A 219,794-nucleotide genomic window follows, 5' to 3' on the forward strand; every position below is an offset into this window, starting at 1 on the left:
CCTAATGTTTGATAAAGGCAACCTGACCAGGGATATTGGGACGAATGTGGTCGGCAGGGATGCTGTTGAATATGGACTGATTGATGAAGTAGGCGGTGTCGGGCCTGCGCTCGCAAAGCTGAATGAGCTGATCGATATGAATAAACCAAAAGAAGAAGTGATGGTTCAATGATCCTTTATACAATGATGCCACAAGAACTTATTTACCAAAATGAGCAGGACGATTTCAGCAAGCAGAAGATTGTCTCATATGAAGGAATCCCTCTCCTTGTTGAAATGAATGCGGGACAGGAATGCCGCATTTTAAGGATCATGAGCAGCGATCCCACCCATTATATGGATGAAAGGTACACTCCCGGTTCCATGATCACTTTGACGCAGTTAAGCTGATAAATCCTTTCAAAAAACAACTTCATTTAGAATCATTATGATATAATAAAAGTAACTTTAGAAGCAGCCAAAAAATGGCTGCTTCTTCTTTCATAACAGACATGATGTATTACATAATGGAATTTAGATGATGCTGTTAATAAGAATAATGATAAGGTGATAATATGGCCAAAAAAAAGAAAAGAAAGTCTAAAAAGAACGAAACATTGAAACGGACGATGAAATTTGAACTGATTGCCCTGATTCTGCTGGCACTTGCGGTAATATCAATTGCCAGGCTCGGGGCGGTCGGGAATGCAACGGTGCTTTTTTTCCGTTTCTTTATGGGAGAATGGTACATGCTCAGCCTGATTGGACTCGTAATTTTTTCAGGTTATCTGATGTGGAAGAGGGCACTTCCCTATCTATTCCACACAAAATTAATTGGTATTTACCTCATCATAAGCTCCCTTCTGCTGTTGAGCCATGTAACATTATTTCAGCTTCTCTCAAATGGAGGGAAGTTTGATGACCCGAGTGTAATAGCCAATACGTGGGAACTTTTCCGGATGGAAGTCCGGGGAGAAACAAGCACAACCGATTTAGGCGGCGGAATGCTTGGGGCTATTTTTTTCGCCCTCTTTTATTATCTTTTTGATGAAGCAGGATCAAAAATTGTAGCCTTTTTATTAATTATTATCGGTTTTGTTCTTATGACAGGAAAAACGTTCGGAGATGCTGCAGGGAAAATGATGGCCGCAATTCTTAATTTCTGTAAGAAACAATGGACTGCTTTTAAAGATGATATGAAAGAATGGAAACAAAAAGGCATAGAAAGACGAGAAGAAAGGCAATCAAGAAGAGAAGAAGAACAGCGCGCTCTTCAGCAGGAAGAAGAACCTGAAACGGTGATAACGATCAATAATTCTGCTGAACAGGTATCTGAACCAACTCCAGAACCAATTATATCAAGCTTTGCCGAGAGAGCTTATCAGGAGGATTCCCGGGAAGCTGCTTCTGATCAGTCCCAGGAAGCGGCAGTCACAGAGCCGGAGGATGAAAATGCGCCGCCTATCACGTTTACAGAAGTGGAAAACAAAGACTACGAGCTGCCTCCTATCAGACTTTTAAAACTGCCAAGGCAAACTGATCAAAGCGGTGAATATGAGCTAATCCACGCGAATGCTGCTAAGCTCGAAAGAACATTTCAGAGTTTTGGAGTAAAAGCAAGGGTGACACAGGTTCATTTAGGTCCGGCTGTTACCAAGTATGAGGTGCATCCTGATGTTGGGGTAAAGGTAAGCAAAATCGTTAGTCTGAATGATGATTTGGCACTGGCACTGGCAGCGAAGGATATCCGAATCGAAGCACCTATCCCGGGTAAATCGGCTATTGGAATAGAAGTCCCTAACTCTGAAGTGGCGATGGTTTCTCTAAGGGAGGTAATTGAATCCAAACAAAATGACAAGCCGGACTCCAAGCTGATGATCGGGCTCGGCCGTGATATAACCGGAGAAGCTGTCCTCGCAGAACTCAACAAAATGCCCCATCTTCTAGTTGCCGGAGCGACAGGAAGCGGGAAGAGTGTTTGTATTAACGGAATCATTACCAGCATTTTGATGAGGGCAAAACCACATGAAGTAAAATTAATGATGATTGACCCTAAAATGGTGGAATTGAATGTTTACAATGGGGTGCCTCATTTACTGGCGCCGGTTGTGACAAATCCGAAGAAAGCTTCTCAGGCGCTGCAGAAAGTTGTCAGTGAGATGGAAAGGCGCTATGAGCTGTTCTCACATACTGGCACAAGGAATATCGAAGGCTACAATGAGTATGTAAAAAGGCATAATGCCGAAGAGGAAGCACAGCAGCCCCTCCTGCCGTATATTGTTGTTATAGTGGACGAGCTAGCAGACTTAATGATGGTGGCATCCTCCGATGTCGAAGACGCAATCACTCGCCTTGCTCAAATGGCACGGGCAGCAGGCATCCATTTAATCATTGCAACTCAGCGTCCTTCAGTGGATGTTATCACAGGTGTAATTAAAGCAAATATACCTTCAAGAATTGCGTTTGCTGTTTCATCAATGACAGATTCAAGGACCATCCTGGATATGGGCGGAGCGGAAAAACTACTGGGAAGAGGGGATATGCTTTTCCTTCCTGTGGGTGCATCAAAACCAGTCCGTGTACAGGGAGCCTTTCTGTCAGATGAAGAAGTTGAAGAGATAGTGGATTTCGTCATCGGCCAGCAGAAGGCTCAATATCAGGAAGAAATGATTCCAGATGATATCCCGGAAGCTGCAGGAGAAGTGGATGATGATCTTTATGAAGAAGCTGTTGAATTGATATTGGAAATGCAGACTGCTTCTGTATCCATGCTTCAGAGAAGATTCAGGATTGGCTATACCAGAGCTGCAAGACTGATCGATGAAATGGAAGCAAGGGGGATTGTCGGTCCATATGAAGGCAGCAAGCCAAGATCTGTGCTCCAGGGCAAGCCTTCGGAGGAAGCAAGCTCTTAAAATTAATAAGCATGACATATTTAAAAATGGCCAGTCTGCGGACGGCCATTTTTTTCATGTATCAGGAAGATATATGCCTAAAAATAAGGGCAATAAAAAAATACAGTTTAATATGCCATACTGTTAAAAGCGCTTACATAAAATGAAAGAGGTATGGTACTTTCAACTCATTACAAAATAGGTTTTCTAACTGGTGCATTTTTGGCAGAAACATTAAATGTAATCGTTTTCAAAGAAGTATTATACCAGAAAAAAAGAATTGGTACAGAGGGATTCACAAACATTTTTTTCTTTTCACCTTTTTTCGACAAATTGATAAATTTCTATTTCTTTATTGGGTAAAAAGTGTTATAGTATTTTCGATTAGTAGGAATGATTGAACATCAGAGGTCTGATGTCTTGAGAACTGAAGTTGGAGGAACCCTGCATGTCTATTAAGTCAGATAACCGGCATTTATATTTGCAAGTCATCGATCGATTAAAACAAGACATTGAAGATGGAGTGTATAAAGAAAAAGAAAAGCTTCCGTCCGAATTTGATCTTGCTAAACAGCTTGGTGTCAGCAGAGCCACACTGCGGGAGGCGCTGCGCATTCTTGAAGAAGAAAACGTCATAATCCGCCGTCACGGTGTAGGCACCTTTGTCAATGCAAAGCCGCTATTTACATCCGGCATCGAACAGCTTAATAGTGTCACAAACATGATTTTGCAGGCAGGGATGAAACCGGGAACCGTTTTCTTGAGTTCTGTAACACTGGGACCCACTGAAGATGATATCCGCAGGTTCTCATGTGCTTTAGACCAGGAAATTGCCGTGATTGAGCGGGTTAGAACAGCAAACGGTGAACCGGTCGTTTATTGTGTGGATAAAGTTCCTGAGAATATTCTTCCAGACACGTTTTCCCACGAACAGGAGTCGATTCTTAAATTGCTTGAAGAAGAGGCAAACCGGAAAATCACTTATGCTGTTGCCCAAATAGAGCCTATAGGCTATCACGAAAAAATTTCCCCAATTCTGGAATGTGACCCGGAAACTGCACTGCTTGTATTAAAACAGATGCATTTCGATGAAGCGGATACTCCGATTCTTTATTCGGTCAATTATTTCAGAGCTGATAAGTTCAGTTTCCATGTCCTCAGAAAGAGAATCTAGCTTTTTGGGATGCACGAAAACACATCATTCATTCCGCTAATGCAAAAACAATTTCTTAGGGGGTACCAACCTTGAAAAAGCGTAAATTTGGATTGGCGCTATCTTTAGTTCTTGCTGCTGGAACAATTCTGGGTGCTTGCGGTAAAAGTGAAGAAAAAGGCGGAGAAACAGCTGGCGGAGACGATAAAGAAAAAGCATTCTCTGTAGCGATGGTAACAGATGTCGGCGGTGTAGATGATAAATCATTTAACCAATCTGCTTGGGAAGGTTTAAAAGCATTTGGTGACGAAAATGGACTTGAAAAAGGAAAAGGCGGATTTGACTATCTTCAATCACAGTCAGATGCTGACTATTCTACAAACCTTAATACATTAGCTCGTCAGGACTTTGATCTTGTTTTTGGAATCGGTTTCTTAATGGAAGGTGCAATCAATGAGATTGCTCAGCAGCAAAAAGATTCTCATTTCGGTATCGTTGACGCTGTCGTAGATCAGCCGAACGTAGCAAGCATCATGTTCAAAGAGCAGGAAGCTGCATTCCTTGCAGGTGTTGCTGCAGCAAATGCAACTAAAGAAAACAAAATTGGTTTCATCGGCGGTATGGAAATTCCGGTTATTGAGCGTTTTGAATCTGGATTCCTTGCTGGTGTTCAAGCGGTAAACCCTGATATTAAAGTAGAAGTTCAATATGCTGGAGCATTTGATAAAGCTGAATTGGGTCAGACAATTGCTTCTAAAATGTACTCTTCTGGCGTAGATGTAATCTTCCACGCTGCTGGCGGAACTGGAAACGGCCTTTTCAAAGAAGCTCGTGACCTTAAAAAGAAAGACCCGGCAAGAGAACTTTGGGCAATCGGTGTTGACTCAGATCAGACAGCTGAAGGTGTAGTAGAAATCGATGGCAAAGAGCACAATGTAATCCTTACATCTGCCCTTAAGCGTGTAGACAATGCTGTTAAGGACCTTTCTACAAAGGCAAAAGACGGCAGCTTCCCTGGTGGAGAAACTACTACTTACGGATTGGCTGAAGACGGTGTAGGCCTTGCTCCTATCAACCCGGAAGTATCTGCAAAAGCAGAAATCGAAGGTGCAGTTAAAGAATGGCAGGAAAAGATCAAGAATGGTGATCTGACTGTTCCATCTTCAAAAGATGAACTGGCTTCTTTCTCAGCAGAATAATTAAGTTTAAGGAATAAGCAGGTTGTACTGCGGCCTCTTATTCCTTTTTTAAAGAAATTAAAAGTTTAAATGAAGGACAGAATAAATTCTGTATTTCACTTAGATTTTTAATGCACTAATTATTTTTTCATATTATTGAGGAGCTTGGCTTTTAGGCCAGGTTTTTCTAAGGAATCCCAAGGTCTGACCTCTTACTACTAATGATTTCCTTATATTTTGAGCAAGGAGTGAAACAAATGGATTATGTTATTGAAATGCTCAACATTCGCAAGGAGTTTCCTGGTATCGTTGCAAATGATAATATTACGCTTCAGCTGAAACCAGGTGAAATTCATGCGCTGCTTGGCGAAAATGGTGCAGGCAAGTCAACGTTGATGAACGTCCTTTTTGGCCTTTATCAGCCTGAAAAGGGTGAAATTAAAGTTAAAGGAAAACCGGTGCGCATCACCGATCCTAATATAGCAAATGACTTGGGCATCGGAATGGTCCACCAGCATTTCATGCTTGTTGACCGTTTCACTGTCACTGAAAATATTATTCTGGGAAAAGAAACAACCAAAGGCGGAAAAATAGATATTAAAAAGGCTGAGAAGGAAGTCAGGGAGATTTCTGAGCGATATGGCCTTGCGGTTGATCCTCAGGCGAAAATATCCGATATTTCAGTTGGAATGCAGCAGCGGGTGGAGATCTTAAAGACTCTTTATCGGGGTGCTGAAATCCTTATTTTCGATGAGCCTACTGCTGTTCTGACTCCACAGGAAATTAAAGAGTTAATTCAGATTATGAAAACTTTAATTCAAGAAGGCAAATCTATTATTCTTATCACCCACAAGCTGAAGGAAATCATGGAAGTGTGTGATCGGGTAACGGTCATCCGCAAAGGAGTTGGAATCGGTACTGTTAATGTCACTGAAACGAACCCTAATGAACTTGCCAGCTTAATGGTGGGAAGGGAAGTCACTTTTAAAACGGATAAAACAGACTCGAAGCCGCAGGAGCAGGTGCTTGAGATTCATGATTTAAATGTGAAAGATTCACGGGGGCTTGGTGTTGTTAATAACCTTAACCTCAATGTACGGGCAGGTGAAATTGTCGGTATTGCCGGTGTAGACGGGAATGGACAGTCAGAGTTAATTGAAGCGATCACTGGCTTGAGGAAATCTGAAAGCGGTTCAATTAAATTGAATGGCAAAGAAATTGTGAATATGTCTCCTCGTAAAGTTACGGAGACTGGTGTAGGGCACATCCCTCAGGACCGTCATAAGCATGGACTTGTCCTCGATTTTCCAATCGGAGAAAATATGGTTCTGCAAACCTATTACAAAGCTCCATTTTCTCAAAAAGGTGTTCTGAATTTTAAACAAATCTACAGCAAAGCAACAAAGCTGATTAAAGAATTCGACGTCAGAACACCAAGTGAATATACACTTGCAAGGGCACTTTCAGGCGGTAACCAGCAGAAAGCCATAATCGGACGTGAAATTGACCGCAATCCGGATCTCCTGATCGCTGCTCAGCCGACACGGGGCCTGGATGTTGGAGCAATTGAATACATTCACAAACGTCTGATTGAACAGCGTGACCAGGGGAAAGCAGTGCTGCTTATTTCATTCGAATTGGATGAAATAATGAATGTCAGCGACCGGATCGCTGTTATTTATGAGGGTGAAATTGTAGCAGTAGTTGACCCGAAACAAACTACTGAACAAGAATTAGGTTTATTGATGGCCGGTTCTAAACGGAAGGAAGCGGGTGGCGAAAACCATGTCTAATCGCATGAAGAACATTGTCGTACCTCTAGTTGCCGTTCTGCTCGGGGTATTAGTAGGCACAATCATTATGATAGCAACTGGATATAATGCCGGATCTGCATTTATTGCCTTATGGAACGGTGCTTTTGGTGAAATCTACTACACTGGTGAAGTAGTCAGACAGGTCACACCTTATATTCTGGCTGGTTTGGCAGTTGCATTTGCTTTCCGTACAGGCTTATTTAATATCGGTGTTGAAGGACAGCTGATCGTCGGATGGCTTGCAGCTGTTTGGGTAGGGGTTGCATTTGATCTTCCAAAATTCATCCATCTGCCGCTCGCGGTTCTCGCAGCTGCAGCTGCTGGTGCGCTGTGGGCCTTTATACCGGGCCTTTTGAAAGCCAAGTTCAAAGTGCATGAAGTAATTGTCACGATAATGATGAACTATGTGGCTTTGCATGTAACCAACTATATTATCCGTACTGTTCTTTCAGAAAAAAGTGACCGGACTGAGATGATTGCAGAATCTGCATCATTGCGTTCCCCGTTTCTTGAGGGATTAACTGATTATTCCCGTCTGCATTGGGGAATTTTAATTGCTTTAGCATGTGTGTTTATTATGTGGTTCCTATTAGAGAAAACATCGAAGGGATACGAATTGCGGGCTGTAGGCTTTAACCAGCATGCATCTGAATATGCAGGCATGAGCGTCAGCAAAAATATCATTCTATCAATGGTCATCTCAGGAGCATTTGCAGGTCTTGCGGGTGCGATGGAAGCATTGGGTACATTCGGCTATGCAGCCATTAAGGGCGGCTTTACCGGAGTAGGTTTTGATGGTATTGCGGTAGCACTTTTAGGCGGAAATGGTCCAATTGGAATTATTTTTGCAGCATTGCTATTCGGAAGCTTGAAGGTCGGCGCCTTAAACATGCCGCTTGAAGCTGGAGTTCCAAATGAACTTGTTGATATTATCATTGCTCTTATCGTGTTCTTTGTTGCAGCAAGCTATATGATTCGCATTTTTATTGACCGTATCAGCAAAAAGGGGGTGAAGTAAGTGGGCTTAATGGAGATCTTATTAATTATTATTCCATCAACTTTGCTTTGGGCAGCCCCGCTTATTTTCACTGGATTGGGCGGAAACTTCTCAGAGAGCTCCGGTGTTGTAAATATTGGATTAGAAGGCTTAATGGTAATTGGAGCTTTCACTGCTATTGTTTTTAACCTTACGTTTGTTGATGTATTTGGCAGTATGACACCGTGGGTTGCATTACTGGCAGCTATGGTTGTTGGAGCTCTGCTATCCATCCTGCATGCTGTTGCTTCTATTACCTTTAGAGCAGACCAAGTTGTGTCAGGGGTTGCGATTAACCTTCTTGCAATTGGTGCAGCACTGTTCCTGGTTAAATTCATTTATGGAAAAGGCCAGACAGATATCATTCAAAAAGGATTCAGCAAAGTGGATATTCCATTTTTGAGTGACATACCTTTTATTGGTAAATTATTCTTTTCAAACACTTATTACACTTCATTCGTTGCCATTGCCGTTGCATTCCTAGCCTGGTTTGTGATGTTTAAGACTCCATTCGGGTTAAGGCTTCGGGCGGTTGGTGAACATCCAATGGCTGCGGATACAATGGGTATCAATGTAACAAGGATGAGATACATTGGGGTTTTAATCTCAGGAGCTCTTGCAGGGATAGGCGGCGGCGTGTACGCACAATCTATTTCTTCAGACTTCGGGCATGCAACAATCAGCGGCCAGGGCTTTATGGCTCTTGCAGCACTGATCTTTGGTAAGTGGCATCCGCTTGGTGTTATGGGCGCGGCTTTGTTCTTCGGATTTGCGCAAAGCTTGAGCATCATCGGCTCGAGCCTTCCATTCCTTGAAAATATTCCAAATGTCTATCTTCTCATTGCGCCATATGTTTTAACGATTCTGGCATTAACGGGTTTCATCGGACGCGCGGATGCTCCAAAAGCATCTGGTACTCCTTATATAAAAGGAAAACGTTAACACACAAAGCCTCATTTCTTTTCGGAAATGGGGCTTTTTGCTGTTCAGAATCTTATTAAAAACCATCACTTATAAAAAATATATAAACCTTCCAATACAGCCAATAACTTGAAATAAAGAAATAGGGCAAGGTATAGTAAGAATATGATTTATTACAAAGGACATTATAGAAGATAGCAGCAAAGTGTTTACATACAGGGGATGCTCCCTCTTTTTACTATTGACCGTACTTTGGACTCATCTATTACTGACAGGAGGAAAAGACATGGCCGTAATCTCTGAATCCGTAAAAGCCATGAATGGCTATAAGCTTCACGTGGTTAAAACAGAGAAATATAAAACCAATACCCTGGTTTGGAAAATGAAAGCTCCGCTTGAAAAGAGTACAGTTACATTAAGATCCCTATTGCCTCATGTATTGCAGAGCAGCAGTGCGTCCTACCCTTCAACCGGAAAGCTGCGGGCTTACCTTGATGAATTATATGGTGCTACGCTTTTCGTCGATTTGGCGAAAAAGGGCGAGTATCATGTCATTACCATTTCAGTTGAAATCGCAAACGAAAAATTTCTTTCAGATCCAACTCCTCTTTTGAAAAAAGCGTTCCAATTTTTAGCGGAAATCCTGATTAAGCCAAATGTGAATGAAGGCTCTTTTGACGAGGATACAGTTGAAAAAGAAAAAAGGACACTTAAACAGCGAATTCAATCAGTTTACGATGATAAAATGCGCTATTCCAATTTTCGGCTGGTTCAGGAAATGTGCAAAGATGAGCCCTATGCACTGCATGTGCATGGCGAGAAAGATGATGTGGACAATATCACTCCTCATAGCCTTTATGAATATTATCAGCAGGCATTGGCGCAGGATGAGCTTGATTTATATGTTATAGGTGACGTAGATGAGGCAGATGCCGAATCATATGCAGGGGAGCTTTTAACTTTTGAAAAGAGATCACCTCAGACAGCGCCAGCATCTCCAGTTAGAACGAAGGAATCTGTAAACGAAGTCCGGGAAGAACAGGATGTGAAGCAGGGGAAACTCAATATCGGCTACCGGACAAATGTCGTGTACGGTGACCCGGAATATTATGCGCTTCAGGTATTCAATGGAATCTTCGGAGGTTTTTCTCATTCAAAACTGTTCTTGAACGTCCGGGAAAAAGCCAGTCTCGCATACTATGTAGCCAGCCGCCTGGAAAGCCATAAAGGGTTAATGATGGTGATGTCCGGAATCGATAACAGCAACTATGACCAGGCAGTGAGTATTATTAAAGAACAACTGGAAGCTATGAAGAATGGTGACTTTACAGAACAGGAAATGGAACAGACCAAAGCAGTCATTAAAAACCAGCTTCTGGAGACTGTTGATACAGCACGCGGGATTGTCGAGGTTCTTTACCATAATGTTGTGTCAGGAAAAGAAATTACCCTTCAAACCTGGATGGATGAAATGGATAAGGTAACAAAAGAGGAAATTGCCGCGACAGCCAAGAAGGTCAGTTTGGATACTGTGTATTTTCTGACAGGAAAGGAGGCGGGCAAGTAATGGATAAAATCACTTTTGACCAGCTTCAGGAAGAGCTGTATTATGAAAAACTTGAAAATGGGCTGGATGTATATATCTTGCCGAAAAAGGGATTTAACAAGACTTATGCCACGTTTACGACTAAATATGGTTCAATCGACAATCATTTCCTGCCCCCCGGAAAGGAAGAGTATGTAAAAGTTCCGGATGGGATTGCACATTTTTTGGAGCATAAGCTTTTTGAGAAAGAAGACGGGGATGTGTTCCAGCAATTCAGCAAACAGGGAGCATCGGCTAATGCTTTTACATCTTTCACCAGGACAGCTTATCTATTCTCCAGCACGTCTAATGTAGAGATGAACCTTGAAACGCTGATTGATTTTGTGCAGGACCCTTATTTTACAGAAAAGACTGTTGAAAAAGAGAAAGGAATCATCGGCCAGGAAATCACCATGTATGATGACAATCCTGACTGGCGCTTATATTTTGGACTGATCGAAAATATGTTTAAAAACCATCCTGTTAAAATTGATATCGCAGGTACGATCGAGTCCATTTCTCATATCACGAAAGATATGCTGTATGAATGCTATGAAACTTTCTATCACCCGAGCAACATGCTGCTGTTCATAGTCGGACCCGTTGATCCGGATCAGATTATGACTCAGGTGAGAGATAACCAAAGCAAGAAGGATTATAAAGAGATACCGGAAATCAAACGCCAATTCGAAGAAGAGCCTTCTGAAGCGGCCAAGAAGAAAAAAGTTCTTGAGATGAATGTCCAGACCTCAAAGTGCCTGGTCGGGATAAAGAGCAGTACTGCAAATCAGTCAGGCAAAGAAATGCTTAAAAATGAGCTGAGTCTGAATGTGCTTCTGGATATCTTGTTCGGTAAAAGCTCTGAGCATTACAGCACACTGTACAGTGAAGGATTAATTGATGACACATTCTCCTTTGATTATACACAGGAGCAGGGTTTTGGATTTGCCATGGTGGGCGGAGACACAAACAATCCTGACCGGTTGGCTGAAACACTGCAAAAGATGCTCCTGGATGCAAGGGAAAAGGGAGCTATTTCACAGGAAACACTTGATCGGACAAAAAAGAAGAAAATAGGTGCATTCCTGCGGGCTGTCAATTCACCGGAATATATCGCCAATCAATTTACCCGGTATGCTTTTAATGAAATGGATTTATTTAATGTTGTGCCGACCCTTGAAAGCATCACACTTGAGGATGTGGAAAATGCGGCTGGTAATTTGATAAGTGAAGAACGGTTTACGGTTTGCCAGGTTGTCCCTAAGAAATAACAAGCAGTTTCAGCAGAGCGCCATTAAATGGCGCTTTGCTTTTTTCGGGAGGATATGAAATGAAGAAATTTGCATTAATAACTGGAGCGAGCGGAGGAATCGGCCAGGCAGTCAGCGTCAAACTGGCAGAAGAAGGCTATTCGCTTTATTTGCATTACAATCATAATAGGGATGGCATTACCAGGCTTCTGGACCGCCTGCAAAGGTTTGGCGGAGAATATATTCCGATCCAGGCAGACTTGTCTGTACCAGGCGGGTATAAAAAAATTATTCCTGACATATTTTCACTTGATGCCATTATTCATAATAGCGGAACAGCTCAATATGGACTTCTTACTGAAATTCAGCAAACGGAAATGGAAGCTCTGATGAACCTCCATGTGACCTCGCCGCTTCTCCTGACGAAAGAGCTTCTGCCGAAACTTTTAACAAAGGCGAGCGGGAACATTATAGTGGTTTCTTCGATATGGGGGCAGACGGGTGCCGCTTGTGAAGTTGCATACTCGGCTGCAAAGGGTGCACAAATTGCTTTTGCAAAGGCTTTAAGCAAGGAGGTTGCCCTTAACGGGGTAAGGGTTAATGCTATTGCTCCGGGTGCAGTTGAGACGGCCATGCTGAAGGACTTTACAGAAGAAGAGCTTAATGCTGTGAAAAGTGAAATTCCTATGGGCAGGCTTGCCTTGCCGGCTGACATAGCCAACGCCATTTCCTTTCTTCTTTCGGAAAAGGCATCGTATATTACCGGGCAGGTTATGGCAGTGAATGGCGGCTGGTATACGTAACTGCAGATCGTTCAAAGAAGTGTCACATGTTTTTTGAGTCATGTCTAAGTGCATGCATATTTTATTCAGCCCCTAAGCACAATATAATTGTACAACATTTAAAGGAGGCAAAATTATGTCTGTACTAGATAACTGGCAGCAATGGAAAGATTTCCTTGGCGATCGTCTTCATCAGGGAATGGACCAGGGAATGAATAAGGAAACAGTAAATGACTTTGCTTATCAAATCGGCGATTATTTAGCCAAGCAAGTGGAGCCAAAGAATGACCAGGAAAAAATCCTGGCTGACCTCTGGTCTGTAGCAAGCCCTGATGAGCAGCATGCCATTGCCAATATGATGGTAAAGCTTGTTCAGAACGATGGTACCCGCTAAGAAAATAATAGTAATCAGCAAAAAGAGAGGATTGCCTCTCTTTTTGCTTTTCCTCAAAAACATTTCCTTTCCGCCAAACGGGTTTTTCCTTTCATATTGGCAAAAAATCATATATTATAGAACCTAGATGAAAATTTAGGATAAGTTTAATAAAATTTTACATACCAAAAAGAGTTGCATATATATATAAAATGCGCAAATACATGCGCATCATGCAAGAGGAGGTTTTCCGGTGGAGAAAACAGAATGGTATTTGGAATATGAAATCCAAAAGAATCGTCCCGGCTTGCTTGGTGACATTTCTTCCCTGCTGGGTATGCTTTCCATTAATATTGTCACGATCAATGGCGTGGATGAAGGCCGCAGAGGCTTGCTGATTTTGGCTAAAGACCATGAACAGATTGAACGCCTAAAGTCCATTCTTAATACGATGGACACGATTAAAGTGATTAAGCTCCGGGAGCCTAAGCTCCGGGACCGACTGGCCGTGCGCCATGGAAGATATATACAAAGGGATGCCGACGATAAGAAAACGTTCAGGTTCGTCAGGGACGAGCTTGGGCTCTTGGTTGATTTCATGGCTGAATTATTTAAACAGGAAGGGCACAAGCTAATAGGGATCAGGGGAATGCCAAGGGTTGGAAAAACAGAATCCATAGTTGCTTCAAGTGTCTGTGCGAACAAACGCTGGCTATTTGTTTCATCCACGCTGCTAAAGCAGACGATACGAAATCAGCTGATTGAGGATGAATATAATGAAGACAATTTGTTCATAATAGACGGAATTGTCTCAACCAGACGTGCCAACGAACGGCACTGGCAGCTCGTCCGGGAAATTATGCGCCTCCCGGCAGTCAAGGTAGTAGAGCATCCCGATATTTTTGTGCAAAATACTGAATACTCTCTTAATGATTTTGATTATATTATTGAGCTTCGTCACGACCATGATGAAGAGATAACATATGATGTGGTGGAGAAGAACAATATGTTCTCTGAATCTGACTTTGGAGGCTTTGATTTTTAGTAAGTTGGAAGGTGTTGTAAATTGACAGAACTAGGCAATCGATTAAAAGAAGCGCGGCTGGCTAAAGATATGAGCCTTGACGATCTGCAGAAGGTCACAAAAATACAAAAACGCTATTTGGCGGGAATTGAAGAGGGCGATTATAGCATGATGCCCGGTAAGTTTTATGTCAGGGCATTTATAAAACAGTATGCTGAAGCGGTTGGAATTGAACCGGAAGAAATTTTCGAACAGTTTAAAGATGATATTCCGGCACAGGTGAATGATGATATTCCAGAAAAGCTATCGCGCGTTCAGTCCAGGAAAGATCTTTCCGGCAGGACTTCAAAAGTATTTGATATTCTTCCAAAGGTTCTCATTGGCGTATTCATTGTTGGCCTCATTGCAGTCCTATACAATTTTCTCGGGGCCAAAGATCAGGCGGATAATGAAGAGAAGCCCTCAGATCTGACTGATGAACAGACAGTTATAGAAGAGTCTGAAAACCTCGCCGAAAATAAAAAAGATGAACCAGCAGGAAAGAAAGAAGAATCTGCTGACAAAGATGCTGCTGAGGAAAATGACAAGGACCAGGAAGCCGAGGAAAAGCCAAAGCAGGAGGTTGCTGTTGTTCAATCCAGTGGAAATGGAACGGTTTATGAATTGAAAAATGCGGACAAGTTTGAACTGGAAGTTTTGTCTACAGGAGAAACTTGGGTGAATATTAAGAACGGAAAAGGGGATTCCCTCTTCCAGGGAATGCTGACTGCGGAAGGCACGAAAAGCCAGAAGGTAGACTTTTCAAAAGAAACGGAAGCTTCCATTGTAGTCGGAAATTCGACTCAAACTGAAATCTATGTAAACGGCGAAAAAATTGAGTACAAAGTGCCGCCTTCACAATCCGTCAAGCAGGATATAACGATAAAGTACGCGCCGAAGACCGAATAGTCATCTTTAGATGACTATTTTCGCTTTTTATGTAAAAATTATTAGTAAAAGGATTGCAGCAAATGTCTTAGACTTTTTCTGTAAATAGCTTCATTTAATATACTTGGAGGTAAAACATGAATCTGCCAAATAAAATTACAGTCTCCCGTATCTTTTTGATACCAATATTTCTGCTCATCATGCTCGTCCCTTTTTCATGGGGAAACATAGAGTTGTTAGGAGCTGAAATGCCCGTTACCCATCTGATTGGAGCTCTTATTTTTATTATTGCTTCGGTTACCGATTGGGTCGACGGCTACTTTGCCCGCAAATACAATCTGGTTACAAACCTGGGCAAGTTTCTTGATCCGCTTGCAGACAAGCTTCTCGTCTCTGCAGCATTAATTGTGCTGGTTGATCTTAACCTTGCTCCATCATGGATTGTCATTATTATAATCAGCCGGGAATTTGCTGTAACAGGTTTAAGGCTTGTTCTGGCAGGGGAAGGAGAAGTAGTCGCAGCTAATCAGCTTGGCAAAATTAAAACATGGGCCCAAATTGTGGCCATTTCTGCACTGCTTTTACATAATATTATTTTTGAAATGGTTTCAATCCGCTTTGATCTGATTGCCCTGTGGGTTGCGATGTTCTTTACAATCTGGTCCGGCTGGGACTACTTTGCTAAAAACAAGCAGGCCTTCATACACTCAAAATAAATTACTTTACCTGGAAGGGGGCTTTTGAATGAATGCTGAAATTATTGCTGTCGGGTCTGAGCTTTTACTTGGACAAATCGTTAATACAAATGCCCGCTTTCTTTCCCGGCAGCTTGCTGAACTGGGCATTAACGTTTTTTACCATACAGTGGTTGGAGATAACCCAGAGCGCCTGAGATCGGTGATTAAAATAGCCGAAAGCCGTTCTGACCTGATCGTCTTCACGGGCGGCCTGGGACCGACCAAGGATGATTTAACAAAAGAAACGATTGCCCGCCATCTTGGCAAAGAGCTCCTCATGGACGAACAGGCGCTGGAATCTATACAGCTTTATTTTAAACGCACCAACAGAGAGATGACTGAGAATAATAAAAAACAGGCCCTGGTTCTTGAGGATGCACAGGTGCTTCCTAACGAGCATGGAATGGCACCCGGAATGATTGCCGATAATGGCCGGCATGTTTTCATGCTTCTTCCGGGACCGCCAAACGAGATGGAGCCGATGTTCCTCAAACATGCCTTTCCTGCCCTGCAATCCAAGCTGGGCACCGATGATGTGATTGTTTCCCGGGTGCTGCACTTCTTCGGAATTGGAGAAGCCATGCTGGAAACGGAGATTGAAGATATTATCGATGCTCAGAGCAATCCAACCATTGCCCCGCTTGCATCTGATGGGGAAGTTACTCTGAGGCTCACAGCAAAGCATAGTCAGCCTAACACGGCCATGATGCTGATTGATGAAGCGGAAAATAAAATCCTCGATCGTGTCGGCGAATACTTCTACGGCTATGATGATACTTCCCTGATGTATGAGCTAACCAAGCTGATTAAGGAGAGCAGCATGACTATTTCCGCAGCGGAGAGCTTAACAGGCGGCATGTTCCAGGAGGTGTTTACATCCATTCCGGGAGCCGGCGGACTTTTAAAGGGCGGAGTGGTCTGCTACACAAACGAAGTTAAGGCTGAAGTATTAAAAGTCCGCAAAGAAACGATTGATAACGACGGGGTCGTCAGTGCACAGTGTGCCGCCGAGCTTGCTGAGAATGTCGCAAGCCTTACAAATGCCGATATCGGAATCAGCTTCACAGGTGTTGCCGGCCCGGATGAATTGGAAGGCAACCCTGTCGGAACAGTATATATAGGCATCTGGATTAAAGGAAGGCCGGTCCAGACCGAAAAGCTGAACCTTGGAGGAACCAGGGCAGCCAATCGGGTTCGTACAGTAAAATACGGCTGCCATTTCCTTATTAAAGCCTTAAAAGAAACTCAGAACGCCTGAAAATGTGTTCTGAGTTTTTAGTAGCCAAAACAAAAGGCAGACTTCTTGCCGAAATGCGATTTCAACTACTGATTGACCCCTGAAAAACCTCACTTTCCCCGGCACTCCTGATATTTTCGGGCATAATGTGCAAGAGAAAAAAATCGAATGGATGTTCGACTTTTTACTCGACAAATGCATTGAAAAGGTTTATAGTAGAGTTAGGTTTTGAGATGAGACAAAACGAATCTAATCAAAAGACAGATTCGTCTATATAAAAGGAGGAACTATTAGTGAGTGATCGTCAAGCAGCTCTTGAAATGGCGTTAAAACAAATAGAAAAGCAATTTGGTAAAGGTTCTATCATGAAGCTCGGGGAACAGACTGACCGCAGAATTTCCACTGTACCAAGCGGATCTCTTGCACTCGATTCAGCTCTTGGGGTAGGCGGCTATCCAAGAGGACGTATTATTGAAGTCTATGGCCCGGAGAGCTCAGGTAAAACAACAGTAGCCCTGCACGCTATTGCAGAAGTTCAGGCAAGCGGAGGACAAGCAGCGTTTATCGATGCCGAACACGCTTTAGACCCTGTTTATGCACAAAAACTTGGTGTTAATATTGACGAGCTTCTTCTTTCCCAGCCGGATACCGGGGAGCAGGCGCTTGAAATTGCAGAAGCCCTTGTTCGAAGCGGTGCTATTGATATTCTTGTAGTTGACTCTGTGGCAGCCCTTGTTCCCAAGGCTGAAATTGAAGGAGAAATGGGTGACTCCCATGTGGGTCTGCAGGCCCGCCTTATGTCACAGGCACTTCGTAAGCTATCAGGCGCAATCAACAAATCAAAGACAATCGCGATTTTCATAAACCAAATCCGTGAAAAAATCGGAATTATGTTTGGAAACCCTGAGACGACTCCAGGGGGACGCGCGTTGAAGTTCTACTCTTCCATCCGCCTTGAAGTGCGCCGTGCAGAAACTCTTAAACAAGGTAATGAAATGGTCGGTAATAAGACAAAGATTAAAGTTGTCAAAAATAAAGTCGCTCCTCCATTCCGAGTGGCGGAAGTTGACATCATGTATGGTGAAGGAATCTCCAAGGAAGGTGAAATCATCGATCTTGGCTCTGAGCTGGATATTGTCCAAAAGAGCGGTTCATGGTACTCATTCAACGAGGAGCGCCTGGGCCAAGGCCGTGAAAACGCCAAAGTATTCCTAAAGGAAAACCCTGAAATCCGCCTGACTATCCAAAAACAAATCCGCGAACATTATGGACTTGATGAAGAAAAAGTAGCCAGCGGAGACGAAGAGCAGGAAGAATTCGAGCTGATCGATTAATACTAAGGAAAAGCAAAGTCCTGAGTGGCTTTGCTTTTTTTCTTCATAAAGATTAAGAAAGCATATAATTTTTGAACGTCGATAACTGTCTAACGCAAGCAGCCTACCCCCTCGAGGTCACAAGCCAATCCTCCCAAAAAGGCAAAGAACGCCTTTCCGGGAGGCTCGTCTTGTGCTTGTCGGGGGTGGGCAAGGCGCTTGCGCTTTTCTTAAAAGTGTTCAAACCAATCGAAATATTAAGAAAAGCCGTTAAGACAAACCCTTGACAATAAAATTTCACAGCTTTACAATTAAAAATGTATATTTTACATTTTATATGTAAAGAAATTCTTATTGAGTCAGACTTTGTCTGGCTGCAGGCTCCATTGGCTTTTCATACGTTAATAAACTGCCAGCCGTCTGATGGATGCCCAGTGCTTTTTGAAGATTGAAACGTTTAAAAGCCTTAGTGCTGTATATTGAATTGGACAATGTACATGCCAACACTTTAAAAAACGTAACACAAACAAGTTCATAGCAAGAGGAGGTGAAATGATGGATCTAGTAACAGCAATCATCTCCATTTTGCTTGGCCTAATCGTCGGTGCTTTTGTTGGCTATTTTGTTCGCAAATCAATTGCCGAAGCTAAAATTGCAGGAGCTAAAGATGCTGCAGAGCAGATTTTGGAAGACGCAAAGCGAGAAGCTGAGGCTACGAAGAAGGAAGCCCTGCTTGAAGCGAAAGATGAAATTCACAAGCTCCGCACAGATGCGGAAGGTGAAGTTCGTGATCGAAGAAATGAACTGCAAAAACAAGAAAATCGCTTAATGCAAAAAGAAGAGAACCTTGATCGCAAAGATGAAACGTTAGATAAACGTGAAGCGCTTTTAGAAAAGAGGGACGATTCTCTTAGCAAAAGACAACAGCATATTGAAGAGATGGAAAGCAAAGTGGAAGTGATGATTAAAGAGCAGCAAGCTGAGCTGGAACGCATCTCAGGCTTGACTCGTGAAGAGGCAAAGTCCATCATTTTAGAGCGCACGGAGCAGGAAGTGGCTCACGATGTCGCCATTATGGTAAAAGAGAGCGAAACCAGAGCAAAAGAGGACGCGGATAAGAAAGCGAAGGAAATCCTGTCACTGGCTATCCAAAGATGTGCAGCTGATCATGTAGCAGAAACTACTGTATCAGTTGTCAACCTGCCAAATGATGAGATGAAAGGGCGCATTATTGGCCGTGAAGGCCGTAATATCCGTACTCTGGAAACTCTGACCGGAATTGATCTCATTATCGATGATACGCCGGAAGCGGTTATTTTATCCGGTTTTGATCCAATTCGCCGTGAGACTGCACGCTTAGCTTTAGACAAATTGGTTCAGGACGGCCGCATCCATCCAGCTCGGATTGAGGAAATGGTTGATAAGGCCCGCCGTGAAGTGGATGAACACATCCGCGAAATCGGAGAACAAACCACTTTTGAGGTTGGTGTTCACGGCCTGCATCCAGATTTAATCAAAATTCTTGGCCGATTAAAATTCCGTACAAGCTACGGCCAGAATGTGTTAAAGCATTCAATGGAAGTGGCTCAGCTTTCAGGATTGCTGGCTGCCGAATTGGGACAGGACGAAACATTGGCACGCCGGGCAGGATTGCTTCATGATATTGGTAAAGCAATCGATCATGAGGTGGAAGGAAGCCATGTTGAAATCGGTGTGGAGCTTGCCACTAAGTATAAGGAGCATCCTGTTGTTATAAACAGTATCGCTTCCCACCATGGTGACACAGAGCCAACATCAATCATTGCCGTACTTGTCGCTGCAGCTGATGCTTTATCAGCAGCAAGACCTGGAGCAAGAAGAGAGACGCTTGAGAACTATATTCGCCGTCTTGAAAAGCTTGAAGAGATTTCTGAATCCTATGATGGTGTTGAAAAATCATTCGCCATTCAAGCTGGACGCGAAATCCGCATTATGGTTAAGCCTGAACAAATTGATGACCTTGAAGCTCATCGTTTGGCAAGGGATATCCGTAAGAAGATTGAAGAAGAACTTGATTATCCAGGCCACATCAAGGTCACGGTTATCCGTGAAACGAGGGCCGTTGAATATGCAAAATAAAGCGATGCACATGCATCGCTTTATTTCTTTTTCAGGGTGTGCTTTAAATTGGGGCAGGAAACTGTGTTACACTAATAAAAAGGACTGAAAAAGCATACATATATCTTTAAAAACAGAAAGGGATATGACATGAATATATTGTTTGTCGGAGATGTAGTGGGATCCCAGGGGCGGGATATGATCACTGAATATGTACCAAAGCTTAAAGAAAAATACCGGCCGCATATCACGATTATTAATGGGGAAAATGCAGCAGGAGGGAAAGGAATTACGGAAAAGATTTATCGGGGATTTCTTGAGGCTGGTGCACAGGCGGTGACACTCGGGAATCATACATGGGATAACCGGGAAATTTTTGAATTTATTGACCGCGCGAAATATATGGTTCGTCCGGCTAATTTTCCTTCTAACAATCCTGGAAAAGGCATGGTTTTTTTGAAGTTTAATACTGAGGAAGTAGCAGTTATCAGCCTTCAGGGCAGGACTTTTATGAATACAAGTGACTGCCCTTTCCAAAAGGCAGATGAACTGATAAAAGAAGCCCGGGAAAGGACTCCATTTATTTTTGTTGATTTCCATGCAGAAGCAACAAGCGAAAAGCAGGCTATGGGCTGGTACTTGGATGGAAAAGTATCAGCAGTCGTAGGTACGCACACCCACGTGCAGACAGCCGATAACCGCATTTTGCCTGGCGGTACGGCCTTTATGTCTGATGTCGGGATGACAGGCCCTTATGACGGTATCCTTGGTGTGGAAAAAGAAGCAGTGATCAAAAGGTTTATCTCAGGGCTCCCGGTTCGATTTGAAGTTCCGAAAGAAGGCAGGAACCAGTTAAGCGCAGCGGTCATTGAACTAAACCCTAAAACAGGATTGGCCAAAAAAATTGACCGGATCCTAATTAATGATGACCATCCTTTTTACTCATAAACTGATAAAAGACTGCATCCGGATGGCCGGATTGCAGTCTTTTTGTATTAGCAGAAACAAGACTACAGGTGCGTTTTCATTGAACAAGAAAGAAATCCTGAAGAAAATCAGCGTGAAACCCTGCTTTTTTTGTCCAAGCCGGAATATGTGAATTCCAATCTGAATATAGTAGCAATGGAATGATATATAGACCTGGTGCTAAATTCCATCAAAGCGGTTGGTGTATGAACGGAAAGAAATGGCCTGACTGAAGGCATTCGGCCATTACAGAAGGTTAAATCTGCGCTTTGAGCAAGGCATACAGGAGGGGTAAAACGAGGAGGAGCTAGGAATGGAAATATTAAAAGTTTCAGCAAAATCTAATCCTAATTCTGTAGCTGGTGCGCTTGCTGGAGTTCTTCGCGAAAGAGGAAATGCGGAAATCCAGGCAATTGGTGCGGGTGCATTGAACCAGGCTGTTAAGGCAGTAGCGATCGCAAGAGGATTCGTAGCGCCTAGCGGAGTGGATTTAATTTGTATCCCTGCATTCACGGATATCCTGATCGACGGCGAAGAACGGACTGCCATTAAGCTGATTGTGGAGCCGCGTTAGCCCAAAAGCTTCAGAATGGGAAATCATCCTTTGTCATATGCATAAGTCAGTAAAATATAGATTCTCACAAAAACAATAAAACCTGTTTGCGTCATAGGCAAACAGGTTCTTTTTTTAATAAGATAATCCTATGGAGAAAAAGAGGGAGGAAGAACGCTTGAAAATATTTGATGCACATTGTGATGTTCTATATAAAATGTTTATGGACAGAAGGATTGACTTTCAAAATTCAGGCAGTCTTCAGGTGAATCTGGAAGCGCTTCAGGCATCAGACCTAAAGGTTCAGTGCTTTGCCATATATGTTCCGGAATCCGTCCATCCGGAAATGAAGTTCAACGCAGCCCTGTATATGGTCAATCTGTTTTACGAGAAAGTGCTTAAACCCAATCCTAAATTAAAGCTCATTAGAAGCACCCGGGACATTAACAGGCTGAAAGATGATGAAACAGGAGCGATGCTGACCCTGGAGGGCTGCGACGCGGTTGGCTGCGATCTGCTTAAATTGAAGACGCTTCTCAGGCTGGGAGTATCTTCAGTGGGGTTAACCTGGAATTATGCCAACTGTGCAGCGGATGGAGTGCTTGAGGAGAGAGGGGCAGGCCTATCTTCTTTTGGCAAAGGGGTGGTACATGAATTAAATGCCAGTAAAGCATGGTGTGATGTTTCCCATCTTTCTGAACGGGGCTTCTGGGATGTGATGGAATGGGCCGACTATCCTATTGCCACTCATTCAAACTGCTATACTATGTGCCCGCATCCGCGCAATTTAACGAACGAACAGATTGAAGCGATGATTGACAGGGACAGTGTGATGGGCATTACATTTGTGACTGAATTTTTAGCAGGCAAACAAACAGCGGCAATTACTGATGTTCTCAGGCACCTGGAATATGTATGTTCACTTGGGGGAGAGAATCACGTCGGATTTGGTTCGGATTTTGATGGTACAGATGGGAAAGTTACAGATTTGGAGGATGCAAGAAAATACGATAACCTGATAAATGAACTGTTAAAATATTATTCTGATATACAAGCTGAAAAATTTTTATTTCGTAATTTTTATAGCAGGTTTCCAAGGTGAAAATGTTGAAAAAACGATATATCAAGGTATGTGAGGAACCTCAAAAATCCACAATTAAATAATCTTTTTAGCATTTTTCAAAAAATAAAAAAATATTCATCTTTTAATCGATAAATATACGGAAAGGGTTGCTTTTTTAGACACATAGGTCTAGAATTGAAAGCGTTTAGTACCCATCCATCTTCCAGAATATAGCCTAAAATGCATGTTGAAATGGCGGAGTGACTGGACAAGTACTACACTGATATAAATAAAGCGTTTTTACATAATTTCTTAACGTATCTAAAGGGGTGTAAGAGATGATCAATCAACTTTCATGGAAAGTTGGAGGACAGCAAGGGGAAGGTATTGAAAGTACCGGAGAGATTTTTTCCATTGCGCTAAATCGTTTAGGCTACTACCTGTACGGTTACCGCCACTTTTCATCACGAATTAAAGGCGGGCACACGAACAACAAGATTCGCGTCAGCACGTCACAAATCCGTTCTATATCAGACGATTTAGATATTTTGGTAGCTTTCGACCAGGAAACAATCGATTTAAACTACAAAGAACTTCACGATAAAGGGATCATGATTGCAGATGCGAAATTTGATCCTAAACAGCCAGAAGATACGAATGCAGTTTTGTTTGCAGTGCCTTTTACAGAGATTGCTACAGAGCTAGGAACATCCCTGATGAAAAACATGGTTGCTGTCGGTGCGACATGTGCAGTTCTAAATCTAGATATTAAAGTATTTGAAGAAGTAGTTCAAGAAATTTTTGGACGAAAAGGACAGCAGGTTGTCGATAAGAACATGGAAGCCATTCAGGCAGGCTTTGATTTCATGAAAGAAAAGCTTAGCGATGATGTGGAATTAATGGAGCTTGAAAAAGCTGACGGTCTGAAGCGTTTATTTATGATCGGAAACGATGCAATCGCTCTTGGTGCACTTGCAGGCGGCTGCCGCTTTATGGCCGCATACCCAATCACACCTGCATCCGAAATCATGGAATACCTGATTAAAAAGCTTCCTGCGCTTGGCGGATCTGTTATCCAGACGGAAGATGAAATTGCCGCGGTTACAATGGCAATCGGTGCAAACTACGCTGGTGTCCGCTCACTTACAGCATCTGCCGGTCCAGGGCTTTCCCTTAAGATGGAAGCAATCGGCCTTTCAGGGATAACTGAAACACCTCTGGTTATCGTGGATACACAACGTGGAGGACCTTCCACAGGACTTCCAACAAAACAGGAGCAGTCTGATTTAATGGCAATGATTTACGGAACTCATGGCGAGATTCCAAAAATCGTCCTTGCTCCAAGCACTGTACAGGAAGCATTCTATGATACTGCTGAAGCTTTCAACCTGGCAGAGGAATACCAGTGCCCGGTTATAATCCTATCAGATTTGCAGCTTTCTCTTGGAAAACAGACAGTGGAGCCGCTTGATTTCAGTAAAGTTGAAATCCGCCGCGGAAAACTTGTTACAGAAGAACTTCCTGAAATCGAAAACAAAGGTTACTTTAAGCGCTTTGAGGTTACAGAAGATGGAGTTTCTCCACGTGTAATTCCTGGCATGAAGAACGGAATCCACCATGTGACAGGTGTTGAGCATGATGAAACTGGAAAACCTTCAGAATCAGCTGCCAACCGCAACGCTCAAATGGATAAGCGTTTCCGCAAGGTTGAAAATATTAAATTCAATACACCTGTTCACAAGAATGCTCCACATGAAGAAGCGGACTTGCTGATCGTTGGCTTCAACTCTACTAGAGGCGCAATTGAGGAAGCTATGAGCAGGCTTGAACAGGATGGAATTAAAGTAAATCATGCACAAGTTCGCCTGATTCATCCTTTCCCATCTGATGAATTATTGCCGCTTGTAAAAACAGCTAAGAAAATCGCCGTAGTTGAAAACAATGCTACAGGACAATTAGCCAACATCATGAAGATGAACGTCGGACATGCTGAGAAAGTATATAAGCTATTAAAGTACGACGGAAATCCATTCTTGCCGCATGAAATTCACACAAAATGCAAGGAGTTGTTCTAAATGGCCACATTTAAAGACTTTCGAAATAATGTAAAACCAAACTGGTGCCCGGGCTGTGGAGACTTCTCCGTGCAGGCTGCGATTCAGCGTGCGGCAGCGAACGTTGGTTTAGAGCCTGAGAACTTAGCTGTCGTATCGGGCATCGGCTGTTCCGGACGTATTTCCGGTTATATCAATTCATTTGGTTTCCACGGCATTCATGGACGTTCACTTCCGATCGCCCAGGGTGTTAAAATGGCTAACCGCGATTTAACAGTTATCGCCTCCGGTGGTGACGGAGATGGATTTGCGATCGGTATGGGGCATACGATCCATGCGATCCGCCGTAATGTGAACATCACTTATATCGTAATGGATAACCAAATTTATGGTTTAACAAAAGGACAGACTTCACCTCGTTCTGCGGCCGGCTTCAAAACTAAGTCCACTCCGCAAGGTTCAATTGAACAGGCGATTTCTCCAATGGAAATGGCATTAACAGCTGGTGCGACCTTCGTGGCGCAGAGCTTCTCAACCGACCTTAAAGATCTGACTGCGTTAATCGAAGCAGGAATCAAGCATGATGGCTTCTCTTTAATTAATGTGTTCAGCCCATGTGTTACATACAACAAAGTAAACACATATGACTGGTTTAAAGAAAACCTGACAAAGCTTAGCGATGTGGAAGGCTATGATCATTCAAGCCGCGAAATGGCTATGCAGACTCTTATGAAGCACAGCGGTCTTGTAACTGGCCTAATCTATCAGGACACTGAGCGAAAGTCATATCAGGAGCTGCTTTCAGGTTACTCTGAAACTCCATTATCCCAAGCGGATCTTCAACTTGATCAAGCTCACTTTGATAAACTTGCAGCTGAATTTATGTAATAGACCAGAAGCTCGGGGCACCCGGGCTTCTTTTTTTGAATCCAATGTGACACTTATCACTCACAAAATACTAAATTTAGTCTAGTATTAGTGATTGTGCAGGATTAAAAATATCCCTGAACTTACATACAGGTAATAGCTGCTGATAAGAGGCTGAGTGCGGTTTTCTATTGTTTTAACTATCAGAAAGCCTTATACTATAATAATGTGCACATGTATATTGCGCAGCATGATATTAGCTGAAAAATGAGTTTTAATGATAGATGCTTCTCAGGAGAAAGAGAAAGGGGATAAATGATGAACGAAAAACAACGTTTAGAAAGCCAGCAAGTGCAAACAGCAAATCCTTCGGACAAAAAATCCGTAAAGGATTACAGCAAATACTTTGAAACTGTTTACACTGCACCTTCCTTAAAGGAAGCAAAAAAACGCGGTAAAGAAGAAGTGAAATATCATAAAGATTTTAACATCCCTGAAGAGTTTCATGGCATGGGAAATGGCCGCAAATTCTATATCCGCACATACGGCTGCCAGATGAACGAGCATGATACCGAAGTAATGGCCGGCATTTTCCTTGGGCTTGGCTATGAGCCTACAGACTCAGTGGAAGATGCAAATGTCATTTTGCTTAATACATGTGCCATCCGGGAAAATGCCGAGAATAAAGTGTTTGGAGAACTGGGCCATCTTAAACATTTAAAAAAAGAAAAACCGGATCTTCTTATTGGGGTCTGCGGATGTATGTCCCAGGAAGAATCGGTTGTTAACAAGATTCTTAAAACATATAACCAGGTAGATATGATTTTTGGAACACACAACATACACCGTCTTCCTAACATTCTTCAAGAAGCCTATATGTCAAAGGAAATGGTTATTGAAGTATGGTCTAAGGAAGGGGATGTAATTGAAAACCTTCCAAAAGTGCGCCGCGGCAATATTAAAGCATGGGTTAACATTATGTACGGCTGTGATAAATTCTGCACTTACTGCATTGTTCCTTATACACGCGGAAAAGAGCGGAGCAGACGTCCTGAGGACATCATTCAGGAAGTTCGCCAGTTAGCGGCACAGGGCTATCAGGAAATTACCCTCCTTGGGCAAAACGTAAACGCATACGGAAAAGATTTTGAGGATATGAAATATGGCCTTGGCGATTTGATGGATGAAATGCGCAAAATCGATATTCCACGCGTACGTTTTACAACCAGCCATCCGCGCGACTTTGATGATCATCTGATTGAAGTACTTGCGAAAGGCGGAAATCTGGTAGAACACATACACCTTCCGGTTCAATCGGGTTCTACGGATGTCCTGAAAATCATGGCACGTAAATATACAAGAGAACAATACTTGGAGCTGGTTCGCAAGATTAAAGCGGCTATTCCAGGAGCAACTTTCACAACTGATATCATTGTTGGCTATCCTAATGAAACAGAAGAGCAATTTGAAGAAACAATTTCCCTATACAGGGAGGTAGGCTTCGAAGCTGCTTATACGTTCATATACTCACCTCGTGAAGGTACACCAGCTGCCAAAATGGTGGATAATGTACCGATGGAAGTAAAGAAAGAGCGCCTTCAGCGTCTGAATGCAGTAGTAAATGAATTATCGGCAGAGGCAATGAAACAATATCAAGGCCAGACTGTCGAAGTTCTTGTGGAAGGTGAAAGCAAGAACAATCCTGAAATTCTTGCAGGATACACAAGAAAGAACAAGCTTGTAAACTTTAAGGGGCCGAAAACAGCAATCGGCAAGATTGTAAAAGTAAAAGTAACGGATGCAAAGACATGGTCCTTAAACGGAGAAATGGTTGAAGAACTAGACGCGGTAGAGGTGAATCAGTAATGGCTAAATACACAAAGAATGAAATTGTTGAACGTGCAAAGGATTTGGCACGCATGATTGCAGAGACAGAAGAAGTGGATTTTTTCAAACGTGCAGAAGCACAGATTAATGATAATGAAAAAGTTAGTGCAACCATCACAGCCATCAAAGGTCTGCAAAAGCAGGCTGTTAATCTTCAGCATTATGGAAAAGCTGAAGCATTAAAGAAGACGGAAGAAAAAATAGCCAAATTGGAGCAGCAGCTGGATGAAATTCCTGTTGTACAGGAATTCAAGCAATCCCAGGTGGATGTTAATGAATTGCTCCAAATTGTGGCAAATACGATTTCCAACACAGTAACAGACGAAGTCATTACTACTACGGGCGGAGATTTGCTGAGCGGCGAAACGGGATCAAAGATCAAGAACAGCAGCTGTTCACATTAATTACAGAAACTGAAACACCCTGCACCAGTTAGTGCAGGGTGTTTTTTACGCTCTATATTTAAGGGAGGAATTGGTATTGGCCATGGGTTGTGGGGGGGCCATTTATTGGTTTCGCAATAGTTCTACTGCCTTTAAAAATTCTTTTCTATACTCCTGCTGTTCAATAATCGCAGCATTTAATGTCGACAGCAAGGATTGATTTAGCATTTTAGTTCCTGCATCATCAGACTTTTTGTCCAAAAAGTTAAGAAGGAAAGTATATACAAGGAGCAATGTCGAGTAATTATCTACATATGTGAGATTAATAGCCCGTCCGCCCTTTCCGCCGGCAGCATGGTTATTGATGGACGGTATTCCTGCTTCTGCAGCCATATCAATAAACTCCTTTGGAATACCCAGCTGCTTGAGGACTTCCGGATCCAGATCCAGTTTTTGTATATTTTGACTTAGCATGGTACTCCCTCCCTTCTTTTTGGACATTTTAAGACTCTGCATAGAAAAATGGCTTTATTTTTATATTACGCTTTATTGCTTTGCTGCTGAGTTGTAGTGTTTACAGAAATAGCTGTGGAGTCTCCTCCATTTGCAATATTGTATTGAGCTGAAAGAATCGGAATGTTGATTAGTGCAGCATTGACAGCAAATCCGCCTACTGAAATCGGCAATTGCCCGTTCAGATTTGTTTGCGGAAGGTTGGCTTGTGCAGCGAAAGTAAAAGCTTCAGCTTCGTTGCCGCTGTCTGCTCCATTTACTGCTCCTCCGCTTGGCAATACACTATTGTCATTTTCGTAATCGTCATAGCATCTTGATAGCATGGTTTTCACCTCCTTCAATTGATTGAAGTGGCTGATGTCCAGATTATGAATCTTTCTTCATCATGTCGGTAAGATCTAAATCCAAAAGTTTTTTACCGTTTACAGATAATTTCACCTGTTTATAATCCTCGGATGTTTCCACAACAGGCAGCAGATTTTTTAATGCTGGAATCATATTCCCGATCCCGGAGGAATTTTTTGCGAAGGGTCCTTCCAAGTTTTTCAATGGCTTAAGAGTTTCCATTAGATTTCCTTTTAACTCTTCAGACTGAATTTTTTCTAATCCTTTTGTATAAATTCCGCCCAATGATTCGGTAAATTTGGCAACCATTTGTTCTGCATATTGTTTTGCTTCTTCCCCAGTCAGCTCTTTTCCATTGATTGAAACTTTATAGCTGGAGTTCTCCTTGTCTGCCATTCCTGTTCACCTCCTTATCGATAGTTTATTATATTGATTCATTAGCCAAGCTGTCTCCGCAGGTGTAATAGGACAAACGTGCATTTTTCAATTACTTACCTACTTGCGGGCAAAGCTATGGCAGCCATTATTCATATTTAATCTCCGTCAGGATTTGTTAAGACCGGAACATTCGCCCGCTTCCGGCATACTATAAATCATGCCAATACTTTTGCCTAACATTCATAAAAATTATCGCACACTAGTCTAATATCCCGCATAGGATGAATTGAAAATGAATGAGGAGGGTTCGCTCGCAATGGGAGATTACAGAGAGATTATAACGAAAGCGGTCGTTGCGAAAGGACGTAAATTCACACAGTCCAATCATACGATCTGCCCGTCACACCATCCGTCAAGCATACTTGGCTGCTGGATCATAAACCATACGTACGAGGCGAAAAAAGCTGGAAAAACAGTGGAAATCTGCGGCCATTATGACATTAACGTTTGGTACTCTTTTAACAATAATACAAAAACCGAAGTTGTTACCGAACGGGTTGAGTATAAAGATGTCATTAAGTTGAAGTACCGTGATCCGGACTGTTTGGATGATCATGATATCATCGCCCGTGTACTGCAGCAGCCGAGCTGCTGTGAAGCTGTCATTTCTCCAAACGGCAACAAAATCATCGTCACAGTGGAAAGAGAATTCATGGTCGAGGTAATCGGCGAAACAAAAGTGTGTGTAGCTGTCTACCCAGACAAGTGCGAATGTGATGATGACGCTTGGGGACTTGACGTGGAAGATGAAGAATTCGAGGATTTAAATCCGGATTTTCTTGTGGGAACTGAAGAAGAGTAATGACAAACTAGGAGGTTTTACTTCCTAGTTTTTCTTTTTATACTCTCCTCTAAAATCAAGCGAAATAACGACTGCAGCTTCCATCTTTAGTCTGAATCCTTTTGAATAGCATTTACTTAGAATGGAATTATCAGATACAAAGGGGAGAGGCGAGGATGAAAATATTTCAAGTGAATTTAAAGTGTCATGATGTGCACAGAATGAAAGAATTTTACACAAAAGTGCTGGAGATGGAGTTGCTGACAGAGACTGAGAGTTATTTTACGATAATGGCCGGCACAACAAAAGTTCTTTTTGAAAAAGATGATGCGATTCCTTATTATCATGTGTGTTTCCGGACAAATGCCGAATACTTTGATCATATGTATCAGAAATTAGGGGCTGAAAGTGTGCTGGTTCCAAATCAGAAAGGCGAGTACAGCATGTTCTGGAAGGGCAAGCAGGCATATTTTATCGATCCGGACGGAAATATTCTGGAAATGCTGGAGCGTCCTTTAGAGGGAACTAGAAAGAAGGGGATCCGATGGCACGATGTCGGAGAGGTTGGTTTGCCTGTTAATGATGTTACAGCAATGGAGCAGGAATTTGATCAGTACCTGAAAAATGAACAAATGGATTCGAGTGAGACGTTTGCCTTTTACGGGGACAGCAAGGGCGTTTTTGTCCTGGTGAAGGAGGGGCGGAATTGGTATCCAACTGAAAGGGCTGCCGTTATTTCTCCTGTTAAAATATACGCATCAGGACAAAGGGATGCCAGGATTAAGCATCAGAAATATCCATACGAACTGATTGTGAGAAAAGAATGGGAAGGGAGCATCCCGGCTGTACAATTTCGCATTGCACGTCCGACAAATCAGCTTGATAAGCTTATTGCCTTTTACGAAGAAGGACTGGGTCTGAAGAGAGTCGGTGAATTTTGGAACCATGAAGGCTATGATGGGATTATGTTTGGTCTGCCTGACAGCCAGTATCATCTTGAATTTACTCAATGCAAGGGAAAAATGGAGCTTCCGCAGCCTACTAAAGAGCATCTCTTAGTTTTTTATGTGGGAGACCGTCTGGAGAGGGATAACATTGCCGACAGGCTTGCTGCTCTTGGATATCTGGAAACAGAACCGGAAAACCCATACTGGGGCAGAGGCGGATTGACGTTTGAAGATCCCGATGGATGGCCGATTGTATTAATGAATACCCCGGGTATATGAGGCTATCGGTTTTCAGGGATCTTTCGGTGTAATTTTAAAAATGATAAAGCCATGGTTTTCCTGTATATGTTAAAATAGCAAAGTAGTAAACTGAATTCAGAAAGGATGAGGGTTTATGTTTAAAAAAGTTGCTTCTGATGTGCTGGGATTAAGTGATGTGGGAAGTGTCATTCACCCGGCTGATTATGACAAAGTCGATGCAGATGATTATGTCCTGCATGAAGATAATGAGAAAATCTATTTCCTGATCAAGTCCAAATCCGATGAATATTGCTTTACAAATAAGGCGCTTATTCATCTGGATGGTACCAGTGCAGTCAGCAAAAAGCGCACTTTAAAGCGCTACAGCTACCGCGAATACACCATCTCAAACGTTATGCTGGAAACAGCCGGTACAGTTGATTTGGATGTGGAAATCAAATTCGTGATCGGATCTCAGGCCTTCTCGATCGACGTACATAAAAAGCATATTGAAGAATTGAAAGATTTATATAAAGCCCTGATTCGCATTTCCGAAATCTGCCGCGAAAATGAAGTTTCCATGGAATATGCTGAAAAGAGCCTAAGCTTGGCATCAAGCACCCTTGGCCGTTCAGTATCCAACCAGGATGCCAACGTAGTGGACAATTTCCGCGTATTAAATGAAACAGCCTTCAACTGGCTGATGAACAGCCGCAAGAAATACAATGTGAAAGACTTCGGCTATGTGTTTGAAAAATACATCAATAACTAAGAATCCTGGCAGCTCTCCATTGGGGAGCTGCTGTTTTATTGTGGCAAGATTGTTTTTGTTGGTCACTAAACGCAAAAAATGTTTAGCCTCTGAGTTGATCTTCGCTGTGGGCACTTGATCCTCGAAAATGCTGACGCATTTCCTTCGTGCGGTGTTTATCCGAGGAAGCTTATTCAATGTCCTGCGGGAGGCTCCCGTTCCTCCCCGCGGAAAGCAAGTGCCTGGAGCGGAAATCAACGGGTTTTGTTTCTATGCATCAAAACCTATTAAGAAATAGCCAAGGCAAATATTGCACATCTGAGTCACCTGAAAATCTATGATATAATGATAAAGACGTTTTTAGAGGAATTCTCTAAAACAAAACTATAAAAAATAAAAGATTATGGATTGTTGGAGGAAGTTATGGCAACAGCTTACACGCCTATGATACAGCAATATTTACGGGTAAAGGCAGAATATCAGGATGCCTTTTTATTTTTTCGCCTTGGCGACTTTTACGAAATGTTTTTTGATGATGCCCTTAAAGCATCACAGGAGCTTGAAATCACATTAACGAGCCGCGAGGGAGGCACGGAAGAACGGATTCCCATGTGCGGAGTGCCATATCATTCAGCACCGGTTTATATTGAACAATTGATTGAAAAAGGATACAAAGTAGCAATCTGCGAGCAAACGGAAGACCCAAAACAGGCAAAAGGCGTTGTGAAGCGGGAAGTCGTTCAGCTTATCACGCCTGGAACAATGATGGAAGGCAAAGGTCTTCAGGAAAAAGAAAACAACTACATTGCGTCAATTACTGCTTTTGAAGATGAAACCTTTGGATTTGCCACCAATGATTTATCCACAGGTGAGACGAAGGTAACGATGTTAAGCAACGGGTTTGAGGAGGTTTTGAACGAGCTGTCCATGTCAGGAGCAAAGGAAGTAGTCATCTCTTCCGACTTTGATGGGGAATGGCAGAGGAGAATGAAAGAACGAGCTGTCATGGCGATTTCATTCGAGGATGATTGCGAAGTCCGGGACTCCTTTGAAGGACTTCTGGGTGATTTAAATCAGGACAAGCTAAGGAGAACATCTTCCAGATTAATTAATTACCTGTACCGCACGCAGAAGAGAAGTCTGGATCACCTGCAAAAAGTGGCGACTTATCAAGTAAATCAATATATGAAAATCGATTATTTCTCGAAAAAGAATCTCGAGCTGACAGAGACCATCCGCAGCAAAGGCAAGAAGGGCTCGCTATTGTGGCTACTCGATGAAACAAAGACAGCCATGGGAGGACGTCTATTAAAGCAATGGATCGACAGGCCGCTTATTGATGAACAGGAAATTAAGCGCCGCCATTCTTTGGTTGAAACGCTGATAGGCTCTTTCTTTGAACGGGAAGAAATCCGGGAAAAGCTGAAGGAAGTCTATGATCTGGAACGACTTGCAGGAAGAGTCGCTTTTGGAAATGTAAATGCCCGCGACCTTGTACAGCTCAAGAAATCTCTTCAGCAGATACCTATTTTAAAAGAAATGGTCTCAAATCTGCCGAATGAGGAAGCAGTGAGGCTCGCTGAGCGCCTGGATGCCTGCGAAGAAGTCACGGATACTTTGGAAAGCTCCATAATGGAAAATCCGCCGCTGTCTTTGAAGGATGGAAACATTATTCAGGACGGCTATCATGAAGAGCTTGATAAATATCGCGATGCCAGCAGAAACGGGAAGACCTGGATTGCCCAGCTGGAGAAGCAGGAACGTGAAAAAACGGGCATTAAATCTTTAAAAATTGGCTTTAATCGTGTGTTTGGCTATTATATCGAAGTCACCCGCGCCAATCTGCACCTTCTTCAGGAAGGACAATATGAGCGCAAGCAAACTCTTACCAATGCGGAACGATTTATTACGCCCGAATTGAAGGAAAAAGAAGCACTCATACTGGAAGCGCAGGAAAAGTGTGTGGAGCTTGAGTATGAATTATTTACGAATGTCCGCGAATATGTAAAAGAATATATTCCGAGATTGCAAAAGCTGGCGAAAACGGTTAGTGAGCTGGATGTTCTTCAGTGCTTTGCCGCTGTCAGCGAACAGAGACATTATACAAAGCCAAATTTTTCAAATGAAAGACGGGTATATATCAAAGACGGCCGCCATCCAGTCGTTGAAAAGGTGCTGAACGCACAGGAATATGTGCCTAATGACTGTTATATGGATGCGGACAGGGAAATGATGCTGATTACCGGGCCGAATATGTCCGGTAAAAGTACGTATATGCGTCAAATCGCACTGACTGCGATTTTAGCGCAAATCGGATGCTATGTGCCTGCTGAAGAAGCAGTGCTTCCTATTTTCGACCAGGTATTTACGAGAATTGGCGCCGCTGATGACCTTATATCCGGCCAGAGTACGTTCATGGTCGAGATGCTTGAAGCGAGAAATGCGATTGTGAATGCCACGCAAAATAGCTTAATTTTATTTGATGAAATCGGGCGCGGAACTTCCACCTATGATGGAATGGCATTGGCGCAGGCAATCATTGAATATATACACAACCGGATTGGTGCGAAGACATTGTTTTCCACCCACTATCATGAATTGACCGTGCTTGAAGAAGAACTGCCAAAAGTGAAAAACATCCATGTCAGCGCTGTAGAGCAAAATGGACGGGTTGTGTTTCTTCATAAAATTAAAGAAGGAGCAGCAGATAAGAGTTACGGAATCCATGTTGCCCAGCTTGCTGAGCTGCCGAATGAACTGATTGTCAGGGCAAATGAAATTTTAACAGGGCTGGAATTGAACGACCCTCATCCAATGAAAAAAGAGATTCCTGCTGCAGAAAAAATTGCAGAGCCTGCTGCGCAGTTATCCTTCTTTGAGGAACCTGAAGACGTGAAGAAACCTTCAATAGGCTCTAAAGAAAAGAAGGTCATTGATAAAGTCAGAGCACTCGATATCCTGGATATGACGCCAATGCAGGCATTAAATACATTATATGAGCTGCATAGGAAATTGAAGAATTAATAAACAGGGGGTGATGAGATGGGGAAAATCATTCAGCTGGATGATTCGCTTTCAAATAAGATTGCTGCCGGAGAGGTGGTGGAGCGGCCTGCATCAGTGGTAAAGGAATTAATGGAGAACTCGATTGATGCCGGAAGCACGATTATTGAAATTGAAGTGGAAGAAGCCGGCCTGGCTAAAATCCGCATCATCGATAATGGGGATGGCATTGAGGAAGATGATGTCCTGAATGCCTTTCATCGCCATGCTACCAGTAAAATAAAGGACGAAAATGACCTTTTCCGCATCCGCACGCTCGGATTCCGCGGCGAGGCCTTGCCCAGTATTGCGTCTGTTTCCAGAATTGAGATGAAAACTTCCACTGGAGATGCGGGCACGCGCGTTGTTATCGAAGGCGGAAAAGTGGACGTGATGGAAAAGGCACCCGGGAGAAAAGGGACTGACCTCACTGTAACGGATTTATTTTTCAACACCCCGGCACGGCTCAAATATATGAAAACAATCCACACAGAGCTTGGCAATATTACAGATGTGGTTAACAGGCTGGCACTAGCACATCCGGAGGTTGCCATCCGCCTGATCCATAATGAGCGGAAGCTCCTGCAGACGAATGGAAACGGGGATGTCCGGCAGGTGCTTGCAGCTATTTATGGGCTCAATATTGTGAAAAAGATGGTTCAGATTGAAGCGAGCTCACTCGATTTTAAAATCAGCGGCTATGCAGCACTGCCGGAAATTACAAGGGCGTCAAGAAACTACATTTCCACTATGATCAATGGCCGCTTTATCAAGAATTACTCATTGGCCAAAGCCATTCAGGAGGGGTATCATACATTGCTGCCAATCGGCCGCTATCCGATTGTGCTCCTGAACATTGAGATGGATCCGCTCCTAGTCGATGTGAACGTCCATCCGTCGAAAATGGAGGTGCGCTTAAGTAAGGAACATGAATTAAATGATCTGGTATCTGGTGCATTAAAAGCAGCATTTAAAAAAGAGGAACTGATTCCTTCCGGGTTTACACAGCCGAAAAGCCTAAAGCCTAAGTCGGAACAGACAGCTCTTGATCTGGATCATTTGCCGGAGCAGCGCGAGCAGGTGCCTTCTTTTGTACGTGAAAGGAGGGAAGAGGCTGTTCGGCAGTATCCGGACAGAGCTGTTCTGCAAAGTTCGCAAAGTCATCCTGCCCAGCCGCAAGCTGCAAAAGCTCCTGGCTTGCAGGATGCACCTTTCATGGATTTTAACCCTTCATCAGAAGAATTGGCTCAAGCGGATCCGCACATAATTCAGTCCGAAGAGCCGAGAGCTGCAGGAATGGAACAATTTTTCGCAGAGACTGCCACGGTAGAGGAGCCATCGCGTGTGCCCCCGCTTTATCCGATTGGGCAAATGCATGGGACGTATATTTTTGCCCAGAATGACCGGGGCCTTTATATAATTGATCAGCACGCTGCACAGGAGCGGATTAAGTACGAGTATTTCAGGGAGAAGGTCGGCCAGGTTGAAAGCGAATTGCAGGAGATGCTCATTCCGCTTACCTTTGAATACTCAACAGATGATTATATCAAAATCGATGAATATAAAGCGGAGCTTGAAAAAGTGGGGGTATTTCTGGAACCGTTCGGACATAACAGCTTTATCGTCCGTTCCCATCCTCAATGGCTTCCAAAAGGCGAGGAACAGGAAATCATCGAGGATATGATTGAACAGCTCCTAGCGATGAAGAGAGTCGATATTAAAAAACTGCGTGAGGAGGCAGCCATCATGATGAGCTGTAAAGCTTCCATTAAAGCGAATCAGCATCTGCGCAATGATGAAATTCAGGCCCTGCTTGATGAATTGCGGAGATCCTCCGATCCTTTCACATGCCCGCATGGACGGCCTATCATTATTCATTATTCCACTTATGAAATGGAGAAAATGTTTAAGAGGGTAATGTAAAAAGAAATGACGCTGAACCAGATGGTTCGGCGTTTTCTTCTAAACAATAATATTGTTATGTAAACTAAATGGTGTTGAGCCCCTATTTTTCTTCCTTCCTCACAAGAAATCATAAGTGGCTAAAAATCCAAAAAAAAGCATCCATTTTGCAAAATGAATGCTTTTCTTATAGGTTATCTTACTGCCGTATGCAGCTTATCAATAAATTTCAGGGCTTTTCCTGTTCCCACCGCTACAGATTCAAGCGGGCTTGGGGCAAGGTGAACAGGCACAACAATCTCATGTGAAAGCCACTCCTGCATGCCGTTTAAAAGGGCACCGCCGCCGGAAAGGATTACACCGCGGTCTACGATGTCTCCGCTAAGTTCGGCCGGGCTGTCCTCTAGGGTTGCTCGGATTGCTTCAAGAATATGAAGCAATGATTCTTTGATTGCATCGCGGATTTCATAGGAAGACAGTGTAATAGTCTTAGGAAGGCCGGTAACAAGGTCGCGGCCGCGCACTTCCATTGTCAGTTCTTCATGGTCAATCAGCGCGTAGCCGATTTCCATTTTAATACGCTCGGCTGTTCTTTCACCAATAAGGACGTTGTATTCTTTACGTACATATTGAATGATATCATCGTCAAGTCTGTCCCCGCCGATGCGGATTGAATTGCAGGCAACAACTCCGCCAAAGGAGATGATGGCTACTTCTGTTGAACCGCCGCCAATATCAACGACTACGTTCGCGACAGGCTCATCGACAGGCATGCCTGAACCAATTGCTGCAGCTACAGGCTCTTCGATCAGATGAACCTTCTTAGCACCCGTATTGCGGACAGCATCATGAATGGCTCTTCTTTCAACACTTGTCGAACCAGATGGCGTACATACAACGACATTCGGCTTTCTGATAGCGAATCCGACTTTTTTCGATGCTTTTCGCATTACCTGGCGAAGCATTTCAGTTGTTGTGTCATAGTCAGCAATAACCCCGTCTTTAAGAGGACGGATGGCAACGATGCGGCCTGGTGTTTTTCCGATCATTTCTTTTGCTTCTTTACCGACAGCTAACACTTTTTTCGTTTCTGTATCAATTGCTACTACGGAAGGTTCATTAAGGATAATTCCTTTTGTTTTGCTGTATACAAGTATATTAGCAGTTCCTAAGTCTATTCCAATTTCAGATGTATTTAACATGATTTCTTCACCCAATTTCAAATTTATATTGTAACAATATAACCTTCTAATAAATTAACACGATTTTGGGGGTAAGCCTTTGTTTGTTATGGAATCGTTAATAAAATGTAATTTTATAAGAAAATTTTAGGAAACTTGTCGAATAGGAAACTGGAAAGTTGTTCATAATGCATAAATGTTCTGTTTTTATGAAAAGAATGGTAAGATGATACCTGAAAAATTTTCCTGCTATATGGTAGGATAAAATTAGAATGGCAGTAAAGGCAGTGAACAGATGAGTGAAAAACAAAAACTTGCAGTGCTGATTGGCCCTACAGCTGTTGGGAAAACAAAATTAAGCATTCTTCTGGCAAAAAGATTTAATGCCGAAATCATCAGCGGAGATTCCATGCAAATTTATAAAAGAATGGATATTGGCACGGCAAAAATTAAAGAAGAAGAAATGGAAGGGATTCCGCATCATCTAATTGACATCAAAAATCCTGAAGAGCCCTTTTCAGCAGCAGAATTTCAGGAACTCGTCCGAAGTAAAATCACAGAGATCACTTCTAGAGGCAAACTTCCAATGATTGTTGGTGGTACGGGATTGTATATTCAATCTGTTATTTATGATTACCAATTTTCAGATGCGCCTTCAGATGAAGGATTTAGAAAAACCTTGGAGGAACGCGCCGAAAGGGAAGGGCACAATGTTCTATATGAGGAGCTTCTGGAGATAGACCCTGAAAGCGCAGAAAAAATTCATCCCAATAACACTCGAAGAGTAATCAGGGCGTTGGAAATTTACCATTGCACAGGTAAAACGATGTCCCAGTATCAGGAAAAACAAAACCCTGAACTTCTTTATGATATGGCGCTGATTGGCTTAACTATGGATCGGGAAACCTTATATGACCGCATCAATCAGAGAGTCGACATCATGATGCAGGAGGGTTTGCTTAAAGAGGTGCAATCCCTTTATGATCATGGATTAATGGATTGCCAGTCCATTCAGGCCATCGGGTATAAAGAGCTGTATGAATACTTTAATGGGCGTGTTTCATTGGAGAATGCTGTAGAAAATCTGAAGCAAAATTCAAGAAGATATGCAAAAAGGCAGCTGACATGGTTTCGAAACAAGATGAATGTGGAATGGTTTGATATGTCCGATTCAGTCGATCCTCATGAGTTTGAAAAAAAATTCGCTGAAATTTCTGCTCATATTGAAGGAAAGCTGAAAATAAAATCGAATACATAATGATAGAGATAAAAGAGGAGGATAATAATGAAATCAGCAATCAATATTCAAGATCAGGTTCTTAACCAGCTACGAAAGGATAATACAAATTGTACCGTGTTCTTATTAAACGGATTCCAAATTAGAGGCTGTATTAAAGGCTTTGATAATTTTACTGTACTATTTGAATCAGAAGGAAAGCAGCAGCTTGTTTACAAGCATGCGATTTCAACATTCGTCCCTCAGCGCAATGTTCAACTGGATTTAGAAAACCAGCAATAAAATATAACTGTCAGGAAGAAAAGCCCGCTTTGACTGAAGCGGGCTATTTTCTTATGTAAAGACAAATATTTTTAATGAAATGGATGATGGCTGAATACATATAGATATGAGAATTTAATGTGGATATGAGGGGGGAGCCGATTGTGGCTTGTTCCCCATGAATTGGCAGTATGCAGCCAGTTATCCGCACCCTCTAAGCGGAGAAAAACCCGTTATTTCTTGGGAAACCGCATGAACCGACACTCCTGCATTGATTCTTGTTGAAAATGGCGGGACCTTGTCGCATTTTAGCCTAACAACCGTATTCTCGGGGATCATATAGGCTTTTGTCACAACGATTACTTCTATGCGTATACTGTGCTAAGAATGTGAGGTGATAGCTTTTGGACCAGCCGATTCGCCTGAAAAATAACGGACAGATCAGCATCGTGCTCAATTCACAAAAGCGTAAAACATACACAAAAGAGCTTCCAGAACCCCAAGCGGCTCCAAAAGCCATTCCGGCTGAGCATACAGCTCTCAAAGAAATTGAAGAAGAACTTGGCGCTCTTGTGGGAATGGAAGAAATGAAGAAAATGATCAAGGAGATTTATGCCTGGATTTATGTGAATAAAAAACGGGAAGAAGCCGGTCTCAAAGCTGGAAAGCAGGCATTGCATATGATGTTCAAAGGCAACCCCGGCACAGGTAAAACTACGGTTGCCCGATTAATAGGCAAGCTTTTTCAAAAAATGAATGTGCTGTCAAAAGGACATCTGATTGAAGCAGAGCGGGCAGACCTTGTCGGTGAATACATTGGCCATACCGCCCAAAAGACAAGGGACCTGGTCAAAAAAGCGATAGGCGGGATTCTATTCATCGACGAAGCATACTCATTAGGCAGAGGCGGAGAAAAAGACTTCGGCAAGGAAGCCATTGACACCCTTGTCAAGCATATGGAGGACCGACAGCATGAGTTTATCCTGATTCTGGCAGGCTATTCCAGAGAAATGAATCATTTCCTGACGCTGAATCCGGGTCTTCATTCCCGTTTTCCCCTTGTTGTTGACTTCCCTGATTACTCGATAGAGCAGCTGATGGAAATTGGGCAGATGATGCTAAAGGAAAGGGAGTATACTTTAAGTCACGAATCCGAAAAGAAGCTGAGGGAGCACTTGCATTTTGTAAAAACCAATCTCAGCCCCAACAGCTTTTCGAACGGGCGCTACATCCGAAACATTCTTGAAAAATCAATCAGGGCACAGGCCATGCGCCTGTTAATGCAAAACAGCTATGACAAACATGATCTGATGACCATCAGGAGCAATGATTTGGTGTTTGAAGAAGCTGATTAAGGGGATATTGTAATAAAAAAGACAGTGTCAATGAACATTGGCATTGTCTTTTTACTGGAGGAGGAATGTATATAATGAATGAAATTACAGTTTATACTACGAATACTTGTCCGTACTGTACGATGGTGAAGAACTTCCTTGATCAGCAGGGGCTGGAGTATAAAGAGGTTAATGTCCAGAATGACCAGAGAGAAGCACAAAAACTGGTTGAAACCACAGGCCAAATGGGAGTGCCTCAAATCAATGTGAATGGAAAATGGGTTATAGGCTTTGATCCGAATACGATTATGGCGAATGTAAATCAATAATATGGAGAGGCCTGCTCGTGGAATGAGCAGGTCTTTTTAATAAGATAAAAATGTTTGCAATAACAATAATAAAAGCACCAGCTTAAGCCGATGCTTTTGTCCCAAGCCTCTTAACGGGAAGCTTCCAATTATATGTGTAAGATAATACCCTCAAAGCGGTAATAATGATAAACAAAGCATAAAGTTCAAACGGTGCTGATGCGATTCCGAGTCCGACTGCGAAGCCGCAAAGGATAGCCCAGACAGCATAAATTTCAGAACGTAATACAAGCGGTTTTCTTCTTGCAAGAAGGTCGCGGACTATTCCACCGCCGCTTCCTGTCAATACTGCTGCCACAATTACAGCGCTTAAAGGATGATTCATTTCCGTTGCGTACAATGCTCCTTGGATGGCAAATGCGGATAATCCGATTGCGTCAGTGAAATTTCCCCACTTTTGCCAGTGTTTGAGGAGGTTGTTCGGGAACAGCATTACTGCTGTGATGGATAAAAGGGCAATCTGAAAAAATAACCCCTGTTCCCAAAGGGCAGAGACTGGAACACCTATTAGCAGGTTTCGGATGGCCCCGCCGCCAAAAGCAGTAACAATCCCGAGGATATAAACACCCAAAATATCATATTCTTCTTCCATGGCTACAATTGCACCGCTGACAGCGAATGCAATAGTGCCAATCATACTTAAAACTTCCCATGTCATATGCCATTTCTCCTCATGATGCAAATCTCTAAATCTATTATTGTCCAAGTTAATTACAAACGTAAATTCTTTCCAAACAATATGATTTTAACACGGAAAAAAAGAAATTCAACCTTTTTTACACATTTAAACGTAATGTACAAAAGCCTATGATTAGCGGTGAGATTAGTATTTGACCAGGTTTTTTGTTATGATCAATTAAAATAAGAATATGAAAGAGGGATGCTGGTTGGAACACAAGCCAGATTATGAAAAGGTTATTCTTGTCGGCTGCCATACTGAAGATGATGATCAGCGGTTTGAATATTCAATGGAAGAATTGGAATCCTTAACGGAAACCGCCAACGGGAAAGTTTTAGCTTCGGTGACACAAAAAAGGGAACGTGTTCATCCGTCTACATATATAGGAAAAGGAAAAGTGGAGGAATTGGCTGCTCTTCAGGAAGAAATGGAAGCAGATATTATCATTTTTAACGATGAGCTTTCACCAAGCCAGGTTCGAAACCTATCTGCAGATTTGGATGCACGAATCATTGACCGCACACAGCTGATATTAGATATCTTTGCTCAGAGAGCACGCTCTAAAGAAGGGAAACTGCAGGTTGAGCTGGCTCAATTGCAGTATCTGCTGCCGCGCCTGTCAGGCCAGGGCGTCCAGCTTTCAAGACTTGGAGCGGGAATTGGCACAAGGGGACCGGGTGAGACAAAGCTTGAGTCAGACCGCCGGCATATCCGCCGCCGCATTGATGATATTAAGACCCAGCTTTCGGTCATTGTGCAGCACCGGGACAGATATCGTGAACGGAGGAAGAAAAACAAAGCGTTCCAAATTGCGCTTGTCGGCTATACAAACGCAGGGAAGTCCACGATTTTTAACAGGCTGTCTGAAGCAGATTCTTATGAAGAGAACCAGCTGTTCGCCACACTTGACCCAATGACCCGCAAGCTGATTTTGCCAAGCGGATTCATTACACTTGTGACAGATACAGTCGGATTTATTCAGGATTTGCCGACTACGCTGATTGCGGCCTTCCGATCCACCCTGGAAGAAGTAAAGGAAGCAGATCTCCTTCTTCATGTAGTCGATATGTCCAATCCGGATTATTTCCAGCATGAACAGACAGTCAATAAACTAATAGAAGATTTGGAAAATGATAAAATACCGCAGCTGACGGTTTATAATAAGAGAGATCTGAAGCATCCTGATTTTGTCCCGACCGCCAGGACAGAAATAATTCAAATCAGTGCCTTTGAAGAAGATGACCGCAATGAGCTGAAACGGAAGATCGAGCAGATGATCCTGGGGATGATGAAGCCTTACCATGTTGAGGTGCCGTCGACAGAAGGGAAACTGCTGTCACAGCTTAAGAATGAAACCATCCTGAGGGAATTGACTTTTAATGAAGACAAAGAACTCTATGTCTGCAAGGGCTATTACCTCGAAGACCATCAAATCTCAGGACCTTTAACGAAATATACCGTATAGTTAGGAGAACATCATGTTTCAACAGTTATCACAAGGAGAAAAGCTGCAGCCGATTGTAAAAGAAGTGGAGCAGCAAATTTCAGAAGTATTAAAGAACATTGATGAGCGGATTGATGAGAATCAATTCCGTGTATTAAAGAGCTTTCAAAATTTCAAAGTCAGCGATTCTCATTTCATTCCATCAACCGGTTACGGTTACGATGATATCGGCAGGGATACATTGGAGGAAATATATGCAGAAGTATTCGGCGGGGAAGCAGGATTAGTGCGTCCTCAGATTATTTCCGGCACCCATGCCATTTCCATTGCACTCTTTGGCGTATTGCGGCCGGGTGATGAATTGCTGTACATAACAGGAAAGCCGTATGACACATTGGAAGAAATCGTCGGAATCCGCGGAACAGGCAACGGCTCGCTGAAAGAGTTCGACATTGGGTACAATAGCATCCCGCTGAATGAAGATGGGAGCATCAATTACTCTGCGGTTGAAAAAGCAATCAAGCCGAACACGAAAATGATTGGCATTCAGCGTTCTAAAGGATACGCAACAAGACCATCCTTCACAATTGAACAAATAGAAGAAATGATTCAGTTTGTAAAAGAAATTAAGCCGGATGCAATTGTTTTTGTTGACAATTGTTACGGGGAGTTTGTAGAGGACAGGGAGCCTTGCCATGTTGGGGCAGATTTGATGGCGGGGTCGCTAATCAAGAACCCTGGCGGCGGGATCGCCAAGACTGGCGGCTATATTGTCGGGAAGAAAGAATGGGTGGAAGCCTGTTCCTACAGAATGACTTCCCCGGGAATTGGTGCAGAAGCAGGTGCGTCCCTGTACAGCCTTCAGGAAATGTATCAGGGCTTTTTCCTTGCTCCACACGTTGTCGGCCAGGCAATGAAGGGGGCTGTTTTTACGGCAGCACTGCTTGAGCGGCTTGGAATGAACTCCAATCCAAAATGGAATAGTAAAAGAACTGATTTAATTCAATCTGTTCAATTCGATGATAAAGAAAAAATGGTGAGGTTCTGCCAGGCGATTCAATTTGCATCACCTGTTAATTCCCACGTAACCGCCTACCCAGCTTATATGCCGGGATATGAAGATGATGTCATCATGGCAGCGGGTACTTTTATACAGGGTGCCAGCATTGAGCTGACCGCAGACGGTCCAATAAGGCCTCCGTACGTTGCCTATGTGCAGGGCGGCCTTACCTATTCGCATGTAAAAATGGCTGTATGCATAGCATTGAACCAATTGCTGGAAAAGGGTTTAGTCCAAATAAATTAGGTAAATATAAGAGGGACAGCTACATAGTTAGTTGTCCCTTTCTTTTGCTTTACTGAGAATTATATGAAAATATGAAAGGCAAAAATTTTTTGAAAAAATCATGTTATAAAACCTAACATTCTATTGACAGATTTTCTAACATTACATATAATAAACTCAAGAAGTAATTGAAATGGGGGAGAAATAGTTGACTGGAAGCGAAATTCGACGTTCCATGCCGCTTTTCCCAATTGGTACTGTCATGCAGCTGACTGACCTGACTGCAAGGCAGATTCGCTATTATGAAGAACACCAATTGATATCTCCAGCTAGAACTGACGGAAACAGAAGGCTTTTTTCCTTAAACGACATCGATGTCCTTCTGGAAATCAAAGATTTAATTGATCAAGGTGTGAACATGGCCGGGATCAAGCAGCTATTTTTCGTTAAAGAACAGCAAGCGCTAACTGAAACCATGAATAAACAAGCTGAAAAAGGGAGACGCGATCTATCGGATGAAGAAATCCGGAAGCTTCTGCGCAAGGAAATTGTGCAGGCGGGCCGTTTTAATCGCTCTTCATCCCGTCAGGGTAACATCCACCGCTTTTTCCATTAAGAAAGCCGTTTTTAGCTCGTTGATAATGTCTTGGATTTCCGGGCGCGCATTAACAGAGCAAAAAATAAATTACACATGTAAATTTAAGGGAGGAACTACCAGTGGCTAAGTTTACTAAAGAAGATATTAAACGTATTGCAGAAGAGGAAAATGTGAAATTTGTCCGTTTACAGTTTACGGATATCCTTGGAACAATTAAGAATGTGGAAATTCCAATCAGCCAGCTTGAAAAAGCGCTTGATAACAAAATGATGTTTGATGGATCTTCAATCGAAGGTTTCGTGCGAATTGAAGAGTCAGACATGAATCTATATCCAGACCTTGATACTTGGGTAGTGTTTCCTTGGACTGCAGAAAAAGGCAAAGTGGCTCGTCTGATTTGTGATATCTATAATCCGGATGGAACTCCATTCCTTGGCGATCCGCGAAGCAACCTAAAACGCATCCTTAAAGAAATGGAAGACCTTGGCTACACTGATTTTAACTTAGGGCCTGAACCGGAATTCTTCCTTTTCAAGCTTGACCATGCAGGAGAGCCGACTCTGGAACTAAACGACAATGGCGGATACTTCGACCTTGCTCCGACTGATCTTGGCGAAAACTGCCGCCGTGATATCGTACTTGAGCTCGAAGAAATGGGCTTTGAAATTGAAGCTTCCCACCATGAGGTTGCACCTGGCCAGCACGAAATCGACTTCAAATATGCGGACGCTTTAACAGCTTGTGACCAGATTCAGACGTTCAAGCTAGTTGTTAAAACCATTGCACGCAAGCACGGCTTGCATGCGACATTTATGCCTAAGCCATTATTCGGTGTCAGCGGATCTGGAATGCACTGCAACGTTTCACTATTCAAGGATGGGAAAAATGCATTCTTCAATGAAACCGGCGATCTTCAGCTAAGTGATGACGCCCGCCACTTTATTGCTGGTATCGTGAATCATGCAACTGCATTTACAGCTGTGACAAACCCTATCGTTAACTCATACAAGCGTCTGGTACCGGGCTATGAAGCACCTTGCTATGTTGCCTGGTCTGCTCAAAACCGTTCACCTCTCATCCGTATCCCTGCTTCCCGCGGAGTAAGTACACGTGTTGAGGTGCGGAGCGTTGACCCTGCTGCGAACCCATACCTTGCTATGGCTGTATTATTAAAAGCTGGCCTGGACGGAATCAAAAATAAAATGACTCCTCCTGCTCCAGTGGACCGCAATATCTATGTAATGACAAAAGAAGAGCGTGAGGAAGAAGGAATCAAAGATCTGCCTCCTACTTTGGCAGCGGCCCTTGAAGAGCTAAAGAGAGATGAGGTAATTGTTTCTGCTCTTGGCGATCACATTTTTGAACATTTCATTGAAGCGAAAGAAATCGAGTGGGATATGTTCCGTACGCAAGTGCATCCATGGGAGCGCGAGCAGTACCTGAGCATGTACTAAGAAAATATGACAACCCCTGGCTGATAAAGTCAGGGGTTGTCATTATGGAAAATGCAAAAACCCCGTTTTTAAATGAACGAGGTTTTAACCAATTTCTATCTCTCTGCATCTCTCTATTCTTTGTGTCTTATTTTTAAGAAATCGAGACATGTCAGCAGTGCATCTCCTCCAAATCCTGCAATTACTGCCAGTAGAACTACTTTTAAGGCAGAGTCAGGATCTGAAGATACGACCAAAAAAACAGCCGCTAAAGCCCCCATGATTACCTCTTCAAAGACCCCCAGATAGATGAATTTTTTTGTCCTTCTGGGTTTAACCATTTTGCCTTCTTTTCGAATATGTCCAACGACACCGACCAGCCCACCAATCAACAAAGCGAAGGTAATGTTCAAAAACATTTTTTCTTCACACTCCTAAAGTCGAGATTTTGGACAAGCGACCTTAGGTTGATTCTCGGTGTATTACCATTATATTGAAAGTGAATATAAAATAACATGCATAAAAATACCGAATTTTCTGAATAATAAATTAGTCATTCATGACTGTAACCTTATGTTTGAATAAAAGTATCAGTTACTTTCGTAGGATTTAGGTGATAGCACCAGGTAATAGGAACTGATAACCTTCTTAAAATTGGAAAAAACAAAAAAGCAGGCAGAGATGCCTGCTTCTTAATAATCTATTAATGCATGTGACGGTATACGCCTATAACCTTGCCAAGAATAGAAACATTTCGAAGTATTATTGGTTCCATTGTGGAGTTTTCCGGCTGCAGACGGATAAAGTCTTTTTCTTTAAAGAATCTCTTGACAGTCGCTTCATCTTCCTCTGTCATCGCAACTACTATATCCCCATTATTTGCAGTGCTCTGCTGTTTGACAATTACATAATCTCCATCAAGGATTCCTGCTTCAATCATACTTTCTCCCATGATTTCAAGCATGAATACATGCTCGTCAGCCGGTGCCATTCTTTCCGGAAGAGGGAAGTATTCTTCAACATTTTCAATTGCCGTTATCGGCTGCCCTGCAGTTACTTTACCGACGATTGGGACATTAACTGCACTGACCTTGGGAATGTTAGAAGCCTCGTCCAAATCTAAAATTTCAATAGCACGAGGTTTTGTAGGGTCCCTGCGGATCAGCCCTTTGCTTTCAAGTCTGGCCAGATGACCGTGAACGGTCGAACTTGAAGCCAGGCCGACTGCTTCACCGATTTCCCTTACAGAAGGGGGATATCCTCTCAATTTAACTTCTTCTTTTATAAACTCTAATATATCTTGCTGTCTTTTTGATATTTTCACCATCTTTACGCACCTCGTATGTGTTTTAATTGTCTCAATTATAGCATCAATTACCATATGATACAAACATAAGTTCGAATTTATATTGACGCAAAACAAATGTTCGGTATATAATGAGATCAACAAATGCGAACATACATTCTTTTAAGGTGGTTTATTATGCTGAACAAATTGTGGAAATCATATTCCTATGCTATTATTCTCTTCGTTTTAAGCTTGGCAGCATCGTTTATATTACTCGTGCTCATTGAAACACCTGATACGGAAAAGTTTGTGAAAGTCACTGTTGCAGAAGGTGATTCTTTATGGAAGATTGCTGAAAATTTTTCTTCTGAGCATTCTCTGTCAACAGATCAATTTATAAATTGGGTAGAACAAAATAATGGGATAGCGGCAGGAAGGATTTTTCCGGGTGATGAAATTGTCATTCCAGTAAAAGCCCTGGATGACCAGCCATATAAAGAGCTTGCCAGTTCAGACCTTAACGAATAAGGAGAAGTTATGAAAGCAATAATTTACTGCAGAGTTAGTACAACAAAGGATACTCAGGAAACGTCCCTTTCAAGACAGGAAGAAGAGCTTTTGAACCTGGCAGAAAAGCATGACTTTCAAGTAGCCAAGGTCATCCGCGAACAGGCCAGCGGATACGATCTTGAAAGAGACGGTATATTGGAACTTTTAGACTTAATTAAAAAAAAGGATATTAAGGTTGTTCTCATCCAGGATGAAACCAGGCTGGGGAGGGGAAATGCGAAGATTGCGATTCTCCATTGCATCTTTAAAGAGGAAGTCCAGTTATACAGCATCTCAAATAACGGCAAACTGGAGCTTTCGGAATCAGATTCGATGGTGCTGAGCATTGTAGGAATGGTTGAGGAGTATCAGAGAAAGCTGCATAACATCAAAATCAGACGCGGCATGCAGCGAGCTGTTGATAAAGGATACAGGCCCGAGAAAAACCTAAGTAATCAGGGTGCAAATGGCGGCAGGGAAAGAATAGAGGTCCCGATAGAGGAAATTGTCCGGCTGAGGAAAAACGAGTTAACGTTTGCTGAAATTGCTGCGACGCTTAGGGGGTTTGGCTATAATATTTCCAAAGCAACCGTCCATAGAAGGTACAAAGAACATATTGATTCGCTTGCTGAGTAGAGCACTTTTCTTGTAAAAGGTGCTCATTTTTAGTATGATGGCATTTGAGTTTCAGTATTGTTCCATATCTGAAGCTGCTGTATAATAAAAACTTCCATCAGAATTGTTCAAAGGTTAACTTTTGATATAAAGGAGTTTTAATAAATGCTGCCTAAACAAAAACTTGCCCGAATTAATGAACTGGCAAAGAAGGCCAAGGAATCCGGACTAACAGAATCAGAAGCGAAAGAACAGACGTCTTTGCGCAAAGAGTATTTGGAGACTTTCCGCTCTGGCATGTTAAACACGCTGAAGGGCGTTACAATCGTTGACCCGAAAGGGAACGATGTAACACCGAAAAAACTGAAAGAATTCCAAAATAAAAACCGCCTTCACTAATAGTATAATTGCAAGGGATACACAGCGCTGTATTCCTTCTTTTAATAGAGGAGATGGCAATACTGACCTATCTCCGCTTTTTTTACATATGCCGGTTCTTTTTGTGTCAATATAGTAACAAACCGGCTTTTTTTGTCCTTTACCTGACCCTATTGGTTGTGAAAAAAAGGGACACCCGATAATATTAAAAGAGTGAAGAATTACTACTCGAAAGGATGTATTGAATGTTTAATCACACAGATGAACTATCCATCAGTTCTATTCGTACTTTATCAATTGACGCCATTGAAAAGGCGAACTCCGGCCATCCGGGCATGCCAATGGGAGCTGCTCCAATGGCTTATACACTTTGGACACGCTTCATGAACCACAATCCGAAAAACCCTGAATGGTTCAATCGTGACCGTTTTGTTCTTTCTGCCGGACATGGCTCTATGCTTTTATACAGCCTTCTTCATCTTTCCGGCTATGATGTTTCCATGAATGACATTAAAGAGTTCAGACAGTGGGGAAGCAAGACGCCTGGTCACCCTGAATTCGGCCATACTCCAGGTGTTGACGCAACAACAGGCCCATTAGGACAAGGTATTGCTATGGCTGTCGGTATGGCTATGGCTGAACGCCACCTGGCTGCAACATACAATAAAGACAACTTCAATGTTGTTGATCATTATACATACAGCATCTGCGGTGACGGAGACCTTATGGAAGGCGTTTCGGCTGAAGCTGCTTCCCTTGCCGGCCACTTGAAGCTGGGCAGATTGGTTGTTCTTTATGATTCAAATGATATCTCACTTGATGGAGACCTTGATAAGTCTTTCTCTGAAAGTGTTGAACAGCGCTTCAAGTCATACGGCTGGCAGTACATCCGTGTAGAAGACGGCAATGATCTTCACGAAATCGCAAATGCAATTGAAGAAGCGAAACAGGATGAAAGCCGCCCGACAATGATTGAAGTGAAAACAGTCATCGGCTACGGTTCTCCAAACAAATCAGGCAAATCTGATGTTCACGGCGCTCCTCTTGGTGCTGATGAATTGAAATTAACAAAAGAGGCTTATAAATGGACGTTCGAAGAAGACTTCCATGTGCCACAGGAAGTATATGATCACTTTAAGCAGCAAGTTGTTGAAAACGGTTCGAAAAAGCAGCAGGAATGGGAAGACCTTTTTGCTCAATACAAGGAATCTCATCCTGAGTTAGGGAAACAGCTGGAGCAGGCGATCAATGGTGAGCTTATTGAAGGCTGGGATAAAGACATCCCTGTTTATGAAGAAGGAAAGAGCCTTGCCAGCCGTGCTTCTTCAGGAGAAGTGCTAAATGCTATCGCTCAGAATCTGCCTTCATTCTTTGGCGGATCTGCAGACCTTGCAGGCTCCAACAAAACAATGATCAAAGGGTCGGGTGACTTTACGGCTGAATCATTTGATGGCCGCAACATCTGGTTCGGTGTGCGTGAGTTTGCAATGGGTGCTGCATTGAATGGAATGGCGCTTCACGGCGGATTAAAAGTCTTCGGCGGAACATTCTTCGTGTTCTCTGATTACCTTCGCCCGTCAATCCGTCTGGCTGCTCTTATGAATCTGCCTGTTACGTATGTATTCACACATGACAGTATCGCTGTCGGTGAAGACGGCCCAACGCATGAGCCTGTAGAACAGCTTGCTGCATTGCGTGCAATGCCAAACCTATCTGTTGTCCGCCCTGCTGACGGAAACGAAACAGCAGCTGCCTGGAAAACAGCAATCGAATCAACAAACAAGCCAACTGCATTAGTATTGACTCGTCAAAACCTGCCTACATTAAAAGGAACGGATTCAACGGCATACGAAGGCGTTCAAAAAGGCGGATATGTTGTATCTCCAGCTTCTAACAGCAATGCGGATGTATTATTGCTTGCTGCAGGATCTGAAGTCAGCCTCGCAGTTGAAGCTCAAAAAGCGCTTGAAGGTGAAGGCATCCATGCATCTGTAGTAAGCATGCCTGCCTGGGACCGCTTTGAAGCTCAATCAAAAGAGTACAAAGAAAGCGTAATTCCTAAGACAGTCAAGAAACGTCTTGCCATTGAAATGGGATCTTCACTTGGCTGGCACCGCTATGCAGGAGACGAAGGCGATGTTCTTGCCATCGATACCTTCGGAGCATCTGCACCAGGTGAAAAAATTATGGAAGAATACGGATTCACAGTAGACAACGTTGTAGCACGCGTGAAAGCATTGCTGCAGGGATAATGATATCCGGGAAGGGAGAGCCGAGAGGCTCTTCCTTTTTTTATACCCTTAAAGACAATGAGTATTTTCAGCCGTCATCGAAAAACAAGATTACCATTAATCAAATCGGGGAATATGCAATAGTGAATATTTGTAAAAGTGTCAAACAGCAGATCTTCTTCCACCAAGAATCCTCATAATCAACTGAATTCTTCGCTTTCGACAAAATTAGTGAAAGTTTTTAACATCTTCAGACAGATTCTTTGAATTCGTTTACTTATAATTGAAAGAAATGGATTGTCCCGGAAGGAGGGGCCAGATGAGAGCTTATCAATTGTATTTAATAGAAGATGAATTTGCGTCCCATTATTTTGGCAGAGAGCGGATGTTTTTTCAGCTGTTTGAAGAGTATGAGCGTTCGTCAGGTGAAATGAAGGCTATTCTATCGAAGCAAATTGATTTTGTGACTAAGCCGATCCCGGGTTTAAAAGTGCATCAGTATATCCACCAGCAGCTCCAGAGAAAAAAAGACTTTATCATAGAAAAAAGTGCATACTATATAGAGATGAGTAAGAGAAGCAGGGCGAAGCTTGAAGTTTTTGAACGGAGCCTGGTTTTAGAAGCGGCCGGCAGCTATGAGGCAGAGACAGTTTTTTTCGAAGTGCTGCGAAAAAGCGAGTCTTCCTTTCTGGCTGTTGACCTCCAGCATAAGCGCTATGGGTGGCTAAAACCGATAAAAGAGAGAAAGTTCGTCTAAAATAAGAGAAAAACTGAAGCAAATATTGTATAATAACCTTTGGTCTAGTACACTGTATGATAGACAACATGAAGGAGGAAGTTAGTATGGGTATGTACATTCTAGTTGGTGTACTGGCGCTTCTTGCCGGTGTAGCACTAGGATTTTTCATTGCTCGAAAATATATGATGAGCTACCTTGAGAAAAATCCGCCAATTAATGAACAAATGCTTAAAATGATGATGATGCAAATGGGCATGAAGCCATCTCAAAAGAAGATCAACCAAATGATGAATGCCATGAACAAGCAGACTGGCAAGTAATCAGGGACAAGCATCCCATCGGAAGCCACTTTTCTGTTACAATAACAGGAAGGTGGTTTTTTTATATCCAAAATGAAACCTTCTTTGAAACAGACCGTATATATACTATGACAAATCGTGAAAGGAACGAGCAAAATGAAAAAAGTAATTCTAATAGGGCTCCTTACCGTTTCCATGATATTAAGCGGCTGTTCCGTCTTGGGAGAAGTGAATAACTCCATTGGCTATGTTAATGAAGCGACTGAGCATATTAATACATTAAGCGACTTTGCCGAAGAGGCGCCGCAACTGATTCAGGAGGCGGCAGCGGACCCGGCATTAAAGCAGGAACTTGAAGACAGATTGATGACACTTAAGCAGGAAGTTGAGGAATTTATCGCCCTTCAGGACGTCCCGAAGCTGGCAGAAGATGTCCATCAGGAGCTTGTGACCCAGAATGAAGCGCTTCTTGCTGAAATCAATAAAGTATTGGAGAACGGCAGCCTTGCACTGGATCAGCTGGAGAATTCAGAGCTGTTCACTACGATTAATGAGGCAACAAGCCTGATAAACCGCATAGAAGCATTAGGGCAATGAAGCATCCATCCGGGTGCTTTTTTGTTGGGGAAAAAATCTTCCTTATTTTCTCAATATTTGATAAACTATTTAAGCTATTATGGATTTCGGAGGATGGGGTATGAAGGTCTTTTTGGATTTAATGTGGTTTTTTAAACAGGAGAAGAAGGCTTATGTAAACGGAATTTTTCTGCTGTTATTCGTGGCATTGCTGCAGCTGGTCCCTCCAAAGGTAGTTGGGATTGTTGTCGACTCGATTAAAAATGGTGAGCTGACTGCACAAGCATTAATCATGTGGGTTGGAATTCTGATTGTTGTTGCCCTCATGATGTATGTGCTCCGCTATTATTGGCGGATTATGATTTTCGGTTCTGCCGTTAAGCTGTCCAAACTCCTGCGTAACAGGCTTTATCAGCATTTTACGAATATGTCGCAGACCTTTTACCAGAAAAAGCGGGTAGGGGATTTGATGGCACATGCGACCAATGATCTGCAGGCCATTCAGCAGACGGCAGGAGCGGGTGTCCTAACCTTTGTCGATTCACTGGCGACAGGCGGTTTCGTAATCATCGCCATGGCAGCAACAATCAGCTGGAAGCTGACGCTGATCTGTTTGATTCCGATGCCCTTCATGGCACTCCTCACAAGCTGGTATGGAACACTTCTTCATAAACGGTTCCACAAAGCACAGGAGGCTTTTTCTTCACTGAATGACAAAACTCAGGAAAGTGTCTCAGGAATTAAAGTGATTAAAACATTCGGCCAGGAAAAAGAAGATATAGAAGATTTCCGGAGGCAGTCTGAAGATGTAGTGCAAAAGAACATCTCTGTTGCAAAGGTTGATTCTTTGTTTGATCCGACGATAAGCATTATTGTAGGGATTTCTTTCTTCCTGTCTATTGCATTTGGATCAAGATATGTTATCGCAGGAGAACTGACAATCGGGCAGCTGGTATCATTTACAACTTACCTGGGTCTCCTGATCTGGCCAATGCTGGCATTTGGCTGGCTGTTTAACATTGTCGAGAGAGGCCGCGCCTCTTACGATCGGGTTTCTGCTCTTCTTGCAGAAGAAATCGATATAAAGGATGATGAGACTGGCATCAATGAAGTTCCAAGCGGCGATATTGAGTACAGGATTGAGGAGTTCGCCTATGCGGGTGAACAGGAAATGCTGCTTAAGGATATTCATTTTAGGCTGGAAAGAGGAGAGACTCTCGGCATAGCAGGTAAAACGGGTGCGGGCAAAACCACACTGCTGAAGCTATTGTTCAGGGAGTTTGAAGGCTATAAAGGGGAAATTCTTTTTGCAGGAAATCCTATCAGCCGCTATAAAGTCGGAAAGCTTAGGGAAGCGATCGGCTATGTCCCGCAGGAGCACTTCCTGTTCTCGGCAACAGTTGCTGAAAATATAGCTTTCACGAGGCCGGATGCAGACCTTGAAGATATTTATGCGGCTGCGAAACTGGCCAATATCCATGAAGATATTCTTGAATTTACGGAAGGTTATAAGACTGTTGCAGGCGAGAGAGGGGTCTCCCTTTCCGGAGGGCAAAAGCAGCGTATTTCCATTGCACGAGCACTTATGATGAATCCGGAAGTATTGATGTTGGATGACTCCCTTTCTGCTGTTGATGCCAAAACTGAGGAAGCGATTCTTACTTCATTGCGGGCCGAGCGGGCTGGCAAGACAACGATTATTACTGCTCACCGGCTGAGTGCCATTCAGCATGCGAATCTCATATTGGTGCTGGATGAAGGAAGAATTGTTCAGAGGGGAACACATGATGAACTAATGGCTGAAGACGGCTGGTATAAGAATATGTATCTGCGGCAGCAGCTGGAAGAGCTTGTAGAGCATGGGGGATAAGTCAATGGAAAAGACACCGATTATGAAGGAAAAAGAGCAGCGAAAGGTCCTTTTCCGGCTGCTTTCCTATACAAAACCGCATAAGAAAACAATCACACTTGCCTTCAGTCTGCTTCTGTTAACAACGATTGGAGACATACTGGGTCCGATTCTTGTCAAAATTTTTATCGATGATTATTTAACACCAAGGAACCTGGTTTTCGAGCCGTTATTTGCCCTTGGTGCAGCCTATTTGGGCATTCAGATCATGAATGTGCTGGTATCCTATTTTCAGCTGCTGAAATTTCAGGAAATCGCTTTGAAAATCATTCAGCAGCTGCGTGTGGATGTCTTTTCAAAGGTACAGTCACTGGGCTTGAAATACTTTGATAAAACGCCGGCGGGAAGTATTGTTTCCCGGGTTACCAATGATACAGAGGCAATTAAAGATATGTTTGTCAGTGTCCTGGTTACCTTTATTCAGGGTGCCTTCCTTCTGACAGGGATCTTTGTGGCGATGTTTATCCTGAATGTGAAGCTTGCCCTGTTTTGTCTGGTAATTCTCCCGATTCTCTTTATGATTATCCGGACTTACCGAAAATACAGCTCTGTTTTCTATAAGGACCTAAGGGAAAGGCTTAGTGAGCTGAATGCAAAACTGAGTGAATCACTGCAGGGAATGTCGATCATCCAGGTATTCAGACAGGAAAAAAGGCTGCGTAAGGAATTTGGCGATATCAATGAGCAGCATTATAAGGCAGGTATCCGCAATATTAAAATGGATGGGCTGCTGTTAAGGCCGGCCATTGACCTCGTGTATGTTCTGGCACTTATTATTATATTGGGCTTCTTTGGGATTTCTTCTTTTAACAGTCCCATCGAAATCGGTGTGCTGTATGCCTTTGTCAGCTATCTGGACCGCTTTTTTGAGCCCGTGAATCAGATCATGATGAGGCTTTCCATGTATCAGCAGGCAATCATTGCCGCTTCTAGAGCGTTTGCATTGCTGGACGAAAAGGAACTTGCTCCTGCACAGGAGGATAAACTGTCTGATGGAATCCAGGAGGGAGAGATTGAATTCAGGAACATCAGCTTCTCCTATGACGGCAAGCGGGATGTATTGAAAAATATTTCTTTTACAGCCAAGCCGGGAGAAACCGTTGCTCTTGTTGGCCATACCGGCAGCGGCAAGAGCTCAATCATTAATTTAATGATGCGATTCTATGAATATGAGCGCGGCGATATTTTCATTGACGGAAAAAGCATTAAGTCTTATCCAGCAGAAGAATTGCGCAAGAAGATGGGGCTCGTCCTTCAGGATCCTTTCCTTTTTTACGGGACAATTAAGGATAACATCAGGCTGCATAATGAAAGTATGACAGATGCCGAGATTGAAGCTGCGGCTCAGTTTGTTCAGGCTCATACATTCATAGACAAGCTGGAATACGGTTATGATCATCCGGTGGTTGAGCGGGGATCGACGTTTTCAAGCGGGCAAAGACAGCTCATTGCTTTTGCAAGAACGATTGCTGCCAATCCTAAAATTCTTGTGCTGGATGAAGCAACAGCTAATATAGATACTGAAACAGAGGAAGCCATTCAGACAGCACTGGAAAAAATGAGAAAGGGCCGCACGACGATCGCGATTGCACATCGATTGTCTACGATACAGGATGCAGAATTGATTCTTGTTCTTCATCAGGGGGAAATAGTAGAAAGAGGAACTCATCAGGAATTGCTGGCAAAGCGGGGATTGTATCATAAAATGTACCTGTTGCAGAATGGATCTGCTGAAAAAGTGGAGGATGCAGCAGGTTAATGGAGTAACAAAAAACAGCCTGCAGTTGCTGCATGGCTGTTTTTTAATGTGTCCGCACTTTTTTTATGAAGCTTCGGTTATATTCATTTAATAGGGCATCCAATTCCTGGCTGTATCGGATTGCTGCGGCAGAGCTTAAGCCGCTTTTCATGGCCACTTGAATTAACTCTGTTCTTTTTTGTTCGATTAATGTAAGCAGTTCCTGTTTACACACGGCCAATAATTCCTCTCTGATCATTTCTTATATGTAGGCTATACTCTGCCAATTTGAATCCATGTCAAAAGCTGAAAGATAATAACAGAATTTGTTAAGATCTATACTAGTATATCGAATTATGGTAATAAATTCAAAAGAAACTTGTTTTAAACTTTAGTAACATTTACATTAAAATTACATGTTTCAGGTTGAAAACTAATATGAATTTTAGTAGCAGCTGGTGACACAAAATGTTCACATACTATCCATTATCTTTTCAAGATGGGATTTGTTAGAATGAAATGGAATGAATGAGTATCAGGAGTTGTGAATATGACAGATTTGAATGTATTTATTGCATTAGGGGCAGGGTTTTTAAGCTTTGTTTCACCTTGCTGCCTGCCATTATATCCGGCTTTTTTATCGTATATCACCGGAATGTCTGTAGGGGAAATTAAAGAAGAAAATGCGATGATGCAGAGAAGGAGCATGGTTCATACACTATTTTTCCTGATCGGATTTTCGGCCATTTTTATCGCCATTGGGTTTGGAACAACCTTGCTTGGCCAATTCTTTCAGCAGTACCAGGATTTAATCAGGCAAATTGGCGCCATCTTTGTATTTATCTTTGGATTATTAATTGTAGGCATTATTAAGCCCGAATTTCTTATGAAAGAAAGGCGGTTTGAATTTAAGAATCGTCCATCAGGCCTTCTGGGATCCGTTCTGATCGGAATGGCATTTGCTGCAGGCTGGACCCCATGTACAGGTCCAATACTAGGGGCGGTCTGGTCATTAGCAGTCACAAATCCTAATTCCGCAATGGTTTACATGATTGCCTATATTCTTGGCTTTGCTATTCCATTCTTTGTTCTTTCCTTCTTCATCGGGAAAATGCAATGGATCAGGCGAAACAGCGCCAAGATTATGAAAATCGGCGGTGTTTTGATGATGATCATGGGCGTAGTTTTATTCTTTGACTGGATGACAAAAATCATTATTTTCCTTTCACCGTTATTTGGCGGATTTACTGGTTTCTAAAAACAAGGGCACATTCAATTTGGGAATGTGCCCCTTTTTATGTTATAAGGAAAAAGGGCTATGACTGGTGGTCGAAATTTGTCATATTCTTTCAATTGAAATTTATCTGATAGTTCGATATATTGAAATATGTGTTCTTTCGGAGTGGATTAATGTATCTCTCTAAAGGAATGATTTTTTTCTGTCAGATGTTTAATAATTGTTATTATGGGTATTTTTTACTATATATGTAGTATAATAAAGATATAGCTTCCAATGCACTACAAGGGGGAAACAGCGGTGGCGAGAATTTTAATAGTTGATGATGCGAAGTTTATGAGGGTTACGCTAAGCAGCATTCTGAAAAAAGCCGACCATGACATTGTGGGAGAAGGGGAAAACGGAAAGGAAGCCGTGGACCTATTCGTAAATCTGAAGCCAGATCTGGTGATGATGGATATCACGATGCCTGAAATGAGCGGGCTCGAGGCTGTCCGGGAAATTAAGAGGGAGAACCCTAATGCAAAAGTTATCATGTGTTCAGCTATGGGCCAGCAGAAGGTAGTGGTTGAATCCATTGAAGCGGGCGCGAAGGATTTTATTATAAAACCATTTGATGAAGGCCGTGTATTAGAAGCGGTAAATCGGGTATTAAGTTAAGAGCTGACTCAGGGTACCCTGGACATACGGATGTGTCCGGGTATCAGCTGGAGTGGCTTTTTTTGATGAACTTTTATCCTTCTGAGTACCCCAATCAAGCCTATTAAGATATAATATGGTTAGTAATCAAATGAAATAGAGGATGAAATCGAATGGACTTTGTATTAATTTCATCAATCGGTGCCGTATTTATGGCAATCTTCGCGATGTTCATCCGCATGAAGGCTGCAAAAAAGCCGGCTTCGGCCAAGAAAATCATCTTGCCGCCGATTTTTATGAGCACAGGTGCTCTTATGTTTACCGTTCCTTATTTTCGTGTTACTCCATTGGAGATCCTGGAAGCGGCCACAGTTGGATTGCTGTTTTCCATCCTTTTAATTAAAACATCCTCCTTTGAAATCAGGGACAGCGAAATTTATCTGAAGCGCTCCAAAGCATTTGCTTTTATATTAATAGGGTTGCTTATAATCCGCATCATTGGAAAAATAGCTCTTAGCTCGACAATCGACTATGGTCAGCTGAGCGGCATGTTCTGGATTCTCGCATTTTCGATGATTGTACCGTGGAGAATTGCCATGTATATGAATTATCGGAAGCTTCATCACGAGCTGAACGGATCGGGGAATCCCAAAACAACTTAATAGATTGAAAGCCGCCGGGTATTGCGCTCGGCGGCTTTTGCATTGTTATTTAATGGACTCCATTTTTTGGGTCCCATAGTCCATACATTTTCCGGATTTCTACGATTTGGCCAATGTGATAGGCGTTGTGGATGGTTAAGTTTGAAATGACAGACGACCAGGATTCGATCGGTTCCTTATAGGCGGAGGAGAGAAGCTTTTCTTCACTGCATTCTTCCAGGGCTTTAATCCACTCAGTCAAGACGTTTTGAAGAGCTTTTATGGCAGAATGCCAATCCTCTTCAGTAACGGATTCATTGGTGCTGAATGTTTCGTCATTGGCGATATGAGTTTGAGAGAGCGGCAATTCTTTGAATCTGGTTAGATAGCGGTCATTCCAGAAGGTAAGGTGGGTAACGATCTGCCAAATGGAATTACCGGTTCCTGACTTGTAGGAGGCTTCTTTTACTGATAATCCTCCGATGGCAGCTGATAGGGGGACAAACCAATTGGGCTGGTCAAGGCAGGCGGATAGCTGTTTTAATAAGACTTCTTTTGTAGTCATTGGATTACTCCTTTATGGATAGAGTTACTCTCCATTTCTATTCAATAAAGGTGGTGAGTATCCTTCTTAAAGTCGGAAAAAATAAAAAACCATTCCGGCGTTCCGAAATGGCTTAGAATAAATGTTCATATGGCGTGATACTTATCTGTTTTTCTGTCAATTTCTTGCGCAGAAATTTGTGGTCCCGTTTCGGCGTGGCTAGAATATAGCCTCGAATCAGAAGATCCTGATCAATTTGATCTGCCTTTTCATTTACAGCAAGTTCTCCAATTTTACCGGCAATCTTCATTCTTGCGACATCTCTGAACAGTTCAGGCACCGGACTTACGAGATCCTCCAGCAGATCTTTTTCCTTCTGCTGCCATAGATGCCGCGTTTCATTCACATAATGCTCTTCCCAATCCAAATCCGATTTGCCATCTTCTTTCGGCATGCGCTTTAAAAACTTGCGAAACATAAAAAAGCCGCCAATCGCAAAGAACGAAATCAGAATGACAACCCAGAACAATATAAAATACATAAACCAGCCTTCTAGCATTTTCCTTCACCTACACACATGTTTTCCTGCTCTTATTATAAGCCTTGTCCCGCGAAACGACAAGAAAGGAGGCATAAGTCTTGAAAGCAGCACCATTTGCCCTTATAATAGGAAGAGTCTTTACGGGGCTGATTGGGGTGCTGGTGCCCTCCACGGTCTTCAAAACCGCTTGTGACCTGCGTGCCAGGTTAGCTGGGTTCGATTCCCAGGCGGTCCCGCCAACTATACATATAATTTCCGCATAGTGGGATGCTGTGCGGCTTTTTTGTGCCATTCATAAATTCTCTTTAGGCAATCTGAAGATAATTGTTTCGGTTTTCTATGTATTATGAGGCAATAGTGATGATAGACTGAAGATAGTTAAGCAGCAAGAGTATCAAATTAGGAGGAAATAAAATCATGGACAATAATGATATATTAATTCGTTTGAGATATGCGTTAGAAATCAAAAATAGTGAAATGGCTGAGATCTTTAAACTTGGAGGAGAGGAAGTGTCCGTACCAGAGGTGGTAAGGATCCTCAAAAAGTCTGATGATGAAGAAGAAAATGACAGCCAAATAAAATTGACAAATAGTATGTTAAATTCTTTTTTAAATGGCTTTATTATCTATAAAAGAGGTAGACAGGAGCCAAAACCAGGTCAAACAAATACACCAGAACCGACCATTGAAAATTATTCAAACATAAACAATATCCTTTTAAAGAAAATCAAAATCGCCTTGTCCTTAACGACAGAGGACATGATAGATGTATTCAAAAAAGCTGGATTAAACGTATCAAAAGGAGAGCTCGGAGCTTTTTTAAGAAAAGAAGGGCATAAAAATTATAAAGTTTGCCTAGACAATTTTGCCAGAAACTTCTTAAAAGGACTAACGATCAAGTATAGGGGATGAGGAAAGAAAGGATTTAAAGTACTTAGATGTACCCTTGTCCATTAACAAAACCGAGCCAGAGATAAGAATACGGCCCGGTTTTGTTAATAAGAGCCAGTGTAAGAAAATGGTGCTAGTCATCTAGAGAAATCATCATTACGTTAAAGACTGAGGATGCATTGTGGATGATCGGAAGAATGGGCTTAGAGGAAAGTCTTTTATTACATTTTATAAAACACTAGCCAAAATACACTTCAACACTTTTTTCTTTCTGTGCTGTTGCCAAACAGTTCTGGATAAAATTCAGAATTTGCTTTTGATCCCAAGATGTACAATCACTTTCTTTAAGTGAAGCACTAGTATTAAGTAGTTTGTTATATTCTTTCAAAGCCTTTTCAAATTGTTGTAACGAGAAAATCGAACTTTTACCTGATCCGCTAACACCAGCATAGAACTGATATGCATCAAGTAAACCGTATAGCAGTACCGCATTGCGATTCCCCATGCTAAAACGGGCATAAGCTATTTCTTCCCTTGCTTTATTCCAGCCATATATATCATGACCCATATAATATTCCTCCTTCAATTTTAAATTTGTTTTTTTAGTCGTGCTGCAGGTAGTTTACATGGCATACCACCTTTCACAAATATATATTTATAGAAAATTATCATTGAGATAGTAGAAGAGAAAGTTAGAAATGATTTTGATTCAGGGATTTAAGGTTACTATTTAATAGGGAGATTTTGAGTGGAGTTTAAGAAGATTCGAGAAGCGATTTTTCGATTAGTTCGCCTTCTAGGAAAATAATACTACATTTCGCATCATTTAATTTTTGCATTTTAAAAACTTATCAACAATTATGTGAACACTTTCCTAAGTATTTAAAGCAATATTCAAAAGTGTAATTAGCTTTCTTTGCTGGAGTAATAGTGCTGAACCCTTCTGAGTTAATTCGTTAAGTTCTGAGAGGTAATGCACTTTTTTAATAAACCGAACCCCAGAAATAAATGAGGCTGGTTTTGGAATAATGGGACCCAGTCTGCGGGAAATGCGCTGGTCATCCGGATAAAATTTTTTCCTGCTATTCCTCATTCTCCTTATACAAATCAACAACACCCTCAGCCATCTCCCTCACACTTTTCCTAAGGAAAACAGGATGTACAATCTTAATCTGATTCCCAAACCCAAGAATATACTCTCGTGCCTCTTTTTCGGTATCAAAGCTAAGGCTTGCAGGAATCCATCCATTTTCCTTAGGCGAATCCGTGTGAAGTACCTGAACAAATCGCCCGGTAAAATTAATCCGCTGAAGAATGGCTGGAGAAATCTCCACTTCTACCTCAAATTTAGGCAGGCTGCTAATGAATGTCTGCTTAGATTCCTGCCAATAGTCTGCGAGATCAAAGTCATTCGGCCTGCTGAAGTTCTCATTAATCACCACGGCATCAATTATTCTAGAAACTCGGTAGGTTTTTATCTTTGCATCAGAAGCAGCTACTAGATACCAAGTGTTCCCTTTGGCAACCAGTCCTAACGGCTCAACTATTCTTTCGCTTGTTTGTTTATCTGCTTTTTCGTATTGAATCTGAAGTTTTTTCTCCTCCCATACCGCCTGCTGGACGATTCCAAAAGACTTCAATTCCCGTGGTGTTTCCCTCCACGTGCTGGTATCAATATGAATACGGTTGGAAATGTCCTTCACACCTTCTTTTAGTGGAGCAGGAATAGCGGCTAGAAGTTTCTGTCGTGCTTCTTTCCAATCATTGCTGATGCCAAGGTCTGCAAGGTGCTGGGAGGAGGGGGAGAGAAGCAGTGTTTTGATTTCAGCAGCTTTTAACCCGGTAAGATTTGTTCTGTAATTCTCAAGCAGTTTCCAGCCGCCGAATTTTCCTCGTTCAGCCAGGACAGGGATGCCAGCGGCGCTTAAGGCTTCCATATCCCGGTGTATAGTCCGCTCCGTTACCTCTAACTCTTTTGCCAATTCCCTCGAGGTCATTCTTTCGTTATTTTGAAGCAATAATACGATCGCAATGAGTCTGTCTGCGCGCAATCTGTTCACTCCTGATAAAAAAGTTTTAAATATGACATTAGATGTCCACATTAATGATTATAGTATACATATAACACAAAAGGGGGCAGATCGGAATGACATCATTAAAAGGTAAGGTAGCGCTGGTAGCCGGCGGAACACGGGGAGCTGGCCGTGGCATCGCTATGGAACTCGGTGCAGCAGGTGCCACGGTATATGTTACTGGCCGTACAACACGAAAACAGACGTCGGAATATGGACGCAAAGAAACCATCGAAGAAACGGCTGAATTGGTCAATGAGCTGGGCGGAACTGGAATAGCTGTTCAAGTGGATCATCTTATACAGAATCAGGTGCAGTCATTGATTGAAAAGATTGAGAGAGAACAGGGCAGGCTGGATATCCTCGTTAATGATATATGGGGAGGCGAAAATTTGATTGAATGGGACATTCCTGTCTGGGAGCATTCCATGGAGAAGGGAATGAGAATGCTTCGTCTGGCGATTGATACTCATATTATCACAAGTCATTATGCCCTTCCGCTTTTAATCAAAAACAAAGGGGGATTAGTAGTCGAAGTATCAGACGGAACAGAAGAGTATAATCAAGATCGCTACCGGGTGTCTCTGTATTATGACTTGGCCAAAAGCTCTGTCATCCGTATGGCCAAAGCATTGGCCCACGAACTTTCACCTTATGATTGCACCGCGGTTGCTGTTTCACCCGGATGGATGCGTTCAGAAATTATGCTCGAGGTGTTTGGGGTCACAGAGGAGAATTGGAAGGATGCCGCTGAAAATGAGCCTCATTTTGTGATCTCTGAAACACCAAGGTATATAGGACGGGCAATTAGTGCCATTGCAAAAGATCCTGATAAAAATCGGCTGAACGGCAAATCCTTTTCAAGCGGGGAGCTGGCGAAAATGTATCATTTTCATGATCTGGATGGTTCTCAGCCGGAGGCTTTCAGATATCTGGTTGAGGTCCAGGAGGCGGGGAAGCCTGCCAATGCTGAAGGATATAGATAGCTTTTCAGTGGCAAAACTCCTTTGCAGAGGACTTAACTTTTTAAGTCTAAGTACTTCTGCAACAGGAGTTTTTTTACTAAAAGTATGATTCATAGGTGAGCATTAAACGTTCTAATCATGATTATAATCGGTTTTTAAGAAAAGAGGTTGTTGTAAACCATCTTTTATTTATTGAATATAAGTAAATAGTGACTTTATCATTTAAAGGTTAAAGCTAGGGAGGAAGAATTATATGGGAGAGGGAAGAGAGCTAAAAATTGGAGCCGTTTATCCATTTACAGGTTCTTTGGCTGCTGTTGGGAAAGATATTCGCCAAGCCATTGATTTGGCTGTTGAGATAGTAAATAATCGATACGATTTGCCGTTACCCTTAGCTCGTACTAATGGCCTTCCCTTATTAGAGAATCGGAAAATTAAGGTGATTTATGGAGATTCTCAGGGTATTCCGGCAATTGGTCGAGAAGAAGCTGAACGATTAATTGTAAAAGAAAAAGTTGCAGCACTGATTGGTTCTTATCAAAGTAGTGTAACTTTGCAAGCTTCTGCTATCGCTGAAGCGGAAAAAGTTCCTTTTTTAGCCCCGGAAGCATCTGCACCATCGCTTACAGAGAGGGATTATCAGTATTTCTTTAGAACAGCACCAAATGACCATCTATACACTAATCTTTTCTTTGAACTATTTCAATTTCTAAGAAACAGAGGCAGAGATATTAAAAATTTTGCTATTTTGACTGAGGATTCTATTTTTGGGTTAGAGGCAGCTGCAATTGAAAAAAGTCTGATTCGAAAGTTCTCAGGCGAGCTTGTAGAATTTGAAATGTATACCCCGCCTGTTTCGTCACTATTGGATGAGCTCGATAGGATTCGAAAGAGTAAGGCACAAGTTGTTTTTGGCCACCAATTTCTATCTGATGCAACACAAGTAGTTGAAGACCTTAATACGTTAAATTGGTTTCCTGAAGGGCTAGTTGTCCAAAATGCAGGTTACACCATACCTGAATTTCTAAAAACGGCAGGAAAAGATGGTAAATACATTATTAGTCGTGTTGCCTGGGCACTGGGTTTGGGAAGAGTCAAACCAATCGTAACGGAAGTCAATAACCTATACCGTTCTAAATATAATGAAGATATGAATGAAACCAATGCACGCAGCTTTACAGGATTTTTTGTTCTTGCTGATGCAATTAATCGGGCTGGAAGTATTAATAAAGATGAAATAAAAAGAGCTCTTCTTGGTACCAACATTCCAGGAAAACGTTTAATAATGCCTTGGAAAGGCGTTCGCTTTGATTCAAACGGGCAGAACATATTAGCTGATGCATTACTGGCTCAAATTATCAATCAGGAATATAAAATAATATGGCCATTATCTGTTGCTGAATCAAGGGTTGTATGGCCAGCACCAGCATGGAATGAGAAGTAGCATAGATATTTTACCTGCAAATTATGACATAAGAAGGCGGTTTTTTAATTCGCAAAAAGCCGCCTCGTTAGTATGAAGTTATTGTTATACATATCCTGCAATCCTTTTAATTAACCAGATTAAATGAAATTTAATATTTCTGTGATCTGAAATTTTGATTATGCTTTTTCTTCCCACCAGCCAAAGGCGACTCTTGCATTTACCTGCCTTTTTCCCGGTGACAAAAAGAATAAGGAAAAGGAACCTCCTGGAGGTATGATAAACATACCTTGAAAATCATGTTTAGTAAGGGTGACTATGGGTTCAACCCTTCTTACAAAGGCGTAAGTACCGCCTCTGGGTTTACCTGATACGAAGCTGGCATTTTTTATTTCAGTCTTGGACCTTGGCGGCGGAGTAATGGCTTGATTTCCGGCTGCAAGATACGGTGATGTTTTTCCGCCAGCAGGAAGTATACCGCTTAGCCAAGCTTCAGCTGTTAATGGTTCATTGGAATAGTTAGAAATGGTATAGGCATTCAAAAATATATTTACTTTGGAGTCCGCCGGGTTGACTAGTCCTCCCCATCCATGATATCCGCCTCCTAAGGATATGATATCAGTTTGACCCAAAAAGTACTCACCAAGATAGGAATGATATACATTTTCCGGCAATACAGTGACCTCTTTGGGATGTTTTTCCTTATCCTTTAAATCAAGGCTCATATTTGCCGTTTCATATTCATGCATTGACCGACGATTCATTTATTTTCCTCCCACCAGGTCAAAACGATTGTCCCTGCGATGTATTGATATCCCGGTGGTCTTAGAAGTATTGAGAAGGAGCCTCCGGGGCCAATAATTATGGAGCCGTTGTGTGAATCACTTACAAGGGTGGAATTTTGAGTAACAATTCTATCAAAAATATTCACACCTTTAGTCATGGGTTCAGTGGAATAACCAGCATTCTTCATTATCGCCTTTGGTGTTGGCGGTGGTGAAACAGCCTGATTTGTTGGAGTTACATTGAAGGAGTCAACTGCATTTTTAGGCGGATCGGCATTTAACCATATTTCACTGATGAAATTTTGAGCTGAAAAGTTTGTAATGGTAAAAAGATCGATATATAGATTGACTCCAGAATTAATGGGGTTTACAATGCCGCCCCAGGCGTAATATCCTCCTCCAAAATTCAATAATTCTGTTTTTCCTATAAAATATCTGCCAAGCTTGGAATTCAAGCTTGGACTCGGAATATTTACCACTTGAATTGGCTGTTTATTTTCTTTGTGCATATCATTGCTCCTAACTGTACGTTTTCAGTTTATATAATATGAAACAGTATAGGCAGTTGTTCATTTTCACGTTTTGGATGGTTCTCAGCCTGAAGCTTTCAGATATTTGGTCGAGGGTTCAGGAGGAGGTAAAGCCTTCCAATGCTGAGGGATATAGATAGTTTTTTAATTTGGCAAAGGGAATATGACTTTCTTATCCAAATTTTGGTGAACAAACTTACTTTAGTCGTTATAATAAAACCAGGTATATAAATAATAAGGCATAGATAAAGGGGAGAATGATCTTGATCATTCCAGAAAAAAATAATCCCATATTACCAGTGAAGATAAGTGTAAAAGAAATAAAATCCATCGTTAGCTGGTTTGAACACCATCAGCGATCCTTTTATGCACTCGGCTGGTCTTATCTTGGGAACCAAGACAAGATAGAGGAGCTTTTTTATCGGGCCATTTTACAGGTGCATAAGGAGCTGCCAAAATTTAAAAACAGCACATCTTTTGAGATGTGGGTTCTATCTATTTTTATCCAAGTCTGCCGGGATATTCCTATTGATAATAGTTTAAAAGCTTCAGAGGAAAGCATTTGTCATGCACTGCAGCAGTTAAAAGAGCAGGAAAGAGAAGTGCTGGTCTTAACCTATATAAAAGGAATCTCCAGAGAGGAAACTGCACAGCTTCTCCAATTGTCATCTGAACAGATAAAGGAGTTTTTATTTTCAGGCTTCCAATTACTCAGAAAAGGATTGGGAAATGGAGAGGACTATCAGGGCTGCAATGAATACCAAAAGCTTTACATGGATTACCTGGAAAGAAAACTGGAACGGCCGCGGAAAATCGATTTTGAAATGCATATCTATCATTGTCATAACTGCCAGGATGATCTGGGATCTCTGCAGGAAACCATCTTGAACTTCTCTGAAACCATTGAGACATTCAGCGTACCTGCAGGTTTCATAGAAAACGTAAAAGAACGAGTCTCACAAAGGGAAAATCTCCTTAAACAAAAAAAGACTAAGCGTAAAAGAATTGGACTTATTTCAGCAAATGTCCTCGTCTTATTCATGTGCACAGGTTTTTTTACCGGGATTTTTTCGAAAGTCTATTACTCATTGACAGAAGAAAATCAGGAGCTGCGCATTTTTCTCCAGGAGGATTTAGGTGAAAGGCTCGGGCTGGAAGCTGAAAGCAATGGTGTTAAAATAAAGATTAAGAGTGTAATTGCTGATGAGATTCAAACTCTTATTTTTTATGAAATAGAAGATACCAATGAGAACAATCAATATATGATTAACATTGATGATGGCATTTTTATTGAGGACGAAATGAAAATAATGGCGGCAAATACCTATCCTATGTATATACCGCCAGATATGGAGTCAGATCTTAATAAAAAGGAAAAGAACAATTATCATGGGAAAATGAGTCTGAGGCCGCTGAAAGAAAATGAAGCCACCATTCAGCTCAATATTAATAAGGTTATGAAATTAAAACGAAACTCATCAGATTCATTTGTGAATATGGAGCCGGAGGAAGGAAAGTGGAACTTCGACATTCCTGTTACAAAAAATCCCTCTGTCGAGTATGCATTGAATGAAGAAGTTGAAATTGAGGGCATAGCAGTCTTGATTGATAAACTAATCCTTGCTCCAACAGGAACACTCCTGCAATACGGACTCAAAACTGAACAGCCGGAGAAGCGGATCGACATGATCAATTTTAAAAGTTTGAAAATTAACAATAAAGTAGCTGAAGCTGATTTATACGGGAACTCATACGTACATTCACAGAATGATTTAAGATGGAGCAAGTTTCAGGCGCATTTTAAACCTCTATTTGAAAAAGAAGCCGATAAAGTCAAAGTTCGATTCGATAGTGTTTATTTGTCAATTACAGACAATAAAACAATTGCCCTTGATGCTTCCAGGGAATATCCTCAGACCTTTGAATATGCGGGAAGTACCATTTCCATTGATAAGGTTGAAGTTGGTCAGCCTAGCATAGTGGTTATAAGTAATCATGAAATTAAGAATCGAGCGTATGAATCACTTAATTTTAATATTGTGACTGAGGAAGAAAATAGTTCCATGGAAGGGGATTATAAAGGAGTCATCGTTGATAAAAATGGAAAAGAATACGATATGAATAAAACACCTTTCATTTACGAAGAGCTTGAACAGCCGCGTCATTTCTTTACAGTTCAGAGCTTTAAGATACAAGGGAATAACGTGGTTCCGAAGAGTCTGGATATCTACGGATATAATACAACAAAATATTTAGATGATGAAGTAGAGCTGGATACTAAGCCGCTCGAAAAAGAAGAAGCAGATACCTGAAGGGTGCCTGCTTCTTCTTAACTAAATCATTGACTCCACCAGTTCCGCCCTAATTTTCGTAATATGCCCCTCCATCAATTCCTTTGCTTTATCCCCATTTCCAGAAGCAATAGCGAGATAAATTTCCTTATGCTCCTCGATGGTATCCTCGTAACGTGACAGATCCTTAAACCGATGATTCTGAGTAGCTCTAATGGTTTCTTCCATATGTCCTTTGAGGGTATGGATCAATTCAATGAAAATTGAGTTATGGGTGGCCACGGCAATTCCGACGTGAAAGTCCAGATCTGCTTTTAACCCTAACTCGGGGTCTTGTATGGACAGCGCCATATTATGTAAAGCAATACGCAGCTTTTCCAGGTCTGCCGGGGTGGCTCTTTTGGCTGCAAGGAAGGAGGATTCAGCTTCCAGTGCACGCCTCAGTTCAAGCATTTCATATACCAGCGGGTTTTCTGCTTTGACAGCTGTGATGATCACTTCTTTGCTTGATTGGATATCAGAGACTTTAACGTAGCTTCCGCCTCCCTGGCGGATATCGATGAGCCCGTTCAGTTCCAGGGTTCTGAGGGCTTCTCTGATGGTTGTCCGGCTGACATGGAATTGAACTGCCAATTCTCTTTCTGAAGGCAGCCGTTCACCTGGTTTAAGATTTCCTCCCAAATAGCATTCTATCAATTTATCTGCTAAAACCAGATAGGTCTTTTTTTTCTCTGTCATTCCCCGTACCCTCTTTTCAAAATAGGCCTCTCTTACTTTCCTAAATGTAACAGACCTAAAATCTATTAATCAATACTATAAAAATAATAAAATAAATAATTGAATTTTTCTGATAAATTTGTATAATTAATTTAACTTGTTGGACCAATTATAACATTGGTTTGACCAAATTCCCCGTATAAGAAAGAAGGAGTATAGGATGGAAACAGCGAGTATGAGCCTCCTGCAGGCTTTAAGAGAGTTTCTTACTGAGCAGCAGGTGACAGAAAATCAGACAGTAAGAGAATTGCATGGCAGGGATGAATCATACCATATGGAGAGTCTTCCTGATCTGGTTGTTTTTCCGGAAACGGCCCAGCAGGTCAGTGAAATTGTGAAGCAGGCAAACAAATATAAAGTTCCAATTGTTCCTTTTGGACTGGGATCCAGTCTTGAAGGGCATGTGATACCGTACGAACATGGAATTACGATTGATTTTTCACTTATGAATAAAGTTCTGGAAGTACGTGAGAATGACTTTCTTGTTAGGGTACAGCCTGGCGTGACTCGTACACAGCTCAACAAGGAATTGAAAAAATATGGACTATTTTTCACTGTGGATCCTGGGGCAGATGCTACCCTTGGCGGAATGGCGGCAACGAATGCCAGCGGAACTACTTCTGTGAAATATGGAGTCATGCGTGATCAGGTGCGTGATCTGGAAGTGGTACTTGCTGATGGGTCGATCATACATACAGGTAATTTAGCTGCTAAATCCTCATCCGGATACCATTTGAATGGTTTATTCGTTGGCTCTGAGGGGACGCTTGGCTGCTTTACGGAACTGACATTAAGAGTTTATGGAATTCCGGAGCATGTGATGGCAGCAAGAGCTTCTTTTCCATCATTGAACGATGCGGTTGAAGCGGTTGTTTCCATATTACAAGCAGGTGTTCCGATTGCGAGGGTGGAGCTTATCGATGAACCTTCCATGAAACAGGTGAACCTGTTCAGTGAAACAAGCTATAATGAAAGCTCAACGCTCTTTTTGGAGTTTCACGGCAATGAAGCCGGCTTAAAGCAGGATGTCGCTTTTACAAAAGAGATTGTTGAAGACCATCATTGTCTCGATATTGAATTTGAAACCGATAATGCAGCAAGAAATCGCTTGTGGGAGGCCAGGCATAACCTTGCTTATGCCTATATCCATGGCCATCCCGGAAAGAAAATGATGGTGACGGATGTTTGTTTGCCGATTTCAGAACTTTCTGGCGCTATCAGCCATGCGAGGGAAGCGGTCGATACATTGGGACTTCCTGGAGGAATCGTCGGACATGTGGGGGACGGAAATTACCATACCCTCCTGATGATTGATATGAGTAATCCCCAAGAGGTGGCAAAAGCAGAAAAGTTCAATGAACAAATTGTTCTCTATGCTCTCGAACGGGGCGGTACCTGTACGGGTGAGCATGGTGTAGGGGTAGGCAAGCAGAAGTATCAGCAAGAAGAACATGGTCAGGCGCTTCAGGTTATGGAAAAAATCAAACGTGCCCTCGATCCAGATAATCTTTTCAACCCAAATAAAATCTTAAAGACAAAAGAAGGAGCACGATGATATGAAGGTATTAGAAGCGGTCAGTACCATTGCAGGAAAATATTTTGCGGTGTGGGTTATCTTAACATCGGTTATTGCCTTTATGTTTCCAGACCCATTTTTAGGATTGGGAGGCTATATCACCATCCTTCTCGGCGTCGTCATGTTTGGAATGGGACTTACACTGAAGGCAGTCGATTTTAAAATCATCTTTACGAAACCTCTGCCTGTGTTAATCGGTGTTTGTGCTCAGTTCATTATCATGCCGCTTGTCGCTTTCGTCATTGCGAAACTTTTGAATTTGCCGGCAGAATTGGCAGCGGGACTTGTTTTGCTCGGATGTGTACCAGGGGGAACGGCCTCTAACGTTATGGTGTATCTGGCAAAGGGAAATGTACCATTGTCCATCGCCATGACTTCCGTTTCAACTTTACTGGCGCCAATCATGACACCGCTGCTTCTCCTGCTGCTTGCGGGACAGTGGATGCCGGTTGATGCTGTTGCCATGTTTATGTCTATTGTCCAGGTCATCATTGTGCCGATTGTTCTCGGATTAGCCATCAAGAAATTCTTCCCCGCAGCCGTGGAAAAAAGTTTAACTGTTTTACCGCTTATTTCGGTAGCGGCGATTATCACGATTGTGGCTGCAGTCGTTTCAGGCAATTCGGCAACCATTGCCGCATCAGGTCTACTGATTTTTACAGCTGTCATGCTCCACAATGGATTCGGACTCCTCCTTGGTTACTTTGCAGGAAAAGTGCTTGGTCAGGATGAAGTAAACCGGAGAGCGATTGCCATTGAAGTTGGCATGCAGAACTCAGGTCTGGGCGTTGCACTTGCGACTGCACACTTTGGTCCGCTGGCAGCACTGCCAAGCGTTCTGGCTGCTGCCTGGCATAACATTTCAGGGCCGATTCTGGCAACTTATTGGTCGAAGAAACCTGCTGTTCAACGTAAAGAGGATAAGTCAGTCCGTCCTATTGAAGTGAAGTTGTAAATAAGGATATAGGTGATTTTCCTTCAGTGTATCCGATCATGACAGAGGGGGAAAAGCACCTTTTTCTTTCATACATAAAATCATCTCGCTTTTTCAGCTGCTCAATTAAATGGGCAGCTTATTTTTGCATTTAAATGAAAAACTATCTTGACTAAAAGCAAATTATGGAATATATTTTATTTAACAATTAACAAAATGTTAATTAAAAGAGGAGTGAACCGAATTTGAAGAATCAATTTATTACACCAGACGGTTATACAAGTGATATTGCGGTTTTTACAATCACATCTGAACAAATTGGAGAGTATAAGCCTCCAAAAAAAGAGCTGAAAATCATGCTGATTAAAAGAAGTGAGCTGGACCATGAAAGAAATCCAAATATGGAAGCAGGGAAGTGGGCGCTGCCTGGTGGGTTTGTCCGTCCCGAAGAGACAGCATTTCAGGCGGCAGAGCGAAGGTTAGCGGAGGAAACCGGAGTGGCAGGGCTGAAAATAAAGCATTTTGGTGTCTATGATTCTCCAGGCCGTGATCTGCGGGGATGGATTATTTCTAATGCACATTATGTTATCGCAAAAGAAGTGGCATTAAGTAGCCGGAAAAAGACTTATGATGCTTCTGAAATTGGGCTGTTTACACTTGAGGAAGCCGTTGAACTTGATCTTGCATTTGATCATCAGACCATTATCGGAGATGCGCTTTGGTTTATTAAAAAGGATATGGCGCTAACAACACTGGCCAAACATTTTCTTCCTGAGGAATTTGTGCTTTCTGAACTGCAGGGTGTCTTATTAACCGTATTGGATGATCCTTCAATCTCGACTGATGCTGCCTTTTTCAGAAAAGCACCGACACTTCCTTTTATTGAAGCTGTGTCGGAAAACGGAAAGCCTAAGAAATCAAATCGTTATTCCAAGACGCCGGCTCAACTTTATCGTTTTAATGACTTTCAGCCCATTGTGTCAGTGTATAGGAATAAACTGAAGGGATAAAAACCAAGTCATTTATAGGGAGAGATTTATATGGGGATTTTTAAGAACTGGACTCGGTTTGAAATAGTATGGCTGATCACGTTTACATTGGTTAATATTTATCTTTTCTTTGCCTGGTCGGATTCATTGCTTGGCCTGATCTCATCCATAACCGGGATGTTATGTGTGGTGCTGGTGGCGAAGGGAAAGATTGCAAACTATTACTTTGGCATTGTACAGACCTTAACCTACGCTTATATTGCTTACGGCTATGGTCTTTATGGTGAAGCCATGCTCAATGCCCTGTTTTATTTTCCGGTTCAATTTATCGGTATTTACCTTTGGAAGCAGCATAAAACCAATCAGGATGTTAAAGGAGAAGATGTGAAAGTTAAAAGTCTGACAAAAAAGGGCTGGCTCTATACTTTAATATCTATTGTCACCCTTACAATTGGATATGGGTTTTTCCTTAGATATTTAGAGGGTAATTTTGTCTGGACGGACTCAGCTACAAACGTTCTTTCTATAACTGCGCAAATACTGATGCTGAAGAGATTTGCAGAGCAATGGCTCCTATGGATCTCTGTTAATGTATTATCCATTATCCTTTGGGCGGGTGCTCTCATCACACAGGGCGGCAATGACTTTTCGATGTTAGTCATGTGGACTGCTTTCCTGGTCAACAGTATTTATGGTTATATCAACTGGCGGAAACTATATGTGAAACAGAATAAGGAGGGGTTTTAAATGACAGTCGGGTTTATTGGAGGCAAGTTTCTTCCCCTGCATCTTGGCCATGTCTATGCCATCGTTCAGGCCTCATCCATCGTTGACGAACTGTACGTTGTGCTGTCCCATAGCGAACTGCGTGACAGGCAATTGTGCGAGCATTCTAAAATGGCTTATATTCCGCCACATATCCGTTTGCGCTGGCTCAGTCAATTAACTAAAGATATGCCGCATGTGAAGATCATTTCCATAAAAGACGATCAGGGGGATGAAAATTACAATTGGGCAGAAGGTGCCAGGGATATAAAAAAGGCAATTGGAAGACGCATTGATTATGTATTTAGTTCAGAGTTTGAATATAACGATATTTTTAATGAACTTTATCCAGAGGCCAAACACGAATTGATTGATCCCAATCGGGGACATGTGAATATTTCGGCAACAGCAATCCGCAATGAAGGCGTATTCCATTATTGGGAATACATCCCTGACTTTGTTAAACCTTATTTCGTTAAAAAGGTTGTAGTGGTAGGAACCGAAAGCTGCGGGAAATCTGCCCTGACAAGAAATCTTGCTAAAATCTACAACACTTCCTATGTTGAGGAATATGGCCGAACCGTATGTGAAGAATTAGGCGGCTGCGAAGGGATTATGGTTAAGGAGGATTACCATAAAATTGCGTACGGCCATAAGCTTGAAGAAATCAAGGCGATTGAAAAAGCAAACAAAGTTGTTTTTATCGATACGGAGGCAATTGTGACTCAATTCTATTCCAACCTTTACAACCATGAACATCAAGCAGTATTGGATGAAATTGCGAGCCTGCAGGGTTATGACCTGTGGCTATACCTGGAACCTGATGTAAAATGGGTGGATGATGGACTGCGGGTTCATGGAGAGAATGAGGTAAGACTCCAAAACAACGAGGCTTTAAAAACATTGCTGAAAAAGCATAATATTGATTATAAAATCTTGAGCGGTGATTACAAGGAACGGCTTCAGAGTGCAATAGGGCATATTGAAGAGCTGTTGAAAATTTAGAGAGTGATTGACAAAAAATTTAAAATTAATTATCCTTTTAAAAAACCTAATGAAATACTTTCATTCGTATAACTCCAATAATATGGTTTGGAGGTCTCTACCAGGAACCAATAATTCCTGATTACGAAGAAGATACAAGTACTGTATTTTCTTCGTAATCAGGAATTTTTTTTGTCAAAAATTTAGGAGGTCCAGCTATGAATTTTACTATTATGCCTAAAATTGAACTTCACTGCCATTTGGACGGGAGTGTCAGACCAGAAACCATTATTGATATCGCGAAGAGAGAAGGCATCATTCTGCCTTCTTTTGATAAAGAAAAAATCAAAGAAGAACTAATCGCCCCATTAGATTGCGAGTCCCTGGATGAATATTTAAAAAGATTCTCCATTCCTAACTTGGTCATGCAGTCAATAGAAAATTTAAAAAGAATATCCTTTGAGCTTTTTGAAGATGCAGCAAAGGAAAATGTGAAATACATGGAGGTCCGCTTTGCCCCTTTGCTTCATACGCGAAAGGGATTATCCGTAGAAGAAATCATCCAAAATGTGATTGAAGGGATGAGAGAAGCAGAAGAAGAATTTGATATTAAAGGAAATATCATTTTGTCATGCATGAGAACGATGAGTGTGGAAAGTGCATATGAGGTCGTTGAAAAGGGAAAGGCATTCCTGGGAAGAGGGGTTGTCGCCATTGATTTATGTGCTTCCGAGGAGAAAGGTTTCTGCGGAAAATTCATTGAACCAATAGCGTTGGCAAGAGAATATGGCTATAGAGTCACCATCCACGCCGGAGAAACGGGAATCGGTAACAATGTGCTGGAGGCTGTTGAATGGTTGGGAGCTGAAAGAATCGGACACGGTGTATTCATTAAAGACTGTGAAGAAGCATATAAGCTTGTTAAGGAAAAACAGGTTGTGCTTGAAATGTGCCCAACCAGCAATGTCCAAACCAAAGCGGTCAACCAATTTAGCGAACACCCCATTTCCGACTTCCATCGGAATGGAATAAAAGTAACGGTTAATACGGACAACAGAACGGTATCAGATACAACAATGGCAAAGGAATGTGATATTGTTTCCAAGGAATTTGCTATGAGTGCTGAGGATTATAAACAAATTTATATGAATAGTGTAGAAGCAGCTTTTGCAGATGAGGAGATAAAGGAAAAACTGATGGAATATTTAATGGATATTTAAGGTAGTAAAGAAGGTGGCTACCCCGGCTTAATTTTTAATAAGTTGGGGGAGACACCTTTTTTAAGGATAGAAAAAATACTCCAAGAACTTATTTTTCGGATGCAAATAATTTAAGCTCTTCCTTATCCAAGATAATCGTCCCTTCATATTTCATACCGATTTTTTCAAGCAGTCTGGAGGAAGCATGATTGTCTAAGGAAGTGATGGCCAGGATCCGTTCCATATCCAGCTGATCATGACCATATTTCAATGTAGCAGAAGCTGACTCGAACCCATAACCTTGCGTTTGATATCTGGATAAAAAAGCAAAACCAATATCAACATTGTCTAAAGTATCTCGTTTTATCAATCCGCACATGCCAATAGGAGAGCTTCTTTCTTTTCGCTCAACGAGAAAAAGGCCATAGCCAAATTGAGAATACATTTTCATGGGTCCGGTCACAATATAATTCTTAGCATCGTCAAGAGTATGTACACTTTTATCGCCAATATAACGAATCCATGCAGGTTCATTTAAAAGTTCGAGAATGAATGCTGCATCATCTGGTGTTAACCAGCGAAGAATTAATCTGTCAGTTTCAAGTACTTTCAATTATTTTAACACCTCAATCAATTTCCAGGCTGTTAACCTTATTTTTTAAAGCATGCTATAACAAATATACATCTAAAAATAATAATGGAGCAAATTGAATTTTCATATTTCTTTACTGGTAATTCTCCCATTGATTCACTAATGAGTTCTCCCTGTAAACCTGTTAGCCTTGTAAGTGGCCTGTTTTTGCCTAAAAACTTCAAACAGGAGGTTTACAAATGAAAAATTTAGTAACGTTTGTTGCTGCCATTTCACTCATTATGGGTTCATATAGCATGTTTCCTGCTGACCATTTCGATGCTGAGACAGTGGATCAGAAAGCTGCAGAAACACTAACATATAAAAAAGTTGAGGTTGACGTGAAAGAGTCATCATCAACAGATTATCGTTTCATCAAAGAGGAAGAAAAAAAGCTGCTTGCCCGTCTTGTGCAGGCTGAAGCAGAAGGGGAGCCGTTTGAAGGAAAAGTAGCGGTAGCTGACGTGGTTCTGAATCGTGTCGAGCACGAACAATTCCCGGATACAGTCAAAGATGTTATTTATCAGAAGAATGCTTTTGAACCTGTTCAAAATGGTTCAATCAATGAACCGGCAAGTAATGAAGCAGTCCAGGCCGTTGAGACAGCTCTTATTGATAAGGAGCAAAACGAAGAGTTCCTATATTTTTATAACCCTGAGACAGCCACAAGCCAGTGGATTTTCTCACGTGAAGTTGTGAAAAAAATCGGCAACCATGCATTTGCTATATAAAGGCGCGTACAGCATAAAAAGCTGCGCGCTTTTTTTGTTGGAAAAAAATGAAATTGGAGAAGGAATATAAAGAAAGATAGCGAAAATGATTCAAGATAAATACTTCCAACAAGGGAGATGATTAAGATGGAGATCATTGTAAAGAAATTACCTGAAACAGAAGTAGCGTATATCAGGCGTACCGGAAGTTATTTTGAGCCGCAGGATCATTGGGGAAGATTGATTGGCTGGGCAAGCACACATGGATTATATCCTCCGCAGGAATCTTTCATTGGCATATCACTTGATAATCCTGATCTGGTGGAGAGCAAGGATTGCCGCCACGATGCCTGTGTTACCATTCCTGAAGGATTTGATAAAGAGGAGAATCAGGAAATAAGGTTTAAAAAAATTGATGCCGGGGATTATGCTCTCTATCCATTCTATGATACCCCTGATAAATTGCATAATGCCTATCAGTACATGTTTGGAGAATGGCTGCCAAATAGCGGATATGACCCGGATTACGATAGACATAACCTTGAATTTAATCTGAATAATCCTGCTGAAGATACAGAAGGGAAATGCAGAGTTGACTTATATGTACCGCTGAGAACATAAACTAGCTAATGAATTTACTGAATTGTCCCCTGATAACTTAACAGTTAGAAGGTTTATGAAATTTTTTCCTGTATTCCTAACTGCAGCCGCATGGATCCCCAGTGTCTTAAAATGGGGGAAAGGCTTTTTTGTCTTACTCCCCACCTCATTTTCCTCTATCTATTATTAAATCCATTACATCCGTTCCACAACTAGTTTATAATAAAAATGATGTCTGTATGAGATAATTTCAACTCTAAAGACACAAAGATGTTTAAGAAGGTGAACAAAATCAACATCATCGAAACACGGGTGAGAAGCTTCATTGAAGATATTCAGCACCCGACGCAAAAGAAGAAGTTAAACATAAATGATTTGGAATTTAAGCTGCGCAAATTGCAGGATGATTATTATGAAATGGACGGTTATTCACTGTTTTATGAAGCCATTCAATCATTGCAGGATGAAGAGCAGCTGACACCTATACAAAATCATCAATATTTCTGGGTGAACGTGAAAGCCCACAACGACAAATGGGATCGCCTGGAGATGATGAAGTTAAGTGATCGGTTCGACTTTTCGTTTTATGAACGGCACTCTGAATGGCAGCCGAAAGAGGAATGGAGCCGGATCAAGAATTTTTATGCTTTTCACCAATCCAGCGGCGAACGGGAAATCGTTTCACTTTAGGAAAGAAGCCTGGAGCTGTTTGAAGGAAAAGTAGCGGTTGCTGACGTGGTTCTGAATCGTGTCGAGTACGAACAATTCCCGGATACAGTCAAAGATGTTATTTATCAGAAGAATGCTTTTGAACCTGTTCAAAATGGTTCCTTTAACGAACAGGCAAGTAATGAAGCAGTTCAGGCCGTAGAGACAGCCACAAGCCAGTGGATTTTCTCACGTGAAGTTGTGAAAAAAATCGGCAACCATGCATTTGCTATTTAAAAGCGCGTACAGCTTAAAAGCTGCGTGCTTTTTTTGTTGGGAAAAAATGATGCTACAGAAGGAAATTAAAGAAAGATGGCGAAAATTTCTTTAGAAACATTCTTTTTAAATTCGCAGGTGAAAACACCAGTATGCTCTATCTCTTGTTAGTTATTTATTATTGTGATGCTTTTGAATATATAAATAGGGGACCATGGGGCCTCTTAGCGTCCTAAACCAGGAGAACAATACCTGTGGCCCATAAAGGGAGCGGTTGATATGTCTGAAAAAATTACTTTTCCTCGGGTTAGCTTTACTGGATGGGATTCGCTAACTCACCTTGTCGACCAGGTGAATAGCTTAAAGGTCAATAAGATTCTTATCATTACGGATCCATTAATTCACAAGATTGGTTTGACAAATGAAGTGGTCTCTCCTCTAATTAATGCAGGTTATTCCCCTGAAATTTATACGGATATTGTTCCTGAGCCTCCTCTTTCCGTTGGAGAAAAACTAGTTTCCTATACTCGTGATAACCAATTTGATATGGTTATCGGTTTTGGCGGCGGCAGTGCGCTGGATTTGACGAAACTGGTAGGTGTATTGGCTGGAAACGAGGGCAAGGTGGAGGATTATCTAAACTTAACAGGAACAAAAAAAATAACGAAAAAAGGTCTCCCAAAAATCTTAATTCCTACAACTTCAGGAACTGGATCTGAGGTGACTAATATTTCTGTGTTATCTCTGGAGACTACGAAAGATGTTGTAACCCATGATTATTTACTGCCGGATGTTTCGATTGTCGATCCTGCTTTAACGGTGTCTTTGCCAGCAAAGGTCACTGCAGCTACAGGGGTTGATGCTCTTACTCATGCGATTGAAGCTTATGTTTCTAAAAACGCAAGTCCAGTTTCGGATGCGCTGGCGCTGCAGGCTATCATGCTAATAAGCCGATCGATTCGTACCGCAGTAGAGAATGGTGAAGATAGGCAGGCCCGTACCGATATGAGCTATGGGAGTTATTTGGCAGGTATGGCATTTTTCAATGCAGGAGTGGCGGGTGTTCATGCATTAGCTTATCCGCTAGGCGGTCAATTTCATATTGCCCATGGGAATGCAAATGCGGTATTACTCCCATATGTAATGGGCTATATTCGACAGAGCTGTGAAAAGCGAATGAAGGATATATACGAGGCAATGGGTTTTAGTTCTATGAAATTATCCCAAGTTGAGGCATCTCTCAAATGTGTAGAGGAGCTCGAACGCTTGGTTAAGGATGTAAATATACCTCACGCACTAAGGAGCTTTAATATCCCTGAGGAGGCACTTGATGTATTAACAAATGATGCTATTAAACAAAAACGTCTGTTAGCCCGCAGTCCGATGTCATTGGAAAAAGAGGATATTTATAAAATTTATAAGATGGCATGGTAACACTGCTTAACACCCGAAGTTTGTCAATTTTCCTAGATTGACCTGGAATAACATATGTAAAAAGTAGCCGGCTTCCTAATGAAGCCGGTCTTTTAATGCCGATTTTACAAAATTTTCAATATTTAAGACTAAATAATTTATTAGATTTTTAGAAAATAGGTTGAATTTTCAGAATTATGGTATTATTATATGTATAGTTGTATATACAATAATTAAAGGAGGAGGGGACGGATGAAGTTATTAGGAAGGGTTGCCATCGTAACAGGCGGTGCAAAAGGAATAGGAAAATCCGTTTGCGAGCTATTCGCTGAAGAAGGAGCTGCAGTCGTTGTTGCGGATTTTGATGTTGCAAAAGGTCAAATGGCTGCAGATGAACTTGCTGATAAAGGGCATAAAGCTGCGTTTATAAAAGTGGACGTCACCAAGGAAGAGTCTGTTAAGTGTCTAGTCAAAGCAGCAGTAGATACTTTTGGGAAGCTTGATATTATGATTGCAAATGCCGGTATTGCAGAAACCATTCCTATACATAATCTTTCTCTCGAAACCTGGAATCGCAGCATTGATGTTAATTTGACCGGTGTATTTTTAACCAACAAATATGCCATCGAACAAATGCTGCTTCAAGGATACGGGGTCATTGTAAATACAGCATCCATGCTTGGCCATATTGGCAGGAATGAGGTCACTTCCTATACCGCTTCAAAAGGCGGGGTGGCCAATTTAACTAGAACCTTGGGAGTAACGTATGCAAGTAAAGGGATACGAGTAAATGCCGTTTGTCCAGGTTACATTAACACCGACTTAATACGAAACAAATCTCCTGAAGCGATGGAGGAGCTTATCCGATTACATCCAATTGGCCGCTTAGGTCAACCGGTGGAGATAGCCAAAGCTATCATATTTTTAGCAAGTGATGATTCTTCTTTTGTTTGTGGAGCAAATTTAATGGTGGATGGTGGATTTACTGCTCAGTAAGAAGTGATTACACCTGACAAAAACCAAAATGAAAGGATTTACGATGTGGAAAAAATGAAAACCTTTGCTAAAACTCAAATGCCAATTTATATTCAAATATCACAGGACATTCGAAGCCAAATCGTCAGCGGCCATTATAAACAGGATGAAAAAATCCCAACCGAGGATGAAATTGTCGTCAGGTATGGTGTCTCTCGTATGACAGCCAGAAATGCTGTAACCGAGTTAGTGAATGATGGGTTAGTTTACCGCGTTCAAGGTAAAGGAGCGTTTGTTGGAAATGTAAAATTAAAGCGCAGCCTAAATAAAATTACTGGGTTTCATCAGGATATGCTCGAAATTGGCCTTCACCCCAGATCAAAACTATTAGAATTCCAAAAAAGACCCCCAACAGATAAAGAGTGCCAAAAGTTAGCCATCCGGAAAATAAACAGAGTCTTCTCCATCAAGCGGATCAGGTACATTGATGATATTCCTTATGGGTTTCAAGAGTTAGTCATACCTGAATATCTGGTTCCGGATTTAGCCTCAGTGGATCTAGAACATCAATCGTTTTACTCCTACTTAGAAAATATCAACAAGCCCATTAAAAAAGCTGAACAACATATGGAAGCTGTCATGAATGAACAGGTAGCAAACACGCTGGGTATATCAGATAGTATTCCCTACTTCTCTTTTGAAAGAATTTCCTACCTTCATGATGGAAATCCAGTTGAGCTTTTACACTCCTATTTTCGGGGAGATAAATTCTCCTATACTATCAGTCTTTCCAGTGAATAATCCAGTTAATAATAGAATTATATTTTTCGGGAAAGCGACGGTAAATCCGTCGAACCAATACAAAAAGGTGAATAGAAAGGGGAATTTTATTTTGAACTTAAAAGGGTATGCTCGGGAGATGTTCCGATCAGAACTTGAGGATGCAGCAGGTCCGGAAAATGTAGTAGATGTGGTGAATGATGCCCAAAAGGATTTGGCGATTGACCAATATTGGCTGACCTATATGTGGAAACAAAAGAATGAAGAACTGCCGATGCCTTGCTTTATCGTAAGGCCGGAAACGACCGAAGAAGTCTCAAAGGTGATGAGAATCTGTAACACCTATAAGGTGCCGGTTGTCCCAAGAGGTGGAGGATCAGGAACCCAGGGCGGCGCAGCCACTATGTATGGAGGAATCGTGCTTGATGTCACTCGGATGGACAAAATTATCGACATAGACGAAGAGTCGTTAGTTTTAACGGCGCAGCCGGGAATCAATGGACGTGTCCTGGAAAATAAACTTAATAAACATGGATTCATGCTTGCCCATTACCCATCCTCTGTGGATATGGCTACATTAGGAGGGTATCTTGCCGCACGAGGTTCTGGGGTCATGTCCACTAAATATGGTAAAGCGGAGGACATGGTTCTGTCTGTGGAAGTTGTCCTGCCAGATGGAAAAGTAGTTGAAACCCTGCCTGTTCCCAATCATGCCTCCGGGCCGGGCTTGCTGCAGCTATTTGTTGGTTCAGAAGGGACACTTGGGGTGATTACGAAGATACGCATCCGCTTGGATCCATTACCGGAAGCACGATTATTCCGAATGATTAAATTCAATGAAATCCACGATGGAATTGAAGCAGGACGGCAAATCATGATTAACCGATTAAACCCTGCCGTCATCCGGCTGTATGATCCAGGCTCCACAAAAAAATCGTTAAAGGGAACCGGAATGGATGCAGACGGTGTCAATATGGTACTCATGGTGGATGGATTTAAAGGCATCGCTAATGAACAGATGAAAAAGGTGTTGGAAATCTGCCTCGAAAATGGAGGGACTGATTTAGGGGAAGAGCCGGGATTATACTGGTGGAATACCCGTTATGATTTCTACCGCCCACCGCTTCAGCCGTCATATCCGCTTTTATATGGAACAGTAGAAACCATCACGACCTATGACAAAATCCACAAGCTTTACGATGAGAAAAAACAGCTGGTGGAAGAAAAGTATAAGGAATACAACGCAGAATATATGGCTCATTTTTCTCATTGGTATCCATGGGGAACGATGATTTATGACCGATTCTATATTGCCAAGCCTCCAGAAGACTCTAGGGAATTATTCCGGTTGCATAACCAAATTTGGGCGGATTGTTCACGGGTCAATCTAGAAAATGGAGCACTATTAAATGAGCATCATGGAATAGGCTTTAAGCTTGGATATCTCATGCCGGAGCTTTATGGCGATATGTTTGATGTTTTATTAAATATTAAAAAAGGCATCGACCCTAAAGGGATCATGAACCCAGGGAAGTTAGGGTTTGGCATTTGGTAAACTAGTTGATTAATAGTTTAGTAGAAGGAGTGGAGTTATGAAAGCCTTATGCTATGTTGGCCCTAATGAATTAGCCGTTAAAGAACGAAACATACCTGAAATCGGGCCGGGGGAAGTATTGATTAAAGTAAACTATGCAGGGATTTGCGGGACCGATATGCTTGCCTATCACGGCGGGATGACTAAACGGACAAAGCCTTCTGTCATTTTAGGCCATGAATTTTCTGGAACTGTTTACGAAGCTGGAGCTTCTTCCAGCTTTCAAAAAGGGGACAGAGTAACGGTTGAGCCGATTACCTCCTGCAGCGAATGCGACAGCTGCCAAAGAGGAGATTATAACCTTTGCACGATTGCTTTTAACCTAATTGGCATTGACAGCGATGGGGCATTTGCCGAATATATTAAAGTTCCGGAGTCCAAGGTTTACCGGCTGGGAGATACCATTTCGATGCAGGACGGAGCCTTAATCGAACCGCTTGCGGTGTGTGTCCATGCCGTGGAAAAAGGAAAAATAGCAGCCGGCCAAACGGTATTAGTGGTTGGCGGCGGTCCAATTGGAATTATTACCGCACTGACCGCTCAACAGAGAGGGGCAAAAGTACTCATCTCAGAAATAAGTCCGTATCGAATTCAGGTTGCCAATCAATTGGGGTTTGAGGTGTTGAACCCAACAAAAGAGAATTTCTTTGAACAAATTAATGAAATAACCCATGGCCGGGGTGTGGATGTTTCCATCGAAGCAACAGGTACCAACAATGGGATGGTTGCTTGTATTGAAGCCGCCCGCACAAAGGGAATCGTTGTGATAACCGGTCTTCCTAAGAAGAATGCCGATTTTGATGTGTATCGCATTATCGCAAAAGAATTGCAGCTTGTCGGAACAAGGGTCTATATGAAAGAAGATTATGATCAAGCCATTGAATTGCTTTCGTCCGGGGGGCTGGATCTGAGCAGCCTCATTAGCAAGGTAGTCCCGCTAGATGTTGCAATTCAGCAAGGGTTTGAAGCGATTGACAACGGCGAGAATGTTATTAAGATTCTCATTTCAATTTCAGATGAGGATGGGAAGGTATGAGTGAACAATACGTTTTAGGAATTGACCATGGCTCAGGCGGATGTAAGGTCACCTGTCTTAAGTCTGATGGAACCATTTTTTCAGAAGCTTATGTCCCATATCCCTCTCTTTATCCCCATCCTAAGTGGGTGGAACAGGAACCTGAAACGTGGATCAAGGCGGCCTTTGAGGCGATATCCAAAGCAACGGAGAAATTAGGCCCGTATAGAAGGAAGAATATTAAGGCGCTTAGCTTTACTGCCCCACATCATGTGGCGGTTTTACTTGATAAGGATCGTCAGGTAATCCGTCCGGCCATTATGTGGAATGACCAGCGTTCCGGGGAACAGTCCCGACAACTGAGAGAGCTATATGGAAAGAAAATATTTGAACTTACTTATAATGCACCAAATCCGACCTGGACGCTCAGCCATCTTTTATGGCTGAAACAGCATGAGCCCGAACAGTATGGAAAGATCGATAAAATCCTCTTTATGAAGGATTATGTCCGTTTCCGTTTTTCCAGCCAGATGGCCACAGATTATATCGAGGCTGAAGGCACGCTTTTATATGATATTGAAAAACAGGAATGGTCAGAATTTTTACTTTCACTAGTTGACTTAAATGAAAGCGCATTCCCATCGGTTTTATCGCCTATTGATGAATGTGGAACCATTTCGCCTAATATCGCTAAATTGCTTGGGCTTTCGGAACAGACAAGAATCATTGTCGGCACGGCGGATACCGCTGCTGAAGTTTATGGATGCGGCACCATCAAGGATGGTGATGGTGTTGTCAAGCTGGCAACAGCCGGAAACTTTTGTCTGGTTACTGATACGGTTAACAAGAATGAAAAACTAACTACTTATCATCATCTTGTCGATAACTTATTCTACCAAAATAGCGCGACCAATTTTGCTGCCGCTTCGTTCCGTTGGTTTAAAGAAAGCTTTTTTCAAGAGTTTGAGGAAATCATGAAGGCTCCATCGATTTATCCTGAGATTATGAAACAAGTTGAATTAATCAAGCCGGGGTCTGAGGGGTTAATTTTTCACCCTTATTTAAATGGCGAGCGATCTCCGCATTGGGATCCATACTTAAGAGGAAGCTTTTTTGGCTGTACAGCCCGCCATTCCAGAAGCCATTTTGCAAGAGCTGTCTTGGAAGGAGTTGGTTTTTCTCTGAAGGATTGCAGTTTGCAATTTCCTAATAAACACTTGAAAAAATTACGGATTATTGGGGGAGGAAGTAAAGGTAGGGAATGGGTGCAGATTATTGCTGATATCTTAAACGTGGAATTAGAGGTTCCGTCCAGCAGTGATGCTTCCTTTGGAGCTGCCTTGGTTGCCGCCACAGGAATTGGCTGGTTTGCTGATTTAAAAGAAGCCGCTCAGGCTACTGAAAGTGTGATATATAGCCTGGTGCCTAACGAGAAAAATATAGGAGGGTATGAGGAGTTATTTTCCATTTACCAAGAATTACATTCACAGACCTATAAATTGTCACACAGACTCTCACAATTTAGTTCCTAGATATTTCGGGAGAGAGGTTGTAATATTAGGAATTCGCCTTTACACAGGCATTCTATATAAAGGGAGTGGAAAATTGATGAGGAAAAAATGGTTTCTTTTGTTCTTAGTAAGTAGTTTAGTAGCGGGGATCCTTTCAGGGTGTTTAGGCAGCTCGGCGAAGCCAACGGAAACAAAAACGGAAACAGGGAAGGAAGGCAACACCATCATTCGGATTGCTTCCGTAGAAACAGGACCAGAAACAATGGAAGTTCTGCAAAAAGCAGGGGAAGAGTACGGGGAGGAATTTGGCGTCAAAGTGGAAGTGGAAGCAGTTCCATTAGCGGATATTTTTACAAAAATAAATGCAAGCTACGGAACTTCAGCCCAATATAGCGCGTTTTTGACCGGTTTCATTGGACATATATCAATCCTAGAGGAACAAGGAAAGTTAGCTGAAGTGGACGATATCATTGAAAACCTTGGCGGTAAGGAAGACTTCTACAACGGGCATATCTTATTCCCGATTAAAGGGAAAACGTACTGGATTCCATATGATTATAACTTAGCATATGGATACGTTCGAACAGACTGGTTACAGGAAAAGGGATTAACCGTTCCAAAAACATGGGACGAATTTGTTAACGTTGCGAAAGCATTAACGGATAAAGAGAATAATAAATACGGTTTGATTATGCCATTATCCTCCGATGGGGCGACAAATTGGATTACAAGCAGCTTATTGTGGGCCAATAACGTCCGAATTTTTGATGACAATTGGAAGGTCATTCTTGATTCAGATGAAATGAAGCCAAGGGTGGTTGAATCTCTTAACCTATTGAAGGAACTTCACCCGTACATGCCGGCAGAGGCGACAAGCGCTTCCTATGCCGAAATGACAGAAGCCTTTATTTCTGAGCAGGTAGGCATGACTTTTTACTCCGGAAGATTGGTTGATATTTTGGAAACGAAAAATCCAAACTTAGCAGATAAATTTGAAGTGTTTGGGATCCCGATGAAGAATGGTAACGGTGTAGCTGCTTCACTAGGCTATGATTCCATGGCAGTCTTGAAGACGGATCATACAGATGAAACGAAGAATTTTGTGGAATGGTTCTATAAAGAAAAGCTGAATGATTTCTTGCACACCGATGGAGTTCATTACTTCCCGGCTCAAGAGTCTATTTATAACAGTGAAGAATGGCGTTCCGATCCAATTATTACAAAGTATTGGGAAACAGGCGTGGAGCCGCAATATGATATTTTGAAAAATGCGGAACTGCACTCCATCGATTCAGATGGACCTGAAACGGATGCACGTCCAGGTAAAGTATTTGAAGCATTCTTAATTCCAAAGTTATTCCAAAAAGTCACGTTAAATAACGAGGACCCTGAAAAGGCTGTAGAAGAAATTGCAGATGAGATTAGAAAGTTAGTTGGAGAGAAATAGAGTTTAAGTCAGGCAGATTCTCTAAATCTGCCTGACTCCTCTATGAATAGGAGGCGATTAAGATCGAAAGGAAGCTTTCAAAACGAGATATTCCCCTGGTACTCCTTTTTTTGATACCCGGCCTACTAATATTCACTTTCGTGATTATTATCCCTACGGGTTTTGCCATTAGCTATAGTCTTTACGAAGCCTCCAGCTTTGTAGGAATTCCAACGTTTGTTGGTTTGGAGAATTATCTGAATCTCTTGCAGGATACAAGGTTTTGGAGAGATCTATGGCAAACATTAGTCTATGCACTTGGTTCGATATTTTTGCAAATAATTATTGGTATTTTAATTGCCTTAATCCTTAATCAGCAATTTAAGGGAAGGGATTTTGTCAGAGGGGTTTCTGTTGTCCCTTATATCATTCCAGTCATTGTCGTCACTATGGGCTGGGAATGGATTCTTGATACGAACTTTGGGATTATCAACAAAACATTGGCATCCGTGGGGTTAAGTAATATTAATTTCCTATCTATAGATCTTGCTATGCTCACTTCCATCCTTTTATCTGTATGGACATGGACTCCCTTTGTCACTCTTGTTTTCCTATCAGGCTTACAGACGATATCGCATGATTTGTATGAGAGTGCGACACTGGACGGGGCCAACAGCTGGCAGCAATTTTGGAGAATTACGATTCCTATGATGAAAGACTTGTTAATTACGATTGTTCTTCTTCGCGGACTTTGGATGTTTAATAAGTTTGACTTGGTGTGGCTGTTGACGGGCGGCGGTCCGCTTGAAAAAACAGAAACTTTGCCAATCTATATTTATTTAAATACATTCAAGCTTAATGAAGTGGGCTATGGAGCAACGGTGGCAGTCTCTTCCGCTGTTTTCATGATGGTGATTATGTATGTGTACTTAAAGATTACTAACTATTCACCAGAGAAAAAGCGTATGAAAAAGAGCAAAGCGGCGGGGAACAAGGAGCAAGTGTCCTCTCCAAGTCAAGGAATCTCTATTAAAGGAGATGGCAGCCTATGAAAAGAAGTATACGGTCTCAGGCCACAATCTATATCCTGGCGGCTTTTGTATTTGTCTATTCGTTTTTTCCAATCTATTGGATTACGATCTCACCATTACGCGGGGTAAAAGGTTTTTTTGAAGATAGCACCTCTTTATTGCCTACATCATTTGATTTAACCTTCTTCATTAATATTTGGAATGAGACAAATTTCCCATTGTATTACAAGAATAGTTTCATTGTAGCAGCTGCTACGACGGTAGTTACGGTTATTTTTTCAAGTCTCATAGCCTATGTGCTGACTCGTTTTCAGTTTCGCGGAAAAAATTTTCTGTTAAACGGTATGTTAATCGGCTACATGCTGCCGCCGATGTTATTAGCGATTCCACTTTTAGGGATGTTTATTTCCTTTGGTATTGAGGATTCGTTGTTTGGGTTAACGATTTCCCATATCGCGATGACGTTGCCGTTTGGAGTATGGATGCTTAATAGCTTTTTCAAGACGATCCCATTTGAGCTGGAGGAAAGTGCCTGGATGGATGGAGCAAGCCGATTTCAGGCATTGTATCGTGTGATTTTGCCTTTGCTTATTCCTGGGGTCATCAGTGTAGGGGTCTTTTCGTTCATTGTATCCTTTACGGACTATACGTTTGGGCTTATGGTGGTTTCTTCGGAAGTGAATAAAACGATTCCTATCGGGTTAGCGGGAATTAAAGAATCGACATCCCTTCAGCGCGGAGAATTGCTCGCGGGTGCAGCGATGATTATTGTTCCAATGGTCATCCTATTTTCCTTTGTTACTAGATACTTTATTAAAGGGCTGACTGCAGGGGCAGTGAAGGGTTAAACCAGGGAGACGGCTCTACAGGATTTTTTTGTAGAACAATGAAGACAATGGGGACGGTTTCCTGGGCCTAGGTCGGAAGAGCGTCCCCGTGGCAGTTGGGAGATGACGGCTATGTTTGAATTGGATGTTAAAGAGCGAAACGTTGTTGTTACGGGCGGAAGCAGCGGAATTGGGTTAGCTATTTGTCAGGCATTTTTACAAAAAGGAGCGAACGTGAGTAATTGGGATATTCAACAAACGGATGCAGTAAAGCAATTGCTGGCAGAATACCCTTCTAGTTTTCAGTATCTCGAAGTGGATGTTATTGAAGAAAGTGCAATCTTAAAAGCGGTGGGCAATACGTGGGGAACGGTCGATGTTCTGATCAACAATGCAGGCATTATTAGTAAATCAAAGCTTGAGAATATTTGTGTGGAAGGTTGGAATCGGATCTATGATATTAATGTCCGGGGCACAATGCTGGTGACAAAAAATCTTTTAAGGAAATTGAAGGTATCAGGGAGAGGGCGGGTCATTAATCTTTCTTCTATGACTGCAAAAGTTGGATTGGAGACTTACAGTCTTTATTCCTCTACGAAGGCAGCTGTTTCTAATTTGACAAAGGTGTGGGCGCTGGAATTGGCCAAAGATGGTATAACCGTTAATGCTTTATGTCCCGGATGGGCTGACACAGCAATGAAGGAGAAGCTTGTTCAAGGGATTGCCGGGATTCATGATATTTCTTTTGAAGAGGCGGAGGAGCTTATTTTGGGACATGTTCCGCAAAAAAGGTTTATTCAAACCGAAGAAATAGCTTTCAGTTGTCTCTTTCTAGCCAGTACACTGGCACAGGGAATCAGTGGGCAGGAGCTATTTATTGATACTGGGTTAACGAACTTGTTTAAACCAGGGGTGCATGTAGCTAATTAATAAGGCAGTCCTGTCACCAGATGATTTATTCCTGTTCCAAATCTGGGTTTTCACATGTAGCTTGTCAATGAAAACTTACCAATTATGGATAGAAGTTAATGAATTAAAATACATGTTAGAGATATTACAGAGAATGCAGTTCTTGTATTAAAGCACACAATCTGAGAGGAATAGGTTATGAATTTAATTGTCGAGATTATTAGGCAAAAGCTGCCTATTGAGAATTCACCAGAAATGTCTTTCATGTCGTTAGCTAACCAAGGTGCATGCCCTCTGTTAACTTTATACGTTAACAGAGGGCATGCACCTTTTTAGAACCAGACATTAATAAATCCAATTACCATCCCTTCCGCAACTAGTTTATAATAAAATTGACCAATCTAATGGGAAAACTCTATCCCGATTACTCATGAAGTTTAAGAAGGTGAACAAAATCAACATCATCGAAACAAGGGTGAGAAGCTTTATTGAAGATATTCAGCACCCGAAGCAAAAGAAGAAGTTAAACATAAATGATTTGGAATTTCAGCTGCGCAAATTGCTAGATGATTATTATGAAATGGACGGTTATTCGCTATTTTATGAAGCCCTTCAATCATTGCAGGACGAAGGGCAGCTGACACCAATACATAATCATCAATACAACGGGAAAACACCGTCTCTGCCTTTATATTTCTGGGTGAACGTGAAACCTCACACCGGCCAATGGGATCGTCTCGAGATGATGAAGTTAAGTGATCGTTTCGATTTTTCGTTTTATGAACGGCACCCTGAATGGCAGACGAAAGAGGAATGGAGCCGCGTCAAGAATGTATATGCTTTTCTCCAATCCAGCGGCGAACGGGAAACCGTTTCACTTGAGGAAAGAAGCCTGGAGCTGTTCGGCCATGAAAAATTCCTGCAGGATGTGATCAGTTTTCCTGATGGAAAAGGTTTTTTAGCACGAATTGGTGTATCTGAAGAGCAGCTGAAAGTGGTTAGATACGGGGAGCCTTTTGTGTTTTGGATGAAGCAGGGGAAAGAAAGTAAAGATATTCAGCGAGTGCTGATTGTCGAGAATCTATCATTCTTTCATACTAGCATTCAATTATTGGAAAGCGATCTGCTCGATTACGAGCCGGAACTGATCATTTATGGGGAAGGCACGAAAATTGAACGGAGCTTTTCGTTCTTCTATAAAATTTTCCCGGCTAAATCGTATCTATTCTATTATGCAGGAGATCTTGATGCAGCTGGCTGCGGGATCATGACAAGGCTGATTGAGAAATATCCGGAATGCTGCATTCAGCCTGCATTGAAGATTTACCGTAAAATGCTTGAATGTCTGGATCAAAGAAATGACCAGAAATCAGGACAGCCTCAAAATCTAAAATACCGTGATGCGTTCTTTCGGTGGTTTACGGAAGAAGAGCAGGAACTCTTAATGCAATTATGGCAGGAAAATAAACGCATTCCTCAGGAAGTCTTAACAATTGAAACTTGGAGGAGATGGATGTGAACGAGTCATGGGAAGGATTCGCCCAGCGGATGCAGCGTTTAAACCCGCTGTTTGAGCTTGGAAGAGGAATGGAAGTTGGAGAGCTGAAGCCTCATATCCAGACGATTCTGATGCAGGTGCTCCTCACCATTTTTTATCGGGAATTGAATGATGATGATCATCGGAGAAAATTGGATATCAAATATATGGTGGAAGATTCGATTAAACAAATGAAGCTTTTGGCTGATGAGAAGCAGATTGAACGAATTACAAGCGGACTTCTATATCAGGGAAAAGAAGAATACAGCAGACCGTTTGAAGCCCTTTATTACGATGAAATCAGACAATCATGGGAGACGCAGGTATTCCGCTATGTGACAATGGATGAATTATATACAAACCTGGAGATGGGCGGATCTATCGTCTATAAGCTCACAGATGTCTCACAGGAAATGATTTTCATGAGCAGGGAAATGGCGGAGGAGTTCTCGATCACCATTGAACAGCTCTACAGTATGCAGCTGATTAAAAACGGTAATTTCCGCAAAGCTACCCGAAACCTCGATCACCTCATTTCACGGGTCAACCGCTTAATGGCAAGAGAATTTTCCTTTCAAAAAGAAATGATCAATAATCCCAAAATCTTATTGATGGAAGAAGAAATGCAAAGGGCTGATAATCGTGCGGAAATTGAAAAGCAATTTGAAGAAGAAAAAAATCACTTCCGTACCATCAGCAGTATGATTGAGAAGACAAAACGAAGAAACGAGGAAGATGATCACATTCAAAGAGAATTGATCCTCCTGCAGGAAAAAATCGGCCATACAAGGCAATTACATGACCGTTTTGCCAAGCTTGTGATTCAGAATATCTCCTATGAAATGAAATTAAAAGCGGAAAACCCTTCACTGTTTTGGGAAACGAGCCTGGTTTCGTTTCGGGAGCATATTTATGAAAACTGGTTTATGAAGGAGGGGGCATCTTCCTTCGATCATGTTGAGAAGGTACTGGGTCCTTTATTTTCTCCAAAGAATGAATTTATCTTGCCCTTGGATTGGATCTGGGGCGAACAGGAATTTGATGAAAAGCAGCTGACAGAGACGATGGAGGAAGAAACGGAAGACGAAAGCATTACCCATCAGCGCGTAACGAACTGGGATTCTGTTATCAAGGCCTGGAGCTATGTGTTTCAATATTTGCAGACATACGGAGAGTTTTCCCTGGCTGATTTAACGACATTGCCGCTTGATGTACAGGATTTATGGTTTGAAGAATCGGAAACGATTGATTTATGGATGATGTTTGATAAAAAGCCTCTGAAGGTTCAGGTGCTGCACCGGAAGGAAGAGGCTCTGAGCGATGAGAGGGAAATTCTTCTTTATAAGCTTATGCAGGAGTATCCGCAATTCCAGGTGTTTGAAGGATTGAAACTTTATACAGAGTTTGATCATCGGGCGGAACCTTTCCTCTGGTATCAAATGAAAATCACTCCGTTTAAAATTTGTGTTCAGGAGGAGAAATGATGAGTGCAGAAAGCATTAAGACTGCATCAGCAGTTTATTTCACGCTATTAAAAGACAAGGTCATCGATGAAAACAGCGAGCACTTCCAGGCGTATTTCGATCCTGATGTAAGACAGACGGTGCTTTTAATGGCAGACGAATCCGGGACCTTTATCATTGAATCTCCGAAACGGATTCAGCTCGTTGTACAGCCGACTGGCTCTGTTTTTGCGACGAATTTTACACATATGAAGGACAGGCATAAACAGATTGAAACCAAAAAACATTTTCACCTGATGAGCGTGGTCATTATGGCATTCCTTGCGAGCATCGACCGCAATCAGGCGGCCAAGATCCGCACGAAGCGCGATGGGATCAGCTTTTATACATTGGAACGGCAAGTGAATGATGTCATTATGAATTGGGATAGCCTGCTTAAAGCAAAGCCGGATTTCGGAGAAGAAGAAAAAATTGATATGAGAGACGTTGTGACGACATGGAAATACATGGAGGTCGACACAGATGATTATGGAGCGAGGAAAGCCAATCGCAGAACGCGGATTGGTTTGGTTGCAAGTGCCATGCGTCTTTTGGAAACAGAAGGACTCATCGTCATTCTGGATCGGGAGGATATACCGAAGGCGATTCCAAAGCAGGAGTTATTTGAACGGATTGAATACCTGTATCATGACTATGACCGTTATGAGATGTTCAAGGAATTAATGAAAACAGAGGAGGATCAGCATGCCGAAAATACATCGAATTAGAATTGCCGGCCTGAAATATGATGGCATGCAAAAGCAGTATAGGGACACAACCTTTAACTTTCATAATGAGGAAACCTCCACAAATGGCCTCATTTCGATGATGAATGGAGGCGGGAAAGGTGTTTTCCTGCAGACCATATTTCAGATCCTTAAGCCTGGTACCGCATGGGGAAAGCAGAATAATCGCTTTTATCAGCAATTCTTTTTTAATAATAAAGAGCAGTTTATTCCCTATACCTTTCATGTTCTCATACAGTGGGAGCTCGACGGGGCTGACCACAGGCATTTGGTGACGGGCGGAATGTTTTCAGCAGAACAGCGTATTTCAATGAATGAAGAGAGCGGAGAAAGCAAACCACTTGAACAGGAAGCGAAAATTGTCCCCAATATTACCTTTTATACAAGGGAGTTTGAACGAAAAGAAGAAGCATCCCTTGAACATATTCCGCTCTATGAAGATGGAGAACTGGCTGAAACAGAAGGCCTTAAGGATTACTTAAAATGGAATGGATACGATGTTTACCGGGATACAAAGAAACACTACCGAATTTTGGATACATATGGGATTAACCGAAAAGATTGGGATATTATGAAGGACATTAATAAGGATGAAGGCGGCGTCGGAAAATTCTTTGAAGGCGCTGAAGATGATCATTCCCTGTTCCAAAAGCGGATCATTCCTACAGTCAGTCAGGTTCTGCACCGGACGGAGCATCAGAAGAACGATCTGGTGGAGATTTTTAAGAGTCAGGCAAGCATCGCGAAGGACCTCCCTGTTTTACTGAAAAGAGAGCAGGCACATAAAGAGTTCCTGGAAGATATTCTTCCTTTTGAAGAGAGCCTTGCAAAGGGTATCGGGCATAAGGAAATTGTAGAGGACAGTATTAAGGCCGGAAGACAGCTGCTTGGCGCTTTGGAGCATTTGAAGAAAACAGAAGAAGAAACACTCATTGAACTGGAAAAGGAAATCGAAAAATTAACAGGCAGGCAAGTGGATCTGCGTTTTCAGAAAGATAATCTTGAGTATGCAAAAGCTCACCGGGAAGTGCTGGATTGGGAGAAGAAATTAGCGGAAGAGCAGAAGAAGCATATTGTTCTGCAGGAATCAGTGAAGGAAAAGCAGGAGCGAAAAGAAGAGCTGGCTTTTCAGCTGTTACTAAAAGAATGGCATGAAGGAGAACAAAGCATTCGCGCGCTTTCCCAGCAAATTGCGAAGCTCGAGCAGAACAGCGGCCTGGAGCAAGTGAATCAAAGAATGGATGAAATCAAAAAAGAAGCGGCACAGCAATGGGAGAAATCCTCCGCTGCCATAAGGGAAGCCGTACAGCAATATTCCGGATATCAAAGGTTTTTAAAGAAAAAAGCAAACGACCTGTCAAAGCAGGACAAACAAAAGACCCAGGAGATTGCTCAGCTTCGTACAGAAATTGATTTTCTTTATACCAAAATTCATGAATTTGAATCAAAAGAAGAACAGCTTATCGAGGAATTCGGTGACCGCATTACCTATGATTTAACGGGTTTTATTGAAAATCTGAATAAACAGATAGAAACCAAAGAAGCGGCACTCAAAGATATACAGGCAAAAGAGCATAGTTCAAATGAAAAGCAGAACCAGCTTGCTTCTTCCCATGGTACACTCGCACAATCCATTCAGTTTTCAGAAGAAAAGTGTGAAGAGCTAAAAAAGAACAGTGAAGAGCAGCAGCAAAAAGAAACAAAGCTGTTCGATCATCTGCAAGGTTTTCTGCAAGGTGTAACAGCACCATTCACGAATGCCCTTTTATCAAAATATGCCCTGGAAGTGGAAGAGCTCCTCGTTCAAAATCGCGAGCAAGGGGAAGAATTAAAGAAAGCACTCTGGGAAACGCAGCTGGATTATGCCTTGAATGATGAGCATTTCTGGATTGCCAATAATGATGTGCAGGAACTGAAGGAATGGATTGATGAAAAGACGGGGATTGACGTATTTTACGGATCCCAATTTCTCCAATCCTTAAAGCCGGATGAAATGACGAGCCACATGCTTTCTCATCCTCTTCTGCCGTACGGCTTAGTAGTCAGCAGGCCGCAATGGGAAAAAATCAATAAGCAGGTCCTTAGCGGAAGGATGTATAAAAGTCCGGTCCCGATTTTTATGCGGGAAGAAATGGCGGGCGAAAATCAGCAGAATGCCTTTGTGATGATCACCGGGACGGAGAAGGAGCTGCTGGCGGATAAAAATCAGTTCACAAACTGGAAGATTCAGATTGCGAAACAAATAGAAGATCAGAAAGATACGCTTGCAGAGTTGGAAAAAACAGAAACAGCGCTGCGCCGCATTATAAAAGAAATCGACCGATTCCTTTCCCATGACCTTGCCGGTGATATCGAAAAAGAACTTCTTCAGGAAAAGGAAGCCCTGCTTTCGAGGAAAACGGAATTGCAGGCTATCATCGTGCAGGAGGAAAAAGAAAAAGAACTGCAGCTGGGACTTAGAGAACAGCTGGAAAAGACGAAGAAAAAGATTGAAAAGCTATCTAAAGATGCGGAATCCTTAGCGGAATTTAACCGAGAAAAGTCGATGCATCAGGAAAATAAACGGGTAAAGCAGGAAAAAGAGAAACAAAAGGAAGCTTTCGAAAAGCTGCAGAATGAGCTGGGAAATGAGCTTCAGACCATCGCTGACCTTCAGGAAAAGTGGAGCCAGACCTATCTGGAATGGAAGCTGTCAGCCGAACAAAACATTAAGAAGATCGGCTTCTTTATTGAAGGTGCAGCTTTTCCAGCCGCTGAGAAAGCAGAAGCTTCTGAAGAGGTTCCGCGATTATCACCCTATATTTTAGAAGAAATCATTGGCAGCATTGGAGAGCTTAAACAGCTGAAAAAATCAAAAGAAGAACAAGCCAGTGAACTGCTCGCGATTCAAGCGACAAGAGATGCGGAACAGAAGCAGCAAAGGAAGCTGGAGAAAAAACTTCATGCCCTTAATGAAGAGTGGAAGGATGCTTCTGTACCGGATGAACCAATAAGTATTTTGGAAAATATGGTTCAGACAGCTGCAAAGGAAACAAAGGCAGCAGAGAAAGAAGAGCGTGAGCAGGAAAAGACCGTAACCATTGCGGAAACTTCCTTAAAGCATGGAATGGATCAGCGTAAAAAAACCTCTAAAAAAGTGGCCAAGCATGACCAGCAGCCTGAAGAATGGGAAGAGCTTGATCTGGAAGTGAAGACGGTTGAAATTACTGATCAGACCAAACAGACAAATGCAGAAATAAAGAAGACGGAAGAGCGCAAAAAAGAGACAGAACAAAGTATAACTGAGTTTGAAAAAGATCAATTGCATTTATCCGTCATTCTTAAAGAGGAAGCGGCAGCTTTTTCGGATGAGGATATAGAAAAAATAAAGAGTCATGGAAAGCAAAGCATCCTATCCTGGAGTGAAAAACATCAGGCTATTCAGGATGAAGGGCAAGAGAAGCATGCGAAGATTGAACAATCACTAAGAAATTTAAAGCTTTCTATTGAAGGCAAGGATTGGGAAATTCGCTTTAAGAATGAAGTCTTAACTACGCTCGATCATATGGATACAAGGCATTATGCGCATATTCAAAGTGTCGTCCAGAACATGAAGCGCTTTTCTCAGAGCGGCCTGGAGCAGCTGGAGCGCGACAAAGAACGGGCGGAAAAGGCGCAAAACTTCTGGGCAAGCCGGGCAAGCATGAAGGTAATGAGCATTTCAGAGTCAATTCGCTCGATGATTTCGAAAATGAAGCTTAAGAATGAAAGGGGTTCTTTCCCGCTCGTCCAGCTTAAAGAAGATATCCTGCCTAAAAAAGCGGAAGATGTTGAACCTTTACTGAAGCAGCATTTCGTTTCAGCCATTAATAAAATTACAAAGCGATTTGAGATGATTGATGATAATAATCCGATGCTGGAACAGGAAATCAAACAGCTTATCAGTGATGAGCAAATTTTATTTGTTTCCCTCAGAAATCGCTATCCGGAGCTCCTGGTTTATAACATGCGTACAGACAATGCCTTCATGTACGGTAAACCGCAGCGTGAGCATTATTCGACCTGGCAGACGATCAACCAGGGTTCAAGGACGAAATCCGATGGCAGCGGCGGTCAAAAGCTTTCTGCCCGCATGGTCATGATGATGATGCTTCTTTCGGTCAAGAGTGAAACCGATCAAAGCTGGGTTCCGCTAGTCTGTGATAATCCCTTCGGCCAAGCTGCTTCTGCCCATGTGCTCGATCCTATTTTCGCTGTAGCCGATAAGCTGAAGTTCCAATTCATCGTCGTCACTCCGCCTGAATTGGTGAAAACAGAAATCAGCCAGAGATTCGAAGCGTACTATAAATTGGACTTCATCCGTGAAAAGGGGAAAGAAATTGTGTCGGATACGATTGTTCCGGCATTTAGGATTTATCAGGGAGAGGAAGCAGTTCATTAGATTTAAAAGAATGAAAGTATTGCCATTTTACTGAAACTATGCAATACTTGGGTGAAAATCAATAAGTATTCACAATTCTTATCACGAGAGGTGGAGGGACTGGCCCTGCGAAGCCTCAGCAACCCCTGATTATGTCAGGAAGGTGCTAATTCCAACAGAGTTTAAGCTCTGTGAGATAAGAGGTCGTTTTTAATAGTAAAGGCCTCTTATACTGAGAGGCCTTTTTTTGATGCTCTTTTATAGTTTGAGCTTGGTTAGATTAGAACGAAGAAAGAGGAGGAATGGTAAAATGGAAAACGGCGTTATACAGGTGCCGGAAGCATATTCAAGGATATTACAGGAATCAGATGTGCTCGGCTTCGGGCAGTCATGTGATCGAAAAACAGGGTTTTTACTAAAGGGGCTGGCTGCCTCAAAACCAGGGGGAAGCTTCTTGGAGCTGGGAACAGGCACGGGAGCGTCTGCTTCATGGATCATGGATGGGATGGATGAAAGCAGTAACCTTACGACTGTTGACATTGATTCGACAGTGCAATCGATTGCAAGAAAGTACCTCGGTAATGACAGCAGAATTACATTTTGCTGTGAGGACGGCGCAGCATTTATCAATAGCCTGTCCGAAGGATTCGATTTTATTTTTGCTGACACATGGCCGGGGAAATTCGAGCTTCTGGACAAAACTCTGGATCATTTAAATATCGGCGGTTTTTATGTGATTCACGATGTGTTTCCGCAGCAGAAATTGCCTGAAGAATTCCGGATCAAAGCCACAAAACTTCTAAAAACTCTGCAGGACAGACCTGACCTGGACATAACAGAATTGGATTGGGCTACCGGGCTGATACTGGCTGTAAAAACAGCAGTGTGATAATTGTATTTATATATTAGTGGAGATGGAGAATCTCATGATGATAGTTGCTGCATATTTGTCGGAATCAATGAAAAGAGGTTTAATTGTTTCAAGGAGAGTGTTGGCATGCAAAGATTAGAGAATGATATTGTTCAATTAATTCCGATGGAACTTGAGCATGCAGAGGGAATTTATGAAGCGGCACAGGATCATCGTATATGGGAGCATATGTCTGTTGATTTAACTGATAAAAGCCGGGTAATTCAATACGTCAACGATGCGTTACAAAAACGTGAGCAGGGCACCGACTTTGCTTTTGTCATTGTCCATCAAAAAACAGGGAATATCATCGGTGCTACTTGGTTTCTCGATATCTCAATCCTGCATAAACGGCTCGAAATCGGCTCAACATGGATAAACCCTCTTTATTGGCGCACGAATATTAATTCAAACTGTAAATATTTATTATTAACATACTGTTTTGAAGAACTGTCCGTGAATCGCGTACAAATTAAAACCGGACATGAAAACTTCCGTTCACAAAAAGCGATCGAACGTACCGGTGCGGTAAAAGAGGGCGTCCTTCGAAATCATATGATACGAAAAGAAGGGACCATTCGCCATACTGTCCTATATAGTGTTATAAAGGAAGATTGGGGAAAAGTAAAAAGACATTTCGAAGAAAACTTGCTTTTCTAGGTTTTTGGAACAATTATACTTAATAATAATAGTGCTGGAAGGGTGTAGATCGAAGTGAATGATGATTCTTTTTTTACTGATAAAATCAAAAAGGCGCTTCAGAATACTCCCCCAGGGGAGTGGATTCCGGAGATACCGGATGATTGTATACGCCTGCATTGCGGCTACCCGGCACCTGACCTTGTGCCGGATGAAGAGGTAAAGGCAGCTGTTAATTGTCTATTAGATGAAGAACATGATTTACCGCTCCATTATATAGGCAGTCCAAAAACAGCAAAATTAAAGGAGCAGATTTTAGAAAGATTGAAAGAGCGGGGGATATCTGTAACGGAAAGTGAGCTTTTGATAACTTCGGGTGCCTGTCAGGCAATCGATTTGATTGCCCGCATTCTCCTTGATGAGGAGACAATTATTGCAATAGAGTCCCCCACCTATATGGAGGCTTTAGAGATTTTCCAAAATTACACCAAACAGATAATTAGTATTCCTGTAGACAAGGACGGACTTCAAACAGAGGCGTTGGAAGAGATCCTGGAGGAAAGGAATCAAAAAGGGCTTGCCCTTCCGCGTTTTCTTTATACGATCCCGACCTTTCAAAACCCAACAGGAACAACAATGACAGAAGAGCGCAGGAAGCATGTATTGGAGCTTGCGGACAAATTTAATTTCCTAATAGTAGAGGATGATGCTTATGGGGAATTATTTTTTAATAAAAGTCTTCCGGCTCTAAAAGCAATGGATCAAAACTCCCGAGTTCTGCATGTCGGTTCGCTATCAAAGATAGTGGCTCCGGGCATGCGTATAGGATGGATAGCCGGAACAAGTGAAATCATCCATGCATGCGCCTGGTTTAAAAAAGATCTGAACCATCCGTTTGCTCAAGCTGCCATGGCTGTTTATTTAGCAAACACAGATTTTAATGAAAAACTAGTAAACTTGAGAGAGTCATACAGGTCGAAATGCGCGGCTATGATCTCTGCACTGGAACAGTACATTCCTGAAGCAGCTTCATGGTATGTGCCTGAAGGCGGGTACTTTGTTTGGGTGAAATTCCCTGGTGCTGATACATCGCAACTGCTGACACATGCCCTTGCAGAGGGGGTATCTTTTATTCCTGGCAAGTACTTTTTCATAAATCAGGCAGCTGGAACAGAATGTCTTCGCCTTTCTTTCAGCTTTGCTGATGAGAAAGAAATAACAGAGGGGGTTTGCAGGCTGGGGAGAGTCGCAGAGGCCAATCTATAGAACTTAAATGAAAAGTAAAGATAAATTGGAGTACCTTCGGTAATGTTAGTCCAATTTTTAACCTATTGCTGAAACCACAGAAAAAGCCTGTCTGTTTCAGACACATCTGCGGTTTTTGAACTTTATCATTTGGCGGGTAAGTCATATGGGGATTAGAATATTCTGTCTCCATTAAAGATCATTCACTACACTGATCGAGAGAATAATTCGCATGCCTTCATATCTTTCAAATAACATTATTTAATGGTTTACCCAAACCTTGTAAGTACAGAGACAAGCATACAATCATTCAAGGAATTCTAGTCATATAAATGATAAAAAGGTCGAATATGACAAGAAGGGTAGAGTTAAAATGTTAAACTCTTATAAAAGATATAAAATTAAATATGACCAACTTAACAACTTTAGTTTTAAAAAAGGTGCTCCATATATATTAATTGTAGACTGGCATGGGGTTCTCTTTGAATTTTTAATAAGAATAAGAAATTCTGAAAAATTGCTTATCTTAGGTTCTGGTTCATTTGATCCAACCAGAATGAAGCCGCCAGTCTTTCAGCGTCATGCGTGGATCGATGATTTTAAGGAATCGCTTATCTATTACAATGATCCTACTTTATACTTGTGGGATAAACTGACAATTGGATGGGGAAATGGTACAGCTGACAGGCATTACTTGAAGGATGTGTCAGTACTCTTGAATAAAATGATCTTAAAGCTAAATTATAAGAAGAATAATGTTTACTTTTATGGAAGTTCTGCCGGAGGTTTTATGTCTTTAATGTTAGCCGGGCTTATAAAAGGTACTACTGTAATCGTTAACAACCCCCAGACAATTGTCACCAACTTTTACCCGCACCTAGTAAAACAGATGTTGGATGTATCCTATCCAAACCTTACAATAGAAGAAGTAAAAAAGAGATATAAAGACCGAATCATTGTCATAGAACTTTATAAAAGAGTAAATTACGTACCGAAGATCTATTACTTACAAAATATATCATCCGAAAAGGATATGATGAACCACCTGATTCCGTTTATGACAGATTTGAAGGGGATGTCTGAGAAGGTGTTTGCCGACAGGCTCCATATTCAACTATACGCAGATGAAAAACAAGGTCATAATCCGATAGGAAAAGAAGAAACACTCGATTATATAAACTCAATTATAAAATAAACGGAAGTCAAAGAGACTTCCGTTTATTTTAGCTTTTAGTTTCTTAACACTTTTGTGAGCAAAATAGCAAACAAACAAGTAGTTAGACAAAATTGTATCGGTTTAAAAAAATACAACAGTTTAATCAGCAGCAATCCTGTATAATTTGCGTTAAAACATCCCCTTCTCATTAGGAGATTCCTCTGGTATGGGCTGTCCTACATCCCAAAGTTCAGCAATCTTGCCGTTTTGAAACCGAAAGATATGTACAACTGCTCCACCTAAGTCCTCTGGGTTTTGCTTCACATGGGAATGAACGGCAACGGTTTCATTTTCCTGGATGGCGAGTTTAACATCAAGTTTTTTGTTAGGGTTTTGCTTTGCATTCTCTTCCATCGCGAGCATGAGAGATTCTGCATCGCCATGGAAATAGGGATTATGGTGGGAAAAATCAGGGCTGATGTAATGCTTGTAGGCTTCACGGACTTGGCCGGACGCTACGAGCTGCAGAAAAGAAATGGCTTTTTCTTTCAGTGATAGGATTGAAAACGATTGTTGCTGTATACTCATTTGAATCATCCTTTCATCTCATTAATGAATTTTAATTGAAGTATAAGTTATAGATATCCTAATGACAATATGTTGCGATTAGGAGAATCTCCGTTAGTTAACTTATTTTAATTTAGAGTGAGCACTTTATTAATTTGTGATATATTTTAGGGAAAAGTTACAAAGGAGGCAGTTAGCTTGAGTATACATTTTGAAGTGAAAAGATCCATTCAGGTATCTGCACAAAATGCTTACAAAGCTTTAATCGATCTTGATTCGGCAAAGGAATGGATGAATGGTCTAGTTGGAATAGAGCGGGAGGAAAGCGGGCCATTAAAAGTGGGGAGTCAGTGGAAAGAGACAAGAAAAATGTTTGGAAAAGAAGCTGCTGAACATTTTGAAGTTGTCGAACTCGATGAGCCCCATAAAATTGTGCTGCGCTGTGATGGAACCAAAGGAACAACAGGCAAAGGAGAGTTTATATTTACATACATAATCGCTTCAGCAGGTGATGCTTCAGAAGTTACTTTACTTGGTGAGATTAAGGGACTCACAGGCTTTTCAAAATTGTTTGGCAAGATGATGGCTGGAGCGTTTAAGAAAGCTTGTGCGAAAGATTTGGATGCTTTAATACACTATTTAGAAAATCGAAAGGAATTATAAAAGGAGCAGTAATGTTATGTCAATCATTGATAAATTAAAGCTTAATAAATACAATAATTTGGCTGTGCTCGACCAGCCAAGTGACTATGCTGTATTTAATGAATACAAAACCACTTTAACTGGTAAGCATGATGCAATCTTCATCTTTGTAGAAACCCTTGATGAAATGACAGAGTTTATCCGAAAAGTGATCACTGAGGAGCAGCTGCTTGAAAAAGGATATTTATTTTTCGCCTATCCTAAAAAAGGGAATAAACGTTATGATACATACGTTCATAGGGATGATATTTTTCCGGCAATGAAAGTGGGAGAAGATGGGTATGTGGAAAATAGCGATGTGAAATTCTCACGGATGGTGAGTATGGATGATATCTTTACGGTTGTTGGATTTAAGCGTGAAAAGAAAAAAGAGAAAAAGTCATCGGCTCCTAGTCAATGTGTGGCTGATTATCAGGATAATGTAGAAGATGTTGAAAAACTATTGGCGGATTATCCAGATGAATTGAAATTTTATCAGGATCTGACACCGGGTTACCAAAAGGATTGGGCTCGCTACATTTTTTCTGTTAAGCAGCAGAAAACCCGTGAGAAACGAGAAGCGCAAATGGTCGATATTTTATCACAAGGGTATAAATCGGCTGATTTGTTTAGGCAGAAAAAGAAATAATGGTTCCTGCCCCAGGTTACTTTAGTAATTAGGGGAAAGAACCTTTTTTAGAAACTAAGTGTATTTAACTCATCAAGAAATGCATCTAATTTATCTTCAGATAAAAATTTATATGCATATCCATAGGAAATTGGTTCATTTCCTGTATGTTCCCGTTTAGGGAATTCCCGCAGGGCTGTACTATGACGCAGACCAGTGGATTTTTCCTCCAGTTTCTTATTGCCTTCAACAGTTTTAGGATTTAAAACGATTGTAATTTCTTTATTCGGAAGCAGATAAATGATTTCGTCGTTTACAATATGTCTAAATTCAACACCCTTTGATGTTTCCTTCATCGTTTTGAACTTGTTTAACCCAAACGTATTATGTATGTTTCCCATATGGTCATTCACCTCCATTTAATAATGCCATCTCATATTATAAGGCAGAATGTCTATTCTGTACTATAGAAACTTAAGCATAAGTAAAAGGAGTTTGCTATTCCTCCTTTTTCTCATGCATAATATCCTGAATAACACTTACCCTTTTTGGATAGTAGTTTGATATTGTTTGCTGATGCGCTCAGTCTGAACCAGTTATAAGGAAAGGGATTTGGTAATTTTTCACTATCAATTCGACATTTTATTCAATATAAAAATAATTCGTATTATTCATTCGATCAACACTCTCCTATTCTATAATTTAGAGTATCTAAATAATAGGAGGTCAAAATAATGAAAAAAAAGCTGCTTGCACCTGTATTGCTGTCATCCGCGTTACTTGCAGGTTCCATTCCTGTAAAAGTTTTTGCCCAGCTGGAAGATTCAGAGAACGTACAGCCTGTCCAAGCTTCCAAGGAGTGGAATGAGAAAGCAAGTGTTCCTTTATTTGTAAAAGAGAGATTTGCAGAGAAATTCTCTTCCAGTACTCCGGCGAATGCATTAAATTATTTAAAAAAGCATCAGGATCAAACAGGTATTAAAAATCCTGATAAAAACCTGAAAGTGAAAAATGTACAAAAGATGAGCTTGGCATGACCCACGTCAGGTTTAATCATGCGGTCAATGGTGTGAAAGTAGAAGGGTCCGAAGTAATTGTCCATTATAATGAAAATAATGAGGTAGTATCCGTGAACGGAAGAGTAAATCAGGCAATTGCCGATGAAGCAGTGGACACGTCGGTGTCATTAAAACGTGATGCTGCAGTAAAAACAGCTTTATCCGCTGTCAGTGCTCCAAAAGATCTTACATATGAGCCAACTTCTGAAATTGTTATCTATCCGTTTGAAGGGGAAAATCATACAGCCTATAAAGTAAATGTAAACTTCATGGGAGATGAACCTGGAAACTGGTTTGTGTTTGTAGATGCCAAATCGGGTGAAGTCATTGATCAATACAATGGAATCCTGCATGTTGAAGAAAATAAAACCCAGAAAGGATTCGGAAAAGGCGTAAATGGAGATCATAGGGAACTTCATATTATCCGAACGAAAGAAGGTGCATCCGGGACAAAGTTTGCGTTAGCAGATTACTCTCATGAGAATTTGGACGGAATTTTTACTTTTGATTCTAAAAATGATTGGGATTCAAATAATGATGCCCTGTATGTCGGGAATTCGGCTGCATTTATAGGGGATTATGACCGTGCTGCCGTAGATGCGCATTATAATTCAGAAAGGGTATATGAGTATTTCCTGAATGAGCATGACCGCAATTCTCTCGATGGGGAAGGAATGGCAATCAATTCATATATTCACATGGGTACAGATTATAACAATGCATTCTGGAACGGCCGTTATATGGCTTATGGCGATGGGGATGGCGAGTTTTTCATTTCATTATCGGCAGGACTTGATGTTGCCGCCCATGAAATGACACATGGTGTAATCTCTCATACTGCCAACCTTGCATACCGGAATCAATCCGGAGCCTTGAACGAATCCTTCGCTGATGTCTTTGGGGTTCTGGTTGACGATGAAGACTGGGAAATGGGCGAGGACATTATGGCACCAGCTGCTAAAGCCGATGGTGTAACGAGATTGCGCAGCTTAAGCGACCCAAATAGTGTTGTCGTAAGTAATCCGCAAAGAGCAGCATATGGCAGCGGTGTCTATCCGGCTCATATGGCTGAATTTTACGACATGCCTCTAAATGTCGACAATGGTGGTGTTCATGTGAACTCCTCTATTACCAACCATGCCGCCTACCTGATCGGGCAGGAAATTGGCAGGGAGAAGCTTGGGAAAATTTATTACCGTGCATTAACAGTTTATTTGACCTCTAATTCTGATTTCAGTGATGCACGCCAGGCTATTGTCCAATCTGCCATTGACCTGTACGGGGAAGGCAGCGCCGAACAATCAGCCGCTGTTGCTGGATTTGATACAGTCGGAATTTATTAGAATGATAGATTAATAAAAAGTAAAAGCACCTGACCCTAAGTTCAAGGGGGAAGGTGCTTTTGTTCAATTGAGGACAATAAATTAATGAAATTTTTGAAAAATCATAAAAATATATTTCTTCTATATCCATTCATATGTCATACTATAAATAAAGAACATATTATTTTTTTAGGTGGAGTCTGTCACGAAGGGGCCATTATGCCCTTTTGCGGGAGGCTTTTTTATTTGCCTAAGCGAGCAAAAAAAAGAAGAAGGTGCTGTCTATGAATGGTATCAAATTTTAATCAGAAAGGAATGACTTATATTTGGCTGTACTATTGCCTAAAATTAAAGAAGTTTTGTATGCAGTTCTCCCCATCACCGCCCTCGTAATCATATTAAATTTGACAATTACCCAATTAGACTCTTTCCTGATCATACGCTTTGTGATTGGGGCTATTTTAATCATTATCGGGTTATCTGTTTTCCTGCTTGGCGTGGATATTGGAATTACTCCCATTGGACAGATGATGGGTGCTGGAATGGCAAAAACAAATAAAATATGGATTGTCATTGTTGCCGGCCTCATTCTTGGTTTTATCATCTCGATAGCCGAACCTGATCTGCACATTCTTGCAGGGCAAATTGAACTGGTCACATCAGGCCTAATTTCAAAGGGCTATATTGTAGTAATCGTCTCTATTGGGATTGCTGCTTTACTTTCCGCCGGCCTGGTAAGAATTGTGTATAACCTTCCGTTGTATAAATTATTAACGATCCTGTATCTTATCATCTTCATTCTTGCCATTTTCACATCACCTGAGTTCCTGGCCATTTCTTTTGATGCTTCTGGTGCAACCACTGGAGCTATGACGGTTCCGTTTATTCTGGCTTTGGCTCTTGGTGTGTCCTCATTGAAAAAGGATAGCCAAGCATCTGAGCAGGATAGCTTTGGATTAGTAGCCGTTGCCTCTACAGGGGCGATTATTTCAGTCATGATCATGAGCATCTTATCGAAAGCCGATAAAATTTCCGGGAGCCTTGAACATCATGACCCTTCTGCAGATATTACAAAACACCTATACTTGCAGGAGAAGTATTTCTGGCCCTGCTGCCGATATTACTGATTTTTTTGCTGCTGCAGAAGCTGATCTTTAAAATGTCCAAAAAAGCCGTTCACAAAATACTAAAGGGAATTGTTTTTACTTTTTTGGGACTTGTCCTCTTTTTAGCAGGGGTTAATGCGGGTTTTATGGATGTCGGCACGGCAGTGGGACATAGCATAGCCTCTTTAGACAGTAAAGCATACATTATTATTATAGGTTTTATATTAGGCTTTGTGACCATTATGGCAGAACCTGCTGTTCATGTGTTAACACATCAAATCGAAGATGTTACAAGCGGATATGTTAAAAGGAAGGTCGTCATGATATCACTTTCAATAGGGGTTGGCGCAGCTGTTGCTCTATCCGTGTTAAGAATCATTATTCCTGAGCTGCAGCTATGGCATTATCTTTTACCGGGCTACGCCATTGCCATTGCAATGACCTATTTTGTTCCAAAGCTATTCGTTGGAATCGCTTTTGATTCAGGCGGGGTGGCATCAGGTCCCATGACAGCTACTTTTATTTTAGCATTTATGCAGGGGGCTGCAGAATCTATAGAAGGTGCCAATGTATTAATAGATGGATTTGGCATGATTGCCATGGTTGCACTGACTCCGCTGATTGCCCTTCAGGTATTAGGTTTTATCTTTAAACTAAAATCTAAAAAAGGAGGATTTGAAAAGGATGCACAGTCAATCTGATCGTGCCGGATTTGAATTAGTCTATGTTATAGTCAACTTTGGTTCAGGAAGCAAAGTTCTGCAAACTGCCAAGGCAAATGGTATTTCAGGAGGTACTGTACTCTTGGGCAAAGGGACAATCCAAAATCGCCTTTTGGAATTTCTATCTTTAACTGGTGTGAAAAAGGAAATTGTCCTGATGGTGGCGGATAAGCAAACAGCGGATCATGCCCTCAAGCAGCTTGACAGGAAATTTAAATTCAGCAAACCAAACCACGGTATCGCTTTTGCCATTTCTGTATGTAATGTAATCGGAGCAAGCCGCTGCAGAAGCGGAAATAGTGAGCAGGGAAGAGGTGCAGAAAAAATGATGTATCATGCCATTACGGTGGTTGTAGAAAAAGGGAATGCAGAGCATGTGATTGATGCAGCAGCCGAAGCAGGCTCTAAAGGTGGTACGGTCATTAATGCGAGAGGGTCGGGCATTCATGAAACCAGCAAGCTATTTTCAATGGCCATTGAACCAGAGAAGGAAATCGTGCTGATTCTGTCAGAGGAAGAAAGTACAGAAAAAATTGTCGCATCGATAAGAAGAAAACTTAAAATTGATGAGCCGGGTAATGGGATCATATTTGTGCAGGAAGTCAGCAAAACTTACGGGATTTATAAGTGAATGGCAGCCCAATTTGATGGCTAAATCAAAAGTGAATGGAAAAGGGGGCAGCAAAATTTGAATATCTTTTTTGCAGTCACAGTATTAATCTACACCATGCTTCTCATTATCACATACGGCTTTGCCATTTTAACTAAATTTAAGGAAGATAAAGGAGAGGAAATCTTTAATAGGGCTTTTATTAACGCCTATGTGATCCTACTCTTTGGCCTTCTCATTATTTATACCCTTATCCAGCATCCGCATGTTCCCCTGGATTCAGGTAAGACTTCTTATCTCTTGCTTTCAAGTAAATTTCTATCTCTCATGACACTTGGAGGAAGCCTGTTTTTTTTAAGCCGGAAAAGATGCAGCCAGTAGCATGCTTGAGAACTAAAGGCTTACTGGCTGATCAAAGAAGCTTCTAAGTCGATTATGATTATTAAAAAAATTCGTTTAAATAGTTGCCATAAGTATTATAATTAAATGTGTGTAAGCGATTACAGTACAAGGAGGAGACTATGAGCAGATTAATTCATTTTGAAGTCCATGCAGATGATATGGAGCGGGCTAAAAAATTTTATGGAGAGGTATTTGGGTGGTCATTTCAGGATTGGAGTGAATATGCCGGAATGCCTTATTATGGAGCAGTGACTGGAAATGAAGAAGAGCCGGGCATTAATGGTGCTTTGATGAAGCGCCAGGGACCGCCTCCAGGAGCTAATCAAGCGATAAACGGATATTCCTGCACAATTGGTGTGGAAGATTACGATGCCGCGGAAGGCAGAATCCTTGAGAATGGCGGCACTGTAGCATTGCCGAAGTATGCTCTTCCTGGAATGGCTTGGCAGGGGTACTATAAGGATACAGAAGGGAATATTTTCGGAATTCACCAGCCTGATGCAAATGCGAAGTGAATGGTAAAGACTATTAGCATCTAATGACACAATACATAAAAAAAGCCCGTCTTAAATGACAGGGCTTCAGTGAAGGAGTCACCTTAAGAGTGACTCCTTTATATATTTATGCACTAAGTTTTGCAACTTTGCCTTCCTTGCGCTTTTTGGCATATTCAGCTGTAGCAGTAAATAGAACATCTGAGGAAGAGTTAAGGGCTGTTTCACATGAATCCTGTAATACGCCAATAATGAATCCTACCCCGACAACCTGCATAGCTACGTCATCCGGAATTCCGAATAAGCTGGCTGCTAAAGGAATGAGAAGAAGGGATCCGCCTGCAACACCTGAAGCACCTGCGGCAGAAACTGCTGCTAACACGCTTAGGATTAGAGCTGTTCCAAAATCCACTTGAATACCTAATGTGTGAACGGCTGAAAGAGTCAGAACAGAAATTGTAACAGCTGCACCAGCCATATTAACCGTTGCGCCTAATGGGATGGATACGGAATACGTATCTTCATCCAGTCCAAGTTTTTCGCATAAGCTCATATTTACAGGAATATTAGCTGCTGAGCTGCGTGTGAAGAACGCTGTAATTCCGCTTTCTCGTAAGCATCTAAAAACAAGCGGATATGGATTTCTGCGAATATTTAAAAATACGATAATCGGATTTACAACCAGAGCGATAAAGAACATGCAGCCCAGGAGGATGAACAGTAACTTGCCGTAATCCATCAATGCTGATATACCATTGCTGACAATCGCATCAAACACAAGGCCCATAATTCCTATTGGGGCGAAGCTAATTACCCATTTAACCAGAGTCGAGATGGCATCTGAGAAATTTGCGAGCATGTTTTTTGTAGTGTCAGCTGCTTTTCTTAAGGCAATGCCAAGCAGGATTGCCCAAGTCAGAATGCCGATATAATTGCCATTGATCAGTGCATTGACCGGGTTGTCCACAACATTGGTCAGCAGGGTTGTAAGAACTTCAGCTATCCCTCCTGGAGGTGTTACATCCTCTGCTCCCGGTGCAAGTGAAAGGGTAACAGGAAAAATAAAGCTTGCTACTACTGCGACAAGTCCAGCTAAAAAGGTGCTTAAACCATAAAGAGCTATAATGGATTTCATATTTGTCTGCTGTCCGCTTCTATGTTTGGAAATGGCATGCATGACCAGGAAAAAAACCAGTACCGGTGCCACAGCTTTTAATGCACCTACAAATAAAGTACCGAAGATAGACACCCATCCTGCTGCTTTCGGAATAGTCAAAGCGAGGGCGATACCTGCGATGATGCCCAGAAGAATTCTTTTTACCAGGCTTATTTGGTTCCACTTGCTGATTGCGTTTTTCATTCGATTCCCTCCGAAGTGATTATTATATAAAAGAGAATAATGGCTTATCACTGTTATCCGACAGTGATATTTGTTAGTTTAACACAAATATTATAAATTGTGCGATAAATTATTATATTGAAATATCTGTTAAACGACTATTAAATAGATAGGTTGCTGTTAATTATGGTTTTAGCGGTTTAAATAAGAGGAATAATAAAAAATAATTCAATACTTTTTTGGCTTGTGGAATAAGAGTCCTTATATAACTGCAATCTAAAAATGTACATAAAATCGAAAGATGAGGTACACACCATGACAGGAATTCTATTAGCCCTCATTGCAGCGGTTTCATGGGGCAGTATTGTATTTGTCAGCAGCAAGCTTGGCGGGGACGAGGACAGCCAGACGCTTGGCACGACAATAGGAGCCCTATTATTTGCCATCGCTGTCTATCTTTTTAAGAGACCGGATCTTTCCAATATTGTTTGGTCAGTCGGCTTTATTTCTGGTTTGTTCTGGTCGATCGGGCAGAAAAATCAGTTTGGGGCAGTCAGATATTTGGGGGTTGCAAAGACAGCTCCAATGTCCACAGGTCTGCAGCTTATTGGAACAACTTTTTTTGGAGTATTCATTTTTAAAGAATGGGAAACAACGATGAGCATTATCATCGGAGTCACCTCTCTGGTCTGCATCATTGTTGGTGCAATTCTGACTTCTTTGAAACAGGGGGATGACAAGGAACAGGGAAAAAGCCTCAAGAAAGGCCTGCTTGTACTCCTTTTATCGACCGCAGGCTTTGTCGGGTATGTTGTACTAATCCGCTGGTTTGAAATTGATGGCTGGTCTGCCATACTGCCGCAGGCGATTGGAATGGTAACAGGAGCATTCCTCATAACCCTCCGCCGCAAGCCATATAACAAATATGCAATCCGTAATATCATTACGGGGCTGATTTGGAGCACCGGGAATCTGGGATTGCTGCTTTCCCTCCCGAAGATCGGCGTGGCCACCAGCTTTTCCCTTTCTCAGACCGGAATAGTAATTTCGACCATTGGCGGGCTTTTCTTTTTAAATGAGCGTAAAAGCAAAAAACAGGTGTTTATGGTTCTCCTTGGCTGTTTGTTTATTATCGCTGGGGGAGTATTGCTGGGCTTTACGAAAAAATAGGGGAGTGATCTTATGTATCCAAGTCTTGAAGGGAAAGTTGTCGTTATTACCGGCGCAGCATCCGGGCTGGGAAAGTCAATGGCAGAACGGTTCGGTGCTGAAAAAGCGAAGGTAGTCATTAATTATTTTAATGAGGAACAGGAAGTGCAGGGAATTATAGAAACGATTGAGAAAGCTGGCGGCAGCGCCTCTGCCATCCAGGGGGATGTTACAAAGGAAGAGGATGTTAAAAGAATGATCGCCCATGCCATTAAAACGTTCGGATCTCTCGATGTCATGATTAATAATGCGGGGATCGAAAATGAAGTCCCATCAGAAGAACTCACCCTGGAGGATTGGAACAAAGTTATATCTACAAATCTGACGGGACAATTTATCGGCTGCCGTGAAGCAATTGACTACATGCTGGAAAACAAAATAAAAGGATCTATCATTAATATGTCATCTGTTCATCAGGAAATTCCATGGCCTCATTTTGTTCATTATGCAGCAAGCAAAGGCGGAGTCAAATTGATGACCGAGACCCTTGCGCTAGAATTTGCCCCGCACGGTATCCGGGTGAACTGCATTGCCCCTGGTGCTATTGATACACCCATTAATGCGGAAAAATTCTCAGACCCTGAATTAAAAAAAGGTGTCGTTGAGCTCATTCCCATGGGCTATATCGGCAAGCCGGAAGAAATAGCAGCTTGTGCAGTATGGCTGGCATCCACTGAAGCCAGCTATGTCACCGGAATGACCTTGTATGCTGATGGAGGCATGACACAATATCCGGGATTTCAGGCTGGCAAAGGATGAATGGAAAGCTCTTCTCATTTGAGAGGGGCTTTTTTTAGGCAGGTAACGGAACTTTTAGTGTCAAGCGGTAAAAAGATAGACATAAAAAATCCGGCCGCTTAAAAAGGGCCGGACCTGAAGGGGTAAAGAAAAAGGGCTTTATGATGTTTCGGTACATTTACATTCTAATGCGTAAATGTTAACAAACTATGACCGGGATGCGGACAAATTATTAAATATATCCTTTACATGTTAGATTGTGTGGGGAACAGAAATGATACATACAGCGGCAATTCCTGCTTAGCAGCGGGTACTAAAAAGGCAGGATCGATTCCTGCCTCACTGTCATTTATTTTCTCTTTTGAGCTTTCATTTTGTTCGCTTCCAGTTCAGCAGCATATTCTTCGTATGTTTTACCCTGCTTTTGGCTCTCAGATTGAATTTTTTTGAACTTGTTATCATTAAGATTCGGCATGTCTACACCTCCCCTGGACAAGAATATTTTTTACAAAGATATGAACATTATTCCGACTAAATTAATTAAGTACATTTACTCAAAAAGGTTTCATTTCCATTTTTGATGGGTATGATAACCAGGCTATCTAATATGGAAACAGATCCAATACTTAACATTTAAGGTAAACTCAAGTATAAATATTTGAATCAGAGGAAAAATATGGTCATTCGTTGTTAGGAGGTTTGATTGTGGCAGATAACAAAGATATGAATACAGAAAATGAGCAGAATGTTAGCCGTGAGACACTGACAACCCGGCAGGGGCATCCAGTTACGGATAACCAAAACATTCGCACGATAGGCAATCGGGGACCTGCTACTTTGGAAAATTATCATTTCATTGAGAAGATCTCCCATTTTGACAGGGAAGAGGTTCCGGAGCGTGTGGTTCACGCAAGAGGAGCAGGAGCATTCGGTTACTTTGAAACATACGGAAAAGTGGGCGATGAGCCGGTTGAGAAGTATACACGTGCCAAGGTCTTCTCTGGTGCAGGGAAGAGGACGCCACTAATGGTCCGCTTTTCAACTGTGGCAGGTGCGAAGGATTCACCCGAAACAGCACGTGATCCTAGAGGCTTTGCCGTAAAAATGTATACTGAGGACGGAAACTGGGATTTGGTCGGCAATAACCTGAAGATCTTCTTTATCCGTGATGCGATGAAATTTCCTGACATGATTCACGCCTTCAAGCCTGACCCTGTTTCAAACGTGCCAAATCCCGAGCGGATGTTTGACTTTGTATCTCGCACACCCGAAGCTACACATATGATTACTTTCGTATTTTCCCCATGGGGAATACCCGCTACATACCGTCACATGCAGGGATCGGGTGTCAATACCTATAAATGGGTGAATGAAAAAGGGGAAGCTGTACTGGTGAAATATCACTGGGAGCCAAAGCAGGGGATCCGCAATCTGACCCAGGAAGAGGCAAGCGAGATTCAGGCTAAAAATGTCGGACATGCTACACAGGATTTATTTGAGGCGATTAAACGGGGAGATTATCCGGAATGGGAGCTTTTTGTACAGATTATGGAGGATGATTACCATCCAGAATTGGATTTTGATCCCCTTGATGATACCAAGCTTTGGCCGGAGGATCAGTTTCCTTGGCTTCCTGTTGGCCGCATGGTGCTTGATCGCAATCCAGTGGATTACCATGCAGAAATTGAACAGGCGGCTTTTGGAACGGGAGTACTTGTTGATGGAATGGATTTTTCCGATGATAAGATGCTGCAGGGCCGGACTTTCTCATATTCCGATACACAGCGTTATCGCGTTGGAGCGAACTATCTAAAATTGCCGGTCAACGCGCCGAAATCGCCTGTACGTACGAATCAGCAGCGCGGCCAAATGGATATTCGGGACCCGAAAGAGGCAGGAGATAATCCCCATATTAACTACGAGCCTTCAATAAAGGGCGGCTTTAAGGAAGCACCGGAAGAAGGGCGCACCCCGCATCGGCCAACTTATAATGCAGCTGCCATGAGCGCACCGATCGATCGGCCAAATAATTACGGCCAGGCCGGCCATACTTACAGGAGTTTTGATGACTGGGAGCGGGATGAACTGATCAAAAACCTGTCTGAAGCTTTAGCGGTATGCGACAAACGGATTCAGGATGCCATGTTTGAGCATTTCACACAAGCTGATGAAGACTATGGCCGCCGTGTCATGGAAGAAACCGGGAAAGTCATGAAAAAGATCCAGGCGACGAGCGGGGAAGAACAAATCCCAGGCCGTGACGCTGGAAGATCTAAATATGGCCAAGGTTCAATCGCTGAAAACCAGGCATCAAAAGAAGCGGTTGAGAAAAGCCATGAAACGGATCCGTATTAATAGCAAACATGGACTGTCCAAAAGTCAGCATTACTGACTGCAGGGCAGTTCTTTTTTTATTTGCTTCTTTTTTTTAGGGCAGATAGGACTTCTTCCCGGTTCTATAGAATAACCTTCTAAACTATAAAACCTGAGGTGCCGAAATGAAACCAATTATTGGAGTTACGTCAAATTTAGATGATCATAACCTTTCTGTATCAATGGATAATATCCATTCATTATTAAACGCAGGGGCCGTTCCAGTTGTTGTGCCTAATTTGCTGGATGATGAGAAAGTCGAAAAATTAGCTGAAACGCTTGACGGGCTGCTGCTTACTGGCGGGGGGGACATCGACCCAACACTATTTGGTGAAGAACCACATCAAAAGCTGGGCAGTATTTGTCCGGAAAGAGATGCATTCGAAATCAGCATGATTCAAAAAATGCTTGCTCGAAATAAACCAATCTTAGCCATATGCAGGGGCTGCCAAATCCTAAGTATCGCTCTTGGGGGTGATATGTATCAGGACATCTTTTCCCAAATGGGCGTACCTTTGCTGCAGCATGGCCAAAAAGCACCCCGCTGGCATGCGACACACTTTGTGAATGTAAAAAGAGATTCTCTCCTCCACAAAGTTACTGGAATGCAAAGCTTTAAAGTAAATAGCTATCATCATCAGGCTGTCCGCAAAATGCCTGGAAATTTTGAGGTGTGTGCAGAGGCCAATGATGGAGTTATTGAGGCTTTTGAGAGTAAAAAGCATCGCTTTGCATTAGGGGTACAGTGGCACCCTGAATGCATGACAGAAAAGAATGATAACCCTTCAAAAGCTATATTTGATGCATTTGTTAAGGCTTGTAAACAATAATACAGAAGGTGAAAAGCCGTCGCACTTTTAAAATTGCGGCGGCCATTTCACAGCCCTTCCTCCAGATAAGTCTCAGCACCGGCGATAAACTCCCTGACCGCAAACGATAAGTACTTATCCTTTTTCCAAATCATTCCGAGCTCTAAATTAACTGCAGATTCAGAGATTGGCAGAACCACAAGGTCATTGCAGTTTATATTTTGACAGATTTTGCTTGGCAGCATGGTGATACCCAGTTTTCCTTCAACCATTCCCAGCAGGAAATCCTTTTGCGAGCTTTCACAGACAATATTAGGCTGAAAGCCGCTGTTTACGCATTCCTCAATAATCAGATCATATAGGGTGAAATCTTTCCGGTAGAGGATGAATGGCTCTTTGGCTAATTCTGAAAAATGCACTTCTTTTTTCGTAGCAAGCCTATGTTCCCGGTGGATAATGAGCATTAAGGGATCGCTCAGGACATTGATTATTTCAAAACCGCTTCCATGGGCCGGAACCGTGCAAATTAGTCCAATATCCAATGTGCCATCTTCCACCCCCTTTTTTATTTTCTTCGTGCCGACTTCTGTTAATTTAATTTCAATCAATGGAAACTTTTCTTTATATTGGCTGATAAGCTTCGAAAAGAAGGCTGCACCGACTATGGGAGGTATGCCAATTTTGATTTCACCGCCCTTCAGCTCCATTAAATCTGTTAACTCCAATGTCAGGTTCTGAAATGCGTCCAGCACTTTTTTCGCATTAATTAACACCGCTTTTCCTGCATCCGTTAATTCAAGCTGCTTCGATGACCTGTAAAATAGCGGCACTCCCAGTTCGCCTTCGAGATTCTTGATGGCTTTGCTGATGGAAGGCTGGGTGACATGCAGGGTCTGGGATGCTTTAGTGAAGCTTAAGTGCTGTGCTACTTCCGCAAAATACTCTAAATGCCGGATATCCAATTACTGCACTCCTCTCATATAACCAAAAGGCATAAGGATTATAGATTATATGTATTTCATTTATGGATGGCAATCATTATATAATAATCTACAACAAATACTGAAAATTAACAATATTCATAAAGAGGAGATGGGTAGAATGGATTTGCAGAAGGAATCTTTACTGCTTCATGAGAAGTTTAAGGGTAAGTTAACGGTCGATGTAAAAATGCCGCTGAACAGCATGAAGGATTTAAGCTTAGCCTATTCCCCGGGAGTTGCCGAGCCATGCCGAAGAATCCATGACCAGCCTGAGAAGGTCTATGATTATACAATAAAAGGAAACTTAATCGCTGTGGTTTCTGACGGCACTTCTGTGCTGGGACTTGGCGATATTGGCCCTGAAGCCTCTATGCCTGTTATGGAGGGAAAGGCAGCACTATTTAAAGCTTTTGCAGGGATTGATGCTGTTCCGATTTGCCTTGATACGAAGGATCCCGAAGAAATCATTAAAACAGTCAGGCTGCTGCAGCCTTCCTTTGGAGGCATCAACCTCGAAGATATCGCGGCACCTAATTGCTTTTACATTGAAGAACGGCTTAAGCAGGAAATGAATATTCCCGTTTTTCATGATGACCAGCATGGAACAGCAATCGTAACAGCAGCCGGGTTAATCAACGCGCTGAAGCTTGCCGGCAAAAAAATGGATGAAATTAAAATCGTAATCAATGGGGCGGGTGCGGCAGGAATTGCGATTATCAAGCTGCTCCTAAATATGGGAGCAAAAGATATCATCATGTGTGACACAAAGGGAGCAATTTATGAAGGAAGGCAGGAGCGAATGAACCCTGTCAAAGAGTCTGTCGCGAAAATAACCAATCGTGGGAAACGTAAAGGACCGCTTGAAAATGTTATCATTGGCGCCGATGTGTTCATCGGGGTTTCCTCTGCCGGTGCCTTAACAAAGGAAATGGTCGAGACGATGAGTCCGAATTCCATTATTTTTGCCATGGCTAATCCAGTTCCTGAGATCATGCCGGATGAGGCGAAAGCGGCAGGAGCTAAAGTCGTTGGAACAGGAAGATCCGATTTGCCGAATCAGGTGAACAATGTCCTCGCATTTCCTGGAATTTTCCGAGGGGCCCTGGACGTCAGGGCTACTGAAATTAATGAAGAAATGAAAATGGCAGCTGTCGAAGCGATTGCCGGATTAATCGATGCTACAGACCTGACACCTGATTATGTCATTCCTGGGCCGCTCGACAGCCGGGTTGTCCCTGCAGTAAGGGAAGCAGTAGTAAAAGCGGCCCAGGAAACAGGTGCAGCCCGAATCGAAATTATACAGAGCCAAATAATAAGCCAATAGAAGGAAATTAGTATGCGCAGGCATGTTCAAGTGAGATCCAACATAGTATCCAAAAAATGAAGCTGCAGATTTTGCCAATGGGATTGAATTTATCACTTTCGTCATGTTGAATTTATTTAAAAGGGAGACTGATACCCATGAAAGTATACGAAGTAATTGAGACGCAGGAAATGTTCCGTGGTGAAATCATCGAAAACTATTACGTTATTTATGAGCAAACAGAAAACAAAGTCTTTGAAAATCGAAACAATTATATGTTTCAACAAGAAAGATTTTTAGAAGAGACCGTTAATATTTTTATAGGAAACCCGCATTCCACCTTAAAGAAAGTAAAAACCTATCCCATTCGCCATCTTGCATTCGGGGATATCCGCGAAGCAATCAGAAAAGACTTTCCTGACCTCTTTAAGAACCTGAAAAGTTATCCCGCTTAAACACTGGCAGCCTCCAATGCAGGAGGCTGTCTTTTCTTTGGATTCTTAGGATGGAAATGTTTCCTGTCTATCTGTATGATAGTATAACAGCAAAAAAGAAAACGCGGGCAGGATCGTTTTTCAGAAATTTGTTAAGGGAATAATTCAGATGTAAACAAATTAATGGGGTGGAGCAATGATTCAGTTTGACAATGTGTCGAAACAGTATCGGGATGGTACTAAAGCAGTAGATTCAATCAACTTACATATAAAAGAAGGCGAGTTCTTTGTGATTATTGGTCCGAGCGGTTCCGGGAAAACTACTGTTCTGAAGATGATTAATAGGCTTATTCCTTTGACATCAGGAACGATTTTCATAAATGGCAAACGGATCAGTGACTATGACATTCATGAGCTTCGCTGGGATATTGGTTATGTACTTCAGCAGATTGCCCTTTTTCCTCATATGACGATTGGGGAAAATATCGCGATTGTACCGGAGCTTAAGAACTGGGAGCAGGTGAAAATTAAAGAACGGATTGATGAATTATTGGAAATGGTCGGATTGGAGCCTGACATATACCGGAGCAGAAAGCCGCACGAACTTTCAGGAGGACAGCAGCAAAGAGTCGGCGTAACAAGAGCATTGGCCGCCAATCCGCCCATCATCCTGATGGACGAGCCTTTTAGTGCACTGGATCCCATAAGCAGGGAAAAGCTTCAGGATGACCTAATCCATCTTCAGAAAAAAATAAAGAAAACCATTGTGTTTGTTACACATGATATGAAGGAAGCTTTAAAGCTCGGTGACCGCATTTGTGTCATGAAGGACGGGGAAGTCGTCCAAATTGGCACACCTGAAGAACTGCTTGCGCATCCGGAAAACGAATTTGTCAGGCAGTTCGTAGGGGAAGGTCAGGGGCCGTATATAGAGGGGTTTAGTCTTCATGAAATCCTTCTGCCGATTTCAGAACCCGAAGAGAGCATGGCAGTCCTTCCAGCCTCGGCTTCCCTCGAAGAAACGCTTAGCTTATTGGCCGCTCATAACGAAATTGCTGTGGAAGAGGACGGGGAATTCATTGGACTGGTCGACAGGCAGACTGTTATCCGTAAATTGGCAGGCAGCATGCGAAGAGAGGTGAAGTCATGAATACCTTGAGCTCTGTTTTCAGTGAAAGAAAAGGTCAATTAGCAAGTGTGCTGATTGAACATATCCAGATTTCGCTCATTGCTTTATTTTTTGCAGTCCTGATTGCCATTCCGCTTGGAATATATCTGACTAAAAAGCAAAAAATTGCAGAAGGAATCATTGGCGCAACAGCCGTATTGCAGACCATACCTTCACTAGCACTGCTTGGTTTATTGATCCCCTTATTCGGGATTGGAAAAGTGCCCGCCATTATCGCATTAGTCGTATATGCACTTCTGCCCATCTTGAGAAATACATATACAGGAATAAAGGAAGTAGACGATTCTATTCTCGAAGCGGCAAGGGCAATGGGGATGAACAGGCGCAAAAGGCTCATGAAGGTGGAGCTTCCTCTTGCCATGCCGGTGATTATGGCCGGAATCCGTACGGCGATGGTTTTAATAGTCGGAACAGCTACTCTTGCAGCCTTAATTGGAGCAGGCGGTTTAGGAGAATTGATTCTCCTGGGAATTGACCGGAACAACACGGCCCTGATTATTCTTGGGGCCATCCCTGCAGCCATATTGGCAATCCTTTTTGATATGCTGCTGCGCCGGTTTGAGCATATGTCATTTAAAAAATCGGTCACAGCACTTGGAGTATTCATTGGTGCGATGATATTAGTTATGGTCATTCCTTTATTGGCAAATCAATCAGAGGAGAAGATTGTCATCGGCGGGAAACTTGGTTCAGAACCGGAAATCCTGATCAATATGTACAAATTGCTGATTGAAAATGAAACCGACCTTAATGTCGAGTTAAAACCAGGGTTAGGAAAAACTTCCTTCGTCTTCAATGCTCTGAAGTCTGGCAGTATTGACGTGTATCCTGAGTTTACCGGTACAGCCATTGCGGAATTTTTAAAAGAGACAGCGGTAAGCACAGACTCCGGTCAGGTATATGAGCAGGCGAGAAAAGGAATGAAGGAACAATTCAGCATGGAGCTGCTAGAACCGATGGCTTACAATAATACGTATGCTTTGGCAGTGCCTGAGAAACTGGCTGAAGAGTATGAACTGCAATCCATTTCAGATCTGCAATCAGTCGAGCAAAACATAAAAGCCGGCTTCACCCTTGAATTCTCGGATCGGGAAGATGGCTATCGTGGCATCCAGAAGCTATATGGTGTAGAATTTCCAACTGTTTTAACCATGGAGCCTAAACTGCGCTATGGAGCAATCGAAAAAGGTGAAATCAACCTGGTGGATGCTTATTCAACAGATAGCGAAATTGCCAGATACAAACTCACTGTCCTGGAGGATGACAAACACCTGTTTCCGCCATATCAGGGCGCTCCGCTGTTGAGAGAAGAAACCGCAGAAAACCATCCGGAGCTGGTTAAAGCTTTAAACAAGCTGGATGGAAAGATAAGCGATGATGAAATGCGTGAAATGAACTACAAAGTAAATGTAGATGATGTGAGTCCTGAAGAAACAGCAAGGGAGTATCTTGAGAAGGAAGGATTGCTGAAATAAAACAGGGAAAGTTAACGAGTAAAACAATAGCACATTCATTCAGCTGCCCCATTTTTATTAATGGGGCTGTTTTTTTTGGTTCTGCACTTCTTCTGGAGTCGATTTACCCCTGTATAATAATTCCTCCTAAGGGGATAGTAAGAAAAAAATTGATATAGGTGTTTTTATGAAGAAGGATAAAATTGGTATGTCCAAGGTTATGAACGAAAATTTATCGTACATTCAAGATGCGTTTCATCATAATAAAGAACTTATTATTCGTTCGTTTTTTTTCTCTTCGGATACTTCGGGCTGTCTGCTCTATCTCGATACGATCGCGGATAAGAAAATAATCCAGGAGCATATACTAGGGCCAATTCTAAAACTTAAGGAATTATCCAAAAGTCCTATACAGCAAATGGAAAACACAATCGAAATTTCCAAGATTAAGATCATCTCGGACTTGAATGAAGCAGTAAACGAACTGTCTAAAGGAAATACGCTTATATTTATCTCCGGCGCTGATTCATGCCTGGCAGCAGACACGGCTGATTGGAAGGATCGAGCGCTTTCACCGCCGCAGTCCCAGCGGGTATTAAAGGGACCGCAGATCGGATTTACCGAACTTGCCAATAATAATATTTCACTGATCAAACGGTTCATTAAGAATGACCAATTGACAATTGAGGATCAGACGATTGGAGAGGAGACCAATACAGGAGTATATCTTCTATATTTAGCTGATAAAGCAGATCGGGACCTCCTAAAAAATGTCAAAAGCAAACTAAAATCAATTAGACTAAAATCTATTCTCGATTCTTCCTATATTCAGGAAAGCATCTCAGATGATCAGATTACGCCATTCCCGCGGGTTCTCACAACGGAGCGGCCAGATGTTGTGGCCGGCCATTTATTGGAAGGCAAAATGGTGATTATATGTGACGGATCTCCGGATGCACTGATTGTGCCTGCCCTGTTCATCCAATTTTTCCATTCGCCGGAGGACTCTTATGAAACATCCATGTTCGATTTTACCAGGCTGGTTCGAATCATTTCTTTTGTTGCTTCAATCTTTCTCATTCCTTTTTATATTGCATTTGTATTATTTCATCAGGAGCTGATCCCCAGTGAATTGCTCGTCAGCCTGGCAGCACAGAGGCAAATTGTTCCTCTGCCTTTAGTCATTGAAGTCATTCTCCTGATGGTGATTTTTGAAGTGCTTCTGGAGAGCTCCATACGTTTGCCGACAGGCATCATGCTGGCATTCTCGATTATTGGTACGATTATTTTAGGGCAGTCAGCAGCAGAAGCAGGAATTGTCCAGCTATCGACACTCGTCGTTATTTCAGCTACCTATGTTTTGAATTTTGCTATTCCTGTTCATCCTTTTGGAAATGCAATCAAGGGGATTCGTTATATCCTGGTGTTCTTGGCCAGTACGTTTGGATTGTACGGCATTATCTTGGGAACCATTGTTTTAATCAATCATCTTACATCCTTAAATAGCTTTGGAGTGCCATATTTATCACCCATCACACCGGTGAAAAAAGCAGATATAAAAGATACTTTTATTCGAGTTTCATTAAAAAAGATTATCAATGCTCCCAAAAAATATGATAAGGACGATCTTCTTAAAAATAGCCGTAAATGAGTGATCAAAATGAAATATCTTTATATGCTGTTTATATTATTATCGGTGGCGGCAGTATTCCTTGCCCCATTGGATAAACATGAGTTGAATGAACTTTCTTTTTCATTTGCTATGGGGGTCGACCATGCAGAGGACGGGTATGAGGTATCCCTGCAATTGATCAATCCTGCTGCCGTTGCAGGTAAATCACAGGTTCCCAACTCCCCCTATGTAGTTTATAAAGCAACGGGTAAAACAATTGATACAGCTTTAGAAAGAATTTCTGTAAATATTTCCCGTTATAATTATTTAAAACAGATAGAAGTCATTCTCTTGGGTGAAGCAATCGCCCGTGAGGGGAAGGCCAAGGACGTTTATGACTATATTCTGCATTCTGCACAGATTCCATCAGATGCAAATCTGGTCATTGCCCGGGATGTCAGTGCAAGTGAACTGCTGAAGATCTACTCTCCAATTGAAGGTTTTTCAGCTTTTGAAATTGAAAACATCCTCCAAAAGCTGGGCAGAGATATTCCTGTGACCGCGACGGAGATCAAGGTTGATGAAATCAAGGAGGGAAAGGATATCGCAATGCCTTTTATTAAAGTAGAAGGGGATCTCAAAAGCGGGAAGGAAAGAGGGAACTTTGAAACGACCAGCCCTGGTCATATTGCTTATGGCGGGCTTGCCCTTTTTAAAGAAGATAAGTTATCAATGTTCCTTGATTATCGGGATGCTGCCATCATAACCATTCTGCAGGGAGGCGAATCCGGTTTTTCAATTGAAGCAAGCTGCCCAAAAGATGAAAACAACCTATTCACCTTCCGTGTTTTTGGAAATCTGGCCAGAGAAAGAAAGGTAGAAACATATGAAGATAGGTATATCTTTCATTATAACTTAAGGATTTCGGGTGATATTAGCCAGATGAAATGTAAAGTAAATTTAGAAGATCCCGATGATATCGAGCTGCTTGAAAAAGAGATTGAAAAAACAATCCAAAATCATGTGCAGGACCTTCTTGCCCTACTACAGGAAAATGAGATGGACCCTCTGGGGTTAGGGCTATTTATGAGGGAGAAAAATCCGGAGACATGGAAGAAGCTGAAACCGGATTGGCCAGCACCTATTAAAAATGCGGAAATAAAGCTTAATACGAAAATAAAAGTACAAAATATCGGGCATTACAAGGATGGAGGCGGCTAATGTGGAGAACAAACCAATCATTGGAATCATTGAATCGATGTTCGCTATGCTGCTCTTCCTGATAGGAAGCTCCGTTATTTTTGGTTTGAACCTATCAGCTGAAAAAGCCTCCTGGATTGTTAGTCTTACCGCTGGGGCTATCGGTCTCCTCATGTTCCAAATGTACGTTTATATATGGAAACATAACGATTATATGAACCTTTCCGTGATTTTGAAAAGGAATCTGGGGAAATTTCTTGGAACGGCAGCTTCTCTCGTGTATGTCCTTTACTTTGCTTACCTTGCATCCCGCGTTCTAACTGATTTTACCATGTTCATCAATAGTACGCTGCTTTATACCATGAAACCGCTGATTGTAAAATTATCCATTTTCTTCGTTGTTGCCTATACCTACATAAAGGGGCTAGAGGCCTTTATGCGCTCTGCCGTCATTATAGGCAGTGTAACCGTGCTGTTTCTATTCCTGATTCCATTCTGGATTCTCATTAGCGGAATTTTTCACTGGGAATACATTGATCCTATCTTTGAGGTTGATGTAAAGAAAATAGCCAGTATTGTGCCAACGATGGTCACCTTTCCTTACGGAGAGCTCATCGCTTTCCTTATGATTTTCCCTTATTTGAAACGTGAGCACAGATCAGCGGTATCCAAAAAGGGAAGCTTTATTATTATCTTTTTCACGCTATTATTATCTCTTTTTTCATTCTTAACCATTGGAGTACTTCACCCGGAATTAGCGAAGAACTTTACTTTTCCTGTGATAGAAGCCATTGAGCGGGTAACACTTTTTGATTTCATTAAACGGCTGGACATCTTTGCGGTAATCATCATTATCTTCGGCGGTTATTTTAAAATTGCCATTTTCACCTTCGCTGGAATGAATCTTGCAAAATCCAGCATGGCAAAGGTTAAACCATCGGTTGTGACGGTATCTATCCTAGTGATCATTCTTCTGCTGTCATACGCATATGCAGAAAATCTTTCACAGCATCTGGAGATAGGACTGAAGTTTGTGCCGTTATTCATCCATTTGCCGCTGGCGATTCTTTTGCCCTTCCTGCTGTCTTTCATTACATTTATAAAAAGAAGAATAAAATAATCGTAACTGGATGTACTTCCCTGTTCCATTAAGATTTTTCCCATAAAGTCTCCTGACAATAGAGGAAAAAAAATCTTATTAGGGCATTCCTCTATTTCCCGGCAAATCCGCCCTTGTCTATGTCATAAGCCCCTGCGTTTTTCAAATTTTCGCATATTCTATTAAAAAGCGAAAAGAGGTGCAGAAACAATGGGGTTAAATGTATCTGGCTTTAAGAAGATTACCCCGGTTAACGGATTTGATTGTACCAGTAAAGACAATGCCATGCAGAACAATTACGCATGGTCTGTTGCCGAGTTTGGAGAGTATCTTTATGTTGGGACAGGCCGTAATATAGTCTTCTCGGTCCTTTCGAGCGGAGCTATTTTTGGCGATATCGAAGTGCCTGAGGAATTGACTCCAAAGAATCCTGACTTTAGCGGTGAAATCTGGCGTTATAAAAAGGATGGCAGCGGGGAATGGGAGCAGGTTTTTAAAGAACCTTCTCTTGGAATTGTTGGCTTCCGATTTATGATTACCTATAAATCACCTTCTGGCGAAGAGGCTTTATATGCCGGATGTGCTACTTTTAGCCCAAACCTGCTTGTTTTGAAATATACAGATGAAGAAGGGTGGCGTGCCCTTCCAAGCTTATTGCAGGGCGGGTCGACGAGAACCATGGTGGTTCATAACAATAAACTATACTTGGCCGCGCTTCCAGGAAACGAGCTTCAGGTTTCAAATACCTTGCTCTATGTGAGCGAAGATCCCGAACAAAATGGATGGGAGCAAATTGATCTGTCAGGGGATCCGGAAAAAAATCCTCAGGGTAATGGAATTATTATGTCGAGCTTCAATAATAGATTGTATATTGGGACAGCCCTTCCGGAAGGATTCCAATTATGGCGATCCGAGGATGAAAATCCTGGGGCAGACAGGTGGGTAAAGGTTGTTGACAAAGGAGCAGGCGATGCGAGGAATGAGGTGCCGTTAAGCCTCGAAATCTATAAGGGCTATTTATACCTTGGGACAGCTGTCTATTTTGGCATCTTCAGCCTTGATCCGAATGATCGGCTTGTAACTCCCAAGGGCTTTGATTTAATCCGAATCGATCAGAATGATCAATGGGAACTGGTTATTGGAAGCAAGCCTGTTGAACCTTCGAACCCTGAAACCGGGACGAGGGGTACAGCTATTAGCGGTCTTCCATCCGGTTTTGGCAATATTGCGAATGGCTACTGCTGGCAGCTGAAAGAATATAATGGCTGGCTTTATCTGGGCACCTGGGACTGGACAGACCTTGTTCCGCCGCTTTTGCCGGAAGTCCTGAAAAGCCTATGGGGTGAAAGTCCGCTGTTGAGTTGTCTGCCGATCGAATGCATATCTGACCTGTTTTTTGCCTTAATTTCTCCGACAACCCGCTTGACATTTGGGTTTAGCCTGTGGAAGTCCCCAGATGGCATTCACTGGTTTCCGGTAACGATCAACGGACTTAATAATCCGGAAAATTATGGATGCCGGAATCTGTTTGTCTCTGAAAATGGCAATCTTTATTTGGGCACAGCCAATCCATTTGAGGGCTGTGAGGTTTGGGTCAAAGAGAAAAAGAGCTGCCTGGATCCGCTTAAGGACATGCTGGAGAAACGATAGACTGAACTGTAATGCTGAACAATGGTTTAAAATAAAGTAATCGTAAAAGTCCGGGAACTTCTGATTCCTGGTCTTTTGCTGTAGTAAGATCCTGCTCTCTTTCATAAATTCTTCTTAAACAGAAAAAAAGGAGGGTATGATTGTGAAACATGAAATGCAAAAAGCAACTTTGCTCGCTGAAAATATTAATGACTTTCTGGCATTCCTGAATAAAAACCTCGAAAAAAATATCTTCTATATGGATACCGGCAAATTAAAACAAATCAAACTGATTGCTGAAGACTTTAAGTTTCATATCCTCGCAGATGAGCTGATCAGGATCAATCGTTTCGTCTGTGATCCAAAGTACACAAATTATTTGGTGGACCGGTTTGTAAAAGGACTAACCATTATTGATGAATTTGTACAAAGAAACTATAACAGCCTGTTTATTGTGACGGGTAGATTATATACATTGAAGAATCTGTGTTCATTATTCAGCAAAGATTAAACAGACAGAGCTGTTCCTGGTTTAATGAATACGAAGAGTTTCATGGTGGGAGGAAATATTGCTTCTCTTAATTTATCACTATTTGGATTATAATAGTTAAAGTTTATTCTTTTACTTTAAACAATTAGGGGTATGAAAAATGGAGAAGCATAAAATCTTAAGAATTCTGGAAAAAGAATTAGTGGTTGCCCTTGGATGTACGGAACCTGTTGCGATTGCACTCGCTGCAGCAACTGCAAAGAGCCATGCTAAAGGGGAAATAAAAGAGCTATGCTTAAAAGCGAGCGGAAACATCATCAAAAATGCTAAATCAGTCGGAATTCCGGGCATGGGTTCTTATGGTCTTGATTTCGCAGCGGCAATTGGCGCTGTGGCAGGGGACCCTGCAAGGAAGCTGGAAGTATTAGAGGGAGTAGGGCCTGAAGATGAGCTGTTGGCTCTTAAACTTATTGAAGAAGGAAAAGTAACTTCCCTGCAGGCGGAGACACCGAAAAGGCTTTATATCGAAACTGTATTAAAAACTGATATCCACACTTCCAAAGTCGTAATCTCTGATAACCACAGCAATATTACTTTAATTGAGGTTGATGGAGAAGTTATCTACGAGGGCGGATGTGAAAATATAGGAATCCAATCTGAAGAAGATGAATTAATTGCACTCACAATTGACGAAATATATGAATGGGTGCTTAATGCGGAAATCAGTTCCTTATCACTTGTAAAAAAGAGTATTGAGCTCAATCGGATCATTGGAATGGAAGGCCTATCAGGTGAATACGGCCTAAAGGTAGGGAAAACGCTAAAAAGGAATGTGGAAATGGGGATTTTGTCGGATGATATTGCCACTGCTGCAATGTCTTTGGCTGCAGCTGGGTCAGATGCGAGAATGGCAGGCTCCACACTGCCTGTTATGGCAAACACCGGAAGCGGCAACCAGGGAATTGCAGTCACTCTTCCAGTTGTTGCAGCTGCTGAAAAACTTAAGGTTACAAATGAAAAAATGATTCGGGCAGTGGCACTAAGTCATCTGATAACCATTCATATTAAATCCAAATTTGGCCGGCTTTCTGCTTTATGCGGTGTGACAGCAGCAGGAATGGGGGCAAGTGCTGCCATCGTATATTTGCTGGATGGACAGCTTGGGCAAATTAAGGCAGCCATTCAGAACACAATCGGGAATGTTTCCGGAATGATCTGCGACGGAGCAAAAGCAGGCTGTGCCATGAAAGTATCTACCTGTTCCAATGTGGCTGTGCAGTCTGCCCTTCTTGCACTCAACAATCAGGAAATCAAATCAACCGATGGATTTATTCATGATGATGTTGAAAAAAGTATCGAGAGTTTCTGTCAATTAGGAAATGAAGGCACCCGTCATACGGATGAGCTGATTTTGAAATTAATGATGGAGAAATAAACAGCCAAAAGAGGCTCCTCTCATTAAGGAAGGGGCCTTATTGGTGTTGCGAAGGAACATGTGTAAATTATGAAATCATCCCTCTCCGAAACATCTCCGCAATTGCCTGTGTGCGGTTTTGAGCTCCGAGTTTCCTGATAGCTGTTTTAATATACTGGTTGATGGTGACTTCACTGATAACCATGGAATCGGCCATTTCCTTTATGCTTTCTCCCCAGGAAATCCTCTTCATGACCTCCATTTCTCTTCTGCTTAATAGCCGGGCATCTTCTTTTCCTTCCGTTTTTTCAAGAGTTTTTCCTATATGCTGACCAAATTGTGTATAAGAAGAAAGCTGCTGATCAGAAATTATTCCCTGTTCGTCAAATTCGTTTGTGCAAATATAGCCGATAGGGACTGCACCAAAGCAAATGGGGGTAGCAAGGAAGGAGTTGACATTGGAAGTAGTTATGTATTTGATGTTTATTTGCTTGAGGTATTCGATCCCCGAACAATATTTAGCTTTTCTTTCATAGAGGGCGGAGTATATGAGCGGCAATGACCGAATATCATCCCTGATGTCTCTGATATGGATTAAACCGTGGCATGTAATAGCGATGATTCCTTCTCCAATAAACCCTAGAGGAGAATACCGGAATAAAAAGGCGTTTTTAACAGGAAAATTGTTCATATAAACCTCTAGAATTTTATACAGTTTCTCCTCATGACTCTCTACATCTTCTAAATTCTGGATATTATCCAAAATGGTAGATTCTATTGCCATATTAACACCTTCCTTATAGGGATATTATATATAGAAAATTATGAATATTCAATACAAATGAATGATAGTAAGCTTTAGTTATAGTAAAAAATTATAAGTACTGGAGAGGAGGATTTTTTTCAAAAGGAAAATGTAATCGCTTTCAATCAAATTGATATCATGAGGAGGAAGAAAGTATGTCATCATTTCAAAAATCGAACTCTCTCACGGATTTTGATGCTGTTGTCGTAGGGGCTGGTTTTTCTGGATTGTATATGCTGCATCGTTTGCGGGAGGCCGGTTTTACCACCCGGGTATTTGAAGCAGGCGATAATGTCGGCGGGACATGGTATTGGAATCGGTATCCAGGCGCAAGGTGCGATGTTGAAAGCATCTATTATAATTACACTTTTTCTGAGGAACTATTGAAAGAATGGAGCTGGTCGGCAAAATACGCCGAACAGCCTGAAATATTAAGCTACATAAACTATGTAGCAGATAAATTTGATCTGCGGCGTGATGTGCAATTCAATACAAGGGTGCAGTCCGCACAATTTGATGAACAGAAAAATAGGTGGGACGTACAATTAAATAATGGTGAAAAGGTTTCTGCACAATATTTTATTACAGCTGTAGGGTGCTTGTCAGCGTCCAATGTACCTAAATTTAAAGGTCTGGAAAACTTTAAAGGCGAATGGCATCATACGGGGCACTGGCCGCATGAAGGAGTGGATTTCACAGGGAAACGGGTAGGCATCATTGGCACAGGGTCCAGCGGCATCCAGGCAATTCCTGTTATTGCAAAAGAAGCCGGGCATTTGACGGTATTCCAGCGAACACCGCAATACAGCAGCCCGGCCAGGAATACGCCGAATGATCCTGAACATCTGAATAATATACGGAAAAATTATGGGGATATCAGAGAAAAAATGCGCCATTCCATAACCGGCATACCGGAGGAGCCAAGAAATGTTTCCGTTTTTGACGAAACTCCTGAAGAAAGGCAAAAAGTTTTCGAGGAAGCCTGGAAAGAAGGAGGACTTCTTAAGTTATCTTACGCATATAATGACTTGTCCATCTCACCTGAAGCGAATGAGATTGTGGCTGAATTCATTCGCTCAAAAATCCGCGAAACAGTCAAAAATCCTGCAGTTGCAGAAAAACTTCTTCCGAGGTTCTATTATGCTACTAAACGCACCATCATAGATACAGATTATTTTGAGACATATAACCGGGATAACGTATCGCTGGTGGATGTAAAAAAGGCACCGATTCAGGAGATTACCGAAACAGGTGTTAAGACTGAGGATGAAGAATATGAGCTTGACATGATTGTGTTTGCCACAGGATTTGATGCGATGACTGGACCGCTGTTTAAGATGGATATTCGCGGGAAAAACGGCGTCTCCCTGAAAGAAAAATGGGCAGGCGGCTCACAAACCCGAACCTATCTTGGCCTCGGCACAGCAGGATTCCCGAATATGTTCATGCTGACTGGACCTGAGAGTCCGTCCGTATTAAGCAATATGATGGTTTCAATTGAGCAGCATGTGGAGTGGGTATTTGATTGCATCAGCTATATGCGGGAACAAAATCAGGCTGTCATTGAAGTCAAAGAAGAGTCGGAAAATACATGGAGCAAGCACTGCCGTGAAATTGCCGATCAGACTTTGTTTACCAAAACAGATTCCTGGTACATGGGTGCCAATATTGAAGGAAAAGCCCGCGGCTTTCAAATCTATCTTGGCGGTGTAGGAACCTACCGGAAGATTTGTGATGAAGTTGCCGAAAAAGGCTACGAAGGTTTTATCCTGACAGCACCTGAAAAAACTGCTGTTAATTAATGGGTATAGATTGGGCGGAAATTAATTCTGCCCTGTCAATAAATATATTAATAGGGGGAAAATAACTATGGCATTAGATCCGCAGGCAAAATTTTTATTGGAACAGATGGAGTCAGCAGGAGCTCCGCCGATGAGTCAGCTATCACCGGAGGAAGCCCGCCTTACCACAGATTTCAGCGCTCTGGCTGGAGAGCCGGAGGAAGTAGGGAAGATTGAAAATAAAAAAATTGCGGGACCTGGGGGAGAAATCCCTGTCCGAATATATACTCCTAAAGGAGAAGGTCCATTTCCTGCGCTAGTATACTATCATGGCGGCGGCTGGGTAATTGGTGACCTGGAGACAGTTGATGTTCCTTGCAGATTATTAACGAATTTGGCGAATTGCGTGGTCGTTTCGGTGGATTACAGACTTGCACCAGAGCATAAATTTCCTGCTGCTGCGGAAGATTCGTACGCCGCAGCCAAGTGGGTAGCTGAAAATGCAGCATCCATAGGAGTGGATCCAAACCGCATTGCCGTTGGCGGCGACAGTGCCGGCGGAAACCTTGCAGCCGTTGTGGCTCTCATGGCTAGAGACAAGCGCGAAATCTCGATTGCCTATCAGATGCTGATCTATCCGGTAACTATCCATTCTTATGCAACAGAATCCTATACTGAAAATGCAGACGGCTACCTGTTAACGAAAGACAGCATGGAGTGGTTCTGGAATCATTATTTGCGGAATGAGGAGGATGGAAAAAATCCATATGCGTCTCCGCTGCAGGCAAAAGACTTAAGCGGACTGCCGCCTGCATTGGTGTTAACGGGAGAATTTGACCCGCTGCGCGATGAGGGTGAAGCATATGCGGAACGCCTGAAAGAAGCCGGAGTCCCGGTTGAAGCCAAACGATATGACGGCATGATCCATGGATTCTTCTGGATGCCGGGTGTACTGGAGCAGGGAAGAAAGTCCATTGAGCAGGCGGCAGATGCGTTAAAACGTGTTTTCCAGGGCAGTGTGGCTTCGAAATAATAGCTATGCAGATTGGACACTTCTAAAGAGGGAGTGTCCTATTTTGTGTTATTTCGTAAAATGATTAATTGCAAGATTCCTTGAATAGTGCAATGGTGAAAGGAAGTGGTTGCCATGGAGTATTTATGAAGACGAAAACGGCAAGGATGCGAGGGAAATGGTCGCCATGAATCAACACATGACGACAGAAAGAGAAGAATGGAAAAGAAACTTCGTCTTAATGCTATAAATTAATAGTTTCCCACAAAAGAATCTCCCTATCGCTCAATTTGGGGTAATAAATTTCCCATTCTCCCTGATTTATCTTCTTCTCCTGTCTATCAAGAGGCTCATTATCCTATTTTTGAGATAATTTCCAGTTGAATATAAAAAAATCAGTAGTAATGTCCCTCTTTTATTACCCCAATATACTGCCACATCTCTCACCCTTTAAGATGAAAATAGTAAGTATTCTTACTTTTCTACTAATTAAAGAGCAGGAGGAAAAAAATGAAGTCACGCAATAATTTATTGAAAGGTGCACTGGCTGCAAGTTTATTATTCACTGCTTCCATACCATTTAATGTGCTTGCTCAGAAGCCGGAAATCAAGGTGGACGAAGCGGAAAAAATTTTAAGCAGCCTCTCTAAAGAACAAAGGGATGCTTTAGAACAGCTAGAGGTAGGACCTGGATTTGTTATTTCTCCTGAAGTAAATACATCCACTCCAGAGCTGGTCGAAGTCATTGTTGAATTTAACCAGTCTCCTGCAAAGGTAGAGCTAAAGAAAGAAGCTTTAAAAGGTAAAAAAACTTCTCTTCAAGCAGCTAAAGAAAAAGTTGACAAATCCCACAATGAATTCAAAACCCATGTTAGCAAGCTGAAATCTAAGAAAGGCAGTTTGCTGTATGACGCAAGTAAAATTGAAGTAAAACGCGAATACAAGAATGCTTTCAATGGTGTTTCCATGACACTGCCGGGTATAGCTGTTGAAGAACTCCTGCAATCAGGTGCTGTAAAAAGAATCTGGAGCAATGCCCAAGTCCAGCTGGATCTCCCTTCAGTAAAGGAATCCAAAGTGAAGCCGAAGATGGCAGACAGCATTCCGCAAATCGGAGTAAATAAGCTTCATGACGAGGGGATTACCGGGAAGGGCATCAAGGTCGGAGTACTGGATACAGGGATTGATTATACACACCCTGACTTAACAGGTTCTTACAAAGGGTACCGTACAGAAAATGGACAAGACCCTAAAACCGTTGAACCAGGCACTGTCAAAGGCTGGGACTTTATCAATAATGATGCTGATCCAATGGAAGCAACTTTCAATGATTGGGAAACATCCACTCAGCCTGAATATGATTACAGAGGGGCCGCCTACTATACTTCTCACGGTACGCATGTATCAGGTACCATTGCTGCCCAAAAAGAAAATGCAGTCGACTATGCTGTCAGGGGAGTAGCACCTGATGTTGATCTGTATGCCTACCGGGTTCTGGGACCATATGGATCCGGCACCACAGACGGGGTGCTGGCCGGTATTGATAAAGCAGTAGAAGATGGCATGGATGTAATCAATCTATCACTTGGAGCGAGCGTAAACGATCCTTTATATCCTACTTCGGTTGCAATTAATAACGCTATGCTTTCCGGAGTCGTTTCCGTTGTAGCAGCAGGAAATGCGGGACCAAATGAAAAAACGCTTGGTGCACCTGGTACGAGTGCATTCGGAATTACGGTAGGAGCAAGTGATGCCTCCATTTCCATTCCAGTCTTTAAAGCTAGTGCAGCTGGGAAGGTTTTCGAATCTATGAAATTATTAGCCAAAAACTTCACGGATGATTTAAAAACACTAGAAGGGAAATCTTATCCAATTTTGTTTACTGGCCTGGGCACTCCGCAAGACTTCACTGGGGAAGATCTTGCAGGGAAAATTGCCCTCATTGAACGCGGAGAGCTGACATTTGAGGAAAAAGTGAAAAATGCCAAAAATGCCGGTGCAGCAGCTGTTATTATTTTTAATAATACGGAGGGCGAAATTCCAGCCTTCGTAGGTGAGAGCACCAAGTATATTCCGACATTCCAGCTTTCAAAGGCGGATGGTGAGTATTTAAAAGGCATCCCGGAAGCTTCCTTAGCATTTGACCAGTTGTTAGAGGTTAAGACGGAAGGAGACACTCTTGCCGATTTCAGTTCAAGAGGCCCTGTGAATAGCAACTACGATATAAAGCCTGACCTCGTGGCACCAGGTGTTTCCATTTTCTCCACCTATCCGGAGTTTATGAACCATCCAGAAGATGGCCAGGATTACACATCTGCGTATGCACGCCTGAATGGTACGTCCATGGCCACTCCTCATATTGCTGGCGTGGCGGCACTCATGCTTCAGGATAATCCGAATCTTGATCCATTCGATGTAAAAACAGCACTAATGAATACGTCGGATGATTTAAAGAAGGATTACTCCGTGTATGAAATTGGCGCCGGCCGTGTGGATGCCTATCAGGCCGTTCACTCGAACGTTTCAATTAAAGTGCTCGATAAAACAGAGCATATTGAAAACGGTGAGTACGTGGAGGCTGATGAAATCACGGGTTCCATCAGCTATGGAAACCACTATATGGACAGTGCTGATATAAATGATAGCCGTACACTACAAGTGATAAACAAAGGCAGCCAGGACCAATCCTATGACATAAAAGTTGAATATCATTCAGCTCGGAACGGTGTGCAGGATGGGGTAAAAAATAATATTAAAGTTAACGTACCAGAATCGGTTACAATAGGAGCGGGAAAAACGGAACAATTAAAGGCAGCGATTACAATCCCGAAAACAGCTGAAATCGGGCGTTATGAAGGATATATCCATGTGGTGAATCAGGATAATCCAAAAGAAGGCTATCAAATTCCATTTGCGATCCGGGTGACGGATAAAGGCATCGATTTTGCAGAACCGCTCCAGCCGTCTATTACGACTGACACACCAATGCACCAATACTATTCGCCTGGTACGCACTTTGTCTTTAAATTTAAAAGCCCAATGGAGACATTCGATTTAATTGTAAAAAATGAAAAAACAGACAAAGCTGTTGGAATTGTAGGAAGCTATGATGCCAGTGCGGCCATGCCTGATAAAGAATATCTCATATACTTTGGCCACAGAGGACTTGTTTATCCATTCACAGGGAATAAGAAACAGCCGATTGCTGATTACATGCAAAAGCTGCCGGAAGGTGAATATGTCCTTGATTTAATCAGCCGGGATGCAGAGGGAAAGACCTATCATCATGAGAGTGTAGGCATTGTAGACAATACACCGCCGGAAGTGGATCTCGACATTGAACCGGGAGTGATTGAAATAAATGATAGCATGTTAACAACTGAAGATGGCCACCATGCATTCTGGGTTCATGGAAAGGTGACCGACAAAACAGTTGACCTGTTGCAATCAAAAGGAATGGATTATACCCAAAAAACCAATAAGGCTGCTTATTATGAAAGTGAAATACCATTTATCAGCGGATTCCTGCCGCTGGATGACGATGGCGCTACGAAGTTCGGTGTGCTTCCGGAAGAATATGCAACGACTCATTACCAGTTAAGGCTATTTCCATGGGATATGGCAACAGCAGCCAATATGTTTAAATCTCCCCGGTATGTGTTTATGAAGGAAGGCACTGAACATGCAGCCAGTCGATTTAATAAAAGCAGGGTGAAGCTGAATGACGAAATAACCATGACACTTGATTTAAATAATGTGGAGAACTTTATTTCAGGTTCTTATGAAATTCAGCCGCTTCTTGACTATTTTGAGCTGCAGGAGGTTAAAGCAAATCCTGTGCTTAAGAAGTTTGCAGATCAAAATGGCATAGAAATAAAAATAGATGAATCAGTTGTCACGGGTTCTGGTGTAAAAGTAGGAGCAGCCCTTTTAAAAGAAGACTTTGAAGGGATCAGCGGAGACATGCCATTCCTTGATGTTACTTTTAAAATGGTGGACGACACCAGCTACGCAAGATTTGCATCCTTTGGCTTAAAGGAACTTTCTTATCATAAGCAAGGTCAGTCAGAAGCCATAACTATTCCGGCTTACAGCTTAAACCATTTTGAACTTGTATCAACTCACTCACGTATTTCAGGCAATATAGCACCGGAAGCTTTCTTAAATTCCGGAGGCTGGGTTGACAGCAAATACGATTTTACCAAGCTTAAAACAAAGGTTTTTGCCAAAGCGGCAGATGGAAAAATTTACGAAGGAACTATGGATAGCAGGGGGCTGTTTGATGTCATTGTGCCAGCAAAAGAGGCCTATACGGTTTATGTAGAGGTTCCTGGCCACTTGACAGAATTTCAAAATGTTTCTGCCGGCATCGAGAAAGATGGAAAGTATCACGGTCTATATGTAAGAATTAACCCTGAAGATAATCTTGCAGGGGATGTTACCCAGGATCAGGTAATCGATATACGTGACCTGAAAGAAGCTGTTGAACATTATGGCAAAAAAGACCCTGAGAATCCCCATCTCGATATTAATCAGGATGGGGTGGTCGATGAAACAGATGTCAGATGGATTGAAAAGAATTTCTTAACGAAAGGCACATTAGCAGGAAAAGGAAATCAGCCGAAAGACAGGATTGGAAAGAAAGGGCTTGCTGATTTCTTAAAGATGATTGGATTGGAGCCGAAAGAAAAATAATCATAAAACAGCAGGCAGGAGACAAGTTCTCCTGCTTGTTTCTATTATCCTATAGAAAATGCCTGGCAATTTCACTATAATAATAGAAACTTTATACTGAGGTGCAGCATGATCATTGGGAAAATTATTAAGTTTTACCGGGAGAAAGCAGGACTGACACAGGGCCAGCTGGGGGAAGGAATCTGTTCCGTTACTCATTTAAGTAAAATCGAACGGGGAATTACCGAATACTCCGGAGAAATTACACATCTCCTGGCCAGGAGGCTGGGCATTGATCCCGAGGAGGAAATAACTCGATATCATCAGCTTGCCAAAAGGCTGGATGAATGGCATGAGAGTATGATCATGCAGCGGTTGCAGGAATCTGAGCATATAAAAAAAGAACTCCAGGCTGAAAAACTGATTCATATGCCTGACTTTCAGACTTTATATCGCCTTCTGTCAGCCAGATACTATTTATCTGTGAGTGATTTGATTTCGGCATCGGAATTAATCTCAGATCTTAAAAAAGCTTCAGCTGCCTTGTCACCTCATGATGCTAATTTGCTGAAGCATATTCAGGGCATTTATTACTTTCTAACAGGTCAATACCGTGACTGTATCAGCAGTTTAGCTTCCATTGACAGAGATCAGTATAGCTACGATGAATACTATTACCATTTAGCGATTGCTCATCATTCCATCCATTCAAATATTACAGCCTATTATTATGGAAAAAAGGCGCTTCACTATTTTCAAAGAACCTTAAATATTCTTCGCGTTATCGATACGGAAATGCTGCTTATTGTTCAGCTGAATGCGAAGGAGCTTCATGACTTTAACGAAACAAAGGAAAAATATGAGCAGTTAATTAAGCTTTGTGATGCATGTAATTCTGGTGATCGAAAATCCAAGCTTTATCATAATCTGGCATTTGAATATTTTCGCAGGAAAAAATATCGGGAATCTGCCGGTCTCTATGAAAAAGCACTAAAGCTTACCGCCGAAAACGCCCCTCACTATTTAACTGCTCTGGATGGATATATACATACCTGCTATAAAGGAAAACTTCAGTCCCGTAATGCGTTAATAAAATTGGCTGAAGAAGGAATGGAGAGAGCCAAAGATACAGATTCATATACCTGGATTAATTTTCAGCTCCATCTTCATTTATTAAAAAGAGAAGAAAAGCTATACTATCAATTTATTGAGGGAACAGCATTGCCTTATTTTAAAAAAATCGGCTACGGCATTTTAATCGACCATTATGAGAAAAAGCTTTTCCACTTTTACTCAGAAAAAGGCGAGGCTCAAAAAGCAATTGAACTCGCCCGTTCATTTATACAAAAACAAAAAAGCTATTATGATCATGAGTAGAATAAAACCCCAAATCTAAGACTGCATAGGTTCTATGCAGTCTTATTCTTAATGGTTCGTTTATTCATTTTTCTTTGGAACATTTTCGCATTTGTTCCTATATATACACCCGTAAGAACAAAGGCTGCACCTATTCCATGCGCAAGGGTAAATGTTTCACCCAAAAAGACTGTAGCCATTATAACAGCAGACACAGGCATCACATTTATAAAAATGGAAGCCTTGGCCGCTCCGACCTCTTTAATTCCGTTATAATACATGACAAACGAAACCACGGTAACAAAGATACTCATATGAGCGATAGCAGCCCAAGTCGTCAATCTGGCTTGCTGAAGATCCATCCACGTTGTTTCAGCAGAAGCAAATGGCAAAAGAAATAAGGTCCCATAGGCAACTGCATATGTGGTCGATTCCACTGAGCTGAATTTTTTCAGTACCACTTTCCCCACAACGCTATAAATGGCCCAGCTTACGACAGCGCCAAGCAATACGAAATCAATCGGTTCAAAGCCATATTGGAAAAGAGTGAGCAAATGGCCATCTGTAATAATAAACACTACACCTGTCAAAGCAACGGCCATTCCAATGATATGGTTTTTGGTTATTTTTTCTTTAAGGAATAGTCCTGATAAAAGGACGATAAGAACTGGGTTTGATGCAATAAATAATGAGCTTTTAATCACGGGTGCGTGCTTTGTGGCCAGAAAGAAACAAATATTATACAGCGCAATTCCTGTCAGGCCCAAGAGAGCAAACAGTCCATGATCCCTTAAATTTGGTCGTTTCCGATCTTTCTCCATAATCCACATGAGCGGATAAAGCAGGATAGCAGCTCCCAAAAACCTCAAAAAAGCAACAGTTGCAGGTTCAAAGCTTTGAACAGCAAACTTGCCGGCAATAAATGCACTGCCCCATGTTGCAGTAGCCAAAGTCAGCATTCCATAAATAAGCCATAATCTCTTTTTCAAACGAACTCGCCTTCATTTCTGTAAAAATTTTATAAATAGTATTATAACATCTTTTTCGAAAGTCGAAATAGTTATTTTTAAGCATATTTGAGATGAATATCAGCTTGTACTTCATGTATGATTGAAGGAACAAAATTAAAATTCCGCGGATATGCCGCCGAAGGTCAGGGTAGTAAATATATAGTGTATAAATAAACTTTCAACTGCTGTTTTCCTGGTTTGCACTAAGAATGATTATCAATAAAAATAAAGAGGGTTAAAATATAAAAAAATATGCCGGAAAGGAGGGACAAATTTGTGGCCATTTTCATCAAGTAAAAAGACCAATAAAATCGTTGATGCAGCAAGCTATATTTCCATTAAAGAAACAACGGAAGAGGCGGAAATTGAAAAGATGGTATTGAAGTTGGAACAGATTTTTCACAGTACTTCCAGAGAAATCGTTATTTTGTGCATCGGGTCGGACCGCTCAACTGGAGACTCTCTTGGGCCACTTACAGGAAAGATCCTCAAAGAAAAGAACATTCCGTATCCGGTATATGGGACTCTAAAGGAGCCTGTTCATGCATTAAATATCAAAAAGGTTCTTAAAGAAATCAAGGAAACGCATCATGATCCTTTTATATTTGGCATAGACGCCTGCCTCGGGGACGAACGGCAAATCGGTTATATTTTAATAAGAGAAGGATCGTTTATTCCGGGAAATGCAGTGAATCGGGTTTTGCCAAGTGTGGGTGATTATCATTTGAAGGCAATTGTAAATACACTGGATCCATTAACACCTGTACATTCCTTAAATAGCACGAGATTATATATGGTTTTAAAACTGGCTGAAATCATAGCGGAAATTATTTCGCGTGTAGCCGCTAATGATCGGACTTCCAGAGGAGAGATTGAAAAATTGAATGTGCCGTAAACATTTTATAAGTAGAACTCCTTGTAAATCAGCCAAAAAATTGCTGTTACTCTGACAGGTAAGTTATAATGGGCAGTAAGGATACTAAAGAGAGAAAGAGGGAAAGGAATGGTTAATAACTGGACGGAAGATAATCTGATCTCGATACGTGAGAGGGTTTATCTGCATATTAAGGATCTTATTTTGGACGGGGAATTTAAAGCGGGAGACCGGCTGGTTGAACGGGAACTCGCTGAGCGGTTAAATATCAGCAGGACACCTATTCGCGAAGCGCTGTTCCGCCTGGAATCACAAGGGTTTGTAAAGACAGTCCCAAGAAAAGGCGTTATCGTTGCCGATATATCCGAAAAGGAAATTATCGAAGTGTTTACTATTTTATCATCACTTGAAGTACTGGCAGCAAAATTGGCCGTCCAAAAGCTGGATGATGAAATGGAAAGCAAGTTCAAAGGCAGCATAAATAAGGTAAAGGAATTTCTGAACAATCCTGAAGAGGATGCTGCTGAATTACATAGGGAGCTTAATCATCTCCTATATAGCTCCGCAAAAAATGTTAAGCTTTACGAGATGCTCAGCGGATTATCCGATTACATTCGCGCGTTTGCCAAAATCGGGCATAAAAATCCCGGCAGGGCAAAGCAGTCTATGGAGGAGCATTTAAAAATCATGGAAGCCATTGTCAATAAAGAAATGGAAATGGCCGAATACTTGACCAAAATACATATTGAAAATTCAAAAAAAGCATACATTGAAGCTGTTCAGCAGAGTGAAGATAAAAAATAAGAAAGAGCAGAAGCCCTTTCTTATTTTTATTAGACTCCAATCACAAATGATGAAGTTAAATTTTTTAAAACCTTAGCCACACTCATAGCGACAATGGGACTGGATTTTGGATTTTCCTCATAAGGAACATTCGAAACGGATATCTCCACTTCACCGAAATAACCTTTAGCCTTGATGGTATGTGTGTTTGATTGGATAGTCGGATCAGCATACACCTTCACCTTAGTATTTTCAAAGCCAACTCCTGCTAGGCTAAGGGCTGCTGAAACATTCACGCTCTGCGGAAACAGCCTGGATGACTCCCGTGCATTCCCTTCATAAATACAGAATGGTTCAGTCAGCATATTCAGATCCACTTTTTCTTCCGCAATCGTGCCTTTCCAGCTGCGTGGATGCTTTCTTGTAATTAAGGTGATTTCTTCAATCTCACCCAATGCTCCCGCTGCAATCCGGTCCAGGCCGGCTATAGCTGCAGAAGGAACAAAGATCTGCCGGTTATGCTGTTTGGCCACAGCTTTGAGTTTTTCATAAAAACCGGTGTCTCCTAATGCTCCCACAGAAAGCACCACAAGATGGCATCCATTTGCCAGCACTTTCTCCCCGTACATATGCAAGGCTTGATGGCCCGCTGACTCTATGATAATATCTAAATCTCCATTAAAAAAATCGCCTTCATCTGATGTAAGGGTAAATGCTTGTTTATCAGCATGCTCTGCAACTTTATGGCTTCTAACCAGCACAGACTTTAATTCTACGTTGCCAGCATGGCCGGCTTCTATTAATTCCGCTATGGTCTTCCCCAGCGTTCCATAACCGATAATTCCAGCTTTAAGCATATTTATCACTCCTTCTCGGGATCCCCCTAAAAAAACCGTATAAATCTGGTATACGATATACTTTGTGCAATTTTATTCTAGATTTTAACTTAAAACCATTCAGAGAGCAATAGATTTTATAGAAAATATTAAAACATCTAAATTTTCAAAATTATTTGCACAATAGCTATTTTTAGTGTTATTATAGTATACAAGTTTAAAATAGTGAAAAGGGGAGGTGGTAGTGGTCTCAGGTTCTTGACGATGTCTGCACATCTAAAGAGCATAAGAGATTGATTGATATAGCATGAAAAGAGCGGTGCACCAGCAGATAACCAAGTCATCCATGAATAGCGCTTTTTTGTTTTTTGGTCAATTTGGTATACAATCTACCAAATGCTGTATTCTTTTTGGAAAAAGTTACAAGTCCTTCTCGTGAAGCAAAATGCCGGGGTATTACATAGTCAGCCATAGAAAAACAGAAGCCTTGCAATCTGTCTTTTGCAATATTTTATAGGGGTTATTTATTTATAACGAAAAACGGAGGGGAATATATGGAGTTAACATTTGCTCATTGGGTCTATGCAATTGTTACTGTGTCTGTCATCGCCACGATGCTTTTTAGAAGAGGCGTTGTCCTGCCGGTTATCATCGGAACTTTCTTTGTGGCAGTCATTTATAAAGGCAGCCTGATCGCTGGCTTTCAGGCTGTATTTAACGCTAATCTCCTCGCAGCAAAAGAGTTATTCAGTATATTCTTAATCATTTCTCTCATGATCGCACTTCTCAATTCATTGAAGGATTTGGGAGCGGACAAGAGGCTTATTGGTCCGATTGAGAAGGTTATGGTGAATGGGCATATTTCCTATTTAGTATTAATGGTTACAACCTATGTAATTTCACTCTTTTTCTGGCCAACCCCTGCTGTCCCGCTTATCTGTGCTCTGCTTGTACCCGCAGCAGTCAGGGCTGGGCTGCCTGTAATGACGGCTGCCATGGTTATTGTCATTGCTGGTCAGGGTATGGCGCTTTCCTCTGACTATATCATGCAGGTAGCACCGATGCTCAGTGCCAAAGCAGCTGGAATTGATAAGGCCATGGTTGCGGATAAGACACTGGTTCTTTCTGTCATTACAGGTGTACTTGCATTGACCTATGTTTATGTGGCGCATAGAAAATCAATCGTGAAAAATGGGAACCATGACTCTTCTCTAAACCCTGATGATGCTGCTTTTTTTGGTGTAGCGAATGAACTTGCTGCTACGGCTGAAGAAAGTGCTGAAATCATTCAGAGAAAAAATACATGGGGCAAGGTTTTTGCTGTATTAGTGCCTTTATCGATGCTGGGTGTTATGATTTATATGTTCTCAACCAAATTAACAGGCGGGTCAGGGTTTGAAGGAACAGATGGAGCTGCTTTTATTGGCGGTGTTGCGACTCTTTTATTGGTGCTTGCCACTGTGGCATTTAATCGCATCCATGCTTTAGATAAGATAAGCGAGCATTTAACGGAAGGCTTCGTGTTTGCCTTCAGGGCGATGGCTCCGGTAATTCCAATAGCAGGATTCTTCTTTATGGGAAGCTCAGACTTTACCGGCACCATTTTATCATTGGATGAAAGCGCTGCCAAACCTGCTTTTTTATTTGATATGATACAGGCAGGCCAGGCTTATATTCCTGAGAATGCCTTTATTGCAGGATTTGGCTTGTTGATTGTCGGTCTGATCACTGGCCTCGATGGGTCAGGTTTTTCCGGGCTGCCGTTAACGGGTGCCTTATCGGGTGCATTAGCAAGTGGAAGCCATATTGATCCTTCCACATTAGCTGCCATCGGACAAATGGGTGCCATCTGGGGTGGAGGCACGATTGTTGCCTGGTCTTCACTTGTCGCAGTAGCAGGATTCCTGCAGATTTCACCGCTGGAGCTGGCCAGGAAAAACTTTATTCCGGTTATTTCCAGTTTATTTATCGCAACATTAATTGCCATATTAATCTGGTAAAACAGAAAGCTCCAAAAAACAAGGCTATCCTGCAAGGTTAGAATATACTAACTAAGGGGATAGCTTTTTTATAAAGAGAGGAGTGAGGATTTGAAAATTGGCTTAGCAGGTATAGGAAAATTAGGTGCAGCGATGATGACACACTGGCATAAATCAAACCTTTCAATAGGCATTTTTCATCCCGATATGTCCAAAGCAGAACAATTTGCTGAAAAGTTCCCTAACGCACATCCTTTAACTGATAATGAGATGAGACAAATGGATATCCTTCTGCTTGCTTTGCCGGCTGGAAAGGTGATTTCTTTTATGGATAGGATAATTCCGGAAAATTCTTCTATTGCCTTCATTAATATGGCGACCGCGCTTCCAACGAAAGAAATAAAAGAAAGGTTCCCTTCCTGTAAGGTGTTTGGATTGAAATACATGGGGCATTCGAGAGACTTAATGGAGAATGGAAAGGGATTATTTATTACTGAGGACCATCTCCCTGCTCCGGTACAGGACCTATTCAGACCAGTGGGGGATATCATAATAGACAGTGAAGAGAGAGTAGCAGCAGTAAATAAACTGGCAACCTATTATGCTGTAAAAACGGCTGTTGAAATTGAGAATGAATTGACAGGCAAAGGGTATGACCCAGCTTATATTAAAAGAGGACTTACTTCCCTTGCACCGGAAGTCATACGGTCTTACAGCCAAGGCACTTTGGGGCATTTTGCAAAAGAAATTGTGAAGGAAATACAGGAGTATAATAAAAAAGCTGCTGATTAATTTTCAGCAGCTTTTCCTATTAGAGCATTCTTTCCAGCAAAAACAAATAGAACATTACGCAGGCAACATACACTGCCGCAAAAGGGAGATTCCAGCTCGAGACTTTATAGGAATCGACTTTGATAATGTTAGACATGAGACCAAGAGTGGCATTATATGGGCCTACTAAGAAGGCGGAAACCGCGCCGGACAGCATTGCGACTGTCAGGATATGAGGAGATATACCGATGGCTTCCGGGTTTACTCCTTCAATCATCAATGCCAGGGAAACGGCTGGATGGAGGCCCAGAAAGGCCAGCCCTAAAGGAATCAAAGGCAGTATGATCAGGAAAATCTCGACTCCTGCCACACTAATAAAAGCTGCAATCCAGTCAAAAAGGATTTCATTTGCCTTCGAAATATTAATCGCTGATATAAAAAAGCCTGTTGATAAAAAGATAAAAAATTGATCCTTCATGCTCATCGCGAAGGAATTGAAATGGTCAGACAGCTGATGGCCAAATTGTTTTCCTTTACGTAATAAAAGGGACCAGCTGAAAGCAAATGGAATGACGATCAGTGAAACAAGAATTAAGAATGGCAACGAAACTTGTGTCTCTGCAAAGGATACGAGGACATTAAATATTGCGATTGCCGCCAGGATCTGAAAAACTCTGCCCGGGCGGCCGTCATTAGTCACTTCCAGGGCTGCAGCTGTTTCATGCACAGATTCTTCTGCAGAGTGCGGGAGTTTCATTGGCTGGGACTGACGGGATCCAATAAACCAATCCATTCCTAATCCTAATATGCTCAATGGAATGACATAAGGAAGGATGGATCCCCAGCTTACCCCCGTCATCGTTATCACGATCCCCACAATAGGAGTTACAGGCGCCCAAATTAATGGCATCGCAAACCCTCTGGAAATAGCCCTGCTCATGAACCGCTCTTTATTCCTTACCGGAAAGCTCCCCAGTGCCGGCCTGATAGAATAATAAGTCATGGGCAGGGTGGCAAGATTCATGAAAATGCTGAAGAAGTAAGAGATTCCAGAAGTCATCATATACAAATGACCAGATGTTTTTACACGTTTTTGAATGATCGCCTGGATGCCTTCCCCGTAACGTCCCAGTTTAACAGGAATCCCCAAAATGGGTATTAAAGTAAACATGGTAAGCAAATCAAGCATTGGTCCAAAAGCAAAAATATACTGCTGCCACTCTGAGCTGCTTGTCCAGAGCAGGACTGCACCAAAAGTCAGGAAAACTCCCCCGAGAATCTGAACAAATTTCTTCGTCAGCCGGAATGTCAAAACGACGATGATAAAACACAAGATAGAAAGGAGGGAATCAATATTCCACTGCGGAAGCAAGGTGGACAGCAAATATAAAGCAATCACTGTCAAAAATAAAACTCTTAGCATATTAGACACCCTCATTTAATTGAATTTCAACTGAAATTGTATACCAAATTCTCATTTTTTATCTATTTGTTCAAAAATCAGTCACAAGTATCCATATATTTTTGGTATTTGGTATACAATTATATTGTAAATCTAAAAAATTCATCATATAATAATGATAACAGGTAAGAGAAAAAAAGGAGGCTGACCCGATGTTCCATTTTCTATTTGGATCCAAATATGCAATTGAGAAAACTGAAAGAAAATTAGCCCGTTTAAGGAGAACATTAAAATTCTAATTTTGCCGCCATGCTTTGGCGGTTTTTTCTTTTATAAAAATTATTATTTGTGAACAGCAAACCCGGAAGAAGAGCGGCTTCCCCCGGGTTTTAAGAAGTTTTTATCGCAGTCTAACGGGGCAGTAAGACCCCCACATCAAGACTTTAGATGAATCAAGGGAGGATAAGTGGGGGTCAAACTGCCCGTAAAGGCCCGAAAAGAAGAACAAAGACTAAAAACGCCACATCCTTCCAAAAGCTGTCGCATTTGGTCGTGCGATGCTCATGCTGACGAAGCCTTCCTTGTCCTGTGGGCCTCAACTAACAATCAGGAGGGAGAAAAGCACTCCCCACTGATTGAAGTTTCACTTTATACTGCTACTTCATCAGATTTAACCAGCTTCGAATGAATGGAGTCTTCACTATTGCCGGATGCCTTTACAATCTCATCCAATTCTTCTCTGGCAGCTTCCAGCGTTTCAAAACGTTCAAAAAATTTAACACCGATATGATTTACATACTCTTTTCCTTCATATTCTTCAAACAATTGGATTTTCATTTTCTCATCCAAAACTTCTGCAATTGTGTACTTTGCCTTCAGTTTATCGAAAAAATAGAAATGATACGTCTCAACCGGCTTTAAGCCCTCGTTTTCAAGAATGGTCTGGAAAGTATCTTTATTCGTTAATACAATATATTTACCCAATTAAAACACTCCTTTTATTATTAGATATTGTAGAAGAATTAATTAATATGTAATTAGGCAGCATACCTCCTTTTTGTTGGAATATTGTATACCATGTACTTTAAATGTATTTTATACTAAAGATTCAAAAGATTCAATATTATATTCTAAATTTTTTAATTATTCGGTTAAAAATGATTAATTTGATTAGGTTACATTGGATATCTTCCAACTATAAATTAAAAAACAAGTTTGCTAATCTTCAAGAAAGGTTGTATACTTTGAAAAAGTATCTAAATTTTTAGAATAAACTGAAAGGGGTATTGATATGCCGAAGGTTACACTGCATGTGGATGGAGAGATTGTGGAGAAGCAGGTAAAAGATAATGCCAATTTGGTTGTTCTGGCAGGGATCCGCCAATTTCCGGAATTAAAGTATGGTTGTGGCATGGGAAGGTGTACAAAATGTACGTGTGTCGTATTAAACGGGGGAGATGATCTCGCTCCGCCAAATTGGAAGGAAGAAAAAATGCTTGGCGATAAAGTGAAAGAAGGATACCGGTTAACTTGTCAGATGACCATCCAAAATGATATTGAAATATCCCAGGAAAATATCTCTGTAAAACCTCCCAAGAAAACAACTGCAGTTAATACAAAATAGTTTTTTATTTTTATTATTTAGTGGTATACAAAATACCTAAAAATAAGCGGGGTAATAAGATAATGAATTGTTATGAGCTTACCAAGATGACGTGGAAGGAAGTCGAGAAATCCTTAGAAAATGCAAAGTTTGCTATAATTCCTGTCGGAGCACATGAGCAGCATGGGCCTCATATGGCGGAAAGCTGTGATGCAGTGCTCGCGGAAAGAATGGCAATTAAACTGGGGCAAAGAATGTTTCCTTATGCTATTGTGACACCAACAGTGAATATGGGTGTTTCCGAGCATCACATTCATTTTCCTGGAACCATCACCCTGCAGCCATCTACTTTGATTGCTGTTCTGAAAGATATGGTCTCTTCACTGAAACAGCATGGCATCAAGAAGTTTCTGTTTTTGAATTCCCATGGAGGAAACCAATCTGCACTGAATCTCGCAGCAATGACTATCACAAAGGAATTAGAAGTTGAAGTCTACTATGCAAAGACCACTGCCTCTGCCAGGGAATCTATCGGAAAATTTGTTAAATCCCCTCTGTTTGGCCACAGCTGCGAAAGGGAAGTGTCTGAAGCTCTGTATCTGGCACCGGAACTGGTAAGAAAGGACCTTTTGGAAAAAGGAGAAATCAAGCAAGGCGGCAGATGGGAAAAGCTCCGTCCGGGGAAGGCTGTCCAGGGATTTTATTTTTACGAAGAAATGACTGGAAACGGCTGTATAGGCGATGCCCGGCAAGGGAGCAGGGAAATAGGAGAACAAATAGTAGAGGAAGCCCTGGATCATCTTACTGAGGAGCTTTCTGAACTGCTTGATTTGAAAGAAGAACTTCTTTATTAATTCTTACAATCTAGCAGTGAGAAAAAATAATCTTTAAAAAATTCTAAAAATTGTGTTTACATTTGAAAAAGAATAGGTTATGATTTCATTAAGGTATACCAAAGACCAAAAAACATGATTAAATAGGCCATATATTAGCAGACTATTATTTTTTAAAGTAGTTTTGGTATACAAAATATCAAATGCCGATAGGCTACATACATTTCGAGGAGGAGTTTACACATGCCAGAATTATTATCTAAAGATGAATTTCGCAAAGAACTAGAGGAAGCCATTAAAGGAAACCACAGTCAGAAAGCTCCATTCACTGTAGCTTGGGCTGAAGGAAAACTGGAAAGAAAGCATTTTGCCAGATGGGCTGAAAACCATTACCACTATGTAGGGCCTTTTGCAGACTACTTAGCGTATATCTACCACAACACTCCAACTGATCCGAAGTTTGAAGCAGCAAAAGATTTCACACTTCAAAATATGTATGAAGAAGAAATTGCGGCTGACCGCCATACAGACCTGCTGATTCGCTTTGCTGAAGCATGTGGAACGTCTCGCGAACGCGTGATCAATCCAGAAAACATGGCAGCTACAACATTAGGCCTGCAAAGCTGGTGCTATGCAGTTGCAGCCCGTGAAAACTTCGTTGTGGCTACTGCCGCTCTTGTTGTCGGGTTAGAGTCACAGGTACCGGACATTTATAGAAAGCAGACTCCTGCTCTTCGTGCCCAATACGGATTCACTGATGAAGAAATCGAATTCTTCGATCTTCATATCGTATCCGATGAAATCCATGGAGAACGCGGCTATAAAATTGTTTTAGATCATGCTGACACTCCAGAACTGCAGCAGCGATGCCTGGAAGTAGTTCGCACAGGTGCGAAAATGCGCCGGATGTACATGGATGGCCTATGGAGAGAATACCTTGAACAGGATCTGGGCTCTTTAGTAGAAGCAAAATAATATTTATTAACCAGGCCGTCACACTAAATCTTGTCATTCGAGGTCTATGTGGCGGCTCTTTCTATAATTAGAGAATTTGGCGCAGTAAAGGGAGAAATAAACAGAGAGTAAGGTGATTTGATTTGATTACAACAAAAGTAGAAACCTTTCAAAACTATATTAATGGTGAATGGCAGGAATCCGGGAGCCAGAAGAAGTTTTATAGTGTTAACCCGGCAAACACCGAAGATGTCGTCGGCGTTTTTCAGGCATCCAATGAAGCAGATGTCAAGCTGGCGATTGAAGCTGCCCGAGAAGCATTCCCTGGCTGGGCTAAGACAGCTCCATCCAAGCGTGCAGCCATTTTAAACAAAGCTGCTGCATATCTTGAAGAAAATGCCGCCCAATTTGCAGAAGAACTGACAAGAGAAGAAGGGAAGAATGTCAGTGATGCAAAAAATGAAGTGCTCCGTTCCGCACAGACGCTTCGTTATTATGCGGTCGAGGGACAAAGCTTCACAGGTGAAACCTTTCCTAATGATGATCCCAATATGAGAGTTTCAACGGAGAGAGAACCGCTCGGCGTTGTAAGTGTCATTACGCCATGGAACTTCCCGATATCCATTGCGGCGAGGAAAATTGCTCCAGCCTTAATTACAGGAAACACAGTTGTGTTCAAACCTTCATCAGATACCCCTCTGATTGCTGTCCGGCTTGTAGAAGCACTGCAAGAGGCAGGTATACCAAAAGGGGTCTTAAACTTTGTTACAGGGAAGGCTTCTGATGTAGGTGATTTATTAGTCACCCATCCTGCCGTCAAAGCTGTTACATTCACTGGTTCGACAGCTGCAGGTGAGGACATCCACGGCAAGAGCTCTTTCACCACCCGTACTCAAATGGAGCTTGGCGGCAAAAACCCGCTTTTAGTTATGGAAGATGCTGACCTTGAACTGGCGGCTACATTAACAGTAAATGGCGGGTTTTCTTTAACAGGGCAAGCCTGCACTGGAACAAGCAGAGTAATTGTGATGAAGGAAGTTAAGGAAGCATTTGTGAACAAATTGATTGAAAAAACGAGCGCCCTTAAAATAGGAAACGGTTTTGAAGAAGGAGTTAAAATTGGTCCGCTGGCAAATGAAAAGCAGCTGAACAATGTTCTGAAGTATATTGAGTTTGGAAAAGAAGACGGTGCAGACCTTGTATATGGCGGTGAACAGCTGACTGAAGGCCAATATGAAAAAGGATATTTTGTTCAGCCGGCCATTTTTACGAATGTTAAACCGAATCACCGTATTGCCAAGGAAGAGATTTTCGGACCGGTTATTGCCGTGATCGAGGCAGATACATATGAAGAAGCCATTGCGGTTGCGAATGACGTTGACTACGGATTATCTGCTTCCATCGTGACAAATAACTTAAAAATAGCCAGCCAGTTTACTAAAGACATTCAGGCAGGCACGGTAAAAGTGAACCGGACTACAACAGGCAACTTAATCAATGCGCCGTTTGGCGGATTAAAGCAATCAAGCACAGCTACGTTCCGGGAGTCGGGAAGGGTTGGCCTGGAATTTTTCACTCAAGTAAAGACCGTTTATATCGGCTATTAAAACTAAAGGAGAATGAAAAATGAAAACAGCTTTAAAGCTTGAACTGGAAGAAGCAAAATTGATGATTGAAGCAGCAAAGGAAAAATCTGCTGAAATAAACGTGTTCGAAACGATTGCGATTGTCGATGACGGCGGAAGTGTAATTGCCCTTGAGCGCATGAATGGAGCAAGAATCACCGGCCCTGAAATTGCGATCGCTAAGGCATACACTGCTGCCGGCCACAAACGCTCCACCCACCTATTCAATAAAGAACCGAACGGTCCTGCCTTGCCAGGCAATGAAGCATTCGGCATTCAGCATATGCTTGATGGCAAATTTGCTGTGTTTGTCGGAGGGTTCCCAATTGTGGTAAATGGTGAAGTTGTTGGCGGAATCGGCATCAGCGGAGGAAACGGCGAGCAGGATACAGCTGTAGGTACTGCTGCACTAAAAGCCCTTCAAACTTATCTGGAAAAAGACGGCTATGAAGTCGTAACCGATGCAGATATTAAAAAATAATAGAAAGGGACCTCATTCGTTATAAATAGTAGCGGAATGAGGTCCTTCTTCAGTCAAAAGCACCTAAAAAAGGGGAGGATCGCATGAAGCCTTATCTTGAATTGGCGGTTGGATTTGCACGTACCGGTGTGACAGGCTATGGGGGAGGTCCTTCGACAATACCACTGATCGAATTTGAAGCAGTCAAGAAATATAAGTGGATGACGGAGGAGGAATTCGGAGAGACTCTGGCGCTGGCCAATACATTGCCCGGACCGATTGCGACGAAGATGGCTGCCTATATCGGCTATAAAGTCAAAGGCAGCATGGGTGCCACTATAGCCATCCTTACGCATATACTTCCTTCCATTATTGCCATGCTAGCCTTGCTTGGCGTTTTATACTCTTTCCGCCAGTCCCCAATTGTCAGTGGAATGGTGCAGGGAGTGACACCAGTCATCGGTTTTATGCTGGCAGAGATGGCCTATCGTTTTTACCAGAAAGGCAGCCAGGGGTTAGGATTGCCAAAAAACCTTATATTGGCCGCAGTGTCATTAATTTTTGTGCAATTTTTAGAATGGCATCCCGGTATTTTAATTGCAATTGTCTTAAGTACTGCTTTTTATATTGCCCACCGGAAAGAACAGGCGAATAAAAAGGCAGCTGAAGAGTACATGCCAGTAAGGGAGAAAAGTTCATGATCTATTGGGAAATCTTTTGGGCATTTTTCATAGCGAATTTATTGGGTTACGGAGGGGGTCCAGCAACAATTCCCCTCATACAAATTGAAGTAGTCAATAACAATGGCTGGATGACACTCTCTGAATTTGGGGATGTTCTCGCCATAGCCAATGCGCTGCCGGGTCCCATAGCTACCAAAATGGCCGGATTTATCGGTTATGAACTAGGCGGAGTATTGGGTGCGGCGGTAGCTTTAGCCGCAACCATCCTGCCATCCGCTTTGGCAGTGATTGTGCTGTTTAAGTTTGTGAATTTATTCAAAGATTCTCCTAAAGTGAAATTAATGACCAAATCCGTACAGCCGATCATTGCTGTCCTTCTGGCTGTCATGGCCTATCAGTTCTTTATGTCAGCCTTCGAAAAAAGCGGAATGCTTCACCTTATGCTTCTTGCAGCTGTCAGCTATTTAACTTTAATCAAATTCAAGGTTCATCCTTCTCTTGTTATATTCGGAGCTTTATTTTATGGAGGGATCTTTTTATCTTAAACAGGCGGTGAAACAATGGAAAGGACATGGGAGGAAACCAACTTAATATCTATACGCGAACATGCTTATTTGTATCTGAAAAAACTTATTTTAGAAGGAGAATACCAGGCAGGAGACAGACTGGTAGAAAGAGAACTTGCAGCCAAACTTAACATCAGCCGAACACCGATCCGAGAGGCATTGTTCAGGCTGGAATCCCAGGGCTTTGTGAAAACAGTTCCCAGAAAAGGGGTGGTTATCTCCAATATTTCAGAGGATGAAGTATTGGAGGTATTTACGATTCTCTCTTCACTGGAAGTGCTGGCAGTAAAACTGGCAGCACAAAGAATGGATACAGGTACACAACAAGAACTGGATCACAAGATTAAGGAACTAATAGAGCTAAGTGAAAGGGATGAAGAAAACTTCAATTCCGAACATATTCAGATGAACAGGCTGATTAATAAGGCATCCAAGAGCCCAAAGCTATACGAAATTTTATCAGGCTTGATCGATTTCATTCACATGGCTGCCAATATGGGATATGAAACACCCGGGAGAAGGAAGGACTCATTAAAAGAACATATCGATATCATGAAAGCACTTCGCGATAAAGATGCTGAAATAGCGGAATACCTGATGAGGATTCATATTGAGAATTCTAAAAAGGCATACATGTCCTATATGAACCGAATTAAAAAGAGAGGGACTGTTAAAAACTAATAAATATTTAAAAGTTTAGTATTGTCTGAATATTGTTAATGTGGTATATTGTATACCAAGAACTAAGAAACGAAATCACAGGGAGGAATTCATTCATGCCAAACATCCATTTTGTCAACAGCAACAAAACTCTGGAAGTGCCTGAGGATTCTAATATATTAAGAATGTCGCTCCGCTATGACGGTGATCTGCCAAATCGCTGCGGCGGGGGAATTTGCGGCACTTGTGTTTTTAAAACGGAAGAAGGGTCCGAATACCTGGACAACGTGAAAATCCAGGAAAGAAGAAAGCTGGGAGAAGAGTGGCTGGAAAAAGGCTACCGTTTAGGATGCCAGACTTTTGTAACAAACGGAGATGTCACCATTTCCTGGGATGATAAAGTGACAGATCAGGTAAAAAAGAGAAAGCCGGATAAATTGAAGCAAGCCGTTTCTACAGGAAAATGAGATTCCCTAGACTGCATTCTGTAATGGAGGAACTCTATTTCAGCCCGTTACAGAATGCAAAATAAATTTCCAATAATATAGAAGAAGGTGAAATTATGTGGGTTTGCAGCACTCATTTAAAAGAAGCCATGCAAATATTAAAAACCCCTCATATTCGAAAAGCTCCATACGAAATCAAATGCTCACTCTGTGAAAATCATGCTTTCGCTAAAGTCTATTATACTCACCGCTCATTTAAATTCACAAAACAACTTTATTCTTCAATAAAACAAAGTGTTTCCCAGGAGGCTTAGCGATGGAAGGGGTAAAAAAGGGAATTGAAGAAAGACTGGAAGAGCTGAATATCCAGCTCCCTGTTCTGACTGATATCCGAATGCCTTTTGAACCGGGCGTTATATCAGGAAAGATTGTCTATTTATCCGGGCAAACACCCAGAGTCAATGGTCTTCAAAAGTATACCGGAATTGTCGGGGCAGGCATTTCGATCGAAGAAGCAAAGGATGCGGCACGAATTTGTACGCTGAATTTGCTGGCAGCCCTTAAAGGAATAATTGGAGATTTAAATAAAGTGAAAAGAATCATCAAAATGGATGGATATGTTGCCTCAACAAGTGACTTTAAATATCATCCAATCGTCATAAATGCAGCATCAGAACTGCTGCATGATATTTTCGGCAAGGAAAATGGACACGCACGTAAAGCAGTGGGTCTGGCTTCACTGCCAGGCGGGGCTCCTGTAGAAATTGAAATGATAGTTGAAATAGAATAAATTCCAGATAAGGGCTGCTCAATTTAGAGCAGTTTTTTATGTTTTAAAAAACTAATTTCATAGATTCCATGTCATGGTAAAATGATTGAGGATATTGAAGATAAGAAGGAGGGTACTATGAAAAGAGCATTACTGTTAATCGTAATCATTATTCTTTCTGCAGTTTTTCTTTCTGCGTGCAGTTCAGCTGAAGAGAATAAGGACGATAAAATGGAGTCTGATCAAAAGAAATCAGCTGAAAATGTCGAAGGTGCTGTGGAAGAAGATTCACAGAAAACTGTAAAAAACTTTCCTTCTGTTCCTAAGTCTTTCAAAGAATCTGCTGAGTATGACATGACTGGAGAATTTGCAGGAGAAGAGTTTTCAGAAGAGGCAAAAAATAAGCTTAATGAGCTTCCTAAAATTAATAAGAATTCTTCAGAGGCAGAAATTGAGGCAATGGAACAGGAAATATTTGCGCTGTTTAAAGAAAATCTTAGTTTGCCTCATGTGCCAATTGACCAATGGGAAGCAATGAAGTTTGCTGATCCAAGTGCCGGGGAGGAAGGTCTGCAGGTTAAGGAAAATTACAATGTGGCTATATTGCTGGATTCCAGCGGAAGCATGGGTGCGCTCGAGAACGGGCGGACTAGAATGGATTTAGCCAAAGAGGCTATTCAGCAATTTGTTGAGAGTTTGCCGCAAAAAGCTAATGTCTCTCTCAGTGTTTATGGACATGTGGGCACAGGTCAGGAAAAGGATAAAGAAAAGTCCTGCAGAAAGGTTGAAGAAGTTTATCCGCTTTCAGCTTATGAACCTTCTGCATTTACAAGCTCATTAAATCAGTTTAAGCCTGCAGGCTGGACACCTATGGCTAAAGCTGTCGAGCAGGTGATGAAGGATTTAAAGGATAAGGATGGAGAGAAGAATACCAACATAATCTATTTAGTCAGCGACGGGATTGAAACATGCGGTGGAGATCCAGTTAAAGCAATGGAAAGCCTTGGTGCCTCCAATCTCAAGCCCGTTGTCAATATCATTGGCTACCAGGTAGACAATGATGGCCTTAGTCAATTAAAGGAAATGGCAAAGGCCGCCAATGGCCAGTTTGTGAACGTTCAGAATCAGCAGGATCTAAAATCTGAATTTAACAGGACAGCTGAAATGGCTAAAGTGTGGTCTGAATGGCATGAAGATGCCAATGCAGCCATTAACAATCTGTTTAACACTGTTCAATCACAGCTGAACGAATGGCATAAGACAGAGCAGGAAAAAATGAACAGGGAACATAAAAATCTCCAATCAGCGGTAAATTATTTGAATGATCAAGAGAAAATTGATACAGATGTCTTCTTAAGATATGATGATCATTTCCGGGATTATTTTTTGACAGTGGATCAGGAAGCGCGTGATTTATTCCTAGAGCTCGATAGCCTAAATCGCGACTCGTTCCTTGATAATTGGGATGAGATAACAGATCGATTTTTAGAAAATGTAAATAAGTAAATTTATAAAGAGTCTGCTCAAAAAGTATTGTGGAGCAGGCTTTTTCTGTACATAGGACTAAAAAAGGATTTTCTTAACTTTTAGCGAATTAAAGAATAACAGAATCTTTCAACTCTCTTCCAGGAGGCTATCATGAACAATTTTTCTGTTAATCTATCAACCGTTTTTACAGAAGTTCCTTTTTTAGACCGTTTCAAAAAAGCCCGCGAAGCTGGTTTTGATCTAGTAGAATGCCAATTTCCATATGCTTATACAATAGAAGATATAAGAAATAAGCTTGAGCGCAATGAATTATCAATGGTTTTAATAAACCTGCCTCCCGGTCATTGGGAAGAAGGGGACAGGGGACTTGCTGCAGACCCCAATCGCAGAGAAGAATTCAGAAAATCAGTTGAAATCGGGATTGGTTATGCGAAAGGCCTTGGAGTAAAACAGATTCATTGCATGGCAGGAATACACCCGGATCATAACCGTCATGTCTTAATTGAGAATCTCTATTTTGCGGGCAATGCTATGTCTGAACACGGAATTAACTTATTAATTGAACCAATCAATCCATTCGACATACCTGGCTATTTCTTAAAAGATATCCAGCAGGCAGAAGAGATAATCAATAGTGTCGGTTTGCCGAATGTGAAGCTTCAATTCGACTTTTACCATATTGAAAGAATACATGGCCAAGCTCTTTCTTTTTTTCAAAAATATGCTGAGCTGGTTTCACATGTACAGATTGCAGACTCTCCGGGCAGACATGAGCCGGGGACGGGGGAAATGAACTATAAAGAGATCCTCCTATATTTGCAGAAACACTATAAAGGCAGTATTGGCCTTGAATATAATCCGCAAGGCAGAAGCGCTGAGAGCTTTGCTTGGGTGAAAGAGGTGACCTCATGAAGATCGGGTTTATTGGAACAGGCGTGATGGGCTCCAGAATGGCCCAGCGGCTATTAGGCCATGGTTTTCAAGTAGCAGTACATAACCGGACATTCCAAAAAGTGCAGCCGCTCATTGAAAATGGAGCGATCTATGAAGAAACAGTAAGTGAGCTTTCCAATCAATGTGAAATTATATGCACGTGTCTTTCGATGCCTCAGGATGTTATGACCGTTTATATGAATAAAGAAGGAATCATTGACAATGCCAAGCCCGGAACGATATGCATTGACTTTACTTCTGTAGGGGCTGATACTAGTAAAAATATCTATGGGATGGCAGGTGCAAACGAAATCAGTTATCTTGACTGTCCTGTCAGCGGCGGACCTGAAGGGGCCGAAAGCGGCACTTTAACGATCATGGCTGGCGGGGAGGAAAAGGCCTTTCAGAAAGTTAAGCCGGTACTTGATGTGCTCGGTGAAACTATAGAATATATGGGACCTTCGGGGTCAGGCAGCATTGCCAAGCTGATTAATCAGTATCTTGTTGCTGTCCACTCGCTGGCTGCCTCGGAGGCAATGGTAACCGGAGCTGCATATGGACTGGAATCTGAACAGCTATTAAAAGTCCTGAAAGCAAGCTATGGCGACAGCAAGATCCTTCGCAGGCATATGGAACAATACGTATTACCCCGCCATTTCACACCAGGAGGGGCAGTCAAGTATGTACATAAAGACGTCCGGCTTGCAAACAAGCTATTGCAGGAAGCCGGCCTTACTCAATTTACCGGGCAGATGGCCGAAAAAGCATTCCAAACAGCAGCAGAGAAAGAACTAAGCGAGCAGGATATGTCAGCAGTGATAAAGATTTTCGAGGAAGAGACGGGCACTGTTGTGAAGAAGAAAGATAAATGAGCGGGTGCAGAAATGCGTCCGTTTTTTTTTTCTTAATAGCTTTAGGGCAGTCATTTTCCGGCAAATTCAAGTAAGGAGTTTTTTTATTAAAAATATCAGTATTTTCTGCTATAATAATAATCTGAAATAATAATAGAGAAACCAGGAGAGCAGCAATGAAGCGCAAAAAAAGCAAAAAGCGTACAAGACGCAGTTCAAATATAGCCTTACTGTTATTTTTTATAGTTTTGAGTTTGGTCTTATTTGACCAATTCAAACAGCTGAATTTAAAGGAAACTGCAGTTTCTTTTCTGCCAAATATGGTATCTAAAGATGTCCAGAATTACACGCCTTTACTCGAAAAAGAATTGAAAGAGGTCAATCTCGAAGAATACACGCTCGTTCTGGCTGCAATCATGCAGCAGGAAAGCAAAGGGAAGGGCGGGGACCCGATGCAGGCTTCTGAATCAGCAGGATTGCCCCCAAATTCCATCCAGGATCAGGAACAGAGCATTAAGCAGGGTGTTAAACACTTTCAGAAAGCATTAAATTATGGCAATCAAAAAAATGTAGACTTCCCTGCCGTTATCCAGGCTTATAACATGGGAATCGGATATATTGACTTTGTCGCTGAACAGGGCGGAAAACACAGTGAAGAAATCGCAAAGCAATTCTCGCTGAAACAGGCAGAAAAGAATCCGGAACTTTATGATTGCGGAGGGGATAAGAACAATTTCCGCTATCCATACTGTTATGGTGATTTTTCCTATACTACGAAGGTAACAAAGAACATTGAGGTTCTCACAGCAAGCAGCACAGGAAAAACCGGAGAATCTAAATCAGTTTGGTAACAAAACATAATAAAATTATGGTAAACAACAAACCGCACTTCACTTACAGTGCGGTTTGTTGTTTTAGAATATGCGTTTTTCCATATACATCTACAAACTCGAGACAGTGACCCTTCAAATCAAACGTAAAATCCTCGTACACCAATTCTGATTTGAAAATAGCTTTGTCATCTGCAAGGCTAAAAGGCTTTAATTCATATTTGTATAGTGCCCCATATTTCTTTGGCATAGTCACAAACAATTTATTTTTTTCCCAATGGACTTCAGAATATAGTTCATTAGATTTGTATTCGCCAATCAGAATTTCCCAAGGGAAAGAGGTTATTGAAGGTACAAACCTTTCGGGTATGCGAACTTCCTTATTTAATATGATTTTGGATATATCCTCACATATTTTGTCCGCTGGAGTGATATTAACATTACTCAACACGATAATGGTCAGATCCTCTTTAAAGTTCATCAACAGTTCGTTTGTAAAGCCATTAATGTCCCCAGAGTGTCTGGCTGTCTCCGAATTGCCGCTAATAAACCAGCCATAGCCATATCCCCCATAGCTGGCTGTAAACATTTTTGAGGTCATGCTTTTGTTTAGCAGTACGCCATTCCGCAAACTTTCTGTCCACGTGTATAGATCCTCGGCTGTGCTGTACATACCATATGCTCCCTGCGGGATGCTCATATCGACAAATTCTGTGTTAATTACCTCTTCCCAGACCGAATGACCGCTGGCCAAGTCCTTTACAATCTTGCGGCCATTATCAATTCCTGTATTTTTTAGTTGAAGTGGTTTAAAAATATTCTCCAGGAGGAATTGTTCATAGGGTACACCTGAAACGATTTCAATTAAAGCAGTCAGGAGCAGATAGCCTGCATTACTATATTGCATGTCTTTACCGGGCTTAAATTGCAGCGGCCTGTTTTTAATCCAATTGACGGATTGTTTCAGGCTGGAAGGAAGACGCATATATTTCTCCCAGTATTCAGAAGAGAAAGTGAAATCAGCCACACCTGAAGAATGGCTTAATAAATGGTGGATGGTCACACCGTTTGCAGAAGGAAAATTGTTAATATATGCATTAATCTTGTCGGAAAGATTCAGTCTCCCATGCTGGTGAAGCAAAAGGACAGCTGCGGCGGTAAATGACTTTGTTAAAGAGCCAATCCTGAATCTGGTAACAGACGTGTTTTCAATGGCATATTGATAGCTTGATAGTCCATATCCTTTATTCAGAATGACTTCTCCTTTATGTGCGGCAAGTACCGATCCATTAAAATAATTGCCCTCGGCGAGAATGTCCATATACTCATTAATTTGCTGTTTCTTGTCCATAAAATCTTCCGCCTTTATGTATAATTGATTACCATTCTTCATATATATTGGCTGTTGTCTGATTTTTCTCCTTCCCTGGAAAATTATAGATTCATAAGTTTTTACATAAAAAGTGAAACCATTTTGCATTTCATTCGTCTAAATAGACGTGCCGCATTTATTAATGTGCAATATTCAGCTTAGGCTGTAATCAGGGCAGGTACCTAATTTTTGTTAATTTTTGTTAAAAGAACAGTTTATCTGGACATGCTTGACATTTTGTTAAATGCGAGTATAGTTATATTCTTGTGCAGTGCTTTTTTGACTGTTCATAGATTATTAATATTTATCAGGTAAACTAATAATTAGGCTGATTTCCAGCTTTAAATTTTAAAATTACTAGCGAAATATGTTACAATAATGTGCTAGAAGGCAGGTGTATGATTTTGAATACTTTACTTCATAAAAGTCAGGATATATTGAATAAATATATAGGCTTTTTCTTTTTAGCAGTATTTCTGCTCTGGATGAAAACGTATATTACTCAAATGACACAATTTAATTTAGGCATTGAAAGTGCCTTGCAGCAGTTCCTCTTATTCATTAACCCGCTGGGATCTTCACTGCTGTTTTTAGGAATTGCATTCTTTTTTAAAGGCAGAAGAAAATATATCGCTTTGATGGTTATGTATTTCTTCCTGTCGTTCCTGCTGTTTGCAAATGCAGTGTACTACCGTTTCTTTAATGACTTTATTACACTGCCGACATTGACGCAGACACAGAACTTCGGTGATGTCAGCGGAAGCATCAGCTCACTATTACAGCCAACTGATATCTTTTTCTTCCTTGATTTCATCGTTCTTGCCGGCTTGCTTATTTTTAAAGCCGTTAAAATCGAAACAAAGGATTTGACTCGCCGCAGATCAGCAGCTTTAATTTATGCGTCGCTTGCCATTTCCTTTGCAAATCTGGGCCTGGCTGAAACAGACCGCCCTGAGCTTTTGACAAGAGGTTTTGACCGTAACTATATTGTGAAATATTTAGGCATGTACAATTATACGATCTATGATGCAGTGCAAAGCACAAAGGCCTCTGCACAAAGAGTTATGGCGGATAGCAGTGATACAACCGAAGTCATTAACTTTACGAAATCGAATTATGCTGAGCCAAATCCGAAGTATTTTGGAAAAGCCGAAGGCATGAATGTAATCTACCTTCATCTTGAATCCATTCAGACATTCTTAATGAATTATGAACTGCATGGTGAAGAAGTAACACCATTCCTGAACTCGCTGATAGAAGAAGAAAATACAACGTATTTTGATAACTTCTTCCACCAGACTGCACAAGGGAAAACAGCAGATGCTGAGTTTATCCTTGAGAACTCCCTATATGGGCTGCCGCAGGGTTCTGCCTTTACAACAAAAGGCATGAACACCTACAATGCAGCACCGGCAATTCTGAAGGATAAAGGATATACTTCTGCAGTATTCCACGGCAACTCCGGAAGCTTCTGGAACCGTAACGAAATTTATAAATCGTTTGGATATGATAACTTTTTTGATGCAGATTATTTTGATTTAAAACCTGAAAACATGGCTGACTACGGTCTAATGGATAAGCCGTTCTTTGAACAATCCATGCCGTATCTAAAGTCGCTGAAGCAGCCGTTCTATTCTAAATTCATTACTGTGTCCCATCACTATCCGTATCATATGGATCAGGAAATGGCGACAATTGAGCCTCATACTACAGGGGACAAATCAGTTGATAACTACTTCCAGACAGCCCGTTATGCTGACGAAGCGCTTAAACAGTTCTTTGAACAGCTGAAGGCTTCCGGCCTGTATGAGAACTCAGTCATTGTCATGTATGGTGACCATTATGGAATTTCCAAGAACCACAATAAAGCAATGGAAAAAGTGCTTGGCAAGGAAATTGCACCATTTGATAGTGCCGGTCTGCAGCGTGTGCCTCTATTCATCCGCGTACCTGGCATGGAAGGCGGAGTAAACCATGAATTCGGCGGTCAGATCGACCTGATGCCAACACTGATGCACTTGCTTGGCATTGATACTAAACAGTATCTGCAATTCGGTACAGACTTATTATCAGAAAATCATGATGACCTTGTGCCTTTCCGTAACGGAGACTTCATGAGTCCAACCATTTCATCTGTTGACGGCAAGTTCTATGACTCAACAACTGGTGAGCTGCTGGATGAAAACCGTTTTGAAGAAGCGAAAAAACTTCAGGAAAGTGCGGAGCAGAAATTGGCTCTATCCGATAAAGTGGTAAACGGAGACCTTCTCCGCTTCTACACTCCGGAAAACTTTGAACCGGTTGACCGTTCAAAATACGATTACAAAGCAGAAAATAATGGTGTAATCAAGAAGAACGAAGAAGCTGAAGAAACCTCTGAAACTGAACCAGCTGATAAATAAATTGAAACTGCCTGCGGGAGACCCTGCAGGCAGTTTTTTTTATTGTTTAGGAAACTATAAAATCGCCGCTTGTTTATAACTTTGTGCATAAGTTTATCTACGTCTAGCTCCAGCGCCTACCCCCTCGAGGTCACAAGCCAATCTGCCCAGAAAGGTAAAGGACACCTTTCCGTGCAGCTCGTCTTGTGCTTGTCGGGGGTGAGCAAGGCGCTTGCGCTTTTGTTATGGTACTGGCAGTGTTTCTTTTAGTCCAAAAAAATAAAACTAATATGCGGTAATTTAGATGCAGCCTCTGTTTTAATGTAATGATTATTTTATAATGAAATAAAAAGAAATACATACCGAGGGGGAGTAAGATGAAAAAGCTTGCCGGCAAAAGGATCGCGCTTTTAGGTTCACGGAAAATAGCAGAAATCAGCAAACTGGTGGAGAATCAAGAAGGAGCTGCCGTCAGCAGACCCGCTCAGGGAACAGCTCTGCTGAAAGATGAAAAACTCAAGGATCATGTAGAAATGCTGACTCAGTGCAGTTTCGATTGGATTATTTTTACCACCGGAATCGGTGTCGAAACCATTTATCAAACTGCTCTTGAACTGAATAGAAGTGAGGCTCTAATCAGCAGCCTCCAAAAAGCAAATATTGCAGCAAGGGGTTACAAAACAGTTAACGCTCTGAAAAAGCTTAATATCATTCCTGCAGTGAGGGACGATGATGGCAGTACAGCAGGTTTACTTCGAGAGCTCTCAGCACATTCTCTAGAAGGCATGAAAGCAGCCCTCCAGCTACACGGGGACCCGGCGCCGCGCCTAAAACAATGGCTTGAAGAAAACCAGGTGGACTATGAAGAAATTCTTCCATATACCCATATTCCTCCTGAGGAGAAAGTGATGAATCTGCTGCTGTCTGAGCTGCTTGACGGAAAGCTCGATTCCGTATTTTTCACAAGCACTCCACAAGTACGGAATTTATTCAGCTTTGCCAGGCAAAAGAACGCAGAAGACCAATTGAAATCCTGTTTTTCAGACCAGACTGTGGCATTATCGGTTGGGAAAGTAACTGCTCAAGCTTTACATGAAGAAGGGATTGCAAGAGTCATTTTTCCGGAAGTCGAAAGGATTGGGAGTGCGGTAATTGAATTAGCACGTTTCTATACAGTAGAAGATATTTAAGACTGATGTTTAAATTCATAATGTGCAGCAATACGGAATTTATCATGGAGCCTTTTTAGGCTCTTTTTCAATAGCTTCATGTATATACAAATTTTAAAAAATTCTTTAAAAAATATTGAAAAGGCTTACACATCATGATAATATTACAACGTAAACGTTTTCGTAACGAAAATTCAGTAACTTAAAGCAGGTGGGATATGTCCTACACCATCAAAGATGTTGCCAAAAAGGCAAATGTCTCTATTGCAACAGTCTCCAGGATATTAAATGGCCAGGGAGGTTATTCAGAAAAAACAAAAAGCAAGGTTCTAAAAGTAATTGAAGAACTGGGCTATCAGCCAAATGCAGTGGCAAGGGGATTAATTAATAAGAGAACCCATACAATAGGGGTGCTTTTCCCAAAGCTTTCGAGCTCATTGGTTACCGATCTGCTGGATGGCATTGAAAAGGCCGCAAATGATAACGGTTCCAGTGTGATTGTCTGCCATACAGAATCAAATGGCGAAAAAACGATGAAATATCTCCAGCTGCTTATTGAAAAAAGGGTAGACGGAATCATTTTCGCTAGTGAAATTTTAAAGGATGAATATTATCAATTTGTGACCAAAACCCGCATGCCGATGATTCTGCTTTCGACAGAGTCCTATGCGTACCCGGTGCCTTTTGTAAAAGTTAACGATTTTCATGCAGCATATGCAGCAGCTAAGTATTTAATCGAAAAGGGTCATACCAGAATTGGGATGATAAGCGGGAACAAGGATGATATCATCGCGGGGGTTCCAAGAATTGAAGGCTTTAAGAAAGCTCTGTCAGATCATAACATACCGCTGGATTCTGAGAATATTGTGTTCAGCAGGGGGTTTACATTCCCTTATGGTGTTGAGGGTTTGAAAAGTCTTGTCAAGCAGTTTCCGGATGTAACGGCAATATTTGCAGCAAGTGATGAAATGGCTATAGGTGCCTTATCTGCAGCATATCAGATGGGAATAAATGTCCCAGATGAAATTTCTGTTATAGGGTATGATAACTTGAATCTTGCTGAAATGTCCACTCCTCCGTTGACAACAGTAGGACAACCTCTTGCAAAAATGGGTGAAGCCGCTGCAGAAATGCTTTTTTCCATCTTAGAAACAGGCGACACTCCGGAAAGCCGGATAATGCAGCATAAAATCATTGAAAGAATGAGTGTGAAAGAGAGAAAATAATAACTCTCTTTTTCTCAGATCAATTACGTAAACGTTTACGTAATTAATCTATAATACAAAAAACACATAGGGGGATATACCATGTTTAAAAAAATGACTGCAGGTGTGATGGCTTTAACTTTAGGAGCATCTTTACTGAGTGGATGTTCATCTGATGGTGCTGATGACGGTAAAGTAACGCTTGAGCTGTTCTCCAATAAATCAGAAAGCATTGAGACATACAAAGGATTGATCAAAGAATTTGAAGCGAAAAATCCGGATATTAAGATTAAATTGGATGCACCTCCTGAAGCAGAAACAGTTTTAAAAACACGTCTGACCAAAAACGATCTTCCCGACATCATGTCTATCGCTGGTAATGCTACATACGGCGAGCTTGGCCGTGCAGGCGTTCTTGAGGATTTTTCAGGGACAGATTTAGCTAAAACAGTTCAGCCATCCTATATTGATATGATCAATCGTCTTGTCGGACCTGAAGAAGAAGGCACTTTCGGACTTCCATATGCTACAAATGCGAATGCAGTAATTTATAACAAAGCAAAGTTTGAAGAACATGGCCTTGAAGTCCCAACTACCTGGGATGAATTCATTGCCAGCCTGGAAAAAGTAAAAGCTGCCGGTGACACACCAATCTACTTCACATTAAAAGATGCCTGGACAGGCATGATTGCATGGAACTCACTTGGCGCTAATGTAGCAGGTGAAGATTTTGCGGAAAAGAAAAACGCAGGTGAAACTTCTTTCGCGGAAAAATATGATGCAGTTGCAGATAAGATGGCTACTTTAGTTCAATATGGCCACAAGGACAATATGGGTGTCGCTTACGGGGATGGAAACAATGCATTTGCGGCTGGCAAATCTGTTTTTTACCTGCAGGGCAACTGGGCAATCCCTGAAATTCTTAAAGCAAATCCTGACATGGAACTTGGTGTATTTCCAATGCCTGTTACAAACGATCCTGCACAAAACAAACTTGTTTCTGGTGTAGATGTTCTTTTAGCAGTCAGCAAAGACACTGAGCACAAAGAAGAAGCAATGAAATTTGCTGAATTCATGATGAATAAAGACACGGCTCAAAAGTATATTGACGAGCAGAAAGCTTTCTCAGCCATTGAAGGAGTGTATCAGGAAGATCCTGTGTTTGAAGGAATCAAAGCTAACTTTGAAAATGGCACCATCACAAGCTTCCCCGATCACTATTACCCTGCGGGCATGGGAGCAGAAAACCTTGTTCAGGAATTCCTGATCAAGAAAGATAAAGAAAAATTCCTGAAGAAAATGGACAGCGAATGGGAAAAAGTTCAAAACCGCTAAAGGCATCGGGCCAGGGAACCTTATGGATTTCCTGGCCTTCTAAAAAGGAGTTGTCGTTATGAAAAAGAAAAACAGTGTGTTTCTCATCATTACCATACCCGCTTTCCTTCTTTTCTTCATTTTCCACAGCTTTCCCGCTTTGCAGGGGATTTTTTACAGCTTTACAGATTGGAAAGGGTATGGAGATTGGAATTTCGTTGGGTTAAAAAATTACTTAAACGTTTTTAAAGATGAACGGGCAGGGGATGCCTACTTATTTACTTTTAAATTTGCCATTGTTGCGACCATTTTGGTCAATATCATAAGCCTTCTTGTGGCCATCGGGCTTAATTCCAAGATAAAGTTTCACAAAACGCTTCGGGCAATCTACTTCCTGCCTTACATTCTGAGTATCTTGATTGTTGGCTTTATCTTTAATTTTATTTTTGCTCATTTCCTGCCGCAGATTGGCGATGCATTCGGATGGGAATTTTTGACCCGAAATATTCTTGGAAACCCGGACCTTGCCTGGATCGGAATTGTCATTGTAGCCGTTTGGCAGGCTGTATCCTTTAATACGATTTTGTATCTTGCAGGGCTTGTGACAATTTCAGAGGATTTATATGAAGCAGCAAGCATTGACGGTGCCGGTGTCTGGACAAAGTTTTGGAAAATTACGTTTCCGCTCATCGCGCCATTTTTCACCATTAATATGGTTCTCTCATTGAAAAACTTCCTTATGGTCTTTGATCAGATTGTTGCCTTGACTGGAGGAGGTCCTGGAAAGTCGACCGAATCCATTTCCTTGTTAATTTACAGAGGAGGATTTGAAGGCGGCGAATTTGCCTATCAATCAGCTAATGCGGTCATATACTTCATCGTCATCATCGTCTTTTCTGTTATTCAGCTGAAATTCTTAAATAAAAGAGAGGTGGAAAACTAATGAATCGCAAAAAAACGAGCTGGCTTGTGACCACTCTATTAATCTTAGGTTCATTGCTCATTCTTTTTCCACTGTATTTAACCATTACCATTGCGTTTAAAACACCGCCTGAAATGGCAGGGAATTTACTTGCTCTTCCTAAATCGTGGTCATTTGACAACTTTGCACAGGCCATCGACATGACTAATTTCTTTAATGCGTTTAAAAACAGTGCATTTGTTACAATATTTGTTGTCATTTTTACTGTGTTAACGAACTCGCTTGTATCTTATGCCATCGCCAGAAATCTTCATAAGAAGTTTTATAAGTTCCTATACTTCTATTTTTTAAGCGCGATGTTTATTCCTTTTCCAATCATCATGCTCCCGCTTGTCAAACAGACCAGTGCATGGGGAATGGATAACCTGGTTGGATTAATCATTTTGTATATCGTCTTCAACCTTTCTTTTAATGTGTTTATCTATATTGGCTACATTCGTGCCATTCCAGTTGAACTGGAAGAAGCAGCTATTATGGACGGAGCAACCACATGGGGTGTGTTCTGGAAAGTCATTTTTCCGCTTCTGGCACCAATGAATGCAACAGTCGCCATCATTACGAGCCTAGGCGCATGGAATGACTTCATGCTTCCGCTTGTCCTGCTGAGCGATCGGGAAATGGCCACACTTCCCCTGGTGCAGTACATTTTCCAGGGCCAATTCAGCACAGATTATAATCTTGCATTTGCCTCCTATTTAATGGCACTTGCGCCAATGATTATTGTGTACATCTTTGCTCAAAAATGGATCATAAGCGGTGTAATGAAGGGTTCAATAAAATAAAGATGAAATTATTCTTTGATCGGAGTTGTAATAATTGAACAAAACATGGTGGAAAGAAAGCGTTATTTATCAAATCTACCCAAGAAGCTTCAATGATTCAAATGGGGACGGGATTGGCGATATCAACGGTATCACTGAAAAAATTCCATACTTAGCCGAATTGGGGATCGACGTTATCTGGCTATCCCCCGTTTACAAGTCACCTAATGATGATAATGGCTATGACATCTCAGATTACCGTAATATTATGGATGAGTTCGGAACTATGGAAGACTTTGATGGCATGCTGGCAAAAGCCCATGAATACGGCATCAAAATCATGATGGACCTTGTTGTTAACCATTCAAGCGATGAACATCAATGGTTCCAGGAATCGCGAAAATCTAAAGATAATCCATATCGTGATTATTATATCTGGAAAAAGACGGACAATGGCGAGCCCCCTACTAACTGGGGAGCAGCGTTTGGCGGAAGTGTATGGGAATATGATGAACAAACCGGTGAATATTATCTGCATCTGTTCAGCAAAAAGCAGCCTGACTTGAACTGGGAAAATCCTGTTCTGCGAAATGAAGTGTATGAAATGATGCGCTTCTGGCTGGATAAAGGCATTGATGGATTCCGCATGGATGTCGTCAATTTCATTTCAAAAGATACGAGCTATCCACAAGGGAAGGTCCGTGAAGGACATAAATATGGCGACGGCAGCAAGTATTATATGAACGGTCCAAGAATTCATGAGTTCCTGCAGGAAATGAACAAAGAAGCCCTTAGCCCGTATGATACCATTACGGTCGGCGAGATGCCTGGTGTAACAGTTGATGAAGGTAAACTCTACACCGGCCGGGACAGAAATGAATTAAATATGGTATTCCATTTTGAACATGTGGGTCTTGGAGATGGACAATACGGCAAATGGGATCCCCGCCCCTGGAAATTGACTGATTTGAAAGAGATCTTCAACAAGTGGCAAAAGGGCCTTGAAGAAGATGGCTGGAACAGTCTGTACTGGAGCAACCATGATCAGCCCCGCGCCATCTCCAGATGGGGAAATGATTCAGAGGAATACCGGGTAACTTCTGGTAAGATGATTGCTGTTTGCCTTCATATGATGCAGGGGACTCCTTATATTTACCAGGGCGAGGAAATCGGCATGACAAATGTTAAGTTCAATGATATCAATGATTACCGTGATATCGAAACATTGAATGCCTACCGTGATCTTACACCGGATTCCTTAACACATGATGAAATTTTCAAAGGCATTCATGAGAGAGGCAGGGATAATGCGAGAACGCCTGTTCAGTGGGATGCCGGCCCGAATGCAGGCTTTACAGACGGAAACCCTTGGATCAATGTGAACCCGAATTACGAGGAGATTAATGCAGAAGCAGTCTTAAAAGACGAAGACTCTATCTTCCATTTTTATAAGAAGCTCATTCAGCTTAGAAAGCAAAATGAAGTGATTGTATATGGAACATTCGATTTACTAATGGAAGAGAATGAGCAAATTTTTGCTTTTACACGAACTCTGGGTGATGACCAGCTGCTTGTAATCTGCAACTTCAGTGATGGAACACCGGACTTTAAGCTGCCGGGACATGTCCTTTATTCGTCTAAGGAATTACTGATATCCAACTTGACTGCAGATGAAAATGAAGAAATTGATAACCTGACACTCAAGCCATATGAAGCTAGAGTGTACAGTTTGAAAAAATAATGACAGGGCCTTTTTAGGGCCCTTTTTTACGAAGAATTGATGATAATGAGGTGGGCCTGTGAGTAAAAAGTGGTGGAAAGAAGCTGTTGTATATCAAATTTACTGGAGAAGCTTTTTTGATTCCGATGGTGATGGCTATGGTGATTTAAGAGGGGTTATAAAAAAGCTTGATTATATTAAGAATCTTGGCGCTGATGTGATTTGGCTGAATCCCTTTTATCAATCACCAGACCGGGATAATGGCTATGATATTTCAGATTATTATGGGATTATGGAAAAAGCCGGTGATATGGCAGCTTTCGATGAGCTGATCCACGAAATACATCAGCGTGGGATGAAGGTCATTATGGATCTGGTTGTGAACCATACTTCTGACCAGCATCCCTGGTTTTTAGAATCACGCTCCTCAAAAAATAATCCGAAAAGAGATTGGTATATTTGGAAGGATCCAAAGGATGGCAGGGAGCCAAATAATTGGCGCTCCTATTTTGCTCCATCCTGCTGGGAATGGGACAAAACAACAGGACAATATTATTATCATTCCTTTGCAGTCGAACAGCCGGATCTTAATTGGGAAAATCCTGAACTGCGCCAGGAAATCTACAGAATGATGCGCTTCTGGCTGGATAAAGGCATTAACGGGTTTCGAATGGATGTGATTAATTTACTGGCCAAAAGAGAAGATTTATCAGATGCTGAGAATCCTTATGATATAAGCTACCTGGCCAATAACCCCGGAATCCATGACTATCTTCAGGAAATGCACAGTGAAGTCCTTCAGCATTATGATGTGATGACTGTGGGTGAGATCCCGTTTGTTTCACCAGAAGAGGGACTGCTCTATGTGGATGAAAGCAGAAATGAACTGAACACTCTGTTCCATTTTCAGGTGGCAGATGAAATGCCGGTATGGGATATGCTGAGATTCAAGGAAATCCAAACAAGCTGGCATGAAGGCCTTAAGCAAAAAGGGTGGAATTCGCAATTCCTTAACAACCATGATCACACAAGACAGGTTACCCGCTATGGAAATGATAGCCAGTACCATATTCAGTCTGCGAAGCTTTTGGCAGCTATGATTCATACCTTGCCTGGAACTCCTTATATCTATCAGGGCGAAGAAATCGGCATGACAGGTGTGAGATTTGATTCCATTAATGACTACAATGATATTGCTATGAAAAATAAATATCATGAAGAAGTTTCAAAAGGGCGTGATCCTCAGGAGGTTTTTGAAAGCTTATTGCTTTTGAGCCGTGATAACTCCAGGACGCCGATGCAGTGGAACGCCAGCAGCCAGGCAGGCTTTACAGCTGGTGAGCCATGGATCAAAGTGAATCCGAATTATAAAGAAATCAATGCCGAAGCAGCTCTGAAGGATCCAGACTCGGTGTATTATTTTTACCAAAAGCTGATAGAATTAAGAAAACAAAACGAGGTTATGGTTTACGGAGACTATAAGGATCTATTGCAAGATGATGAACACTTGTATGTTTATACACGCTCCTATAAAGATGTAACCTGGCTGATTGTTTTAAACCATGGCGACGAGCAGCAGGCGTTCACATTTGATGGCTTTGCAAATCGGGAACTGATTCTTTCTAATTATAATAATGACTTTGGTAAAAATGAAGAAATACTGCTTCCGCATGAAGCAAGAATTTATAAGATTCGATGAAACTAATCAAAATACTCTATGTGCAAATAACAGCCGGCATCCGAAAATGCCGGCTTCTTTAGTTAATTCATCTCTCCATCACTGGTTCTTCTGTCTGTTTTCTCGGGAGGAATCTTAGATAGCTGGTCCATAGGCTCCATCATAGATTCAAGGAGACTTCCTTTAACTAGGTTTTCTTCATTAATATTATTCGACTGAACATTCCCGCGGTTGTCCATCATTTCACCTCATTTTATATTTTCACATAGAGTTTACTTCCAGCTTTGTGATTATTCCAAAAGCCGAAAAGTCATAGGTTAAATTCCCTCTCAATGGAGATAATGGAATCAAAAAGTTCTTTTGGAGAAGACTAATGACCAATATATTATTAATTGCAACACTTGTAATGATTTCCTTATTATATATTTTTTTATTATTTATGCTTGTTATCGGCTGGCGCTGGATCATGAAGCGTGCAGTGAAGCAGGCAGGAAAAATTATAATGACTGACAGCTATCAGGAAAACCTCATTGAGCTGATTCCCGGCTTTAAGCATATGGGCATTCAAAATGCGCTTGAAAATAACCTGCGGGCCGAAACAGGTGATGTCCTGCACCGTCCCTTTGGCTCATCGAAAAAATGGCCGCATTTTGAAGAAATTACGTTTATCCCTGCACAGACATCCCCTTTCCCCATTGACGGTGAGGAAGACGTTGATGTGAAAGTGACAATTGGTCCAAAAGCGAGAAAGCCGATGAAAATCAAAATTCCCCTTATGATTAGTGGAATGGCCTATGGAATTGCTTTAAGTGAGCAAGTCAAAATTGCATTGGCCACAGCTGCCAAGAATACAGGAACAGCCATCAATTCCGGTGAAGGCGGAATACTGCCTGAAGAGCTTGAAAGTGCAGGGAAGTACATTCTTCAGTTCTCCAAGACGGAGTGGGGTAAGGAAGAAAAAACTATTAAAAGGGCGGACATGATTGAACTTAAGCTGGGTCAGGGAGCTACACTGGGTATGGGCGGCAACATCTCCCCTGAAAATTTAACCGGTCGTGCAAGAGAAGTCATGGGGTTAAAGGAAAACGAAACTGCCCATATAATGGAACATTTTTTTGAAAAACAGACATTAAAGGATTTAAAAGAGCTGGTGGATGAGCTGCGTAAAATGTCCGGAGGTGTCCCGATCGGCGCAAAAATAGGGGCAGGCGGAAAGATCGAAGATGATATTGATCATTTAATCGAAATCGGGGTGGATTTCATCGCGGTTGATGGGGGACAAGGGGCTTCTGTCGGTGCACCTCCCTTATTGGCAGATGATTTTGGAATACCAACCCTGCATGCTATCACCCGTGCCTCAAACCATCTTGAAAAAAGAAAAAAGAAGGGGGATATCAGCTTAATTGTTTCTGGCGGCCTTTTTACACCAGGACACTTTTTAAAAGTTCTGGCGCTTGGAGCGGATGCGGTTTATCTGGGATCTGTAATGCTGTTTACTGTTTCTCATAAACAAACATTGAATGCTCTTCCTTTTGAACCGCCAACACAGGCTGTCTGGAACCAGGGGAAATTCAAAGATGTATTTAAAACGGAGGATGGAGCTAAGTCGGCGGAAAAATTCTTGACCGCGAGCACCGAGGAAATCAAAATGGCATTAAGAGCCATGGGGAAAAAGTCATTAAAAGAATTATCCAAGAAAGATCTTGTGTCCTATGATGAACTCACCGCGAAAATGATCGGAATCCCATTTTCCTTTGAACCATGGGAGGACAAATCTAAGAAGGCATAATAAGAGCCTGGCACTTGTGAGCCAGGCTCTCTTTAGTTATTCATTCATCAATATCTTTCTTAACCTTTGATTTTTTCTGAGGCTGGAACCGATGGGGATTTTGTGTTCTTAAATATACAGGCCTCAAAGGCTGAAACGGGAATCTTATAAATGAATCTTTCAAGTCCCGATATCTGGGCGGATAAAACGGCTCCATAAAAGGTCTGCCGAGAGATGTGAGCCTGATCATATGAGTTAACAAAATACAGGAACAGAACAGCACACCTACAAAACCCCATAAATTTGCGAATATTAAAAATGGAAATCTTAGAAATCGGATAGTATTATTCATCTTATATACAGGTGTAGTAAAAGCGGCAAGAGCTGCAAGGGCGATAAAGATTAACAGGACATTACTTGTCAGTCCTGCCTGAACAGATGCAGTCCCGATGACAATCCCCCCTACGATACCGATTGTCTGGCCAACTTTCGTAGGCAATCTGGCTCCAGCTTCTCTTAAAAGCTCTATTACCAGTTCAAGCATTAACGCTTCATAGAAAGGAGGCAAAGGAATATGCTGTCTTGAAGTTACCAGTGTTCCTAATAAATCGGTGGGGACAAGCTCCATATGATAAGTAAGCGTTGCAACATAAATGGACGTGATCTGTATGGAAAAAATAACAGAAAAGGCCCGCAATATTCTGGCAAAAGAAGCGATAGTCCAATTTAAAAAATAATCTTCAAAGGAACTGAAGAATTCAGAAAACGTTGTAGGGGTAATCAGTACATGCGGTGACCCATCTACGGCTATCACTATTTTTCCTTCAGCAAGGACAGCGGCTGCCCTGTCCGGTCTTTCTGTATCCAGCAGCTGAGGAAAGGGAGAATTCTTATTATCTGAAATGAGCTGTCCAATGTAAGAACTGTCAGTGATTTCGTCAAAATCAATATTTTCGATTCGTTCTTTTACCATGCTGACATTATCTTTATTCGTAATTCCCTCAATATAGAGAACGGCCACTACTGTTCTGGATATGCTTCCGATTATATATTCCTCAATGATCAGTTCAGAGATGGGCAGCCGTTTGCGGATTAAATTCAAATTATTCTCCAGAGACTCAATAAAGGCTTCCTTTGCTCCAATAACCGTTTGCTCGACTTCCGGATGTGTGATTTCCCTGACATAAGAACATTTAGCAGCCATAAAAGCCGCTTTTTGCTTCTCGGCTTCTGATGTAACCATCACATAGCCATTCAAAAGCATATGTTCTGCTTTTGAAAGATCTTCGCAAATTTGTATGCTTGCAGATGGCAAAAGCTTTTTCAAATCATCGATTTTGTTGAACTCACCAAGAAGAAGCTGAGGGAGCAAACTCTTGGTGATCATTTTTTGGTCAGTCAGTGTTTTGAAATAAGTAAAAGAAAAACAGAGGCCAGTTTGTCTATTACTATAATGTCCTTTTTGAAAATCATGAGATCGTGAAAATGCCTTTTCCAGCTCGTCAAGTTCGACCTCTGACACAGGACTCTTCTTTTTTAACTCTTTTCTCATTCAGCAATCACCAGTTTTTTTGGCATTAAGTGTAGTGTTTCCGTTTTTGGAAGGATTATGAATGAATAGGCGGGAATAACTAAAAAAGCCTCCCGCATAATGGGGCAGGCCTGGGAATTATACCGGTTCTTCTTCCGGATGTTTAAAGCAGGATAAAACCAGATTTTCAAGATTCTCAAATTCTTTGGCATCCAAAAATGCTATACACCTGCTTAAAGATTGTAGTGCGCTTTCAATGAGAAATTTTCTTGGTTTTTTCGAATGAATCATTTCTTCCTGGATAAAGTCCAGAAGATCCATGCAATCATTCTGATCTTCCTGCTTGATGGACTTCTTCAAAGTCAATATGGATTTGCAGATAGTATGCACATTTCTATGATCTGTCTGTTTAAATCTATTTTCAATCAGTTCAGGCTTCAGCAAGTATTCACCGACTGAACTGACCTCTTCAACAACATTCCTTATCCTTTCTACACTATAACGGACCACTGGATTAATACTTGAAGTGAATTCAAAGAATTTTGTATAGTATTTTACGTTATGATGAAGGATGCCAAGGAACATTACGGCACAGTCCAGTAAATAGGGTTTCTTGTCCTCACCAAAGATTTCTATAAACCGGCTTAAAATCCAATCCACCATTCTAAGCTGGCCTTCCTTAATAAACTGCTTGAGTTCAGGGTCATTTGAAACAAGTACTTCTTCAAAAAGGGCAACCAATTTATTGGTCCGATTCATATTCATTTGTAATTCGATCTGCTGGGTGAATACTTCTAAGCTGCTTGGGTCCTGGCCAATAAGAAGTTTATTGCGTTCTGATTCCATTTTTTCATGCAATGTTTTAAAAATAGAGATAAGAAGCTCGTTTTTTGAAGAAAAATAATTATAGAAGGTCCCTTTTGAAATCCCGCTGTAATCTAAGATATCCTGAATGGATGTAGCCTGAAAACCTTTATCCAGAAATAATTGATGTGCTTTTTTTATAACATGCATTTTCCTGTTATTCATTTATAATCACCTGTCATTTTATTTGAACTATGTGTATAACTTAATAGTACCTCATTGTATTAATTTACACAAACCCTCTATTTTACAAGGATTTTTTTGTTGCAAAAATTGTACTGATGGTATATTATATGATTTGTGTGTAACGAGAGTATAAAAGAATGAACTGATAGTACAGGAGGAAATGTAATGGAACAAGCAATAAATAATAAAACAGACCGGCCGCCTTATGGGATTCTCGCTGTTTTAATGATAGGGGCATTTATTGCCTTTTTGAATAATACATTGTTAAATATTGCACTGCCATCTATTATGGCAGATTTAGAAATTGAAGCGGCAACAGTGCAGTGGCTGACTACCGGCTTTATGCTGGTAAATGGTATTTTGATCCCGGCTACTGCCTTTTTAATTGAAAAATATACAGTACGCAGGCTGTTTATTGTGGCAATGGGACTATTTACAATCGGTACGCTTGTAGCGGGTATTGCTCACGTATTCCCGGTTTTGCTGGCAGGCAGAATGCTGCAGGCTTCAGGGTCGGCTATTATGATGCCGCTATTGATGAATGTAATGCTGATCAGCTTCCCGGTTGAAAAACGCGGAGCAGCCATGGGTGTATTTGGTCTTATCTTAATGTTTGCCCCTGCAATTGGGCCAACTCTCTCAGGATGGATTATTGAACATTATGATTGGAGAATGCTATTCCACTTCCTTTCACCGATTGCGGGTGTCATTTTAGTTCTTGGAGCCGTCATGCTGAAAGACAAAAAGGAAAAAGTGAATATCCGTCTGGATATGTTTTCTCTTGTTCTTTCAAGTATAGGGTTTGGCGGAATACTTTACGGGTTCAGTTCTGCAGGTAACAAGGGCTGGGACAGCCCTCATGTGTTTTTAACAATTGCAGTTGGAGTCATAAGTTTGATTTGGTTTATTTTAAAACAAACTAAATCAGAACGTCCGATGCTTAATTTTGGTGTATATAAGTACCCGATGTTTGCACTATCGTCTGCTATCAGCATGACGGTAAATATGGCGCTATTCTCAGGAATGATTCTGATTCCGATTTATGTTCAGACATTAAGGGGGATTTCACCTTTGGATGCAGGATTGATGATGCTTCCAGGTGCCCTTGTTATGGCTGTGATGTCGCCATTAACCGGAAAGCTGTTCGATAAAATCGGAGGCCGGATTTTGGCGATCATTGGGTTAGCCATTACAGTAGGAACTACGTATGTATTCAGCAGACTGACTCTTGAAACAACCTATACTCAGCTGATTATACTCAACTCAATCAGGATGTTCGGGATGTCCATGGTTATGATGCCAGTTTCAACAAATGGCCTTAACCAGCTGCCTAGAAGGCTTTATCCGCATGGAACTGCAATGAACAATACGCTGAACCAGGTGGCAGGTGCTATTGGGACAGCCTTATTGGTAACAGTTATGTCAACAAGAACGGAAACACATGCTGCGGAAATTGCGAAAGAAGCGATGAAAGGCGGGGCTATGGCTAACGGCGGACAAATGACTGAAGCTGCTGTGGCGGAAATGCAGCAGCAGGTCTTAATGAAAGCCATGCTCGAGGGAATTAACGATGCTTTCTTCGTAGCAACCTTTATCGCTGCAGCTGCACTTGTTCTGGCTTTCTTCATTAAACGCGCAACACCAATGGAAGACTCGGTTGAAGAGCCAAAGCAGGAGAATCTGGTGCCTAAATTGGCAAAAAGTTAATTACTGGAGGGGATCTTAGGATTCCCTCTTTTTTTATTATCTATTTTTTCCAATTAATTTAATTGATTGATGTCCGCTGTGAGGGTGAGGAGAAAAAAGAATATGATCCAGATACAGAGCTTCCAGCTTTCGGTCACTTAAATTAAACAAGCTGTGATTATGCTGGAATTTAGAAAGCGATAATAATTTGCTGATTAACGTTTCTCTGTTTAATGGCATGTAATGAACCCTCCCTTATTGTTAGTTATATTTTAATTCATATTTATCCGATTAGTCAAGTAGGAATTGAGGAAATCTTGGTAAGATCTTAATTAGGTGCCATTCAAAAACACAGTTAAAAGCACAGGCATCTTGTCCGCTCCTTTAATACTATAGTAGAGAAATGACTACAAGGATGTGATGAGTATGGAATTTTGTACCTCATGTAACTATCGGGAGGATTTGTGCAGATGTGAAGATCATGTTAATGAAATTCCCCATCCGCATGACCAGCACAGCCATAGAGATCAAGGAAGACCTGATCATAATCATTATCCAAAGCCTCCTGGTCCTTCTTTCCTCAAAAAGGAGCTTGTTCATGATGAAGTTTGCGGTAATATAGAACAAATCTGTGGAGACGACGCTGAAATATATTGGACTGCAAGAGGGATCAGAAACATACCTGCAGCAACTATTTCTGTTGTTAACAAAGGATCATGTGATATAAGTGTCCTTGCTTCCCCCAGTTTAAGAGGAGATTTAGAAGAGATCTTTACAGTTTCAGCAGGTCAGACAAAGTCTGCTACAATCGGAGTCTTGGCACGGATTGGTTTTGCTTGTTCAGGAAATGAAGGAATTACTTGCAGAGGAACTTACTGTTTATCCCTTCATTATGAAATAGTATGTTAATACGTATCGTTAGGAGGAATGTATATGAGCTGTTCAAAAAGTTCGAATAACCCATGCTGTCCTGCAGCTGTAATTTTTCAGGAGAAAATTTGCGGGAATTTTTCAGGAGGAACAGGCGGGATTAACCGACTCTCTGTATGGCGGGCTCCGGCAGAAGATTATATAGAAGGCACTTTTGAAATATTTAATTCTACAGGCAGTCCAGGTTCCGTAACAGGGAATATTACGGCACCCGGCAGTCCGGGAGTTGGTCCTGTACCTCCCGGCAACTCAGCAGCATTGGCTGTTATCACTCCAAGTGAATTTACTATAACAGCACCGCCAAATGCTTCGGGAAAATTCTGCATTACTCTATATAAAAGGCTAATTCCATAATATTGAAAAAGGAGCCCCAATGAATTTAGAATCAGTGGTTCTCCTTTTAAATTTAAAGAAGTTATTGGTTAAATGGGGAAGGATAGTGGATATTTAGACAATATTGCCCTTCGCAATCATTAGCACCTTGTCCAAGGCAAAGGATTTCAAGGGAATCAAATAAATTCTGCACTGTAAGGGATTTACTATTTGGAACACTGCCTTGTCCTTCCGGCTCAGGAATTGTTAAAGAACCTACAGTTACACCGTTTCTGAGCAAATTAGCAACTAAAGTGTCAGCGCATCCTCCATTATAAGTGATAGTCATAGTCCCTACGACTGGAGCGAGTACATTATTTTGTATCGACCTCCAAACAATACGGTCAGGGCTCGCTTGATTACCACAGTCTAATTCAAATGTCCCGCAAAATTTTTCGCTTAATATGGGACGGCCTGCAGTGCCATTTCCCCCATTCTCATCCGGACAACAGCAGCACATGCTATTACAGCTGGAACACATAAAACTCAATCCTCCTTTTTCTATTATAATATTAGCTTGTTTCTTTTTTGTTTGTAGGAATGACCTATCACAAGAGTGAATTTTAAAGAGCTGTGAGCTCAGTGAGTTATTTTCCAGAATTGATTTCTCTTCTGTTAAACTTAGTCTGGAAAAACGTCTGCAGTTCGCAGGCGTTTTTCAAAATAGGTAAAAAGGTACAACTTAACTTGCAGAGTTGCAGGAATACCCCTATCCGTCGGTGAATACAATTAGAAAATGGAAACAGCTTCCTGCATAGAGAAAGGAAGCTAATATTTAAAAAAGCTGGGGGAAAAATGACTAAGCGAAAATGGGGAATAGCACTTTTGTTAATTGTCTGTTTCATAGGATTAGCCGGGTGTTCAGGAAAAACTGCCGGCGATAATGAGCCGGAGAAAAAGGCCGCGGCAGAGAAGTCTAAAGAAGATAAGACAAAAGAGGAGGCAACGGCAGAGGAGCAGGCTAAAGAGGAGGAAAAGAAGGAAGAAATAAAGCCGGTTGTGGTTAATGTCATTGATCCTGATACAAAAGCAGTGCTAAAGACCTTCAGGCCTGCTGAAATGGGATTTGGTGAGGATGATGAAAAATATAAAGCAGATGTTGCCCAATGGGCCAAGGAAATAGCGCGCGGAACAGATACAATAAAAGGCTTTGATCAAAGGATGACCCTTGACAAAATTGGTCCCGATGGCAATATCATTAAAGGGCAGCCTGAGATTATACTTGAAGAAAGCGAATTAGTGGATAAGATCTTCGCTGCTTCTGTAAGCGGCGGGGATGTTGAGCTGCCGCTTTATGTTTCAGAAAGCGGTTATGATCCTGCTGATGTACCTCATTTAGGAGAAGTAGTCGTCGCATCCTATACTACCAATTTTAACAGCGGCGTGGCAGGCAGGACAAAAAACATTGAACTCTCAGCAGAAGCCATCAATAATATCATTCTTGGTGAGGGAGATCACTTTTCTTTTAATACAACAGTGGGGCCCAGTGATGAAGCGCATGGATATCAGCCTGCAGAGGAAGCCATTAATGGCAAGCTCGTAATGGGGATTGGGGGCGGTATTTGCCAAACATCCTCCACTCTATACAACGCAGTTGATAAAGTCGGGGTCAGTTATGTAGAAAAACACCACCATTCTGTAACGGTGGGTTATGTCCCAAAGGGCCGGGATGCAACCGTTTCCTATGGAGGCAAAGACTTCAGATTTGAAAACACAACCGGCATCCCGCTTCTTGTAAAAGCAAACTTCGGAAATGGTGTCTTAACAATTGAAATCAGAACCGCAAAAAAATATGAGGGAATGCTGAAGAAAGCAGTATAACTGCATCAGGCACCTAAGCCATATTTCCGGTTTTGGTGCCTTAGCTGTTTTTAATGCACTGAATACTTATTTAACGAAAAATAAGCAAATAGCGGAGGGGTTTGTCCACACCATTCCGGTCACTTTTAATACAATAATATAGAAGATCTCCTCCCTAAGGATCTTTGGTCTGCATAGTCGCCGCTAATCTGCCAGCCGGATTAGCGGCATTTTTTGTCTAATTATGCAAATGATTGCGAAAGGAGGAGAATATTCTGTAAATATATGAACCAATAGGTAAAAAGTGCCTGACTTACCAGCAGTTTCATGTTAAATTATAAGTAGAATATCCTATCCTATCTGGAAATGAGGAAAAGGCATGAAATTATCTGTGGCAAAAAAACTGTTCCTCGGGTTTTTGTCTGTCCTTTTATTATTTGGTCTTGTAGCCGGTTTATCAAATTATGAACTCGGTAATGTTAACAGAAATTATCAAAGTTTAATAGATGATAATGTCTCTGAAGTGATGCTTGTAAAAACACTGAAGGCAGAGCTTATGAATGAAGCAGGGGGAATCCGCGGCTATCTCCTGACAGGCGACTCTACATATCTGAGTGACTATGAAAGTTCCCGCAAGAGGATGGAGCATCATATAAATAAATTGAATGAATTAGCCGGCATTAAGAAGGAGAAGGAATTGGCGAAAGAGCTGGAATTGCTCCATAATCGCTACCAGAGCATTATTGACAAAGAAATTAAGTTTAAGCTTGAGGAAAATAATGCTTATATGTCATTAGTTGAAACCTCCGATAAACAGGTCAGCCAGGATTTTAACAAAAAAGCGGATGAACTTGTAAAATATTATGAATCCCAATTAGATGCCGGGATAAATGAAACTGTCTCGGGCGTTAAATCCTCTCAGACGATTACTTTAATTATTACAATTACAGCCGTTATTGCTGCCATGCTGATCGCTTATTTTATAAGCAGAATGATATCCAGGCCGATTAATCTGGCAGCAGCAGCGATAGACAAAGTGGCAGGAGGAGACTTAAGTCAGACCTCTATTAATGTAAAAAACCGGGATGAAATAGGAACGTTTATTTTATCATTAAATAAGATGGTCCAGGATTTGAGGTCTGTAGTCAGCCAGGTAAGAAGCACATCAGAACAAGTTGCATCAAGCAGTGAGCAGCTGGCTGCAAGTGCAGAAGAAAGTTCTTTGGCTTCTGAACAGGTAGCAGCTATTTCACAGAAAAATGCTCTGGGAACTGAACAGCAGCTTTACCGTTTTAGAGAGGTATCTTCTTCAATGGATGAGATTTCTTCCGGAATGCAGCAGATTTCTTCAAGCAGCGAGCTGATGCTTGAAGCAGCGGAAAAGGCAGATTTTTTAACTAAACAAGGCACTATTTCAGTCGATAATGTTGTAAGGCAAATGAATGAAATAAATACTACAGTAGGCAGTGCTGCTCAGCATATCTATACCCTCGAATCCCGATCAAAAGAAATCAGCAATATCGTGGAATTGATTACCACTATCGCAGAGCAGACAAATTTGCTCGCACTTAATGCAGCCATTGAAGCTGCAAGGGCAGGTGAGCATGGGCGAGGCTTTTCGGTTGTCGCTGATGAGGTCCGTAAATTGGCAGAGGGATCCAAGCAATCTGCCATTCAGATTCAGCAAATGATAGGGCTTATTCAGGAAGAAACAAAGCATGCCGTTCTGGCAATGGAAAAAGGAAATGAACAGGTAAGGGATGGCCTCGAAGATACAATGGAAGCAAGTGTGGCTTTTGCTGAGATCGCCAATTCAATGGGTGATGTAACATATAAAGTCGAAGAAGTCTCATCCTCAGTAGAAGAATTGACTGCTTTAACCACCCAGATTATTGATGTCATGTCAAATGTTCAGGACATTTCAGAAAAAAATGCAGCAGCTTCACAGGAAACTTCAGCTGCAACAGAAGAGCAGCTCGCCACCATGGAAGAAGTATCTTCATCAGCAGGGGCTCTTGCAAAACTTTCTGAAGAATTGCAGGAACTTGTTTCGAGATTTAAATTATAAAAGGGACTCAACTGAGTCCCTTTTTGAGTCCCTTTTGAAATTTATTACAAGATTTTAATGGTTAAAGGATACAGATATGGAATAAACGGCTCCTCAATTTCTTTCCATTCCTTAATTTTAATCATCGGGATCTCTGTTCCATTATAGGCTGCTTTATCTATGACTCCGCTAACTTTGACCCACATATTATCATAGAGTTTCGAAGCTTCCTCCATTTCTGATAGAAAGCCAATCATACTTGCATCTGCCACACAATGGGTAATCAAAAACCTTGAAATGACAAGCTGATTGGAAACAAGTCCTTCTTCTTTATATATAAATCCCTGAAATTCAATTTCTCTGCCAATGAATTTATCAATATCTTTACTGATTTCCTCATAATACAAACTAAAAACTTTATCATCCATTTTAATAGCAGGAGCCGAATAAAGGTCCTTTATTAATTGCTCAAACTCTTCATTGGATATTTCCTCTGCTTCCTCATTTACAGATAGGTCATGCTCCAGCTCCTCGACTTCTTCCAGCTCTTCTTCAAAAGAAAAGTCTTCAAGTTCAAAGTCTGATACATCTTCATTTTCATCAGAGCCAACCGATGTATTCACCTCTTGTTTTTGATTACCAAGTAGGGCAAGCCCACCTTTCTTTTCAGCAATGGAAGCATCAAGCGTTTTTGCAGGCAAGAAGAATCCTGTTAATAGCGGAAATAATATAATGGAACAAGACACCAGCTTTTTTACTGTAAACGGTGTATCCCCATGATCATGATTATGTGAACAGGAATGCTCGTCATGGTGGGAGCAGTCCTGACCGTGATGATATTCGTGAACAGCGGTTTCTCTATTAAAAGTCCATATTCTTGTAATTTGAATAAAAAATAAAAATAAAAACAATATGGAAGCCGATTGGCTTAAGCGGACATATTTGGGATTAATATACTTGGTTATGTCTCCTGTATAATGAAGCTGAAAAATCAGTCCGCAAAAAGCCAGAAGAATCAGCGCCCTCAACGCCTGCTGAAAATGTATTTTCATAGCAATCCTCCTAAATGAAATTCTGTACAAAAAGCAGCGTGAAAAAGACTGCTGAAGCTGTCAGAACTAATACGCCAAGAACAAACTTTATCCGAAACACACTAAGCATCATGACTGTATTTTTAAAGTCGATCATGGGCCCGAAGATTAGGAATCCCAGTATGGAAGACTTAGGAAATATGCTGCTGAATGAGGCACCAATAAAAGCGTCTGCCTCTGAGCATAGTGACAAAACATAGGCAAAGCCCATCATGATCAGTAAGGATGCAACCGGATTATCAGCATTTTGCAGAAATGTTTTTGCCGGCATATAGACTTGTACAATGGAAGCTAATAAAGCGCCAATAATCAAATATTTGGCCATGTCAAAAAACTCGTCAATCGAGTGGGTCAGCATAGACCAAATCCGATCCAGGAAAGAACGGTGGTTTTCGCTGCTGTGGGGTAAATGAAGATTTTTCTTCAATTCCCCCGACTTAAAGAAGATGCTCACGCTAAAGGCAACGATAATGGCAATTAGAAATCCCAGTCCCATTCGTAAGCCAGCCATTTCAAAATCATTTCCAAAAGCCATGAATGTAGAAGCAATGACGATGGGATTAATCAAGGGCCCAGTCAGCATAAAACCAATCGCTGCATAAACTGGTACACCCTTAGACATAAGCCGGCGGATGATAGGAACAATTCCGCATTCACACGCTGGAAAAAGTGCGCCAGCCACACAGCTCATGACAACAGCAGCCATTCTATTTTTCGGAATCCACCTTTTTATATGGTCTTCTGTAATGAAAATTTGGATAAACCCTGCAATCAGCACACCTATCAGCACAAAAGGCAATGCTTCTATTAGAATGCTGATAAAGATTACATTCAGGTTTAACAGGGAAGGCGGAATATCAAAAGATAAACCTAATCCAGAGCTGAAAGATATTAAATATACCAGAATGGCTATCAACATAATGCCCGTTATATCAATGATATGGCTGCGAAAAACTCGGTTCATAGTATCCTCCTGTGATTAAAAATCGTAATGATTTCGTTTTATACTGTATATTAAGTTTATGATATTGTAAATGGGATTATGAGCATTTTGAAAGGATAGGAGAATTGGAGGATAAAAGGATATAAAGTTTATCCTTGCAAACGCATGAAAATTTTAATGTGATTTAAATCGAAACAATTACGATTTATTAGATGCTTTCCATACTCACGGGCACTTCCAGAGATGGAGAGAAAACCAAATACCACGCACAGGGAAACAAAATGACATAAATAACAGAGCAATTGAAAAATTATGTTGCTTTTTCCTAGTCTTGCAGATATGCTCAAATTAGGAGATATACGGAAGGGGAATTGAAATTCTAAATGTGGCATAACTTGAATCATTTTAATTTTATAAACGTCTGCCTGCTATTTTGGGGAGAGGTTTGTCTATTTATAAAATGATTGAACAAGGAATGTCTGCTGTGGAATTTTAAACCATAAATTCGCAGATACCTTGTTGTGTATCTGCATTTTTATTGGAATTTAATCTCCATGCCAGTTCCGGCATGCCCTAAATGGAGGGAACGCTGAATGATCGAAAAGCAGAATAAAACTGCAATAGTGACAGGTGTCAGCAGCCATCAGGGTATCGGTGCAGCTATTTGCCGAAAATTAGCCAGCCAGAATTTTAATATTTTTTTTACTTATTGGGATTCGGAGCCCCTTTGGGGAAAAGTATTCACCAAGGAAATATCGGAAACTGGCGTCCTTTGCAAAGGTCTCGAAATTGACTTATCGGATGTTCAATCAGCAGAAAAGATGCTGGAATCTGCTGCCTTGACAGTTGGAAATCCGATGATACTTGTTAATAATGCAGCTCATTCAACAAGAGATGGATATCTGGAGTTTAATTCTAAAACACTGGATGCGCACTATGCTGTTAATATGAGAGCCGTATTTCTTCTTTGCACAGAATTCGCCAAAAGATTTCAAGAATGGAATTTGCCATACGGCCGAATCATTAATATGACTTCCGGCCAAGAGATTGGCCCAATGCCCGGCGAATTGGCTTATGCTTCTACCAAAGCTGCCATAACAGCTTTTACCAGGTCGCTTTCAACAGAAATTGCCCATTTAGGTATAACAGTAAATGCAATTAACCCTGGACCCACTGACTCATCATGGATGAATGAGGAGATAAGAAATCACCTTTTGCCTAAGTTTCCAGCGGGCAGAATCGGCCAGCCCGAAGATGCAGCTAATCTGGCAGCATTCCTGGCAGGTGAAGATTCAAAGTGGATAACAGGACAGGTGATACATTCTGAGGGAAGGTTCATACGCGGCTAACACGAAAGCAAGTGAAATTTACTTAACAAATTATAGCTATTTATATCATTTTCGATACAAAATACCCAAAAGGGTTTATTGATCTCCTCCAATGTGTATAAATAGAAGTTATAGAGGGGAGAGAACAATGTTAAATTTATTAAATAACCCTGATTTTGTGCAAAAGTGTGAAACTGCTTCCCCGTTTGATATGGTTAAGTATTTAACAGGCGGCAACATTAGAGGATTGGAAAAAATCGCTTTGGGCACGCTTGCAAACAGAAAACAGCTGCCGCCAAATGTCGTTAATGTTCTAATCGTTTATTTTTTCAGCACGTTTGCAAATAAAGTATATGACCGAAATGATCTTGCCAGGCTCTATGATTACTGGGCGTCGAATCATGTATACAGTTTTGGAAAAGCACAGGAAATGACTAACGAAGATATAGAAAAAGTCCTGGCCGGCTTAAAATAATAGATTATATAAAAAGTTCATCCCAATTGGATGAACTTTTTTGATATTACTTATTTCTTTTTATTGCTGTATGCTCCTTCTATAGTCTGTTTCATCATTTGATGTCCAAGCACCGCCACGCCTGCTGCAACGATTCCATTAAGGAGCCCTTCAAAAGAAAAGCCAAATGCAAGACTGCCTGCAGAAACCGAAATCATTACAAGAATCCATACGATGGACCAATCGGGAACTTTGGGTGTCTGTTTCAATGCATACCCAATTACCCACAAAGCCGGGACCAGCATGTAATAATTCTGATTTAAAAAATCCAGTAAGTTCAATCCACTCACCCCCTGGCTAATGTTTTTAATATAGTTTATGAAATCCCCTTATAAGTTGTTTGTCTGCTTGTCTATAAAATAGAAGAGATTTTATTAATAAGCTTGGGAATTATTATGTTCAAAAAAGACGGAATAGTTTGATAAAATGCTGTCAAAGACGCGCAGAATAGTTGACATTCATTCCTATAAGTGCTAAATTTGAATCAGCCGTTATGCATCGTGTTATATTTTGCTAGCTGCTTTTTCAACCGTTAGGCAATGGTCTGGATGAGTAATGAACGTAAAGTAATAAGCGTGTATATGGTGAATTTACACATGGCTTTTTCTAGCCAATAGGAGGATTTTTTTCATGAAAAACGGTAAAGTAAAATGGTTCAATGCTGAAAAAGGTTTCGGATTCATCGAAGGTGAAGACGGAAACGACGTATTTGTACATTACTCTGCTATCCAATCTGAAGGTTTCAAATCTTTAGAAGAAGGCCAAGAAGTTTCTTTCGAAGTTGTTGAAGGTGCACGCGGACCTCAAGCAGCTAACGTAACTAAACTATAATCGACACACCCATACAAAAACAGCCTGGCCATTAGGTCAGGCTGTTTATTTTTTACAGAAATAACTTATTGGAAAATTTCATAATTCAACCATCAATACAGTATAAAAAAAACTTGAAGTTTGGCGAGTTTCCTGTATAATGTTCAAACGTGAGTTATTTTAGAATAATTTAATACTATTCACTTATCAAGAGAGACGGAGGGGCTGGCCCGAAGATGTCTCGGCAGCGGGCTCTGCAGAGCGCTGTGCCAAATCCAGCAAGCACAGATGCTTGGCAGATAAGAAGAGAACGATTGATAGATCAAGATCTCTTCTTGCTTGAAGGGGTCTTTTTATTTTGCTTGGAAAATCCATTTATAAAGGAGAATTCAATGAAAAACAGGGGCAATCCATGGGCTTTATTGCCACTAGCCGCTTTCCTGCTTATTTTTATTGGCAGCGGCATAGCAACGGGTGATTTTAACAGCATACCAATTATTGTCATTGTATCCGCAGCAGCCGGAATTGCGCTGGCAATGAACAGAAAAAAGCCATTCATGGAAAAAGTAGAGATATTCACAAAAGGGGCCGGACATCCTGATATTATATTAATGGCCATCATTTTTATCCTGGCAGGGGCTTTTTCTGGTACGGCTAAAGGAATGGGGGCGGTTGATTCGACTGTGAACCTTGCACTCTCTTTTATCCCGCCGAATCTGCTAATGGTCGGAATTTTTATCATTGCATGCTTTATTTCATTATCGATGGGAACATCCATGGGGACAGTTGTCGCTCTTGCTCCAATTGGTGTAGCCATTTCAGCAGAGACAGATATTTCAGTAGCATTAGCCATGGCAGCAATAATTGGCGGTGCAATGTTTGGCGATAATCTTTCTGTCATTTCTGATACAACGATTGCAGCGGTCAGGACTCAGGGAACGAGAATGACCGACAAATTCCGTGTGAATTTTTTAATCGTACTGCCTGCTGCCGTTCTTACTGCTGTGACTCTTGCGATTTTAACAGCAGGTCAGGAAAGCGTCGTGACTAGCGGAGATTTCAGCTTCTTAAAAGTAGTCCCTTATCTTGGCGTATTGGCTGCAGCTTTGTTTGGCATGAATGTTATTCTTGTGCTAAGCGGGGGAATCCTTCTTTCAGGCCTGATTGGAATTGCTGACGGCAGCTATACGTTTGTTTCATTCCTGCAGATGATTGCTGAGGGAATGGCCGGTATGCAGACCCTTGCGATTATTGCCATCCTCATTGGCGGATTGGTGGAGATCATCCGGGTTAATGGAGGAATAGATTACTTGCTTCACATGGCTACCAGCAAAATAAAATCCCGCAGGGGAGCTGAATTTGGTATTGCGTCACTTGTCTCTCTGACAAATCTATCTACAGCCAATAATACTATTGCCATTATTATTGCAGGGCCGCTTGCTAAAAAAATTGCAGATCAATATGAGATTGACCCGCGTAAATCAGCAAGTATACTTGATATATTTGCCTGCTTTGTACAAGGGACTATCCCATATGGAGCACAGATGCTAGCTGCTTCGGGGCTCGCTGCCATTTCGCCGGTGAGCATCATGGCATATTCCATTTATCCAATATTAATTGGCATTTGCGGTATTATTGCCATTCTGATCAACTTTCCTAAGTTAAAAAAGCAATAAATGAGAGAGCCTGCTGGGCTCTTTTTTCTTTGAACAATGCTGTGTTTTAAAAATAATTGATGATATAATTAGAACGAATGTTCTGTAAAATATTGCTGAGCCTCTGCCGTTTTTTGATTTGGTATAATGGTAATATTGCAGAAAGAATCTGTGGCAAGGAAAAGAGGGTGTAAGATATGAAATTTATCCATACAGCTGATTGGCATTTGGGCAAGCTGGTCCATGGTGTATATATGACCGAAGATCAGCGCCATTTTTTGAATCAATTTATTGATGTGGTAGAAGAAGAAAAGCCGGATGCAGTCGTCATTGCAGGAGACTTATATGACCGGTCCGTACCTCCTACTGATGCTGTAGAATTGCTGAATGAAATTCTTTTTAAAATAAATGTAGAGCTTAATACACCTGTGGTTGCCATCGGAGGAAACCATGATAGTGCAGAAAGGCTGTCATTTGGAAGCTCCTGGTACAAACAAAGCAAGTTCTACTTGTCTGGAAAACTGGCAAATGATTTTAAGCCCATACATATTAATGGTGTGAACTTTTATCTGGTTCCGTATGCTGAACCAGGAATGGTCAGGCATTTGCTTGATGATGACCGTGTACACTCACATGATGATGCAATGAAGGCAATTGTGAGCAGAATTGAAAAGCACCTGAATCCAAATGAGCCGAACGTTCTTGTCGGACATGCTTTTGTCCTGGGCGGTTCTACCAGTGATTCGGAGAGGACCCTTTCAGTCGGCGGGTCAGGCTGTGTCCATTCAAGCTGCTTTGATCCATTCTCTTATACAGCACTCGGGCATTTGCATAGTCCTGATGCCATAAAGCATGACAAGATTCGATATTCTGGCTCCCTATTAAAATATTCTTTTTCAGAGGCCAAACAGGAAAAATCGATCTCTATTATAGAAATGAAGGAAAATGGCGAATTTGATTTACGAACCCGTTCACTGAAGCCCAAAAAAGACTTGAGAGAAATCGAAGGGCATTTAGATCAATTGATGGATCCAGCCTTCTATGAAAAACAGAATCTTGATGACTATCTGAAAATCACCCTTTTTGATGAAGGCGCATTGCTTGATCCAATTAATAAGCTGAGACAGGTCTACCCCAATGTTCTTCACCTGGAAAGAAGAATAGCCGTTACAGATATGAAGAAAAAAAGCTCCTTCCTATCGATGAAGGAAGAGAAAAAGTCGGAGCTTGATCTGTTTAAACAATTCTATGAACAAATGACCACTTCTGAGTTTACAGAAGATAAACAGCAGGTAATGACTGATGTGATCGAAAAAGTGCTTAGGGAGGAGGCTCTGAAATGAAGCCATTAAAATTAACGATGCAGGCGTTCGGCCCCTATGCAGACAGTGAAAACATCGATTTTACCGAACTTGGAAATCGAACCATGTTTGTCATCTCCGGAAAGACGGGTTCAGGCAAAACCACAATTTTTGACGGCATCAGCTATGCCATTTATGGAAAGGCAAGCGGAGAGGATCGGAATGGCCCCGAACTTCGGAGCCAGTTTGCCAAAAATAATACACTAACCGAGGTTTCTCTCGAATTCATTTTAAGAAATAAAAGGTATCATATTATAAGATCTCCTCAGCAGGAAAAGAAAAAAGAGCGGGGCGATGGGACAACAACAGTGAGTGCAAAAGCAGAACTGTATATATATGATGAAAATGGAGAGCAAAAGCTCCTGGCTTCAAATGTCAGGGATGTTGATGAAAAGATAAAAGAAATTATGATCATTGACAGCAATCAGTTCAGGCAAATTCTGATGATTCCCCAGGGAGAGTTCCGAAAGCTCCTGACTTCTGAAAGTAAGGATAAGGAAATCATTCTGCAGCGGTTATTTCATACTCAAATATACAAGCGCATCGAAGAAAAACTTAAAGAAGATGCAACTGAATTAAAAAGAACGGTAGAAGAACAAATTAAATTGAGAGATCAGTATTTTAATCATGTGCAGGCTGTTTACAGCGGGGAGCTGAAATCATACCTCGAAGCAGGAAGTGTCAATGACACACTGCTCATGCCGCTTCTTACAGAGGAAATTAAGGAGATGGCAGAAGGTCTTGCCGAGCTGACAGAAGCTGGCAGGAAAAAGAAGGAAAAGAGAGATCATCTTCAGCAAAAGCTCTATGAAGCTGAAATGGTGCTTAAACAGCTGAAGACGAAAGAAGAGCTTAAGCAACGGAAAGAAGAGCTTGAAGAACTGAAAGACCAATATACTGTCAATGAGAATGCCATTGCTCTCGCCCAGAAAGCAGCCCTGCTTAGTCAGCAGGAGCAGCTCTGTCATGAACTGAAGAAGGATCTGGATGCGGCACATGCCGATATTGAGGAACTTCAGAAAAAAATAGGCACTCTTGAATCTCTGCTAAAAGAAAAGCTGGAAAAATGGGAGTCTGAAAAGAACCGGGAGGAAGAAAGAAAACAAGCTGCCGAACAGGTTAATCACCTGCAAAGTATGAAAGAAGATATTCTCTCGTATGCAAAAGTGGAAAAGCTTGTCCGTTCTCTTGAAAAAAATCTTGAAAACCTCAGGCTTCAAAAAAAACAGAAAGATGAAGCCCTCCTAAACGCTGATCTGCAAATAAAAACACTTGCTGCAGAAAAACAGGACATTGAAAAGAGCAGGCTCACACAGTTTGAGAATGAACGAAACCTGGAGAAACTATCAGACGAAATAGAACGGCTTCATAGATATGAAGAGCTTCATAAAGAGCATCTCTCATCACAGAATGCTTTCAGCAAGAAAAAAAGTTATTTCGAGCAGACTTCGTCCAGGCTCACTGACGCCAAAATGCTTGTAGATGAACTGGAGGGCAAATGGCTTCATGGACAGGCATCAATCTTGGCTGAAAGGCTTCAAAACGGAGAGGCATGTCCAGTCTGCGGCTCAGACCACCATCCAAACCCAGCTGTCTCTCCTCAAGATATTCCTGATGAAAAAGATCTGAAGGAAGCAAAAAAACAGGCTGCTGAAATGGAAGCAGAGAAAGCGAAAGCACAGTCTGCATTTTATGAAGCTCGGTCACAACTGAATTCCAGTGAAAGTGGATTAGCGGAATTAACAGCCCAAATACAGAAGCACCGTCCTGATTTTAAACCTGAAAGTCTGCTTGTGCTGAAAAATACACTTGCCGATCAAAAAAAGGATTTGCTGACACTTGATGCAGAGCTGAAGAAGAAATCTTTAAGACTGGAAAACTGTACTGCAGAGTTAGAAAATTCACAGGAGATGAAAGAATCTCTGGCTGCAGAAATTGACCTTCTGCAAAGCCAAATAAATGACGCTGCTGTTATGCATGCGGAAAAGAGAAGCAACTTAGCGAGGATGACGGACACAATTCCTGAAAACCTGCGGTCTGTTCAAGCTTACGAATCAAGTTTTAAAAGAGCGGCTGAAAAACTTGAAATTATGCAAAGGCAGCTGGAAACTGCCCAGCAGATTTATCAAGATGCAAAGTCGGTTCATATGGCAGAGCAGGCAAAGCTCGAGACACTTCAAAAGCAGGCTGTTAAAATCGAGCAAAAGCTTGCAGCAGAAAGGCGGAATTTTGTACAGCGGATGAAGGACCAGGGTTTTGAAGTCTACGGAGAATACCGGGATGCCAAAAAATCAGAAGAACAAATCAGTCAGCTTGAAGGTGAACTTCGGGAATATCGGGAAGAAGTCCGTTCTATTAATGACAGATACGCTGAACTGGCGGGACTCTTAGAAGGGATTGAAAAACCTGACCTGGAAAGCTTGCAGCTATTATTGCAGGAAACGGATGATCAATTGAAACAGCTGCAGGAACAATATACAAATCTGTTTATGAAGAAAAAGCAAAATGAAGAGACATTGCAAAAAGTCAAAGAAATAAATGAAAATATGAAGACCCTTGAGGAAAGGTATAAAGTAATCGGACACTTATATGAAATTTCCAAAGGGCAGAACACTTACCGTATTACTTTTGAACGTTTTGTCCTGGCGGCATTTTTAGATGATATACTGAGGGAAGCCAACGGACGCTTATCGAAGATGACCAGCGGGAGATATATGCTGCTTCGAAAAACAGACCGCTCAAAGGGCAACGCACAAAGCGGCCTGGAATTGCTTGTGTTTGATCAATACACTGGGCAGGAAAGGCATGTTAAAACTTTATCCGGCGGGGAAAGCTTTAAAGCCGCGCTTGCACTTGCTCTTGGTCTGGCAGATGTGGTGCAGCAATACGCAGGAGGCGTGTCTCTTGAGACGATGTTCATTGATGAAGGATTTGGGACACTCGATCCCGAATCATTGGATCAGGCAATAGAAGCTTTGATCGAAATTCAGAGCAGCGGAAGGCTTGTAGGCATCATCTCTCATGTTCCTGAGCTGAAGGAAAGGATAGATGTGCGTCTGGAAGTTACTGCAAGCCAGTCAGGAAGCCGTACACAGTTTCAATTTTTAAATTAGGATTCAGAAGAAAAAGGATAGACCTCCTATCCTTTTTCCCATACTATTAAAGTTGGTGATGACTGTTGAGGAAGAAAGTGGTTTTATCATGGAGCGGCGGCAAAGACAGCTGTCTGGCTCTGGATGTGCTGGTAAAACAGGGGTACGAGGTTGCATGTCTTCTGACAACGGTTCCGCAGGAAATTGGCAGAACCTTTGGGCATGGGGAAAAAAAGGAATTAATCCAGCTTCAGGCTAAAAGTTTATCCATACCTGCAGAGTTTATTTATTGTACCTTTGAAGATTACTCTGAACGTTTTGTGAGTGATTTAAGAAAAATAAAAGATACATATGGGATTACAGGCATTGCATATGGGGATCTTTACTTGGATGGACACCGTGAATGGGGAGAAAAAACAGCGGCTGAAGCAGGATTGGATGCGGTATATCCTCTATGGATGGAGGAGAAAGATAGTCTTAAGGTTTTAAGTGCCTTTGTGGTTTCAGGCTATAAAGCCAAAGTCATACGTGTCAGGGAAGATGTGTTGGACGACTCGTGGCTCGGCAAAGAACTTGATCATGAATTTGTAAGCAGAATCGAAGCTGAACCTGTTTGTCCAATGGGTGAATCAGGTGAATATCATACATTTGTGTATGACGGTCCTCTATTTTCTAAGAGGATTCAGCTGGACTCTCCTGAAGTGATTCAGCTTGAGACAACAAAGAAATTGGAATTTGGCGAGTTTAGGCTCGCTGAAAATTAATAATAAACGTCAATGACGGGAATGTGCAGGTAACGAAATGATTGAAATTAAAACATCAGCAGTAAGCGATGGCGAACATAATAGAGGAGTCTTTGCTACTCGAGATATTAAGAAGGGTGAACTGATTCATGAGGCTCCGGTGCTTCCGTATCCAAATAATGAACATCAGCATATTGAAAAAACAGCTCTGGCAGACTATGCATTTGAATACGGGAAAAATCACAGTGCCCTTTTATTAGGCTATGGAATGCTTTTCAACCATTCCTACCAGCCAAATGCAGTATATGATATTAACTTTGACAACCATACATTTGATTTTTTCGCCTATAAAGATATTAAAGCAGGTGAAGAAGTTTTGATTAACTATAATGGGGAAGCAGAAAATGATGACCCCCTATGGTTTAATAAATAAAATAAATGGAGACTGAATCCTCCTTGCACGGAGAGCAGTCTTCCCCACAGAAGGGAGAGGGTAGTTTGTCAGGAGTATTTTCTCATGATTATAATGCTTTCCCTTTTTTGGTTTTTTCCGCATCTCATATTGCCATGATTGTGTTATTTGCAGCAGCAGCCGCACTTTTATTTATTTTCAGAAAAGGACTTTTCCGGCTTGATCAGAAATTCAGGCTGTATATGTTTATGCTTCTTTTTACTTTGGAACTGCTTTACCATCTTTGGCTTTATCTTGGCGGCTATTGGGAAATCTCTTTTACTCTGCCGCTGCAGCTCTGCTCCATAAGCTTAGTTCTTTGCTTGATATTATTAGCAACGAAATCCAGTGCCGTCTTCCAGTTAGTCTATTATTTAGGAGTTACTGGCGCTTTAATGGCTATCCTGACTCCAGAATTGTTTTTAGGCTTTCCCCATTTTCGTTATTTCCAATTTTTTATTACTCATAATCTGATCATTTGGACAAGTCTTTATTTTGTGTTCGTGCATCAATACAGGCCAACAGGAAAAGGCATGCTTCATTCCTTTATCTTTTTGAATATCTGCGCTGGTGCGGCATTTTTCGCTAACAAACTGACAGGAGGAAACTATATGTTCCTGTCCCGTAAGCCGGAAAATGCTTCATTATTAGATTACTTCGGTCCTTATCCTTACTATATACTGACACTGGAGATAGCGTCAGTATTCCTGTTTTTATTGTTATTGCTTCCATTTAAAATGATTGGCAAAAATAAAGCTGGAAAGGCGGAATCTGCATGAAACCTGCAAAAATAGGAATGGATGCCGGAGGTTCTTTGCTGAAGATGGCATTTGAAGAACAAGGACAAATCCATTATAAGAGCTATCGGATTGATGAGCTGGATAATTCAATGAATTGGCTTAAAATGACTGCAGCTGATGCCGAAGTTGCCTTGACAGGCGGGAAGGCTGAATACCTTAAAAAAGAATTTTTTCAAAATGCCCTGATCTTTCCTGAATTTGAGTCTTCCGGTATAGGTGCATCCTATTTGATCAAGCAAGATGGATTATCATATGAGAATTTCATCTTAAGTATTATAGGCACAGGGACATCGATTTGCCTGAACAGCGGCGGTGAAATCTCAAGGGTTTCCGGAACCGGCATCGGCGGGGGCACATTGATGGGACTGGGTTGTTTACTGACTGGTGAAAAGGATTTCACCAGGCTCGTTTCGCTGGCTGGCAGCGGGAAAGCAGAGAATGCAGATATAATAGTCAAGGATATTTATTCACCATTCGATTCGCCGATAGATGGAAGCCTGACTGCCAGTAATTTTGGGAAGATTAAGGATGTTGAGATAAGTAAGGATGACAAAGCCGCCAGCTTAACTAACATGATTGCGGAAACGATTGTACTCCTAAGCGCTCAGGCAGCAGTTCGGAACCAAATCGACGATATAATATATATAGGAAGCACGCTTCGGCATAATGCCCCATTAAAGCACCTTTTAGAGAAGTATACCGCTATGGCTGGCAAAAAACCTGTTTTTATTCAAAACGGCGCATACTGTGGAGCACTGGGTGCGCTGCTGTCATTATAAATCCAGATGATTGAAAGATTCTTTTTTTCAGTATAAAGTTGAAAAAGAACGCATTAGAAGCAGGTGGCAGATTTGATGAAAAGATATTTTACAATCGGTATGGCAGGCCATATCGATCATGGAAAAACGACATTGACAAAGGCATTAACAAATGTAGATACAGATAGGCTTAAAGAAGAAAAAGAAAGGCAGATATCCATAGAACTCGGATTCGCCCCTTTACATGAAGATGAGGAAATCCAAATTTCAGTGGTGGACGTACCTGGTCATGAGCGCTTTATCAGGCAGATGATAGCCGGAGTTGCCGGGATTGACTTAGTCGTCCTAGCTGTCGCAGCCGATGAAGGAGTAATGCCCCAAACAAGAGAGCACTTGGAAATTCTCGATTTCCTAGGGATCCGTAATGGCATTGTCGCCATAACAAAGATTGATCGTGTTGATGAAGAGTTCACCGATCTTGTAAAAGAAGAAATTCTTGAGGAACTGAAAGGATCTATTTTTGAAGATGTTCCAGTTATCTTAACAGATAGCCTGTCAGGCAAAGGAATTGAAGAGTTAAAGCAGTTGATTATCCATACCCTGAAAGAACAGGATACACGGGATGCAAAAGGTGCCTTCCGGCTTCCAATCGATCAGGTATTCACGGTGAAAGGGCAGGGTACTGTAGTCAGAGGCACTGTTTATGAAGGAAAAGTAGAAGAAGGACAGCTTCTGAAAATCATGCCAAATGGCATCGAGACCAGGGCACGCCAGCTGCAGGTGCATCATCAGCCTGCAAAAGCGGCATTTGCAGGGCAAAGGGCAGCCATTAACCTTTCAGGCGTGTCGAAGGAGGATATTGAGCGGGGCGAGGTACTTGTATCGTCTGAGCATTTCAGCGTCACAAAAACCATTGATGTTGCTGTAAGAATAGTTGGAGATTTAGAGCATATCATCAAACAGCGCATGCCGATTAAATGCCATATTGGCACGGCAGAAGTAATGGGAAGAATCGTCTTCTTTGATCGTAATGAATTATCCAATTCAGAAGGAGAAATTCTCTGCCAGCTTCGTTTAGATGAAGAAATCGTTGCCAAAAGGGGCGACCGGTTCATTTTAAGACGGCCAAGTCCCCAGGAGACCCTCGGCGGGGGCTGGGTTATCGATCCCAATGGAGAAAAGTACCGGTTCGGCCAAAAAACCATTGAGGATTTAAGCAGGAAAAAAGAAGGAACACCGAAAGATCGCATAAAAGCCGTGTTGTTCGAAGATAAGGTCCTTTCTCTTGCAGAGATAACAGCAAAGACTTCACTGGATGAATTGATGGTTCAAGAAATACTTAAAGAAGAAGATTTCCAGGGCATCAGCAGCAAGGAATTTACTTTAGCAGCCATCCATGAGGCAATAGAGGCAGAAATAGCTGACCGCCTGAATGAGTTCCATCTGGAAAATCCAATGAGGCAAGGGGCTAATAAAGCAGAATTGCTGCAGGCAATGCAGAATAAATATCCTAAAATGCTGATTGAATTTGTTTTAAATTCAGGTATTGAAAAAAATGCATTTCAACGAAAAGGACAGTTTTTGCAGAATAAAGGTTTTCATCCTCATGTACCGAAAAGCTGGCAAAAACGAACGGACAATCTTCTTGCTGAATTAAAAAAAGATGGCTATAAAGTAAAACCGTTTGAAGAATATTACGCTTCCGCCGGGATTCCTGAGAACCTCAAAGGCGATCTAAAACGATATTTAGAAGATCAGGAAACCGTCATATCGCTGGATGCACAAAACTATTGGCACGGTGATCATTTTAGAGCAGCAGTAGAAAAACTGAAAAATGGCACAGCTGCTGAATTTGAAGTAGGCCATGCAAAGGAAGTATTGGGTCTCTCCAGAAAGTATATGATTCCTTTTCTTGAAAAACTTGATTCTTTGGGAATAACACGGAGAACAGAAAATAAAAGAATATGGATGTAATTCATAAAAAGAGCACTTGGATTATGTATCCTGGTGCTCTTTTACTTTGACTATATCTATAGAAATTGTCTAATTGCTAGGTAGAGGCCGGCTCAGTTGAAGGGAAATCCCATACATTAGTAGGGACAAAACTATAACTGAGGTGAACGAATTGAAAGGAAGGAGAAAAAAAGGGGAAATTGTCTGCCGGATACAGCGGCCCCCGAATGGCTGTCCAGGTTTATTCCCTCCGAGTTTATGTACAAATCCCTCGATAATACTTGATAATCCAGGCCCTATCAGCTGTGAAGCCACGATTACAGGACGAGTCATTTGTGATTTGGTGCCGGTCTCAGGTGTGACTGTGCAGCTTACCAGCTCTTTTGCCGGCGTAATTTTCGAGGATGATACCCCTGTAACAGATAACAGAGGAAGATTTACAACCATCGCCACCGTAGCAAGAAATACTCCAATACAGCAAGGTGTAATAATATCCGCTTCAGCAACTGTTATTGGAATTGAAGTATCAGATTCAATAACCACCAGTGCCGGCTGTATTGCATGCAGAAATCCTCGGATAACACTTATTACTCCTCAGGGGGTTGTTGGCTGTTCCGGCGGGCAATTAACAGGAGTGGTTACGTGCGATAACGTGCCTGTTCCGAATGCGTCGGTTTCTTTTTTTGTATCAGATCCGAGAAGTATTATTCTCGAGGAAAATCCTACAACAACAAATGCCAATGGTGAGTACTCGATTGATTTTGCACCGGTTTTTGGAATAACCGAAACGGTAACCATTAGCGCAAGAGCTGCAATTGGAGGAACGACAGTTGAAACAGATCCTCAATCGGTTGAACTGAATTGCCATACCTGTGTTAATCCTGCTATTGATCTCTTTAATCCTGGCCAAATCAGCTGTTCCGGGCTAATAAGAGGGCGCGTTACTTGTAATGGTTTATCTGTTCCCAACACGATCGTTAATTTAAGAGGATCTTCTATACTGCGGTTCGCTGATGACAATCCCAGAACAGGTGTGGATGGCATCTTTGAAACGCCTGTAACCATTCGAGTAGGTACAGAGATACAGGATGTAGAAATTAATGCATCTGCAATTGTGAATGGCAGATTTGTTGAGGATACAGAGTTTACGAGGGCTGGGTGTCTGGAATGCAGAAATCCTTTATTGACCATACTCACACCTGCAGGTACAGTCACTTGTAATGGAGCCCCTATAACTGGAAGAGTCACTTGTGATGGAGAAGGTATTGAGAATGTGACCGTATCCTTTAGGGTGGAATCGTCTGCAGGCCCTGTATTTGTTTTACCAGATGTAACAGATGCGGAAGGATTCTATTCTACACGAATAACACCTGGTTTTGGAGCAGTAGGCAATGTGACTGTTACAGCCTTTACCACGGTTGGAGGAATCCCCATTGAATCTCCAGCTCAAGTTGTAACAGTTGATTGTCCAGGCTGCCGGATACAGCTTGATAACCCGGGTCCGATCAGCTGTGAAGCATTAATCACAGGCAGGGTTCTCTGCGGACAAAATGAGCCACAGCCTGGCATTACAGTCACTTTATCTACACCGGCAGGCAGTCCTTTAATATTTGATGATGAGAATCCTGAAACAGATGCAAACGGAGTTTTCTCAAGCATAGTAAGAGTGCGTTTCCCGACTTCACAGACAGATGGATTGGAATACACTGCTACAGCTGAAGTTAATGGAGATATTATATCAAATACCAATAGGGTCAGAGCAGGATGTATTGCGTGTGAGAATCCTCTCTTAACGTTGAATGTCCCGGGAGGTGTAATAGGATGTGACGGCGCACTGCTTACAGGCCGCTTATCTTGTGAAGGAGAAGGTCTTCCAAACTTTGCAGTATTTATCGATATTATCTCTGGTGCTCAGGATGTATTCTTTATTGAGAATCCAGCAATCACCGGACCGGATGGCAGCTTCAGTTCCCGTATCCTTCCGGCACAAGGGGCAACAGGCACAAGAACAATCAGAGCACGAGCGGAAGTAGCCGGCCAGGAGTTCCAGTCGGTATCACGAATCATTAATGTGAATTGTCCTCCTTCCGAGTGCCCTTGTAAATTTAATCTTAATACTCAAGGCGGTGCCCAGCCAGGTGCTAGGATTCGGGTTACCCGTTTTGGTGTGCCGTCCGATTTGATAGGACAAATGAATATTAATGTGTCTCAATGCGGATCAAGTCAAAGTGGAGGATGCAATCCTGCCAACGATAGTTTTAACTTTACATTTAACGCTTTAAACGGTGATAATTATCAATTTTCTCAAGGAAGAAGGCGTTTTATTTCCTGCAGCAATGATGGCAGATCAGCTACAGTAGTAGGTGACATGCTCGGAAGAGTAAATAATGGTCCGTTCAGAGACTTTGAAGTTACCATAACGGTGACCCTTGATCCGGTCACTAAAGTGGCTGAATGGCAAATTCTTGCAACAGACGGAACAGCGACGCGGTTTGAAACCATTGTGCCGTGGCGTGCGCAGGCATCTCCTCAATCTTTTATAGCAGACTGCGAGTAAATATGATGTTTAAAAGGTCAGCCTGAGAGCTGGCCTTTTACTTTGTGAAGAAATAATTTAATTCCGAATTTTCAATATTAATGTGAAAAATATCCTGATTATTGTCATGGAATAGAAATGTTAACCTGCTTAAATTAGGATAATATGTCCATTAATTGCACAAAAAAGGGAAAATATATGAATTTATTATAAATATACCCAGAAACACCATTATTTTTAGATAGGATTTTACTAGAATTATTACTAATATTAGGATGTCAAAGAAATTTAAGGAGTGTACAACTTGAAGAAACAACTACTTACAATGGCTGCGACAGCTGGTTTTTTGATTACACCGTTCAATGGAGAAGCAAGTGCTCATGAAAATAAATATATCGTTCAGTCTGGTGACACATTATGGGGAATCTCACGCTCTAACAATCTTTCAATTGAAGAGTTAAAGACTTGGAATAGTATCTCAGGTTCGACAATATATAAAGGACAAGCCCTGACTCTGCTGACCCCGCACAGCCATAACGCTTCAACAAGTGTGCCGCAAAGCGCTGCAGTCAGCTACACAGTGAAATCTGGCGATACTTTATGGGGAATTGCAAGAGCTCACGGCCTTTCCGTCAGTACACTAAAGAGTCTGAACGGAATCAGCAGTGACGCGATATATCCTGGCCAAAAGCTGCAAATTAAAGGTTCAGCTCAATCCGCTGCACCTTCTGCTCCTGCAGGCACTGGATCTTACACTATCCAAAGAGGTGACACTCTTTCCGGTATTGCATCTCGCCATAACTTATCGGTTTCACAATTAAAGGCAATGAACAGCCTATCTTCAGATTTAATTTATGCCGGCCAGACACTGAAGATATCTGGGACTGCTGCAAGCAAGCCGGCAGAAACACAGGTAGCATCCCAATCAACTTCAAAAGTGAATGAGCTCATTACTGAAGCAAAGAAATATATTGGCTCACCTTACGAATGGGCAGGAAGTACACCTGCAGGATTCGATTGCAGCGGATATCTGAACTATGTATATGGTAAAGTAGGAATCTCTATTCCACGTACTGTAGCATCCATTTGGAGTGCGACAAAACATGTTGCATCGCCAAGGATCGGGGATTTGGTATTCTTTGAAACTTACAAATCCGGTCCATCCCATGCCGGAATTTATCTTGGCAATTACAAATTCATTCATGCCGGTTCTTCACGCGGTGTCGAGATCAGCGACATGAACAATTCCTACTGGAAGCCTCGTTATTTAGGAGCAAAAACAACTTTTTAATCAGTAAAAAGTACTCAACGCCACATGGGCGCTGAGTACTTTTTTACTTAATCTCTTCGGTCATTGAATGTCTTTGACAGTGCTTCCTTTGCATCTCCCCATTTTTCCTGTGCCTGTCCTTTTACTTTATCCATATTTCCTTCAGCTTCTTTGGATTCATTATTGGTCAGTTTGCCGTATTGCTTTTTTAATTCGCCTTTTAATTGATCTGCATTTCCATTTGTCTGGTCTCTGTTCATTATTAACTCCTCCTCGTATAATAGCTTTCTTCTTGTTTACCCCCAAAAAATAATTAAAAACACGCTGCAGTAAAATAATATAAACACGCCTGCAATATGAGGCGTGTTTATGGTTAATCATTATTTACTTTATTTTCAATCAAGGAAATCTTATTTTCTAATTGGCTTAAAAGTTTTAAAGCCTTTTCAAGCTCTGCGTCTTTTTTTTCAAATTCCGAAATAAAATAGTTCAGCTTATTCGCTTCATTATTATTCTCTGTTTCGCTGGGATAAACCACATTTCCTTCATTATATGCTTTAATTTCTTTCCTTAATTCCTTCATACTGGATTCAGAAGAAGCTTTATATCTGGCTGCCATTAGCAGCTCTTCCTGAAGTATCCGGTTTTCCCTCTTCAGATCCTCCCATTCTCCAGAGGAGACGTCTACATTTAATGTTTTAGATCTCTTTAGATTTTTTGCCTTTAAAGCCAATAATTGTTCCTTTTCCATCAATAAGTCTTCTGCTTTACAGTACATATCCCAGTAAGTTACCTCCAGTTCATAAATACGTGCCCATAAGCTGTTAATAAGTTCTTTATCTTCCTGAAAAACAACAACACTAACTGGATCTTTCTGGTTATAGGTCCGGTACAGATAGTCCTGCATAGTATGCATATAAGATCTTTGCTTTAAATTTTCTTCTGCTAACAGGGCCAATTTTTTTTTAAAGATATCATTTTTCCTAATCAATTCCTGATTCTGCTCATGTATGTCATTAATTCTTTTTGTATGTTCTTTTTCATAATCCGGACTGAGCAGGGATTGGTATCTTGCCAATTCCGATTTAAGATGGATAATCTTCTGCTGCAGCTGGATTTCTTTATTGGGAGTATGGTTGCGAAGCATTTTCATTCTCCTTTCAGAAACGCATTTACCTCATTTTATGTAATTAGCCCTTAAAGTTTCTTTGAATTAAAAAAGACATGAGGGCCCTCATGTCAAAAGGTATAAATTATAAGGTTATCATTGCAATGATCCTATTCGTGTGATAAAAATCCGTTCGTCAAATACTCATTGAAAATCGGTTGGAAATTCGTGTATTGCATGAAACGCCATTCGAGGATCCAGTGATATAGTAAATAGACTTTTAGTTGACATTTATTATTAAACTAGCAGAAATATCCCTATTCATTTAATAGTGAAGCGAAAGGAAAGATTTAAATCGTTAACCTTTCTTACTTATACTATATGCCGTGTGTAAAGAAAGGACAATGGCATTTACCCTATAGTGAACACATTTATAAAAAAATAGACTCTTTTACTACTTTTTAAAATTAGGTTCTTTTTTTACAAAAATAGGTACTTGTTCTATACCAAATCTGGTTTCTTTCCATAGGATATAGTGTGATAAAAATACTCATTAGAAAGAAAGGAAGGAAAACATGAAGAATAAGCGTAAAACGATTAAAGGTTCACAGCCGACTCCGACACCAACGCCGATTCCTCTTGATCCAAATGATTTAGCTCCAGAATGTATCTTTGTAGAAAAGGTTTATGACTGGGTGTTCTTTGCTAACAAATATGAGAACAAAAACTTTATTCCAGATGAAGATTGCAGAGCTGCAGTCGCTGCTGCTTTAGCTGCAGGGCAAAGAGTAGAAGTTCGCTGCTCGGCTGATGTAGATGATGTACAATCTTCAGCAACAATTTTGGAAAATGGAAATCCTGGCCTTGTAATGATTGTATGGACAGTGCCGGTTGATGTAACTATTCTGGTGAATGGTGCTGCAGTGTGTACGTTCACAGTTCGCACACAGTTCACAGACGAAATTGTGCTATGCGTTCCGGAAGGCATCACAGAAGATAACATCCGCTTAAGAGCATATCAGGTAATATGCCAGACTTCAGGTGGAGTATTAATGGGACCGGATCCATTTGGACCTATGATTCCATTAAGAGTTGTACTATGTAAAGATGTTCAAGTTCATTACCCAGTTAAACTTGAAGTTCTAGCAAAATTCTGCTTCCCGCGTCCAAATAATTTGAAACCAAGAAAACCAAAACTGCAGTGCGATCTAAACCTTTTAGAATTCCCGCCGCAATGTCCTTCTCTATTCCCTGTAGATAACTGTGAGTGTCAGGCTACTGCTATTACTAGGGGAGCTGCAACTGAAGCATTAATTGGAGCAGGTGCAGATGCAGTTGATGTAACAGGTACTTCCAACATCCGTGCTGAGATCTGTCAAGAATGTTCTCTTGGTGACAGCACATTCAGCTACTCGTTCGATGATACTGAATTTGATGGTCCGACACCAACACCTACACAGCCTGATTTCAGCTTCACTTACACGCCGAAATCTTTCAGACTTGTAGAATGTGAAGAAGACTATCTGGTTGCATATGGCAGTGGAATTAGAAATTGGGATGGATTAAAAGAAAGTCTTAACTTCGAATTATATATCTATAGTGAGGATTATATTGAAGGAGAAGGCTTCCAGCTGATTCTAAGAGATATGAGCACAAATGCAGTTGTATTCGATAGCGGATTTGTTGAAGCAGCTGTTAACTTTGAAGAGTGCGATACTTTTGCTGATCTTTTGGAGGATATCGACGACTAAGCTTAGGAGGAGGGGATTCACTTCTCCTCCTTTTTAAATAAAATAAAGCATGTCAGAAATACATAATAATCGCGATAGGAGGGAGATAGATGCCAGAGATTAATACTTTACAAGATCAATTAGCCGGCGCAAAAGAGAATATAAATACTTTAAAAGGGCTTTTGGAAGGGATAAGGAAAGATCGGGAAGCCATAAAGAATGTGGCGGGGATTGACTTTTTTACCGAATTTTCTCCTGCTTTTCTTTGTCTAAAAGATGAAATGATAAAAATGAAACAAACAGCTCTTCAAAGGGAAGCAAAGCTTAGAGAGCTTGCATATGAGAAAGAACTTGAGATAAATAAATTAAAATCAAAACAGATAAATTTCAATCAATATGCTATTTATATCGAATATTTAAATGCGCAGCTTAAAAAGTTATCAGCTGCTAAAGACACTTTTAAAATAGATCTTATTAACAGCAATAAGAAAAAAGTCAAGGGTGAAATACAGAAAACACAACTATCCCTTGCAGAAATATTCAGCTGGTTAACAGACTTTTATGACATTAAAACTGTTATAGAGCATTCAATAAAACATATAGACCAATTACTTGAAGAAAATGAGAATGCTGGTGTAACGCACAGACAAGAAGAGTTGGATCCGAATATGAATATTATAGGAAGGTGGTTGAAAAAAATGGGCTGGTTATTTTTTAGCAGAGAAAAGGAAGAGCAGTACAAAGCAAAACTTACTGAGCTGCAGGAAGTAATTTCTCAGTTGAGGGACGAACTTGTGCATTATAAAGGAACATTCGAAGAGGTATATGATCGATTACTGGAAAAGGAACATTCGGAAAACGAATTTAAAAGCAGCGTAAAGGAATTAAATGATATTTACCGTCAGTTTATTGAAGTGGAAAAGAAATATCATTCAGAGTCGGAAGAACTCAATAACATGCTGGCTAAATATAGGGAAAAGGACATAGTAAGTCAAAAAAAGATCGAACAATTAGAATCTGAGCTGCATGAATTGCGGTTAAAAGAAAATGAAAATTTAGTTAATAAAGAATCTGCTGTAAAACCTTCAAAGCCGAAGGAAGCTAAAATGCAGCGTTCATCTCAAATGCAAAGATCACCGCAAGTAAAAAGAAAGACGGAGATTGAAAGAAATCAAGATTTTGAAATGCATGGTTCGCTGCCTGTTCCTCCACAATCAGCGACAACGATGTTTAACCCTTTTAAATATTCGAAAAAATAACAGTGTATAGACAAGGAGTGTATAGGAATGAAACGTCAGGAAATTCAGGAAATGTACAAGAAAGCAAAATCGGTAGCTGCTGGCAGCGGCAGAAGAAAGAAAAAAGCAGCTGCTAAACCGGCACAGCCCCAATATAAAAGGTGCTGCGGGAGATAAATTCCCTTTTAGCCATGGAATTCGGCTGCCGAGGAAATTATACGGCCAAATGCTGGGTCATGGTGAAAAAGAATTGCCCTATGAAGCATGCGGGTTATTATCAGGTTCAAAGGAATCTATAAAGACAGTATGGAAAGCGATTAATAATCAGCGTAAAAGAAACTCTTTCGAAATAAATGAAGCACAGTTCACATCAATTTTGTACGATATGGTGAAAAAGAAGGAATGCTTTATGGGCATTTACCATTCTCATCCAACAGCACCACCAATACCCTCCAATGACGATATACGCCATGCATTTCCAGATAAAGTTTACTTTATCATCTCTTATGCTAAAAAAAAGCCAACAATTAAATGTTATAAGATTAATAAAGGTAAAGTTCTGCCTATCAGAATCATCCTAACAGATTAACCATTCTTTATCCCATTCTAAACCAATTGCTTCCTAAAGAAGAACGGTCAACGATATTGTTGACCGTTTAACTATTATCCCTTTCTTGTAAGATCTTTCTCATTTCAGGTTTATTTCCTTGAGCTCTGCAGTATCTGACTGCCAACTCAAGATTTGCTTTATAATTTCGGTTTTCAGAGGGTTTTGAACGGGGATGCCATAGATGATAGATGCTTTTGTTAATTCTTGAAAAATGACCGCAGAAGGTATTCATTGCAGCAGCAAAGGCATCGTCTTCACCGCCCCAGCCTTGAAAACGCTCGTCAAACCCTCCTGCAGCTTCGAAGCAAGCTCTTTTCATCACATTGATTCCTCCAACTGGAATAACCTTTCCTGTTTCCCTTGGGATTGCATCAATTTTTAAAGACAAAGGCCAATCAGCTTTTGTTTGAAGTAAGGCCCTGGTGCTTTTCCTTGTTAGATCAAGGACCTTATTATAAGGAATTATCCAAGGTGTATTTTCAAGCATTTTTATAGCTTTATATATGCTCTGTGGGCAGCAAATAATGTCAGCATCCACAATAATTAGTATTTCACTTTTAGCATTTTTCGCAGCTTGGTTTACAGCCTTCGCTTTGTTGAAAGGAATGGTTGAGGAGGGAATTATTATTTCAGAATTTGGCAATATTTTTTTATAATATTGAGATGCCCATTTAAAAGCAAGTTTCCTTTGGCCATCATCAGAATAAAAAGGCATAATAATTGAAATCATATTCACCATCACCTTTTGAATTAATTACCTCTCGAGGTTCTTTCAACTTATCTTATGAAGAAAAGCCAGTTTGTTTACCGTTTTTGTCCAAGCATTAAGAAAAAAAATACATATTGTATTAGTAGATACCAATCCTTGATGGAAACTCTAATTTCAAAATGTTTTGTAATATCAGAGATTCACAGAAAATAAGTTAGGGGGATGATAATGAAAGACAGAATATCTGAGTTTTATAAAGGGGAATATGGAACTTCAGCAATGAAAAAACAAAAGAAACGAATTGATTGGATCATAAAAAATATCCAAGGCAGTCATGTACTGGATGTAGGATGCAGTCAAGGTATTATTCCTATTCTTATTGGAAGAGCGGGGAAGAAAGTTGTTGGCATTGATATTTCCGAAGAAGCAATACTTTATGGAAAAAAAGATCTCTCTAGTGAAAATGAAACTACCAGAAATATGGTTACATTGATCAAGCAGGATTTTTTAAGCTGGAATACAAAAAGCAGATTTGACACGATAATTATAACTGAAGTTTTAGAACACTATCAAAAATCTAACGAAATTCTAGAAAAAGCTTATTCTCATCTTAATAATGGCGGAAAAGTTATCATAACTGTTCCATTTGGAATCAACCCCCATCCTGATCATAAAAGGACAGTTTATCTTAGTGAAATTTATGAGGAACTTTACCCTTTCTTTTCCCTAAAGGAAGTGAAGTTTATAGAAAATTGGATAGGGTTTACCGGGTATAAAAAGAAAAACATCCAGAAGAATATTGCTGACATTTATGTACCTATAGAAGTCATAAAAGAGGCAGAAAAAGGTTTCTATCAAATGGAACAAAGGCATCTTAAGATTAAACGGAATTTAAATAAAGAATTAGTTAAGTTAAAAGAACAGGAGGAGCATGGAAGTGAGCGGAAGGAATAATCATCTTACAAGAATAGGAGTAAATAATCTCCTAAAGTTAACTTCCTGCGGCCCGAATAGTGAAAATATTGCTAACATAATTATGGAGGAAAAATTTTACCATAGCAGCGGGTTAGATGTTTTTCATCTGGGTGATTCAATTAATTGGAATTATAAGCATAGGAATAGTTCCAACACCTATCAGCTGTACCTTCATTCCTTAAATCTTATTAGTTATCTGTGCAATGGTTATGAGGTCAGTAAAAATAAAAAGTATTTAACAAAGGCAAAAGATATCTTGGTTCAATGGATTGCGTTCAATAATTCTAAACGAAAGAAATCTAATTATGTGTGGTGTGACCATTCTGTTTCAAGCAGGGCAATCAATATCATCTATTTTTATAATCTTAGTGCCGGGGTTATTGATTTAGTGGAATTAAATATCCCGGCCCTGTTGGTAGCTCACGCAAATTTCTTAGAGAAAGATTCAAACTATAGGAAAAATAATCATGGAATTATGTCTGACCGGGCATTGGCTGCATTAGCCGTTTCAATGAAGGAAAACCCCCGTTCAAAAAGTTGGATAAAGAAGTCCATAAGAAGGTTAAAAGAAGCTTATAGCAGAGACTTCAGCAATAAAGGAGTGCACCTGGAAAACTCACCTGATTATCATAGGATTGTACATGGAAAGCTGTTTTTACAAACAGAGGATTTTTTAAATAAACATGGCTATTCTTTAGGAAAAGATATTAAAAATAAGATAAAACTTGGAACAGAATATTATAAATATATTTTAAAGCCTGATTTAAGCTTCCCTTTAATTGGGGATACAAGCTTGGGTAACATGAAGAAAATTGACAAAGTATTTGATAGTTTCTGTGATAAAGAAGCTGGGATCGGAATTCTTCAGTGGAAGAGCAATGAAAATATTTCTGATTCCACATGGATTTCTTTTATTTGCGGTTATGGAAATAAGACTCACAAACACCTTGATGATCTATCATTTACTTTGTATTACAATTCTGATGATATTTTTGTAGATTCAGGTAAGTATAATTATGACAGGAACGACCCAATAAGAAAATATATGCTTTCTCCTCTAGCTCACAATACACTTACAATTGAGGGTGATTCCTATAAAATTGAGACAGATAGGGCCGATTATCGAAAGCTGGGAATAGCAAACTTTACTAGTAATGACAAGTATGATTTTATTAAGGGAATAAATTACTCTTATGAAAACAGTAAATTGGAACGATCCTTACTCTTTATAAAACCTTCACTATTGATTATTCTTGATAAATTTGAAGGTGCAAATGAAAAGAAATACCTTCAGAATTTTAATTTATCTCCTCAGATGAAAATCATAGACCAAAATGGAAATAAAATAACCTTAAAGTCTAATAATAGCCATATTCAAATTGAACAACTAGCTGGTTTCCAAAAACTATCTAAATATTATGGCGAAATAGAAAAAAATCGGGCTATTATTTCCGAAAAATTTTCGCGGATTATCAGCACAAAGCAATTAGAATTTAGCAAGCAGTCTAAAAAAGGAATATTTCTTACAGCAATTAGAATGGGTGACAAAACTGTCAGTGAAAGAAAAGAAAAAATTCATTTTAATGAACACACAAACATTCTAACTGTTACAAATGAAGCCCTAAATATCAAAATAAAAGTATAATAACCAACACGTTATTTAATTCTAATGAAAAAGTGATTCATAAGAAATTAACATAAAAAAGTCCTCAAGTGTATCACTTAGAGGACTTTTTTAAAGTAGTTGTATATTTTTTTATAGGATTTTTGTTTATACAAAGTCTCAAATACAATTAGGTCATGATCTTTATTATTTAAATATTTACTGTACAAGCGGTAAATTCTATAAATTGTGTCTATGGATTCTTTTATATGTGTCTCCTTAACCTTTCCAAGTTTTTTTAAATACCAATTTTTAAAATAGTAATTAAATCTTTTATTCATATAAAGGTCGAGTAAACGGTGTTTCCTTAGAAAAGGCAGTCTATGCTTCTCCAGAAGCAGCCATTTATTATAGAATGATTTTGTTATAGTATTTGTAATTGAACCAGGAATTTCAGCGTAATAAATGTGAATTATACAATCTACTACTTTTAATTTATTACAATGTAATAATAGTTCAAGAAAAAAGAGCGAGTCTTGGCCTCCTGCCCCTTCAATCATCCTTAGATTATTCCTTAGAATTACTTCCTTTTTTATAATTAATGCTTGAATACTGTGTGTTTTTAAATCTGTATTAATAAGCCAATTTCTAGGGTGTACTGTAACCTGAGCATTATTTCTTTTTGTGCAAAAATTATAATATTGAAAATGCTCTTCCTTTCTTCCAGAAACTTTAAGAATATCTCCAATAGATAAATCAAGATTTCTATCTTTTTTTAGTTCATTTAATAACATTGCATAGCCATCATTAACTGCTTCGTTATCAGGATCTAAAAAGGTAATATACTCTGAACTGGCTAATTCAATTCCCTTATTTCTCGGTCTGGAAGCACTGCCGCTTCCCCCATTATGATAATAATAGGTCCGGATATTAGGATTTTCTCTCGCTAATATGTCAATGATTCTTAGGGTTTCTTTGTCTGAAGATCCATCATCAACTATAATAATTTCCATCTTTGTGAAAATACTGCTTCTTTTTAAACTTCGCATACATATATTTTTTAAATATTTTCCATTATTATAAACGGGAATTACTACCGATAATAGGTAGCTGCTTTTTTCGTCTTGACTTTGGTTCCTAAAATCCATATCTGCATATTTAGCTTTTCCTTTAAGATATTCAGCATTTACGGGGTTACCAGATGGACCATCCTTTTTTGCTTTTTTTAACATGTCCATAAAATAAACAGTTCCTTTCTTAGAGATTTATTTCATTCAGGATAGATTCAGAAGGAACCTTGCCTAAGGGGATATTTGGTATAAAATTGTATGGATTCACGCTGAATTTTTTATAAGAAACAGTTTTCTGCTGTAACGCTCCTAAATTTAGAAAATCACTGACTAATATATTCTTATTTCTAATGATGGAAGTGGGTATAATGAATGCAGAATTGTTTAATGTTTTGAAAAATGAATTGCCATTATTTTTAATTTGTAAGGAACCCTTATCATTTAATTCAAAGTAACTGTTTTTCGCTATTATAGGTGCATTTGAATATTTAAGTCCGTTCACTAAGTCTGTTAAGAAATGTGGTCCATAATAATTTGTACAGCTCATATAAGAAACATATTCATAATCCTTGGCATAACTAGATAGTTGAATATTGGTTCCTTTTCTAATAATCAAATTAATATCGTTCTCTTTGGCCAATGTTTTGATGGATTGATTGATACTGTTTGAGGGAATAAATAATGTTAGATCCTTATATTTATATTTTTGTCTTTTATAAGAATTTATTGTATTAATAGCCTCCCTGTACGTATTTACCAGGCTGAATACTTTAATCCTGGGAATTGTCAGTGGCTTTACACGCAGTTTACAATTTTTGGCGATAGTATAGAGGCGGTGAGAGTACGTATGGTGTTCCAACACATTCCGGATTCCCTGCAGCTCCTTTTTAGTTCTCCAATTTGAATTATTTAATGCTTTTTCAATTCCCTGAGATAATGACAATTGATCTTGTGCTACATACACAATATCGCTAAAGTAATGCTCGACTGCTTTTGAATAGTTGCTAATGACATATACGCCTGAAGCCAATAGCTCAAATACTCTCCTTGAACACATGGTAGGTGACTCTTTGACAGTGTTGACATTTAGGCATATTTTGTAAGATTTACTTCTTTCAATAAGTCTGTAATATGGAAGAGAGCCTTTTACATACCTCTGAAATTTACCAGGATATTTAAACGGAGAATTTCTTATACTGTAATTTCGATCGTAAATATCTAAACCATATTTACTGGAGATACTGAGCATATTCTCCATATCAATTGTCCTTTCCAGGTGCTGATTTCCGTAATAGCTCCCGGCAAAGCAAATATTTTTATTTTTATGTTTTGACCTAGAAATGGGATTGTGGATTTGGGGTTGGGCAGCAAAAGGAAGAGTATAAATATTAGTATGTGATAGCTCGTTTTTATACTTTGGGATGATATTTTCATCCGTTGTATATACATAGTCAAATAGCTTAGCAGTCTGGATAAAGTTATCAAAATGGACAGGATCTTCTTTGTTCCAAAAAACAGTTGGGATATTATTTTTCTTGCACCATTCCACCAGGCTGATAATTTCTTTAGATAATCCACGGATTTTATATTGCCAGCTGGAATCATTTCCTCTCCATGCAGATTCGACGAAAAGGAAATGCGGGCGCTCTCTGGTTAAAGTTTTTTTCCAGTCATTGGGCCCGAATTTAATCAAAGTGCATTCATGTTTGAAGCATTCATATGAGAATTCGTCTAAAATGCAGGCAACTCTTAGATCTTTCAAGTTTATTGCCATTTCTATGCCTCCTTCAATATCCTCTTTAGGGTATGGGTGTTCCGACTTGCAGACATTTAAATCCTTTCTCGTTAAGGGCGTGTTTGTTAACAATATTGCGTGTATCTACAATAATACGTGTCTTGAAGAGATGTGACAGGGTATCAAAATCAGTGGATTTGTATAAATTATGGTCTGTCAGTATAACCACACAATCAGCCCCATTAACTGCCTCCTCTATGGTACCGCATTTTCCTTCCAGCTCTTTTTGTACGTATGGATCATGCCATTTAATGTCATAGCCTTTTTTGCGAACTTTATCATATATGATCAGGGCAGGACTCTCACGGAGGTCGTCGATATTTCCTTTATAAGCCAACCCCAATAAAGTAATAATAGGAGATTGTATGCCTTGTGTAGCTGAATCTATTAAATTCACAATTCGGTCTGGCATGCTTTCATTAATTTCTCTTGCTGCTGTTATTAATTTTGTTTCATTGGGAGCTTGTTCGATAATGAACCATGGATCAACAGCGATGCAGTGTCCTCCAACACCTGGGCCAGGAGCGTGAATATTTACTCTTGGATGATAATTTGCAAGAGTAATGGCTTCCAGCATATTGATTCCGTATTTTTCTCCAATAATAGCGAGTTCATTTGCTAGCGCTATATTTACATCGCGATAGGTGTTTTCAATCAGTTTTACCATTTCTGCTGTTCTGGCATCTGTCATATAAATATTCCCTCTAACAAAATGCTTGTATAAAAAAACGGTGCGAAGACACGATTCTTCATTAATTCCACCGACGATTCGATCATTATTTAAGAGTTCTTCGAATAATTTCCCTGGCAGTACTCTTTCAGGGGAGTGAGAAACGAATATTTCGTCTCCTATTTTAAAGGTTGATTTCTCAAGGATGGGGATTAAGATATCTTCTACGGTCCCAGGCGGCACGGTAGATTCTAAAATAACTAATGAGCCTTTCTTTAGATAAGGCAAAATTAAGCTGCAGGCAGAGTAAACATAAGTTAAATCTGCTTTTTTGTCAGGAGTCAGGGGTGTCGGGACTGCCAAAATATATGCATCTGCTTCAATAGGAGATGTTGATACAGTCAGCTTTCCTTCTTCCATTACCTTAACTAATTTATCCTGCAGACCTGGTTCTTCAATATGAGCTTTATATTCATTGAGTAATTTGGTTACCTCTGGGTTTATATCCACTCCATGAACTTGCAGTCCATGTTCTGCAAACATGACAGCAGTAGGCAAGCCGATATAGCCTAATCCCATTACACATAGTTTCATGATGTCATCACCTATTTTTTATATTTATTCTTATTTAATATATGGCTATTAAACAAGGTATGTATGGTTTGCTACCCACCGGCATAAAAGATAGACTAGTGACATGATTGAATGAGGCCAGAAAAAAAAGAATCCTGATTGCGGGATTCTTAAAATTGAATTCGAAATTTGCTAAAATACCAGTCATCATCGTATTTTCTTATCTTTATAAATTTATGCCGCTGTCTAAGAACGCCGTCTTGTTTTACTTGCTGTTCAATTAAGCTCGGCCTTACCCCAGTAATTAATTTCCTGCATTTCTCAATTCTTTCATAATTGAAGTGTGAATAAGCCATTCTTAGAAGATTATAGGAAACTTCTTCATTTGAAACTTTATAAGGGTGTGATTTCCTGAAAAGATGGAGAATACGGACCTCGGGCAAAACACTGCAGCGGTATCCAAACAGCCAAAGTCTGATGGAGAGTTCCACATCCTCATGGCCCCAGGTTTTAAAGCCTTTTTCAAATCCTCCAATTTCATTAAATACTTTCTTCGTGATGATAAAACAGCCACCAGGTATAATCGCTGTATCAAATAATCCCCGCTTTTTTTTATTCCATTTTATTCTTAGGTTACGGCTCAGGGACATGCCATACCCAATAAAATTAGAATCTCCAATAGCCGCTATTGCCGGTGCAACAGCATCGGTTCGTCCCTTTTCAAGAGGTAATATAAGCCCGTCAAGCCAATAATGTTCAAATTCCAAGTGCGCATCACAAAAGGCCAGGTATTTTCCTTTAGCATGTTCAGCGCCAAGGTTTCTTGCTCTTGCAGCACCAATTCCTTTTGTATGAATAAGCTTTACTTTATGTTTATAGGTATCTATGAATTTGCAGCATCCATCTGTGGATGCATCATCTACCACAATAGCTTCAAATGGGATAGGGGTTTTTACTGAAAACAGGGAATCTAAAGTGCTTTTAACATTCGCTCCTTCATTTTTGACAGGGAAAATGATAGACACTTGTGGTGTCGCCGACACAATCTTCACTCCTTACAAAAATCATTGACATCTTTTTCTGTATCATATGATTGTGCAAGCAGCATGGTAACGGCGCAGGTTAAGGGTTGTTTTGTCATATCCATCCTATCTGAACTCATACAATGAGAAAGGAATGAAACTACGGAAAAAGGTGATATGAATGAAAGTGAATGTATCGTATCTGGGTAAAGAAAAAGGAACAGCTGATTTTTCCTCTTTGCCATCATTGATTTTATATTGTTCCAGACATGGACTGGATACGACCTGGTCAAGGGAAGAAAAAACACTATACATTGATAACCCTCAAAAAAATCAAATTCTTCTTCTGACAATGGAAGGAGGGGAAGATTCAGATGTGCTGCAGGAAACGTCATCTATGATGAAGGAACTGCTGAAGAATTCAGGAATTGTACTTAAAACTGAAACTGACCAGCAGGAGTCCGAGGGAACTGCTTTCCATGTTCATTTGGAATTTACCAATAGTGAAAATATTGTCATTACATGCAAAAAATCAGAGATCATTCCGGTTATTCAGAAGCATTGCAGGAAAAAAGTTTCAAGCCGGCCATATGTCTTTTTTAAAACAGATGGAGCACCACATAAAGGCGGGCCTTCAATCTTCTGTGAAATCCCAGTCAATTTTACTGGTTTAGAAGAATTCCTAATACAGCTGCAGGCTGCTATTCTGGAACATTTTATCGGCAGCAGTGAGCTGCTGAACTGGGTGGGGCTTGAAACCGTAGTGGAGCTTTTCAGCAGCGGGACGTCTGAGAAGAAAAAACACCGGCAGCAAAAAAGAACTCCAGACAATCGCCCGGCTGAGGTGAAGCCACAGGTAAAAGCTGAGGGAGAAGCTTACTTTAATTATACAATCCGTCCTCATTCCAGCAACGAAAAATATACATTAATTACAGACCTCGTCATTAAAAATACGGGTACGGCGGCGCTTCATAACCCGATTGTCTGCCTTAGGGTTAATCCCCCGGCTCAGGTAGAAATTGGCGGGCAGATCCTCCCGCCGGAGATGGTGGAAGTATTGGCAGTTCAGGGAACAGAAGGAGCACTGGGCTGGCAGTATGCTAATGACGATTGGCTTCAGGAAGGTTATGAAAAAGGAGAGTTTTGGATTAGGCCTATTAACACCTTATCCATTAATCCTGAAGAAAATGATGGCATTTATCAATTTCATTTAAATTTTGATAAATTGGAAAAAGGAACATGTACAGTTGAAGCATTTGTTTATTTCAGAGAACAAGATGTAACATTTAAGGCTATGAATGACATAAGCTTCTCTTTTTAGGCTGAGGGAATCCATTATTCTGGATTCTCTTTTTTATTTTGTAGTATTCTAGAATACTAAGCAGGAAATAAAGGTTGAGGATTGATTTTGTATGTTAAAAAGAATAAATAGGCTGCTGCTGACGATCTTAATAGCAAGCATTTTCGCGATGATCATTTACCAATACTTAAAGCCGGCAGATTTTGAAGAAGTTCCGCCCCCTACAGCACTTCATCCTCTTGTTGCTGAAAAGAAAGAGGAACTTATTGCTTTGGCTGCCGACAAAGGCATTAACGTAGTCATCACCCAGGATTTCAGAAGCATTGAAGAACAGGATGCTTTATATGAAAAAGGCCGAACTGCTGAGGGAAATATTGTTACCCATGCAAAAGGCGGTGAGTCCTACCATAATTTTGGCCTGGCACTTGATTTCGCACTGATGTCCGTAGATGGCCAGGTGATCTGGGACATGAATTATGATGGCAACGGCAATAGCAGGGCCGATTGGATGGAGGTCGTTGAAATAGCAAAGGACCTGGGGTTTAAATGGGGAGGGGATTGGACACAATTCAAGGACTATCCTCATCTTCAAATGGATTTTGGTCTTTCTATCTGGGAGCTTCAGAGAGGGAAGAGGCCGCCTGAAGTTGAATGAAAATAAAGAAACTGCACTCGAGTGCAGTTTCTTTATTTTTAAATGATCATCTCAGATTGTACATAGTGATACAGCAGTTTGGCCGTATTTTCAATCGAATCCTCATGTGTACGCTCAAAAGCATGTGATGAATCAATTCCTGGGCCGATCAAGCCGTGTACGATATCATGGCCGGAGCGGATGGCTGCTGATGCATCAGAGCCGTAAAATGGGTAAATATCCAGCTTGTACTCGATTCCATTTTCCTCGGCAAGCTGCACGAGACGCTTTCTTAATTCGTAGTGATAAGGACCGCTTGCATCCTTCACACAGATGGATACCGTATATTCATCAGTGGATTGGCCATCACCCATCGCCCCCATATCCACAGCCAGATATTCAACCGTTTCCGGCGTGATATTGGAATTACCGCCATAGCCGATTTCTTCATTGTTTGAGATGAGGAAATGGGTTGTGTACGGCAGCTCAGTGTTATCGGCTTTCAGCTGTTTAATCAGCTGAAGAAGGATCGCCACACTAGCCTTGTCGTCCAGATGGCGTGATTTAATAAATCCTGCAGGTGTCGTCTGCACACGAGGATCAAAGGATACAAAGTCTCCGACCTCAATTCCCAGCTCACAGACTTCTTCTGCATTATGTACTTTTTCATCAAGGCGGATTTCCATGTTTTCCTGGTTTCTTTCAGCTTTCCCGGCATCTTTATAAACATGAACAGAAGTTTGATGCATCAGAATAGTGCCGGTAAATTTTTTGCCTGATGATGTTTCAATTTCACAATACTCGCCTTCAATCGAGTTATATTTAAATCCGCCGATCAAATCAATCTTCAACCGTCCGCTGGGCTTTATTTCCTTAACAATTGCGCCAAGAGTATCAACGTGCGCAGTCAGCATCCTGTGATTATTTTCGTCTTTTCCGGGAAGGGAGGCAATAAGCCCTCCTTTCCGGTTGCGCTTCGTTTCCACATTAAGCTCGTTCAAAAACTTTTCTACATATGTAATCACTTCATTTGTATTTCCGGAAGGACTCGGAATTGAAACAATCTCTTTTAATAAGCTGATAGTTTCTTTTGTACTCGGGTACGCCATTCAAAAACTCCTCTCAAATTATTCTCACGCAATTCTTATTATACTGTTATTTGTTGGGATAAGCATGCCTAATAAATAAAAAAATGCCTTAACGGCAGTCCGGCATGTCGATATACTTAAAAAAGAGAAGCCCTCAAATAATAAAAAGGGGGAGTGATTGAAATTGAATGAATTAGTAGGCAGCTGCGCTGTTTGCGGGAAAGAACTATACTGTCTAGATGGATTCTTCAATGGAGTCCATAATGAAAAAAATGAAACTATCTGTTTTGAATGTATGGAGAAACAGGAAGA

The 219,794-nt window shown here is 41.3% G+C and carries 205 protein-coding genes, 1 tRNA gene, 2 pseudogenes and 3 riboswitches (1 of these 211 running past the window's edge); of the genes and pseudogenes, 164 read left to right on the top strand and 44 right to left on the bottom strand.

The window, feature by feature from the left end; translation table 11 throughout:
- The 17 genes from BK139_RS00830 to recA form a co-directional block, all read left to right on the top strand.
- A protein-coding gene (locus BK139_RS00830; protein ID WP_076255864.1) for a ClpP family protease crosses the window boundary here: on the top strand, nt 1–172 show its final stretch. The gene continues 581 nt to the left of window position 1, outside the view; only the last 172 of its 753 coding nucleotides appear in the window; the start codon falls outside the window, past its left edge; its stop codon occupies nt 170–172.
- A complete protein-coding gene (locus BK139_RS00835; RefSeq protein WP_061791018.1) occupies nt 169–390 on the top strand; it encodes a YlzJ-like family protein in 222 nt (73 codons plus the stop codon). Before BK139_RS00830 ends, BK139_RS00835 begins: the two co-directional genes overlap by 4 nt.
- A 164-nt stretch (nt 391–554) precedes the next feature.
- Complete coding sequence (locus BK139_RS00840; RefSeq protein ID WP_076255866.1) at nt 555–2,894, top strand: DNA translocase FtsK; 2,340 nt, start codon at nt 555–557, stop codon at nt 2,892–2,894.
- A 427-nt stretch (nt 2,895–3,321) separates the two neighbouring features.
- Nucleotides 3,322–4,047 (top strand): GntR family transcriptional regulator, encoded by a 726-nt coding sequence (locus tag BK139_RS00850; protein WP_076255869.1) that lies wholly within the window; start codon nt 3,322–3,324, stop codon nt 4,045–4,047.
- Between the two features lie 71 nt (nt 4,048–4,118).
- Nucleotides 4,119–5,225: a BMP family lipoprotein gene (locus BK139_RS00855; protein ID WP_076255870.1), complete on the top strand. Its 1,107-nt coding sequence runs from the start codon at nt 4,119–4,121 to the stop codon at nt 5,223–5,225.
- Nucleotides 5,226–5,461: 236 nt separating this feature from the next.
- A complete protein-coding gene (locus BK139_RS00860) occupies nt 5,462–6,997 on the top strand; it encodes an ABC transporter ATP-binding protein (protein ID WP_076255872.1) in 1,536 nt (511 codons plus the stop codon).
- Entirely contained in the window at nt 6,990–8,036 is a 1,047-nt protein-coding gene (locus BK139_RS00865) for an ABC transporter permease (protein WP_076255874.1), read from the top strand. Before BK139_RS00860 ends, BK139_RS00865 begins: the two co-directional genes overlap by 8 nt.
- Complete coding sequence (locus tag BK139_RS00870; protein ID WP_076255875.1) at nt 8,037–8,996, top strand: ABC transporter permease; 960 nt, start codon at nt 8,037–8,039, stop codon at nt 8,994–8,996.
- A gap of 265 nt (nt 8,997–9,261) precedes the next feature.
- Nucleotides 9,262–10,542 (top strand): EF-P 5-aminopentanol modification-associated protein YfmF, encoded by a 1,281-nt coding sequence (gene yfmF / locus BK139_RS00875; protein ID WP_076255877.1) that lies wholly within the window; start codon nt 9,262–9,264, stop codon nt 10,540–10,542.
- Nucleotides 10,542–11,831, top strand: coding sequence for an EF-P 5-aminopentanol modification-associated protein YfmH (gene yfmH / locus BK139_RS00880; protein WP_076255879.1), 1,290 nt, complete (start codon nt 10,542–10,544; stop codon nt 11,829–11,831). Before yfmF ends, yfmH begins: the two co-directional genes overlap by 1 nt.
- Before the next feature lie 59 nt (nt 11,832–11,890).
- Nucleotides 11,891–12,613, top strand: coding sequence for an elongation factor P 5-aminopentanone reductase (gene ymfI / locus BK139_RS00885; RefSeq protein ID WP_076255881.1), 723 nt, complete (start codon nt 11,891–11,893; stop codon nt 12,611–12,613).
- Nucleotides 12,614–12,728: 115 nt separating this feature from the next.
- The gene (locus BK139_RS00890; RefSeq protein WP_076255883.1) at nt 12,729–12,986 is read left to right on the top strand and encodes a DUF3243 domain-containing protein; all 258 of its coding nucleotides are present in this window, start codon (nt 12,729–12,731) and stop codon (nt 12,984–12,986) included.
- 232 nt (nt 12,987–13,218) lie between these two features.
- Entirely contained in the window at nt 13,219–14,010 is a 792-nt protein-coding gene (locus BK139_RS00895; protein ID WP_035330727.1) for a YmfK family protein, read from the top strand.
- 21 nt (nt 14,011–14,031) lie between these two features.
- Complete coding sequence (locus BK139_RS00900) at nt 14,032–14,937, top strand: helix-turn-helix domain-containing protein (RefSeq protein WP_076255885.1); 906 nt, start codon at nt 14,032–14,034, stop codon at nt 14,935–14,937.
- Nucleotides 14,938–15,053: 116 nt separating this feature from the next.
- A complete protein-coding gene (pgsA, locus tag BK139_RS00905; RefSeq protein WP_076255887.1) occupies nt 15,054–15,632 on the top strand; it encodes a CDP-diacylglycerol--glycerol-3-phosphate 3-phosphatidyltransferase in 579 nt (192 codons plus the stop codon).
- Nucleotides 15,633–15,660: 28 nt separating this feature from the next.
- Complete coding sequence (locus BK139_RS00910) at nt 15,661–16,911, top strand: competence/damage-inducible protein A (RefSeq protein ID WP_076255889.1); 1,251 nt, start codon at nt 15,661–15,663, stop codon at nt 16,909–16,911.
- Nucleotides 16,912–17,183: 272 nt separating this feature from the next.
- Nucleotides 17,184–18,224, top strand: a complete 1,041-nt coding sequence (recA, locus tag BK139_RS00915) for a recombinase RecA (protein ID WP_076255890.1) — start codon at nt 17,184–17,186, stop codon at nt 18,222–18,224.
- A 330-nt stretch (nt 18,225–18,554) separates the two neighbouring features.
- Here recA and BK139_RS23790 read toward each other — a convergent pair whose 3' ends face one another.
- Entirely contained in the window at nt 18,555–18,695 is a 141-nt protein-coding gene (locus tag BK139_RS23790) for a hypothetical protein (RefSeq protein WP_175609037.1), read from the bottom strand.
- 60 nt (nt 18,696–18,755) lie between these two features.
- On the opposite strand from BK139_RS23790, the gene rny reads away from it, so the two are divergent.
- The 8 genes from rny (at nt 18,756) to BK139_RS00955 (ending at nt 28,094) form a co-directional block, all read left to right on the top strand.
- A complete protein-coding gene (rny, locus tag BK139_RS00920; protein ID WP_386850996.1) occupies nt 18,756–20,321 on the top strand; it encodes a ribonuclease Y in 1,566 nt (521 codons plus the stop codon).
- A gap of 129 nt (nt 20,322–20,450) precedes the next feature.
- Nucleotides 20,451–21,248 (top strand): TIGR00282 family metallophosphoesterase, encoded by a 798-nt coding sequence (locus tag BK139_RS00925; protein WP_076255892.1) that lies wholly within the window; start codon nt 20,451–20,453, stop codon nt 21,246–21,248.
- A 331-nt stretch (nt 21,249–21,579) separates the two neighbouring features.
- On the top strand, nt 21,580–21,840 hold the full coding sequence (gene spoVS / locus BK139_RS00930; RefSeq protein ID WP_009330666.1) for a stage V sporulation protein SpoVS: 261 nt from the start codon (nt 21,580–21,582) through the stop codon (nt 21,838–21,840).
- A gap of 130 nt (nt 21,841–21,970) precedes the next feature.
- A complete protein-coding gene (locus BK139_RS00935) occupies nt 21,971–22,921 on the top strand; it encodes a dipeptidase (RefSeq protein ID WP_076255894.1) in 951 nt (316 codons plus the stop codon).
- Nucleotides 22,922–23,220: 299 nt separating this feature from the next.
- Nucleotides 23,221–24,957 (top strand): 2-oxoacid:acceptor oxidoreductase subunit alpha, encoded by a 1,737-nt coding sequence (locus tag BK139_RS00940; protein ID WP_076255895.1) that lies wholly within the window; start codon nt 23,221–23,223, stop codon nt 24,955–24,957.
- Nucleotides 24,958–25,824, top strand: a complete 867-nt coding sequence (locus BK139_RS00945; RefSeq protein ID WP_076255897.1) for a 2-oxoacid:ferredoxin oxidoreductase subunit beta — start codon at nt 24,958–24,960, stop codon at nt 25,822–25,824. It begins immediately after the preceding gene.
- 294 nt (nt 25,825–26,118) lie between these two features.
- Nucleotides 26,119–27,669 carry a tRNA (N6-isopentenyl adenosine(37)-C2)-methylthiotransferase MiaB gene (gene miaB / locus BK139_RS00950; RefSeq protein ID WP_175609038.1) on the top strand — a complete coding sequence of 517 codons (1,551 nt, stop codon included), beginning with the start codon at nt 26,119–26,121 and terminating at the stop codon, nt 27,667–27,669.
- The gene (locus BK139_RS00955; RefSeq protein ID WP_048008955.1) at nt 27,669–28,094 is read left to right on the top strand and encodes a YlbF/YmcA family competence regulator; all 426 of its coding nucleotides are present in this window, start codon (nt 27,669–27,671) and stop codon (nt 28,092–28,094) included. The genes miaB and BK139_RS00955 overlap by 1 nt, the downstream gene beginning before the upstream one ends.
- A 102-nt stretch (nt 28,095–28,196) precedes the next feature.
- Here the strand turns inward: BK139_RS00955 and BK139_RS00960 are convergent, their stop codons facing one another.
- The 3 genes from BK139_RS00960 to BK139_RS00970 all read right to left on the bottom strand — a co-directional run bounded on the left by BK139_RS00960 (nt 28,197) and on the right by BK139_RS00970 (nt 29,327).
- On the bottom strand, nt 28,197–28,547 hold the full coding sequence (locus BK139_RS00960; RefSeq protein WP_076255900.1) for a hypothetical protein: 351 nt from the start codon (nt 28,545–28,547) through the stop codon (nt 28,197–28,199).
- Between the two features lie 65 nt (nt 28,548–28,612).
- Nucleotides 28,613–28,909, bottom strand: coding sequence for a hypothetical protein (locus BK139_RS00965; protein ID WP_076255902.1), 297 nt, complete (start codon nt 28,907–28,909; stop codon nt 28,613–28,615).
- A gap of 43 nt (nt 28,910–28,952) precedes the next feature.
- A complete protein-coding gene (locus BK139_RS00970) occupies nt 28,953–29,327 on the bottom strand; it encodes a hypothetical protein (protein WP_076255904.1) in 375 nt (124 codons plus the stop codon).
- 298 nt (nt 29,328–29,625) lie between these two features.
- On the opposite strand from BK139_RS00970, the gene BK139_RS00975 reads away from it, so the two are divergent.
- The 6 genes and pseudogenes from BK139_RS00975 to mutL all read left to right on the top strand — a co-directional run bounded on the left by BK139_RS00975 (nt 29,626) and on the right by mutL (nt 37,053).
- Nucleotides 29,626–30,171 (top strand): outer spore coat protein CotE, encoded by a 546-nt coding sequence (locus BK139_RS00975; protein WP_048008951.1) that lies wholly within the window; start codon nt 29,626–29,628, stop codon nt 30,169–30,171.
- 155 nt (nt 30,172–30,326) lie between these two features.
- Nucleotides 30,327–30,641: pseudogene (locus BK139_RS24520) on the top strand (VOC family protein); the annotation flags it as partial.
- Nucleotides 30,642–30,986: 345 nt separating this feature from the next.
- Nucleotides 30,987–31,376: a VOC family protein gene (locus BK139_RS23795; protein ID WP_175609042.1), complete on the top strand. Its 390-nt coding sequence runs from the start codon at nt 30,987–30,989 to the stop codon at nt 31,374–31,376.
- Nucleotides 31,377–31,491: 115 nt separating this feature from the next.
- Nucleotides 31,492–32,109, top strand: coding sequence for a PH domain-containing protein (locus BK139_RS00985; protein ID WP_048008949.1), 618 nt, complete (start codon nt 31,492–31,494; stop codon nt 32,107–32,109).
- A gap of 402 nt (nt 32,110–32,511) precedes the next feature.
- Nucleotides 32,512–35,112: a DNA mismatch repair protein MutS gene (gene mutS, locus BK139_RS00990; RefSeq protein ID WP_076255908.1), complete on the top strand. Its 2,601-nt coding sequence runs from the start codon at nt 32,512–32,514 to the stop codon at nt 35,110–35,112.
- 18 nt (nt 35,113–35,130) lie between these two features.
- The gene (gene mutL, locus BK139_RS00995; RefSeq protein WP_076255910.1) at nt 35,131–37,053 is read left to right on the top strand and encodes a DNA mismatch repair endonuclease MutL; all 1,923 of its coding nucleotides are present in this window, start codon (nt 35,131–35,133) and stop codon (nt 37,051–37,053) included.
- Nucleotides 37,054–37,226: 173 nt separating this feature from the next.
- On the opposite strand, the gene mreBH is transcribed toward mutL, so the two are convergent.
- Nucleotides 37,227–38,234: a rod-share determining protein MreBH gene (gene mreBH, locus BK139_RS01000; RefSeq protein WP_076255912.1), complete on the bottom strand. Its 1,008-nt coding sequence runs from the start codon at nt 38,232–38,234 to the stop codon at nt 37,227–37,229.
- Nucleotides 38,235–38,508: 274 nt separating this feature from the next.
- On the opposite strand from mreBH, the gene miaA reads away from it, so the two are divergent.
- The 4 genes from miaA (at nt 38,509) to BK139_RS01020 (ending at nt 41,374) form a co-directional block, all read left to right on the top strand.
- Nucleotides 38,509–39,471: a tRNA (adenosine(37)-N6)-dimethylallyltransferase MiaA gene (miaA, locus tag BK139_RS01005; protein WP_076255913.1), complete on the top strand. Its 963-nt coding sequence runs from the start codon at nt 38,509–38,511 to the stop codon at nt 39,469–39,471.
- A 27-nt stretch (nt 39,472–39,498) separates the two neighbouring features.
- Nucleotides 39,499–39,732, top strand: a complete 234-nt coding sequence (gene hfq / locus BK139_RS01010; RefSeq protein ID WP_035330690.1) for an RNA chaperone Hfq — start codon at nt 39,499–39,501, stop codon at nt 39,730–39,732.
- A 383-nt stretch (nt 39,733–40,115) separates the two neighbouring features.
- The gene (spoVK, locus tag BK139_RS01015) at nt 40,116–41,066 is read left to right on the top strand and encodes a stage V sporulation protein K (RefSeq protein ID WP_076255915.1); all 951 of its coding nucleotides are present in this window, start codon (nt 40,116–40,118) and stop codon (nt 41,064–41,066) included.
- 74 nt (nt 41,067–41,140) lie between these two features.
- Nucleotides 41,141–41,374: a glutaredoxin family protein gene (locus BK139_RS01020; RefSeq protein ID WP_076255917.1), complete on the top strand. Its 234-nt coding sequence runs from the start codon at nt 41,141–41,143 to the stop codon at nt 41,372–41,374.
- An 82-nt stretch (nt 41,375–41,456) separates the two neighbouring features.
- Here the strand turns inward: BK139_RS01020 and BK139_RS01025 are convergent, their stop codons facing one another.
- A complete protein-coding gene (locus tag BK139_RS01025; protein WP_076255919.1) occupies nt 41,457–42,071 on the bottom strand; it encodes a trimeric intracellular cation channel family protein in 615 nt (204 codons plus the stop codon).
- A 211-nt stretch (nt 42,072–42,282) separates the two neighbouring features.
- Between BK139_RS01025 and hflX the strand changes: the two genes are divergently transcribed.
- From hflX to glnA, 4 genes are all read left to right on the top strand, one after another.
- Nucleotides 42,283–43,557: a GTPase HflX gene (gene hflX, locus BK139_RS01030; RefSeq protein ID WP_483310638.1), complete on the top strand. Its 1,275-nt coding sequence runs from the start codon at nt 42,283–42,285 to the stop codon at nt 43,555–43,557.
- Between the two features lie 13 nt (nt 43,558–43,570).
- Nucleotides 43,571–44,842 carry a methionine gamma-lyase family protein gene (locus BK139_RS01035; protein WP_076255923.1) on the top strand — a complete coding sequence of 424 codons (1,272 nt, stop codon included), beginning with the start codon at nt 43,571–43,573 and terminating at the stop codon, nt 44,840–44,842.
- Nucleotides 44,843–45,029: 187 nt separating this feature from the next.
- Nucleotides 45,030–45,437 (top strand): MerR family transcriptional regulator, encoded by a 408-nt coding sequence (locus tag BK139_RS01040; protein ID WP_076255925.1) that lies wholly within the window; start codon nt 45,030–45,032, stop codon nt 45,435–45,437.
- 101 nt (nt 45,438–45,538) lie between these two features.
- The gene (gene glnA, locus BK139_RS01045; RefSeq protein ID WP_048008929.1) at nt 45,539–46,873 is read left to right on the top strand and encodes a type I glutamate--ammonia ligase; all 1,335 of its coding nucleotides are present in this window, start codon (nt 45,539–45,541) and stop codon (nt 46,871–46,873) included.
- A 113-nt stretch (nt 46,874–46,986) separates the two neighbouring features.
- Here the strand turns inward: glnA and BK139_RS01050 are convergent, their stop codons facing one another.
- Both BK139_RS01050 and lexA read right to left on the bottom strand, forming a co-directional pair.
- Nucleotides 46,987–47,271: a DUF4257 domain-containing protein gene (locus BK139_RS01050; RefSeq protein WP_009330566.1), complete on the bottom strand. Its 285-nt coding sequence runs from the start codon at nt 47,269–47,271 to the stop codon at nt 46,987–46,989.
- A gap of 284 nt (nt 47,272–47,555) precedes the next feature.
- On the bottom strand, nt 47,556–48,179 hold the full coding sequence (gene lexA, locus BK139_RS01055; protein ID WP_076255926.1) for a transcriptional repressor LexA: 624 nt from the start codon (nt 48,177–48,179) through the stop codon (nt 47,556–47,558).
- 156 nt (nt 48,180–48,335) lie between these two features.
- On the opposite strand from lexA, the gene yneA reads away from it, so the two are divergent.
- From yneA to BK139_RS01105, 9 genes are all read left to right on the top strand, one after another.
- Nucleotides 48,336–48,668, top strand: a complete 333-nt coding sequence (yneA, locus tag BK139_RS01060) for a cell division suppressor protein YneA (protein ID WP_076255928.1) — start codon at nt 48,336–48,338, stop codon at nt 48,666–48,668.
- A 9-nt stretch (nt 48,669–48,677) separates the two neighbouring features.
- Entirely contained in the window at nt 48,678–49,325 is a 648-nt protein-coding gene (locus BK139_RS01065; protein ID WP_076255930.1) for a YneB family resolvase-like protein, read from the top strand.
- Between the two features lie 144 nt (nt 49,326–49,469).
- A complete protein-coding gene (locus tag BK139_RS01070) occupies nt 49,470–49,703 on the top strand; it encodes a DUF896 domain-containing protein (protein WP_076255932.1) in 234 nt (77 codons plus the stop codon).
- 224 nt (nt 49,704–49,927) lie between these two features.
- Nucleotides 49,928–51,934, top strand: a complete 2,007-nt coding sequence (tkt, locus tag BK139_RS01075) for a transketolase (RefSeq protein ID WP_076255934.1) — start codon at nt 49,928–49,930, stop codon at nt 51,932–51,934.
- A 298-nt stretch (nt 51,935–52,232) separates the two neighbouring features.
- Nucleotides 52,233–52,670 carry a sporulation inhibitor of replication protein SirA gene (gene sirA / locus BK139_RS01085; protein ID WP_048008923.1) on the top strand — a complete coding sequence of 146 codons (438 nt, stop codon included), beginning with the start codon at nt 52,233–52,235 and terminating at the stop codon, nt 52,668–52,670.
- A gap of 86 nt (nt 52,671–52,756) precedes the next feature.
- Nucleotides 52,757–52,972 (top strand): YneF family protein, encoded by a 216-nt coding sequence (locus BK139_RS01090; protein WP_009330559.1) that lies wholly within the window; start codon nt 52,757–52,759, stop codon nt 52,970–52,972.
- Between the two features lie 135 nt (nt 52,973–53,107).
- Nucleotides 53,108–53,548 carry a DUF6376 family protein gene (locus BK139_RS01095; protein WP_076255938.1) on the top strand — a complete coding sequence of 147 codons (441 nt, stop codon included), beginning with the start codon at nt 53,108–53,110 and terminating at the stop codon, nt 53,546–53,548.
- A gap of 100 nt (nt 53,549–53,648) precedes the next feature.
- A complete protein-coding gene (locus BK139_RS01100) occupies nt 53,649–55,397 on the top strand; it encodes an ABC transporter transmembrane domain-containing protein (protein WP_076255940.1) in 1,749 nt (582 codons plus the stop codon).
- A 4-nt stretch (nt 55,398–55,401) separates the two neighbouring features.
- Nucleotides 55,402–57,195, top strand: coding sequence for an ABC transporter ATP-binding protein (locus BK139_RS01105; RefSeq protein WP_076255942.1), 1,794 nt, complete (start codon nt 55,402–55,404; stop codon nt 57,193–57,195).
- Nucleotides 57,196–57,238: 43 nt separating this feature from the next.
- On the opposite strand, the gene BK139_RS01110 is transcribed toward BK139_RS01105, so the two are convergent.
- Complete coding sequence (locus BK139_RS01110; RefSeq protein ID WP_076256226.1) at nt 57,239–57,409, bottom strand: aspartyl-phosphate phosphatase Spo0E family protein; 171 nt, start codon at nt 57,407–57,409, stop codon at nt 57,239–57,241.
- A 315-nt stretch (nt 57,410–57,724) separates the two neighbouring features.
- On the opposite strand from BK139_RS01110, the gene BK139_RS01115 reads away from it, so the two are divergent.
- The 3 genes from BK139_RS01115 (at nt 57,725) to BK139_RS01125 (ending at nt 59,712) form a co-directional block, all read left to right on the top strand.
- Nucleotides 57,725–58,432: a cytochrome c biogenesis CcdA family protein gene (locus BK139_RS01115; RefSeq protein WP_076255944.1), complete on the top strand. Its 708-nt coding sequence runs from the start codon at nt 57,725–57,727 to the stop codon at nt 58,430–58,432.
- Between the two features lie 279 nt (nt 58,433–58,711).
- A complete protein-coding gene (locus BK139_RS01120) occupies nt 58,712–59,071 on the top strand; it encodes a response regulator (RefSeq protein ID WP_076255946.1) in 360 nt (119 codons plus the stop codon).
- Between the two features lie 152 nt (nt 59,072–59,223).
- Nucleotides 59,224–59,712, top strand: coding sequence for a CcdC family protein (locus BK139_RS01125; protein WP_076255948.1), 489 nt, complete (start codon nt 59,224–59,226; stop codon nt 59,710–59,712).
- 49 nt (nt 59,713–59,761) lie between these two features.
- Here BK139_RS01125 and BK139_RS01130 read toward each other — a convergent pair whose 3' ends face one another.
- Together BK139_RS01130 and BK139_RS01135 are read right to left on the bottom strand one after the other, a co-directional pair.
- Nucleotides 59,762–60,256 (bottom strand): DinB family protein, encoded by a 495-nt coding sequence (locus tag BK139_RS01130; RefSeq protein ID WP_076255950.1) that lies wholly within the window; start codon nt 60,254–60,256, stop codon nt 59,762–59,764.
- Nucleotides 60,257–60,368: 112 nt separating this feature from the next.
- Nucleotides 60,369–60,794, bottom strand: a complete 426-nt coding sequence (locus BK139_RS01135; protein ID WP_076255952.1) for a DUF2621 domain-containing protein — start codon at nt 60,792–60,794, stop codon at nt 60,369–60,371.
- Between the two features lie 124 nt (nt 60,795–60,918).
- On the opposite strand from BK139_RS01135, the gene BK139_RS23800 reads away from it, so the two are divergent.
- Together BK139_RS23800 and BK139_RS01140 are read left to right on the top strand one after the other, a co-directional pair.
- Nucleotides 60,919–61,015 (top strand) — tRNA-Sec (locus BK139_RS23800).
- Nucleotides 61,016–61,193: 178 nt separating this feature from the next.
- Complete coding sequence (locus BK139_RS01140; protein WP_076255954.1) at nt 61,194–61,688, top strand: YehS family protein; 495 nt, start codon at nt 61,194–61,196, stop codon at nt 61,686–61,688.
- A gap of 217 nt (nt 61,689–61,905) precedes the next feature.
- Here the strand turns inward: BK139_RS01140 and BK139_RS01145 are convergent, their stop codons facing one another.
- Together BK139_RS01145 and BK139_RS01155 are read right to left on the bottom strand one after the other, a co-directional pair.
- Entirely contained in the window at nt 61,906–62,235 is a 330-nt protein-coding gene (locus BK139_RS01145) for a hypothetical protein (RefSeq protein WP_076255955.1), read from the bottom strand.
- Between the two features lie 514 nt (nt 62,236–62,749).
- Nucleotides 62,750–63,718, bottom strand: coding sequence for a helix-turn-helix transcriptional regulator (locus tag BK139_RS01155; protein ID WP_076255959.1), 969 nt, complete (start codon nt 63,716–63,718; stop codon nt 62,750–62,752).
- 95 nt (nt 63,719–63,813) lie between these two features.
- Here BK139_RS01155 and BK139_RS01160 point away from each other — a divergent pair, with 95 nt between their 5' ends.
- Both BK139_RS01160 and BK139_RS01165 read left to right on the top strand, forming a co-directional pair.
- Entirely contained in the window at nt 63,814–64,725 is a 912-nt protein-coding gene (locus BK139_RS01160) for an SDR family oxidoreductase (RefSeq protein WP_076255961.1), read from the top strand.
- Nucleotides 64,726–64,957: 232 nt separating this feature from the next.
- Nucleotides 64,958–66,148, top strand: a complete 1,191-nt coding sequence (locus BK139_RS01165) for an ABC transporter substrate-binding protein (protein ID WP_076255963.1) — start codon at nt 64,958–64,960, stop codon at nt 66,146–66,148.
- 158 nt (nt 66,149–66,306) lie between these two features.
- Here the strand turns inward: BK139_RS01165 and BK139_RS01170 are convergent, their stop codons facing one another.
- Both BK139_RS01170 and BK139_RS01175 read right to left on the bottom strand, forming a co-directional pair.
- On the bottom strand, nt 66,307–66,891 hold the full coding sequence (locus BK139_RS01170) for a DUF6143 family protein (protein ID WP_083675268.1): 585 nt from the start codon (nt 66,889–66,891) through the stop codon (nt 66,307–66,309).
- Nucleotides 66,888–67,421: a DUF6143 family protein gene (locus BK139_RS01175; RefSeq protein ID WP_076255965.1), complete on the bottom strand. Its 534-nt coding sequence runs from the start codon at nt 67,419–67,421 to the stop codon at nt 66,888–66,890. Before BK139_RS01175 ends, BK139_RS01170 begins: the two co-directional genes overlap by 4 nt.
- Nucleotides 67,422–67,699: 278 nt before the next feature.
- Here BK139_RS01175 and BK139_RS01180 point away from each other — a divergent pair, with 278 nt between their 5' ends.
- Nucleotides 67,700–69,754 carry a DUF4179 domain-containing protein gene (locus BK139_RS01180; protein ID WP_286147546.1) on the top strand — a complete coding sequence of 685 codons (2,055 nt, stop codon included), beginning with the start codon at nt 67,700–67,702 and terminating at the stop codon, nt 69,752–69,754.
- A 21-nt stretch (nt 69,755–69,775) separates the two neighbouring features.
- On the opposite strand, the gene BK139_RS01185 is transcribed toward BK139_RS01180, so the two are convergent.
- Nucleotides 69,776–70,471 (bottom strand): FadR/GntR family transcriptional regulator, encoded by a 696-nt coding sequence (locus BK139_RS01185; RefSeq protein WP_076255969.1) that lies wholly within the window; start codon nt 70,469–70,471, stop codon nt 69,776–69,778.
- A gap of 199 nt (nt 70,472–70,670) precedes the next feature.
- On the opposite strand from BK139_RS01185, the gene BK139_RS01190 reads away from it, so the two are divergent.
- From BK139_RS01190 to add, 6 genes are all read left to right on the top strand, one after another.
- Nucleotides 70,671–72,065, top strand: coding sequence for an FAD-binding oxidoreductase (locus BK139_RS01190; protein ID WP_076255971.1), 1,395 nt, complete (start codon nt 70,671–70,673; stop codon nt 72,063–72,065).
- Between the two features lies 1 nt (nt 72,066).
- Nucleotides 72,067–73,041, top strand: coding sequence for a bile acid:sodium symporter family protein (locus BK139_RS01195; RefSeq protein WP_076255972.1), 975 nt, complete (start codon nt 72,067–72,069; stop codon nt 73,039–73,041).
- 224 nt (nt 73,042–73,265) lie between these two features.
- Nucleotides 73,266–74,030, top strand: coding sequence for an NUDIX domain-containing protein (locus tag BK139_RS01200; RefSeq protein WP_076255974.1), 765 nt, complete (start codon nt 73,266–73,268; stop codon nt 74,028–74,030).
- A 30-nt stretch (nt 74,031–74,060) separates the two neighbouring features.
- Complete coding sequence (gene pnuC, locus BK139_RS01205) at nt 74,061–74,756, top strand: nicotinamide riboside transporter PnuC (RefSeq protein WP_076255976.1); 696 nt, start codon at nt 74,061–74,063, stop codon at nt 74,754–74,756.
- Nucleotides 74,757–75,779 carry a multifunctional transcriptional regulator/nicotinamide-nucleotide adenylyltransferase/ribosylnicotinamide kinase NadR gene (gene nadR / locus BK139_RS01210; protein WP_076255977.1) on the top strand — a complete coding sequence of 341 codons (1,023 nt, stop codon included), beginning with the start codon at nt 74,757–74,759 and terminating at the stop codon, nt 75,777–75,779. It abuts the gene before it with no gap.
- A 44-nt stretch (nt 75,780–75,823) separates the two neighbouring features.
- Nucleotides 75,824–75,923: riboswitch (purine riboswitch) on the top strand.
- 53 nt (nt 75,924–75,976) lie between these two features.
- Nucleotides 75,977–76,978 (top strand): adenosine deaminase, encoded by a 1,002-nt coding sequence (gene add / locus BK139_RS01215; RefSeq protein ID WP_076255979.1) that lies wholly within the window; start codon nt 75,977–75,979, stop codon nt 76,976–76,978.
- 88 nt (nt 76,979–77,066) lie between these two features.
- Here the strand turns inward: add and BK139_RS01220 are convergent, their stop codons facing one another.
- Nucleotides 77,067–77,570: a GNAT family N-acetyltransferase gene (locus BK139_RS01220; RefSeq protein ID WP_076255981.1), complete on the bottom strand. Its 504-nt coding sequence runs from the start codon at nt 77,568–77,570 to the stop codon at nt 77,067–77,069.
- A gap of 218 nt (nt 77,571–77,788) precedes the next feature.
- Here BK139_RS01220 and BK139_RS01225 point away from each other — a divergent pair, with 218 nt between their 5' ends.
- The 22 genes and pseudogenes from BK139_RS01225 (at nt 77,789) to BK139_RS01330 (ending at nt 103,476) form a co-directional block, all read left to right on the top strand.
- Nucleotides 77,789–78,319, top strand: a complete 531-nt coding sequence (locus BK139_RS01225; protein ID WP_076255982.1) for a cell wall hydrolase — start codon at nt 77,789–77,791, stop codon at nt 78,317–78,319.
- A gap of 126 nt (nt 78,320–78,445) precedes the next feature.
- Nucleotides 78,446–78,919, top strand: coding sequence for an AraC family transcriptional regulator (locus tag BK139_RS01230; protein WP_076255984.1), 474 nt, complete (start codon nt 78,446–78,448; stop codon nt 78,917–78,919).
- Nucleotides 78,920–79,180: 261 nt separating this feature from the next.
- Entirely contained in the window at nt 79,181–79,588 is a 408-nt protein-coding gene (locus tag BK139_RS01235; protein ID WP_286147554.1) for a hypothetical protein, read from the top strand.
- Nucleotides 79,589–79,600: 12 nt separating this feature from the next.
- A pseudogene (locus BK139_RS01240) lies at nt 79,601–79,843 on the top strand (cell wall hydrolase); the annotation flags it as partial.
- Between the two features lie 258 nt (nt 79,844–80,101).
- Nucleotides 80,102–81,256, top strand: a complete 1,155-nt coding sequence (locus tag BK139_RS01245) for an iron-containing alcohol dehydrogenase (RefSeq protein WP_076255986.1) — start codon at nt 80,102–80,104, stop codon at nt 81,254–81,256.
- A gap of 231 nt (nt 81,257–81,487) precedes the next feature.
- Nucleotides 81,488–82,231 carry an SDR family NAD(P)-dependent oxidoreductase gene (locus BK139_RS01250; protein ID WP_076255988.1) on the top strand — a complete coding sequence of 248 codons (744 nt, stop codon included), beginning with the start codon at nt 81,488–81,490 and terminating at the stop codon, nt 82,229–82,231.
- 54 nt (nt 82,232–82,285) lie between these two features.
- The gene (locus BK139_RS01255) at nt 82,286–83,011 is read left to right on the top strand and encodes a GntR family transcriptional regulator (protein WP_286147647.1); all 726 of its coding nucleotides are present in this window, start codon (nt 82,286–82,288) and stop codon (nt 83,009–83,011) included.
- Between the two features lie 91 nt (nt 83,012–83,102).
- The gene (locus BK139_RS01260; protein ID WP_076255993.1) at nt 83,103–84,545 is read left to right on the top strand and encodes an FAD-binding oxidoreductase; all 1,443 of its coding nucleotides are present in this window, start codon (nt 83,103–83,105) and stop codon (nt 84,543–84,545) included.
- Between the two features lie 37 nt (nt 84,546–84,582).
- Nucleotides 84,583–85,620 (top strand): zinc-dependent alcohol dehydrogenase, encoded by a 1,038-nt coding sequence (locus BK139_RS01265; RefSeq protein ID WP_076255996.1) that lies wholly within the window; start codon nt 84,583–84,585, stop codon nt 85,618–85,620.
- Nucleotides 85,617–87,131 (top strand): xylulokinase, encoded by a 1,515-nt coding sequence (gene xylB, locus BK139_RS01270; RefSeq protein WP_076255998.1) that lies wholly within the window; start codon nt 85,617–85,619, stop codon nt 87,129–87,131. The genes BK139_RS01265 and xylB overlap by 4 nt, the downstream gene beginning before the upstream one ends.
- Nucleotides 87,132–87,207: 76 nt before the next feature.
- Nucleotides 87,208–88,557, top strand: a complete 1,350-nt coding sequence (locus tag BK139_RS01275; protein ID WP_076256000.1) for an ABC transporter substrate-binding protein — start codon at nt 87,208–87,210, stop codon at nt 88,555–88,557.
- A 311-nt stretch (nt 88,558–88,868) separates the two neighbouring features.
- On the top strand, nt 88,869–89,588 hold the full coding sequence (locus BK139_RS01280) for a carbohydrate ABC transporter permease (protein ID WP_286147560.1): 720 nt from the start codon (nt 88,869–88,871) through the stop codon (nt 89,586–89,588).
- Nucleotides 89,585–90,415, top strand: coding sequence for a carbohydrate ABC transporter permease (locus BK139_RS01285; protein WP_076256002.1), 831 nt, complete (start codon nt 89,585–89,587; stop codon nt 90,413–90,415). Before BK139_RS01280 ends, BK139_RS01285 begins: the two co-directional genes overlap by 4 nt.
- A 111-nt stretch (nt 90,416–90,526) precedes the next feature.
- Nucleotides 90,527–91,324 carry an SDR family NAD(P)-dependent oxidoreductase gene (locus BK139_RS01290; protein WP_076256004.1) on the top strand — a complete coding sequence of 266 codons (798 nt, stop codon included), beginning with the start codon at nt 90,527–90,529 and terminating at the stop codon, nt 91,322–91,324.
- Nucleotides 91,325–91,748: 424 nt separating this feature from the next.
- Nucleotides 91,749–92,822: a Wadjet anti-phage system protein JetD domain-containing protein gene (locus BK139_RS01295; RefSeq protein WP_286147563.1), complete on the top strand. Its 1,074-nt coding sequence runs from the start codon at nt 91,749–91,751 to the stop codon at nt 92,820–92,822.
- Nucleotides 92,813–94,324 carry a hypothetical protein gene (locus BK139_RS01300; RefSeq protein WP_286147565.1) on the top strand — a complete coding sequence of 504 codons (1,512 nt, stop codon included), beginning with the start codon at nt 92,813–92,815 and terminating at the stop codon, nt 94,322–94,324. The genes BK139_RS01295 and BK139_RS01300 overlap by 10 nt, the downstream gene beginning before the upstream one ends.
- Entirely contained in the window at nt 94,324–95,070 is a 747-nt protein-coding gene (locus BK139_RS01305; protein WP_076256010.1) for a DUF6063 family protein, read from the top strand. Before BK139_RS01300 ends, BK139_RS01305 begins: the two co-directional genes overlap by 1 nt.
- Complete coding sequence (locus BK139_RS01310) at nt 95,048–99,508, top strand: coiled-coil domain-containing protein (RefSeq protein WP_076256012.1); 4,461 nt, start codon at nt 95,048–95,050, stop codon at nt 99,506–99,508. Before BK139_RS01305 ends, BK139_RS01310 begins: the two co-directional genes overlap by 23 nt.
- Before the next feature lie 75 nt (nt 99,509–99,583).
- A riboswitch (SAM riboswitch) is annotated at nt 99,584–99,690 on the top strand.
- A 107-nt stretch (nt 99,691–99,797) separates the two neighbouring features.
- Nucleotides 99,798–100,376: an O-methyltransferase gene (locus tag BK139_RS01315; RefSeq protein ID WP_076256014.1), complete on the top strand. Its 579-nt coding sequence runs from the start codon at nt 99,798–99,800 to the stop codon at nt 100,374–100,376.
- Between the two features lie 108 nt (nt 100,377–100,484).
- Nucleotides 100,485–101,057, top strand: coding sequence for a GNAT family N-acetyltransferase (locus tag BK139_RS01320; RefSeq protein WP_076256016.1), 573 nt, complete (start codon nt 100,485–100,487; stop codon nt 101,055–101,057).
- A 54-nt stretch (nt 101,058–101,111) separates the two neighbouring features.
- On the top strand, nt 101,112–102,302 hold the full coding sequence (locus BK139_RS01325) for an aminotransferase-like domain-containing protein (RefSeq protein ID WP_076256018.1): 1,191 nt from the start codon (nt 101,112–101,114) through the stop codon (nt 102,300–102,302).
- 352 nt (nt 102,303–102,654) lie between these two features.
- A complete protein-coding gene (locus tag BK139_RS01330) occupies nt 102,655–103,476 on the top strand; it encodes a glycosyl transferase family 2 (RefSeq protein WP_076256020.1) in 822 nt (273 codons plus the stop codon).
- A gap of 150 nt (nt 103,477–103,626) precedes the next feature.
- On the opposite strand, the gene BK139_RS01335 is transcribed toward BK139_RS01330, so the two are convergent.
- Entirely contained in the window at nt 103,627–104,025 is a 399-nt protein-coding gene (locus tag BK139_RS01335) for a nuclear transport factor 2 family protein (protein WP_076256022.1), read from the bottom strand.
- 177 nt (nt 104,026–104,202) lie between these two features.
- Here BK139_RS01335 and BK139_RS01340 point away from each other — a divergent pair, with 177 nt between their 5' ends.
- The gene (locus tag BK139_RS01340) at nt 104,203–104,667 is read left to right on the top strand and encodes an SRPBCC family protein (RefSeq protein WP_076256024.1); all 465 of its coding nucleotides are present in this window, start codon (nt 104,203–104,205) and stop codon (nt 104,665–104,667) included.
- A gap of 16 nt (nt 104,668–104,683) precedes the next feature.
- On the top strand, nt 104,684–105,334 hold the full coding sequence (locus BK139_RS01345) for a YdeI/OmpD-associated family protein (RefSeq protein ID WP_076256026.1): 651 nt from the start codon (nt 104,684–104,686) through the stop codon (nt 105,332–105,334).
- A gap of 47 nt (nt 105,335–105,381) precedes the next feature.
- On the opposite strand, the gene BK139_RS01350 is transcribed toward BK139_RS01345, so the two are convergent.
- Nucleotides 105,382–105,714, bottom strand: a complete 333-nt coding sequence (locus BK139_RS01350) for a hypothetical protein (RefSeq protein WP_076256028.1) — start codon at nt 105,712–105,714, stop codon at nt 105,382–105,384.
- 333 nt (nt 105,715–106,047) lie between these two features.
- On the opposite strand from BK139_RS01350, the gene BK139_RS24240 reads away from it, so the two are divergent.
- The 7 genes from BK139_RS24240 to BK139_RS01375 all read left to right on the top strand — a co-directional run bounded on the left by BK139_RS24240 (nt 106,048) and on the right by BK139_RS01375 (nt 111,048).
- Complete coding sequence (locus tag BK139_RS24240) at nt 106,048–106,350, top strand: hypothetical protein (protein WP_286147573.1); 303 nt, start codon at nt 106,048–106,050, stop codon at nt 106,348–106,350.
- Complete coding sequence (locus BK139_RS01355; RefSeq protein WP_286147575.1) at nt 106,347–107,714, top strand: M4 family metallopeptidase; 1,368 nt, start codon at nt 106,347–106,349, stop codon at nt 107,712–107,714. Before BK139_RS24240 ends, BK139_RS01355 begins: the two co-directional genes overlap by 4 nt.
- Before the next feature lie 305 nt (nt 107,715–108,019).
- Complete coding sequence (locus BK139_RS24245; RefSeq protein WP_286147577.1) at nt 108,020–108,820, top strand: DUF1538 domain-containing protein; 801 nt, start codon at nt 108,020–108,022, stop codon at nt 108,818–108,820.
- 32 nt (nt 108,821–108,852) lie between these two features.
- Nucleotides 108,853–109,500, top strand: coding sequence for a DUF1538 domain-containing protein (locus BK139_RS24250; RefSeq protein WP_286147579.1), 648 nt, complete (start codon nt 108,853–108,855; stop codon nt 109,498–109,500).
- Nucleotides 109,484–110,152, top strand: coding sequence for a P-II family nitrogen regulator (locus tag BK139_RS01365; protein ID WP_076256031.1), 669 nt, complete (start codon nt 109,484–109,486; stop codon nt 110,150–110,152). The genes BK139_RS24250 and BK139_RS01365 overlap by 17 nt, the downstream gene beginning before the upstream one ends.
- 57 nt (nt 110,153–110,209) lie before the next feature.
- Nucleotides 110,210–110,512 (top strand): hypothetical protein, encoded by a 303-nt coding sequence (locus BK139_RS01370; protein WP_076256034.1) that lies wholly within the window; start codon nt 110,210–110,212, stop codon nt 110,510–110,512.
- 140 nt (nt 110,513–110,652) lie between these two features.
- On the top strand, nt 110,653–111,048 hold the full coding sequence (locus BK139_RS01375; protein ID WP_076256036.1) for a VOC family protein: 396 nt from the start codon (nt 110,653–110,655) through the stop codon (nt 111,046–111,048).
- A 106-nt stretch (nt 111,049–111,154) separates the two neighbouring features.
- Here BK139_RS01375 and sstT read toward each other — a convergent pair whose 3' ends face one another.
- Complete coding sequence (gene sstT, locus BK139_RS01380; protein ID WP_076256038.1) at nt 111,155–112,387, bottom strand: serine/threonine transporter SstT; 1,233 nt, start codon at nt 112,385–112,387, stop codon at nt 111,155–111,157.
- Nucleotides 112,388–112,681: 294 nt separating this feature from the next.
- On the opposite strand from sstT, the gene BK139_RS01385 reads away from it, so the two are divergent.
- Both BK139_RS01385 and BK139_RS01390 read left to right on the top strand, forming a co-directional pair.
- Nucleotides 112,682–113,536 (top strand): GRP family sugar transporter, encoded by an 855-nt coding sequence (locus tag BK139_RS01385; protein ID WP_083675272.1) that lies wholly within the window; start codon nt 112,682–112,684, stop codon nt 113,534–113,536.
- 12 nt (nt 113,537–113,548) lie between these two features.
- Entirely contained in the window at nt 113,549–114,334 is a 786-nt protein-coding gene (locus BK139_RS01390) for a glucose-1-dehydrogenase (RefSeq protein ID WP_076256043.1), read from the top strand.
- A gap of 328 nt (nt 114,335–114,662) precedes the next feature.
- Here the strand turns inward: BK139_RS01390 and BK139_RS24255 are convergent, their stop codons facing one another.
- Complete coding sequence (locus tag BK139_RS24255) at nt 114,663–114,788, bottom strand: hypothetical protein (protein WP_258549827.1); 126 nt, start codon at nt 114,786–114,788, stop codon at nt 114,663–114,665.
- A 230-nt stretch (nt 114,789–115,018) separates the two neighbouring features.
- Here BK139_RS24255 and BK139_RS01395 point away from each other — a divergent pair, with 230 nt between their 5' ends.
- Both BK139_RS01395 and BK139_RS01400 read left to right on the top strand, forming a co-directional pair.
- Nucleotides 115,019–116,668, top strand: coding sequence for a catalase (locus BK139_RS01395; protein ID WP_076256045.1), 1,650 nt, complete (start codon nt 115,019–115,021; stop codon nt 116,666–116,668).
- A gap of 143 nt (nt 116,669–116,811) precedes the next feature.
- A complete protein-coding gene (locus BK139_RS01400) occupies nt 116,812–117,516 on the top strand; it encodes a gamma-glutamyl-gamma-aminobutyrate hydrolase family protein (protein ID WP_076256046.1) in 705 nt (234 codons plus the stop codon).
- 47 nt (nt 117,517–117,563) lie between these two features.
- On the opposite strand, the gene BK139_RS01405 is transcribed toward BK139_RS01400, so the two are convergent.
- Complete coding sequence (locus BK139_RS01405; protein ID WP_076256049.1) at nt 117,564–118,457, bottom strand: LysR family transcriptional regulator; 894 nt, start codon at nt 118,455–118,457, stop codon at nt 117,564–117,566.
- A 139-nt stretch (nt 118,458–118,596) separates the two neighbouring features.
- On the opposite strand from BK139_RS01405, the gene BK139_RS01410 reads away from it, so the two are divergent.
- The 10 genes from BK139_RS01410 to BK139_RS01455 all read left to right on the top strand — a co-directional run bounded on the left by BK139_RS01410 (nt 118,597) and on the right by BK139_RS01455 (nt 130,323).
- On the top strand, nt 118,597–119,802 hold the full coding sequence (locus tag BK139_RS01410; protein WP_076256051.1) for an NAD(P)-dependent malic enzyme: 1,206 nt from the start codon (nt 118,597–118,599) through the stop codon (nt 119,800–119,802).
- A 137-nt stretch (nt 119,803–119,939) separates the two neighbouring features.
- Complete coding sequence (locus BK139_RS01415; protein WP_048008869.1) at nt 119,940–120,236, top strand: hypothetical protein; 297 nt, start codon at nt 119,940–119,942, stop codon at nt 120,234–120,236.
- 175 nt (nt 120,237–120,411) lie between these two features.
- Nucleotides 120,412–121,365: an ABC transporter ATP-binding protein gene (locus BK139_RS01420; RefSeq protein ID WP_076256054.1), complete on the top strand. Its 954-nt coding sequence runs from the start codon at nt 120,412–120,414 to the stop codon at nt 121,363–121,365.
- Complete coding sequence (gene opuFB, locus BK139_RS01425; protein WP_076256056.1) at nt 121,362–122,879, top strand: osmoprotectant update ABC transporter permease/substrate-binding subunit OpuFB; 1,518 nt, start codon at nt 121,362–121,364, stop codon at nt 122,877–122,879. Before BK139_RS01420 ends, opuFB begins: the two co-directional genes overlap by 4 nt.
- Nucleotides 122,880–123,045: 166 nt before the next feature.
- On the top strand, nt 123,046–124,509 hold the full coding sequence (locus BK139_RS01430) for a spore germination protein (protein WP_076256059.1): 1,464 nt from the start codon (nt 123,046–123,048) through the stop codon (nt 124,507–124,509).
- Nucleotides 124,510–124,518: 9 nt separating this feature from the next.
- Nucleotides 124,519–125,691, top strand: a complete 1,173-nt coding sequence (locus BK139_RS01435; RefSeq protein WP_076256062.1) for a Ger(x)C family spore germination protein — start codon at nt 124,519–124,521, stop codon at nt 125,689–125,691.
- A 1-nt stretch (nt 125,692) separates the two neighbouring features.
- The gene (locus BK139_RS01440; protein WP_076256063.1) at nt 125,693–126,790 is read left to right on the top strand and encodes a GerAB/ArcD/ProY family transporter; all 1,098 of its coding nucleotides are present in this window, start codon (nt 125,693–125,695) and stop codon (nt 126,788–126,790) included.
- 189 nt (nt 126,791–126,979) lie between these two features.
- The gene (locus BK139_RS01445) at nt 126,980–128,419 is read left to right on the top strand and encodes a Kelch repeat-containing protein (RefSeq protein WP_076256065.1); all 1,440 of its coding nucleotides are present in this window, start codon (nt 126,980–126,982) and stop codon (nt 128,417–128,419) included.
- A gap of 136 nt (nt 128,420–128,555) precedes the next feature.
- Entirely contained in the window at nt 128,556–128,909 is a 354-nt protein-coding gene (locus tag BK139_RS01450) for a hypothetical protein (RefSeq protein ID WP_076256068.1), read from the top strand.
- A 139-nt stretch (nt 128,910–129,048) separates the two neighbouring features.
- The gene (locus BK139_RS01455; RefSeq protein ID WP_076256070.1) at nt 129,049–130,323 is read left to right on the top strand and encodes an L-cysteine desulfidase family protein; all 1,275 of its coding nucleotides are present in this window, start codon (nt 129,049–129,051) and stop codon (nt 130,321–130,323) included.
- 67 nt (nt 130,324–130,390) lie between these two features.
- Here BK139_RS01455 and BK139_RS01460 read toward each other — a convergent pair whose 3' ends face one another.
- Nucleotides 130,391–131,086: a response regulator transcription factor gene (locus BK139_RS01460; RefSeq protein ID WP_076256072.1), complete on the bottom strand. Its 696-nt coding sequence runs from the start codon at nt 131,084–131,086 to the stop codon at nt 130,391–130,393.
- A gap of 176 nt (nt 131,087–131,262) precedes the next feature.
- On the opposite strand from BK139_RS01460, the gene BK139_RS01465 reads away from it, so the two are divergent.
- The 4 genes from BK139_RS01465 (at nt 131,263) to BK139_RS01480 (ending at nt 139,951) form a co-directional block, all read left to right on the top strand.
- Nucleotides 131,263–132,909, top strand: coding sequence for a flavin-containing monooxygenase (locus tag BK139_RS01465; protein ID WP_076256074.1), 1,647 nt, complete (start codon nt 131,263–131,265; stop codon nt 132,907–132,909).
- 67 nt (nt 132,910–132,976) lie between these two features.
- The gene (locus BK139_RS01470; RefSeq protein ID WP_076256077.1) at nt 132,977–133,921 is read left to right on the top strand and encodes an alpha/beta hydrolase; all 945 of its coding nucleotides are present in this window, start codon (nt 132,977–132,979) and stop codon (nt 133,919–133,921) included.
- Between the two features lie 489 nt (nt 133,922–134,410).
- Nucleotides 134,411–138,595 (top strand): S8 family serine peptidase, encoded by a 4,185-nt coding sequence (locus BK139_RS01475; RefSeq protein ID WP_076256079.1) that lies wholly within the window; start codon nt 134,411–134,413, stop codon nt 138,593–138,595.
- Between the two features lie 108 nt (nt 138,596–138,703).
- Nucleotides 138,704–139,951, top strand: coding sequence for a helix-turn-helix domain-containing protein (locus BK139_RS01480; RefSeq protein WP_076256081.1), 1,248 nt, complete (start codon nt 138,704–138,706; stop codon nt 139,949–139,951).
- 32 nt (nt 139,952–139,983) lie between these two features.
- Here the strand turns inward: BK139_RS01480 and BK139_RS01485 are convergent, their stop codons facing one another.
- Entirely contained in the window at nt 139,984–140,889 is a 906-nt protein-coding gene (locus tag BK139_RS01485; protein WP_076256231.1) for a DMT family transporter, read from the bottom strand.
- A 325-nt stretch (nt 140,890–141,214) separates the two neighbouring features.
- Here BK139_RS01485 and yyaC point away from each other — a divergent pair, with 325 nt between their 5' ends.
- Nucleotides 141,215–141,835: a spore protease YyaC gene (gene yyaC, locus BK139_RS01490; RefSeq protein WP_076256084.1), complete on the top strand. Its 621-nt coding sequence runs from the start codon at nt 141,215–141,217 to the stop codon at nt 141,833–141,835.
- Nucleotides 141,836–141,943: 108 nt separating this feature from the next.
- A complete protein-coding gene (locus tag BK139_RS01495) occupies nt 141,944–142,618 on the top strand; it encodes a GntR family transcriptional regulator (protein ID WP_076256086.1) in 675 nt (224 codons plus the stop codon).
- A gap of 29 nt (nt 142,619–142,647) precedes the next feature.
- On the opposite strand, the gene nadX is transcribed toward BK139_RS01495, so the two are convergent.
- Nucleotides 142,648–143,454: an aspartate dehydrogenase gene (nadX, locus tag BK139_RS01500; RefSeq protein ID WP_076256088.1), complete on the bottom strand. Its 807-nt coding sequence runs from the start codon at nt 143,452–143,454 to the stop codon at nt 142,648–142,650.
- A 533-nt stretch (nt 143,455–143,987) separates the two neighbouring features.
- On the opposite strand from nadX, the gene BK139_RS01505 reads away from it, so the two are divergent.
- The gene (locus tag BK139_RS01505) at nt 143,988–145,433 is read left to right on the top strand and encodes a hypothetical protein (RefSeq protein ID WP_076256090.1); all 1,446 of its coding nucleotides are present in this window, start codon (nt 143,988–143,990) and stop codon (nt 145,431–145,433) included.
- A 90-nt stretch (nt 145,434–145,523) separates the two neighbouring features.
- Complete coding sequence (locus tag BK139_RS01510) at nt 145,524–146,204, top strand: NAD(P)-binding domain-containing protein (protein ID WP_076256092.1); 681 nt, start codon at nt 145,524–145,526, stop codon at nt 146,202–146,204.
- Between the two features lie 19 nt (nt 146,205–146,223).
- Here BK139_RS01510 and BK139_RS01515 read toward each other — a convergent pair whose 3' ends face one another.
- Entirely contained in the window at nt 146,224–147,606 is a 1,383-nt protein-coding gene (locus tag BK139_RS01515; RefSeq protein WP_076256095.1) for a hypothetical protein, read from the bottom strand.
- A 627-nt stretch (nt 147,607–148,233) separates the two neighbouring features.
- Nucleotides 148,234–148,569, bottom strand: a complete 336-nt coding sequence (locus BK139_RS01520; protein WP_076256097.1) for a hypothetical protein — start codon at nt 148,567–148,569, stop codon at nt 148,234–148,236.
- A 307-nt stretch (nt 148,570–148,876) separates the two neighbouring features.
- Here BK139_RS01520 and BK139_RS01525 point away from each other — a divergent pair, with 307 nt between their 5' ends.
- The 14 genes from BK139_RS01525 to BK139_RS01595 all read left to right on the top strand — a co-directional run bounded on the left by BK139_RS01525 (nt 148,877) and on the right by BK139_RS01595 (nt 160,307).
- Entirely contained in the window at nt 148,877–149,209 is a 333-nt protein-coding gene (locus tag BK139_RS01525) for a 2Fe-2S iron-sulfur cluster-binding protein (RefSeq protein ID WP_076256099.1), read from the top strand.
- A 62-nt stretch (nt 149,210–149,271) separates the two neighbouring features.
- Entirely contained in the window at nt 149,272–150,042 is a 771-nt protein-coding gene (locus BK139_RS01530) for a creatininase family protein (protein WP_076256102.1), read from the top strand.
- Between the two features lie 222 nt (nt 150,043–150,264).
- Complete coding sequence (locus BK139_RS01535; protein WP_076256104.1) at nt 150,265–150,996, top strand: iron-containing redox enzyme family protein; 732 nt, start codon at nt 150,265–150,267, stop codon at nt 150,994–150,996.
- A gap of 122 nt (nt 150,997–151,118) precedes the next feature.
- Nucleotides 151,119–152,582 carry an aldehyde dehydrogenase family protein gene (locus tag BK139_RS01540; protein WP_076256107.1) on the top strand — a complete coding sequence of 488 codons (1,464 nt, stop codon included), beginning with the start codon at nt 151,119–151,121 and terminating at the stop codon, nt 152,580–152,582.
- A gap of 19 nt (nt 152,583–152,601) precedes the next feature.
- Nucleotides 152,602–153,081: a GlcG/HbpS family heme-binding protein gene (locus BK139_RS01545; protein WP_076256109.1), complete on the top strand. Its 480-nt coding sequence runs from the start codon at nt 152,602–152,604 to the stop codon at nt 153,079–153,081.
- An 83-nt stretch (nt 153,082–153,164) separates the two neighbouring features.
- Nucleotides 153,165–153,761 carry a chromate transporter gene (locus BK139_RS01550; RefSeq protein ID WP_076256112.1) on the top strand — a complete coding sequence of 199 codons (597 nt, stop codon included), beginning with the start codon at nt 153,165–153,167 and terminating at the stop codon, nt 153,759–153,761.
- A complete protein-coding gene (locus BK139_RS01555) occupies nt 153,758–154,288 on the top strand; it encodes a chromate transporter (protein ID WP_076256114.1) in 531 nt (176 codons plus the stop codon). The genes BK139_RS01550 and BK139_RS01555 overlap by 4 nt, the downstream gene beginning before the upstream one ends.
- Nucleotides 154,289–154,303: 15 nt before the next feature.
- On the top strand, nt 154,304–154,990 hold the full coding sequence (locus BK139_RS01560; RefSeq protein ID WP_076256116.1) for a GntR family transcriptional regulator: 687 nt from the start codon (nt 154,304–154,306) through the stop codon (nt 154,988–154,990).
- Between the two features lie 95 nt (nt 154,991–155,085).
- Nucleotides 155,086–155,436, top strand: a complete 351-nt coding sequence (locus BK139_RS01565) for a 2Fe-2S iron-sulfur cluster-binding protein (protein ID WP_076256117.1) — start codon at nt 155,086–155,088, stop codon at nt 155,434–155,436.
- A 295-nt stretch (nt 155,437–155,731) separates the two neighbouring features.
- Nucleotides 155,732–156,205, top strand: a complete 474-nt coding sequence (locus BK139_RS01575) for a RidA family protein (RefSeq protein WP_035330531.1) — start codon at nt 155,732–155,734, stop codon at nt 156,203–156,205.
- A gap of 117 nt (nt 156,206–156,322) precedes the next feature.
- Entirely contained in the window at nt 156,323–157,690 is a 1,368-nt protein-coding gene (locus BK139_RS01580; RefSeq protein ID WP_076256122.1) for a vWA domain-containing protein, read from the top strand.
- 132 nt (nt 157,691–157,822) lie between these two features.
- On the top strand, nt 157,823–158,584 hold the full coding sequence (locus tag BK139_RS01585; protein WP_076256124.1) for a hydroxypyruvate isomerase family protein: 762 nt from the start codon (nt 157,823–157,825) through the stop codon (nt 158,582–158,584).
- Nucleotides 158,581–159,477, top strand: a complete 897-nt coding sequence (locus tag BK139_RS01590) for an NAD(P)-dependent oxidoreductase (RefSeq protein ID WP_076256126.1) — start codon at nt 158,581–158,583, stop codon at nt 159,475–159,477. Before BK139_RS01585 ends, BK139_RS01590 begins: the two co-directional genes overlap by 4 nt.
- Before the next feature lie 155 nt (nt 159,478–159,632).
- A complete protein-coding gene (locus tag BK139_RS01595) occupies nt 159,633–160,307 on the top strand; it encodes a lysozyme family protein (protein ID WP_076256129.1) in 675 nt (224 codons plus the stop codon).
- Between the two features lie 43 nt (nt 160,308–160,350).
- Here the strand turns inward: BK139_RS01595 and BK139_RS01600 are convergent, their stop codons facing one another.
- Nucleotides 160,351–161,637 (bottom strand): serine hydrolase domain-containing protein, encoded by a 1,287-nt coding sequence (locus BK139_RS01600; RefSeq protein WP_076256234.1) that lies wholly within the window; start codon nt 161,635–161,637, stop codon nt 160,351–160,353.
- Nucleotides 161,638–162,056: 419 nt separating this feature from the next.
- Here BK139_RS01600 and ltaS point away from each other — a divergent pair, with 419 nt between their 5' ends.
- The 8 genes from ltaS to BK139_RS01640 all read left to right on the top strand — a co-directional run bounded on the left by ltaS (nt 162,057) and on the right by BK139_RS01640 (nt 172,889).
- Nucleotides 162,057–164,060, top strand: coding sequence for a lipoteichoic acid synthase (gene ltaS / locus BK139_RS01605; protein WP_076256131.1), 2,004 nt, complete (start codon nt 162,057–162,059; stop codon nt 164,058–164,060).
- A gap of 356 nt (nt 164,061–164,416) precedes the next feature.
- Nucleotides 164,417–165,229 (top strand): uroporphyrinogen-III synthase, encoded by an 813-nt coding sequence (locus tag BK139_RS01610; protein ID WP_076256133.1) that lies wholly within the window; start codon nt 164,417–164,419, stop codon nt 165,227–165,229.
- A gap of 197 nt (nt 165,230–165,426) precedes the next feature.
- Complete coding sequence (locus BK139_RS01615) at nt 165,427–166,434, top strand: LacI family DNA-binding transcriptional regulator (RefSeq protein WP_076256135.1); 1,008 nt, start codon at nt 165,427–165,429, stop codon at nt 166,432–166,434.
- Nucleotides 166,435–166,515: 81 nt separating this feature from the next.
- Nucleotides 166,516–167,748, top strand: coding sequence for an ABC transporter substrate-binding protein (locus BK139_RS01620; protein ID WP_076256137.1), 1,233 nt, complete (start codon nt 166,516–166,518; stop codon nt 167,746–167,748).
- Between the two features lie 58 nt (nt 167,749–167,806).
- Complete coding sequence (locus BK139_RS01625) at nt 167,807–168,670, top strand: carbohydrate ABC transporter permease (RefSeq protein ID WP_035330521.1); 864 nt, start codon at nt 167,807–167,809, stop codon at nt 168,668–168,670.
- Nucleotides 168,670–169,491, top strand: a complete 822-nt coding sequence (locus BK139_RS01630) for a carbohydrate ABC transporter permease (protein WP_076256140.1) — start codon at nt 168,670–168,672, stop codon at nt 169,489–169,491. Before BK139_RS01625 ends, BK139_RS01630 begins: the two co-directional genes overlap by 1 nt.
- A gap of 34 nt (nt 169,492–169,525) precedes the next feature.
- The gene (locus BK139_RS01635; RefSeq protein ID WP_076256141.1) at nt 169,526–171,211 is read left to right on the top strand and encodes a glycoside hydrolase family 13 protein; all 1,686 of its coding nucleotides are present in this window, start codon (nt 169,526–169,528) and stop codon (nt 171,209–171,211) included.
- Nucleotides 171,212–171,269: 58 nt separating this feature from the next.
- On the top strand, nt 171,270–172,889 hold the full coding sequence (locus BK139_RS01640) for a glycoside hydrolase family 13 protein (RefSeq protein WP_076256144.1): 1,620 nt from the start codon (nt 171,270–171,272) through the stop codon (nt 172,887–172,889).
- A 62-nt stretch (nt 172,890–172,951) separates the two neighbouring features.
- On the opposite strand, the gene BK139_RS23810 is transcribed toward BK139_RS01640, so the two are convergent.
- Entirely contained in the window at nt 172,952–173,110 is a 159-nt protein-coding gene (locus tag BK139_RS23810; RefSeq protein WP_175609035.1) for a hypothetical protein, read from the bottom strand.
- Between the two features lie 131 nt (nt 173,111–173,241).
- On the opposite strand from BK139_RS23810, the gene BK139_RS01645 reads away from it, so the two are divergent.
- Nucleotides 173,242–174,657: an FMN-binding glutamate synthase family protein gene (locus tag BK139_RS01645; RefSeq protein ID WP_076256146.1), complete on the top strand. Its 1,416-nt coding sequence runs from the start codon at nt 173,242–173,244 to the stop codon at nt 174,655–174,657.
- Between the two features lie 40 nt (nt 174,658–174,697).
- Here BK139_RS01645 and BK139_RS01650 read toward each other — a convergent pair whose 3' ends face one another.
- Entirely contained in the window at nt 174,698–176,188 is a 1,491-nt protein-coding gene (locus BK139_RS01650; RefSeq protein ID WP_076256149.1) for a spore germination protein, read from the bottom strand.
- 117 nt (nt 176,189–176,305) lie between these two features.
- Entirely contained in the window at nt 176,306–177,196 is an 891-nt protein-coding gene (locus BK139_RS01655; RefSeq protein WP_076256151.1) for a TetR/AcrR family transcriptional regulator, read from the bottom strand.
- 186 nt (nt 177,197–177,382) lie between these two features.
- On the opposite strand from BK139_RS01655, the gene BK139_RS01660 reads away from it, so the two are divergent.
- Complete coding sequence (locus BK139_RS01660) at nt 177,383–178,924, top strand: DHA2 family efflux MFS transporter permease subunit (RefSeq protein WP_076256153.1); 1,542 nt, start codon at nt 177,383–177,385, stop codon at nt 178,922–178,924.
- Between the two features lie 36 nt (nt 178,925–178,960).
- Here the strand turns inward: BK139_RS01660 and BK139_RS01665 are convergent, their stop codons facing one another.
- A complete protein-coding gene (locus BK139_RS01665; RefSeq protein WP_076256156.1) occupies nt 178,961–179,143 on the bottom strand; it encodes a hypothetical protein in 183 nt (60 codons plus the stop codon).
- A gap of 186 nt (nt 179,144–179,329) precedes the next feature.
- Between BK139_RS01665 and BK139_RS01670 the strand changes: the two genes are divergently transcribed.
- A complete protein-coding gene (locus BK139_RS01670) occupies nt 179,330–179,812 on the top strand; it encodes a DUF3992 domain-containing protein (RefSeq protein WP_076256158.1) in 483 nt (160 codons plus the stop codon).
- Nucleotides 179,813–179,836: 24 nt separating this feature from the next.
- Nucleotides 179,837–180,187, top strand: coding sequence for an S-Ena type endospore appendage (locus tag BK139_RS01675; RefSeq protein WP_076256161.1), 351 nt, complete (start codon nt 179,837–179,839; stop codon nt 180,185–180,187).
- Between the two features lie 61 nt (nt 180,188–180,248).
- Here BK139_RS01675 and BK139_RS24525 read toward each other — a convergent pair whose 3' ends face one another.
- Nucleotides 180,249–180,686, bottom strand: a complete 438-nt coding sequence (locus BK139_RS24525; protein ID WP_353615002.1) for a DUF3992 domain-containing protein — start codon at nt 180,684–180,686, stop codon at nt 180,249–180,251.
- A gap of 314 nt (nt 180,687–181,000) precedes the next feature.
- On the opposite strand from BK139_RS24525, the gene BK139_RS01685 reads away from it, so the two are divergent.
- Together BK139_RS01685 and BK139_RS01690 are read left to right on the top strand one after the other, a co-directional pair.
- Complete coding sequence (locus tag BK139_RS01685) at nt 181,001–182,026, top strand: VanW family protein (RefSeq protein WP_076256165.1); 1,026 nt, start codon at nt 181,001–181,003, stop codon at nt 182,024–182,026.
- A gap of 358 nt (nt 182,027–182,384) precedes the next feature.
- On the top strand, nt 182,385–184,073 hold the full coding sequence (locus tag BK139_RS01690; RefSeq protein WP_076256166.1) for a methyl-accepting chemotaxis protein: 1,689 nt from the start codon (nt 182,385–182,387) through the stop codon (nt 184,071–184,073).
- Between the two features lie 44 nt (nt 184,074–184,117).
- On the opposite strand, the gene BK139_RS01695 is transcribed toward BK139_RS01690, so the two are convergent.
- Together BK139_RS01695 and BK139_RS01700 are read right to left on the bottom strand one after the other, a co-directional pair.
- Nucleotides 184,118–185,104, bottom strand: coding sequence for a TIGR03943 family putative permease subunit (locus tag BK139_RS01695; RefSeq protein WP_076256168.1), 987 nt, complete (start codon nt 185,102–185,104; stop codon nt 184,118–184,120).
- Nucleotides 185,105–185,114: 10 nt separating this feature from the next.
- Entirely contained in the window at nt 185,115–186,107 is a 993-nt protein-coding gene (locus BK139_RS01700; protein ID WP_076256170.1) for a permease, read from the bottom strand.
- A gap of 572 nt (nt 186,108–186,679) precedes the next feature.
- Here BK139_RS01700 and BK139_RS01705 point away from each other — a divergent pair.
- Together BK139_RS01705 and BK139_RS01710 are read left to right on the top strand one after the other, a co-directional pair.
- Nucleotides 186,680–187,435, top strand: a complete 756-nt coding sequence (locus BK139_RS01705; protein ID WP_076256172.1) for an SDR family oxidoreductase — start codon at nt 186,680–186,682, stop codon at nt 187,433–187,435.
- Between the two features lie 127 nt (nt 187,436–187,562).
- Complete coding sequence (locus tag BK139_RS01710) at nt 187,563–187,889, top strand: hypothetical protein (protein WP_076256174.1); 327 nt, start codon at nt 187,563–187,565, stop codon at nt 187,887–187,889.
- A gap of 50 nt (nt 187,890–187,939) precedes the next feature.
- Here BK139_RS01710 and BK139_RS01715 read toward each other — a convergent pair whose 3' ends face one another.
- On the bottom strand, nt 187,940–188,218 hold the full coding sequence (locus tag BK139_RS01715; protein ID WP_319003799.1) for a phage holin family protein: 279 nt from the start codon (nt 188,216–188,218) through the stop codon (nt 187,940–187,942).
- A 340-nt stretch (nt 188,219–188,558) separates the two neighbouring features.
- Between BK139_RS01715 and BK139_RS01720 the strand changes: the two genes are divergently transcribed.
- The 11 genes from BK139_RS01720 (at nt 188,559) to BK139_RS01770 (ending at nt 203,378) form a co-directional block, all read left to right on the top strand.
- Nucleotides 188,559–188,759 (top strand): cold-shock protein, encoded by a 201-nt coding sequence (locus BK139_RS01720; RefSeq protein WP_009334826.1) that lies wholly within the window; start codon nt 188,559–188,561, stop codon nt 188,757–188,759.
- A 180-nt stretch (nt 188,760–188,939) separates the two neighbouring features.
- Nucleotides 188,940–189,044: riboswitch (SAM riboswitch) on the top strand.
- A gap of 86 nt (nt 189,045–189,130) precedes the next feature.
- Nucleotides 189,131–190,414: a Na+/H+ antiporter NhaC family protein gene (locus BK139_RS01725; RefSeq protein WP_076256177.1), complete on the top strand. Its 1,284-nt coding sequence runs from the start codon at nt 189,131–189,133 to the stop codon at nt 190,412–190,414.
- 176 nt (nt 190,415–190,590) lie between these two features.
- On the top strand, nt 190,591–191,736 hold the full coding sequence (locus BK139_RS01730) for an exonuclease SbcCD subunit D (protein WP_076256179.1): 1,146 nt from the start codon (nt 190,591–190,593) through the stop codon (nt 191,734–191,736).
- Nucleotides 191,733–194,867 carry an AAA family ATPase gene (locus tag BK139_RS01735; RefSeq protein WP_076256181.1) on the top strand — a complete coding sequence of 1,045 codons (3,135 nt, stop codon included), beginning with the start codon at nt 191,733–191,735 and terminating at the stop codon, nt 194,865–194,867. Before BK139_RS01730 ends, BK139_RS01735 begins: the two co-directional genes overlap by 4 nt.
- Before the next feature lie 65 nt (nt 194,868–194,932).
- Nucleotides 194,933–195,610: a Dph6-related ATP pyrophosphatase gene (locus BK139_RS01740; RefSeq protein ID WP_076256183.1), complete on the top strand. Its 678-nt coding sequence runs from the start codon at nt 194,933–194,935 to the stop codon at nt 195,608–195,610.
- A 37-nt stretch (nt 195,611–195,647) separates the two neighbouring features.
- Nucleotides 195,648–196,022, top strand: a complete 375-nt coding sequence (locus tag BK139_RS01745) for an SET domain-containing protein (RefSeq protein WP_035330469.1) — start codon at nt 195,648–195,650, stop codon at nt 196,020–196,022.
- A 65-nt stretch (nt 196,023–196,087) separates the two neighbouring features.
- Nucleotides 196,088–196,819, top strand: a complete 732-nt coding sequence (locus BK139_RS01750) for a YwaF family protein (RefSeq protein WP_076256185.1) — start codon at nt 196,088–196,090, stop codon at nt 196,817–196,819.
- Nucleotides 196,816–197,619, top strand: coding sequence for a type II pantothenate kinase (coaW, locus tag BK139_RS01755; protein ID WP_076256187.1), 804 nt, complete (start codon nt 196,816–196,818; stop codon nt 197,617–197,619). The genes BK139_RS01750 and coaW overlap by 4 nt, the downstream gene beginning before the upstream one ends.
- Nucleotides 197,620–197,694: 75 nt before the next feature.
- The gene (gene selB, locus BK139_RS01760; protein WP_076256189.1) at nt 197,695–199,572 is read left to right on the top strand and encodes a selenocysteine-specific translation elongation factor; all 1,878 of its coding nucleotides are present in this window, start codon (nt 197,695–197,697) and stop codon (nt 199,570–199,572) included.
- Nucleotides 199,573–199,723: 151 nt separating this feature from the next.
- Nucleotides 199,724–202,108 carry an Ig-like domain-containing protein gene (locus tag BK139_RS01765; RefSeq protein ID WP_076256191.1) on the top strand — a complete coding sequence of 795 codons (2,385 nt, stop codon included), beginning with the start codon at nt 199,724–199,726 and terminating at the stop codon, nt 202,106–202,108.
- Nucleotides 202,109–202,391: 283 nt separating this feature from the next.
- Nucleotides 202,392–203,378 (top strand): C40 family peptidase, encoded by a 987-nt coding sequence (locus BK139_RS01770; protein WP_076256192.1) that lies wholly within the window; start codon nt 202,392–202,394, stop codon nt 203,376–203,378.
- Nucleotides 203,379–203,425: 47 nt separating this feature from the next.
- Here BK139_RS01770 and BK139_RS01775 read toward each other — a convergent pair whose 3' ends face one another.
- Nucleotides 203,426–203,617: a CsbD family protein gene (locus BK139_RS01775; protein WP_035330463.1), complete on the bottom strand. Its 192-nt coding sequence runs from the start codon at nt 203,615–203,617 to the stop codon at nt 203,426–203,428.
- Between the two features lie 113 nt (nt 203,618–203,730).
- The gene (locus BK139_RS01780) at nt 203,731–204,504 is read right to left on the bottom strand and encodes a hypothetical protein (protein ID WP_083675277.1); all 774 of its coding nucleotides are present in this window, start codon (nt 204,502–204,504) and stop codon (nt 203,731–203,733) included.
- A 536-nt stretch (nt 204,505–205,040) separates the two neighbouring features.
- On the opposite strand from BK139_RS01780, the gene BK139_RS01785 reads away from it, so the two are divergent.
- The 4 genes from BK139_RS01785 to BK139_RS01795 all read left to right on the top strand — a co-directional run bounded on the left by BK139_RS01785 (nt 205,041) and on the right by BK139_RS01795 (nt 208,022).
- Nucleotides 205,041–206,216: a BMQ_0737 family morphogenetic spore coat protein gene (locus tag BK139_RS01785; protein ID WP_076256196.1), complete on the top strand. Its 1,176-nt coding sequence runs from the start codon at nt 205,041–205,043 to the stop codon at nt 206,214–206,216.
- Nucleotides 206,217–206,305: 89 nt separating this feature from the next.
- Nucleotides 206,306–207,454: a hypothetical protein gene (locus BK139_RS01790; protein WP_076256198.1), complete on the top strand. Its 1,149-nt coding sequence runs from the start codon at nt 206,306–206,308 to the stop codon at nt 207,452–207,454.
- Nucleotides 207,455–207,481: 27 nt separating this feature from the next.
- Nucleotides 207,482–207,610 carry a hypothetical protein gene (locus BK139_RS24260; protein ID WP_286147632.1) on the top strand — a complete coding sequence of 43 codons (129 nt, stop codon included), beginning with the start codon at nt 207,482–207,484 and terminating at the stop codon, nt 207,608–207,610.
- Between the two features lie 25 nt (nt 207,611–207,635).
- Nucleotides 207,636–208,022, top strand: a complete 387-nt coding sequence (locus BK139_RS01795) for a M67 family metallopeptidase (protein ID WP_286147650.1) — start codon at nt 207,636–207,638, stop codon at nt 208,020–208,022.
- A 67-nt stretch (nt 208,023–208,089) separates the two neighbouring features.
- Here BK139_RS01795 and BK139_RS01800 read toward each other — a convergent pair whose 3' ends face one another.
- Nucleotides 208,090–208,773, bottom strand: coding sequence for a galactosyltransferase-related protein (locus BK139_RS01800; protein WP_175609040.1), 684 nt, complete (start codon nt 208,771–208,773; stop codon nt 208,090–208,092).
- Between the two features lie 207 nt (nt 208,774–208,980).
- Between BK139_RS01800 and BK139_RS01805 the strand changes: the two genes are divergently transcribed.
- Complete coding sequence (locus tag BK139_RS01805; protein WP_076256204.1) at nt 208,981–209,706, top strand: class I SAM-dependent methyltransferase; 726 nt, start codon at nt 208,981–208,983, stop codon at nt 209,704–209,706.
- A complete protein-coding gene (locus BK139_RS01810; protein ID WP_175609041.1) occupies nt 209,690–211,372 on the top strand; it encodes a heparinase II/III domain-containing protein in 1,683 nt (560 codons plus the stop codon). The genes BK139_RS01805 and BK139_RS01810 overlap by 17 nt, the downstream gene beginning before the upstream one ends.
- A gap of 77 nt (nt 211,373–211,449) precedes the next feature.
- On the opposite strand, the gene BK139_RS01815 is transcribed toward BK139_RS01810, so the two are convergent.
- The 4 genes from BK139_RS01815 to BK139_RS01830 all read right to left on the bottom strand — a co-directional run bounded on the left by BK139_RS01815 (nt 211,450) and on the right by BK139_RS01830 (nt 216,481).
- On the bottom strand, nt 211,450–212,568 hold the full coding sequence (locus BK139_RS01815) for a glycosyltransferase family 2 protein (RefSeq protein ID WP_076256208.1): 1,119 nt from the start codon (nt 212,566–212,568) through the stop codon (nt 211,450–211,452).
- A gap of 19 nt (nt 212,569–212,587) precedes the next feature.
- Nucleotides 212,588–214,174 (bottom strand): CgeB family protein, encoded by a 1,587-nt coding sequence (locus BK139_RS01820; protein WP_076256210.1) that lies wholly within the window; start codon nt 214,172–214,174, stop codon nt 212,588–212,590.
- A 25-nt stretch (nt 214,175–214,199) separates the two neighbouring features.
- Complete coding sequence (locus BK139_RS01825; RefSeq protein WP_076256212.1) at nt 214,200–215,459, bottom strand: nucleotide sugar dehydrogenase; 1,260 nt, start codon at nt 215,457–215,459, stop codon at nt 214,200–214,202.
- A 149-nt stretch (nt 215,460–215,608) separates the two neighbouring features.
- Entirely contained in the window at nt 215,609–216,481 is an 873-nt protein-coding gene (locus BK139_RS01830; protein WP_440232075.1) for a glycosyltransferase, read from the bottom strand.
- Nucleotides 216,482–216,641: 160 nt separating this feature from the next.
- On the opposite strand from BK139_RS01830, the gene BK139_RS01835 reads away from it, so the two are divergent.
- Both BK139_RS01835 and BK139_RS01840 read left to right on the top strand, forming a co-directional pair.
- Nucleotides 216,642–217,781, top strand: a complete 1,140-nt coding sequence (locus tag BK139_RS01835) for a hypothetical protein (RefSeq protein ID WP_076256214.1) — start codon at nt 216,642–216,644, stop codon at nt 217,779–217,781.
- A gap of 91 nt (nt 217,782–217,872) precedes the next feature.
- Entirely contained in the window at nt 217,873–218,415 is a 543-nt protein-coding gene (locus tag BK139_RS01840) for a M15 family metallopeptidase (RefSeq protein WP_076256216.1), read from the top strand.
- Between the two features lie 38 nt (nt 218,416–218,453).
- On the opposite strand, the gene BK139_RS01845 is transcribed toward BK139_RS01840, so the two are convergent.
- On the bottom strand, nt 218,454–219,503 hold the full coding sequence (locus tag BK139_RS01845; protein ID WP_076256218.1) for a M42 family metallopeptidase: 1,050 nt from the start codon (nt 219,501–219,503) through the stop codon (nt 218,454–218,456).
- Between the last annotated feature and the right edge of the window lie 291 nt (nt 219,504–219,794).

This window comes from Paenibacillus sp. FSL R5-0490 (assembly GCF_001956215.1).
Classification (GTDB): Bacteria; Bacillota; Bacilli; order Bacillales; family Cytobacillaceae; genus Cytobacillus.

Bases quoted from the DNA above. Each gene is read 5' to 3' on its own strand.
- BK139_RS00835 (WP_061791018.1), top strand. From the start codon at position 169: ATGATCCTTTATACAATGATGCCACAAGAACTTATTTACCAAAATGAG.
- BK139_RS00840 (WP_076255866.1), top strand. From the start codon at position 555: ATGGCCAAAAAAAAGAAAAGAAAGTCTAAAAAGAACGAAACATTGAAA.
- BK139_RS00850 (WP_076255869.1), top strand. From the start codon at position 3,322: ATGTCTATTAAGTCAGATAACCGGCATTTATATTTGCAAGTCATCGAT.
- BK139_RS00860 (WP_076255872.1), top strand. From the start codon at position 5,462: ATGGATTATGTTATTGAAATGCTCAACATTCGCAAGGAGTTTCCTGGT.
- BK139_RS00865 (WP_076255874.1), top strand. From the start codon at position 6,990: ATGTCTAATCGCATGAAGAACATTGTCGTACCTCTAGTTGCCGTTCTG.
- yfmF (WP_076255877.1), top strand. From the start codon at position 9,262: ATGGCCGTAATCTCTGAATCCGTAAAAGCCATGAATGGCTATAAGCTT.
- yfmH (WP_076255879.1), top strand. From the start codon at position 10,542: ATGGATAAAATCACTTTTGACCAGCTTCAGGAAGAGCTGTATTATGAA.
- ymfI (WP_076255881.1), top strand. From the start codon at position 11,891: ATGAAGAAATTTGCATTAATAACTGGAGCGAGCGGAGGAATCGGCCAG.
- BK139_RS00890 (WP_076255883.1), top strand. From the start codon at position 12,729: ATGTCTGTACTAGATAACTGGCAGCAATGGAAAGATTTCCTTGGCGAT.
- pgsA (WP_076255887.1), top strand. From the start codon at position 15,054: ATGAATCTGCCAAATAAAATTACAGTCTCCCGTATCTTTTTGATACCA.
- BK139_RS00910 (WP_076255889.1), top strand. From the start codon at position 15,661: ATGAATGCTGAAATTATTGCTGTCGGGTCTGAGCTTTTACTTGGACAA.
- rny (WP_386850996.1), top strand. From the start codon at position 18,756: ATGATGGATCTAGTAACAGCAATCATCTCCATTTTGCTTGGCCTAATC.
- BK139_RS00925 (WP_076255892.1), top strand. From the start codon at position 20,451: ATGAATATATTGTTTGTCGGAGATGTAGTGGGATCCCAGGGGCGGGAT.
- spoVS (WP_009330666.1), top strand. From the start codon at position 21,580: ATGGAAATATTAAAAGTTTCAGCAAAATCTAATCCTAATTCTGTAGCT.
- BK139_RS00935 (WP_076255894.1), top strand. From the start codon at position 21,971: ATGGAGAAAAAGAGGGAGGAAGAACGCTTGAAAATATTTGATGCACAT.
- BK139_RS00940 (WP_076255895.1), top strand. From the start codon at position 23,221: ATGATCAATCAACTTTCATGGAAAGTTGGAGGACAGCAAGGGGAAGGT.
- BK139_RS00945 (WP_076255897.1), top strand. From the start codon at position 24,958: ATGGCCACATTTAAAGACTTTCGAAATAATGTAAAACCAAACTGGTGC.
- miaB (WP_175609038.1), top strand. From the start codon at position 26,119: ATGATGAACGAAAAACAACGTTTAGAAAGCCAGCAAGTGCAAACAGCA.
- BK139_RS00955 (WP_048008955.1), top strand. From the start codon at position 27,669: ATGGCTAAATACACAAAGAATGAAATTGTTGAACGTGCAAAGGATTTG.
- BK139_RS00960 (WP_076255900.1), bottom strand. From the start codon at position 28,547: ATGCTAAGTCAAAATATACAAAAACTGGATCTGGATCCGGAAGTCCTC.
- BK139_RS00965 (WP_076255902.1), bottom strand. From the start codon at position 28,909: ATGCTATCAAGATGCTATGACGATTACGAAAATGACAATAGTGTATTG.
- BK139_RS00970 (WP_076255904.1), bottom strand. From the start codon at position 29,327: ATGGCAGACAAGGAGAACTCCAGCTATAAAGTTTCAATCAATGGAAAA.
- BK139_RS00975 (WP_048008951.1), top strand. From the start codon at position 29,626: ATGGGAGATTACAGAGAGATTATAACGAAAGCGGTCGTTGCGAAAGGA.
- BK139_RS00985 (WP_048008949.1), top strand. From the start codon at position 31,492: ATGTTTAAAAAAGTTGCTTCTGATGTGCTGGGATTAAGTGATGTGGGA.
- mutS (WP_076255908.1), top strand. From the start codon at position 32,512: ATGGCAACAGCTTACACGCCTATGATACAGCAATATTTACGGGTAAAG.
- mutL (WP_076255910.1), top strand. From the start codon at position 35,131: ATGGGGAAAATCATTCAGCTGGATGATTCGCTTTCAAATAAGATTGCT.
- mreBH (WP_076255912.1), bottom strand. From the start codon at position 38,234: ATGTTAAATACATCTGAAATTGGAATAGACTTAGGAACTGCTAATATA.
- miaA (WP_076255913.1), top strand. From the start codon at position 38,509: ATGAGTGAAAAACAAAAACTTGCAGTGCTGATTGGCCCTACAGCTGTT.
- hfq (WP_035330690.1), top strand. From the start codon at position 39,499: ATGAAATCAGCAATCAATATTCAAGATCAGGTTCTTAACCAGCTACGA.
- BK139_RS01020 (WP_076255917.1), top strand. From the start codon at position 41,141: ATGAATGAAATTACAGTTTATACTACGAATACTTGTCCGTACTGTACG.
- BK139_RS01025 (WP_076255919.1), bottom strand. From the start codon at position 42,071: ATGACATGGGAAGTTTTAAGTATGATTGGCACTATTGCATTCGCTGTC.
- hflX (WP_483310638.1), top strand. From the start codon at position 42,283: ATGAAAGAGGGATGCTGGTTGGAACACAAGCCAGATTATGAAAAGGTT.
- BK139_RS01035 (WP_076255923.1), top strand. From the start codon at position 43,571: ATGTTTCAACAGTTATCACAAGGAGAAAAGCTGCAGCCGATTGTAAAA.
- BK139_RS01050 (WP_009330566.1), bottom strand. From the start codon at position 47,271: ATGTTTTTGAACATTACCTTCGCTTTGTTGATTGGTGGGCTGGTCGGT.
- lexA (WP_076255926.1), bottom strand. From the start codon at position 48,179: ATGGTGAAAATATCAAAAAGACAGCAAGATATATTAGAGTTTATAAAA.
- yneA (WP_076255928.1), top strand. From the start codon at position 48,336: ATGCTGAACAAATTGTGGAAATCATATTCCTATGCTATTATTCTCTTC.
- BK139_RS01065 (WP_076255930.1), top strand. From the start codon at position 48,678: ATGAAAGCAATAATTTACTGCAGAGTTAGTACAACAAAGGATACTCAG.
- BK139_RS01070 (WP_076255932.1), top strand. From the start codon at position 49,470: ATGCTGCCTAAACAAAAACTTGCCCGAATTAATGAACTGGCAAAGAAG.
- tkt (WP_076255934.1), top strand. From the start codon at position 49,928: ATGTTTAATCACACAGATGAACTATCCATCAGTTCTATTCGTACTTTA.
- sirA (WP_048008923.1), top strand. From the start codon at position 52,233: ATGAGAGCTTATCAATTGTATTTAATAGAAGATGAATTTGCGTCCCAT.
- BK139_RS01090 (WP_009330559.1), top strand. From the start codon at position 52,757: ATGGGTATGTACATTCTAGTTGGTGTACTGGCGCTTCTTGCCGGTGTA.
- BK139_RS01095 (WP_076255938.1), top strand. From the start codon at position 53,108: ATGAAAAAAGTAATTCTAATAGGGCTCCTTACCGTTTCCATGATATTA.
- BK139_RS01100 (WP_076255940.1), top strand. From the start codon at position 53,649: ATGAAGGTCTTTTTGGATTTAATGTGGTTTTTTAAACAGGAGAAGAAG.
- BK139_RS01105 (WP_076255942.1), top strand. From the start codon at position 55,402: ATGGAAAAGACACCGATTATGAAGGAAAAAGAGCAGCGAAAGGTCCTT.
- BK139_RS01115 (WP_076255944.1), top strand. From the start codon at position 57,725: ATGACAGATTTGAATGTATTTATTGCATTAGGGGCAGGGTTTTTAAGC.
- BK139_RS01125 (WP_076255948.1), top strand. From the start codon at position 59,224: ATGGACTTTGTATTAATTTCATCAATCGGTGCCGTATTTATGGCAATC.
- BK139_RS01130 (WP_076255950.1), bottom strand. From the start codon at position 60,256: ATGACTACAAAAGAAGTCTTATTAAAACAGCTATCCGCCTGCCTTGAC.
- BK139_RS01135 (WP_076255952.1), bottom strand. From the start codon at position 60,794: ATGCTAGAAGGCTGGTTTATGTATTTTATATTGTTCTGGGTTGTCATT.
- BK139_RS01140 (WP_076255954.1), top strand. From the start codon at position 61,194: ATGGACAATAATGATATATTAATTCGTTTGAGATATGCGTTAGAAATC.
- BK139_RS01145 (WP_076255955.1), bottom strand. From the start codon at position 62,235: ATGGGTCATGATATATATGGCTGGAATAAAGCAAGGGAAGAAATAGCT.
- BK139_RS01160 (WP_076255961.1), top strand. From the start codon at position 63,814: ATGACATCATTAAAAGGTAAGGTAGCGCTGGTAGCCGGCGGAACACGG.
- BK139_RS01165 (WP_076255963.1), top strand. From the start codon at position 64,958: ATGGGAGAGGGAAGAGAGCTAAAAATTGGAGCCGTTTATCCATTTACA.
- BK139_RS01170 (WP_083675268.1), bottom strand. From the start codon at position 66,891: ATGAATCGTCGGTCAATGCATGAATATGAAACGGCAAATATGAGCCTT.
- BK139_RS01175 (WP_076255965.1), bottom strand. From the start codon at position 67,421: ATGCACAAAGAAAATAAACAGCCAATTCAAGTGGTAAATATTCCGAGT.
- BK139_RS01180 (WP_286147546.1), top strand. From the start codon at position 67,700: ATGATCTTGATCATTCCAGAAAAAAATAATCCCATATTACCAGTGAAG.
- BK139_RS01185 (WP_076255969.1), bottom strand. From the start codon at position 70,471: ATGACAGAGAAAAAAAAGACCTATCTGGTTTTAGCAGATAAATTGATA.
- BK139_RS01190 (WP_076255971.1), top strand. From the start codon at position 70,671: ATGGAAACAGCGAGTATGAGCCTCCTGCAGGCTTTAAGAGAGTTTCTT.
- BK139_RS01195 (WP_076255972.1), top strand. From the start codon at position 72,067: ATGAAGGTATTAGAAGCGGTCAGTACCATTGCAGGAAAATATTTTGCG.
- pnuC (WP_076255976.1), top strand. From the start codon at position 74,061: ATGGGGATTTTTAAGAACTGGACTCGGTTTGAAATAGTATGGCTGATC.
- nadR (WP_076255977.1), top strand. From the start codon at position 74,757: ATGACAGTCGGGTTTATTGGAGGCAAGTTTCTTCCCCTGCATCTTGGC.
- add (WP_076255979.1), top strand. From the start codon at position 75,977: ATGAATTTTACTATTATGCCTAAAATTGAACTTCACTGCCATTTGGAC.
- BK139_RS01225 (WP_076255982.1), top strand. From the start codon at position 77,789: ATGAAAAATTTAGTAACGTTTGTTGCTGCCATTTCACTCATTATGGGT.
- BK139_RS01230 (WP_076255984.1), top strand. From the start codon at position 78,446: ATGGAGATCATTGTAAAGAAATTACCTGAAACAGAAGTAGCGTATATC.
- BK139_RS01245 (WP_076255986.1), top strand. From the start codon at position 80,102: ATGTCTGAAAAAATTACTTTTCCTCGGGTTAGCTTTACTGGATGGGAT.
- BK139_RS01250 (WP_076255988.1), top strand. From the start codon at position 81,488: ATGAAGTTATTAGGAAGGGTTGCCATCGTAACAGGCGGTGCAAAAGGA.
- BK139_RS01255 (WP_286147647.1), top strand. From the start codon at position 82,286: ATGAAAACCTTTGCTAAAACTCAAATGCCAATTTATATTCAAATATCA.
- BK139_RS01265 (WP_076255996.1), top strand. From the start codon at position 84,583: ATGAAAGCCTTATGCTATGTTGGCCCTAATGAATTAGCCGTTAAAGAA.
- xylB (WP_076255998.1), top strand. From the start codon at position 85,617: ATGAGTGAACAATACGTTTTAGGAATTGACCATGGCTCAGGCGGATGT.
- BK139_RS01275 (WP_076256000.1), top strand. From the start codon at position 87,208: ATGAGGAAAAAATGGTTTCTTTTGTTCTTAGTAAGTAGTTTAGTAGCG.
- BK139_RS01285 (WP_076256002.1), top strand. From the start codon at position 89,585: ATGAAAAGAAGTATACGGTCTCAGGCCACAATCTATATCCTGGCGGCT.
- BK139_RS01290 (WP_076256004.1), top strand. From the start codon at position 90,527: ATGTTTGAATTGGATGTTAAAGAGCGAAACGTTGTTGTTACGGGCGGA.
- BK139_RS01300 (WP_286147565.1), top strand. From the start codon at position 92,813: ATGGATGTGAACGAGTCATGGGAAGGATTCGCCCAGCGGATGCAGCGT.
- BK139_RS01305 (WP_076256010.1), top strand. From the start codon at position 94,324: ATGAGTGCAGAAAGCATTAAGACTGCATCAGCAGTTTATTTCACGCTA.
- BK139_RS01310 (WP_076256012.1), top strand. From the start codon at position 95,048: ATGCCGAAAATACATCGAATTAGAATTGCCGGCCTGAAATATGATGGC.
- BK139_RS01315 (WP_076256014.1), top strand. From the start codon at position 99,798: ATGGAAAACGGCGTTATACAGGTGCCGGAAGCATATTCAAGGATATTA.
- BK139_RS01320 (WP_076256016.1), top strand. From the start codon at position 100,485: ATGCAAAGATTAGAGAATGATATTGTTCAATTAATTCCGATGGAACTT.
- BK139_RS01330 (WP_076256020.1), top strand. From the start codon at position 102,655: ATGTTAAACTCTTATAAAAGATATAAAATTAAATATGACCAACTTAAC.
- BK139_RS01335 (WP_076256022.1), bottom strand. From the start codon at position 104,025: ATGAGTATACAGCAACAATCGTTTTCAATCCTATCACTGAAAGAAAAA.
- BK139_RS01345 (WP_076256026.1), top strand. From the start codon at position 104,684: ATGTCAATCATTGATAAATTAAAGCTTAATAAATACAATAATTTGGCT.
- BK139_RS01350 (WP_076256028.1), bottom strand. From the start codon at position 105,714: ATGGGAAACATACATAATACGTTTGGGTTAAACAAGTTCAAAACGATG.
- BK139_RS24240 (WP_286147573.1), top strand. From the start codon at position 106,048: ATGAAAAAAAAGCTGCTTGCACCTGTATTGCTGTCATCCGCGTTACTT.
- BK139_RS01355 (WP_286147575.1), top strand. From the start codon at position 106,347: ATGACCCACGTCAGGTTTAATCATGCGGTCAATGGTGTGAAAGTAGAA.
- BK139_RS24250 (WP_286147579.1), top strand. From the start codon at position 108,853: ATGTCCAAAAAAGCCGTTCACAAAATACTAAAGGGAATTGTTTTTACT.
- BK139_RS01365 (WP_076256031.1), top strand. From the start codon at position 109,484: ATGCACAGTCAATCTGATCGTGCCGGATTTGAATTAGTCTATGTTATA.
- BK139_RS01375 (WP_076256036.1), top strand. From the start codon at position 110,653: ATGAGCAGATTAATTCATTTTGAAGTCCATGCAGATGATATGGAGCGG.
- sstT (WP_076256038.1), bottom strand. From the start codon at position 112,387: ATGAAAAACGCAATCAGCAAGTGGAACCAAATAAGCCTGGTAAAAAGA.
- BK139_RS01385 (WP_083675272.1), top strand. From the start codon at position 112,682: ATGACAGGAATTCTATTAGCCCTCATTGCAGCGGTTTCATGGGGCAGT.
- BK139_RS01390 (WP_076256043.1), top strand. From the start codon at position 113,549: ATGTATCCAAGTCTTGAAGGGAAAGTTGTCGTTATTACCGGCGCAGCA.
- BK139_RS24255 (WP_258549827.1), bottom strand. From the start codon at position 114,788: ATGCCGAATCTTAATGATAACAAGTTCAAAAAAATTCAATCTGAGAGC.
- BK139_RS01400 (WP_076256046.1), top strand. From the start codon at position 116,812: ATGAAACCAATTATTGGAGTTACGTCAAATTTAGATGATCATAACCTT.
- BK139_RS01410 (WP_076256051.1), top strand. From the start codon at position 118,597: ATGGATTTGCAGAAGGAATCTTTACTGCTTCATGAGAAGTTTAAGGGT.
- BK139_RS01415 (WP_048008869.1), top strand. From the start codon at position 119,940: ATGAAAGTATACGAAGTAATTGAGACGCAGGAAATGTTCCGTGGTGAA.
- BK139_RS01420 (WP_076256054.1), top strand. From the start codon at position 120,412: ATGATTCAGTTTGACAATGTGTCGAAACAGTATCGGGATGGTACTAAA.
- opuFB (WP_076256056.1), top strand. From the start codon at position 121,362: ATGAATACCTTGAGCTCTGTTTTCAGTGAAAGAAAAGGTCAATTAGCA.
- BK139_RS01430 (WP_076256059.1), top strand. From the start codon at position 123,046: ATGAAGAAGGATAAAATTGGTATGTCCAAGGTTATGAACGAAAATTTA.
- BK139_RS01435 (WP_076256062.1), top strand. From the start codon at position 124,519: ATGAAATATCTTTATATGCTGTTTATATTATTATCGGTGGCGGCAGTA.
- BK139_RS01445 (WP_076256065.1), top strand. From the start codon at position 126,980: ATGGGGTTAAATGTATCTGGCTTTAAGAAGATTACCCCGGTTAACGGA.
- BK139_RS01450 (WP_076256068.1), top strand. From the start codon at position 128,556: ATGATTGTGAAACATGAAATGCAAAAAGCAACTTTGCTCGCTGAAAAT.
- BK139_RS01455 (WP_076256070.1), top strand. From the start codon at position 129,049: ATGGAGAAGCATAAAATCTTAAGAATTCTGGAAAAAGAATTAGTGGTT.
- BK139_RS01460 (WP_076256072.1), bottom strand. From the start codon at position 131,086: ATGGCAATAGAATCTACCATTTTGGATAATATCCAGAATTTAGAAGAT.
- BK139_RS01465 (WP_076256074.1), top strand. From the start codon at position 131,263: ATGTCATCATTTCAAAAATCGAACTCTCTCACGGATTTTGATGCTGTT.
- BK139_RS01470 (WP_076256077.1), top strand. From the start codon at position 132,977: ATGGCATTAGATCCGCAGGCAAAATTTTTATTGGAACAGATGGAGTCA.
- BK139_RS01475 (WP_076256079.1), top strand. From the start codon at position 134,411: ATGAAGTCACGCAATAATTTATTGAAAGGTGCACTGGCTGCAAGTTTA.
- BK139_RS01480 (WP_076256081.1), top strand. From the start codon at position 138,704: ATGATCATTGGGAAAATTATTAAGTTTTACCGGGAGAAAGCAGGACTG.
- BK139_RS01485 (WP_076256231.1), bottom strand. From the start codon at position 140,889: ATGCTGACTTTGGCTACTGCAACATGGGGCAGTGCATTTATTGCCGGC.
- BK139_RS01495 (WP_076256086.1), top strand. From the start codon at position 141,944: ATGGTTAATAACTGGACGGAAGATAATCTGATCTCGATACGTGAGAGG.
- nadX (WP_076256088.1), bottom strand. From the start codon at position 143,454: ATGCTTAAAGCTGGAATTATCGGTTATGGAACGCTGGGGAAGACCATA.
- BK139_RS01505 (WP_076256090.1), top strand. From the start codon at position 143,988: ATGGAGTTAACATTTGCTCATTGGGTCTATGCAATTGTTACTGTGTCT.
- BK139_RS01515 (WP_076256095.1), bottom strand. From the start codon at position 147,606: ATGCTAAGAGTTTTATTTTTGACAGTGATTGCTTTATATTTGCTGTCC.
- BK139_RS01525 (WP_076256099.1), top strand. From the start codon at position 148,877: ATGCCGAAGGTTACACTGCATGTGGATGGAGAGATTGTGGAGAAGCAG.
- BK139_RS01530 (WP_076256102.1), top strand. From the start codon at position 149,272: ATGAATTGTTATGAGCTTACCAAGATGACGTGGAAGGAAGTCGAGAAA.
- BK139_RS01535 (WP_076256104.1), top strand. From the start codon at position 150,265: ATGCCAGAATTATTATCTAAAGATGAATTTCGCAAAGAACTAGAGGAA.
- BK139_RS01545 (WP_076256109.1), top strand. From the start codon at position 152,602: ATGAAAACAGCTTTAAAGCTTGAACTGGAAGAAGCAAAATTGATGATT.
- BK139_RS01550 (WP_076256112.1), top strand. From the start codon at position 153,165: ATGAAGCCTTATCTTGAATTGGCGGTTGGATTTGCACGTACCGGTGTG.
- BK139_RS01555 (WP_076256114.1), top strand. From the start codon at position 153,758: ATGATCTATTGGGAAATCTTTTGGGCATTTTTCATAGCGAATTTATTG.
- BK139_RS01560 (WP_076256116.1), top strand. From the start codon at position 154,304: ATGGAAAGGACATGGGAGGAAACCAACTTAATATCTATACGCGAACAT.
- BK139_RS01565 (WP_076256117.1), top strand. From the start codon at position 155,086: ATGCCAAACATCCATTTTGTCAACAGCAACAAAACTCTGGAAGTGCCT.
- BK139_RS01575 (WP_035330531.1), top strand. From the start codon at position 155,732: ATGGAAGGGGTAAAAAAGGGAATTGAAGAAAGACTGGAAGAGCTGAAT.
- BK139_RS01580 (WP_076256122.1), top strand. From the start codon at position 156,323: ATGAAAAGAGCATTACTGTTAATCGTAATCATTATTCTTTCTGCAGTT.
- BK139_RS01585 (WP_076256124.1), top strand. From the start codon at position 157,823: ATGAACAATTTTTCTGTTAATCTATCAACCGTTTTTACAGAAGTTCCT.
- BK139_RS01590 (WP_076256126.1), top strand. From the start codon at position 158,581: ATGAAGATCGGGTTTATTGGAACAGGCGTGATGGGCTCCAGAATGGCC.
- BK139_RS01595 (WP_076256129.1), top strand. From the start codon at position 159,633: ATGAAGCGCAAAAAAAGCAAAAAGCGTACAAGACGCAGTTCAAATATA.
- BK139_RS01600 (WP_076256234.1), bottom strand. From the start codon at position 161,637: ATGGACAAGAAACAGCAAATTAATGAGTATATGGACATTCTCGCCGAG.
- ltaS (WP_076256131.1), top strand. From the start codon at position 162,057: ATGATTTTGAATACTTTACTTCATAAAAGTCAGGATATATTGAATAAA.
- BK139_RS01610 (WP_076256133.1), top strand. From the start codon at position 164,417: ATGAAAAAGCTTGCCGGCAAAAGGATCGCGCTTTTAGGTTCACGGAAA.
- BK139_RS01615 (WP_076256135.1), top strand. From the start codon at position 165,427: ATGTCCTACACCATCAAAGATGTTGCCAAAAAGGCAAATGTCTCTATT.
- BK139_RS01620 (WP_076256137.1), top strand. From the start codon at position 166,516: ATGTTTAAAAAAATGACTGCAGGTGTGATGGCTTTAACTTTAGGAGCA.
- BK139_RS01625 (WP_035330521.1), top strand. From the start codon at position 167,807: ATGAAAAAGAAAAACAGTGTGTTTCTCATCATTACCATACCCGCTTTC.
- BK139_RS01630 (WP_076256140.1), top strand. From the start codon at position 168,670: ATGAATCGCAAAAAAACGAGCTGGCTTGTGACCACTCTATTAATCTTA.
- BK139_RS23810 (WP_175609035.1), bottom strand. From the start codon at position 173,110: ATGATGGACAACCGCGGGAATGTTCAGTCGAATAATATTAATGAAGAA.
- BK139_RS01645 (WP_076256146.1), top strand. From the start codon at position 173,242: ATGACCAATATATTATTAATTGCAACACTTGTAATGATTTCCTTATTA.
- BK139_RS01650 (WP_076256149.1), bottom strand. From the start codon at position 176,188: ATGAGAAAAGAGTTAAAAAAGAAGAGTCCTGTGTCAGAGGTCGAACTT.
- BK139_RS01655 (WP_076256151.1), bottom strand. From the start codon at position 177,196: ATGAATAACAGGAAAATGCATGTTATAAAAAAAGCACATCAATTATTT.
- BK139_RS01660 (WP_076256153.1), top strand. From the start codon at position 177,383: ATGGAACAAGCAATAAATAATAAAACAGACCGGCCGCCTTATGGGATT.
- BK139_RS01665 (WP_076256156.1), bottom strand. From the start codon at position 179,143: ATGCCATTAAACAGAGAAACGTTAATCAGCAAATTATTATCGCTTTCT.
- BK139_RS01670 (WP_076256158.1), top strand. From the start codon at position 179,330: ATGGAATTTTGTACCTCATGTAACTATCGGGAGGATTTGTGCAGATGT.
- BK139_RS01675 (WP_076256161.1), top strand. From the start codon at position 179,837: ATGAGCTGTTCAAAAAGTTCGAATAACCCATGCTGTCCTGCAGCTGTA.
- BK139_RS24525 (WP_353615002.1), bottom strand. From the start codon at position 180,686: ATGTGTTCCAGCTGTAATAGCATGTGCTGCTGTTGTCCGGATGAGAAT.
- BK139_RS01685 (WP_076256165.1), top strand. From the start codon at position 181,001: ATGACTAAGCGAAAATGGGGAATAGCACTTTTGTTAATTGTCTGTTTC.
- BK139_RS01690 (WP_076256166.1), top strand. From the start codon at position 182,385: ATGAAATTATCTGTGGCAAAAAAACTGTTCCTCGGGTTTTTGTCTGTC.
- BK139_RS01695 (WP_076256168.1), bottom strand. From the start codon at position 185,104: ATGAAAATACATTTTCAGCAGGCGTTGAGGGCGCTGATTCTTCTGGCT.
- BK139_RS01700 (WP_076256170.1), bottom strand. From the start codon at position 186,107: ATGAACCGAGTTTTTCGCAGCCATATCATTGATATAACGGGCATTATG.
- BK139_RS01705 (WP_076256172.1), top strand. From the start codon at position 186,680: ATGATCGAAAAGCAGAATAAAACTGCAATAGTGACAGGTGTCAGCAGC.
- BK139_RS01710 (WP_076256174.1), top strand. From the start codon at position 187,563: ATGTTAAATTTATTAAATAACCCTGATTTTGTGCAAAAGTGTGAAACT.
- BK139_RS01720 (WP_009334826.1), top strand. From the start codon at position 188,559: ATGAAAAACGGTAAAGTAAAATGGTTCAATGCTGAAAAAGGTTTCGGA.
- BK139_RS01725 (WP_076256177.1), top strand. From the start codon at position 189,131: ATGAAAAACAGGGGCAATCCATGGGCTTTATTGCCACTAGCCGCTTTC.
- BK139_RS01730 (WP_076256179.1), top strand. From the start codon at position 190,591: ATGAAATTTATCCATACAGCTGATTGGCATTTGGGCAAGCTGGTCCAT.
- BK139_RS01735 (WP_076256181.1), top strand. From the start codon at position 191,733: ATGAAGCCATTAAAATTAACGATGCAGGCGTTCGGCCCCTATGCAGAC.
- BK139_RS01745 (WP_035330469.1), top strand. From the start codon at position 195,648: ATGATTGAAATTAAAACATCAGCAGTAAGCGATGGCGAACATAATAGA.
- coaW (WP_076256187.1), top strand. From the start codon at position 196,816: ATGAAACCTGCAAAAATAGGAATGGATGCCGGAGGTTCTTTGCTGAAG.
- selB (WP_076256189.1), top strand. From the start codon at position 197,695: ATGAAAAGATATTTTACAATCGGTATGGCAGGCCATATCGATCATGGA.
- BK139_RS01775 (WP_035330463.1), bottom strand. From the start codon at position 203,617: ATGAACAGAGACCAGACAAATGGAAATGCAGATCAATTAAAAGGCGAA.
- BK139_RS01780 (WP_083675277.1), bottom strand. From the start codon at position 204,504: ATGCTTCGCAACCATACTCCCAATAAAGAAATCCAGCTGCAGCAGAAG.
- BK139_RS01785 (WP_076256196.1), top strand. From the start codon at position 205,041: ATGAAGAATAAGCGTAAAACGATTAAAGGTTCACAGCCGACTCCGACA.
- BK139_RS01790 (WP_076256198.1), top strand. From the start codon at position 206,306: ATGCCAGAGATTAATACTTTACAAGATCAATTAGCCGGCGCAAAAGAG.
- BK139_RS24260 (WP_286147632.1), top strand. From the start codon at position 207,482: ATGAAACGTCAGGAAATTCAGGAAATGTACAAGAAAGCAAAATCGGTA.
- BK139_RS01800 (WP_175609040.1), bottom strand. From the start codon at position 208,773: ATGATTTCAATTATTATGCCTTTTTATTCTGATGATGGCCAAAGGAAA.
- BK139_RS01805 (WP_076256204.1), top strand. From the start codon at position 208,981: ATGAAAGACAGAATATCTGAGTTTTATAAAGGGGAATATGGAACTTCA.
- BK139_RS01815 (WP_076256208.1), bottom strand. From the start codon at position 212,568: ATGGACATGTTAAAAAAAGCAAAAAAGGATGGTCCATCTGGTAACCCC.
- BK139_RS01820 (WP_076256210.1), bottom strand. From the start codon at position 214,174: ATGGCAATAAACTTGAAAGATCTAAGAGTTGCCTGCATTTTAGACGAA.
- BK139_RS01825 (WP_076256212.1), bottom strand. From the start codon at position 215,459: ATGAAACTATGTGTAATGGGATTAGGCTATATCGGCTTGCCTACTGCT.
- BK139_RS01835 (WP_076256214.1), top strand. From the start codon at position 216,642: ATGAAAGTGAATGTATCGTATCTGGGTAAAGAAAAAGGAACAGCTGAT.
- BK139_RS01840 (WP_076256216.1), top strand. From the start codon at position 217,873: ATGTTAAAAAGAATAAATAGGCTGCTGCTGACGATCTTAATAGCAAGC.
- BK139_RS01845 (WP_076256218.1), bottom strand. From the start codon at position 219,503: ATGGCGTACCCGAGTACAAAAGAAACTATCAGCTTATTAAAAGAGATT.